Consider the following 227,334-nt stretch of genomic DNA (forward strand, 5'->3'; position numbering starts at 1 on the left):
GCGGCGCAGTTCAGCGCCGACGACTTCACCCTGACCGAGGCCACGCGCATCGTGTCGCTATACACCGAGGGCTTCGTGTCCAGCGGTCAGCCGTTGGCGACCACGGCGACCAGTCTGACCTGGACCCTGTACCGCGACAGCGGCGGCAATCCGGAAGGCAATCCGCAGGCCTCGCCGGGCCTGGCAGTATGGAGCTACACCGCCGCGCCGACCGGTGCCGGTGTGACCCTCACCGGCGCCAACATCGGCCTCAACCTGACCGCCGCCGGCCAGAACGTGGACCTGCCGGCCGGCCGTTACTGGCTGGTGGTGAATGCCCGTTCCAGCTTCGCCAATCGTTGGGTCTGGTTCGCCTCCAACACCGGCGACAACGTGTTCCGCACCATCACCGTCACCACGGCCGGCGCAGGCGCCTGGACCGCAGGCACCGGTTTCCAGGGCCTGGCCTGGAACGTGGGCGCCACCAACGCCTGCGGCGCGCCGTGGATCGGCGCGCCGGTCAGCGCGATCGGACGCGTGAATCCGGGTGCGGTCGGCAACAACGCGCAGGTGCAGCTCAACGCGGGCGGCCTGAGCGCCGGCACGCACGTGGGCTTCATCTGCGTGGCCAGCAACGATCCGGTCAAACCCAAGGTCGCCGCGCGCGTCGTGCTGACGGTCACGCCGTAACCTTGCCTGGCTACTGTCGCCGGGCCCGCTTTCGGGCCCGGCGATTATTTCGATACCGGTACGGGCCGCGTTGCACGGCCCTTCCACACGATTCCTTAGGGGGAACTCCATGAAGCATCACCACTCGCTGTTGTCCGCTGCGCTGTTGCTGGCGCTGGCCGCACCCGCCACCGCCCTGGCCGGCGAACCCTGCCTGCTCGACGACGGCATCGGCGGCACCACCACCGGCGGCGCCACCGCGGCTGGCGGCGGCGCCACGGCTTGCGGCAGCGGCGCCACCGCCAGCGGCGACGGCAGCACCGCGGTCGGCGCGGCCGCCACCGCGAGCGGCACCGGCAGCACCGCATTGGGCGCCGACAGCGCCGCCGGCGGCGATCAGAGCACGGCGGTCGGGCAGGGCGCCCAGGCCGGCGGCTTCGGCGCCACCGCCAGCGGCAGCGGCAGCAACGCCAGCGGCGAATTCGCCACCGCCACCGGCACCGCCAGCGAAGCCAGCGGTCAATTCAGCAGCGCCAGCGGTGCCGGCGCGCGCGCCACCAACGACAACGCCACCGCCACCGGCGCCTTCAGCGAAGCCAGCGGCCTGGGCAGCACCGCGAACGGCTACAACGCCATCGCCAGCGGCGAACTCAGCAGCGCCAACGGCGCGGGCGCGTCGGCTTCGGGCAACGCCAGCACCGCCAACGGCGCCGGCTCCAGCGCCAGCGGCACCGGCAGCACCGCCACCGGCGCGCACAGCGTGGCCAGCGCCGACGGCGCCACCGCCAACGGCGGCTGGATCGACAAGGACGGCGACGGCGTGGTCGATCCGGACGAAGTCACCACCGCCAGCGGCCTGGAGTCCAGCGCCTACGGCGCCGGTGCGCAGTCCAGCGGCGCGCAATCCAGCGCCTTCGGCGGCGGCAGCATCGCCAGCGGCGTGGGCAGCAGCGCCTTCGGCCACGGCGCCCAGGCCAGCGGGCAGAACAGCAGCGCGATCGGCCAGGGCAGCAACGCCAGCGGCAACAACAGCGTGGCGCTGGGCTCGGGCTCGGTCGCCGACCGCGGCAACAGCGTGTCGGTGGGCAGCAGCGGCAACGAGCGCCAGATCACCAACGTTGCCAACGGCACTCAGAACAACGATGCGGTCAACCTGGGCCAGCTGCAGAACAGCGCCGCCACCACCCTGGCCAGCGCCAACAACTACACCGACACGGTCGCCGCGACCACGCTGGCCAACGCCAACAACTACACCGACACCGTCGCCGCCAGCACCCTGGCCAGCGCCAACAGCTACACCGACTCACGCGTGACCAGCAACAATGCCGTGGTGCTGAACCAGGCCAACGCGCACGCCGATGCGGGCGACGCGGCCACGCTCAACGCGGCCAACGCTCATGCCGATGCCGGCGACGTGGCCACGCTGCGCAGCGCCAACACCTACACCGACACGCGTTTCGCCCAGGCGATCGCGGCGCCGATGGCGGCCATCGACGACCTGCGCGGCGACATGGAATGGGGCTTCGACCGCGCCGACCGCCGCATCGACCGCGCCGGCGCGATGACCGCGGCGATGGTGCAGATGGCGACGTCGGCCGCCGGCATCCACACCAAGAACCGCGTGGCCGTCGGTGCCGGCTTCCAGAACGGCGAGCAGGCGCTGTCGATCGGCTACCAGCGCGCGATCAGCGACCGCGCCACGGTCACCTTCGGCGGTGCGTTCAGCAGCTCGGAAAGCTCGGCGGGCGTGGGCCTGGGCTTCGGTTGGTAAGTCCCGCGTCAGTCCGGGACATTGAACGGCGCCTTCGGGCGCCGTTTTTTTTTGTTTGGGGCCATGGCGGGAGCAAAAGCGAATCTCCCCCAACCCCTCTTTTACAAAGAGGGGAGCAGTGCGAGAAGCGACGCTGCTCTTGGTTCCCCCCTTTGAAAAAGGGGGCTAGGGGGATTTGCTCTTGCTCCCCCTCACCGATAAGCCAACTCCCGCTCCATCTGCAGCCGCTGCCGCAGATACTCATCGCGCGACAGCCCGCCGGGAATATCCCGCATCGCCATCACCTCGGCCACGATCCGCGCCTCGCGTTCCTTGTACGAGCGAAAACGCGGATCGTTGCGCTGCTGCGCGATCCATTGCGCGTTGCGCGCATCGGCGTGCGCGCGGTAGCGCTGCGCCAGCGCTTCGACCTGGCGCATCTGTTCGGCCTGGTCCGGCACGGTGGCCTGGATCAATGCCGTCCGCAGCAATACGGTCTCGCCGGCGGACAGCTCGCCCGCGCGCTCGTAGTCGTCGATGCCCTGTTCGATGTCGCGGCCGCGGCGCGCGCGTTCGGCCGCGTCCAGCGCGGCCGCGTCGCGGAAGTAGCGCTTGGCTTCGCTCTGGAAGGCCTGGCGGTCGCGCAGCGCCTGCGCTTGCGGCGTGCGCAACAGCGCGGCCTGGCGTTCGTTGCCGGCCGTCGTCGCGGGCGCTGGCGTGGCGGCGCTCGCGTGCGATTCGCGCGAGCGCCCCACCACGACCGCCGCGGCTAGCGCCGCGACGGCCAGGCCCGCCAACAACACGCGGGTGCGTTGCATACGGCCCACGCCTCAGCCCAGGAGCTGGTCGACCAGCCAGTACAGCAGGTTGAACGGCTTGGCCCGGTCGGCCTGGTCGTTGGCCTCGCTGGCGTCCACCACCTTGCCGCTGCCGTCGAGCACGCTGTCGATGAAGTTCTTCAGCTGCAGGTTCTGCGCCTGCACGTCGCCGTTCTTGAAGTCGACGATGGTGGTGCAGTGGCTTTCGTTGAGCGCGCGGTACTGCGGGAAGTAGCCGCCGAAGTTGTCCAGCCCGTTCAGGCGCGCCGACAGGCGCTGGGTGTCCTGGCCCCACTTGGCGTGGATCAACGCTTCCTTGGCGGCCTGGTTGGGCGCGGCCTGGATGTCGGCGTGGAAGCGCTCATACGAATACGAGGAGTAGTTGAGGTCCTGCCAGAAGTGGGTCGCGCCCAGGCGGTCGCCGCTGTGCTTGCTCGACAGCGCCGGGTATAGCGAGCCCAGTTCGTTGAGATCCAGCTGCGGCAGGCCGCTAGCCAGATAGGCCAGGGGGCCGTTGGGCGCGTCCAGGCCCCAGGCCACGCGGATGTGCGCCATCAGCGGCTGCGAGGGGTACTGCGCGGGATCGCCGTAGCGCGGGGTCGGGAAGATCGGGCCGGAGTCGTCGATCAGGAAGCTGCGCGTGGGCGCCAGGTCGCGGCGCAGCGGGTCGTAGTTGATCAGGCTGCCGGCGCCGCCGGCGCTGCAGCCGGTGCTGAGCATCTGGCCCGGGCGCGGCAGGTTGTCCTTGAGCCAGGCGGTGACCGCGCGCGAGTTGCGCAGGCCGTTGTGGTGCCACACCAGCGGCGCGTTCTGGTTGCTGGGATCGTTGTACACCGCGACCTTGTCGCCGCCGTAGATGTCGCCCGTGCAGTACGGCACGTAGACCATGTTCCAGTTCTGGGTCTTGACCGAATCGAAGGGGCTGACGCGGGTCACGAACGGGCTCACCAGGCTGGCGCCGGGATTGAGCAGGCTCATGTAGTCGTCGGGAATACCGTGCGGGTTGCGCGCGCCGCGGATGCCGCTCTGGCCGGAGCAGCTGGCGTAGTCCCAGCAGGCGCCGCCGCCTTCCATGTAGACGATGGTGTTGGTGGTGTTGGGCACGCGGTTGACGAAAATCTTGTACGGCGAGCCGTCGCCGCAGACCGCGCCGGTCTCGGCCGGCAGTTGCACCGTCTGCCACTGGTAGTAGGCGCCCGGGTCGAAACCGTCGGCCTTGTTGGCGTTGCGGCTGAGCAGCGGGTACTGGCCCTGGCGCTGCGCCGGCTGCACCGGATTGTCGGCGCGCGGCGGCGAGATCAGGTTGCTGAGGGTGCGGAAGAAACCGTAGTCGCCCACTTCCGCCTGCAGCGGCGGGCTGGCCAGCGCGACCGCGCCCCCCAGTAGGACGACGGCGGCGTATCGGATGAGTGCCATGGTTTTGCTCTCCTTTGCGTGATGAGTGCGGGCGCAGCCCGCGCGACGCGGCCCGGCGCCGATCCCCATCGGCGCGACCGCGGCAGCCCCCTGTCCATACTGCTGCGTCTGGATAGCCGCGCCGGCCCGGCCGGGTCAATCGCCGGCGCGGCGATGGCGCAGATTGGCCGCGAAGGCCGCCCTGGCTGTCCGTTTTTGTCCACCACGCCGTCACAGATCGGCGCGCGCGGGCGGCGCGGTTCGTGCGGCGCAACATGGCGCTGCGATGACAGAAGCGGGGCGTGGAGTTCGGTGTTGCGCGGATGGAGCGGCGCTTACTCGCCAGGCGCGGCGGCTTCGCTGGGGGCGGCCGAGGCCGCGCGGCGGGCGAGCACGGCTTCGCGGTGGGCGATGTAGGCGTTGGAGGCCAGGATGATGGCGGCGCCGGCCAGGGTCCAATGGTCCAGTGTTTCGTCGAACCACAGCCAGCCCGCGGTCGCCACCAGCGGCAGCTGCATGAAGCTGATCGGGGTCAGCGCCGAGACTTCGCCCAGCTTGAGCGCATGCGTCCACAGCACCTGGCCGCCGGTGCCGAGCACGCCGGCGGCCACGGCCCAGAACCACATCGTGCCCTGCGGCCACTGCCATACGAACAGCGCCGGCAGCAGCGACATCGGCACCCAGAACAGGTAGGTGTAGAGCACGATGGTGTTGGCCGAATCCACGCGCGAGAGCTGCTTGATCTGGATCGCGACCACACCGCTGAGCACCGCCGCGAGCAAGGCGATCAGGGTGCCTGAAGTGAACTCGGTGGAGCCGGGGCGCACGATCACCAGCACGCCGACGAAGCCGACCGCCACCGCCGCCCAGCGCCGCGCGCGCACCTGTTCGCCCAGGAACAGCACCGCGGCGATGGTCACGAACAGCGGGGTGGAGTAGGACAGCGAGATCGCCTGCGCCAGCGGCAGATGGCCGATGGCCCAGAAGCCGGCCAGCATCGAGCAGATGCCGATCGCGCAGCGGATGAAGTAGCGCGGCAACTGCCGGGTGCGCAGCTGCGCCAGCGGCGTGCCGCGCAGCAAGGGCAGCACGGCGAGCAGGCCGAAGAAGTTGCGGAAGAACGCGATCTCGAAGGTATGCAGCGACTGCGAGGCCAGGCGGATCACCACCGCCATCGCAGCGAAGCACAGGGTGCTGCCGAGCATGAAGGCGGCCGCGCGCAGCGGCTGCGGCAGCGGTGCGCTCACCAGCGTGCGCCGATCAGGCGCGGCTCGGGTTCGATGGCCACGCCGAAGCGCGCCTGCACCGACGCGGCGATGCGCCGGGCCAGGTCCAGCAACTGCGCACCGCTGGCCTGGCCGTGGTTGACCAGCACCAGCGCATGCGCGGCCGACACGCCGGCATCGCCGTCGCGGTGGCCCTTCCAGCCGCAGGCGTCGATCAGCCAGGCGGCCGAGAGCTTGCGGCTGTGTTCGTCGGCGCCGCGGAACACCGGCAGCGACGGATGTTCGGCCAGCAGCGCCTCGGCTTGCGCGCGCGGCAGGATCGGGTTCTTGAAGAAGCTGCCGGCGTTGCCCAACTGGGCCGGGTCGGGCAGCTTGCGCCGGCGGATCGCGATCACCGCCTCGGCCACCGCGCGCGGGGTGGGCGCGTCCACGCCCATCGCGGTCAGTTCCTCGGCGATACCGGCGTAGTCCAGGCGCAGCGCCGGCGTGCGCGGCAGGGCGAATTCCACCGCGGTGATCAGGTAGCGGTCCGGCGCGTGCTTGAACAGGCTGTCGCGGTAGCCGAAGCGGCAGGCGGCGTTGTCGAAGCGATGCAGGCGGCCGCTGGCGGGCTCGTACGCCTCCACCGCATGCACGAACTCGCGCACCTCCACGCCGTAGGCGCCGATGTTCTGGATCGGCGCGGCGCCGACCGTGCCGGGGATCAGCGCCAGGTTTTCCAGGCCGGCGTAGCCGGCGTCGAGCATGCGCATGACGAAGGCGTGCCAGGGCACGCCGGCGTCGGCGCGCACGATCGCGCCGTCGCAGTCGGGCGCCGCATCCAGGGGCTGCACGCGCTGGCCGCTGAGCGCCAGCACCGGGCCCTCGGGGTCGCCGGCGAACAGCAGGTTGCTGCCGCCGCCCAGCACCAGGGCGATGCCGTCGCGCAGTTCCGGGGTCTGCAACGCCTCGGCCAGGCGCGAGGCATCGGCCACTTCGGCCAATACCGGCGCGGTCGCAGCTACGCCGAAGGTGTTGCGCGTTTGCAGCGCCGCGTCGCGCCGCAGGGTGACGGCCGCGCTCATACCGAGGGTACGTTACCTCGGCTGGGCGCTTCCTTGCGGCGGCGCATGGCTTCCACGCATTCGCCCACCAGGGCCGGGCCGCGGTAGACCAGGCCGGTGTAGCACTGCACCAGGGTCGCGCCGGCGGCCATCTTGGTCACCGCGTCGGCGCCGGACAGGATGCCGCCCACGCCGATCATGGGGATGGACTCGGGCAGGCGCGTGCGCAGCATGCGCAGCACCGTGGTGGACTGGCCCATCAGCGGGCGCCCGGACAGGCCGCCGGTTTCGCCGGCGTGCGCGGCGCCTTCCACGGCGATGCGCGAGACGGTGGTGTTGGTGGCGATCACGCCGTCCACCTGCAGCTCGCTGAGTACGCGCGCGGCGGCTTCGATGTCGTCGTCGGACAGGTCCGGCGCGATCTTGACCAGCATCGGCACGCGCTTGCCGTGGCGCGCGCCCAGGCGTTCCTGCGCCTCGCGCAGGGTGCCGACCAGGCGTCGCAGCGACTGCTCTTCCTGCAGTTCGCGCAGCCCGGCAGTGTTGGGCGAGGAGATGTTGACGGTGACGTAGTCGGCCAGCGCGTACACGCGCTCCAGGCACAGCAGGTAATCGTCCTGCGCCGACTCGTTGGGGGTGTCCTTGTTCTTGCCGATGTTGATGCCGAGCAGACCGTGGCGGCGCTTGGCGCGCTCGACGTTGCGCACCAGGGCGTCGACGCCCTCGTTGTTGAAACCCAGGCGGTTGATCACCGCCTCGTGCTCGGGCAGACGGAACATGCGCGGCTTTGGGTTGCCCGACTGCGGGCGCGGGGTGACCGTGCCGACCTCGACGAAGCCGAAGCCCAGGCCGAGCAGGGCGTCGATGTGGGCGCCGTTCTTGTCCAGGCCGGCGGCCAGGCCGACCGGATTGGGGAAGGTCAGGCCGAAGGCCTTGGTCGGAAACGGCTTGGGCCGCGCCGACAGCAGCGGGTTGAGGCCGGTGCGGTATGCCGTTTCCAGCGCCGTGAGGCCGAGGCCGTGCGCGCGTTCGGCATCCAGTCCGAACAGAAAGGGGCGGGCGAGGCTGTACACGGGATCGCGGGCGTCCGCTGTAGACGAAGGCGCATTATCGCCCAAGCCAGTGTCGGGACGCGAGCCGGAACGCAGAGGAGCGGCTGCGGCCTTCACGCACTGCGTGCCGCTGAGCGCCATCGGGCCGTGCCCAAGGGCACGGGAGGAGACTACGCAGTGATGCTTGGGTGGGGCCTTGGATGTTCGGCTGGGCCGAAGTAAAGCGGAGCCCGCTCTCGCGGGAATGACGGTCTTGGGGACGCGGATCCACTCGATCACCGCCGCTTTAGCTCGTCATCCCCGCGAAGTTGGGGATCCAGAAACTTTAGAATCATGCCTGGATGGAGCCCTGGATGTTCGGCTCGGCCGAAGTGAAGCGGAGCCGCCTTCGCGGGAATGACGGTGTGGGGGGCGCGTCAGAGGGTGAGCGGTCGATTCCGATGCCTCGCGACGGTCTTGGGGTTGCGGATCTACCCCACCACGCCGCAGCACACGAAGAACACCACCAGGCCTATCAGCGGCAGCACCGCCAGCACCACCGGATAACCCAGCCACAGCCCGATCCGGGCCAGGCCACCGCCACCGGACCGTGCGCGGCCGCTGCGGATCGCGGCGCGTGCGCGATGGCCGGCGACCACCGCGAGCAGGCCGCTGCCCCAGGCCAGGCACGCGTACAGCGCCGGCAAGGGCAGGGCCGCGCGCAGGGCATAGGCGGCCAGCGCCGCCAGCGACCAGGCGCCCATGCCGGCCGCAGCGGCGACCAGGGGCGAGGGGCCGACCTGTTCCAATTCCGGACCGTTCATGGCCTGTCGCTCCGCCGCGGCGCGTGCGCCCACGGCCACAGCCTAACCGCGATGGTCGCGGTGGTCAGGGCGCCAGGCCGGTGCGCAGCGAGCCGGCCCAGTCCGGCCGGCCGTTGCGCTGGGCGATCGCGGCGGCGGCTTCGTGGTCGTAGTCGATCGCGAGCAGCTGCGCCTGCCAGCGGCCGCCGGCGTCGTCGAGCAAGGCGTAGCGGGCACGCGGGTCGCCGTTCTGCATGCGGTGCGGGCGCGGGTGTTCGGCGGCGTAGGCCTGCAGCCCGACGCTGCCGGGGTTCACCAGCAGGCGGCCGTCGTCCAGACGCAGCGCGCGCGGCACATGGGTGTGGCCGCACAGGATGACGGCGTGGGGCAGGGCGCCGGCGCGTTCGCCGGCTTCGGCTGGGGTGGCCGCGCGCGGTTCGCCGTCGGCGTCCAGGTGTTCGAGGAAATATTCGAGATCGTCGCGCGGCGTGCCGTGGCACAGGTAGACCGCGTCGTTGAGCGCGAGCGTGGCCGGCAGCGCGGCGATCCATTCGAGCTGGTCGGCGCGCAGCGCATCGCGTGCGTAAGCGTCGGACGCGCCCATGCGCGCGCGTGGCGTATCCAGCAACTGGCGTTCGTGATTGCCGCGGATGGTGGGCAGGCCCAGGCCCATCAGCAGGTCGGCGGTTTCCACCGGCTGCAGCGGGCCGGACAGGATGTCGCCCAGATTGACCACCGCATCGACGCCGCGCGCGGCGATGTCGTCCAGCACCGCGCGCAGCGCGTGCAGGTTGCCGTGGATGTCGGAGACTGCCGCGATGCGCATGCCGTGCTCCCGCAACGGGCCCGCCGCAGCGGGCCCGCCTGTTGCGTCCGGCCTTACAGGTCGAACTTGATGCCCTGCGCCAGCGGCAGCGCGTCGGAGTAGTTGATGGTGTTGGTCTGGCGGCGCATGTAGGCGCGCCACGCGTCCGAACCCGACTCGCGGCCGCCGCCGGTTTCCTTCTCGCCGCCGAACGCGCCGCCGATCTCGGCGCCGGAGGTGCCGATGTTGACGTTGGCGATGCCGCAGTCCGAACCGGCCGCCGACAGGAAGGCCTCGGCGGCCTTGAGGTTGGCGGTGAAGATCGACGAGGACAGGCCCTGCGGCACGTCGTTCTGCAACGCGACGGCTTCGTCCAGGGTCTTGAACTTCATCACGTACAGGATCGGCGCGAAGGTTTCGGTCTGCACCACCTCGGCGTCGTTGCCCAGGCCGGTGACGATGGCCGGCAGCACGAAGTTGCCCTTGCGGTCGATGCGCTCGCCGCCGGTCTCGACCTTGCCGCCGGCGGCCTTGGCCTTGGCGATCGCGTCCAGGTAGGCCTGCACGCCGTCCTGGCTGTTGAGCGGGCCCATCAGGTTGGCCGGGTCGGTGGGGTCGCCGATCTTCTTTTCCACCTGCTTGTAGGCGGTGATCAGCTTGGCCAGCACGTCATCATGGATGGACTCGTGCACGAACAGACGGCGGGTGGTGGTGCAGCGCTGGCCGGCGGTGCCGACGGCGCCGAACACGATCGCCGGGATCGCCAGCTTCAGGTCGGCCGAGGCGTCGACGATGATGGCGTTGTTGCCGCCCAGTTCCAGCAGCGAACGGCCCATGCGGCGGGCGACGCGCTCGCCGACCTGGCGGCCGACCTTGGTCGAACCGGTGAAGCTGACCAGGGCGATGCGCTTGTCGTCGACGAAGTTCGAGGCCAGCTCGGTGCCGGCGTCGTTGAACAGGAAGAAGATGTCGGGGAAGCCGCCGGCGCGCAGCGCCTCGTTGCAGATCTTCATCGACGCGATCGCCGACAGCGGGGTCTTGGGCGAGGGCTTCCAGATGGTGATGTCGCCGCAGATCGCCGCGATGAAGCTGTTCCAGGCCCACACCGCGACCGGGAAGTTGAAGGCCGAGATCACGCCGACCAGGCCCAGCGGGTGCCACTGCTCGTACATGCGGTGGCCGGGGCGCTCGGAGTGCATGGTCAGGCCGTACAGCTGGCGCGACAGACCCACGGCGAAGTCGCCGATGTCGATCATCTCCTGCACTTCGCCGTCGCCTTCGGGCTTGGACTTGCCCATCTCCAGCGCGACCAGCGAACCCAGCGCGTCCTTGTGCTTGCGCAGCGCGTCGCTGCACAGGCGGATGGCTTCGCCGCGGCGCGGCGCCGGGGTGGTGCGCCACACCGCGAAGGCGGCCTGGGCGCGCTCGACGATGGTGTCGTAGTCGCTCTGCGAGGAGGCCTGCACGCGCGCCAGCACTTCGCCGTCGGTGGGGTTGACCGGCTCCAGCACGCCGGCATCGGCGGTCTTGGACCATTCGCCATGACCCAGGTAGGTACCCGACTCGTTGTCCTTAAGACCCAGGGCAGTCAAAACAGCGTGCGTCATAGCAAAACTCCAAAATCAAAAAGCATTGAAAAGTCCGCACATGGATGTGCGGGCCTGCGCACACGGACGTGCGATCCATACTGGCGACCCCGACACGATTCGAACGTGTGACCTTCCCCTTAGGAGGGGGATGCTCTATCCAGCTGAGCTACGGGGCCTAAGCCGCTAATTTTCGCACGAACCGACCGATCTCAGGAAATCGTGCGCCGCTGCGGCTCCGCTGCCGGCGCATACCTCCAGGTCACGCGATCGCCGCTGCAAAGGCACGCGTCTGGCGCCGCGCTATGACAACGCGGCCGTCGGTCCGAGGCGTCCGTTTCCGCCCGCGTACCCCGTATGCAGCCCTAAGGGACTACCCGATCCCGGGGATTGTCCAGCGGCCGGGTTCTGGGTATGGTGGCGTCCAAAGTGTGCTTCATGTCACATCAATTGTGGCTTTGCACTTCAGGGGTTTACGGGTGCGCGTCCGCGCCCGTCTAAGGGGAAAAACATGAGTCTCTGGTCCAAGACGGCGCGCTGGCGCCCGTCCTTGCGCGTACGCGCGCCACAGTCCGCGGCGCTGAAGACGCCGAACCGGGTAGCGAATCCCGCACGCGCCGGCCTGGGGTGGCTGGCGCTGTTGTCGGGTCTGGCCTTGGCCGGTACCGCGCAGGCGCAGAGCTGCGCGATCGGGGAGACCCCGGTGGCGTTCGGCTTCACCGGCGGCGAGCAGACCGTGACCGTGCCGGGCGGCGTGCACTCGGCCACCGTCTACCTCAGCGGCGCCCAGGGCGGCGCCGGCCGTAGCGGCGCCGGCACCATCGGCGGCAGCCCGAACTCGCCCGGCGGCACCGGCGGCCTCGGTGGCCGCGTGCGCGGCAGCCTGACCCTGACCCCCGGTGCAACCTTGTCGGTCTGGGTCGGCGGGCAGGCCTCGCAGGCGGTCAATCCCGGCGGCATCGGCCAGGGCACGGACGGCATCGGCGGCGGCGCCACCGACCTGCGCGTGGGCGGCAATGCCGTCGGCAACCGCGTGGCCGTCGCCGGTGGCGGCGGTGGCGGCGGCAACGCCGGCTGGAGCACCTCCAGCGTGATCGCCGGCGGCACCGGTGGCGTGGGCGGTGGCGGCACCGGCGGCGCTGGCGCGAACGTGCCCGGCGGCCCCGGTCCCTTCGGCGGCGGCGGCGGTTCGGTCGGCACCGGCGGTGCGGGCGGCGGCGGCTGCGGCAGCTTCCCGGCCACCGCGGGCGACGCCGCCAACGGCGACGGCGGCGACTCGTTCAATTTCTCCGGCTCCTTCAGCGGCGCCGGCTACGGCGGCGGCGGTGGCGGTGGCGCCACGGTCGGCGCGGGTGGTGGCGGTGCCGGTGTGGGCACCACGGCCTGCCAGCAGAACTGGAACGGCGGCGGCGGCGGCGGCGCGGGCGGCAGCTCGGCCGCGACCGGCCTGACCGGCGTGGTCTTCAACAACGGCGTGCAGGCCGGCAACGGCGCGGCGCTGATCTGCTTCGCCCAGAGCGAATTCGCGGTTGGCGGCCCGGCCAGCGGCCAGACCGGTCCGGTCACCTTGCAGCTCAATGCGACCAACCCGGTCAGCGTCCAGCAGGTGGTGGTGGCGCAGGCGGCCAACAGTTACGCGTTCCCGACGCGCTTGCCGATCGGTGCCAACTGGAGCATCAGCGTGCTCACCACGCCGGCGGGACAGTTGTGCTCGGTCTCGCCCAACAGCGGCAACGCGATCGGCGCGGACGTGAGCAACGCCGCGCTGACCTGCGTGACGGTGACGACGACGATCGCGCCGACGACCTTGCCCGATCCGGTCTACAACACCGCGTACTCGCAAACCCTCACCGCCAGCAGCGCCAACGGCGGCACCGCGCCTTACACGTTCACGGTCAGTGCCGGCGCCTTGCCGGCGGGTCTGAGCCTGAGCGGCACGGGTGCGCTGACCGGCACGCCCACCGCGGCCGGCGCGTACAACTTCACCGTGCAGGCGACGTCCAGCAACGGCTTCAGCGGCACGCGCGCGTACAGCGTGACCGTGGCCAGGCTGGCCCAGGCCATCACCGGTTTCGCCGCCAATCCTGCGGCACCGACGTATACGCCGGGCGGCACGTTCTCGCTCTCCGCCAGCGGTGGCGCATCCGGCAATCCGGTGGTTTTCGCCAGCACCACGCCGGCGGTGTGCACCGTGGCGGGCAGCACGGTGACCATGCAGGGCGCGGGCAGCTGCGCGCTCACGGCCGACCAGGCCGGCAACGCCAACTACGATCCGGCACCGCAGGCCACGTTGAACGTGAACATCGCGGCCGCGGCGCAGACCATCACCAACTTCAGCGCCAACCCGGCCGCACCGGTGTACGCGCCGGGCGGCACGTTCACCGTGTCGGCCACCGGCGGTCCCTCGACCAGCCCGGTGGTGTTCGCCAGCACCACGCCTTCGGTGTGCACGGTGGCGGGCAGCACGGTGACCATGCAGGGCGCGGGCAACTGCGCGCTCACCGCCAACCAAGCCGGCGACGCCAACTACAGCGCGGCGCCGCAGGTGCAGCTGAACGTCGGCATCGGCGCGGCCAACCAGACCATCACCGGCTTCGCCGCCAACCCGGCCGCGCCGGTGTTCTCGCCGGGCGGCAGCTTCGCCCTGTCGGCCACCGGCGGCGCGTCCACCAGCCCGGTGGTGTTCGCCAGCACCACGCCCTCGGTGTGCACGGTCAGCGGCAGCACCGCGACCATGCTCAGCGGCGGCACCTGCGGACTCACCGCCGACCAGGCCGGCGATGCCAACTACAACGCTGCGCCGCAGGTCAGCTTGAACGTGACCATCACCGCGGCCAGCCAGGCCATCACCGGTTTCGCCGCGAATCCCGCGGCGCCGACCTACGCGCCCAACGGCACGTTCTCGGTCTCGGCCAATGGCGGCGCCTCCGGCAATCCGGTGGTCTTCGCCAGCACCACGCCGGCGGTGTGCTCCGTCGCCGGCAGTGCGGTGACCATGCTGGCCGCCGGCAACTGCACCCTGACCGCGAACCAGGCCGGCAACGCCAGCTACACCGCGGCGCCCCAGGTCACCCTGACCGTGGTCATCGGCGCGGCCACGCCCACGCTGAGCTGGATCGGCAATCTGGTGAAGACGGTGGGCGAGCCCACGTTCGATCTGCCCAATCCGACCAGCAGCAACCCCGCCGGCGCCTTCAGCTTCACCAGCAGCAACCCGGCGGTGGCCACGGTGAGCGGGCGTACCGTCACCATCGTCGGCCCCGGCACCGCCACGCTGACCGCGACCCAGGCGGCGACCGCCAACTACGTGCAGGCTTCGGTCAGCACCGGTCTGTCGGTGACCGCGCGTCCGGACCCGACCCGCGATCCCAGCGTGGTCGGCGGCCTGCAGGCCCAGGTCGACGCCAGCGTGCGCTTCGCCTCGGCGCAGCAGTCCAACATCCGCGACCGCCTGCGTCAGCAGCGCCACGGCAGTGGCAACAGCTCCAGCCACAACCTGGCCCTGAGCGTGGGCGGCGGCACCAGCGGCGCGTTGTCGCTGGCCGCCAACCAGGTGCTGAGCAGCGATAACGCCATCGCCCTGCCGCGCGGCTGGGCGCTGTGGAGCGCCGGCACCATCACCGCCGGCGACCGCGACGGCCATGCCGGTAGCGAAGGCTTCGGCTTCCGCAGCGACGGCGTGACCGTGGGCGCCGACTGGCGCATCGACGAGCGCTTCCTGCTCGGCGTGGCCGGCGGCTTCGGCTGGAACGACACCAACTTCGACGGCCCGGCCTCGCGCCTGGACGCCGAGCAGCGTTCGGTGTCGCTGTACGGCCTGTGGCGCCACGGCGATCACCTGTTCGTCGACGGCACCTTGGGCTGGGGCCGCCTGGACTTCGACATCAAGCGCTACAGCGCCACGGCCGGCGGCGCCATCGCCAAGGCCCAGCGCGACGGCGACCAGTTCTACGGCGCGCTGACCGTGGGCTTCGAAGGCGGCGGCGACCGCAGCCGTTACACCGGCTACGGCCGCTACGACTTCAGCCGCACCCAGCTCGACGCCTACCGCGAACACGGCCTGGGCATCTACGACCTGAGCTACAGCTCGCAGGACGTGGACAACGACGGCGTGGCGGTGGGCGTGGAAGGCCGCTACCTGGTCGACACCAGCTCGGGCGTGATGCGTCCGTACTGGATGCTGGAATACCGCAAGGCGCTGGAGAACAGCAGCGACGTGGACCTGAACTACGTGGTGATGCCGGTGGCCAACGACTACCGACTGGGCCTGCGCAGCTACGGCGAGCATTCGCTGGTCTACGGCGGCGGCATCGACGTGGACGTGTCGCAGCGCTGGAAGCTGTCGTTCCTGCTGCGCCGCGAACACAGCGCCGACCAGGAAGCCGCGACCAGCCTGGGCCTGCTGCTGTCGTTCACCCCGTCGGCGCCGAGCGCGCCCACGGCGGTGCAGCTGACCGACCCGCAGAGCGTGGCGTTGGAAGGCGATAACGCCGCCACCGGCAAGTAAGCCCACCGGGCCGGCACCGCTCGGTGCCGGCCCCCAGGTTTCACACCTAGGGCCGCCATTTTGGCGGCCCGTTTTTTTAGCTTTGGGGTAGGAGCGGCGTGAGCCGCGACCGCACCCATGCGATCTACCGCGTCAGCGCCGGCACTCGAAGCATCCCGGTCGCGGCTCGCGCCGCTCCTACAGGGAGCAGCGGTGCCGCGATGCAAAGGGTAGGAGTGGCGCAAGCCGCGATGGCTTCCCGGCGTGGAGAGAGATCGCGGCTTACGCCGCTCCTACCCCAAAGCGGTTGCGCGCATCAGCCCGCGACCTCGGCCCCGGCTTCCGCCTCGCGCTGCTGCAGCATCCACATCTGCGCGTACACGCCGCCGCGGCGCAGCAGCTCGCCGTGCTCGCCGCGCTCGACGATGCGGCCGGCGTCCATGACCAGGATCTGGTCGGCGCCCATCACCGTCGACAAGCGGTGCGCGATGACCAGGGTGGTGCGGCCCACGCTGATCCGGTCCAGCTCGGCCTGGATCGCGCGCTCGGACTTGGAGTCCAGCGCCGAGGTGGCCTCGTCGAAGATCAAAATCGACGGGTTCTTCAGCAGCGCCCGCGCGATCGCCACGCGCTGCTTTTCGCCGCCGGAGAGCTTGAGCCCTCGCTCGCCCACCGCGGTGTCGTAGCCGTCGGGCAGGGCGGCGATGAAGTCGTGGATGTGCGCCGCGCGCGCGGCGGCCTCCACGTCCTCGCGGCTGGCCTCGGGCCGGCCGTAGCGGATGTTGTAGTAGATGCTGTCGTTGAACAGCACCGTGTCCTGCGGCACGATGCCGATCGCGCCGCGCAGCGAGGACTGGGTGAGTTCGCGCAGGTCGTGCCCGTCCACGGTGATGCGGCCGGCGTCCACGTCGTAGAAGCGGTACAGCAGCCGCGCCAGCGTGGACTTGCCCGAACCCGAGTGGCCGACCACGGCCACGGTGCCGCCGGCGGCGATCTCGAAGTCGATGCCGCGCAGGATCTCGCGGCGCGGGTCGTAGCCGAAGCGCACCTGCTCGAAACGCACCCGCGGCCGGCTCGGCGCCAGCGCCACCGCGTCGGCCGCGTCGCGCACGTCCTGGCGCTCGTCCATCAAGCCGAACAGCCGCTCCATGTTGGTCAGCGACTGCTTCACCTCGCGGTACATCATGCCCAGCATGTTCAGCGGCGCCGACAGCTGCAGCAGGTAGGCGTTGACCAGGACCAGGTCGCCCACGGTCAGCTCGCCGGCGACCACGCCGCGCGCGGCCAGCCACATCATCGCGGTCACGCCGATGGCCACGATCGCGCTCTGGCCCAGGTTGAGCACGGCCAGGGTCTTGGTCGACTTGACCCGCGCATTCTCCAGCGCGCGCAGGTTATCGTCGTAGCGCGCCGCCTCGTGCGCCTCGTTGTTGAAGTACTTGACCGTCTCGTAGTTGAGCAGCGAGTCCACCGCGCGCTCGTTGGCGCGGGTGTCGGCTTCCACCGAGGCGCGGTAGTAGCGCGTGCGCCACTCGGTCACGGTGAAGGTCCAGGCGCCGTAGGCCAGCAACGTGGCCAGGGTCACGCAGGCGAAGCGCCAATCGTAGTTCCACACCAGCACCGCGGTGACCAGGCTCACTTCCAGGATCACCGGCACGATCGAGTACAGGGTCCAGTCCAGCAGGTCGGTGATCGCGGTGCCGCCGCGCTCCACGTCGCGGGCCACGCCGCCGGTGCGCCGGCCCAGGTGGAACTTCAGGCTCAGACCGTGCAGGTGGCGGAACACCCGCAGGGTGACCTCGCGCGAGGTGCGCGCCATCACTCGCGCGAACACGATCTGGCGCAGCTCGCCGAACAGGGTGGTGCCGATGCGCGCCGCGCCGTAGGCCACCAGCAGCGCCACCGGCAGCACCAGCAGGCTGGGCGCCACGTTCAGGCCGTCGACGATGCGCTTGAGCACCATCGGCACGGCCAGGTTGAGCAGCTTGGCCGCCAGCACCATGGCCAGCGCGAGCAGGATGCGGCCCAGGTAGGGGCGCAGGTAGGGCAGCAGTTCGGCGACGACGGAAAAATCGCCGCGCGAGCCGGCGGCGCGCGCCACGGGCGCGACCGCCGTCTCGACGGGGGTGAGGTCAGTCATGCAGTAACCGGAGGGGAACGGGCGGCGAGGATACGACCTCAAGCGCGCTTGAGGTCAAGCGGTGGCTTTCAACGCAGCTGCCTGGTCGCGGGTACGCGCGATTCGCGCAGCGGGCGGGGCGGCGCAATGCGCAGCGGTTCGGCCGGCAGGGTGCTCGCCGCCGGGCTCAGGCGCAGCTGCGGATCGGGCGGCGGAATCAGCGGCTGCGAGCCGTTCAGCGCGATCGGCCCGAACACTTCGGGATTGACCAGGCCCATGGCGTCGCGGCAGTTCAACAGCGGATAGCTGCGGCCGCTGGCCGGATCCTGGATGCGGCTGCTCGACAACGCCATCGCCTGCATGCGCTGGGCCACGGTGCTGGCCGGCGCGGCCTGCTTCAGCGCGGCCGCGCAGGCGCAGGCCTGCGGCGCCGCCTGCGAGGTGCCGCCGTAGGTCGAGCTGCCGCCGTTGATGCCGGCCGCGGTGACGAAGGCGCTGGCGCCGAACAGGTCGGTGGTGGCGCTGCGGTTGGCGAAGCAGGTCGGCTGCAGCGGCGCGGTCGAGGTCTCGCTGCAACCCAGGTAGGTGATCGCGCCGCCGTTGAAATCCCAGGTTGCGCCGGTGGCCACGGCGTTGGCCACGCAGGCCGGCGCCGCCATCGCGTTGAGGTTGCCCTGGTTGCCGCTGGACACGGTCACCACCGCGCCCAGCGCGTTGAGGTTGCCGATGGCCGTGGCCATGGCCTGGGTCCAGGCGGTGGATGCGTCGCAGTCGCCGGGGAACAGCGAGTCGGTGCCCAGGCTCATGTTCACCGCGTCCACGTCGGGGTGGTTGGCCGCCACCCAGTCCAGCGCCGCGACGATGTCGGAGCTGCAGCAGAAGCGGTTGTTGCGGTCCAGCACCTTCACCGCGACCAGGCCGACCTGCGGCAGCGCGCCGCGCGGCGCCACCGTGCCGTTGCCGCCGATGATGCCGGCCACGTTGGTGCCGTGGCCGTGGTCGTCCTCGGCCGCGCCGGCGCCGCTCTGGGTGGCGGTGCCGTTGGGGCAGCAACCGGCGCCGCCGCCGCTGCAGAAACAGGCCTGGCCGACGATGCGGCCGGCGAAGTCGGCGTGATCGGTGTCGATGCCGGTGTCGATCACCGCCACCTTCATGCCGTTGCCGGCATAACCCGCGCCGGCGATCTCGTGCAGGTTGTTGAGCGCCAGCGCGCCATCGGGCGCGATCGCGCCGCCGGAGCCGCCCGCGTCCAGGTCCACGCGGGCCACGCGCGGATCGCGCGCGAGCGCGGCCAGGGTCGCGGCGTCGGCGCGCAGGGCGAAGCCGGGCACGCGCTGGAAGCGGCGCGTCACTTGCGCCCGCGATGCGCGCGGCAACGCGGCCAGCACCGCGTCGGTCTGCGGCCGCGCCGAGGGCTGCAGGCGCGCGGCGGCGGCATCGCGCGCGGGCGCGGCGCTCTTGAGCAGGACGAACACCGGCGCCGTGCCTTCGCTGCGTACCTGCGCCTGGGCGGCGGCGGACACCTTGGTTTGCGCCAGCGCCGGCAGCGCGGCCAGCCACAGCGCGAGGGTCAGCAAGAGCGGCAGGCGCATGGCGGGCTTCCGGAAGGTGACGCAGGTGGCGTCAGCCTACCGGTTCCGCGGCGGCGGCGCCCGTGCGCCTTGGAGTCAGCGTTCGCCCGCGGCCAGCCGCGCCGGCGCCGGCCCCAGCCCGTCGGCCAGCGCGCGTAGGGTTTCGATCGCGCGGCAGCGGCTGTCGTCGGCCACGCATACGCGGCGGCGGCGGCCGTCGCTGACCACCGTCAGCCAGCCCTGCGCTTCCAACTGGGCCACGTACTGCGAGGCCAGCGACACGCTGCAGCCCAGCAGGCTGGACAGGTCGCCGATGCTCAGGCCGGGCGAGCTGGCGGCGTAGAACAGGATCTGCCCGCGCTTGGGGTTGCCGAAGGCGTCGGTCAGCGCCGAGGCCAGGGTGGCGGTGCGTTCGGTGGCGGCCGCGGCCAGCGCGGTCACGCCGCGGCTGCGCGTGGCGATGGCGGCCTGCGGCGGCCAGGTGCCGGGCAGGTTCATCGCGGCAGCAACCGGCCGGCGAACGCGCCCAGCGAACGGCCCAGGCTGCGCCAGGCGCCGCCGGCGACCGAGCCCTGCGGCAGCAGCGCGGTCAGGCTGCGCTGGGCGTCGCGGCCGTCGCGCGCGGCGCGGGTAAGCAAGCCGCGTTCGTAGTCGGCCAGGGCCGCGGCGATCGAGCCATGGCGCGGCGCGGTCAGCGCGTCGGCCAGTTCCGCCGCGTCGTGCAGTTCGAAGGCCTTGCGGTCGCTGAGCAGCGACGGCGCCAGCCGCGCGGCGGCGCCGAGCAGGGTGCTGCCGCTGCGCTCGTTCCACGCCCGGTCCGGCGCGCTGGTCAGCAAGGCGCGCGCGGCGAAGCGCGGTTCGGCCGCGTCGATCAGGTGCAGGAATTTGCTGTCCCAATGCGCCAGGCGCTGGCGCAGCAGCGCGCGCACCTGCATGGAGTCGGTCCAGTCCACGCCGCGTTGCGACCAGTCGCGCGGCACGCGCAGGCCCAGGCGCAGGTCCAGGCCGCGCTGGCTGTTGCGCTGCACGACCAGCGCGGCGTCGGCGTCGCGCACCGCCAGGCGGTCGCGGTCCAGCCACAGCGCCAGCCGCGGCACCCGCAGTTCCGGCAGGGCGACCTGGCTTTCGATCAGGGTCACGCCGGCGTAGCGCAGGCCGTGGTCGGTGGCGTAGGGGCGCAGCAGCGAGCATTCGCCATCGGCGCCCACCACCAGGTCGGCGTGGGCGCGGCTGCCGTTGGCGAAGTTCAGGCGCTGGCTGCCGTCGGCGGCGGCGGTGAGCGAGCTGAAGCGGCGGCCCCACTGCACCGTGCCCGGCGGCAGTGCGCCCAGCAGCAGGTCGCGCAGCAGGCCGTATTCGATCCGCCATTGCAGCGCCGCGCGCGCCGGCACCGCGCCGTCGCGCTGGCGCCGGCCCTGCGGGTCGACCAGGCGCGTGGCCACGCGTTCGCGCACGCAGCAGCGGTCGAACAGGGGGCCGAGCTCGGCCCCCTGCAGCGCCGCCAGGTCGCGTTCGTGCTCGATGCTCAGGGTGCGCCGGTACCAGGCCGGGTCGCTGGCGCTGCTGGCCTCGTGCAGTTCGACCACGGCGCCGCGCAGCTGCAGCAGCCGGGCCAGGCACAGGCCGCCCAGGCTGGCGCCGACGATGGCCACGCGCCGGCCCTGCAGGGCATGGCGCTCGGCGGCGGCCGCCCGCGGTGCCGGCGCGCGGCTGGGAGGGGCCGCGGTCGGGTCCGGGACGGCGCGCCGGAACTCGCTAGGGGAGGGGGACAGCGTGGCGGTGGGCGGCATGCGGACCGGGCGTGGGGGCGACGGCGATGCCTCATCCTAGGCAGCGCCCGCCCGCGGGCGATTTCGGCCAGCTGTCGTTTTGTTTCGGTGTGTTACAGAGAGCGGCCCCCGCCGCCGCACCCGTTAACCTTTAGCGCTATGGGAACCGCCACCGCCATCGCCGCGCCCACCGTCCTGGTCGTCGACGACGACGACACCATTCGTTCCATGCTGGCGCGGTTCCTGGGCGAGCACGGCATGCGCGTGCTCGAAGCCGGCGACGGCAGCGGCATGGCCCAGCGCATGGCCGCCGAGCCGGTCAACGTGGTGCTGCTGGACGTGATGATGCCCGGCGACGACGGCTTCACCCTGTGCCGCAAGCTGCGCACCACCAGTCAGGTGCCGGTGATCCTGCTCACCGCGATGAACGGCGACACCGACCGCGTGGTCGGCCTGGAGCTGGGCGCCGACGACTACATCGCCAAACCTTTCAATCCGCGCGAACTGCTGGCGCGCATCCGCGCCCTGCTGCGCCGCGCCGAAGCCGATTGGCGCGGCGGCGCGCGCCCAGGTTCGGAATACGGCTTCGACGGCTGGACGCTCAACGCCCGCCACCGCAGCCTGGTCTCGCCGCAGGGCGCGCTGACCGACCTGACCAGCGGCGAGTTCGACCTGCTGCTGGCGTTCCTGGAACACCCGCAGCGCGTGCTCTCGCGCGACCAGCTCATCGACCTGGTCAAAGGCCGCGTGCTGACCCCGTTCGACCGCAGCATCGACGTACAGATCAGCCGCCTGCGGCGCAAGATCGAAGCCAGCCCGCAGCGGCCGCTGCTGATCAAGACCGTGCGCAACGAGGGTTATCTCTTCGCCGCCGACGTTACGGTCGGCGGCGAGGCGCGCGCGCGATGAGCGGGCGCGCGCCCGCGCGCTCCTCGCTGGCGCCGCCGCTGTCGCGGCTGCGGCTGGCGCCGCGCATCGCCATCGTGGTCTTGCTGACCATGGCCATGACCCTGCTCATCGACGTGGCCGTGGGCATGGTCCTGCGCTCCACCGGGCCGACCCTGGTCGACGAACAATCGCTGGTGCAGCAGGCGCTGGACATGCGCGCGCGCCTGGCCGTGCTGCCCGCGCGCGAGCGCGCCGCCGCAGCCGAGCGCGCCACCCGCGCGCGCAAGGTCGAGTTCGCGCTGCTGCCGCGCAGCGACGACCGCCACGGCCCGCCGCTGTCGGGCCTGATCGAGAACATGCGCAAGCGCCTGGTCGAAAGCCCCGACACCAGCGGCGGCGCCTATGCGGTGTCGATGAACGTGCTGCCCGACGGCCGCGGCGGCGCGGTGCGCCAGGTGACCGTGGTGGTGCCGCGCCTGGGCGCCGCGCGCGGCGAGATCCTGTCGGTGGCCGCGCGCCAGGCCATGGGCGCGCCGGCGATCACCGCCGTGCCCAACGGTGCGGTGGCGCTGCGCGTGGCCGAGCCGCTGGAGGCGCTGCACGCCGATGCCGAATCGGCGCCGCGCACGGCCGCCGCGCCGTTGCCTACCGTGGATATGGTCGCCGGCCCGGCCTTGCCGGAGGGCGATACCTGGACGCCCACGGATCGCCCCGGCGACGACCGCCCGCGCCTGTACACCACCTCGGTGCAGTCGCTGCCGCCACCGCCGCCGCGCGGCTTCGTGGTCGGAGGCGTGGTGCCCGGCCTGTTGAACGCGCTGCGTCCGGACCTGGACATGCCACGCATGTCGGTGGCCACCGAGCTGCCCGACGGCCAGTGGCTGCTCGCCAGCCCCGGCAAGCCCAGCCCGCGCTGGCTGCAGCACCTGCTCAAGCTCAGCGGCATGCTGCTGCTGATCCTGGCCGTGGCCGGCCTGTCGATGTGGACCGCGCGCAGCTTCGTGCGCCCGCTCAACGAACTCTCGCAGGCCGCCGAGCGGCTGGGCCGCGAGCGCGAGCCCACGCCGATCGAAGGCATGACCATCCCCGAATACGCGGCCATCGCTCAGACCTTCAACGAAATGCAGGTGCGGCTGAAGCGCTTCGTCGACGACCGCACCCAGCAACTGGCCGCGATCTCGCACGACCTGCGCACGCCGCTCACGCGCATGCGCCTGTTCGCCGAATACGCCGACGACAGCCATCGCGAGCGCCTGCTGGGCGAGATCGCGCAGATGGAGGCGATGATCGCCGGCTGCCTGGCCTTCGCCGGCGAGGACGCCAGCCTGGAGCCGCACCAGACGGTGGATCTGGCTTCGCTGCTGATCAGCCTGTGCGACGACGTCGCCGACGCCGGCGGCGACGCGCACTACGAAGGCCCGGATCACGCCTACCTGCCGTGCCAGCCCATCGCGATGCGGCGCGCGTTCGCCAACCTCATCGACAACGGCTGGCGCTACGGCGACCGCGTGCGCGTGTCGCTGAGCGAGAGCGACGACGCACTGCACGTGGACGTGGCCGACGACGGCCCCGGCATCGCACCGGAATTGTACGAACGCGCGTTCGCACCGTTCCGCCGCTTGGACGACGTGCGCGGTCGGCATATCGCCGGCTCCGGGCTGGGCCTGTCGATCGCGCGCAGCGTGGTGCGCGGCCACGGCGGCGACGTGAACCTGGCGCCGGGCGCGCAAGGCGGCCTGCTGGTGCGTGTGGAATTGCCGAAGCCCGCCAGCGGCTAAACCAAGACGCGCGCGAACGGCGTGCGTCATTTGTTGCACAACTTTGCCGAATCCATACGAAGCCTAAACGCGAACGCGACCGTTCGAAGCGCTTCGAAGCTTGCCGATGCGCACATGGCAACACTGCATCGCGTCGCAACGCGACAGCAGGATCGGACGCTCGCGCCACAGGTGCGTCCGTCGGGCCGGATCGCCCCTCACCATCCGTAGGCCGCTGCGCCCGCGCGTTATCGCGCGGACGGCGCGCGCCTGCGCCGTCGCCGCAACGCGGCACGATCACAGGAGGCAGCCAAGATGCACAGCGATTACCACGGCTACGGCCAGCAAGAAGGCTGGGAAAGCGTGGAAGGCGGGCAGTTGATGGACTCCGAGCGCGCGCCGTCCAACGACGGCTTCCAGCTCTATCTGGTGCGCGACTTCGGCAGCGTGCGCGTGGCGGCAGGCTCGCCCTCGTACTGGCTGCAACTGCGCGGCCGCTCCACGGTGGAAAGCCGGGAAGGGCGTTTCGCCCTGGTCCCGAACCAGTGGATCGCGTTCGATCGCGACAGCGCGCCGCGCATCGACAGCGAGCGCCACGGCCTGGCCATCGGCTTCAGCTGCCGCGCCACGCTGATGCGCGACATCGAACGCCATGCGCGCCTGGACCTGATGCCCGGCGAAGGTCGCATGGAGCCCGGCCAGCGCCGCGCGCTGCTGCGCCTGTGGCGTCAGTGCGCGGGCGCGCGCAGCGCCGGCGGCGCGCCCAACCAGCGCCTGGCCGCGTTCCGCATGCTGCTGGCGTGCGTGCACGAGAGCCAGCGCGAACTCGACGGCCTGCTCGCGCGCTGCCCCGGGCGCCGCCGCGCACGCCAGCGCCAAGTGCTGGGGCGCCTGCAGCGCGCACGCCTGTACCTGCGCGGCAACTCGCACCGCGTGGTGCTGATGGACGAACTGGCGCAGCTGACCAGCTTCTCCACCTGGTGGCTGTCCAAGACCTTCCGCAACGTCTACGGCACCACCGTGCAGGCGGCCAGCGTCAACCAGCGCATCGCTCAAGCCTGCGAGCTGTTACGCGATTCGCCGCTGTCGATCAGCGAAGTCAGTCACGCCTGCGGTTTCGACTCGCCGTGCAGCTTCGCCCGCACCTTCCGCCTGCGCATGGGGTGCACCGCCAGCGCTTATCGCGCCGATCCCGAGCGCGCGATTCGCGAACGCGCCGAACAAGTCAGCGGCCACGAATCCGCAAGTCCGACGCCCGCATTGCGTACCCCTCTGCGCTTGGTCGCGCCGTAGTTTGGCTTGCGTTTAACGCGCACCTAACAACACGCGCCTAACAACGCGCGTTGCGCAACCACCACTACGAGGGGACACCGCTAGATGAAGCAGCACGCCACACCTACCTCCGCCCGCCGCGCCCGCCTGCCGCTGGGCGTCGCCATGGCCCTGGCCGTCGCCGCACCGGCCGTACAGGCGCAGGACGCCGTGCAGGCATCGGACAAGGCGCCGGTCGATCTGGACCGCATCCAGGTCACCGGTTCGCGCATCAAGCGCGCCGACGTCGAAACCTCGCAGCCGATCTTCACCCTGACCCGCGCCGAGATCGACAAGCAGGGCGTGACCTCGGTGGCCGACGTGCTGCAGCGCATCTCCACCAACGGCGCCGCGCTCAACACCACCTTCAACAACGGCGGCGACGGCTCGGCCGGCATCAGCCTGCGCAACCTCGGCAGCGGCCGCACCCTGGTGCTGGTCAACGGCCGCCGCTGGACCACCCAGCTCGACGGCACCGTCGACCTCAACACCATTCCGGCCTCGATCATCGAGCGGGTGGAAGTGCTGAAGGACGGCGCGTCCACCATTTACGGCTCCGACGCCATCGCCGGCGTGGTCAACATCATCACCCGGCAGAATTTCGAAGGCGCCGAGGCCGGCGCCTACATCGGCCAGTTCGGCCAGGGCGACGGCATGCGCCAGGCCTACGACTTCAGCATCGGCGTGAGCAACGACCGCTCCTCGCTGCTGATCGGCGCGTCCTACGTCAAGGAAGAAGAAGTGATGGCCGGCGATCGCAAGATCTCCGCCGGCGGCCCGCCGTTCTTCGGCGGCCAGAGCGCCACCGGCTTTCCGGGTTCGTTCGTCGATCCGCGCGACAACAAGCGCTACGTGCTGGGCAACAACAACAGCTTCGTACCCTTCAGCTCCAACACGCACGGCTACAACACCGCGCCGGACAACTACCTGCTGACGCCGCAGGAGCGCACCTCGTTGTTCGCGCAGGGCACCTTTGACATCACCGACAAGCTCACCTTCCGGGTCGAGACGCTCTACAACCAGCGCGAATCCGAACAGCTGCTGGCGGCCATGCCGGTCACCGGCCTGACCCTGAGCAAGGACAGCATCTACAACCCGACCAAGGGCACCGCGGGCGCGCGCGACCTGATCAGCGTCAGCCGCCGCTTCCAGGAATCGGGCGGCCGCTCGTTCAACCAGGACGTCAAGAACTACCACTTCTACAGCGGCCTGGAAGGCTATTTCAACGTCGGCGAGCGCACCTTCGACTGGGACGTGGGCTACCGTTACGACCGCACCGACCAGAACCAGATCACCTACGGCCTGTTCAACCTGGCCAACTTGCGCAACGCCTACGGCCCGTCCTTCATCGACTCCGCCGGCGTGGCCCGCTGCGGCACGCCCACCGCGGTCATCGCCGGCTGCGTGCCGATCAACCCGCTGGGCGGCCTGGGCTCGATCAGTCAGGAAGCGCTGAACTACGTGTCCTTCACCGCCCACGACTCCAGCCGGGTCGAGTCCAAGAGCTACACCGCCAACATCAGCGGCGACCTGTTCGACCTGCCGGCCGGCCCGCTGGGCTTCGCCGCCGGCTACGAGCACCGCACCGAGAGCGGTCAGTTCGACCCGGACGCCTTCATCGCCGCCGGCCTGAGCACCGGCAACGGCAGCAAGCCCACCTCCGGCTCCTACTCGCTGGACGACCTGTACGCCGAATTCGCCGTGCCGGTGCTGGCCGACGTGCCCTTCGCCAAGCTGCTCGACTTCTCGGTGGCCACGCGCTACTCCGACTACAGCAACTTCGGCGACACCCTCAACAGCAAGTTCGGCTTCCGCTGGAAGCCCTTCGACGACCTGCTGATCCGCGGCAACTGGTCCGAAGGCTTCCGCGCGCCCACCATCAACAACCTGTTCGCCGGCGACGCCGACACCTTCGTCAGCTACGCCGATCCTTGCTCCAGCCACACCGGCCGCCGCAGCAACCCGCAGATCGCCGCCAAGTGCGCCGCCGACGGCGTGCCCGCCGGCTACACCCAGTCCGGCAGCGGCTCCTCGCGCCAGACCGTGGAAGCCTTCGTCAACAAATCCAACCCCGACCTGCAGCCGGAAACCTCGGTCAGCAAGACCCTGGGCTTCGTCTACAGCCCGAGTTGGATCCAGGGCTTCGACATCGCCGTGGACTGGTACAAGATCAAGATCGAAAACGCGATCACCCGCCCCACCGCCCAGTTCGTGCTCGACAAGTGCTACGCCGGCACCCCCGCCGAACAGGCCGTGTACTGCGCCCTGTTCAAGCGCGACAACGCCTACCCGGGCAACCCCGGCACCATCGTCGACATGGACCTGCCGCTGCTGAACTTGGCCGAGTACACCGTCGAAGGCTGGGACGTGACCATGAACTACCGCCTGCCGGAAACCGCGTACGGCAAGTTCTCGATCAGCTGGGACACCAGCTACACGTCCAACTGGGAGACCCGCACCACCAAGGACTCCAAGCCCGAACAGCGCCAGGGCCTGTACCTGCCGCAAGACCCGTACTGGCGCATCAAGTCCAACCTGTACCTGGACTGGGCCAAGGGCGACTTCGGCGCCACCTGGGGCGTGCGCTACAAGTCCGGCATCGACGAAACCTGCCCGGCCGCGTTCAAGGCCTACTGCTCCGACCCGGACAACCTGAAGAACCACCTGGGCGCCACGACGTATCACGACCTGCAGCTGCGCTACAACACGCCCTGGAACGCCACCGTCTCCATCGGCGCCAACAACCTCTTCGCCAAGGACCCGCCGCTGGCCCTGACCGCCCCGTACAACCAGTTCGACCAGCAGTACGACGTACCGGGCCGCTACTACTACATGCAGTACCGCCAGCGCTTCTGATCGATCCCCGGGCTGCGGGTCCAATCCGTTGCCGTTGCGCTGCGTCCCGAGAGGGGCGCAGCGCTTTTTCGTCTTAACGGCATAGCGGCTCACGTCGGAAGCAGCCACGCGTCGCAGGATTCAGTTACCGTAGCGCCAACAACACCTTGCAGGGGGAGCAGGGAATGCCGATCCGACATGCTATTTGGACCGTTGGCGAAACACCGCAGCTGCTGACGAGTTCACGTCTTCCTAGCGAGAACTTCCTGGAAGAAATGATCCTCAAGCGCCCGGACATCCTGTCTGGCGAGTGGATGATCATTGGTCGGCAAGAGCACACCGGATTCGGCGGCCGCATCGACCTCTTGGCGATCGAGCCAGACGCATCGCTGGTTCTGATCGAGCTCAAGCGCGATCGCACGCCCCGGGAAGTGGTGGCGCAGGCATTGGACTACGCAGCCTGGGTCGACCAGCTCACCCCCGAGCGCATCGCCCAGATCTACCAGCGCTACTCCAAAGGACGAGATCTGGCCCAGGATTTCAAAGCTCGCTTTGGCGGCGACCTGGACGAGGATTCTCTCAATCAATCCCATCAGATCATTCTGGTGGCAGCAGAACTGGATGATTCGACCGAACGCATCATCAACTACCTCAACGCGCGCGACGTTGCGATCAACGTGATCTTTTTTCGCGTGTTCCAGAATGGTGGTCAGCAGTTGCTCAGCCGCGCTTGGCTGATCGACCCAAGCGAGACGCAAGCCAACGCCGCCACCGTTACCGGTGCGCGCGCCTCAGGCGAGCGAGAACCCTGGAATGGCGAGTTCTATGTCTCCTACGGGGGAGATCGCTCCTGGGAAGATGCCAGCCGATACGGCTTCATCAGCGCCGGCGGCGGCAGTTGGTACTCGCAGACGCTGAAGTTGCTTTCGCCTGGGGATCGGGTGTGGGTAAAAATTCCCAAGACCGGCTACGTCGGAGTAGGACGGGTGCGGGAGCCGAGCCAGCCTATTCGCGACTTGGTGTTCGATACACCTGAAGGGCCGCGCGGAGCCACGGAGGTGTTGGAGGACGGTGAGCGCTTCGCCCAGTGGGCAGACGATCCCGAAAACGCGGAATACGCAGTCACTGTTGACTGGTTGGACCGTGTCAGTGCTGCACGCGCCTTCAACGAGTTGGGCTTGTTCGGCAATCAGAACACCGTCTGTCAGCCCACGACTCCCAAGTGGCGCCATACCGTCGAGCGTTTGAAGAACGTGTTTACCAATTGGGATGCGGTAGTGGGGTCCAGGTAAGCGCCTGATGTGACCACCGCGGCTATGGCGGCCGCCAAACACGAAAAAGCCGGCTCTGGGCCGGCTTTTTCGTAAAGCACTGGATTTAGTGGTGGAGCGGAGGAGGATCGAACTCCCGACCTTCGCATTGCGAACGCGATTTTTCGCCCTTTCGGATCAATGATTTTACACTTAACGCATTGATTTAACGGATCTCTATGTTTCGCGATACTTCGCGATATCATGGCATTTGCTGTTACTGTGCAGTTACGGATGCCGATGAAGCTCCAGAAGAAGCTTTCGCCCGCCATCGTCGAAGCGTCTAGGCCAGAAACCGAGCCCTACCGGATATGGGACACGTCGGTTCCTCAGTTGTTCCTGCGCGTCCAGCCATCCGGGGTGAAGTCCTGGAACGTTCAATGGACCCGCACCAGCAGCAAGTCGCTGGGCAAATGGCCTGGGGTGACGGTCGAGTCCGCACGGGTGAAGGCAAAAGCCTTGCTAGTGGAAACTGACCAACATGGCGCGCCGCTGGCGGTGCTGGACGCCAAAAAGCCGAGGATGTACACGCTCAAGGGATTCATCGAGCAGGAGTTCCAGCCCTGGGCGTCAGCAAACCGGAAATGGGGCGATGGCGCCGCTGACCGAATCCTGGCGGTCTTCGAGGAGTTCCACGACAAGCCATTGGCCGAGTTGAACGCCTGGATCATTGAGAAGTGGCGATCGAGGCGCATCAAGGCAGGCGTCAGCCCCAACACCTGCAATCGCGACCTGGCGACGTTGAAATCAGCGATGAAGCGCGCACTAGCGTGGGGCCTGATCGAGGCCGACCCATTGGGGGCGGTGAAGCAAGCTAAGGTGGACAGCACGCGTGTCCGATACCTGACAGCGGATGAGGAAAAGCGGTTGCGTGGGGCGCTGGCCGGTCGGGACGAAGCGGCCCGCGAATCTAGGGCTCGGAACAACGCATGGCGTAAGGAGCGCGGCCAAGAGCCGCTGCCGGCGCTCGGCGCCCATGACTTCGGCGACCACCTGTCGCCAGCGGTCGTACTGTCGCTCAATACCGGCTTGCGCCGTGGCGAGCTGACCTCCCTTGAGTGGTCAGACATTGACTTCCACGCCAAGGTCCTGACGGTGCGAGCCGCTGCCGCCAAGTCGGGCGCTATGCGTCGAATTCCGCTCAATGAGGAGGCAGTGAACACCTTGAAGCAGTGGCGGAAGCAAGCAGGCGAACAAGGGCGCATCTTCCCGTTCCGCGACTTTAAGACCGCATGGGGAGCCCTCCTGGAGGAAGCAAAGGTCACTGACTTCCGCTGGCACGATCTCCGTCACCATTTCGCCAGCAGACTGGCTCAGGCAGGCGTCAACTTGAACGCCATCCGCGATCTGATGGGGCACGCGGACCTGAAGATGACCCTTCGCTATTCGCACCTGTCGCCCGACAACCTAGCGGCTGCCGTTGCTGTACTGGGTGCTGCTCGAACGAAAGGGGCTGCACGACGCAAGAGCGTTTAAACGCCGCGGACCATACGCTAGAGCGACCGTTCGACCGGAAATTCCTGCAATGGAGTGCTGGAGTGTCCATGTCGAAACTGACCCCGTCGCAAATATCGCGACGTATCGCAAGGGTCTACACGCATGCAGCGTATCGAACCACTCAAGTTGTCCCTGCGGGACATCGCCGACGCAACTGGTGAAAGTCTCGCGCTGATCCACGATGCCATCAATGCCGGTCACCTGGATACTTTCCTGGTCGGTCGTCGGCGCTTCGCACGCCCAGCCGCTGTCGCGGCCTGGGTCGATTTCCTGGAGCATCGCAGCAAGGCAGGGAAGCCGGTTTCCTATCGGGCGCGTGCTGGCGCGCGCATGGGGGCGACTGCATGAAGCCAGTGCATCTAACCACCGGAATGGCAAGCGGATCTAGGGAGGGTGGCCTGCAAGAATCCGGCACCTTCAATCTCGCCGCTACGACTCAGTTTCGAGGATATTCAGGCCTGACATCGCAACGATTCCCCGGTAAGCGACGAGCGATCTTGCACGCCTGTGATCGAGCAGCCTCGCTGCGCGCAGTAGAGGATTTTGTCCATGCAGGAATGTTTGTTCGGCATGTTACCGGCACCTACGGTCCCCTGACCCGCGAAGCGATCGCGAACGAAGCACTAACGTATGCGCGGCTTTCGCCGGCAAGGAAGGAAGTGCGGCCGATTGATGTTGCGGCGATCATGGCGCACATAGATGAACTGGTCCGGGAGAAGTACGCCGCATGAGCGCAGCATCGACAGCGCAAGTTCGAGACCCTGCCGACAGTTGCAATGCATGGATTACGGCGTTCGCGCGTTCCGCTGCGATCCGTGAAGCTGGACTGTACGAAGCATACGAGGCTGCCGAAGCCGCTCGTGACCTTGAAGCCTGCGACCGTATGGCGGCCCAGGTGGGGCACCCGCATGACCCTCCATTGGCCGTCAGCGAGGCTCGGGCCGATTCATTTGCCTTCGCGGGTGTCGGCGAACAGCTCGCTGCCGGTATTAAGCCGATTCAATGGCTGGTCCGCAATTACGTCGAAGCGGGCTCTCTGGCGCTAATGTTCGGTGATCCCGGTTGCGGCAAGTCGTTTGCGGCGATCGATCTGGCGTGCTGCATAGCGACGGGTACGCCATGGCACGGCAACAGGACGACGCCAGGCGCGGTGTTCTACATCGCTGGCGAGGGCCAGAATGGCTTGATGCGCCGATTCGCGGCCTGGTCGCAGCACTGCGGCATACCACTATCCGGTGCGCCCCTGTTCGTCGGCCAACGTCCCGCCCAGCTTTGCGACGCCATCGCAGCTGCGGAGGTCGCGCATGCCGTCGAACAGATGCATGAGGCGAGGGGACACAAGCCCGCTCTGATAATCGTCGACACGCTTGCGCGTAACTTCGGAGGGGACGAGAACAGCCAGGAAGATATGGTCGCGTTCATTGCGAACTTGGATCTCTTCCTACGGAAGAGCGGCGAATCGGGGGCAACTGTCCTGGTAGTCCATCACTCCGGGCATGCCGATAAGTCGCGTGGTCGTGGCAGCTCCGCGCTGAAGGGTGCGGTAGACGCCGAGTATTCATTGACGAAGGACGACGCCGGTATCGTCCGCATGGAGGCGACCAAGATGAAGGACGCTGAGCAGCCCATGCCAGTGGCATTCAAGCTCGAAACGGTGGAGCTTGACGGCGTGGTGGATGACGAGGGCCAGCCGGTTACAAGTTCTGTCCTGTGGAGTGTGGCGCATACGCCGCCCGCCAGGGCCGGCAAGGTTGGGCGTGGTCGCAACCAGACGCTTGCGCTGTCGATCCTGGACGACCTCATCGACGAGCATCGCGCCAGGTTGACGGGCACAGGCCACAGCCCCGACGGTGCTCGCGTGAAGGTCGACGAATGGAGGGATCGGGTCATCGCGACTGGCATCGACCGGAAGCGCTTCTATGACCTGCGCAATACCCTGAAGGATGCCGGGCGGATCGTCATCGAGTTCGGGGGCTACGTACGCCCGATTGGCGACGAAAGTCCGCTTTGACGTCCGGTTTGCGCCCGGAATGCGTCCGGTTTGTTCGGCTTGGCCGTGTCCGCTTTGTCCGGTTTGCCTATAGGCAACCGGACGGACGGACGCAAAACGGACGGAGGCATCAACGCGGCTTCGGCTTGAATGAATTGTTATCGCTCTGCGCGATGATAAAGAACGATGGCTAGCACCGGGAGCCAACCTTGTGGATGTTCCAGCCGAGCCGGGCGATGACATGCTCAGCGAGGCGGTCCTCGTTATCGTGATACCTTCGAGGAGGTTCAATTTCGGACAGCTCGTCAATGAGTTCATTGACCTTCCCTGCAAAGCTGTCTTCCTCTGGCTCATATAGCTCTAGACGATGATCCCAGGTTAGCTCCCAATTGCCTTTGATATGCGACAACTGACGGAGTGCAAGCGCGTCGAGAAGGTCGCTATGGCGAAAGAAATCTTGTAAGTTCGGCATGGCACCTACTGAGGTAACGCCTGAACGTTCCGAGCCGCGAAGCGGCTTCGGCTTGAATGAATTGTTAGGCCGCGTGCTACGCCAATGCAAAAGCGTGACGGTCATGGACTGCACGTGCGACATTTGGCGCTGAACGAGCCATCAGCACGTCCGCCTTTGGTGCGAGCGTAATCATGCAGCTCGTGGATGCTGGGGGCGCAGATCTTGATGTAATCCCGTCCAGTGAACCCCTCGGGCTGCGCCATCCGGGTGTACGTGCGGATCTTGTAGCAAGTGGCACGGTGTAGTACGAGGTAATTGCGCGAGCGAACACGGCGGCGATTGAGAACGTAGCCGTCCGGGTGCTCCTGGAGCCATGCGAGATAAGGAGCATCGGTGTCGTCAAAGACTTTTGTCATTGGCATCGCTCCCAGACGGCCAAACGCCTGAATTAAGCCGACCCGCGAAGCGGGTTCGGCTTGAATGGATTGTTAGGCGCCGTCCACGGGAGCTCACCAGTTGGTGTTGACAAGGACGTTCCCCTGCGAGTCCTTCTGTACGACTGAGTTGGAAACTCGAAACCCTCTAACGGCCGTATGCTCAGTGTGCTCGACGGTGCCCACAACGTTTCCGGCTGAGTCCAGGACGGAATAGTTGGTGATGTCCGTCTCCCCCATAAAGCCTTTGGATTGGGAGTTCTCATGCCTGAGCGTTTCGCCAGGCGCGAGCTTCAGCTTGTCTTTCATGGGTATCACTCCGTAATGCCGGTGTAGGCGCCTAACTACCTGATAGACGGACACGTGGGTCCGGTTACACATCCAGCGCCACGCCCCATCCAATGGGCGTAACTCTTGATCGAGACCGAGATTACGGAACCTAGCTCCGGCTAACAACCCGCATGACCAAACCTAGTTGATGCCTGCGCTTGCTGGGTCCTTCCGAATGGGGGTGGGCCTGCGGGGGCGCCGACACCGCTTCATTTACGTTGTGCGTGCCATCCGAAAACGACTTTGTTGTTTCTGTGTCAAATGGCGGAAGCAGAGAGAGCCAAACTCGGCTCCGCAGGCGCGACCGACAAGTCTTGCTCTATTGTGAGCGGCTGCTTTCCGACAAAGCGGTCGCTTGTCAGTCGAGTCACTCGGCCATCGCTCCGCCAAGCAGGCCTCGCTGTTAGGTCCAATCTCTCTCCTAGGAGCGGGGCTGAAAGGCCGGCACGTCAGGCCGCTGCGTCGTCGTCCAGTGGCACCACGATGCGCGTCATCAACCCGAACGGATGGAAATCTTCGACCAGTCGACAGGAAGGACCTGCCCATCGAGCTGAAGGTGGTGGTGCCCCTTGACCAGGTTTCTTGGCAGCTCGTCCACGGCCATCGCGATGCGTCGGCCGCGTTCGGATCGGGATTGAGGGCCATTCCCGTGCGCACCATCTGCGTGGAGCGATCAGAAACCGGCGACGAAGCCAATCCGGTTGAGTTTTGGTCAAGGTCGCGAGTGCGGCGCCTGCACCTTTACGCCTCGCTGATGAGCGCAAACTGCGAGATGCCGAATTGCTCCTCGAGCTGGTCGCCGAACGCCATCCACTCCGCCATGTAGTCCCACTCCCTCTCGGGCTCCTCCTTCAGGTCACCCCGGTCGCGGTCATCACGGGGTTCCTCCTTCAGTTCCCCGCGGTCGCGGTCATCACCGGCCTCCACTCTCAACCCGACGACGTTGCGCAACTCGGCCAGCAGTTCATCAGAACGGCCGGCGGCGGGGGCTCGATCGAGTTTCGTCGATTCCGCCAAGGTCGCAATCCAGCCCGACAGGCTTCGTCTCTGTCTGTCCACCAGGCGCGGCGAGTGAAAACACACCTCGCCGCCCGTCGGGTCAAAGCTATACGAATGGCTGGCTGAGGCGACGATGTCGTGCGGTGGAATGCTCACGTGCCCTTCGAGCCAGGGAATGTCGGAAAAAGTGGCGGGTGCGGTGCCATGAATCACCACTTTCTGATTCGAATAGGGGCCATTGAGCCAGTAGAACGGCCACCCTAACAAGCCGTGCATGTGAGTGTGGGCCACGTATTCCTTGGAGCTCAGAAACAGCGGACACACGTAGGCTGCGTCGCCGATCCCCCGCTTTAGCAGCCGCGAGCGCATCCGGTAGAGGACGTTGTGCTGCAACTTATGAACAGGAACGCTGGAGTTAGCTTTCTTCCTGAGATTGAAGTGCAGGCTGCCGGTCGTGCATCCAAGTCCCAGGTCGGCTCGGTCGAGCGAAATCTTGCCGGTCGGCGTCGAGCGAGTGGGACGTTTGAATTGCATGTAGAACGGCGCGATCTTCGCCGACCCCGGAATCTTCGCATCCGCCCCGAACAGGTTCTCGAAGTTTGACGAGAACGGCACGATCTGCACCTTGAAGACTGGAAAGCTCATGATCGTGAGCTGCGTGGTGACAAGGGCCATCACCAGTTCTTCGGTGTAATTCGCCGCGCCGTTCGCCATTGTGTTCTCCTCCGAGTCGACGGCCCCAGCGGGACTCGCGTCGCTCAGTGTCCATTATGAGTGGATCGCGGGCGGGCCACCGGTGCCCGAAGCACCACCGACTCAAAATTGGTTTTACACCGCGCGTGGCATGCGAGTTCCTGCTCGCGGGAGCGTCGCGCCGAATGCGCTAACATGGCCTAGAGGAACGGGGCACCCAAGCAACGCATCCACGGCCTGCCGCTGACGAACGTCAGCGACGGACTGTCCTTGTGGCGTGTAGGAGACCGCAATGGCGTCGATCGACCCGAAGGACATAGATCGTCTCAAGGTCCTGGTGCAGGCCATTGAGCCGGCTACCAAACTGGAAAATCTAGTCGCGGGGCTGATCGGCGACTTGATCGGCACCAGCGTGGCGGTGGCGAAATCCGGGTTCCAGCACGGCGCAGACGCCGGCACGGCGGGGCGCCAGGGCCGCTTCCTGCGCGTGGAATGCAAGCGCTACCGGGATACGACCAGCTTGGATGACCGCCAGTTGCTCGGCGAGATGGACCACGCTTTTGCCCATGATCCTGCGTTAGAGCTGTGGATACTGGCCGCATCGCGTGAAGTGCCCGAGCAGTTGGAAAAGGACCTGACTGCCAAGGGCGAAGGGCAAGGCGTGCCCGTGTTGATCCTGGATTGGAAATCGCACGAGACCGCGTCGTTGGCGGTGCTGTTGGCATCGCAACCAGCCTTGGTCGAGACCTTCATCAACAAGGAGGCCGGCGAGATCGCAGCGCGTTTGCAGCCAGCCGTGGGCCCACGTATAGAGCAACTGCGCCGCGAGTTCGCAGGCTGGCAGATTGGCACGACGATGTTGCGGCGCCGGTCGTGGGAACGGCTCGGCGAGGTGTGGCTGAACCCCCGTCAGTCCCGGGCGCATTTTGGCCAGGTGGTGTCGGGCGGGGCCTTGCCCCTCATCCATCGCACGCCCCTGCTGCAGAAGCTGGACGCCTGGTGGGCCGCGCCACCCAAGCCCGCTTCGCCGGTGTGCGTGAATGGCATGATGGGCGTGGGCAAGACTTGGGTTGTGGTCGACTGGCTGATGCAGCGTAAGGACGCCTTGCCCAGCGTGTTGCTGGTGCCGGCTTCGGCATTGCCGGGGCCCGGCAATGCGCTGGGCTCGGTGTACGGGGTCAAGCGCTTTCTCGCTGAGCGCTTGTTTGACCTGGCGCAGGTGCGGGACGTCGATCATTGGCGCGCGCGTCTAGAGCGCATGCTGCAACGGCCGGAAGCGGAGGGTTGCGCGCTGGTGGTGGTCTTCGATGGGATGAGCCAGCAACCCACGGTCGAATGGAACACGCTGATGAACGTGCTGCAGGCCGACGAGTTCCGCGGCCGCATCCGCGTGGTGGCGACCACGCGCTCGCATCATTTCGACAACCAGCTGCGCCGATTGAGGGGGCTGGAGGAGCGTGCCGTCCCCGTCGAGGTCGACGTCTACGACGCACAGCCGGGCGGCGAGTTCGACCAGATGTTGGCGCTCCACGGACTAATCCGCAACGACCTGCATCCGGAATTGCACGCATTGGCGCGCAATCCACGCCTGTTCGACTTGGTCATCCGCTTCCGTGAACGACTGGTCGACGGCGGTACGGTGACCCTACATCGGTTGCTGTGGGAGTACGGCCGCGACACCGCCGGCGAATCGCTCAATCGAGAATTCTCCGCCGCTGAGTGGGAGGAATGGTTGCAAGCCGCCGCCAAGCGACTGCGCGATGGCATCCAGACCTACACCACGCAGGAGCTTAGCGACCTGACGGCGCGACCGTACCTTGACCGCGACGCGATCTACCAGCGCCTTAGCGAAATCATCGACACGCCATTCGTGAGGGCTCGTGCTGATCGCACGTTGGAGCTGTCACCTGAGTTTGTCGCCCACGCGCTAGGCGCTACGGCGGTGTCTTTCCTGGCGTCGGCCGAACACGCCGATCGCGGCCAGCTCGAGGCCATGCTCGTCGAGTGGCTCGACCCCATAGCTGGCTTGGACCAGCGCGCCGAGATCCTGCGGGCGGCCGTGGCCATTGCGCTGGAATCCGGACCGCCGCGGCCCCTGTTGGGAGTCTTGGTGGCCGCATGGCTGCAAACGCAGAACCTGGGGGAAACGCACGTGCGCGACGCGCACCTGCTGGCGGCGGAAATACCGGAGGCCTTGCTCGACACTATCGAGCTGTCGAACCGGCACACGCATGCGTGGAGTCAGCACCACGCCGTCAGCGCGCTTCGCGGTGTGGATCGAGGCAATGCGCGGGTCAGGAAGCAAGTACTGGCCCGCGCGGCGGATTGGTTGCGCGTGATATCGCGCGACCTCGACCCTCGGGCCAAACCCGAACCCGAAGCCGAGCGGCACCGACACGAACGATTGATGTCGCGCGTGGGCGTGGACGCTTCGGGCGAACAGATGATTTTGGGCGAAAGCATGCAACTGGTGGATCGCGACGACACCTTGTGGGCCGAACACGTGCCGGCGCTGCTAGAAGGTTACCCGCTGATCGATGCCGTGCCGCTTTTGCAGATCGCGGCCGTCGCCGCTTCGGTCGCTTTCAACCATTCGGCCTGGAACCAGTTGCGCTGGGCGTGCCTGCTCAATCCAATCGATCCGGAGGCGTTGGCCACAGCGGTCCGCACGGCGGCGGCGGAGATGCAAACTCGCGTGCCCGAACCGGGACGCAATCCGAGCTTGCCGGCGCGCGCGGCCCAGCTTTTGCTGCACATTCCTGGTCATCGACACGACGACGAGGCCGCGGCAGCGCTCAAGGTCCAGTTGGGCAAGACCTACGACTACGACACACACTACCTGGCCAATCCGGTGCACAGCCTGTTCGCGCTCGAACGCCGGCACGCGATGGATGCGTTGAACGACACGTCACTAAGCCTTCGAAATCGCGTCCAGCGCTGCGGTGACATGTGGCTGGATCCAACCTTTGAGGCCCCAGTGGCCGTGCGCCAGGAGGTGGTGGAGGCGGTCAATGAAATCGACGTCAATCAGCTCTATACGGGGCGTAACGTCACCCGCGAGGACAACGACTTCGATGCGCTCCAGGCCGTGCTCGCGCGTTGCGCGCCCCGCGAGCTCGCAGCACTGCGCCGGCGATTGGTGCGCACGCCAGTCACCGAGAAAGACCGAGCCGCGCGGGCGTGGCAAATTAATCGAGCCTTGGTGCTCTACGGACCGACGGAGGCGGCTGGAGCTCGCCAAGCCCGCCTGCAGGGACGCGAAATCCGCGAGGGCGATGAAATACTGGCGGCCTCCGAGCTTCTCCTGCCCGAGCTTGTCGGCAAGGATGCTCTAGCCCAGGCCGTGACGGTCGTCGAGGCGGATATGGCGCACATTCCGATCTCGATCACTGACGCCATAGAACCGTTGACCGTCGAACAAGCTGATCAGCTGATTCGACAGTTCCAGGGGGGCACGTCCAAACAGCAGCGTGACGTGCTCGTTCTGCTGATCACATCGCCGCCTGTGCTGAGCGATTTCGCTTGGTCGTGGGTCACGGCGTACACCGCGTCGGAGGACGAAATAGACCGTCGTCTGGCGTACATGGCGCTGGTCGCGTCGGATCCGATGCGACTGGGCCTCGAGCTCAATCAGCAGGGCTGGCGGTTCACTGCGGGAGCGGACACCTTCTTGGCACATGCGGCCTCCGGCGCGCTCTTCACTGCCACGACGGCCCTGCCATTTGAGCAGGTCGCAGCGCGGCTGGCGCCGTGGCGACTGCTGGAGGCCGTACGCCATCGCGGCGGAGACCCCTCCGAGATACGCCTAGCGGCGGAATTGCTTGATGCAATCCTTGTAAGCGGACCTGCGCAAGCACTGGACGTCGGGGCGCGGCTAACAGTTCGTAGAGACACCAACTCCACCTCACCCACTCGGTACTCGGTCAATCCTCATCCGCCGGCCGATTCGGATTCGGCCGAAGCCCTGCGCCAAGCCTTCGATACTGAGGCCCAGATGGCGGCCATCGACCGGGCCGGCGAGGTGGCGGATGCGCGAATTCGCAAGGCCCGGCAGGAAGGCGCGAGCCTGTTCTTGGAGTTCGTGGCGCAAGCGGACGGCCTCGCGTTGTGCCGTTATGTCCCCGAAGTTGTGGAGCGCTGGGTCGCCGGCCATGAGGAGCTGAGCCCGGATTTTGTACGCCGCGTAGTGCAGGCCGAAGGCCTATTCCTTGCCATCTGCGAGGCGCTGCTGGTTACCGCGCCGGCGCAAGGCGTGAGCTTATGGCAGGCTCTGCGGCGCTCGTTTCGCACGCGTATCGAGGGTCCGGCGAAGTTGCCGGAGTTGCTGCACCTGCTGTTCCGCGCCTCGGACTCGCCACAGGTCATGCAGGCGCGCGATGATTTGCTGTCGTTGACCTCGACCAACACCGATGCCGATCTGTACGAGGTCGCGCTCGTCGCCGCGCTCAACGGGCGAAGCGACTGGCTGGAGGCGCGCATCGCGAGCGATGCGGCGTCATACCTGCCATGGCGCCAGCAGCGTGCCGCCACGCTGGCGGGTTTTCGGGTCGGCAACACGCTGCCCGTCGCCGGCGCGTGGCCGGAAAGTCCGTCGACGTCGTGGGCGGAGGATGTGGCGCGTCGTTCGTCGCGACTGCAGTTCCTGGAGGCCTGTGCGCGCCACTGGTGGAAGGAGTATTGGCGCCGCGAGGATCTCGACCAGGCTTACGCAGCATGGGTGCTGTTCTGCCAATGCGCCGACCGGCGAGCGGTAGCTTGGATGGCGTCGGAGGCCGAGCGCTCAACGAACAGCGACGCGTTGAAGACGGCGAAGCTGCGCCATTGGCGCGCCAACCGACTGGGATGGAAACACGGAGCCGACAAGAGCAGCCTCAGCCTCCAGCGCAACTTCCTGTGGCGAACCACCGACGACAAGGTCTGGCCCTGGCGTGCAAGCTGACCGGAGGCGGAGTCGGATCGCGCGATATGGGCGTCAGAGTTGGCTGGGGAAGGCGGCGAACTAAGCGGCCTTCAGGGAGTTCCGAATAGCCGCTCGACGTCCTGACGCTCGGCGTGCGAGTACACGCGCCCCAAGTACTTGCCCGAGAAATCCATTGCGCCGACCAGGAAACGCTTCGCGGTTCCGCTACCGAGCGGCGTGGTCGTGTCCAGATATACGCAGAACGCGAAACCCGACTGCACCGCGAGCATGCCCATCTCCTCGAGCACGGCCCGCAGTGCCGTCACATCCGAGAACGGCCCCATGTGCGCATCCATGCCCTTGGGGCGCAACAGGGCGAAGCCGGCAGCTGTCGGGTGGCCGGCAAGCGTGGAGAACTTCTTGTAGATCTCTTCGCGCTTGCTACGGCCCTTGCCCGTGTGATCATCGAGCGCCTTGCGCACTGCGGCAGGCGAGAAGTCGCGTTTAAGCGTCCGTGCGTCCGCGTTGTACCAGCGTGCGACCTGGGACCGGTCGATCTTAAAGTAGTGGACCAGATTCGAGGTCTCGATGATGTCGCGCAACAGCGCGGCCGCCGGTTGGTAGTAGCCAGTCGCCGTTAGCTTCCACGCAGTGGCGAACAGATTGAACACCCGCAGGCCCAAGTGACTGATGGTCCTTTCATCGTCGGTCGACGTGTACGTCTTTCGCAGGACGTCGATCAGGTCCATGACCCGTTCGGTGATGTCCAGGTGATCCGCCAGGTCGGGCGATGCGTCCACCAGTTCAAGCGTGCGCGTCCACAGCACTTCCTCGCCTGTGTGCAGGAGCAGCAGATTCTCGGGCACTGGTGACATCGTTCGATGGGTCCTTGGCGTGAAAGGCTAGGCGGTGCCGGGCTTGGTCGGCGTGTCGCTGCCGGCCGGACCTAGTGGATCCTCACCGTACTGCATGCGGCGACTTGCAAGCATGGTTTGTGTGCGACGCGACTCGATTGCAATGCGCTGCTCGAGATCGTGGATGGCCACCTTGGCGAAGTTCCGCACCTGCTCACGCGGGTCTGTCAGCCAAGGCTCGAGCCGCGCCTTCTTCGCTGCCAGCGCTTTGACCCGTCCGTCAAATCCCACGGTCATGCCTTCGTGAGCGATTACGCTGTGGACGCGATCCATCACGTCCTCGTCGTCCGCCCATAGCGCCACGACACATCTGACCAGCTCGAAGGCGGCCTCTTGCTCGTCGATCGCACCCAGTACGTCCAATGCGAACAGGACGTCGTCGCGCTGGTCGCTCGCGAGCAGCGCTTCGAGCGAGGCGCGCAATCCCGGCGGGAAGTCCTCAAACACGGCTTCGAGCAGGCGCTCGACGCTGTGGTCCAGCGACTGCTCATCGGCCTCGAACCAAAGTCGGCTGGCCCCTAGCACCGCCTCCGGGACGGTCCGCAGTACCTTCGTCGTCTCGTGCAATTCGTAGGGGATCGCGACGAACCCGGGAACCGCGTCCGCCCGGGCCGCTGCCAGACGCCGATCGATCAGGTCCAGTGCCAACAGCGGGCGGTCCTTGCACACCGCTGCAACCACGTAATCGCCATGGGCGTCCAGCTCGGGGTGGGGAACGAGCCACTCCAGCACCTGCTGCGCGGCGCTGTCATCGAGGGCTTGAAGCACCTCGCTGTGATACCACCAGAAGCCACCGCCCGCCGTGCTCCACGAGTTGTCGTTGTGCTCGACGAGATAGGCGAGGGCCTCGAGCAGGACGGATTGGTGAAACGAGGGCGCGGCGCGCTCGCCTGAAAAATGACGTTCGCAGGCATGTCCCACGTTCTTCAGTGCCTCGTGGTCGGCATGCGCGATGCTGCTGGCCAACACCGCCCGGAACAGCTCCTCGGGCACGTCGGGGGCGACGATCAACAGGCGCGATACCTCCCGGAGCGACTCACCCCGCTCCAACCACTCGGCGATCCGGCGAAGGGTGTCGGGGCCGAGCGGGGACTGCAGCAGGCCGGCGAGCGACCAAAACAAGAAGCGACGCAGCCGACCATCGAACCGGTCCAGGTGCGCCAGCGTTGGTGCCGGCAGCTTCCTGGCCAGGGCCTGGAGAAACGGCCCGAACTTCATGAAGGTCGCCGCGTCAGTGGATTCGGTTTGCGCAAACAGTGTGAGCCGCGCAAGCCACTCCGGGTAGTTCTGCGCATCGATCTGGGCCAGCAACGCATCAGCCTGTTCGGCGCGAAACCGCTCGATGACCTCGTGACCGAAGTCCTGATCTTCCCAGCTGGGGGGGAAGACCGAGTCAAACCCGACCAGCACCTTGTAGGCCGACAGGTCGGGCACGGTCGCGAGGGCGCCGCGGAAGCGGGTGGTCGCCATTGCGAGCTCACCGGTCAGGCGCACGAGTTCCGGGTCGTCGGCCAGTTCCGGTCGCACCGCGCGGAACCGATTGAAATAGCGATGGACGCGCTGCTCCAGAACCCGCGCTTGCTCAAGGCTGGCTCCACCCACAATACCGGTGAAAAAGTCGATCACCCAAACGGCGTTGGCGATTAGGATCCTGGACAGCTCGCGCGTCGGCGCCGCCCCGTACGGCGGCCGGACGGCATGACCCATCGCCGCCACGATGCGGTTGCGCTCGCTGTCATCCTGGGCACTAGCGTATAGGCGTTCGAGTTGATGCAGAGCATGGTTGCGAATGCTCGCGAGGCCGGCCGACCCGGGAAGCGTGCCTCGGTTCAACGCGACGGCGTTCGAGGAAAAAGTGGAGCTAGTCGCCTCGAGCTCTAGGATCGATTCCAGGACCTCCGCAAGCAATGGCAGCTCCCGCCTCAGGGTATCCGTGTCGAGCGCCGCCACCGCCTCCACGACCAGGCGCTGCACTGCCGGGCCGTACGCGTTCCACATCGTTAGCTCCGGCTTGGCGATCGCCTGCGCCAACTCGGTGCCAGGCTTGCGCTCGGCCGACGACGTGGCCAAGCGATGCAATCGGCGGGCCACAGCAAGCATCTGTGGCACATCCAGATAGCGATACGGTCGAAGGACTCGGCCGATCAACCCGGCGATGTCTTCGAAGTTCTTGCCGGCCAAGGCGCCGAAGGGCGTGTCGATGGAGACCGTCGGAGCGGCTTCCGCCTGCTCGGCCGCCGCCGAAAGCACCGCCATGACCTCGGCGATGACCGACTCGGGCTCGTCATAGAGCGAAAGCACATGCTCGCCGAAACTCTCGATTGCCTCGTACCGCGCGTTGTTGTCGACTGCCTGAGAGATCGCTGCCAGCGCGCCGCGGTCGAGCAAGGCCTTGCCATGCATGAGGCGGTCAAAATCCACGATCACCTTGTCGAACTCGTAGCCCGCCGGGACCAGATACTTGGTCGCGATGCCGCGCAACCGTTGCTTGATCGAGTCGAGCGCCTGCTTGCCGAAATGAGGCGTCTGCGGCGGCTTCTTGTAGATGATGTCGTGCTCGAGCTCTGCCCATGCATGGTTGAGGATGGTTTGCAGCTGGATCTCGCAGCGCATGCCGGCGTAGCGAGCGTACTCGGGCAACGCCAGCCGATCCGCCTTAAGCGTGACCACGTAGTGGTTGGCGGTGTACATGCCGCTTGCGGCCTCCGGTTCCAGACTCGGCTGGTGTATGCGCCGCTCGATGACCTCGAAGTTGTCCTCCACCAGCCCTGAGGCGAGCAGCTTCTCGATGTCGCCGTTGGTGTAGAAGATCGCGCGGCAACCGGCGAGATCTTTGATCTTCTGGTCGATGTCATCGGCATCGGCTTGCCCGCGCTCGAGCAGCTTTGTCCGCAGCGAGACCGGGTCCTTTGCCCGGGCGCGAACCACCTGCAAGCGGTAGCCGCCGGCATGCTCGATCGCGGCGGCAAGCACGGCTGCAACGGTCTGGGCGAAGGCGTCGTAGAGCGGTTGCTTGCGGTCGTAGTCGTCGATGTGCATGAAAGAAGTTACAAGGGATCGAGGGTGGGTAGCGCGCTGGCGAAGGCCTGGTGCCGTCCTGACAGAACCTGTCGCCAGCCATGGTCCGCAGCAGCTGCGATGGGGCAGCCTTCGTGCCGGTGGTCAAACGGATGAATGCCGCAGTGGATGGGCGAATTCAAGCCTTCGCTTAGACGCGATTGTGCCCCCTCGGCAGGGCCGCCGGCCCCGGCGGGCCGGTCCGCTCCTTGGCAGCGGCCCGGCCGCTATCGACCCAGAGTGGACCTCGGCGCATCGTAAGGGCTCGGAAATTTTGGGACTCGCCTCTAGTCTGTAGGGGGGGGGCAGGCCCCATTATTCCAGCGCAAAGACCAAATCCAGAATACGGTGTTTTACGTCGACGCAAGCCCCGACGTATCTGATGGAGTGAATCCAATGAAAGCGAGCGTGCCCGAGACGTTGGAGCAGCTGGCGGCGGCCGTTCTCGAGCTCTTCGGCGACGCCAACCTTGCCTATGCCGATCCTGGGGAGCCCCATGTGGTGTCCGAGCTCTTCGCCCTCCTGCGCGTGCGATTTCCGGACCATACGGTGAGCAACGAATACGACCGCCGTGAGAAAGAAATCAAAATGCTCGGCAAGTCGAAGATCATTCCTGATCTGATCGTGCACAACGTGGGTCATCAGGCCAACAACCTGCTAGTGGTCGAGGTCAAACTGGACGGCAACTATGACTACGAGCGCGATATTCGGAAGCTGCGCGGCATGACCGAGAAAGAGAGCGGATACGGCTATGCCGCCGGCGTGCATTTGGTACTCAGCGTGCCTCGACGTCGGATCAGGCGCGGGCACGTCTACATCGATGGCGCCCTCGATCCGGAATTGACGCAGTGGTTCGAGGCGAAGTTCGCTTGACGCCGAAGGTGCGCCGATGACCGCAGGCGAGGGGCCGCGACAGAAGCTATCGCGGGAGAACTACTACGTGCCCGAGTGGTACCAGCGCGGCTTCCGCTTGGACGGCGCCGACGCCTGGCTCCTCAACATTTCGCCCCCGCGCCTGCGCCCAGACGGCAGCCCGATCCTTGTTGCACCGCGGCCAAGACCGCCCAAGGCCTGCTTCTGGGAAAAGGACCTGTACGTCACGCGCTTTGGCGAGAAATTCAACGATCAAGTCGAGACCGTGCTGTTCCAGGACATCGACGACTTTGGGGCTACAGCCGTGCGGGCCTTCATCGGCGGCGACCCGATCGCCGTCCACGACCAGTACCGGCCGATGCTGGCGTACCTGGGGGCGCAGACGCTACGTACCCCCAAGGGCCTGGACTGGATCCGGAGCCGCTATCCGGCCCTGTCCCAGATCGAGTTGCTGGTCGAGATGCAGCACTTGCGACATATGTTCGGCACCTTGTGGGCCGAGTCTGTGCACGAGGTCGTCTCTGCGGAAGATTCATCGGTGAAGTTCCTGCTGACCGATCAACCGGTCACCACCTTCAACGCCGCGCTGCCGGTGGACGCCGCCCCGCTGGCTTACCCCGACGACGCGCCGGTGACCTGGAATGGCACACAGACGCTGTTTGCACTGGATCAAAACCACCTGTTGATCCTCACCCACGTGCACTACGCCAAGAACCCGGGCGCCGTCGAGCCGACCGCGAAGCGGACCAATGCACGTTTTTTCGGCAACACCTTGATGCGCACGGATGCATTGATCCGAAGCCGACGCTTTGACTCGGACGCGGTGATCGCGATTAATACCTGGCTCAAGTCCCGCGCCCGGCGCTATATTGCTGCCGGCAAGCCCGAGTGGCTCTACCCCGAGCTCGACCAACCGATCGACCGGACTAGTCTGGCGCAGCTGCTGCGACCGCCAGAAGAAGGCCTATGGCGCTTCGGCGGCGAAATCCACATCGGTTACAAGGACGGCACCTTCGGCTATCGCGATCCCTATGGCCGCACCTCGCGCGAACACGAGTTCGTAGCCAAACCGCTGTCCACCAAGTCCCCAGCGCCGGGCGACCCGTGCCCCTGCGGCCGCGGCGACACCTTTGCGCAGTGCTGCGAGCCATTGCCGCCCTGGCAAAGGCCACCCTGGGACGTGTGGAGCGTTCGCGAGCGCAACGAAGGCTTCCTTCGCGCCATCTACGGCGTGCTGGACATCAAGGACGAAAGCGCCTGGGATCGGATTCAGCGCACGCTCTCGGACGAGCAGGTGGCTCGACTGCATCGCATCTCCCAGAGCTTGTGGCCGCCTGACACGGACTTGACGGCGCTGTTGCCCCGCCCCGGGGATGGCCGTCTGCGGGCGGTGTACATGGGCCCGTCGGATGTGCGGTCTGCCGGTAAGAGCTTCATCAGCCTGGTGCCGCTGTTCGACCAGATCTGGGTCATGGACCCCTTCATCGCCGCGCGAAACCTGCGCCCCGAGTACAGCCCCGTCACCACGCCCGGACCGCACAAGCAGCAGTTGCTCAAGAACGTAATGTTCTGGCTGATGCTCGAACCGCTGATTCGGGCAGGGAAGGTCGTGGTGTTTCCAGACCCGGGTGACATCAGCCCGGAATTCCAGCACGCCATGCGTGAAATGGCGCTGGAACGCACTGCGAATTGGCACCCCAAGCCGCAGGATTTCGTCGAGTTCCGCGGCTTTTCAACGGAGGATATGAAACGCTCGCTATTGCAGCTGCCGGACGACGTGCTGCGGCCGATCTTCAAGCGTGCGACCCCCGACAAGTCCGATGCCTTCATCCAGCAAGCCATCGACCACATGCGATGTGATGCGGAGCGCGATCCCCTAGCATTGTTGCAGCTGCTTCCCGATGCGACGCTGCTCAACCAGACGTTTGCGCTACGGTCGGTGAACCTGGAGGTCGCGGTGTTCATTGCCCAGTCCCTCGGCGCCGTCATCGTGACCAACGTGCGCGCGCTGTGGGAACACCTGCATTTGCACACCCGTGCGGCCGCTACCCTCGGCGAAGCGCCGTCTACGGACGCCGGGATGCACATGAAGGGCGCGATGAATCCGTTTGACAGCCTCGAAGTCGCCGCTTCGCCAACGGCCGAGGCAGCCCGAGTCGCCTTGCGACACCTGCTAACCGCCGCGGGGGATCGTCGAGACACCGCAAAGGCGCTGGCCGCCTTGGGCACTCGCTTGGCGGCGCTAATGGGCGACGGAAAGGCCCTGCATAACCCGGACGCAACTCTGACCTTGGCTGTGACAGCGTCGATGCCGATCAGCGGGTTCGAAACGCCGACGGCGCAGCGACTGATCGTAGGGTTTGGCCGTGGAGAACCGCCCGCGTCTCTTGGCCTAGTCCTGTTCTGCAAGGCCGATTTCGACGACGTGGACAAAGCTGAAGAGTATGACGACTAGCGTCCTCGATAGGCCTGACTACATTGGGGTTGATGTTCGACCGCATCATCGGCTTGGTGGACGCCAGAATCGAACAAGGTAATGTCAAATGCCGTAGCACTGTCCTTACTGAAGGTCCGGTGACGTCCGTTCTGGCCGAAAGCGATCATTCAGTCCGCTCAGCCTGCGTAGCTTGCGCGCGATGGACGGTATCCGCTCTGGTTCTCCGCACACTAAGGCGCTCTGCCCAATCTTAGAAGCCGGGGGGCAGCTTGGCCTGAGCCGGCGCTTCGGGCCCGATGGGTGGGATCTGGTCCGGAACTTGCGGGAAAGTTTGCGGCGGACGGACAAAGTACCCTTTGCCGAACAGTCTCAACTGGCGAGACTGACCGGTATCAAGGTTTAGCAATGAGAGCGAGATCTTCCTTTGGAAGGGTTCCATTCGGGCTACGCGATGGAAAGCTTCGGTTCGTAACTGAGGTCGAAACCGGGCTGGCATGCAACTGCGTCTGCCCAGACCCCGCCTGCAGTAAACCACTCGTCGCCCGGAATAAGGCGTCTTTGACGCGTAAGCGCGTCTATCACTTTCAGCACGCCGCAAGTTCTACCGGCTGCGGGGGGTGGGAAAGCGCCATGCACAGGATGGCTAAGGAGGTGGTGCAGCGCGCGACCCGTCTGATGCTTCCAAAATGGTCCGCGTGCGAAGGTGATCTGCAGTTCCCGCATCGCGTCGCCATGTTGGCACCTGGCGGAACCCAGGAAGTTAGGCTCAACGACGCACAGATTAGGCCAGATGTGCGTGTAATCGCTGTAGCCGACCAGGCGCTCCTTCCGGCGCTCTACGTCGAAATAAAGGTTTCGCACGGTGTGGATTGGGAGAAGCGTCAGCGCGTGATTGATGCCGGCTACACCATGATGGAGATTGATCTGGCAGACGTCGGCGACGAAGTACTTCAGGACGAGGAGGCATTTGCGAACCAGGTGCTCGATTGCCCTGGGAATCGCAATTGGGTGCACATAAGTAGCGCTCCGTTCTTGGCGCGGATGTTGGACCAGGAGGTCGTGCAGATCACCAGTCATAAGGTTCAGGAGAAGCGTGTTCCAACCAAAAGAGGAAACACGCTAATCCTTCAGACTCAGGATTATCTTGCGTACACAGCCGCGCGTGAGGATCCCGTATTAGACCGAGCCGAGCTGGCTGATACCTGGGCGAACGGGCAGCGCGTGGATGGCCTCGGAAACCCATTGCCCTACGCCCCCGGCCTCTACACAAAGGCTTACGTGCCAGGCGGTGGGTGGCATGGAGGTGGTCATTACAAGACGCACCTACGGCCGATAATTCAGGACACACCGGAGAATCAGCAGAAGGTCTTAAGACTTTTGTGAGTCTCTTTGCGCAGATTGGTTAGCGTTGGCGAGTACTTATCACGACGTTCGCTGCCTATGACCCGGTACACGGCGGGGGGCGCGGGGTATGTCCCCACCGCGACCAAGGTCAGGAACTCATACGTCTCGCTGGTCCCGACGCCGCTGCAGCACTGGCCAATGCGTTTCCAGGCGAAATCTTAGGTTTTCAATACCAGGTGCCGGCTTCCATAACGCATCGTGATCGGGCGATCGCAGAACAAGTCAAAGATGGATGGTCAGATGGCCATGATCGCTGCAATGTTTGACTTGGGTGAGCGCCAGATACGTCGAATTTGCAAAGCCCAGGGCGTAAGTCCGAAGGCATGTCTTCCGGCAGCGCGCGAGCTGCGTCGCAAGCGCCGAGGGGGTGTTCTTGATGCGATTCGCGTTGGCGGCTCAGTTGAAGGTGCCGCCCGCGTGTGGAGCTTTACGGTCGAAGCCGTTTGAGCAATCTGCATTCAAGCCGGGTTGGAGCTGGGGCCGTGAGGCGCTAGTTCGCCTCGGCGTCACACCGCTCTTTGCAGTTACGGTGCAGTTACGAAAAAGCCGGCGCTAGGCCGGCTTCTCGTAAGTCTTTGATTTAATGGTGGAGCGGAGGAGGATCGAACTCCCGACCTTCGCATTGCGAACGCGACGCTCTCCCAGCTGAGCTACCGCCCCACGTAAGGCAAAAGTGTAGCGGGCTGGCCCCAGGCGCGCTAGCCCTGATCGGCCAGCAGCGGGGCCAGGCCGGGTTCCAGCGCGGCGCGGCGCCAGCCGGAGAGGGCGTCGGGCCAGTCGCCGTGGTCGAGCAGGGCTTCCAGCCAGCGGCGCGAGGCGAGGACGCCGTCGGGCAGGCCGAGTTCGGCGCTGCGTGCGGCCACGGCGTCCTGCAGTTTGCGCAGGCGCTGTTTGTCGCGGGTTTCGCCGACGGCGGCGTCGGGTGCCTGGTCTTCGTCGGGCAGGGCGGTGGACAGCGCGGTCCAGACCGAGTCGGCGAGTTTGCGCGGGGCCTTGGGGTGGGCGTCGAGCTGGGCTTGCAGGGCGCTGCGGTCGGCGGGGTTGGCGCGGGCCACGGCCACGGCCAGTTCGTTGTCCAGGATCCAGCTGCGCGGGCGGTCGTGTTCGCGGGCGTAGGCGTCGCGCCAGCGCAGCAGGCGCAGCAGGCGGCGTTGGGCGGGGCGGTCGAGGAACTGGGCGCTGCGCATGGACAGGTGCGGCCAGGGTTCGGCGCCTTCGTGTTCGGCGTTGTGCACGGTGCGCTGGGCGTCCTCGACCAGCCATTCGCGGCGGCCGAGCAGGCCGAGCTGGCCGTCCAGGGCGTCGTGCAGGGCGAACAGGTGGCGCACGTCGTCGGCGGCGTATTCCAGCTGCGCGGGCGAGAGCGGGCGGCGCAGCCAGTCCGAACGGGTCTCGCCCTTGGCCAGGATCACGCCGGTGACCTGTTCGACCAGTTTCTGGTAGCCCAGGCCGCTGCCCACGCCAGCCAGCGCGGCGGCCTGCTGGGTGTCGAACAGGGGCTTGGGCACGACCTTGCAGGCGTGCTTGAACGCGACCAGGTCTTCGCTGGCGCTGTGCATGATCTTGAGGATGGCGGTGTCGGCCAGGATCGGCGCCAGCGCCTGGGCGATGCCGGGTTTGAGCGGGTCGACCAGCAGGATCTCGTCGCCGACGGCGATCTGCACCAGCGCCAGCTGCGGCCAGTAGGTGCGTTCGCGGATGAATTCGGTGTCCAGGCCGATGCGTGCGGGCGGCGTGGCGAAGTGCGCTAGCAGGTCGGCGGGGGTGGAAATCCAGATCGGCATGAGGCGGGCGGGTCGTGAACGGGAGTTGGGGCGCGGACGGCGCGCCGGCGCGACGAAGTTGCCGCGGCGGGCGACAATAGCCTACTTTCGCCCGGGCCGGGTTTTTGACGGGACAGGCTGAATAAGACACGGAGGACGTTTGCGCGCATCGGTATTGGCTATGGCGACGTCGGCCCTGCTGCTGGCCGCCTGCTCGCGAGACCCGGCGCCGGCGGCGCCGGACGCGGCCGCGGTGCGCGCGCCCATCGTCACCATCAGCGCCGACCAGGCGGTGTCGCCGGTGCCGCCCTGGCAGCCGCCGGCGATCGCGGTGGATGCGGCCAACGAGCGCGCGCTGCGCGGCCGCGCCGAGGCGGCGCTGGCGCAGGGCCGGCTGTACGACGATGCCGAGTCGGCCATTCCGCTCTACTATGCGCTCAGCCGCTACGCGCCCAACGAGGCGCGTTACGCGGCCGGGTTCGAGCGCGCGCTGGCGCTGCTGCTGGTGCAGGGCGACGAGGCCCTGGCCGGCATCGACGACGATCCGCTGCAGTTGCGCGAGGCGCACGAGGCCGCCGCGGTGGCGCGCGCGGTCGCGCCGGCGCACAAGAAGGTGGTCGCGTTCCTGGCGCGGGTGGACCGGGCCGACCAGGCGCAGGAGGCCAACCGCCTGGGCGAGGAGGCCTTGAACGCCGGACGCATCGGCGAAGGCGGCGGGCAGGGCGCCCTGCAGCGCTTCGGCGAAGCGCTGGAGCTGCGCCCGGGCGACGTGCGCGCCAGCCAGGGTATCGCCGCGGCCGAGAGCGCGTTGATCCGCCGCGCCGAGATCGCCGCCGACCGCGACGACTATGCCGGCGCGGAGCGTTGGCTGGCTGCGGCGGCGCAGGTGCGGCCCAAGCTGGGCACGGCGGCCGATGCGCAGGGGCGCATCGCCGCGCAACGCGCCGCGCGCGTGGGCAGCCTGCGCGACCAGGGCCTGGCGGCGCTGACCAAGGTCGGCGGCATCGAGCAGGCGCGCGCGCTGCTGGCCAATCTGCTTCGCATCGCGCCGGCCGGCGATCCGGCCGCGAGCGAGCTGCGCGAACGCATCGAGCTGGCCACCCATTACGGCCTGTTCCGTCCCGGCCAGGCCTTCACCGAGGTCATGAGCGCCGGCGGCCGCGGGCCGGCGATGGTGGTGATCCCGCACGGCGCCTTCCGCATGGGCGCGCCGGCCGAGGAGGCCGATTCCAGCGACGCCGAGCGGCCGCTGCGCAACATCCGTTTCCCGCGCGGGCTGGCGGTGTCGCGCACCGAGATCACCGTGGGCGAGTTCCGCCGTTTCATGAACGCCACCAAGCACCGTGCGCGCGCCAGCCGGCGCGGTTATTCCACCGCCTACGACGAGCGCAGCGGCAACCTGGTGCGGCGCGGCAAGGTCGACTGGCAGTCCGACTACACCGGCCGGCCGGCCACCGACGACATGCCGGTGGTGCACGTGAGCGCCAAGGATGCGATGGCCTACGCGGCCTGGCTGTCCAAGCAGACCGGCCACCACTACCGTCTGCCCAGCGAGGCCGAGTTCGAATACATGCTGCGCGCGGGCAGCGCGGCCACCTATCCCTGGGGCGAGGGCGCGCCGCTGATGCGCGTGGGCAACCTGACCGGCGCGCTGGACGTGTCGCCGACCGGGCGGCGCTGGAACAACGCCTTCCAGGGCTACGGCGACAACGCCTGGGGCCCGTCGCCGGTGGGGCGCTACCGCGCCAACGCCTGGGGGCTGCACGACGTGGCCGGCAACGTCAGCGAATGGGTGGCCGACTGCTGGCACGACAGCTACCGGCGCGCGCCGCGCGACGGCGAGGCCTGGGTCAACCCGGGCTGCCGCACGCGGGTGATCCGCGGCGGCTCCTGGGCCAGCTCGCCGGCGCAGACCCGCTCAGCCTGGCGCCAGGGCAGCGACGCCGACGTGACCAGCGCCCGCATCGGCTTCCGCGTGGTGCGCGATATCTGACAGGATGGGCGCCGGGCGGTCCGCCGCCCGCGACCGAAGACTCAGCAGGGCGGAGGTGAGTGCGATGCGGATCGATCCTATGGGCGGGGCCAGGCAGGGCGGGCAGCGGCGCGGCGGCGGCATCCGCTGGTGGATCCTGATCCTGTTCGCCGGCTACGCGGCCTGGTCCTGGTTCGGCAGCGCCAAGGTCGACCCTTACACCGGCGAGAAGGCGCATTACGGCGCCAGCGCCGACGAAGAGGTGCAGCTGGGCGCGCAGGCGTTCCAGCAGGTGCTGGGCGACGCCAACCAGCAAGGCGCGCTGGTGCCGCCGCAGCACCAGGTCAGCCAGCAGGTGCGTGAGATCGCGCAGCGGTTGATCGCCAAGGTGCCGCAGGTCACCGACGATCTGGCCGCGCAGCACCAGCAGCAGGCGCCCACCGACTACCGCAACTTCCAATGGGACGTGGCGGTGATCAATTCCGAGCAGGCCAACGCCTTCTGCCTGCCCGGCGGCAAGATGGCGGTCTACACCGGCCTGCTGCCGATCGCGAAGAACGAGAGCGCGCTGGCGGTGGTGATGGGCCACGAGATCGCGCACGCGCTGCTGCGCCATGGCTCGCAGCGCATGGCCCAGCAGAAGCTGGTGCAGATGGGGCAGATGGCCGCGGGCGTGGCGCTGGGCGGGATGGACCCGCAACAGCAGCAGGCGGTCATGGGCGCGTTGGGCGCGGGCGCGCAGTACGGTTTCGTGCTGCCGTACGGGCGCAATCATGAAACCCAGGCCGATCAGGTGGGCCTGATGCTGGCCGCGGCGGCCTGCTACGACCCGCGCGAGGCGATCCCGCTGTGGCAGCGCATGGAGCAGTTGGGTGGCGGTCAGCGGCCGCCGGAATTCGCCTCCACGCATCCGGACCCGGCCAACCGCATCCAGGCCTTGCAGGCGCTGATGCCGCAGGCGGAGCAGTACTACCAGAAGTACTGCCAGGGCCAGCCGCCGCTGAAGTAACCCGCGCCGCACCTGCCTTGGGGTAGGAGCGGCGTGAGCCGCGACCGCGAATCCGCCACTACGACGCTTGTTTCGCTCGCTTTGGGGTAGGAGCTGCGCAAGCTGCGACCGTGAATTCGCACCTACGACGAAGGCTTCGCTCTCTGTGGGATCTGCCTCCTGTAGGAGCGGCGTGAGCCGCGATCAGCTCCGAGCTCGCGGAGGTGTGTGGTGTGCTGGGAAGCAACAGCAACAGCTTCCGTCCGCAAGCGGCCGGGTCACTTTCTTTTGATAAGCGTCAAAAGAAAGTAACCAAAGAAAAACGCTACGCCAGAGCTTCCGTGCGAGAGCGGAATTTGCGCCGGGATTTTCCGATCGGGCCTCCTGCCCGAGCGGAAAACGGCGCACCTCCTGTGCGCCGCCCTCCGGGTCTTCTATCGGGATTGCGAGTTCGCTGCCCGAGCGGGGAGCAAGAGCATTCGCTGCGCTCATCCCCTCACCCTAGCCCTCTCCCGCTAGCGGGAGAGGGAATACATTCGACGCCGCTTTGCTTTAGCCCCTCTCCCGCTTGCGGGAGAGGGGTTGGGGTGAGGGCGCGCGAAGGTCGCACTCGCGACGTCACCACCCCTTGAGCGCAGCGAGCCTCAAAAGCTCATGAACAAGCCGCCATTCACCGGAATATTCGCCCCGGTGATGAACCCCGCATCGTCGGCGGTCAGGAACTCCACCGTACGCGCGATCTCGCTGGGCTTGCCCAGCCGCCCCACCGGCACGCTGTCGACGATCTTGGCCCGAATCTCCTCCGGCACCGCCATCACCATCGCCGTCTCGCAGTAACCCGGCGACACCGAATTCACCGTCACGCCCTTGCGCGCCACTTCGCGCGCCAGTGCCATGGTGAAGCCGTGCATGCCGGCCTTGGCCGCGGAGTAGTTGGTCTGGCCGAACTGGCCGGTCTGGCCGTTGACCGAGCTGATGTTGACGATGCGGCCGAAGCCGCGCTCGGTCATGCCGTCCACCGCGTGGCGGCAGAGGTTGAACACGCCGTCCAGGTTCACGCCCATCACGTCGTCCCATTGGCGCTTGTCCATCTTGCGCAGGCTGGTGTCGCGGGTGATGCCGGCGGCGTTGACCAGGATGTCGATCGCGCCGGCGTCGCGGCGGATGCGTTCCACGGTTTCGGCGCAGTCGTCGTAGTCGGCCACGTTGGCCGCTTCGAAACGCACGTCCAGCCCGGCCACTTCGTCCTGGAAGGCGGCGATGCGTTCGCTGCGCGAACCCAGGTCCAGCGCGATCACGCGGCGGCCGGCCTGGGCCAGGGACTTGCAGATCTCGGTGCCGAGCCCGCCGATGCCGCCGCTGACCACGGCGATACGCTTGTCGTTCATTGCTTTCCCCCTGCGCCGGCCGGGCCGGCTACGCGCACGCGCCGCGAGCGCGCGCCTGGGCGCGCCCGCGGAGGATGGCGGTGTGATCGGTGACGCGGCTCAGCGCTCGCGTTTGCTGTCGCCCTTGGGCTTGGCCGAGGCCGGGCTCTGGCCGACGCTGCCGGACAGGTTCTGCTGGAATTCCTTCCACAGGGTCAGGTTGCGCTCGGTGAGCTGGTTCATCATCGCCCACGGCGTCTGCCCGAGCATGCCGCCGACCTGATTGCGGAACTGCGCCTGCTGATCCAGGAACAGCTGCATGGAGCGTTCCAGGTAGTTGCCCATGAAGCCCTGCAGCGAGTCGCCGTAGAAGCGGATGATCTGGCTCAGCAACTGGGTCGACAGCACGGGTTCGCCGTCTTGTTCGTGCTCGGCGATGATCTGCAGCAGCACCTGGCGGGTGAGGTCGTCGCCCGAGCGCGCGTCGCGCACTTCGAAGTCTTCGCCGTCGACGATCAACTGGCGCACGTCTTCGATGGTGATGTAACTCGAGATCTCGGTGTCGTACAGCCGGCGGTTCGGGTACTTCTTGATGACTCGGGTCGAGGCCATGGAGCTTTGGCTCTAAAATCGTGGTGCCTTGCAGCATGGCGCAGCCCGCGGGGGCTTGCAACAGGGCGGTGCGCCCTGGCAGCCCCGGGCGGCACAGTAAAAGTGGACGCCGCCGCCGGCACCGCGCAAATGAACAGGGCCGCGGCCGTTACCGGCGCGCGGCCCCGCGACACCCCGCGCCCTTGGCGGGCGCGGCGCGGCCATCACCAGCCCATGTACTGGCCGCCGTTGGCGGACAGGTTGGCGCCGGTGATCCAGCCGGCCTCGTCGGGGATGAAGAAGCCCACCGCGTAGGCGATTTCCTGCGGGCTGCCCAGGCGCCCGGTCGGGATCTGGGCGACGATCTTGTTGCGCACCTCTTCCGGCACGGCCATGACCATGTCGGTGGCGATGTAGCCCGGCGAAACCGTGTTGACGGTGATGCCGAACTTCGCGTTTTCCTGCGCCAGCGAAATGGTGAAGCCGTGCATGCCGGCCTTGGCCGCGGCGTAGTTGGCCTGGCCGTACTGGCCCTTCTGGCCGTTGATCGAGCTGATCTGCACGATCCGGCCCCACTTGCGCTCACGCATGCCTTCGATCACCGGGCGGGTGACGTTGAAGCAGGAGTTGAGGTTGGTGTCGATGACGTCGGTCCACTGCTGCGGCGTCATCCGGTGGAAGGTGGTGTCGCGGGTGATGCCGGCGTTGTTGACCAGGATGTCGACCGGGCCGAGCTGGCTTTCCACGTTGCGCACCAGCGCTTCGGCCTGTTCGGGCGAGGACACGTCGCCTTGCGCGATCGCTACGTCCAGGCCGAGTCCTTTCATCTGCGCCTGCCAGGCGCGCCCCTTGGCCTCGTCGCGATAATTGGTCGCGACCTTGTGCCCCATCTGGGCCAGGCGTTGGACGATCGAAGTGCCGATGCCACCGGTGCCGCCGGTGACCAATGCGACGCGTGACTGCATGTCTTCCTCTCCACGGCCGCAACGTGCGGCCTTGGCCCGATTCTAGTCAGCAAATATGAAATCGCCGTTGTGCATCGCGGCGAGGGCTGGGCGCGTGCGCGCGCAGGTCACGCGCAGGCCGCAAGCGGTGTGAGCCGAGGCCGGGGTTGGGGGTTAGAACTCGCCGAGTGCGATCGTCGGCGCGGCCGCGATGCGACCCGGATCGAAGCCGGATTGCGACCGCGCCAGCAGTTCCGCGACCGTGCCCGCACCGTGCAGCACGGCCGGGTCCTGACCCAGCGCGCGCCAGGCCGCGGCCAGCGCGGGCAGGGGACGCTCGGCGTCCACCGGCAGGGCGGCATCGGACTTGGACAGCTTGCGGCCGGCGCCGTCCAGCACCAGCGGCAGGTGGGCGTAGCGCGGCGTGGGCAGGCCCAGCGCGCGCTGCAGCAGGATCTGGCGCGGAGTGGAATCGAGCAGGTCGGCGCCGCGCACCACGTCGCTGATGGCCTGTTCGGCGTCGTCCACCACCACCGCCAACTGGTAGGCCCAGTAGCCGTCGGCGCGGCGCAGGACCACGTCGCCGACCTCGCGCGCCACGTCCTGCGACTGCGGCCCGCGGATGGCGTCGTCGTAGGCGACCACGCTGCCGTCGGCCACGCGCAGGCGGATCGCCGGTTCGCGGCCCGGCCGCGGCCCGCTTACGCAATGGCGGTGGATGCCCCCGGCTTCGGCCAGCTCGCTGCGGCTGCAGTGGCAGGCGAACGCGGCGCCGCTGGCGAGCAGGCGCTCCAGCGCGGCCCGGTAATGCGCGCCGCGTTCGCTCTGGCGCAGCACCGGCTCGTCCGAGTGCAGGCCGAAGGCGGCCAGGGTGCGCAACTGGCGCTCGGCTGCGCCGGCCACTTCGCGTGGCGGGTCCAGGTCCTCCACGCGCACCAGCCAGGTGCCTTGCGCGTGCCGCGCGAGCAGCCAACTGCCGAACGCGGCCAGCAGCGAACCGAAGTGCAGGTCGCCGGTGGGCGAGGGCGCGAAGCGGCCGCGGTATGGGCGGGAGGCGGTGGGCGTGGACACGTGCGGCGAGTGTAGGGAACGGATCGGGGCGGCGGCGGTCGAAGCCTGGAGCGGACCCCAGGCCTGCGATCCAGACGCCTGTCCGCGCAAAGCCGGTCACGCCGGTTTCACTTGAATTCACGCCGAGCCTGCCACATTTCGCCTAGGACCGCGCACGGTGCGCGGCTACGGTTCATTCCCACACGACCATGTTCAAACGTATCGCACTCTTCCTGGCCACCAACCTGGCCGTCCTGTTGCTGCTCAGCATCGTCATGTCGGTGCTGCAGGCGCTGGGGTTCAACATCAAGGGCAACGGCGCGCTGCTGACGATGGCGGCCGTGTTCGGTTTCGGTGGCGCCTTCATCTCGCTGCTGCTGTCCAAGTGGATGGCCAAGATGGGCACCGGCGCGGTGGTCATCAGCGAGCCGCGCAACGAGACCGAGCGCTGGCTGGTGGACACCGTCCGCCGCCAGGCCCAGGCCGCCGGCATCGGCATGCCCGAGGTGGCGGTGTACGACGCGCCCGAGATCAACGCCTTCGCCACCGGCGCCAACCGCAACAACGCGCTGGTGGCGGTGTCCACCGGCCTGCTGCGGGCGATGGACCGCGACGAGGCCGAGGCCGTGCTCGCGCACGAAGTCAGCCACGTGGCCAACGGCGACATGGTGACCATGGCGCTGGTGCAGGGCGTGCTCAACACCTTCGTGATCGTGCTGGCCCGCCTGGTCGGCCGCGTGATCGACGGCTACCTGGGCGGCAACCGCGACGGCAGCCCGGGCCTGGGCTACTACGCCATCGTGTTCGTGCTGGACCTGGTGTTCGGCCTGTTCGCCAGCATGATCGCGATGTGGTTCTCGCGCTACCGCGAGTTCCGCGCCGACGCCGGCGGCGCGCGCCTGGCCGGCCGCGACAAGATGATCCGTGCGCTGGAGCGTTTGGCGCTGACGTATGGCGAGAACACCCTGCCTAAGCAGGTGCAGGCCTTCGGTATCAGCGGCGCGGTGGGCCATGGGCTGTCCAAGCTGATGCGCAGCCATCCGCCGCTGGAAGAGCGCATTGCGGCTCTGCGGAATGCGCCGGCCGAGCCGGTGCGGGGTTTGGGCGTGGTGAGCTGAGGCTCGGCGCCATTGCGGTACGAAAAAGCCCGCCGGTTGGCGGGCTTTTTCTTGGGTTCGCCTTGCGCTGCCCTCACCCCAGGCGGCCCTCACCCCAACCCCTCTCCCGTGAACGGGAGAGGGGCTAAAGCAGCAAGCAGCGTCGGATCTGTCCCCTCTCCCGCCTGCGGGAGAGGGCTAGGGTGAGGGGATGAGCGCGCAGCGCGAATGCTCTTGATCCCAAACGCCGTTACCGCTCTCGCGGTCCAAAGCGTAAGACCCGAAGGGCGGCGCACAGGATGTGTGCCGTTTTTCGCTAGGCCAGGGATGGCCTATCGAAAAATCACCGCGCAAGCTCCGAACTCGCCGCGCACGGCGTCGAAATGACATTGCCCTTCTCTTTGGTTACTTTCTCTTGGGCAAGCAAGAGAAAGTGACCCGCATGCGCAGCAGGCGGAAGCTGTTGCTGTTGCCCTTAAGAGCGACAGCAACAGCCAAGGCAAATCCCCCTCAATCCTCCTTTTACAAAGGGGGAAGACAAGCAGGGGCGGAAGCAGGGGGACGAGGGTTGCGGCGCAATTGCGGATTCGCGGTCGCGGCTTACGCCGCTCCTACCCAGAAGCCAAAGCCAAAGCCGATGCCGGAGCGGGAGCCGGAGCCGGAGCCGGAGCGGGGGTAGAGCGGCCTTACTGGAAGTCGTAATCCATTTCCGGACCCGCCGCCGCCAGGAAGTGCCCCTGCGCGTAGTCGATGCCGGCGGCGAACAGGAAGGACATGCTCGCCGCGTCCTGGACGAATTCGGCGATGGTCTGCTTGCCCAGTTCGCGCGCCTTGCCGGCGATCTCGCGGATGCGCTGCTGGTGGTCGGTGTTCGTCGGCAGGTCTTCCATGAAGGCGCGGTCGATCTTCAGGAACGAGGCGTCGAAGTGGCTGAGCATCTGGAACGAGTTCAGGCCCGAGCCGAACTGTTCCAGGCCCACGCGCACGCCGAAGCGGGCCACGCGCGACTGGAAGTCCTGCGCCGCACGCAGGTGGGTGAACACCTTGGACTCGGGCAACTGCAGCACCAGCAGCTTGCCGTCGGCGTTCTGCCGCGCCAGCTGTTCCTCGATGTGCTGCAGCAGGCTGTCGTCCTGCAGCGAGGCCTGGGTGATCTTGACCAGCAGGGTGGTGCGCTTGCCGGCGCGCAGGCGCTCGCCGATGACCTGGATGCCCTTGCCGACCACCCAGCGGTCGATCTCCCACAGCAGGCCGTGTTCCTCGGCGATCTGCAGGAAGGTCAGCGGCTGCACCAGCTCGCCGGGCTCGCCCTGCATGCGCAGGTAGGCCTCGTACATCTCCATCGGCTCGCCGTGGAGATTGATCAGCGGCTGGTAGTTCATCAGGAATCGGTCGGCGTCCAGCGCGTCGCGGATGCGCGTGACCCAGGCTTCGACGCGCTCGGACTCGGCGCGGTCGGCCGCGCCCGGGTCGAACAGTTCGATGCGGTTGCCGCCCACGCCGATGGTGGACAGCACGCACTGGCTGGCCTTGCCCAGCACCGCGGTCACGCTGGCGATCTTCTCGCCGATCTGCACGCCGCCGATGCTGACGGTGGTGTTGAGCGAGCGGTTGCTGGTTTCCAGCACGTGGTCGGCGAAGGCCGCGCGCAGGTTCTCGGCCAGCGCGGCGGTGGCGTGGTAATCGCAGTTGGGCGTGAGCACGGCGAACTGGTGTTCGGCGAAGCGCGCGGCCACGTCGTCGGGGCCGATCGCGGTGCGCAGGCGCTGCGCGAAGGCGGCGATCAGTTCGTCGGCCGCGTCCAGGCCGATTTCCTGCAGCAGGCGCGCGTAGTGGTCGGGCTCGACCAGCAGCAGGCCGTGGTGGGTGTTGTTGTGGGCCGCGTCGGACACCGCATCTTCGAGCGAGCGCAGGAAGGTGGCGCGGTTGAGCAGGCCGGTGACCTGGTCGCGCTGGCGCAGCGCCTCGACCTCGCGCGCCAGTTCCGGGTCGAATTCCTGACGGCGCAGGATCACCTGCTGACAGGACTCGCCCTCGTAACTGGCGGCGGTGAATTCCATGACCGCGGGGAAGCTGCTGCCGTCCAGCGCGCGCGCTTCGGTTTCGTAGCGCGGCGGAGGCGCCTCGCCCTTGGACAATTGCTTCAACAGCTGCTTGAAGCCGTCGACCTGGCTGGGCGCGACCATGTCCAGCAGCGACATGCCCTCGATCTCCTCGAAGGACTCGAAGCCGAAGACGTCCAGGTAGGCCGCGTTGGCGCGGATGTGCATGCCTTCGTGGATGTAGGCGATGGGCTCGCGCGAGGAGTCGATCAGCGCGTCGCAGCGGCGCTCGGTTTCGCGCACCTGGCTTTCCAGGCGGCGCAGCGAGCGGCGCGCTTCCAGGTCGGCCCATTCGGCGCGCACCACGTGCTGCACGTGGTCGCCGCGGCCGCGCAGGATCAGGCCGCGCGCGCCCTGGTTGATGATGTCGAGCAGACGGGCGTCGTCGACCGCGTCCACCAGCACCAGCACCGGCAGGTCCTTGCCGGTGCCGTCGACGTGCTGCATGACCTTGGCCAGGGGCACGGCGCGCGCGTCGTGCGCGGCCAGCACCAGGTCCTGGGCCTGGCCGACCTGGGTGGCCAGCTCGGTCTCGTTCTCGGGACGCGACGGGCGCACGGCGATGCCGCTGTTGCGCAGGCCGCTGACGATGGCTTCCGCCGCTTCGACGCTGTCGTCGACGATCAGCAGGCGCAGCACCATGTCTTTGCCGAATTGCATTCACCACCTCCGTGGCCCGCGTTTATGCCACGAAGGCCGAGCCTGCGTCCATGCGAAGAGCGTTACAGCGGTCGCTTTCCGGGATCCCCGGCGATCTCGCGCACCAGTTTTGGAACCAGATAGCCAGAAAGCCGCGCCGCCAGCGCGCGATGCAGGGCGCGGGCCTGGTCGTCGTCGATCTCGAAATGCGCAGCCCCCTGCACACGGTCGAGTTGATGCAGATAGTACGGCAGTACGCCGGCGCGGAAACCACGCTCGCTCAAATCGGCCAGCGCCTGGACGCTGTCGTTGACCCCGCGCAGCAGCACGGCCTGGTTGAGCAGGACCGCGCCGGCCGCGCGCAGCTGCGCCAGGGCGGCGTCGACCTGGGCGTCGAATTCGTTGGCGTGGTTGGCGTGCAGGACCACGGTCACCGGCCAGGGCAGGGCGCGCAGCCAAGCCAGCAGCGGCGCGTCCACGCGCTCGGGCAGCACCACCGGCAGGCGGGTGTGCACGCGCAGGCGCTTGAGCTGGGGCAGGGCGGCCAGGGCGTCGGTGAGCTCGGCCAGCTTGGGCGTGGCCAGGGACCAGGGGTCGCCGCCGGACAGGATCACCTCGTCGATGTCCGTGTCGGCGGCGATCAGTTCGACCGCGCCGCGCCAGCCGGCCGCGGCCGCGGTTTCCTCGGCATAGGGGAAGTGGCGGCGGAAACAGTAGCGGCAGTGCACCGCGCAGCTGCCGGTGGCCACCAGCAGGGCGCGGCCGCGGTACTTGCGGATCACCCCGTCGCCGGCCTTGGCCAGGCCGTCGCCGACCGCATCCAGGGCATAGCCGGGAGCCGGCCGCAGCTCCTCGTCCAGGGGCAAAACCTGGCGCAGCAGGGGGTCGTGCGGGTCGCCGTGGCGCATGCGGGCGACGAAGCCGCGCGGCACCCGCAGCGGGAACTGGGCCGCGGCCTGCTCCGAGACCCCGGCGGCGATGCCGTCCAGGCCCAGCAGGGTCAGCAGCTCGCGCGGGTCGCGCACGGCGTCGCGCCACAGCGCCTGCCAGCGGGCGGGGGCGGTGGAGTGGCTCAGGGGCTGCGGCTGCATGGAGGCCGGGGCTGCGGGTATCATGTGGGGCTGGCTTGTTGGGTTCCGGACCGGAAGGCAGTTCCCGGTCGCTGGGCCACGGGGTCGCCCCCGGGGCGGGTTTCATCGCGCTGGCGGCACTCGGCGCGTTTCGCTGGCGGTCCGCCCGGCCCCCGGGTCGGCGGGCGGCGTAGCCCCACATTCTAGCCTTCCGCCGCCGGCTCGGCGGCCCCGCCCGCGGCGGGGCGCCGGCTCCGTCGGGCGGTCACCGCCTCACACTCAAATTTCGCAGGAGTTTCAGCATGGCCAGCTTGGGCATGAACGACGTCAAGACCGGACAGAAGATCCTGGTCAATAACGACCCGTGCATCATCACCGAGACCGAGTACGTCAAGCCGGGCAAGGGCCAGGCCTTCACCCGCGTCAAGTACCGCAGCATCAAGTCCGGCCGCGTGGTCGAAATGACCATGAAGGCCACCGACAGCGTCGAGCAGGCCGACGTGGTCGACACCGACATGCAGTACCTGTACTCCGACGGCGAGTACTGGCACTTCATGAATCAGGAGTCGTTCGAGCAGGTCCAGGCCGACAAGGCCGGCATGGGCGGCGCCGAGAAGTGGCTCAAGGGCGAGGAAGAGTGCGTGGTCACGCTGTGGAACGGCGTGCCGATCGCGGTGCAGCCGCCGAACTTCGTCGAACTGAAGATCACCGAGACCGACCCGGGCGTGCGCGGCGACACCTCCGGCGGCGGCGGCAAGCCGGCCACGCTGGAAACCGGCGCGGTGGTGCGCGTGCCGTTGTTCGTGGGCCAGGAAGAAATCATCAAGGTCGACACCCGCTCGGGCGAGTACGTCAGCCGAGTGAAGTGACGCGATGGCCCGTGGCCGCCTAGGGCGGCCACGGCTTTGCCGGTTCGTCATCCCCGCGAAAGCCGGCGCATGCCTGGATAAAGCCCTGGATTGCCGCGTTCGCGGGAATGACGGAGGGGTGGTTTCGGCGAGTCCTTAGACTGTCATCCCCGCGAACGCGGGGATCCAGCCTGCGACGCAAGCGCCCCATCCCAGCAAAGACGCCGCGCTTCGGCCAAAATAGCGTCCAGGCCGCCCGGCCCCGACGCACAGGAGCGCAGATGACCACCGACACCCCCGCCACCGCCTGCGACCTGTTGATCGAAGCGGGCTGGGTGGTGCCGGTCGAACCGCATGCGGTGGTGCTGGAGGACCACGCGGTGGCGGTGCGCGACGGCGTGATCGTCGACGTGCTGCCCACGGTGCAGGCGCGCCAGCGCTACCGCGCCGCCGAAACCGTCTCGCGCCCCGACGCGGCGCTGATCCCGGGCCTGGTCAACGCCCACACCCACAACCCGATGACCCTGCTGCGCGGCATCGCCGACGACCTGCCGCTGATGCAGTGGCTGCAGGAGCACATCTGGCCGGTGGAAGCGGCGGTGATCGGGCCGCAGTTCGTCGAGGACGGCGTGGCCCTGGCCATCGCCGAGATGCTGCGCGGCGGCACCACCTGCGCCAACGAGAACTACTTCTTTCCCGACGTGCAGGCCGCGGTCTACAAGCGCCACGGCTTCCGCGCCCGGGTCGGCCTGCCGGTGATCGATTTCCCCACCGCCTGGGCCAAGAGTTCGGACGAGTACTTCGACCGCGCCGGCGAGGTCCACGACCTGTGGCGCGACGATGCGCTGGTGGCCACCGCGTTCGCGCCGCATGCGCCGTACACGGTCAGCGACGCCAACTTCGAACGCATCCGCATGCTGGCCGATCAGCTGGATCTGCCGATCCACCTGCACACCCACGAAACCGCGCAGGAAGTGGCCGACTCGATCAAGCTGCACGGACAGCGCCCGCTGGCGCGGCTGGACCGCCTGGGCCTGGTCACCGACCGCCTGATCGCGGTGCACATGACCCAGCTCACCGACGCCGAGATCGCGCTGTGCGCGCAGCGCGGCGTGAGCGTGGTGCATTGCCCCGAATCCAACCTCAAGCTGGCCTCGGGCTTCTGCCCGGCCTGCAAGCTGCAGCGCGCCGGCGTGAACCTGGCCATCGGCACCGACGGCTGCGCCAGCAACAACGACCTGGACATGTTCGGCGAGACCCGCACCGCGGCGCTGCTGGCCAAGGCCGTGGCCGAGGACGCCTCGGCGCTGGACGCGTTCAGCGCGCTGCGCGCGGCCACCTTGGGCGGCGCGCGCGCGCTGGGCTTCGAGGCCAAGATCGGCTCGATCGAAACCGGCAAGCAGGCCGACCTGGTTTGCGTGGACCTGGGCCAGCTGGAAACCCAGCCGCTGCACCACGTGGTCTCGCAGCTGATCTACGCCTGCGGCCGGCACCAGGTCAGCGACGTGTGGATCGCCGGCCGCGCCAAGCTGCGCGAGCGCAGCCTGGTCGACATGGACCTGGACGGCCTGATCGCCAACGCGCGCCAGTGGCGCGGCCGCATCCAGGCACTGGGCCGTTGAGCCCCGAGCATTCCCGTTTCCGTACGCTGAGGCAGACCCCATGAGCGCACACGGCACCGCCCCCGAACACGGCGGCGACGACAATTTCAGCCAGGCCGAACTGGACAAGTTCGGCGCCCTGGCCAACCGCTGGTGGGACCCGGACGGCCCGCAGAAGGCGCTGCACGCGCTCAACCCCGCGCGCCTGGACTACGTGGCCCAGCGCAGCGCCCTGGCCGGCGCGCGCGTGCTCGACGTGGGTTGCGGCGGCGGCCTGCTCAGCGAGGCGCTGGCCGGTGCCGGCGCCGAGGTCGTGGCGATCGACCTGGCGCCCGAGCTGCTGAAGGTCGCGCGCCTGCACAAGCTGGAAACCGGCGTGCGCGTGGACTACCGACAGCAGTCGGTGGAATCGCTGGCGGCGCAGGAGCCGGCCGGCTTCGACGCGATCACCTGCATGGAAATGCTCGAGCACGTGCCGGACCCGGCCGCGATCGTGCGCGCCTGCGCCGCGTTGTTGAAGCCCGGCGGGCGTCTGTTCCTGTCCACGCTCAACCGCACCCCGGCCGCGTTCGCGCTGGCCATCGTCGGCGCCGAGTACGTGGCGCGCGTGCTGCCCAAGGGCACCCACCAGTACCGCGACTTCATCAAGCCCTCCGAACTGGGCGGCTGGCTGCGCGAAGCCGGCCTGCAGCTGGAGGACGTGAGCGGGCTGATGTACGAGCCCTGGCGCAAGGCCGCGCGGGTGATCTCGCGCACCGACGTCAATTACCTGGCCTGCGCGCGCAAGCCGGACGCTGACGCATGAATCACGAAACGGCCGCGCTCCTCAAGGGAGTATTCCCCAAGGCGGTGCTGTTCGACCTGGACGGCACCCTGCTCGACAGCGCGCCGGACATGCTGGCCGCGGTCAACCTCATGCTCGCCGCGCGCGGCCGTGCGCCGATGGCCTTGGCGCAGCTGCGCCCGCATGTGTCGCGCGGCGGCGTGGCGATGATCGGCGCGGCCTTCCCCGAGGCCTCCGACGAGCAGCGCAAGCAATGGCTGCCGGAATTCCTGGATGCCTACGAGCGCGAGCTAGGCCGCCACAGCGCGCCCTTCGACGGCATCGAGGCGATGCTGGCGCAGCTGGAAGCCGCCGGCCGGCCCTGGGGCATCGTCACCAACAAGCCCGAGTACCTGGCCAAGCAGACCTTGCCGCCGCTGGGCTGGGAATCGCGCTGCGCCGTGCTGATCGGCGGCGACACCCTGGCCGTGCGCAAGCCCGATCCGCTGCCGCTGACCGTGGCCGCGCAGCGCATGGGCATCGCGCCCGGCGACTGCGTCTACGTCGGCGACGACGAGCGCGACATCCTGGCCGCGCGCGCCGCCGGCATGGCCTCGGTGGTGGCGCTGTGGGGCTACCGCCTGGACGCCGACGATCCCATCGCCTGGCGCGGCGACGTCATGATCGAACAGCCCGGCGACCTGTGCGCCGCGGCGGCGTGGCCGGCGACGCGATGAGCCAAGCCGATACGCCCGGCCTGCACGACGAAGACGCGCTGGCCAGCTTCATCGGCAAGTGGCGTGCGCGTTGGCCGGAATGGGCGCTGGCCGAAGGCTTCGTGCCGCCCGCGCAGCGCGAGACCGCGCTGGCCTGGGCGGCGTTGCAACAAGAGCTGGGCGACGCCGCCTGGGGCGGGCGAGACGCGCGCCCCGGCGAGCTGAAACTGGGCTGGTGGGTGGAGGAACTGCAGGGCTGGAAGCAGGGACGGCGCCGTCATCCGCTGGGCCAGGTGCTGCAGCGCCAGTCCGCGCCCTGGGGCACCCTGGCCGCGGCCTTGCCGGAGTTGGCCGAGGCGCGCGAACGTCCGCTGGACGGCGACGACGCGCATCGCCAAGTGGTCGGTTTGGCCACCGCGATCGCCGCGGTCGAAGTCGCCTTGTTCCAGGCCGAAGGCGGCCTGGGCGACGTCGAGGCCGCCAGCGCCTGCCTGCTGTACGCGCGCCTGCTGGCCGGTGGCGAGGCGGCGGTGCCGCTGGCATTGCTGGCCCGAGCGGGCGAGTCCGGCGCGCGTGGCGCCTGGATCGCCGAACTGCGCCAGGGCCGGCCCGCGCCGACGGCCGCGACCAGCGTGCCGCGACGCCTGTGGGCGGCGCTGGCGCACGCGCGCCTGCACCGCGCCGATGCCGCCGCACCGCTGCCGCCCTGGCGCGCGTTGTGGACCGCCTGGCGCGGCGCACGCGGCCGCTGAGCCCGGGCCCGGCCGGCAGGTCGTGGCGGCGCGGCCGCGCGCCAACCGCTACCGCGCAGACACAGCGTTTCAGGCCCGGACAGGGCCGCCCGCGGCCGGCCCGGTAGAATGGCCCGGTCGCGGTACCCCCACGCCGCTGCCCGGTTCCCGAACGTGACCACTCCCAGCACTACGCCCCGTCGCCTGCCCGATGTCGCCTTCGACGCCGCCGCCGCGGCGCGTCCGCTGGACTGGGTGGGCATGTCCAACATCGCCCTGCCGCTGCGCGTGGCCTCGGGCCAGGGCGAACCGATCCAGGTCGCCGCCTCGGTCGACGTGGCCGTGGACCTGCGCGACGCCGACGCGCGCGGCATCCACATGTCGCGCATGTACCTGCACCTGCAGAACGCCTTCGCCAGCGAGTCGGTGACCCCGGCCGGACTGCGCCGGGTGCTGCAGGCGCTGATCGAAGGGCAGGGCGGCATCGCCGGCGCCGCGCGCCTGAATCTGCGCTACGAACAGCTCTTGCTGCGCCCCGCGCTGGCCAGCGCCAACGCGGGCTGGAAGCGCTACCCGGTGGAGATCGACGCGACCCTGCGCGACGGCCACCTGCGCCTGGGCCTGCGTTTCTCGGTCGAGTATTCCAGCACCTGCCCGGCGTCGGCCGCGCTGTCGCGCCAGCTCAACGCCGAGCGCTTCGTCGAGGACTTCGCCGCCGCGCATCCGCTGTCCACCGCCGTGGTCGGCGAGTGGCTGGCCTCCGAGCGCGGCCTGGCCGCCACCCCGCACGCCCAGCGCAGCCGCGCCGACATCCACGTCGAACTGCGCCCGGCCTTCGACGAGCTGCCGCTGGCGGCGCTGATCGACGCGATCGAGCGCGGCCTGGGCACGCCGGTGCAGACCGCGGTCAAGCGCGAGGACGAGCAGGCCTTCGCCCGCCTCAACGCCGAGAACCTGATGTTCTGCGAGGACGCCGCGCGCCGCGTGGCCGCGGTGCTGTCGGCCGACCCGCGCATCGACCGTTTCGACGCCCAGGTCTCGCATTTCGAAAGCCTGCACGCGCACGACGCCGTGGCCCGAGTGACCGGGCAGGGCGCGCGCGAATAGCCGATCCGGCGGTTCGATCCTCGCCCGCTGCGCCGGCCACCGCCCGTCGCCCAGGCCGCCGGCTCGGTCGGCCGATAGACCCCGCCCGGTGCCCTGCGGCACCAAACCGTGAGCCGAATCACGTTCGTTGGGCTATGCTCGACCGGTAGCACGGGTGCCGGGACGGGTCATGGGGAAACCCTCGCGTCGGTGGTGGCAGGCCTTGATGGCCGGATGGTGCATGCTCGTGGCGGGCGCCTTGCAGGCGCAGTCGCTGGAATTGTCGCGCCTGGACGACGACCCGCTGCCGGTGCAGGTGCTGGCCGGCGACTACGACGACCGCTTCGTACCCGCCGGCGATCTGGCCGTGCGCGAGCGCAGCCGCTCGCCGCGCTGGTGGCGCCTGACCGCGCGCAGCGGCTACCCCGCCGCCGGCCAGCCGCAGCTGGTGTTGCGCACACCGCACCTCAACCGGGTCGAAGTCTGGCAGCCGCAGTCGCCGTTGCCGGTACCGCGCGCCCTGGTCGGCGCCGGCATCGACCGCACCACATCCACGCGCGCGCTGGTGGTGCCGCTACCGGGTGGTTTGGCCGCGGGCCAATCGGTCTACCTGCGCGTGCAGGCGCTCACGCCGCTGCCGATGACCGCGGCGATCGAACCGCTGGCGGTGGTGCACCGCAAGGACATGGCCCACGTCGCCTGGCGCACCGCGGTGCTGACCACGATGGCGGTGGTGGCGGTGCTGGCGCTGGGCTTCTGGGCCGGCCTGGGCGAACGCAGTTATCTATTGCTGTGCCTGACCCTGATCGCGCAATTGCTGTACCTGGTCTGCTACGGCGGCGAAGCGCGGGCGATCCCCGGCCTGGCCGAACTGGTCGGCAACGACCCGCGCGCCGGGCGCATGTTCGGCCTGATCGCGGTGCTGGCCAGCAACGGCTTCCTCGCCCATTACCTGAGCCTGCGCCAGACCCAGCCCAAGCTGATGCGCGTGCTCACCGCCTGCAACCTGCTGGTGGCCGCGCTGATGCTGGTGACCCTGACCACCGTGGCGCCGCTGGTGGCGGTGGCGGCCAACGTGGTGCTGATGGTCGGCCTGAGCATCGTGATGACCGCCGGCGTGATCGGCGCCTGGCGGCGTCAGCGCGAGGCCTTGTTCCTGCTGCTGTCGTGGACGCCGATGTTCGCGCTGACCGCGCTGCGCATGGCCGGCCTGGTCGGCTGGTGGGGCAACCCGGAGTGGATGGACTACGCGTTCCCGGTCGGCTTCGCCCTGGGCGGGCTGGTGCTGATGATCGGCCTGTCGGACAAGCTGCAGCAGCTGCGCCGCGACCGCGACCAGGCCAGCCGCCAAGCCACCTACGACGCGCTGACCGGCGCGATGACGCGCCCGGCGATCGAGGCACGGCTGAAGGCGGCGGTGGAGTCGGCGCACAAGAGCCGGCGGCCGCTGTCGGTGGTGTTCTTCGACGTCGACCACTTCAAGCGCATCAACGACGAACACGGCCATCTGGTCGGCGATCAGACCTTGCGCATCATCGCCCTGCGCACGCGCAACCGCCTGCGCACCTACGATCTGTTCGGCCGCTACGGCGGCGACGAGATCCTGGTGGTGCTGCCCGACACGCAACTGCGCGAAGCGCTGGGCGTGGCCGAGAACCTGCGCTCCTCGGTCAACTGCCGCCCGCTGTCCATCGACGGCCGCCTGCTCGCGGCCAGCCTGAGCGTGGGCGTGGCGGAATTGATGCACGAGGAGACCGCCGAGCACCTGCTGGAGCGTGCGGATGCCGCTTTATATGCGAGCAAGTCGGGCGGGCGCGATCGGGTGACGGGGCACCAGGCGTCGCGGGCGAAGGAGCTGGTGCACTAGCAGGCGGTGGCCTGCGGCAAAAATTGCGGCCATTGCAGCGAAAGTACGATCGACCACACACCGTCATTCCGGCGAAAGCCGGAACCCATTTTGATCTTGCTCCCGGCGCTGGCGCGGCTCAGCGGAGCGAAAAGCACTCCCCTCAATCCCCCTCAGCAAAGGGGGAGGACAAGCAGCGACGACGACGGGCTGTGCGCTGCTAGCCCCCTTTGACAAAGGGGGCGGGCGTGCGCGCAACGGACGACGGGGGATTTGCTTTTGTTGTTGTTGTGGCCTTAAGCGCTACTTCCCGGCCCGCACCGCATCCCCACGCTCCAGCACCAGCAGCGGATCGATGCGCACGTCGAACCAGTTCATGCCCCAATGCAGGTGCGGGCCGGTGGAGCGGCCGGTGGCGCCGACCGCGCCGATCACCTGGCCCAGCGTCACCCGGTCGCCGACTTTCACGTCGATGCGCGACAGGTGCAGGAAGTTGGAGCTGATGCCGTGGCCATGGTCCAGCAACAGGGTGCCGCCGGTGAGATAGAGATCGGGCGCGGCGAAGGTGACCACGCCCGCGGCCGGCGCCAGCACCGGCGTGCCGTTGGCGGCGGCGATGTCCATGCCCGAATGCGCTGCGCCAGGCTGGCCGTTGTAGACGCGCTGGTTGCCGAAACGGCCGCTGATGCGGCCGCGCACCGGCCAGACGAAGGCCTGGGCGAAATCCGCGCGCTCGTCGTCGCGCACGCGCGCGGCCGCAACCAGCGCCTGTTCGCGGCGGATGCGCTCGGCGATCTCCGGCGGCGGGTTCACGGTCTTGGGCGGCACGCCGTTGATCCGCTGGATCGGCCAGTCGCGCGGCGTGACCGCCAGGCGGATGGCGTAGCGCATTTCGCCGGGCACCTCGACTTCGATATCGATCGGCCCTTGCTCGTCGCGGCCGACGCCGAACACCACCGAACCGTAGGGCGTGACCCGCAGCGTGCGAGCGCCCACGCGCACCACGCTGCCGGCCGGCACCTTGCCGATGACCATCGCGCCCTGCTGCACAGCGGGCGGGAACACCGCGCGCCGTTCGTTGGGCAGGTTCGCTTCCGCGGGCGGCGCCTCGGCCGGCGCGGGCGGCACGGCGCGCGCGGCGGGCAGCGCGGAGCACGCCATCAGCACCAGCGCCGCCAGCGCGGCCCCGGCCTGCCTCATCGGGCGAAGGCCAGGCGCTGACCGGCGGGCGCGCCGACCAGGCGCTGGCCGTCCCACACCTGCACGCCGTTGACCCAGGTCGAGGCGATCGCGCTGTGGAACGTGCGGCCTTCGAACGGCGACCAGCCGCACTTGGACAGCACGTCCTCGCGCCGCACCGTGAACGGCGTATCGTCGATCAGCACCAGGTCGGCCGCGTAGCCCTCGCGCAGGAAGCCGCGGTTCTCCACGTCGAACAGTTTGGCCGGCGCATGGGCGAACTTGTCCACCACCTGCGCGGTGGTCAGCCGGCCTTCGTGCACCAGCTCCAGCGCGGCGTTGAGCGCGTACTGCACCAGCGGCAGGCCGCTGGGCGCGCCGGTGTAGGGGCGGGCCTTCTCTTCCAGGGTGTGCGGCGCGTGGTCGGTGGCGAGCACGTCGATCACGTCCTCGGCCACCGCGCGGATCAGCGCTTCGCGGTCGCTGGCGTCCTTGATCGCCGGATTGCACTTGATCAGATGGCCCAGCGCGGCGTAATCGGCGCGGTCGAAGCGCAGGAAGTGGATGCAGGTTTCTGCGGTGATGCGCTTGCCTTCGATCGGGCCGGGCTGGAACAGCGCCAGTTCGTCGGCGGTGCTGATGTGCAGCACGTGCAGACGGGTGTTGTGCTTGCGCGCCAGCGAGATCGCCAGTTCGGTGGACTTCTTGCAGGCCTGGCGCGAACGGATGTCGGGATGGCATTCGGCCGGGATGTCGTCGCCGTACTTGGCCTTGTAGCGGGCCAGTTCGGCGTCGATCATCGGCGTGTCTTCGCAGTGGGTGATGATCGGCGTGGGCACGTCGCGGAAGATCGCGTCCAGGATCACCGGGTCGTCGACCAGCATGTTGCCGGTGGACGCGCCCATGAACACCTTCACGCCCGGCGCGGTGCGCGGGTCCAGGCGCTGGATCGCCTCCAAGTTGTCGTTGCTGGCGCCCAGGTAGAAGCCGTAGTTGGCCCAGGCGCGGCCGGCGGCGCGGCGGTACTTGTCCTCCAGCGCGTCGGCGTTGAGCGTGGGCGGATTGGTGTTGGGCATGTCCATGAACGTGGTCAGCCCGCCGGCCACCGCCGCGGCCGATTCGGTGGCCATGTCGGCCTTGTATTCCATGCCCGGTTCGCGGAAGTGGACCTGGTCGTCGATCATGCCCGGCAGCAGGCGGCGGCCTCCGGCGTCGATCACGGTATCGCCGTCGCGCGCGGACAGGCCGGCGCCGATGCGTTCGATGCGGCCGTCCTCGATGCGCAGGTCGCCGTCGTATTCGCGGCCTTCGTTGACCAGGCGGGCGTTGACGATCAGGGTCGATGACATGAGCGGTGTCCAGGGTCCGGGGGCGGCACGGGATCGTGGCCGCCCGGGTGCAGGGGATGGCAGCGCAACACCCGCCGCAAGGCGAGCCAGCTGCCCTTGAGGGCGCCGAAACGGGCGATGGCCTGCATCGCGTATTCCGAGCAGGTCGGATGGAAGCGACAGCGCGGCCCGAGCAGCGGACTGATCCACCGCTTGTAGGCGCGCAGCAGGACGATGAGCAGGCGATCTATCACGGTGTCCCAGGAAGCGCGTTTCCTTAATGCGGACAACCGGTTGGGTTTGCGGTTGCCGCAGTAGTCGCAGCAGGGTATAACAGCGCGCTTTCCTCTCACAAGGCAAGCGCAAGGCAAGGCCGGGTCGGTCCTCGGACGAGGGTTGGCCTGACGAGGCGGGAACCGCACCGGTAGGTCGGATTCCGCTTGCGGCGGTCGCGCATTTGTGTACTGATCGCCGAGCGGACCTTCGTGGTCCGCGAAGCTTCCGGAACGGTCCGGGAGTTCCCTCAGGGAATAGAAGGACAAGCCGCTCGTGGCAGTGAAAAAACCTGCGAAGAAGGCCGCCAAGCCGGCCAAGAAGACCCAGCCGGCCGCGAAGAAGGCCGCCCCCTCCAAGACTGCGGCCAGCAAAACCGCGACCAAGAAGCCGGCGGCCAAGAAGCCCGTCGCCAAGGCTCCCGCCAAGAAGGCGGCCGTGGTCAAGAAGCCCGCGGCCAAGAAGGCGGCGCCCGTCAAGAAGCCGGTGGCCAAGCCCGCAGCCAAGCCCGCAGCCAAGAAATCGGCGGTAGTCGCGAAAAAGGCGGCACCTGCCAAGAAGCCCGCGGCCAAGCCCGCGCCGGCGAAGAAGGCCGCAACCCCGGCCAGCAAGACCCCTGCCAAGAAACCCGTGGTGGCTACGGCGGCCGCGGCACGGAAGCCCGACCCCAAGCCCACTGTCGTCAAGAAACCCGCCGCGCCTCCGCCGACCAAGACCGCACCGGTGGCGGAGCCCGCGCGCAAGAACGAAGCCGCCAAGAGCACAGTGACCCAACCCGCATCCAGCAAGGCCCCCCCGGCAACACCGCCTGCCGCTGCCAAACCCGCCGCCAAGCCCGCCGCCACCCGCCCGGTCGGCAAGGTCGCCGTGGCCGTCGCCGCCAAGCCCGCCGCGCCCGCGCCCAAGGCCAAGGTCAAGGTGGTGCCCTACAAGACCGACGACGCCACCGGCCGTCCGATCGTGCCCCAGGGCTACCGCCCGGCGATGGACGAGGAGTACATGAGCCCGTTGCAACTGGAGTACTTCCGTCAGCGCCTGCTGCAGTGGCGCACCGATCTGGTGGAAGAATCCAAGCAGACCATCGAGAACCTCAAGGACGAAGTGCGCGACGTCGGCGACGAAGCCGAGCGCGCCACCCGCGAAACCGAGAACTCGCTGGAACTGCGCACCCGCGACCGCTACCGCAAGCTGATCAGCAAGATCGACAGCACCCTCAAGCGCGTGGACTCGGGCGACTACGGCTTCTGCGTCGACACGGGCGAAGAAATCGGCCTGGAGCGCCTGGAGGCGCGCCTGACCGCCGAGCGCACCATCGACGCCCAGGAGCGTTGGGAGCATCTGCAGAAGCAGATGGGCGACTGAGTCCCAGCCCCATCCGCACCCCGCAAAGCCCGGCTTCGGCCGGGCTTTCGCATTTTGGGCTGGGGGATTGGACAACAGCTCAGCCGGTTTGGAGCCGTCGACTGTTAATCAGCGAGTCCAACGCCGCGAACCGCCCTGATAGGTTCGGGCCGCGGCGTCTGCGCAGATGGCCTTGCCGCCGCAACAGCAACGCCGGCCGAGGCGGTAGCTGCGTCTGTAGGATGAAGACGATCTTCACGCCGATGCGGCGCGGCGGGGCTGAGCCCAGCTACTGCAGATCGCGCAGATCCAGCCGGCGCAGCTTGGGCGCGAGTTTGGCGGTGGCGCCGACCACGGCCAGGGTCATGCAGCCGCCGAAGATCACCGAAGGCACCAGGCCCATGAGCTTGGCCGCCACGCCCGATTCGAACGCGCCCAGTTCGTTGGACGAGCCGATGAAGATGCCGTTGATCGACGACACCCGCCCGCGCATCTCATCCGGCGTGGACAGTTGCAGGATGGTCGAACGCAGCACCACCGACACGCCGTCGCACATGCCAGACAGCATCAGCATGAGCGCCGACAGCCAGAACTGCCGCGATAGGGCGAAGCCGATGATGCACAGGCCGAAGCCCGCCACCGCCCACAGCAGCAGCCGGCCGGCGTTCTTCTGCGGCGGGTGCCGGGCCAGCCACAGCCCCATCATCACCGCGCCCGCGGCCGGCGCCGCGCGCAGCACGCCCAGCGCTTCCGGCCCGTAATGCAGCACGTCGTGGATGAAGGCCGGCAGCAGCGCGACCGCGCCGCCGAACAGCACCGAGAACATGTCCAGCGCCTGCGCGCCCAGCACCACCTGGTTGTTGAACACGAAGCGCAGGCCTTCGCCGATGCTCTTGAACACCGGTGCGCGCTCGGCCGCCGGCGGCGGCTCGGTCACGCGCAGGGTGATGATGGCGATCGCCGCGGCCAGGGCGAAGGCCGCGGCCACCAGATAGGCGGACGTCTTGCCGCCCCAGGCCACCAGCACGCCGCCCAGGGCCGGGCCCAGCACCAGGCCGGTCTGCATCACCACGCTGCTCACGCCCGCGCCGCGGGCGAAATGCTCGCGCTTGAGCACGCGCGCGAACAGCGACATGTACACCGGCGCCAGGAACGCACGGACCACGCCGTTGATGGCGATGGCGACGAAGAGGGTCAGCGTGCCGATCCCGAACGCGCCGGCCGGCAGGGTGCCGCTGGCCACGCCGGCCAGGATCAGGGTGGTCAGCAGCAGGCCCAGGCAGGCGAACATGCCCAGCTTGCGCCGCGGCAGGTGGTCCACCGCGTAGCCGGCGAACAGGGCGAAGCAGAAGTAGGGGATGACCTCGGTCAGGCCGATCATGCCCAGCGCGAACGGATCGCGGGTGAGTTCGTACACATGCCAGCCGACCGTCACCGCGACGATCTGGTAGGACATCATCGCCAGCAGGCGGTAGATCAGCAGGCCGACGAAGCCGGGGTTGCGCAGCAGCTGCGAGGCGCTGATCGTCGCGCCGGGGCGCGGTTCGGATGGGTCGGGGAGCGCGGCGCTTTGCGTGCTGGCCGGTCCGCCGCTCACAGCCGGCGCTGCGCCTGCTCGCGGATGAAGGCCAGCAGCGAGGCCAGGCCGTTGCTGCGCGTGGGCGAGAGGTGCTTGGACAGGCCGATGTCGCCGATGTAGTCGGCCTGGCTGGCCACGATCTCGGCCGCGCTACGGCCCGAATACACCCGCAGCGCCAGGTAGATCAGGCCCGAGACGATGGCCGAGTCGCTGATCGCATAAAAATCCAATCGCTGCGCATCGCCTTGGGCCACGATCCAGACCATGGACTGGCAGCCGTGCAGGCGATGCTCCTCGGTCTTCCACTCCTCCGGCAGCGGCGGCAGCTTGCGGCCCAGGTCGATCAGGTACTGGTAGCGCTCGGACCAGTCGCCGAAGAAGGCGAACTCGTCGCCGATCGCGGCTTGGGCCTGCGCGGCGGTGGCTTCCAGCGGGAAAGGGGAGGCGGGGACGGCGATGGCGTTCATTGCTTGCGGATTCTACGCCTGATGGGCGCAGGCGGCTGTGGCCCTTGCTAGGCTCCCTCCCTTTGACCAAGGGTGAGAGCGTGCGCTTGCGAACCGCAGGTTCGCGCAGGGGCGAACGCCGGCAAGCCTAGCTTGCCGGCCGGGCGGGCCGGGGAGGATTTGCTGTTGCTTTGCTGTAGGGCCGAAGTATCGGAGCCGAGAGCAACCCCCCTCAATCCCCCTCAACTAAAGGGGGGAGGTTTAAAGCAGCGGGCGGCTCAGGCGCGCCTCACCCACCGCACACCCTGCGGCGTGTCCTCCAGCAAAATCCCTTCGCCCGCCAGCTGATCCCGAATCGCGTCCGCGCGCGCGAAATCGCGGTTCTTCTTCGCCGCCACGCGCTCGTCGATCAGCGCCTGGATGCGCGCGTCGTCGCCCGAGTCCACGCCGCGCGCGAACCAGGCCGCCGGTTCCTGCTGCAGCAGGCCCAGGGCCAGGCCCGCGCCCAGCAGCTCGCGCTTCAGCCGCGCGCGTTCGGACGGGTCGCCGGCCTTGCGCGCCTCGCCGGCGATGCGCGCCACCTCGGCCAGCGCCGAGGGCGTGTTGAGGTCGTCGTCCAGCGCCGCCTCGATGCTGGCCGGAATCTCGGCCTGGGCCTGGACATCGGCCAGATCGCGCAAGGTGCCGTACAGCCGGTCCAGGGTGCGCACGCTCTGCTCGATCAGGCCGTCCGACCAGTCCAGCGGCTGGCGATAGTGCGCCGACAGCAGGGCGTAGCGCAGCGCCTCGGGCGGGTGCGCGCGCACCAGGTCGTGGATCTTCTCGATGTTGCCCAGCGACTTGGACATCTTGGCGCCGCCGAAATTGAGCATGCCGTTGTGCAGCCACCAGCGCGCGAACACCTTGCCGCCGTGCGCGCACTCGCTCTGCGCGATCTCGTTCTCGTGGTGCGGGAACTGCAGGTCCACGCCGCCGGCGTGGATGTCGATGGTCTCGCCCAGGTGCGCGGCGGCCATGGCTGAGCACTCGATGTGCCAACCAGGGCGGCCGCGGCCCCAGGGCGAATCCCAGCCGGGCAGCTCGTCGGTGGACGGCTTCCACAGCACGAAATCGCCGGCGTCGCGCTTGTACGGCGCCACTTCCACGCGCGCGCCGGCCAGCATTTCCTCCGGATCGCGGCGCGAGAGCTTGCCGTAGCCGTCGAACTGGCCGATCGCGAACAGCACATGGCCTTGCGCCGCGTAGGCGTGGCCGCTGGCGATCAGGCGCTCGATCATGGCCACGATCTGGCCGATATGGTCGGTGGCCGCCGGCTCCAGGTCCGGCGCGCGCACGCCCAGCGCCGCCATGTCCTCGCGGTAGGCGGCGGCGAAACGGTCGGTGATGGCCGAGATCGGCACCCGCTGCTCGGCCGCGGCGGCGTTGATCTTGTCGTCCACGTCGGTGATGTTGCGGGCGTAGGCCAGGCTCCCGTAGCGCCGGCGCAGCAGGTCGGCGAGCACGCCGAACACCACCGGGCCGCGGCCGTTGCCGATGTGGACGTAGTTGTAGACCGTGGGCCCGCACACGTACATGGTCGGGCGGGCGGGATCGAGGGGTACGAACGGCTCGACCCGTCGCGTCAGGCTGTTGTAGAGGTGCAGGCTCATGGGGATCACGCTGAGGTTCGGGCCATTCTAGCCGCAGGCCAGCGGCCCGCGGGCGGGGCCGGTATTGCGAATGAGAACCGCTGCCTGTGTCGCGCATGGGCGGCCGCCGGCCACCGTGGGTTCAGGGGGTGGAGTCGCGATTCAGGTCGTGGCTACACTCGCCTCCTTACACTTTGTTCACGGAACCGATGCGAGCCCGATGAACCGTTCTCCCCTGGCACTGACTGCGTTGCTCATCGCCGCCCTCTGGGCCGGCGGCGCGGCGGCGCAGAGCACCACCGTGATCCAGGCGGAAAACGTGCGCTACGAGTACGCCCAGGTGCTGCGCGTGACCCCGGTCTACCAGACCCTGACCGCGACCCGGGTGGAGCAGCAGTGCGACCAGAGCCCCAAGCCGGTCAAGGAGGACTCGCGCCTGTCGCGCATGGTCGGCGCGGTCAAGGACGTGCTGACCCGCGACCGCAGCGAGCGCCAGCGCCAGACCGAGGCGGAAAACTGCCGCTCGGTGCCGGTGGAGCGCGAGTTTCGCCGCCCCATCGCCTACGACGTGGACTATGTCTACAAGGGCTCCAAATACCGCTCGCGCCTGCCCGAGGACCCGGGCAATCGCCTGCGCATCCGGGTCGCCGTGACCCCGGTGATCACCCCGATCAGCGCCCGCTGAGCCCGGCTCCGCGCGGTTTTGCGACCGCCGCGACTTGCGCCGGCCCGGCCTGCATGCGAGCATTCGCCCCCTCATGACCCACCTGCGCGCCGACGCCGACGTCCTCACCTCCGCCTACATGGCGGCGGGTATGACCTCGCGCGCGCGCCGACCGTTGCCCTGCCAATCCGCTGGGTGACGGCGCCGTACGCCGTTCGTGTAACAAGCCACACACACGAAAAGCCCAGCCTTAGCGCTGGGCTTTTTTGTTTTCCGCCCCCCACTTTCCCGACGCACCGGACCCTAGCCACCGATGAAGCACTTCCTCAACACCCAGGACTGGTCGCGCGCCGACCTCGATGCGCTGCTGGCGCAGGCCGCCGCGTTCAAGCGCAGCAAGCTCGGCGACCAGCTCAAAGGCAGGTCGATCGCGCTGGTGTTCTTCAACCCCTCCATGCGCACCCGCACCAGCTTCGAGCTGGGCGCGTTCCAGCTGGGCGGCCACGCGGTGGTGCTGCAGCCGGGCAAGGACGCGTGGCCGATCGAGTTCGACCTGGGCACGGTCATGGACGGCGACACCGAGGAGCACATCGCCGAGGTGGCGCGGGTGCTGGGCCGCTATGTCGACCTGATCGGCGTGCGCGCGTTTCCGAAGTTCGTCGACTGGCAGTACGACCGCCAGGACATCGTGCTCAAGAGCTTCGCCAAGTACTCGCCGGTGCCGGTCATCAACATGGAGACCATCACCCACCCCTGCCAGGAACTGGCGCATGCGCTGGCGCTGCAGGAGCACTTCGGCACCTCGGACCTGCGCGGCAAGAAGTACGTGCTGACCTGGACCTACCACCCCAAGCCGCTGAACACCGCGGTGGCCAACTCGGCGCTGACCATCGCCACGCGCCTGGGCATGGACGTGACCCTGCTGTGCCCCACGCCCGAGTACGTGCTGGACGAGCGCTACATGGGCTGGGCCGAGCAGAACGTGGCCGAGAGCGGCGGCTCGCTCCAGGTCAGCCACGACATCGACAGCGCCTACCGCGGCGCCGACGTGGTCTACGCCAAGAGCTGGGGCGCGCTGCCGTATTTCGGCAACTGGGGTCCCGAGAAGCCGATCCGCGACCGGTACCAGCACTTCATCGTCGACGAGGCCAAGATGGCGCTGACCAACAACGGCGTGTTCAGCCACTGCCTGCCGCTGCGCCGCAACGTCAAGGCCACCGACGCGGTCATGGACTCGCCCAACTGCATCGCCATCGACGAGGCGGAGAACCGCCTGCATGTGCAGAAGGCGATCATGGCCGCCCTCATCGGCCAGTAATGCATCGAGCCCCTCTCCCGCGAGCGGGAGAGGGGTTGGGGTGAGGGCGCTCTTCGCCTGAGCTCCACGACGTTCGTCATTTTCGTTTGCCCCCGCCCATCCTCCCCGCTAACGGGGAGGGACCCAAAGCAGAGACTTTCCCCACATGAGCAAAGACATCGTCCTCGCCTTCTCCGGCGGCCTCGACACCAGCTTCTGCGTGCCCTATCTGCAGGAACGCGGCTGGGCCGTGCACACCGTGTTCGCCGACACCGGCGGCGTGGACGCCGAAGAGCGCGCCTTCATCGAGCAGCGCGCGGCCGAGCTGGGCGTGGCCAGCCACGTCACCGTCGACGGCGGCCCGGCGATCTGGTCGGGCTTCGTCAAGCCCTTCGTCTGGGCGGGCGAGGGCTACCAGGGCCAGTACCCGCTGCTGGTGTCGGACCGTTACCTGATCGTCGAAGCCGCGCTGCAGCGCGCCGCCGAACTGGGCACCAAGGCCATCGCCCACGGCTGCACCGGCATGGGCAACGACCAGGTGCGCTTCGACCTGGCGGTGAAGGCGCTGGGCGATTACGAGATCGTCGCGCCGATCCGCGAAATCCAGAAGGAACACACCGAGGTCCGCGCTTACGAGCAGAAGTACCTGGAGGAGCGCGGCTTCGGCGTGCGCGCCAAGCAGAAGGCCTACACCATCAACGAGAACCTGCTCGGCCTGACCATGTCCGGCGGCGAGATCGACCGTTGGCAGGCGCCGGGCGAGGGCGCGGTGGGCTGGTGCAAGCCGCGCGCCGAATGGCCGGCGCAGCCGCTGCGGGTCACGCTGCGTTTCGAACACGGCGAGGCGGTGGCGCTGGACGGCGAAAAGATCGCCGGCCACCAACTGCTGGCCAAGCTCAACGGCCTGTTCGCGCAGTACGGCGTGGGCCGCGGCCTGTACACCGGCGACACCACCATCGGCCTGAAGGGCCGCATCATCTTCGAGGCGCCGGGCCTGATCGCGCTGCTGACCGCGCACCGCGCGCTGGAAGAGGCGGTGCTGAGCAAGCAGCAGAACCGCTTCAAGCCCGAGGTGGCGCGCAAGTGGGTGGAGCTGGTGTACGAGGGCTTCTATCACGACCCGCTCAAGACCGACCTGGAAGCCTTCCTGGCCAGCTCGCAGGGCACGGTCAACGGCGAAGTGGTGCTGGAAACCAACGGCGGCACGGTCAATGCGGTGGCGCTGGAGTCCAAGCACATCCTCAACGCCAAGGGCGCGACCTACGCGCAGGCGGCGGACTGGGGCGTGGAGGAAGCCGAGGGCTTCATCAAGCTGTTCGGCATGAGCAGCACGCTGTGGGCCGAGATCAACCGCAAGTAATCCAAGCGCCTGTTTGAGCCCCTCTCCCGCTCGCGGGAGAGGGGTTGGGGTGAGGGCAGCAAGCGCCGAAGGCGCAAGCGGCTTTTGTTGTTGCTCAAAAGCAACCGCCGAAGCGGCCCTCACCCTAGCCCTCTCCCGCAAGCGGGAGAGGGGACCTACATGCGACCGAACCACCGACCAGACCCGACGAGCCGTTCATTCCATGCTTCCCGACGTTCTAAAGCATCTCGAAGCCCTGGTGTCCCACGACACCCGCAATCCGCCGCGCGCCATCACCACCGGCGGCATCTTCGATTACCTGCGCAGCCAGCTGCCGGGCTTCCGCATCGAAGTGACCGACCACGGCGACGGCGCGGTGTCGATGCTGGCCGTGCGCGGCCAGCCGCGCCGGCTGTTCAACGTGCACCTGGACACCGTGCCGTCCTCGGACGCGTGGAGCGCCGATCCGCATACGTTGCGTGTGACCGGCGATCGCGCCATCGGCCTGGGCGCCTGCGACATCAAGGGCGCCGCCGCCGGCCTGCTGGCCGCGGCCGCGGTCACCAGCGGCGACGCCGCGTTCCTGTTCAGCACCGACGAGGAAGCCAACGACCCGCGCTGCATCGCCGGCTTCCTGGGCCGCGACCACGGTTTCAGCGAAGCGGTGATCGCCGAGCCGACGATGTGCGAAGCGGTGCTCGCGCACCGCGGCATCAGCTCGGTGCTGCTGCGCTTCCGCGGCGTGGCCGGCCACGCCTCCGGCGCCCATGCGCTGCAGGCCAGCGCGCTGCACCAGTCGATCCGCTGGGGCGGGCGCGCGCTGGACTACGTCGAGTCGCAAGCGCACCAGCGTTTCGGCGGCCTCACCGGCCTGCGCTTCAACATCGGCCGGGTCGAAGGCGGGATCAAGGCCAACATGATCGCGCCCAGCGCCGAAGTGCGCTTCGGCTTCCGTCCGCTGCCCTCGCAGTCCATCGACGGCCTGCACGAAACCTTCGGCACCCTGGTCGATGCCGGCGCCATCGAGCGCTACGAAGAAACCTTCCGCGGCCCCTCGTTGCCGGCCGGCGACGTCGCCGGCGCCGAGCAGCGCCGCCTGGAAGCGCGCGACCTGGCCGACGCGCTGGACCTGCCCATCGGCAACGCCGTGGATTTCTGGACCGAGGCTTCGCTGTTCTCCGCCGCCGGCCTGACCGCGCTGGTCTACGGCCCGGGCGACATCGCCCAGGCCCACACCGCCGACGAATGGGTGGCGCTGGAACAACTGGAGCGCTACACCCGAAGCCTCGTGCGCATCCTCGGAGGTAACGCCTGATGGCCGTGTCCATGGACGCCCACCTGCAGACCCGGCAGACCATCGTGCGCCTGCTCTCGAGCATGGCCAGCGCGAAGGAGATCTCGCAGTACCTCAAGCGGTTCTCCCAGCTCGACGCCAAGCGCTTCGCCGTGGTCAAGGTCGGCGGCGCGGTGCTGCGCGACGACCTGGAAGCGCTGACCTCGTCGCTGGCCTTCCTGCAGGACGTGGGCCTGACCCCGATCGTGATCCACGGCGCCGGCCCGCAGCTGGACGAGGAACTGTCGGCCGCCGGCATCGTCAAGCAGACCGTCAACGGCCTGCGCGTGACCTCGCCCGAGGCGCTGGCGATCGTGCGCCGCGTGTTCCAGTCGCAGAACCTCAAGCTGGTCGAAGCGCTGCAGTCCGGCGACGGCCGCGCCACCTCGATCATCTCCGGCGTGTTCGAAGCGCAATACCTGGACCGCGACACCTACGGCTTGGTCGGCGAGGTCAAGCAGGTCAACCTGGCGCCGATCGAGGCCAGCCTGCAGGCCGGCTCGATTCCGGTGATCGCCAGCCTGGGCGAAACCGCCGGCGGCCAGATCCTCAACGTCAACGCCGACTTCGCCGCCAACGAACTGGTGCAGGTGCTGCAGCCGTACAAGATCGTGTTCCTGACCGGCACCGGCGGCCTGCTCGACGACAACGGCCGGGTCATCGACTCGATCAACCTGTCCACCGAGTACGAACACCTGATCCAGCAGCCGTGGATCAACGGCGGCATGAAGGTCAAGATCGAACAGATCAAGGACCTGCTGGACAAGCTGCCGCTGACCTCGTCGGTGTCGATCACCAAGCCCGCCGAGCTGGCCAAGGAACTGTTCACCCACAAGGGCTCGGGCACCCTGGTGCGGCGAGGCGAGCGCGTGCTGCAGGCCTCGCGCTGGGACGAGCTGGACCTGACGCGCCTGCGCGGCCTGATCGATTCGGCCTTCGGCCGCAAGCTGGTCGACGGCTATTTCGAAAACACCAAGCTCAAGCGCGCCTACGTCAGCGAGAACTACCGCGCCGCGATCGTGCTGATCGAGGCCGACGACGGCCGCACCTACCTGGACAAGTTCGCCGTGCTCGACGACGCCCAGGGCGAAGGCCTGGGGCGCGCGGTCTGGCAGGTGATGCGCGAGCAGAACCCCAGCGTGTTCTGGCGCTCGCGCCACGGCAATCCGGTCAATCCGTTTTATTACTCCGAATCCGACGGCTGCCTCAAGCAGGAGAAGTGGAAGGTGTTCTGGTACGGCATGGGCGGCTTCGACGAAATCGCCGCCTGCGTGGATTACGCCGGCCGGCGCACGCCGACCTTGGAGGACTGAGATGGGCACCGACCAAGCCTGGAGCGTGCAATCGCGCCTCAGCGGCGAACACGTGACCCTGGAACCGCTGAGCCGCGCTCACGCCGAAGGCCTGCGCGCCGCGCTGGGCGGCGGCGAGCTGGCCCAGCTCTGGTACACCAACGTGCCCACGCCCGAGGGTGCGGAGGCTTACATCGACGCGGCCCTGGCCATGCGCGACCGCGGCCAGGCCTGGCCGTACGCGGTGCTGGATGCGCAGGGCGAGGTGGTCGGCAGCACGCGCTACTACGACCTGGACCCGCAGGTGCCGCGCCTGCAGATCGGCTACACCTTCTACGCGCCGCGCGTGCAGCGCACCGGCCTGAACACCCAGGCCAAACTGCTGTTGCTGCAGCATGCGTTCGAAGACCTGGGCTGCATCGCGGTGGGTTTCGAGACCAGCTGGTTCAACCTGGCTTCGCGCACCGCCATCGCCCGCCTGGGCGCCAAACAGGACGGCGTGCTGCGCAATCACCGCCGTCACGCCGACGGCAGCCCGCGCGACACCGTCGCGTTCTCGATCATCGATACGGAGTGGGCGGCGGTGAAGCGCAACCTGCAACACAAGCTGGCGCGGCATGCCGCGGCGGCGCAAGGAACGGACCATGGCTAAGACCGTAGGCATCGTCGGCGCGCGCGGCCACGTCGGCGCCGAGTTGATCCGGCTGATCGCCGGCCATCCGGGCTTCGAACTGGCCTTCGTGTCCTCGCGTGAGCGCGAGGGTCAGCGCGTGGCCGAGCATTTCCCCGAAGTCGGCGGCGAGCTGCGCTACACCGCGCCCAGCCACGAACAGCTGCCGCAGTACGGCGCCGATGCCGTGGTGCTGGCCCTGCCCAACGGCAAGGCCGCCGACTGCGTGGCCGCGTTCGACGCGGCCGGCGCCGATCCGGTGGTGGTGGACCTGTCGGCCGATTACCGCTTCGACGACGGCTGGTACTACGGCCTGCCCGAACTCACCCGCGCGCGCTACGCCGGCCAGCGCCGGATCAGCAACCCCGGTTGCTACGCCACGGCGATGCAGCTGGCGGTGGCGCCGCTGCTGGACGTGCTCGACGGACCCGTGCAGTGCTTCGGCGTGTCCGGCTACTCGGGCGCCGGCACCACGCCCTCGGACAAGAACGACCCGGACAAACTGCGCGACAACCTGATGCCCTATGCGCTGACCGGGCATATGCACGAACGCGAAGTCACCCGGCACCTGGGCCACCCGGTGGAATTCCTGCCGCACGTGGCGCCGCACTTCCGCGGCCTGACGGTGACGTCGAACCTGCACCTGAATCGCGCGTTCGAGCGCGAGGCACTGGTGCAGCGCTACCGCGACCGCTACCGCGACGAAGGCCTGGTGCAGGTACTGGACGAGGCCCCCTGGGTCAGCGCCATCGCCGACCGCCACCACGTCGACGTGGGCGGCTTCACCCTGTCCGACGACGGCCGCCGCGTGGTGGTGGTGTCCACCCTGGACAACCTGCTCAAGGGCGCGGCCACGCAGGCCCTGCAGAACCTCAACCTGGCGTTCGGCTACGACGAACTGGCTGGCATACAAGCGCACCCGCGACCGCGACCGTGATCCCCGCCAACCGATCCCCCCTTTGAAAAAGGGGGGGCAACAAAGGGTTCGGTCTTAGGAGTAGCCACCATGCGCCTGTCGCGCTACCTGTTGCCCACACTGAAAGAAACCCCCGCCGAGGCCCAGATCGCCTCGCACCGGCTGATGCTGCGCGCCGGCCTGATCCGGCAGGAAGCGGCCGGCATCTATTCCTGGCTGCCGGCCGGCCTGCGCGTGCTGCGCAAGATCGAGGCCATCGTGCGCGAGGAAATGAACCGCGCCGGCGCGCTGGAACTGCTGATGCCCACGCTGCAGCTGGCCGACCTGTGGCGCGAGAGCGGCCGCTACGACGCCTACGGCCCGGAGATGCTGCGCATCCGCGACCGCCACGAGCGCGAGCTGCTGTACGGGCCCACCAACGAGGACATGGTCACCGCGCTCTTCCGCGCCCACGTCAAGAGCTACCGCGCGCTGCCGATGAACCTCTACCACGTGCAGTGGAAGTTCCGCGACGAGCAGCGCCCGCGCTTCGGCGTGATGCGCGGGCGCGAGTTCCTGATGAAGGACGCCTATTCCTTCGATCTGGACGAAGCCGGCGCGCGCCGCTCGTACCAGCGCATGTTCGTGGCCTACCTGCGCACCTTCGCGCGCATGGGCATCCGCGCCATCCCCATGCGCGCCGAAACCGGCCCCATCGGCGGCGATCTCTCGCACGAATTCCTGGTGCTGGCGCAAACCGGCGAGTCGGCGGTGTACTGCGACCGCGCCGTGCTCGACCTGCCCATCCCCGGCGCCGACACCGACTACGACGGCGACCTGGAACCGGTGGTGCGGCAATGGACCACGCCTTACGCCGCCACCGAAGACGTGCACGACGGCGAGCGCTTCGAGCGCGAGGTGCCGGCCGAGCGCCGCGTGCATACGCGCGGCATCGAAGTGGGGCAGGTGTTCTACTTCGGCACCAAGTACTCCGAACCCATGAAGGCCCTGGTGGCCGGTGCCGAAGGCGGCGAGCGGCCGGTGCACGGGGGCTCCTACGGCATCGGCGTCTCGCGCCTGGTCGGCGCGATCATCGAGGCCGGACACGACGAAGCCGGCATCGTCTGGCCCGACGCGGTGGCCCCGTTCAACGTCGGCATCGTCGACCTAGACCCGGACGACGCCCAGGTCGACGCCGCCTGCACCCAACTGCAGGCATCTTTGCAGGCGCAGGGCCTGGACGTGCTGCACGACGACACCGGCGAGCGCGCCGGGGTCAAGTTCGCGCGCATGGACCTGCTGGGCCTGCCCTGGCAGCTCATCGTCGGGCGCCGCGGCCTGGCCGGCGGCACCGTGGAGCTCAAGCGCCGCGCCAGCGGCGAGCGCCTGGAACTGCCGTTGGCCGATGCCGTCGCCCGCATCGTCCGCTCCTCTCATTGAATCCGCCTTAGAACCCGAGCGCTACCCATGTCCGATCTGCTTTGGCAAAAACCCGGCGTCAAGGTCGACGCGCGCATCCAGGCCTTCCTGGCCGGCGAGGACGTGATCCTCGACCGCGAGTTCTTCCTGTTCGACATCCAGGCCAGCCGCGCGCATGCGCAGGGCCTGCAGCGCATCGGCATCCTCAGCGCCGAGGAACTCGACGGCCTGTCGCGCGAACTGGAGCTGCTGGCCCAGGACTTCAGCGCCGGCCATTTCGTGTTGGACGAGCGTTTCGAGGACGGCCACTCGGCCATCGAGGGCCGTTTGATCGAGCGCCTGGGCGACGCCGGCCGCAAGATCCACACCGGCCGCAGCCGCAACGACCAGATCCTGGTCGCCACCCGCCTGTGGCTGAAGGACCGCCTGGCGCGCGTCTACGCGCTGTGCCGCGAAAGCGCGGACGTGGCGCTGGCGCGCGCGCAGGCCGAAAGCGCGCTGCCGCTGCCGGGCTATACCCACCTGCAACGCGCGGTGGTGTCCAGCGCCGGCATGTGGTGGGCGGCCTGGGCCGAGGGCTTCATCGACGATGCCGTGCGCGCGCAGCAGACCCTGGATTGGGTGGATGCCAATCCGCTGGGCAGCGCCGCCGGCTACGGCGTCAACCTGCCGCTGGACCGCGACCACACCACCCAGGCGCTGGGCTTCGGCCGCCTGCAGGTGTCGGCCGCCTACGCCCAGCTCTCGCGCGGCAAGTTCGAGATGGCCGCGATCGAGGCGCTGACCTCGGCGCTGCTGGACCTGCGCCGCCTGGCCTGGGACCTGAGCCTGTTCACCAGCGCCGAATACGGTTTCGTCGCGCTGCCGGCCGAGTACACCACCGGCAGTTCGATCATGCCCAACAAGCGCAACCCGGACGTGATCGAACTCATGCGCGCCAGCTACTCGGCCGCCGCCGCCGCGCGCACCGAGATCGAACAGCTGCTGTCGCTGCCTTCGGGCTATCACCGCGACCTGCAGTTCTCCAAGGGTGCGATCTTCCACGCCTTCGGCCGTGGTCTGGGCGCGCTGGAGCTGCTGCCCGACCTGCTGCGCAACCTGGAATGGCGCCCCGAGCGCCTGCGCGCCGCGCTGGAGCCGTCGATGTACGCCACCGACCTGGCCGTGGACCTGGCGCGCGAAGGTCTACCGTTTCGCGAGGCCTACCGCCAGGCCGCCGATCCGGCGCGCTGGGCCCAGGGCGACCCCGAGGCCAGCCTGGCCGCACGCGTCTCGCCCGGCGCGGCCGCCGACCTGCGGCTGCACACGTTGCGCGAGCGGTTGGATGCGCTGCCAGCGGCCACGCTTTCGCAGGCATGAGCACATGAGCCTTCGTCATTCCGGCACGCCCCCGCGCCGCCGAGAATGACGCGCCACGTCCGGGCGCCCCTGCCCGGACCCAACGCCACACCCCCGAGCCCCTGATGAGCGCGTCCGACTTCGCCCCGCAAGCCCTGCCGTCCTGGCGCCGCGCCGTGCTCAAGGTGGGCAGCAGCCTGCTCGCTTCGCCGCAAGGTCTGGACCCACGCTACGCGCAGGGCCTGGCGCGTTTCATCGACGGCGCGCGCGCGCAGGGCAGGGAAGTGGTGCTGGTGTCCTCCGGCGCGGTCGCCGCCGGGCGCGGTCGCTTGCAGGCCGGTGGCGACGGCCTGGTGCTGCGTCAGGCGCTGGCCGCGCTGGGCCAGGCCTCGCTGGTCTCGTTCTGGCAGTCGCTGTCGCCCGCGCCGGTGGCGCAGGTGCTGCTGACCCACGACGACCTGCGCCACCGCCGCCGCTATCTCAATGCGCGCGCCGCGTTGCGCGAACTGTTGCGCCTGGACGCGCTGCCGGTGATCAACGAGAACGACACCGTCGCCGTCGACGAACTCAAGCTGGGCGACAACGACAACCTGGCCGCTGCCGTGGCCTCGCTGGTCGACGCCGACCTGCTGCTGATCGCCACCGACATCGGCGGCCTGTACAGCGGCCACCCGCAACGCGACCCGCAGGCGCGGCCGATCGAGCGCGTGGCCCAGGTCACCCCCGAACTGCTGCTGGCCGCCAGCGGCGGCGCAGGCGCGCTGGGCACCGGCGGCATGCGCACCAAGCTGGAAGCGGCGACCAAGGCCGCCGTGGCCGGCATCGCCACCGCGCTGTTCTGCGGCCGCGACGATGCGGTGGTGCAAGCGCTGGGCGAAGGCCGCTTGTACGGCACGCTGATCGAAGCCCGCCGCGACCGCGCCCGCGCGCGCAAGCAATGGCTGCGCCATGCGCCGGCTGGCGGCGCGTTGCGCATCGACGCCGGCGCCGTGGCCGCGCTGCGCGCGCGCGGGGCTTCGCTGCTGCCCGGCGGCGTGGTCGCGGTGGACGGCGAGTTCCGCCGCGGCGACGTGCTGGAACTGCGCGCCCACGACGACCCCGCCGCGCCGCCGCTGGCGCGCGGCCTGGCCCAATACAACGCCGCCGAAATCCGCCGCATCGCCGGCCGCCACAGCCGCGAGATCGAAGCCCTGCTGGGCTTCCGCTACGGCGAGGAAGTGGTGCACCGCGACGACCTCGTTCTGCTCGACGCGCCCGCCGCGCCTTTGGAGCTGTCCGCATGAGCGGTTACGTGCGTGCCCTGGCCGAACACGCGCGCGAGGCCTCGCTGGTGCTCGCCGCCAGCGACGGCGAACTGCGCAGCCGCGTCATCCATGCCATGGCCGCGCAGCTGGACGCGCAAGCCGAGCGCGTGCTCGCGGCCAACGCCGACGACCTGGCGCGCGGTCGGGATGCCGGCTTGTCCGCCGCCCTGCTGGACCGTTTGCGCCTGGATGGCCCGCGCCTGGCCGCCATCGCCGCCGCGCTGCGCGAGATCGCCGCGCAGCCCGATCCGTTGGCTGCCGTGGGCGCCGCCGAATCCCGCCCCAACGGCCTGCAGATCGAACGCCGGCGCGTGCCCTTGGGTTTGATCGCGATGATCTACGAGGCTCGCCCCAACGTCACCGCCGACGCCGCGGCGCTGTGCCTGAAGGCCGGCAATGCGGTGCTGCTGCGCGGCGGCTCGGAAGCGCGCGCCAGCAACGCCGCCATCGCCGCCTGCCTGCACGCCGCATTGCGCGAGCACGGCCTGCCCGAAGCCTCGGTGTCGCTGATCGAAGACACCGCGCGCGAACACGTGCTGGAGCTGTTGCAGCTCAGCGACCTGATCGACCTGGCGATCCCGCGCGGCGGGGAAGGGCTGATCCGCTTCGTCGCCGAACACGCGCGCGTGCCGGTGATCAAACACTACAAGGGCGTGTGCCACCTGTACGTGGACCGCGCCGCCGACCGGGCGCGCGCGCTGTCGCTGCTGGTGGACGGCAAGACCTCGCGCCCCGGCGTGTGCAACGCGCTGGAAACCTTGCTGGTGCATGCCGACATCGCGTCTGCCTTCCTGCCGCAGGCCTTGGCCGCGCTGGCCGCGCGTGGCGTCGAAGTGCGCGGCTGCGAGCGCACGCAGGCCTATTCCAACGCGGTGCTCGCCGCCACCGACGCCGACTACGACGCCGAATACCTGGATCTGATCCTGGCCGTGCGCGTGGTCGACCACCTGGACCAGGCGCTGGCGCACATTGCCCGCTACGGCTCCGACCACACCGAAGTCATCGCCACCGACGACCCCGCCGCCGCCGAGGCCTTCGTCCGCCGCACCCGCAGTTCGGCGGTGATGGTCAACGCCTCCTCGCGCTTCAACGACGGCGGCCAGTTGGGCCTGGGCGCGGAGATCGGCATCTCCACCACGCGCCTGCACGCCTACGGGCCCATGGGCGCGCAGTCGCTGACCATCGAGCGCTACGTGGTGCGCGGCGAAGGCCAGGTGCGGCATCCGGAATCGCTGGGCGGCTGAGCGGGGAGGGCGGTCGCGCCAGCCGCGTTCAAAAGCGGAGTTCGCCGTCCCCCAGCGGGAACTCCCGCGCCCGATCGGTCCAACCGCCGGCGCCGTCTTTTGCGCCGAATCGCTCGATAGCGAACGGCAGACCTTCGCTGTCCATGATGTCCGCGCCAGTCGAGACCTGGAAATGCAGGTGCGGCCATCGCGCATCGCCGGAATTTCCGATCCGCCCCAGCGGCTGGCCGCGCCGCACACGCTGACCGGCTTGCACGCTCACGCTACGCGGTTGCAGATGCGCGTAATGCGCGAACTGGCCGCCGCCCAGGTCCAGCACCACGGTATTGCCCGCCAGCGTCTCCATGCTCAACGGCACCGCCGGGGTGAAGCCGGCGGGCGTTCGCGGCACGTTGTCCGGCAGGCCATCGCGGGCCCGCACTACGGTGGCATCGGCAACCGCATACACCGGCTGCGCGTAGGCGTGGTAGCTGCGCACATCCAATGGATCGCCGGACTGGAATTCGCCCTCGATGCGCCGCTTCCAGTCGATGGCATAGCGGCGCGAAATCTGCGCGGACCCGCCGGCCACGAACAATCCCGGGCGATGGTGACGGTCCAGCGCCAATGCGTTGTCGGCGATCCAATGAGCACCTTGCACCGGGCTGGCCAGTACTCGGACGGGGTGGTGGCCGACAACAACGGTCGGCCCTGTGGCCGCAACTCCGCTCAGCAGCACGCGGTGACGCAGCCGGGCAGGAACTCGTGCGTCGTGCGCGAACGCCACGCACAAGTACGCCGTGACCGAACGTCCCGCTTCCAGCGGGTGCTCGTGGTCGATCTTGCCGCCGCCGATCGGGCTTAGTCGGTCGTAAAGGCGAGGGCCCGATAGCGTCAGCAGGGCACGGTCCTCCGCATCCGCCGAGGCCAGGACGTCGATGCCGGTGACGGGCAGCGGACCGTCCGAGTAGTTCGACAGCTGCAATTCGTAGACCAGGTAGCGGTATCCGCCCGCGCGGAAAGCCGTGGGCGCAACGGGCGTGCGTATCTCCAACTGCATCGGAGGAAACGCCGGCGCGGTACCGGCGGCGACGCGTGGGATGTGTGTGATGTCGCGCGCGATCTCGCAACCGTTCGGAAGCGCAAGCGTGCTCACGGAAGGAGCGGCGACAAGCTCGCAAGCCCATAGCGCGGCGAGCAAGGCCAAGCCGGACGACACGATGTTGGGCACGGAAGTAGCGGTCCAATGGCGGCGCGAGCTCGAGTCTTCCATGCGATCACGGGGCCGGCAAGCGCGTTTCAACCGTCCTGCCGCACGCTTATGCGGCGCTGGATCGGTGCATGAGGCCGGTTAACCGCCTATGACACGCCGCGGACCCTCGTTTGCGCCGATGGCGCGGAGGGCGCAAGACATCGCAGCCCCGCCTGACCCCGTCGCCTGGCTGTGCGACCATCAGCCTGCTGGCTGCATCCAGTCAGGGGATCCGTCGTTGCGCCTGGGAGGGCGAATGCTCCGAACCACCGTGTTGTCGGCCCTCTTCGGCCTGTGCCTGAGCGGCGCCGCAATCGCCGCACCGCTCGCGCCGGCCTATCCCTTGCCCGCGGCCGTGGCCGACGATCCCGCCTGGCTGGACACGGTGATGCCCGCGCTGGCCAAGCGATTGTTGAACGAAGGCGGCGAGCTCGAACCGAGCCAGCGCTTCCGTCTGCAACTGGTGGCCGGCGATTACGCCGCCGCCGAGCGCACGCTGGAACAGATCGGCGCCACGCCCAGCGCGGGCCCGGTGCCGGTGCGGCCCAACTTCATCCAGTACCGGCTGTACGCACGCGCCCTGGCGCTGCAAGCGGCCGAGTCGGGTCTGGGCTTCGATGCGGCCCTGACGCGCGCGTTCGAGCAACTGGTCGCGTCCATGGACGACCCCAATGCCGCCTTGGCCCTGCGCGTGCTCAACGTCGAACCGGCCGACCCGCCGCGCCAGCAGCGCGCGCTCGCCGACGCGCTGGCGCCGCTGCGCACCCAGCCGGTGCTGGACCGCAACGGCGCGCTGGCCCTGGTGCGCGCCTACCAGGTGCAGCGCAACTATGCCGCGCTGCTGCCGCGCCTGCCGGCCCTGGTCGCCGCCGACGATGCGCGTCGCTACCTGATCGAGCGCGACGTGAAAGTGGCCACGCCCGACGGCGCCACCGTCTGCGCCCAGATCGTGCGCCAGCGCAAGGCGCCGACGCGGCAGCCTACGCTGCTCAACTTTACCATCTACGCCGACCCGGCCACCACCCTCAACGAAGCGCGCCGCTCGGCCGCGCACGGCTACGTCGGCATCACCGGCACCAGCCGCGGCAAGGCCTGCAGCCCCGACGTCGCCGTCCCTTACGAACACGACGGCCGCGACGCCGCCGCGCTGATCGACTGGATCGCCGCCCAGCCCTGGAGCGACGGCCGCGTGGGCATGTACGGCGGCAGCTACGAAGGCTTCACCCAATGGGCCGCGGCCAAGCGCCGGCCCAAGGCGCTCAAGGCGCTGATGCCCTCGGTCACCGGCGCGCCGGGCCTGGACGTGCCCATGGAAGGCGGCATTTTCTACGGCTTCCAGTACTACTGGCCGTTCTACGTGACCAACAACCGCCAGGTCGACAACGCGCCGCTGGAGGACTACGCGCGCTGGAACCGCATGTACCAGGCCTGGTACACCAGCGGCCGCGCCTACAACGAGCTGCCGCAGATCGACGGCACGCCCAACCCGATCTACCTGCGCTGGCTGTCGCACCCGGACTACGACGCCTACTGGCAGGACATGATTCCCTACCGCGACGAATTCGCCGCGCTGGACCTGCCGGTGCTCACCACCACCGGCTACTACGACGGCGCCCAGATCGGCGCGCTGTACTACCTGCGCCAGCATTACCGCTACCGCCCGCAGGCCGAGCACTACCTGGTCATCGGCCCCTACAACCACATCAGCGGCCAGCGCGGCACCGTCTCCACCGGCGATACACTGCGCGGCTACCGCCTGGACCCGGAAGCGCAGATCGACCTGGGCGTGTTGCGTTACCAGTGGTTCGACTACGTGTTCAAGGGCGCGCCCAAGCCCGCGCTGCTGGCCGACCGCATCAACTACCAGGTCATGGGCGCCAACGTCTGGAAGCACGCGCCTTCGCTGGCCGCCATGGCGCAGCGGCGCGAGCGCTTGTACTTCGGCGCCAAGGCCGGCGACGGCACCTACGCCTTCGCCGCCGCCGCGCCCGCCGCCGACCGTTACGCCGAACAAGTCATCGATATGCGCGATCGCAGCGACGCGCAGCGCATCGTTCCCGGCGGCGGCATCGTCGACAAGGACCTCGATACCGCCGACAGCGTGGTCTTCGTCAGCGAGCCCTTCAAGGAAGCCGAAGAGTTCAGCGGCCTGTTCTCCGGCCAGCTCGACCTGCAGGTCAACAAGCGCGACTTCGACTTCAACATCTCGCTGTACGAAAAGATGCCCGACGGTCGCTACTTCGAACTCTCGCGCTACCAATCGCGCGCCAGCTACGTCGCCGACCCCAGCCGCCGCCAACTGCTGGAACCCGGCCAGCGCACCACCCTGAACTTCGAAGCCGGCCGCGCCACCAGCCGCCGCATGCAGCCCGGCAGTCGCCTGATCGCCGTGGTCAGCGTGCTGCGCAACCCCCAGCAAGAGATCAACTACGGCACCGGCAAACCCGTAGCCACCGAAACCATCGCCGACGCCGGCGACCCCGTCCGCGTGCGCTGGTACGCCAGCAGCCACCTCGACCTCCCCCTAAGCCGCTCCTCCCCGTAGGAGCGGCGCAAGCCGCGGCCGCGCCACGCCAAACCCCAACGCAACCCTGCCCGCTCCCTGTAGGAGCGGCGCAAGCCGCGACCGCGTCACCCCAAGCGCAACGCGCAGCCCTCACCCATGGCAATACGCCAATACCGCGTAATGCCCAGGAAACCCGCGGAAAATCTCCACGGCCCGCCCGCCCCAAGCCGCATCGTCGTCGGTATACGTAGCCCGACTGTTGAACCACCCCGGCTCAGGCGTCACCACCGCAAACGTCGCATCGCCCTCGCACAACGCATCCACCGGCACCACCAGATGCCCGGCGTCCGCCAACGCCGCCGGCCACTCCGCCAAATCCTCGCCGTGCTCCACCAGCCACTCGCGCGTGCAACACCAGTAGTAATCCCACTCCCCAGGCGGCCCATCGTCGCGCCACATTTCGAACGGCTGCATCAGCCGCGCAGCCGCAGCCTCCACGGCCGAGCCGTCGTATACATCGGTGCCCAGCGGCAGGATCAGCAGCGCGTAAAATTTCATTCGTCAGAGCCGCTATCGACTTACGAAGAGAGCGATTCGGCATTCCTGCGCCGGCGAGTCACCAAGTGCAGAACCAGCCATGTCACCAACACCAGCACGGTAGGGCAGGCCCAGCCGAACAGAGCGGCAATACCGACGTAGCCCTCGGTGGACTGCGACGCGTCCGGCGAAGCCGTGGTCTGGACCGCATAGGCGTAAGCCACGTTGAACGCCCAGCCGGCAGCCACCGAAACAGCGGCAGCGAGCAGGCCTCTCATGCGAGTTCGCAGCTTGAGCAGCAAGAACATCGTTACCGGCAGCATCAGCGCCACCAACAGCAGTGCGACGTTTGCCAAGCCAGCCATGCGGTGCCTCCCCCGAATTGGATCCGTGCCCGATTCGACCGGTGGGTCAGGGCAGTTCTAGCTTAGTCCGCCTCAGAGGATAGACTCCAATTCATCCTTGCCCGGCCCAGGTTGTCGTAGTCGTAGCGGGCCAGGAAGGCGCCTTGCAGGCCGTCCTTGAGCTGGGTGAGCTGGCCGGCGGCGTCGTAGCCGTAGTGCAGGGACAGGCCACCGGTGGCGCTGTCGTAGACGGTGCTGGGGCGGTGGTCCAGGTGGTGGCTGCGGGGCCGGGTCGCAGCTGGGCCAGTTGGTGCCAGGCTTAAAGGGCGCAGGCTACGTGATCAAGTAATCTGAAAAAGTAACCTGACCCCATTTTCTCCCCCAAAATAGGATTAGGTTCATTTTAGGCGTTAAGTGAGCCTGATCCCGGTTTCTCGCATATCCATTGGCCACTTGTATACATCATTCAGCTCGCCGATGAGTTGGCGGGGTTGCCATATGTTTTGGCCATCTCAGCGATCACTGTGCAAAAATCATTGGTCTCGAACTCAAACGGCCCCGAAAAAGTGCGGCCAACTAGCTCGCGCCAAAATGGCCAAGAGTACTTCAGCTCAATTTCTTTCGAATCGCCATGCTGAATCCGAATTGCTCGGTAAAGCATTCCAGTGCGAGTCGAGATTTCAGCAATTTGGCCGGTTGATGGAATGATCTCATTGTCCACCAATATATGAATACCTTTCCGATAGTCGGGGGCGGTTCCTGGTAATGGGCTGCCACTTCCTGCGAAGTAGGCCAAAAATACGTGCTTTGCTGCTGATGTAGTAATGATGGCATATCGCCCTAAAATGCGGCAGTCTTCATCATTGTCCGCAACGACTTCTACCCTGCGTCCATCTAATGTGATGCGAAAAACTCGCGGATCACTATGGTCGAAAGAGCTTACACAAACACTGTCTGGCATTGGGGTTGATACAACAACGGCCTTCATAGGCATTTCCTCGTTTTTTCTGCTACTCGCAGTCGCAGGCATCGCCGGCAGACGAACCCAATTTAGCACCAAATCCAAATGCTGCGGCGTAGTTAACCACTTGATTTGACGATCCGGTTCGCTGTGCAAAAAACTCGCCGCCGCGAGCAAGGAATCGCGCCTCCGCCCAAGCCGCGGATCGGTAGTCGGTAAATAGTGGCGCGAAGTATCCACGGAAGTATCTTTTTATTGCATTTCTTTCAGCGGATAGCGCAATAGCTTCGGCTACATTCGTAGGGATCTTGTTGGCTAGTTTTGAAACTCTTGAGATGTAAGCAAATCGGCCGGTGGGAATCATTAGGCCTCCAGCCAAGTTCATTCCTTTGTACACCAGGGAGCATTCATCTGTTTTTCCACCTATTCCCTGGGATTCTCTAAAGTCTGCGGTCGAATACGTGCCGAGGGTCAGCGCTGAAGACACTCCGTCGCCCAAACCGGTCCAGAAATTGATGGCCCCGTCAGATGGTGTCCATCCGTCGGTTGCTCGGTACACTAAATCGAATGCAGGATCGAAGAAGCTTAGGCCCTGCGGGTCGACCATTTGTAATGGATTCACCCCCGCATAGCCGTATGTAGATGCGCCGCCGAATAGGCCTGTGGGGTCAGAGGTGATGAAGCGGCCTGAGGTGGGCTCGTAATCCCGAAAGTAGTTGTAATTCAGCCCCGTCGCCGGATCGTAGCGCTGCCCCGGGAACCGCATGTCGAACACGAAGTTCGTGCCGTCCAGGTCCGGGTCCTGGTTCGGCGGGCTGTTGCCGAAGGCTTCGCCCTGCAGGGCCCAGGTCCAGATGGCCAGGTTGCGGGTGCGGTCGATGACGGCGCGCGGGGTGCCCAGGTGGTCGGGTTCGATGTAGTGGAGTTTCTGGTTGGCGCCGGCGCCGGCCAGCAGGCCGACCGGTAGGTCGTCCAGCCAGATGGCTTGCTGGAGCACGGCGCCGTTGGTGCCGTAGTCGCCCAGCCAGCGGCCGGATTCGTCGTAGACGGTGTAGGTGTGCACGTCGGGGGTGCCGCCGCTGCCGTCGGGGTTGCCGGTGATGCCGGGAATGGTCGACAGCACACGTTCGCCTAGGGCGTTGTAGTTATAGCCGCGCACGAGGGCCCCGCCTTGCTGCACACTGCTTATGCGATCGTCTGCGCCGTAATTGAACTGCTTGGTGGTGCCGCCGATGGTCAGGGTGTTGCCCACGCCGTCGTAGGTGCGCGCCACACCACCGGCCGAACTGAGGCGGTGGCTGGTGCTGGGGTAGGTGAAGCTAGTGGTGACGCCACTGTGCAGCAGGCTGGTGCGGTTGCCGGTGGCGTCGTAGCCGTAGGTTTCGATGGGGGTGTTGCTGGGGCCGTCGCGCAGGACGGTCAGGCGGCCCAGGTTGTCGTAGTCGTAGCGGGCCAAGAAGGCGCTTTGCAGGCCGTCCTTGAGTTCGGTGAGCTGGCCGGCGGCGTCGTAGCCGTAGTGCAGCGACAGGCCGCCGGTGGCGGCGTCGTAGACGGTGTTGGGGCGGTAGTCCAGGTCGTGGCTGCGGGCCAGGCTCGGCCGGCCCAGCCGGTGACGGCGCTTAAGGACGCAGGCTACTTGTTCAACTAATCTGAAAAAGTAACCTGACCCCTATTAGCCGCCTACTAGCCGTATTGTGTTGAGTGAGCCTGATCCCGTTGTCAGAACTCCTCTTGCGCTTTATTTCCAATAAGTAGCGCAATCAATGGGCCTAAAAGGACTCGTAGGGAGTCAACAAGCATTGCGCGTTTATTCTGTCCCAGTATGCGAGAAATCTCTGAATACCCAAAAAAACCGGCGAATCTCCCTCTTAATGCTGCTGATCGATAGAAATATTTTGCCTTTTCGTACTCATTTTTTTCTCGGTAGTATTTTGCAAATCCAAGGATCACTTCGGGTGTGTCTCTTAAAGTTTTCGCTTGGACTAAGAATTTCCACGCTTCAGGAAGTCCGGCCTCTCCGAGTTTAATGCTGGCTCTAGCTAAGTGGCAAAATGTGATTGAGTCGGGTGCAAGTAAGGACGCTTTACGATAATTGTGTATCGCTTTCGCGAGGTCTGGTGTGAGGCCGTCTCCGCCGTCTTCATATGCGAAACCGCGGCAAAGATAACCAGATATCTGATCACGTTCGTCGGGGGACTGGGTTAAGTTGTCAGCAATAGCTAGCGCAGATCGTACGTCTCCGCGATCTAGGCAATTCATTGCTTCTTTAAATTCACTGCGGCTCATGGCTTTGGCGGTACTTGGCCCGGGCGTAGAATGCGGCTGTCACGACGTAAGCCTTCTGTGACCTCAAGCAGTCTATCTCGTTGCTCGATGCGCCGTAGACTGGGGCGAACCCCCTGGCAAACACCGATGGCAACGCAAGTCACATACAACGCTTCTTGCGCGGCGGGGGACTCGCAAACCTTCTTGGTCGCTTGGCCAACCGCTGCCGCCGCCGCGGGCGCCATCGCCGCCGCACCCATCGCGGGTGGCGCATACACTGCGGCAGAGCCACCAGCGGCACCAACACCCCATACTACGTTTAGCCGCTGAGCTGCGCCGTCTGGAATTCGACCCGGGTTCGTAGATTTCCTATTTAAGTTTCGCGAATACGGTAAGAACTGCAAGCCTTCTGGGTCGGAGTTTTCCAGCGGGTTGCCCGCTGCATAAGCAAAGCTGTTGATTCCCCCTTCAAGCCCTATCGGATCACTCTGCACATACCGCCCACTCCCCGTATCGTAATCCCGGAAGTAGTTGTAATTCAGCCCCGTCGCCGCGTCGTAGCGCTGCCCCGGGAACCGCATGTCGAACACGAAGTTCGTGCCGTCCAGGTCCGGGTCCTGGTTCGGCGGGCTGTTGCCGAAGGCTTCGCCCTGCAGGGCCCAGGTCCAGATGGCCAGGTTGCGGGTGCGGTCGATGACGGCGCGTGGGGTGCCCAGGTGGTCGGGTTCGATGTAGTGGAGCTTCTGTTGGGCGCCGGCGCCGGCCAGCAGGCCGACGGGTAGGTCGTCCAGCCAGATCGCCTGCTGCAGTACGGCGCCGTTGGTGTCGTAGTCGCCCAGCCAGCGGCCGGATTCGTCGTAGACGGTGTAGGTGTGCACGTCGGGGGTGCCGCCGCTGCCGTCGGGGTTGCCGGTGATGCCGGGAACGGTCGACAGCACGCGTTCGCCTAAAGCGTTGTAGGCGTAACCGCGTACGACGGTGCCGCCCACCTGCAGGCTGCGCATGCGGTCGTCTTCGCCGTAATTGAACTGCTTGGTGGTGCCGCCGATGGTCAGGGTGTTGCCCACGCCGTCGTAGGTGCGCGCCACGCCACCGGCCGAACTCAGGCGGTGGCTGGTGCTGGGGTAGGTGAAGCTGGTGGTCACGCCGCTGTGCAGCAGGCTGGTGCGGTTGCCGGTGGCGTCGTAGCCGTAGGTTTCGATGGGGGTGTTGCTGGGGCCGTCGCGCAGCACGGTCAGGCGGCCCAGGTTGTCGTAGTCGTAGCGGGCCAGGAAGGCGCTTTGCGCGCCGTCCTTGAGCTGGGTGAGTTGGCCGGCGGTGTCGTAGCCGTAGTGCAGGGACAGGCCGCCGGTGGCGCTGTCGTAGACGGTGCTGGGGCGGTAGTCCAAGTCGTGGCTGCGGGCCAGGCTGCGGCCGTTGCCGTAGACCCAGCACGAGCCATAAACGGGACAGATTTATTATCGACCTTAAGTGAATCTGCCCCGTTTATGTGATGCTAGAAAGGTTTGGATACATTTGTGAGCGAGTAGCTGACAATTCTTCCCGATCGGGTGAATCGCACAGCAAGGAACCAGCCGCGAATGCCTATCGAAGACGGCGCATCGTTGGTATCTGCATTCTCCGAGGCGCCACTCAGCGACTCGATAGTGCCAGAGTTGAAGGGGATAATCTCATGGAGATAGCCATCCGCTCCTTCGGTGGAAGTGTCGAGCTTTGCGAAATCGGTGCCAAACACTGCATCGACAGATTCAATTCCGCAGCCGGCGCAGATGACCTTCTTATTGATCGCATCTATACATATCTGAAGTCGCTCATCTTCTGTGCGTGCCCGCTTATAGCGATTTTTAAGGTCGTCGCGGTCATTGCCTGCATGGGCACAGGCAGCGATAAGCAAGGCTGTTGTGCTCAGAACTCTCACGATGTTCCTGTTCATTGGACGCTCCCTGTTATGGGCAAGTTGTGCAAGACATCTGCGCTGGGTAAGTGTCGCTCGGGGTGGGGCCATGTTCAGGCAAGTCGCCTCGATACACGCGAATCATCTGTGGATTTGTGGGGGTGGCATCCTGGATTCGGTGGTTCATAAGAATATATACATCTTCAGCAAGCAAGTAGGCTATGTAATTAAATACTTGGTCGCCACGCCGTCCCTGTCGGCCGCGTATGGCACCCGGTCTGGGTACCCTGGAGTCGCTGGCCCATTCGCCTTGTTTTGTAAAGACAAGATTGCTGCCGCACTGCCTTGCAGCATCCTCCGCTTCCACGTGGGTTGCGAAACATTCTGTCCCGGGTGCGAACTCGGGCATGTTTACGCCTTTGTTCTGGTAAATGCTGACAAGGCCAACACACCCTCTATCAAGTTGCATTCTCTGTGCAGGGCTAAATGGCCCGTACTTCGACTCATATTGAGCCCGTGTGTAATCGTCCAGGCCGTCCCGGCTGGTATCTCCCCGTCTACGAGGGGGCATGTCTGGAGTTGGCGGGGAAAGTCCCAGCGGGTCCGTGAAAGAAACGGCATTGGCGTTGGCATATCCGTATGTATTTATGCTTCCACTGAGGCCAATCGGATCCGACTGCGCATACCGCCCACTCCCCGCATCGTAATCCCGGAAGTAGTTGTAATTCAGCCCCGTCGCCGCGTCGTACCGCTGGCCCGGGAAGCGCATGTCGAACACGAAGTTCGTGCCGTCTAGGTCCGGGTCCTGGTTCGGGGGGCTGTTGCCGAAGGCTTCGCCCTGCAGGGCCCATGTCCAGATGGCCAGGTTGCGGGTGCGGTCGATGACGGCGCGCGGGGTGCCCAGGTGGTCGGGTTCGATGTAGTGGAGTTTCTGGTTGGCGCCGGCGCCGGCCAGCAGGCCGACCGGTAGGTCGTCCAGCCAGATGGCTTGCTGGAGCACGGCGCCGTTGGTGTCGTAGTCGCCCAGCCAGCGGCCGGATTCGTCGTAGACGGTGTAGGTGTGCACGTCGGGGGTGCCGCCGCTGCCGTCGGGGTTGCCGGTGATGCCGGGGACGGTCGACAGCACACGCTCGCCTAAGGCGTTGTACGCGTAGTGCCGCACGAAGGCACTGCCCTGCAGCACGCTGCGCATGCGGTCGTCTTCGCCGTAGTTGAATTGCTTGACGGTGCCGCCGATAGCCAGAGTGTTGCCCACGCCGTCGTAGGTGCGCGCCACGCCACCGGCCGAACTCAGGCGGTGGCTGGTGCTGGGGTAAGTGAAACTAGTGGTGACGCCGCTGTGCAGCAGGCTGGTGCGATTGCCGGTGGCATCGTAGCCGTAGGTTTCGATGGGGGTGTTGCTGGGGCCGTCGCGCAGCACGGTCAGGCGGCCCAGGTTGTTGTAGTCGTAGCGGGCCAGGAAGGCGCTTTGCAGGCCGTCCTTGAGTTGGGTGAGTTGGCCGGCGGCGTCGTAGCCGTAATGCAGCGATAGGCCGCCAGTGGCGGCGTCGTAGACGGTGTTGGGGCGGTAGTCCAGGTCGTGGCTGCGGGCCGGGCCGCAGCTGGCCCAGTTGGTGTCAGGCTTAAAGGGCGCAGGCTACTTGATCAAGTAATCTGAAAAAGTAATGTGCCCCCATTTTTTTGACCTCATTTTTTACAGGGCCATAAATTCAGTCCCTAAACTCAAGCTCGGCACGAACCGCACTGAAGCCATGCCGAATAAAAAGACGATCAATATCATCGCCTGCCAGCCGCGGCTCTCTTAAAAAGCTCTGCCACGCAGGATAAAACGAGGGAGGGGCGTTGGATTCGCCGTCGCTGTGGATAGTCTTTCTTTGGGTGTTCCTGTTAGTCGGGAAGAAGCCGGCAGGCGGCCGCCGCGACAGCTCTCTTCCTATCTCTCTAAGGACGCTCATCATAATAACGTTAGGCGCTCAATCTAGGCAGCCCATCTCGACTAAATGAATAGCTGGTTCAACTGAGGCTTGTTAAGTTTGAGCATTTACAAGGGCTTAACCCTGTAATTCATATACCCAATCTGGAAATGAGTCAAATATAGCATAGTGCAACAAAAACCTACTGACTTCCTCCCTGGTAGGTATATAAGAACCAAAGACCTCCACTGCTTCCTGGGCCGAAATCGTGTCAATCACATAATCAAAACCCGCGCTCTTAATGTGCTCTGGCGTGCTCAGATTGGAATCAAGACGATCAATCTGAGCTGCCGAGCCAGGGGAGAACGGCTTCACAGCAAAAACAGCATGATCCTCTGACATCTCCAGAATAATAGATAGCGCCTCATATAAGTTCATATTTTTCTCACCAGGCGTTCCCCCACTCATAATAACCACCTACCCCGTTCGGATGAAGATTGGGCTGCCATTGAGATCCTGTGTGCTGATACCTCGGAACCAATTGCATCACCCCTGGGCTTCCAGGTTTATGATGCCACGACCACCCATCGGGGCTAGACCCTGAGTTTCGTGGAAGTCTGACACCCAACATTTCCATCATTCTGGCAAATTCCGGATTGCTCCGCATTGCCTGCTCCAACTGAGCATTGGCGTCTCTATTATGGGTTCGCCGGCTTCCCGATCCAGTATTAGGGACACTTGTCTCATACGGCATTGAATACGGACTGTAGGGTCCCCTGGGGAAAGCCTCATTTCTTCCGCAACTATTACCGTATCTAGCCTGATACTCATTGCGATACTGCTGAAGAATTCTCGACATCGCATTGAAATCATGCCTTCCGTAACCCGGCGTGCGTGATCCGACGGTGTGATATCTGAATGAGGGATTGTACTGCTGCACTTCCCTGATCATTAGCCTGACTTGAAATGTGTATGCGCCCACTGAAGAAGACGGGGCGGAAGCCACACGCGCTCTGTTCAATCCGCTCGGATCAGTGTCGCCAAGTGGATCACCTCCCACATACGAATACGTGCTGACCCCGTCTTCCAATCCAATCGGATCGCTCTGCACATACCGCCCACTCCCCGCATCGTAATCCCGGAAGTAGTTGTAATTCAGCCCCGTGGCTGCGTCGTAGCGCTGCCCCGGGAACCGCATGTCGAACACGAAGTTCGTGCCGTCCAGGTCCGGGTCCTGGTTCGGCGGGCTGTTGCCGAAGGCTTCGCCCTGCAGGGCCCAGGTCCAGATGGCCAGGTTGCGGGTGCGGTCGATGACGGCGCGCGGGGTGCCCAGGTGGTCGGGTTCGATGTAGTGGAGCTTCTGTTGGGCGCCGGCGCCGGCCAGCAGGCCGACGGGTAGGTCGTCCAGCCAGATCGCCTGCTGCAGCACGGCGCCGTTGGTGTCGTAGTCGCCCAGCCAGCGGCCGGACTCGTCGTAGACGGTGTAGGTGTGTACGGCCGGGGTGCCGCCGCTGCCGTCGGGGTTGCCGGTTACCGCGGGGATGGTCGATAGCACGCGCTCGCCCAGGGCGTTATGGGCGTAGCTGCGCACGATCGTGCTGCCCGACTGCACGCTGCGCATGCGATCGTCTTCGCCGTAATTGAACTGCTTGGTGGTGCCGCCGATGGTCAGGGTGTTGCCCACGCCGTCGTAGGTGCGCGCCACACCACCGGCCGAACTGAGGCGGTGGCTGGTGCTGGGGTAGGTGAAGCTAGTGGTGACGCCACTGTGCAGCAGGCTGGTGCGGTTGCCGGTGGCGTCGTAACCGTAGGTTTCGATGGGGGTGTTGCTGGGGCCGTCGCGCAGCACGGTCAGGCGGCCCAGGTTGTCGTAGTCGTAGCGGGCCAGGAAGGCGCTTTGCAGGCCGTCCTTGAGTTCGGTGAGCTGGCTGGCGGTGTCGTAGCCGTAGTGCAGCGACAGGCCGCCGGTGGCGCTGTCGTAGACGGTGCTGGGGCGGTAGTCCAGGTCGTGGCTGCGGGCCAGGCTGCGGCCGTTGCCGTAGACCCAGCCCAGGGCGGGGCCGAAAGGCGCATAGCCGGCTTGATTGAGCAGCACGGTGCGGCTGCCGCCGGCGGGGGTCACGCCGACTTCGGTGATTCGGCCTTGGGCGTTGCGCACGTAGTCGACCAGCGCGCCGTCGGGGTAGTTGATGGACTGCAGGTGGCCGGCGGCGGTGTAGGTGTAGTTCACCATGAAGAACCGGCCGCCCACGATCTGCATCTTGGTTTCGACTTGGCCGAAACGGTCGTAGCAGTAGCGCATGGCGGTACCGCTCTTGTTCGCGCCGGTCATACGGCCCAGCGCGTGCGCCGCGTCGCCACCGCAGCCGGTGTTGATGGTGTCGTACTGATAGACGACGTCGTTGCCGCCGCTGGTGGCCAGCATGGACACCGAGGTCAGCCGGTTGAGGGCGTCGTAGTCGTAGGTGTGCGCTTGTGCGTCGTTGCCGTCCAGGCGGCTGCCCAGGTTGCCGGCGCTGTCGAAGGTATAGGCGGTGACGCCCGTATCCGGGCTGGTCAGCTGGGTGACCTCGCCGAAGCCGTTGTAGGCATAGGCGGTGTTCAGCCCCTTGGGGTCGGTGACCTGGGTGACGTTGTCCAGCGCGTCGTACTGGTACAGGGTTTCGGCGGCGATGCCGCCCGGGTCCTGCAGCGTACGCACCAAACGGTTCAGGGCGTCGTAGTCGCTATCGACGGCGCGGCTCAACGGGTCGGTGACCATGTTGGGATTGCCGTCGGCGTCGTACGTCGTGCCGGTGATGTTGTTGCTCGCGTCCTTGTGCTGGGTCTGTTGGCCCAGGGCGTTGAAGTCGCGAGCTAACCGACGGCGCAGCGTGCCGCCGCTGTCCTTGGTGTCCTCTTGAGTGCGCTGCCCGGCGGCGTTGAGGGTGTAATGGATGCCGTTGCCGGCGTTGTCGGCCACGTCGGTCAGGCGCTGGGCGGCGTCGTAGGTGAACTGGACGTAGCTGCCGTCGGGCTGGGTCAGGCGCTGGACCAGGCCGGTGGGGTAGTAGGCGACGGTAGTGATGCGGTCGTCGCTTTCGCTGCTGTTGTTGGGGCCGCGCACCTTGGTGGCGGTGAGCCAGCCGCGCGGGTGGTACTCGTAGTCGGTGACCACGCCGTCGATGCCGATGACGGACAGCGCACGGCCCTGGGCGTCGTACTGCAGCACTTCGGTGATCTGGCCCAGGGCGTTGGTGGTCTTCCACAGGTCGCCCTTGCGGTAGGTGCAGGTGCTGGGCGAACTGGCGCAGCCGGCGGCGTCGCTGCCGTAGTAGGCGTAGGTGGTGACGTCGCTCACGTCCGTGCGCGGGCCGTCCACGGACTTGGGCAGGCCCAGCAGCGGGCAGGTGCTGTTGCTGGCGGCCACGTCGGCCGCCTCGCAGTAGGCGTAGGTGGTGGTGCGGGTGGCGTTGGTGACGGTGTCGCGCACGGTCACGCTGGTGGGCTGCTGGCGGGCGTTGCGGGCGATGCGGGTTTCGCGGTTGCCGACCAGGGTCATCAGGGCCCGGTTGGTCGCCAGCTCCACGCGCTGTTCGGTGGTGCGCGCCTGCGCGGTGCCCTGGGCTTCCACCACGGTATGCGACCGCGCCGCCAGCCCGGACGGGGTGTCGGTGAGCTCGGCGTACGTGTGCTTGGCGACGGTGCCGTTGCGGTCGGTGACGGTGTCGATGCGGCGGCGGAAGTCGGTGTTTTCGGGGTAGTAGGTGTAGGTGAGGGTGCCGGCGGTGTTGGCGACCGAGGCCACTTTCTTGGGCGCGCCGCTGGGCGGCGCGGCGGTGAAGGTATAGGTGTTGGTGCGGTCGAGCGGGTTGGTGACCGTGGCCGCGCCCGTGCTCAGGTAATCCATCACCGTGCTGTCGCCGGTGGGCAGGCCGCCGCGCAACGTGTAGGCCACGCGTGCCTTGCTGTCGTAGTCGTAGGTGCTCAGGCGTCGGTTGTCCTCGGCGGTCACGCCGGTCAGACCGGTGGGCACGTTGGACGAGCCGTAGTGGTAGCGCAGCAACGCGCCGCCGGCATAGGTCGCCGTTTCGACCTGGCCGGCGCTGGTGTAGGCGTAGCTGGTCAGGGTGGCGCCGGCCGAGGCGATGGACGCGATGGGCGAACCGCCGCGGTCGGCCGTATAGGCGATCGTCAGGCTGCGGCCGCTGCTGTGGCCGATGCCGCTGAGCCGGCGCCAGGTGTCGTAGGTGTAGGTCAGGGCGGTGCCGTCGTCGTAGCGCTGCTGCAGCAGGCGGCCGTCGCTGTCGAAGCTGAGCACGCGGTCGGCCTGGTACAGCGTCCATTGCGCGCCGTTGGCCACCAGGCGGTCGCCGCTGCCGTCGGCGGCTTCGTAGACCGAGCCCACCGGCTTGAACGGCGTATGCACGCCGTTGCCGTCGATCAGACCGTAGTGCAGGGTGGAATTGCCGCTGAGCGGGTCGGTGCCGATGGTCAGGCGCAGGTTGTGCGAGTGCGTCCAGCCCATGCCGAAGCCGCCGCCGGCGGCCGAGCCGGTGGAGTTGTAGCGGCGCTGGAACGAGATCCAGCCCAGGTCGAAGTCGAGCGTGGCCTCGGTCTTGTTGCCGCTGCCGGGTTGGCAGTCTTCTTCGTTGGGGCACATGCGCACGGGGGCGCTGGCGTAGGTCATGGCATAGCCCGGTGCCCCGGCGCAGGCCTGCTTGTCGCTGCGCCACGCCAGTACCAGGGTGTTCGGGCACTGAATGGTTCGCGAGCGCTGCAGCGTGGCCTGCTCGTTGGTGTTGTTGCAGTTGCCAGGCGTGCCGGCCGAGTAGGTGGCGGTGTAGGCCGTCAGCTCATGCAGGCTCTGGCCGTTGTCCCAGGCGTTCTGCGCCTGCCAGTTGGGCGAGACGGTGACCGTGGTCGAGGCGGGGCAGCCCTGGTTGACGCTCTGCGCGTCCAGGCGCTGCTTGATCAGGTCCACCACGGCCTGCTGCGAAGCCACCGGCGTGGTCTGTGCGTCGTAGGTGCCTTTGTAGCTCCAGTCGCCCACCAGCGGCGGCACGCGTTCGAACTCGTAGTCGTACACGGTGCGGTTGTCCAACACGCGCTGGCCGGTGACTTCAAAGCTGTAGGGGCCGTAAGGCTGGGCGAATGCGAACTGGCTTTCCATGTCCTGCTGCACGGCCCGTTCGGTGCGGTGCGGGCCGTTCAAGGCCAAGTCGCTGACCCAGAATTGCTCGATCTCCTGCGCCGCCGCCGCACCGCTCACCCCGCACAACGAAGCCAACGCCACGGCCACCCAACGCGCGCGCACAGCGTTGGAGCGGCGGCCCAATCCTTCGTTACCCATACCATCCCCTTATCGAGTTGTAGGCGCGGCGTTGCGCGGCGCCCGTTCCTGCATTGGCGGCGCGGAAACGGCCGCGCCTAACGCACACGCTACGCTTCAGCCGTCGCCGTGATTGCGACAGGCTGACGGTGGAATCGAACAGAACGATTACGCGTGGGCGGCGCGCGATGGCGCATGCGCGGCCCGGGGGTGCGGAAGCGACGAGTTGCAACGTTCCTTATGCATCACTGCCAAGCTCCGGTGGCTGACCGCTTGTATCCCAAGTCTTGCTGTGAAACTTCGAACTGTTTTTAAGGCTCGCGAGCGGCTTGCGCCTGCAATCTTTCCCGCAGGGTTCGGCTGACGAATCCAGAAAGCTTTGCCCCGGCGTAGCAAAAGGCGGCAACGAGCAGCAACAACCAGATGGACCACGGCGGGTAGTGCCAGGGTGCGTCAGCGGCCAGGCCATATACGGCGAATGCCAAGATGATCAAGGAGAACACTATGCTCAGGTGGAAGACCGCTCTCATGTAGCGAGCCATGGCTATGTGAAACCTGGTGACGACGTTGCTAGCGGTCATGGGCGTAGTAAGCGCTCTGTCCTTAAAAGCGATGTGTAGAAGTAAAGTGGCTTACTTGGACAAATCGGACAGTTGGTAGTCGTAAATACTGCCGTTTTCCGTATATCTAAAAGCCAGGTACCAGCCTTTCGTCGGGCTGGCCGCGCTGGTGGCGTCGGCGCCCGTCTCCTTAGGCCGTGGGTCTTCATCCCTAAAATGCACGACTCCCTTGTAAAGGGCGTCATACCCCTTTGCGCCGCCGTCGGGCGTGCTGAAGCGGGTAGAGAAGATCCTGTCCATCGTGCCCACATGGCACCCGCGGCAAATGAGGCCTTTGTCTATGGCGTCGATGCAGATTAGAAGGCGATCCCTCTCGGTGCCGTTCCTATAGGCTTCCGACATCTGTGCAATGCGGTCGCCTTCGCTGGCAAAGGCGCAGCCAATGGAAAGGGTGCCTCCCACAAGAATGCAGGTGGCGATCCACTTCATGGCAACTCTGTACCGCATTCCCCTATGCATCACTGCCAAGCTCCGATGGGCTGCAGCGGTTCGGTGCGGCGCCGGGCGGACGGCCCAGGCGGACGCGAGCAGCTTCGGGTACGGCGGTTGCCGGCGTCAACATCGTTGAGGGCTATGCACAAAGTTTGCGCCAAACCGATGCAAGTTTCGCGGTAGGATTTATCTGATTGACAGCGGGTGGGCGGCTTGCTCAGAGTCACACCTATGGAGCGTCGAAACTCCTTCACGAAGCGGTGCCCACCTCCGTCAATTGGTGGGTTTTTCATGCCTGTGGTTTGGGCATGCCGACGCTGTGCTTTTGCGTCGGGAGGGTGGCTAATACAACACCCGCAAGGGGAATACGCCCGCCGTCTTCGTGCGGTTTCGAACCTCCCGACACCCCGCCGGTTGCGCCATGCACCGCGGGTTTCCCACCCAAGGACAGGAGTGCCGCGTATGCCCCGCAAGCCCGAACAGATCCCCCCGCGCGAAGGGGTGGTCATGCCCGTAGATGCCTTCAAACAGCTGTACCGCTTTCACCAGCAGTTGCACGGCATCGTGCGCACGCTGCAGCCGGCGGTGCTGATGGACATCGGCTATCCCCACGCGCCCGAGCAGGACATGCTGCGCGACGTGTTCGAAGGGCTGGCGCGCAGCCTGGACCCGGTGATGGACGCCTGCGTGTGGACGCCCGGCGGCGACGATCTGGGCGGGCTGCCGGCCTCGCGCCGGGTGCACTGAAGGCGCACCGGCCCGGCCTGGGTGCCGGGCCGGGGAGGGCGATACTCGTGTTTGGAGGTCAGCGCTCCAGCCGTTGGGCCAGCGCGTCGCGCGAGTACACCCGGATGTCCGACACCTCGGCGGTGTGGCCGGGGGCGAAGGGCGGGTCGAAGCGAAGGATGGGCCCGTAGGCCACGCCGTGGAAGCTTCCGAAACTGGACAGGCTTTTCAACACGGTCAGCCGGTAGCCCCGGCCTTGGTAGAAGGTGGTGCCGCCGTCGGAGGGCAGCGGCGCCTGCGCGTCGAAGACGGCGTGGACGGGCGGTTTTCCGGCGACCACCGCCTGGAAGTCGGCCGACGCCTCGCCGAGGGTCCGGCGGTCGGCCTCGGGCAGCGTGGCCGTGTCCAGGCCCACGAAGGGCCCCGAGGCGGGCAGTGGCGGTGGTGTGGGCATGCAACTCACCATGAGCAGGGCGATGCCTAGGGCGGCGATGCGTGCGGTCCTGCCGTCGATCCCTGAGGCGTAAGGGAGCGTTCGGATTCTTGGTGGCGCCCCTCGGGCCGTCAATAGCGCCGGTGGGGGGGCTGAGGCGCGGCGTGCAGCGCTCTTGCTGTGAGGGTGATCGCCCCGGCCGCAAGGCAAAAAGCCTCGCCGGTGGGGACATTTTCCTGGCGCTTGGGGCGTTGCGCTGCACGCCCGGGCCGCGCCGCTGCGGCGGCCGGCCTGCCGATCCCGCTTGCCGCCTCGCGCAGCCCGACCGCCGGGCGCGATCTTTCGCGGCCGGGGCGTGAGCTTTCGCGCGCCGCCCTTTTTGCTTCGCGCTTGCAAAGCGTTTTGCCCGGCGCGCCAGCCTGCGTGCCCGGCGGCCGGGCAAAACGCCTTGCGCTCGCTGCATCGAACTTCGCGGCCGGGTTCGGGCGGCTGGCGGTCGCAAGGCGCCGCGCTACGCGGCCGAGCACAAAGGATCGCGGGCCGGCTTACGGACTGGGCGAGTGGAGGAAGGAACGCCGCCAGCGAAGCGAAAAGCGCGGCCGCCGCCCAAGAACGCGAAAGCACCGGCCCATCGCGTTGCGTGCACGCGTCAGCGCATGGCCGAGGGGGCGCGAACACGGCGCACGGCAGCGGGCTTGTCGCCCTGCGGGCGGTTAACTAATTTCGCGCCTCTAGGGTTGCGGCCGATGGGGCGGCGCGGCCACTTTCCAGGGGGCAGCACCATGTGGAACAACCGCATCTCGCCGTGGGTCTGTGGCACGGGCGTAGCGCTGGCCTTGCTGGCCGCGGCGGCCGGGGCTAGCAGCTTTACCCATTACGGCCCCATCTACTCCAACTACAAAAAAGCCGGCGATGCGGGCGGCGGCTGCATCTCCGGCAGCATCGGCACCACCTTGCCCGGCAAGAATTTCAACGTGATCGTGACCTTCGCGTCCGAGGCCAACGCCGAGAGCAATTTGAAGCGCGGTTACTTCGGTTTCACCACGCTGGACAAGCGCCACGATTTCGACGACGGCCAGGAGCGCGCGAGCGTGTTCCGGATGTGCCTGAAGCCGGGCCATTACCAACTGGTCGGCATGAACGCGCAAGATTCGTACAACACCCAGCGGGTGCATGTGCCGTTCAAGGTCGAGGCGGGCAAGCACTATTATTTGGGCAGTTTCGTGTTCCATCGCGCTACGGTGGCCTCGTCCAAGTGCAACCGGACGATGCTGCCGCTGTTCGTCGAGGTCCGCGATGAGCACGAGCGCGACTTGCCCGTGATCATGAAGCCCGGCAAGTCCGTCGGCATCGAGCCGGAGGTGCGGCTGATCGATCCGGCTTCGGGGCACCCTTACTTTCAGCGGTGTCTGTAGGCGCCAGCGGGCGCGCACTGCCAACGCGGCGAGTCGGCTAGTGCACCACCGAGGGGTCGGCCACTTCGATCACCAACGGCGCGTTGGCCGGCGTGTTCGGTGCGCGCCAAATGCGCACCTCCGCGCCCACGCCGGGCACCTGGGGTTGCAACAGGTACAGGCGCGCATTGGCGGGTTGCCATTGGCCGTGGATCGGTGCGCCGCCTGGGGCTTGCACCACCAGCTCGAAACGCATGACTTCGCCGCCTTCGGCCATCACGCAATGCCGTTCGGTCACGCGGCCGGCGGTGGCGACGGCGCGCGGGCCGATGTCGCGCCACACGGCCTGCAGCCGGGCTTCGTGCTCGGCCTGCCGGATCGAGCCGCGCAGGATGGCCCACAGCGCCAAGGTCAGGCCGCCGATCATGACGGTGAAGATCAGGTTGAACCACCAGCCCGGGGTCTGTTCGGTCCATAGCTGGTAGAGGGCCCAGGCGGCGCCCAGGGTTACGGTGACGTTCAACAGCGCGAACAGCCGGCGGCCGGCGGCGCCCATGCGCTGGGGCAGGCCGAGGGTTTCGGGTGGCGGCCCGGGCGGCGCTGCGGTGTCCAGGCGTTGCACTAAGTGGACGACATGGGTAAATGAGCGTTCGCGCGCGCTGGATTTTGGCATAGGCATAAGAGGAAGCGGCGCCGAGCTCGGCAGCAATGGGAAGGTGGACTGCGCTTACCGCCTGTTTGGAAGCGATCTTCGTGCGCTAAGAGATTTGCTTTTGCGATTCACGCTTACTTAGACGTATATGCGATATGACGAACTGGATGTCTGTGGCCATGATCGTCTCATGCGCTCTGTGATGCTCAATCAGAATGCCCGCCAATAGCCCCTTGCAGGGAGCGTCTGGATGCAGCTTGCTCGGGTCGAAGTTTCCCAGGTCGATCAAAATTCCGCCGCTCGCTCCTTGGGGTTCTACGGCATCACGTTCGGGTCCGTTGAATTTCTTGACGCGGTTCTGAAAACGAATCGTGAAATGTTCGTTTCCGGTGATGCCGATGCCTTCATTGAGTTCCGGGCTTTGGTGATGGAATCCGACAAAGGTCCAGGCTTCGGTAAAGGCCCTGAGCGTCTCATGGCTGACAAGTTGCAAGCTGTGCGGAAAGCCGAGCGCCATATAGCCTCTGCTTTCTTTCGCCACGCGGTTCTTCGAAATCATGTCTTCGGTGATGAAAAATTCTACTTCTATCTCGTTGCATTGGTGTTCTGACAATTCAACGAACGCGAAGTCATAGTGGTCGTTATTGCGATTACCCCCAGGTTTATTGGTGACGGAGAAAAGTCCTGTCAGCGCTACCAGGCTGGTTCGTCCGCTGATATAGACCGGCGTGCGTTCTGCCTGATCCAAGACATGCGCTGCCGTTACCAAGTAGCGGGCACCATCGAGCTGGATGAAGAAGCAGCTTCCAAATGCAACCGGCTGATTGAGATCATCCAGCGCAAAGCAGGGGCGCACTGCGCGATAGAAAATCTGGCCCACGATTTGCGAGCATTTATCCAGTCGCTCCAGCCCGATCTCGGCAATCGTCTTAAGTGGATAGAGGGACATGACGTTCTGTTTGTGGTGAGTCGGCATCGGCGGGAGCAACAGGTACTACGGCTGCCACTATGATCCAGCTCGTTCACGACTCCGGGTCGTACGCGATCTCGCGCACTTCCTGCTTGCAGCGGCAGGCGGCGGCGAATTGGGCGGCCCAGTGCAGGGCGTCGTCGCGGGAGGCGGTTTCGAGGATGCAGAAGCCGCCGAGCACGGCCTTGGTTTCCGGGTAGGGGCCGGCGGCGACGGTGCCGTCGGGGGACACGACGCTGGCTTGCTGGGTGAGCACGCCGCCGCCGAAGATCCACACGCCGGCGGCCTTGGCCTGGCGCACTACGGCGTGCGAGGCGTCGGACACGGCGGGCAGGTCGGCGTCGGGAATGATCATGGTGCCGTCGTCGAACGAGATCAGGTAGCGCGGCATGTCCGTTTCCTGTGCTCCTAGTGTGGGCGCTAGCTTAGCCGGTGGCCGGGTCCGGGATCAGGGCGGTGGCCAGGGGCGCGAGCACGGTCCAGCCGAGGGTGGCGTAGAGGTGGCGGCCGTCGGCGGTGGCGACCAGCAGTTGCGGGACGGCGGGTGAGGTGCGGGCGGAGGCGAGGGCGGTCATGACCGCGATGCCCAGGCCTTTGCGGCGGTGGTCCGCTGCGGTTTCGATGCGGTCGTAGACGAAGACGCCGGCGGCTTCGGCGGCGGTGCCGCTGGCGGCGAGGTCGCCGTTCGGCGCCAGGACGGAAACGCGGGCGACGGGGCCGTCGTGCTGCAGTTGCAGGCGGTAGCCGTCGGCTAGGGGTTTGGCGTTAGGGGCGGCGGCGCGGGCGATCATGAAGTAGTTGATCGGCTGGACTTCCCAGCGCGCGGGCAGCGTGCTGCGCAGCGTCTCTTCGGTGTCGCACAGTTTGAGCAGGTGGCGCGGGGCGGCGATCTCGTGAGCGAGCGCGCTTAATCCCTCGCAGAATTCGGGGAACACCCAGCGTTTGGTTTCCTTGTCGGAGTGGGTGTCCACGCGGTAGCCGCCGCGGTCGTGGACCGGGGGCGGCGCGGCGCGGGCGACGGAGTGCGCGGTTTGCCAGGCGAGGACGAGTTGCGGGTCGATCGAGGCGGAGGTCATCAGGGCGTGTGCGGCGCGGGGGGCGGAAGCGATACTGCGACTGAAGCAGGGTCCGGTCGCAGCGACTAAGACGAACGCAGACGTTCGCTCCGTCCAGGGTCATCATAGGCCAGGTCATCGCTTAAACTTCGCGCATTCCCCTGCGCAGAGTCCGAGCATGAGCCACCCGAAGGAGGCCGTGGGCATGGCTTTCGATTTGAGCCTGATGCGCCACGCCAGCGAGCAGTCCTGGCGCGCGGTGCGCAAGATGGCGCAGACGTTCCAGCCGGGCCTGCGCGAGTCGGAAGCCTCGACGCTGGCGATGGAGATCCTGCGCGACCTGGGCATGGAACGGATATGGCACCCGGTGCACGTGCGTTTCGGCGCCAACACGGTCAAGACCTTCAAGCAGAAGTCCGAGGGCGACCCGGTGCTGGGCGAGGACGACATCTATTTCATCGATATCGGCACGGTGTTCCAGGGGCATGAAGGCGACGTGGGCGCCACCTTCACCACCGGCAGCGATCCGGGCAAGGCGGCGTGCGCGGCGGCGGCGAAGGCGCTGTTCGACGACGTGCGCGGTGTGTGGGCCGAGCGCGGCCTCAGCGGCCCGGCGCTGTACGACTACGCGGCGCAGCGCGCCGAGGCGATGGGCTGGGTGTTGAATCTGGACATCCAGGGCCACCGCGTCGGCGACTTTCCGCACGCCATCCATCGCGGCGGGGACCTGGGTGAGTTCGAAGGCACGCCGCAGGCCGGTGTGTGGGTGTTGGAGATTCAGATCGCCGACCGCGACGGCCGCTACGGTGCCTTCCATGAGGACGTGCTGATCTGAGCGGTGCCCCCGCTCGAAGCGGGGCTGTAGCGAGGTTCTCCGGCGCTGAGTCCGATGGACTTCGTCATTCCGGCGAAAGCCGGAACCCATTTTGTTGGTGTTTTTGCTTCCGTCGAGGAACGTAGAGCCAGATCGAAATGGGTTCCGGCTTTCGCCGGAATGACGGGTTTGGGGGGCGGTTGGGCGCATGGCGCGCGTCGTCATGCAGTGCGGGCGCGGACTAAGGCGTGGTCGATGGACCCGGGGCCGCCACCGTGTAGCGCGATGTAGGCCGCCAGGAAGGCCATCAGCAACGGGTACTCGATGCCGCGGTCGATCCAGGGCCAGGTGGGGCCCAGCGCGATGCAGATGGCGATCATCTGCGCGGTGACCAGGGCGGCGATGGCGCGGGTGCCCAGGCCGAGCGCGAGCAGCGCGCCGCCCACGCCTTCCAGCAGCGCGACCCCCATCGCCCAGACGGGCGCGCCGGGCAGATGCAGCACGTTGTCGATCAGCGCGATGGAGCCGGCCATGGGGTCGGCCATGGAGCCGTGCGACGTGCGCAGCAGTTTGGGCAGGCCGTGGGTGAGCAGCACGATGCCGAACACGGCGCGCAGGGCGGCGTAGGCCAGGCGGTCGGCGCCGGCGAGCGTGGGTGAGGTGGCGTGCATCAGCGGTTTCCTCCAGGGGTGGGCTGCGATGGCAGGGCCGTGGCGACGCGCGCTTTGAGCTGGCCGATGAAGGCGCGCAGAGCGGGCTGGATGGCGGCGAACAGCGGGTCTTGCCGGTGGGTGAGGGCGACGCCGGCGAACAGCTTCAGGCCTAGGGCGAGCGCGGCGGCGTCTTGCTCGGGCAGGAGCGCGGCGGCGCGGAGGCGGGCGGCGATGGCGAGCAGGTCGTCGTGCTGGCTGGCTTCGAAGTCCAGGGCCGGATCCACGGCGTGGTCGAGGGGGTCGACGCGGATGCGGTAGCGGTGTGCGCGTGCGTTCATGGCGTTCTCTTGGCTGGGCCGCGGCGATGGAGCGGCGCCAGGGCCCGTTGCAGCGGCCGTGGCGTTGCGCGTTCGTCGCTACTTCGCCCGTGGCGGCAGCCCCATCTTTTCCAGGGTCAGGGTTTCGTCGGCGCGGCCCCAGCCGCCGTCGGCCACTTCCTCTACGAGCACCATCGAATAGGGGCGCACGCCTTCGCCGAAGTACTCGACGAACAGGGCGGTGGTGCGGTGGATGAGTTCTTCCTTGCGGGCGTGGTCCAGGATTCCTTCCGGGAACTTGTAGTTGGCAAAGGGCATGGCGGTGGGTCCAGTGTGAGGGGCGGTCAGGCGGTTACGTTGGCCACGCGCGGCGACAGCACGTCGCCCAGGCCGATGCGGCGCAGGAACTCGGCGCGGATGCGGTCGGCCACGGCATTGACCACTTCGCAGCCGTCCTGCGAGGGGTCCACGTGCACGCGGAACGGGCGCTGGCCGTGCGGCGCGTCGACGATGGCGACCATGGCGCGGGCCACGTCGGCCACGTCGGCGCCGGCCGGTTCGCAGCCGGCCAGGCCGTCGAGGATTTCGCGGGTGAAGCCGGCGGTGGGGCCGCTGTCGTATTCGGCCACGAGCGCGGTGTCGGCGGGCGTGCCGGAATGGGCGAAGTGGTTGGTGCCGCGGGTGAAGGCGCCGGGCACGACGATGGCCGTTTCGATGCCCCAGCGCGCGAGCTCGCCGGCGTAGCTCACCGCCACCGCGTCCATCGCCGCCTTGGCCGCGAAGTACGGCGCCAGGTAGGGCGGCGTGCCGCCGCGATGGCTGCTGCTGCCCACCCACAGCACCAGGCCGCGCCGCTGCGCGCGCAGCTGCGGCAGCGCGGCGCGGTTGACGCGCTGGGTGCCCAGCACGTTGACGTCGTAGAGCTGGGCGTACTGCTCGGGGGTGAAGGCTTCGGCGGGGCCGAAGACCATGTGGCCGGCGTTGTGGATCACCGTGTCCAGGCGGCCGTGCTCGGCCACGATCGCGGCGATGGCGGCGTCGGCGGAGGCTTGCGACTGCACGTCCAGTTCGAGCGTGCGCAGGTCCACGCCGTGTTGCGCGGCGTGGGCGCGCGCGGCGTCCACCTGCGGCGCGTTGCGCCCGGCGGTGTCGCGCATGCTGGCGTAGACGGTGTGGCCGGCGGCGGCCAGGGCGCGGGCCGCCAGCGCGCCGAAGCCGCTGGAGGCGCCGGTGATCAGGACGATCTGGGGCTGGGAAGACGAAGTCATGGCACGGCTCCTATGAGGTGCGGCGAGCGCCGCGTAGCGAGAGGGGTGGGGATCAGGCGTAGCCGCCGTTGACGCGCAGCACCTGGGCGTTGACCCAGGCGCCGTCGGGGCCGGCCAGGAAGGCCACGGCCGCGGCGATTTCTTCCGGCTCGCCGATGCGCTGCAGCGGCGCCATGGCGGCGATCTGGTCGACCTGTTCCTGCGACTTGCCGCGGAAGAACAGCTCGGTGGCGACCGGGCCCGGCGCGACCGCGTTGACGGTGATGCCGCGCCCGCGCAGTTCGTTGGCGAGCACGCGCACCAGGCCTTCCACGCCGGCCTTGGAGGCGATGTAGGGGCCGTAGCCGGGGAAGTTCTTGCCCAGCACGCTGCTGGACAGGGCGATGATCCGGCCGCCTTCGCCCAACTGCTCGGCGGCGTGGCCCAGCACCAGGAAGCTGCCGCGCAGGTTGGTGGCGACCACGCGATCGAACTCGGCCAGGCCGTCGGCGGCGATGCGCGCCATCGGCATCACCCCGGCGCTGTTGACCACCACGTCGATGCGGCCGAAGGCTTCGCGGGTGGCGGCGAACAGGCGCGCCACATCGTCGGGCTGGGCGATGTCGCCCTGCACGGCGATGGCGCGTCCGCCGGCGCTGCGGATGTCGTCGACGGTGGCTTGGGCGTCGGCGGCGTTGCCGGCGTAGTTGACGGCGACGGCGAAACCGTCGGCGGCCAGGCGGCGGGCGATGGCCTGGCCGATGCCGCGCGAGCCGCCGGGGACGAGAGCGGCGCGGGCGGGGGTGGCTTGGGTGACGGTCATGTCGGGCTCCGTTGGGTGCGCCGGGGTGGCGCGGGCTACGGAGCGCATTCTTCCGATTGGCTGTGGTTGAATAAATGCTCTGGAATTGACTTTTCTATTCAAAAAAGATCAACAATGGCGGCATGGACCGCTTCGATTCGCTGCAGCTGTTCGTCCGCATCGTCGAGCTGGGCAGCTTCACCCGCGCTGCCGGCCTGCTGGACATCCCGCGGGCCACCGCCACCCACGCCATGAAGGCGCTGGAAGCGCGGCTGGGCACGCGCCTGCTGGAGCGCACCACGCGCCAGGTGCGGCCCACGCTGGACGGGCAGGCGTTCTATGAGCGCTGCGTGCAATTGCTGGCCGAACTGGACGACGCCGAGTCCTCGCTGCGCACCGTGGCGGCCCACCCGCGCGGCACCCTGCGCGTGGACCTGCACGGCACTCACGCCACCCGCATCGTCTTGCCGCGTATCGACGAGTTCCATATGCGCTACCCGCAGATCGAGCTGGTGGTGAGCAGCGGCGACCGCCTGGTCGACCTGGTGCGCGAGGGCATCGACTGCGTGGTGCGGGTGGGCACGCCGCAGGACTCGTCGCTGGTGGCGCGCCGGCTGGCGGTGATGCCCGAGGCCATCGTCGCCAGCCCCGCCTACCTGAGCGCCCACGGCACGCCGCGGCACCCGGACGAATTGCCCTCGCACCAGGCGGTGGGCTTCTTCGCCAGCAGCCACGACCGCCGCTACCCGTTCGAGTTGATCGTGGACGGCAAGCCTTGCGAGTACACGCCCCACAGCTGGATCGCGGTGAACGACGCCGAGGCCTATGTGGCCTGCGCGCTGCGCGGCTGCGGGCTGATCCAGCTGCCGCGCTACCACATCGAAGAGGCGCTACGCGACGGCACGCTGGTCGAGGTGCTGGCCGACTGGCGCAGCAGCGGCCTGACCGTGTCGGCCATGTACCCGCAGCACCGGCAGCTGTCGCCGCGGGTGCGGGTGTTCATCGATTGGGTGGCGGCTTTGTACGAGCAGCGGTTCGGCCGCGCGGAGTGAGCGCGCTCGCGTGCGCGGCCGGGGCGGCCGTCGTCGTCAGGCGGGCATGCCCGCGCCGATCAGCGCCTGCAGGGCCACGCCCATGCTGATCGACAGCAGCCACAGCGCCAGCCCTTCGAAGAGCCTCTCCATCCGCTTGGCGCCCTTGTCGGTGTAGCCGAGCTTCTCGTTCCGGCGCAGCAGCTCATGCGCATGCCGGATCCGGTCCATCAGCGAGAACTGCACGAAGAACGCCAGCAGCGCCGACAGGAACATGCCGCTGGCCGCGATCATGACCTTGACGAAGAACTTCTTGTCGCCGTCGACGAACTGGACCAGGGCGATGAGGCCGGCGGCGGCGGTCATGGCGATGGTGCCCAGTTGCTTGAGGTAGTCGAAGGAGAGGGTGACGGCGGTGTCTAGGGTGACGTGCTGCACTGGTTCCTGCGGCGCTGATTCCATGGAGCACTCCGGGTTAGTACGGCTCGGGCCAGGTCGGCCCGGGGGGTTCGGACAGCGAAGACGCGGCATCTCAATGCGTCGGATTCGGGGGTTCCATGGCATACGCCGGCAGCGCGATCTCATCGTTGAGATAGCGCCCCATCAGCAACCGGGGGCACACGGGCAGCCGCATCAGCACGGTGGCCAGATCGCGGGCGCGCACGCCCAGGCCGGTGGCCGGCACGAACGAGGGCACCATCTTTTCGGCGGCCTGCTGCTTGCGGGCGACGAAGGGTTTGAGACGCGCTTCGTAGCGGCTGAGCGCGCGTTCCAGGTCGTTGGGGTGTTCGTGCAGTTCTCCGGCCAGCACGTAGGCCTGCGCCATCGCGAAGCCGGCGCCGGAGCCGGCGATCAAGGACGGGCAGGCGGCGGCGTCGCCGACCAGGGCGACGCGACCGCGGTTCCAGGCGTCCATGCGGATCTGGCTGACGCGGTCGAAGTAGACGCTGCCGGTGTCGGCCAGGCCGGACAGGATGGCCGGGCATTCCCAGCCCACGTCCGCGTACACCTGCTTCAAGGCGGCCTTGCGTTCGGCGTCGTTGGTGGGGACCACGCCGGCCAGGTACTCGTCGCGGAACAGCAGGAAGAACAGCATTTTGTCGCCGCGTACCGGGAAGCGGGCGATGTACCGGCCCGGGGCGGAGTGGGCGACATAGACGCCGTCTTCGCGTGGGCGGTAGCCGGCCACTTCGAACGCGGCGACATGGCAGCCCATCGGGTATTCGTAGCGCGCGTCTTGGCCGAAGGCCAGTTGGCGGATGCGCGAGTGCAGGCCGTCGGCGCCGACGACCAGGTCGGCCTGGAGCGGCGGGCCGCGGTCGAAACCGACGTGGACGTGCGGGCCGTCTGGTTCGATGGAGGCGATGCTGTCGCCGTAGTGGGTGTGTACGCGGCCGTCCAGCAGGCCGTGGATGGCCGCGGCGATGTCCGAGCGCGCCAGGGTGGCGATGCGGCCGCGCGTGAGCTGCAACAGCACCTGCGGCGGGTAGCCGCCGCTGGTGCGGCCGTGCCGGTCCACCATGCGCAGGTGCTCGGAGTGGTACTGCAGTTGCTGCAGCCGGGGCAGCAGCCCCATCTTTTCGGCGGCGTCGTAACCCACGCCCCACAGGTTCAATACGTAGCCGCCGGTGCGCGGCGCCGGGGCCTGCTCGATCAGGTGTACGTCGTGGCCCTGTTTGCCCAGCCAGTAGGCCAGGGCGGTGCCGGCGATGCCGGCGCCGTTGATGACTACTTTCATGGTCCCCTGTCGCCGATCGAGCGCGCTCGATGGGACGGCACTCTAGCAGTCCTGAGGCGGGCGCGAGCTTGCAGCGCGATGCCCGGTCGCTTCGCGGGTTTAGCGTGGCTGACTTCCGCAGATCGCTACGGCGCGCCGGCCGACTGCGGCACCATCCGCAGCTTGCCGGTGTCGTAGCCCAGCTCGCGGATGCGGCGCAGGGCCGCATCCAGCTCCGCCTGCGGCAGGCGCGGGGTGCGGGCCATGAGCCAGACGTAGTCGCGTTTGCTGCGGCCGACGATGGTGCGCGAGTAGTCGGGGGCCAGGTCGACGATCACGTATTCGGCCTGGATCGGCCAGACGAATTGCATGCCCCACACGGCGTTGCCGGTGCCGGGCACCACGGTGCCCACGGGTTCCATGGTCTCCAGCGGGGCGTCGAAGCCGCCCTTGCGGTAGCGGAAGGTGGTGCGGATGCGGCCGTCGGCGTCCAGGCGGTAGGACTCCACGGCGTCGTAGGCCTCGCGTTCCGGGCGCGAGGGGATGTGGGCGATGACGTACCAGTCGCCCATGAAACGCGGCAGGTCGACGTGGGACACGGGCGGGATGGTCGGGCGGCCGGTGGCGCAGGCGGTTACGGCGGCGACCAGGGCGGCGATCAGACCGAGGCGGGCGATCATGCGGCGGCCTCCTTGACGAAGCGGTAGTGGGCCACCATCCATTCGCGTCCTTGGCGGTAGCCGAACAGTTCGGCGCAGGCCATCCAGAACATGCGCCAGCGTTGGAACCACAGCGGCGCGGCGGCGCCGTAGACGGGTTGCAGCAGAGCCATGACCGCGCCGCGTTGCGCGTCCTGGTTGGCCAGCCAATGGTCGGCGGTGCGCTGGTAGTGGCGGCCGTCCAGCAGCCACTGCCGGTCGATGCGCAGGTGGTCCTGGAACCACAGCAGGGTATCGGCCGCGGGCATCAGGCCGCCGGTGAAGAAGTGGCGGCCCATCCAGTTGTCGTCGCCCTCGGTCTGGAACGGGTAGAGCAGGTTGCGGTGGCAGAAGAGATGCACGAACAGGCGGCCGTCGAGGCGCAGCCAGCCGGCGATGCGCTGCATCAACGCGGCGTAGTTGCGCATGTGCTCGAACATTTCCACCGACACGCAGCGGTCGAAGGCGGCAGGCGGCAGGTCCAGGCGGTTGACGTCGCAGGTGACCACGCGCACGTGGCCGTAGCCGTGCTCGCGGCAGCGCGCTTCGATGTACTGGCGTTGTCCGGCGGAGTTGGACACGGCGGTGATGCGGGCGTTGGGGTAGCGCTGGGCCATCCACAGGGTGAGCGAGCCCCAGCCGCAGCCCAGTTCCAGGATGTCCTGACCGTCGGCCAGCTGCGCGCGTTCGCCGTACAGCGCGAGCATCGCCGTTTCGGCCTGGGCCAGGGTCTCGTCGCCGTTGGGGTAGTAGCAGGCGGAGTATTTGAGTTGCGGGCCCAGGCAGTGCTGGAAGAAGCCCGGCGGCAGTTCGTAATGCTGGCGGTTGGCGGCGTCTACATGCACGGCCACGGGGCTACGGCGCAGTTCCTGGATCAGGGCGACGGCGCGCGCGGTGGCGGCGGCAGGATCGTCGGCGTTTTCCTCGCGCAGGCGCTGGGCGCACAGGCGGCGGATGCCGTGGCGCAGTACGGCGTCGGGCAGCAGGCCGCGCTCGGCCAGGCCCAGCAGGCCGGGCGCGGCCCGCTCGTCGGTGGCGCCGGCGATGTCGGCGGTGGCGTTCATGGGCGCTCCTTGGGGAACCAGGGGAACAGCATCGGCGTGGTGCGCTGGTAGCGCGCGTAGTCTTCGCCGCGCGTGCGCAGCGCCTGCGCTTCGGTGAAGGGAATGCCGCTGAGCCAGCGCAGGAACGCGTACATCAGCACCGGCCCGGTCCAGGCCAGCGCGGCGATCGGCGCGCCCACGGCGAGCAGTACGTAGGCGAACCAGTGCAGCCATTCGAAGAAGTAGTTGGGATGGCGCGACCAGCGCCACAGGCCCTGGCGGCAGGTCTTGCCGCGATGGCCAGGATCGGCGCGGAAGCGCGCCAGTTGCCGGTCGGCGACGGTCTCGCCGGTCACGCTGCCCAGCCACACGGCCACGCCGGCGGCGAGCCAGCCGTTCCAACCCGCTTGCGGGTTGGCGGCCACGGCCAGGAACGGCAGCGCGAACAGCGCGACCAGCAACGCCTGGAACTGGAACATCGCCGCCCATTTCAACGGCGCCGCGCCCCAGCGCCGGCGCAGTTGCGCGTAGCGGCCGTCCTCGGCTTCGCCGCGCACGCGGTGCAGCAGGTGCAGGCCCAGGCGCAGACCCCAGGCGCCGCCCAGCACCCCGAGCAGCAGGCGCGGCAGCGGCGCGCCGCCGCCGGTGACGGCGGCCAGCACGGCCGCGCCGCCCAGGCCGAAGGACCACACCACATCGACGAGGCCGGCGTTGGCGGTGCGCTGCTGCCGCGCCCAGGCGATGGCTTGTGCGATCGCGGCCAGCGCCCAGATCAGCAGGGCTTGGTGGACGGGAGTCATGAGCGGGTACTGTGCGTGGCGGCGCCGGGCCAGGGCGTGACGGCGATGCGCAACAGCACCGGCAGCGCGCAGGCCCAGGCGGCGGCGAGCACGGCCAACGCGGGCCAGGCGGGATCGGGAAAATCCACCGCGCCGAAGCCGCGAGCGGCGCCCAGGTAGGCCAGCGGCCCGCCCACGCCGGCGAACGCGGTCGCTGACCACGGCCGCCGCGCGAACCAGGCCAGCGAGTGATTCAAGGTCAAAGCGAACGCGCCCCACAACAGCACGATCCACGGCGGCGCCGGCAGAGCGGGCGCAGGCGAGGCGTACCGCAGCAATCCGCTGGCCGCGCAGGCGCCGTCCACGATCAGGCCGCAGGCCAACGCGGCCAACAGCACGCGGGTGTCGGCCGCGCGCTGGCGCGAGGCGCGCCATTGCCAGGCGATGAAGCCCACGCAGGCGAGCATGCCCAGCCAGGCCTGGCCGCGTGCGGCGCTGCAGACGGCGGCCAGCCACGCGGCCTGATAGCCCAGCGCATTGGCCCAGAACGCCATCTCAAGCCTCCACCAGCCCGGGCAGATAAGAGCCGCCGCGGTAGCCGGGCTTGGCCAGCAGCAGGTGGGCCACGCCGATGGAGCGCTCCAGGAAGCCGCCTTCGCAGTAGGCCAGGTAGAACTCCCACATGCGCGCGAAGCGCTCGTCGAAGCCTTGCGCGCGCACCAGCTCGCGCTGGGCCAGGAAGCGCTGCCGCCACGCGTGCAGCGTGCGCGCGTAGGACGGACCGAAGTCTTCCAGATGCACCAGGGCCAGGTCGCAGCTGCGGGTCTTGGCCGCCAGCAGGGCGGCGATGGACGGAATGAACGAGCCGGGGAAGATGTGGCGCTTGATGAAGTCCACCGAGCGCACGGCTTGTTCGTAACGATGGTCTTCGATGGTGATGGCCTGGATCAGGGCCAGGCCGTCGGGCTTGAGCAGGCGGCCCAGCATGGCGAAGTAGGTGGGCAGGTAGTGCGGGCCGATGGCCTCGACCATCTCGATCGACACCAGCTTGTCGTATTGCCCCTGCAGGTCGCGATAGTCCGACAGCAGCACGGTCACCCGGTCCTGCAGGCCGGCCTCGGCCACGCGCTGGCGGGCCAGGGCGTGCTGTTCGTGCGAGATAGTGGTGGTGGTGACGCGGCAGCCGTGCGCGCGCGCGGCGTGCACGGCGAAGCCGCCCCAGCCGCTGCCGATCTCGATCACGTGATCCTCGGGCGTCAGCCGCAGCTTTTCGCAGATGCGCGCCAGCTTGCGCGCCGACGCCGTTTCCAGGGTGTCGTCGTCGCCGGCGTACAGGGCCGAGGAGTACATCAGATCCTCGGACAGGAACAGGCGGAAGAACGGATTGCCCAGGTCGTAGTGCGCGGCGATGTTGCGGCGCGCGCCCAGCCGCGTGTTGCGGCGCAGGGCGTGCGCGGCGCGCAGGGCCCACCCGCCCAACCGCGCGGGGCCGCGTTCCATCGCGTCGAGCAGGTCGCGGTTGCGCACCAGCAAACGCACCAGGCCGACCAGGTCGCTGCAGTCCCAGGCGCCGTCCATGTAAGCCTCGGCGGCGCCGACGCTGCCCTGACCGGCCAGCGCGCGGTAGAAGCCGCTGTGATGCACGCTCAGGCGCAGCGGTGGAGCGGCGCCGGTGGTTTGGCCGAACTGGGCGACGCCCAGCGGATCGGTCAGTTCCACCGCGCCGCCCTGCAGGGCATCGAGCTGGGCCAGCAGCCGCGTGCGCAGGCAGCGGTCCAGCGTGCCGAAGGCCGCGGCGGGGTTGGGGCGTACGGCGCTGTTCATGCCTGCGTCTCCAGCGTGGCAGGGTGGTCGTGGACGGGGGTGCGCTTGAGCCACAGGCGCAGCGCCTGCCAGTGGATGGCGCCGATCACCTGCGCGGTCATCAGCGGGTAGCGCCACAGCACGCGCGCCAGATGGGCGCCGGTGAGCGCGCGACGGCGCAGCGATAGGCTGGCGTCGAACTCGCGCCGGTCTTCGCCGTACACGTCCATGTGCACGCGCAGGTCGTCGCCGGGCGCGGTGAACGACCAGGCGTAGCGGCGGTCCATGGGCAGGAAGGGCGAGACGTGGAAGGTCTTGTCGAAGCGCCAGCGCAGGGCGCGGCCGCGCGCTTGCGCGGTGCCGACGGGCAGCACGTAGGCGTGCCGCTCGTTCCACGGCGTGTTGGTGATTTCCGCAACGATCGCCTGCAGCCGGCCGTCGTCGCCATGGCAGTAGTAGAACGCGACCGGGTTGAAGCTGTAGCCGGCGTAGCGCAGATGCGCGAGCAAGCGCACCGGCCCGAGGGGACGCACGCCGGTGGCGGCCTGCACGCGGTCGCGCACGGCCTCGGCCAGCGGCTGCGACGGGTCGCCCAGGAAATCCCGGCGATGAAACGCGGCCAGATTGCGCCGGTGCGCGGACCACAGCCAGCGCTCGCGGAAAATAAGATCGACTTCGTCCAGGTCCAGGTACAGCAGGGCCAGGCCGTATTCGAACGCGTGCGGCCGCGGCGCGTGGCGGCGATGGTGCACGCGGCCTTCGTAGATGGCGCTGGCCCACGCGCTCATGCGGCCGCCTGCCATGCGCGCGCGTCGTGGCCGTTGCGCGTGCCCGCCTGCGACCAGGGCGCGCCCAGGGCCTGCGCGACTTCCACGCCGCTGCGGATGCCGTCTTCGTGGAAGCCCCAGCCCCAGTAAGCGCCGGCGTACCAGGTGCGGCGCAGGCCCTGGATCTGCGGCTTGCGCGCCTGCGCGGCCACGGCCGCGGGCGTGTAGACCGGATGGTGGTAGCGGCGCCGGACCAGGATGCGCGCGGGGTCGATGTCCTGGCTGCGGTTGAGCGAGACCACCAGCGGTGTGGCCACCGGCAGGCCTTGCAGCAGGTTCATGCAGTAGCTGACGGTGCAGACCCCGGCCGGATCGGCGGGCAGGTAGGCGTTCCAGGCGGCCCAGGCCTTGCGCCGGCGCGGCAGCAGCGTCGCGTCGGTATGCAGCACGGTGTCGTTGGCCTGGTAGGCGATCGCGCCCAGCACGGCGCGTTCGGCGGCGTCGGCGTCTTCCAGCAAGGCCAGCGACTGGTCGCTGTGGCCGGCCAGCACGACCTGGTCGTAGCGCTCGCAGCCGTGGTCGCAGCGCAGGGTCACGCCGTGCTCGTCGCGCGCCACCCCGCGCACGGGCGTGCCCAGGCGCACTTGCACGTTCCAGCGCGCGGCCATGGCGTCGATGTAGCGGCGCGAGCCGCCGCGCACCACCCGCCACGGCGGCCGGCCGCTGAGCTGCAGCATGTGGTGGTTGGCCATGAACCGCACCAGGTACTGCGCCGGAAACGCGAGGATGCCGCTGGCCGGCGACGACCACAGCGCGCTGGCCATGGGCACCAGATGTTGGTGCACGAACGCCTCGCCGTAGCCGTGGGACCGCATGTAGTCGCCCAGCGTGGGGCCGGGGCCGGGCAGGTCCAGCAGCGCCGGCGCGGCGCGGTAGAAGCGCGCCAGATCGCGCAGCATGCCCCAGAAGCGCGGCGAGCACAGGTTGCGGCGCTGGCAGAACAGCGTGTCCAGGGAGGTGGCGTTGTACTCCAGCCCGCTGCGCGCGTCCTGTACCGAGAAGCTCATGACGGTGGGCTGCGAGGCCACGCCCAGTTCGTCCAGCAGGCGCGTGAGCAAGGGGTAGTGGATCGGGTTGTGGACGATGAAGCCGGTGTCCACGTCCACGACGCGGTTGTCGATGCCGATGCGGTGGGTGTCGGTGTGGCCGCCCAGGCGGTCCTGCGCCTCGTACAGCACGACCTCGTGCCGGCGCGACAGCAGCCAGGCCGCGGAAAGACCGCTGATGCCGCTGCCGACCACGGCGATGCGCATGTCAGCCCCCCGCCCGGGCCAGCACCGCGGCCGGCACCGGCTTGAGATCGCGCACCAGCCCGAGGGCCTGCAGCAGACGCAGCCCGTACCAAGTGATGTCGATTTCCCACCAGCGGAAGCCCTGGCGCGCGCTGCCGGGAAAATAGTGGTGGTTGTTGTGCCAGCCTTCGCCGAAGGTCAGCAGGGCCAACCAAAGATTGTTGCGGCTGTCGTCGCGGGTGTCGTAGCGGCGGCGGCCCCAGCGGTGCGCCAGCGAGTTGATGGTGACGGTGGCGTGGAACAGCGCCACGGTGGAGACGAAGAAGCCCCACACCAGCAATTGCGGGCCGTCGGTGCCCAGGCCCGGCGCCCAGCGCTCGAGCGCGGCGCCGAGGCCGTACAGCGCCGCCGCCAGCGCCAGCGGCACCACGGTGTCGTAGCGGTCCAGCCAGCGCAGCTCGGGGAAGCGCAGCCAGTCGCGGATGCGCGCGGGGTCGGTGCGGAAGCCGGCGCGGGTGAGGAACCAGCCCACGTGGCTGCGCCAGAAGCCCTTGCGCGGGGTGTGCGGGTCGGCGGGGGTGTCGGCGTGGGCATGGTGGTGGCGGTGATGCGCGGCCCACCACAGCGGACCGCGCTGCACCGAGGCGGCGCCGAGCATGGCGAATAAAAATTGCACCGGTCGCGAGGTGCGAAAGGTCCGGTGCGAAAAATAGCGGTGGTAGAAGCCGGTGAGCGCGAACATACGCACGGCGTACAAGGCCACGGCTATCCCCACGGCCGTGGCCGACGCACCGACCCAGAACACCGCTATGCAGGCCAGGTGCATGGCCAGAAACGGCAGCGCGCGCAGCCAGTCGACGCGGTCGTCCAGCGCGGGATCGCCCTCGCGTTCGGCGGCGGCGGTGTCGAACCAGCGAACGAAGGTGGTCCAGCGCCCGCGTGGGGCTGGGCTGGCCGGAGAGGGTGGGCTGGCCGACATCGCACGCTCCTGTGTATAGGAGCGCTTACGCACGACGGCGGAGTTCGGATGCAGGCGGCGCTCAGAACGGGCAGCGGCCGTCCAAGGGCAGGCGGCGCGCGGCCTCGACGTCGGCCGCATCGGCGTCGGCGGCGGCCGCGGCGAAGGCGATGCGCACCTGCGGGTAGCGGCCGCGCGCGTCGCGCAGGTTGCCGGTGCCGTCGAACTGCAGCAGGCGCCGGTCCTGGCGCGCGTAGATCAGCTGCACGTCCGGGACCGCGAAGCCGAACCAGGCGTCCAGGCGCATGCGCAAGCGCTCGGCGCGGATGCCGTTCCAGTCGATGCTGTCGATGCGTTGCACACGCACCGGGAAGTAGCGCTGCCGGCTGGGCAGCAGGAATTGCAGGCGCACGGCGCGCCCGGCCAGCAGGTCGGACCAGTGCGCGCGCACCGCCGCGTCGAAGCCGGCGTCGATCACCGCGCCGGCCGGCGCGGGCAGCGGGCGCTCGCGCCGATGTCCGTCCTCGCGCACGTACACGATCGGCGCGCGGCCACCGCGCGCGCCTTCGGCGTAACCGTCGCGTCCGTCTTCCAGGGTGAAGTCGGGCGCCATGCCGGCGCCGAGCACCTGCTTGCGCGCGAAGGCGCGCCCATCCGGGCAGCGGTACAGCACCCAGCGCTGCGGCGAGTCGCCCGGCAGCACCCAGTGGGTTTCGCGGTACAACAGCCGCGCGCTGCCGGCGGCGCGCACCTCGGCGGCCTCGCGCCGCACCGGCGCGGCCGCGTGCGCGCCGGGCCAGCTCAGGGCGCACAGCACTGCGGCGCCGATCGCGGCGGTACGGGCCATCGTGGTGTTCTCCTGCAGGGACGAGCGTGCTTACGCTCGCGCAGGGCGCGCGGATGCAGCGCGGGTCAGATCCCGAACACGGGCTGCAGCTTGCGCGCCAGCCAGCTCTGGAAGCGCAGCGGCGCGTCCAGCGCGGCCACGCAGATGCACGGCACGCCGGCCGCGGTGGTGGGCTGGTGCTCGACCTGCGCGTCCAGATCGGCGACGTCGCCGACGGCGAAATGGCCCAGGGCGTCGTCGTAGGCGCCGTGCAGGATCTGGGTGAGTTCGCTGCCCTGGTGGCTGTGCACGGGCATGCGCCGGCCCGGGCCGATCTTCAGCATCAGCAAGGTGCCGCCGGTGGGGCCGGCGACGCGGATGTAGCGCATGCCCGGCCCCATCCAGCGCCATTTCAGCGCGCGCAGGGAGCTGCCGAAATACGGGTGCAGCGGCGCCGGCAGGCGGTCGGGATCGGGCGGGAGCGGCGCCGGTGCGTCCGGTAGGTCCGGGATGGGCGCGTCCAACAGGTCCAGCATCGCGCTGCGCAGGTGTTGCTGGCGCTCGCCGTTGGCGTGCGCGGGCTGCTGCTGCTCCATCAAGGTTCCGCCGATGCGCTCGGCCCGGGCCAGTTCGCGCCGGCAATGCGCGCAGCCGTCCAGGTGGGTGGCGGCGATCGCCGACAGCTCCGGCGACAGCGCGCCGGAGGCGTAGCTGATCAGGGTCGCCGGATCGAGGTGGTGGCGCGGCTGGGCGCTCATGGCGCGGCCCCTAGTTGGCCCTGCAGGCGCAGGAATGCGCGGCGCAGATGCGATTTCACGGTGCCCAGGGGAAGGCCGAGTTCGGCGGCGATCTCCTGGTGGGTCTTGGCTTCGAAGTACGACATGCGGATCAATCGGGCCTGGACGGGCGACAGGTCGTCTATGCGGCGTTGCAGCTGCACCTGGTCGGCGTAGTCCTCCGCGGTGCAGGCGCTGCCGTCCGGCGCGGCGTCCAGCGCGTCCTGCGCTGCCGGCGCGCGGCCGGCGTCGCGGCGCAGCTGGTCGATCTGCAGGTTGCGGGCGATGCGGAACAGCCAGGTGCTGACCGCGCTGCGCGCCGGGTCGTAATGGGCGGCGCGCTGCCACAGCCGCAGCAGCGATTCCTGCGCCAGGTCTTCGGCCGTGGACGCGGGCGCGCCGATGCCGCGCAGGTACAGGCACAGGCGCGGCATGAAATGGTCGTAGATCCGCATGAAGCTGTCGCGATCGCGCCGCTGCGCCACCGCCGCCATTTCGCCGGACCAGTCCTTGGCCTCGCACGCGTCGGTGACGGGCGCGGACATGCGTCTAGCCGCCTCGAAAGGCGAAGGCGATTCGCTGGGCGAGAGTATGGGCATGGCGCACGCGCATAAGGGTACCAGCGCTGTACGCGCCGGGCGGCGGTTTGGATGCACCCGCCCCGCCGCCGGGGCCGGGATGCGGTAGCGGCGCGCCCCGCCGCCCCTGCGGGGCGTCACGGGCCGCCGGCAGGGCAATGCGGTGCGCGCCGCCGCGCAGAAACTCAGGCGGGCATGGGCAGGGCCGCGTCGGCCTGCGCGATTTCGCGCAGCCCGCGCGGCACCGCGAACTCCGGGTCCATGTTCAACACGACCACGCGCGAGCCGTTGAGCTGCACGCCCAGCTGCGGCGTCGCGCCCAGCGCATGGGCGATGTCGTCCAGCGGCGTCGGCGGCGGGGCGCCGCGGCGGTCCTTGCCGGCGAAGCGCCAGCGGTTGTACTCGGCCCAGGCGATCAGCAGCAGGGCGGCGCACAGGGCCAGGCTGGGCAGGGCGATCAGCAGGAAGGGTTCGACGCGGTGCTGGCGCAGGTAGAGTTCGAAGTAGGCGTTGCGGATGCCCAGCAGCCACAGAATCATGGTGATGGCGGGCGTCCACAGGTACACGTACACGCCCCAGAAGGCGGCGGTGACGAAGCCCCAGGCGGTGCGGCGCAGGCGCGGCTGGGCGCGCGGGCGCTGGATCAGGCGCGAATCGTGCTTGGCTTCGGTCTGGCGCTTGGCGTTGGAGCGCGCGGTGGTCTTGTCGGCCGACTGGCCGGATGCGGGCGTGTTCATCGGATTCCCCTGTCAGGACTGACCCAGGTGGCGCGGGTGTTGCGGCGCTTGAGCAGGGCCTTGGGTACGGCGGTCATGGTGGTGGCGAAGCTCAACAGCCAGTAGGCCATCGGGTACCAGATCATCCAGTAGTAGTTGCGGCCCACGCCGGTTTCGTAGCGGCGGTCGATGATGATGCTGGCGGCGAACTGCAGCAGGCAGACCATCGCCAGGATCATGCCGTGCCAGGTGGGCAGCAGGCTGTTGACGCGCAGTTCGGTGGGCAGCGGGACGATCAGGCCGACCACGTACAGCAGCATGATCAGGGCCATGGTGTAGGCCCAGGCGACGCTGAGCAGGTACTCGGCCATGACCGCCCACATCCGGCGCTTGCGCCAGCTGAGCAGGTCGCGGCTGTGGCGCAGCAGCACTTCCACGCCGCCCTGGGCCCAGCGCAGGCGCTGGCGCCACAGGCCCTTGAGGGTTTCGGGCATGAGGATGAAGCACAGCGCGTTGGGTTCGTAGCGGATGTCCCAGTGGTCCAGCTGCAGGCGCCAGCTGATGTCGATGTCCTCGGTGACCATGTTGTCGGACCAGTAGCCGATCCGGTGCAGGGCGGTGCGGCGGAAGGCGCAGATCACGCCGGACACGGTGAACAGGCGGCCGTACACGCGCTGGGCGCGCTTGATCATGCCGATGATCGAGGAGAACTCGCCCACCTGCAGGCGGCCGAGCAGGGTGGAGCGGTTGCGGATGCGCGGGTTGCCGGTGACCGCGCCCACGCGCTGGCCCGAGCACAGGTGCCAGACCATCCAGTGGGTGGCGTACTCGTCGAGCAGGGCGTCGCCGTCGATGCAGACCAGGTATTCCGAGCGCGCGGCCAGGGCGCCCATGCGCATGGCGTTGGCCTTGCCCAGGTTGCGGTCCAGGTGGATCACGCGCAGGCGCGGGTACTGCCGGGCCAGGGCGTTGAGCTTGTCGGCGGTGTCGTCGCGGCTGCCGTCGTTGATGGCGATGACTTCGAAGTCCGGGTAGCGCTGGGCCATGGCCGCGGCCATGGTTTCGTGGACGTTGTCGCCTTCGTTGTGGCAGGGGATGAGGATGGACACGAACGGCGCGTCGTCCAGCGGCGGCGGGTCGGTGCGCGGGCGCGCGTGGCGCTCGCGGCGCCAGTAGTAGTACAGGCCGCCGGAGATCCAGAAGAAGGACATCACGATCGGGTAGAAGAACGCGAACTCGAACAGGAGGTTGAGCAGGCTGTGCATGGCGGCGCCCTCACTGTTCCAGGTACGGGTACGAGCGCGAGGACATGGCCTCGCGCGCGTCGGCCGTGGCCGGGCGATCGGCGACGAAATCGTCGGGGTACCAGCCCAGATGGCGCACGCCCTGGGCGAGCAGGCGCCGCACCTGCGCCTTCAGGCGCTGCGCCGCAATGGGCTGGCGCGTGCGCCAGTCCACGGTCTGCAGTTCGAACAGGGTCTGGGTGAGTTGCGGGTCGTGGCGGCGCGCGGCGGCGACCAGCCTGTCGAGCCAGCGCTCGGGGTCGCGGCTGCCTTCCATCCACGGCATGGCCATCAGCGCGGTGTAGTCGTAGGCGCGGTTGAACGCGTCCAGGCGCTGGGCGAACCAGGCTTCGCTCTGCGGCTCCAGCACCGGACGCGCGTACAGATTGCGCACGGTCTTGAGCTTGGGCCGCCAGCGTTCGGCGGCGCGCTTGAGTTCCAGGGTGAAGCCGATCAGTTCCTGGGTGCGGGCCTGGCTGTCGCCGGCCGCGCTGTCCTGGAGTTCGGTGTCGCGCAGGTAGGCGTCGTCGTGGAACAGCAGGCCTTCCAGGTAGGAGCCGGCGGCCAGGTCTTCGTAGATGCCGGCGACCAGGCGGCGGACCTCGGGTTGGGTGTAGTCCAGGCGGTAGACCTCGTCGGCGCGCGCGCCGGGAATGGCCAGGGCGGCGCGCTGGGCGGGATCGGGCAGTTCATAGCCCAGCACCGGCAGCCAGGCGTAGACCACGGTGCCCGCGCGCGACTTGAGCTGCCAGGCCACGCGGTTGAACAGGTCGGCGCGCATGGGCAGGGCGCGGTTGGGGAAGTACAGCGCGTCGGCCGAGCCGTTGCCGTCGGGGTCGGCGAAGGCCTGCAGGAACACGTGGCTGGGGCCGATCTGCTTGACCCGTTCGATCAGCGCATCGAGGTTGCGCTCGGTCTGCTGGGGGTCGGGGTCGTAGACCGAATCCAGATCGATCTGCAGCGCGCGCATGCCGGTGCGCTCGTCGTCGTGACGCAGCTGGTAGGCCAGGTCGCCGACGGTGGGGTTGTTCATCACCAGCAGGCGCGCCAGGCCGTGCAGGTCCGAGGGCATGGGCGTGCTGCGGCCTTCCAGGTCGAAGGACACGGCCATGCCCAGCTCGTCGGCGATGGCGTTGGTGACGCTGCTGTAGGCGGCGTAGGGCCAGACGATGGCGCGCGGGGCACGGCCCAGTTCGCGCTGCAGTTCGGCCTTGCTGCGCGCCAGGTCGGCGCGGATGCGGGCGGCGTACTCGGTTTCGGTCTCGTAGCGCTTGGACGCTTCTTCGTAGCGGCGGGTGACCGCGGCCGGGGTGACGTTGCCCTGCGGGTTGGAGGTGACGCCGTGGTGCAGGTCGTGGCTGTGGCTGGCCACTTCGATCAGGCCGCTGGCCTGCATTTCGCGCAGCTGCGACCAGGTGACGAAGTCGTCGCCGGTGAACGGGCGCGGGCCGTAGTCGACGGTTTCGCCGGCGGGCAGGTCGACCCAGTGGGTGACCACCGCGGCCAGGGCCGGATAGTCGTAGGCGCGCAGCAGCGGGAAGGCGCGGGTGTAGAGGCTGCGCAGGCCGTCGTCGAAGGTGATCAGCACCGGCTTGGACGGCAGCGCGGCGCGGCCGTGCGCGGCTTCGATCACCTGCGACAGCGACACCGGGTGGTAGCCGTGGCCGGACAGCCAGTCCAGGTGGGCGGCGAAGTTCTGCGTGCTCACGGCGTAGGCGTCGGCGTCGCCCTTGCGCGCTACGTCGTCGCGCACGTCGTGGTAGCTCAGCACCAACAGCGGTTCGGCGGCGCGCGCGGCAGCCGGCAGCAGCAGGCAGAACACCAGGAAGGTGGCCAGCAGCAGCCAGGGCATCGGGCGCGAGGGGCGGTGGTGGCGGTGGCTCATGTCATTCTCCCCAGCGCAGTTCGGCGTCGAAGCCCAGGCGGTCTTCGCGGCGGCCGTCGTAGACGGGGCGCGACCAGCTCAGGCCGTAGCTGAGCACGCGGCCCAGCGCGAACTGCCATTCGTGTTCGTAACGCAGCGACGGCACCCAGGCCGTGCCGTAGTCCTGCTGCCAGTACGGGCCCACCGTGGCGGTGAGGCGTTGGCGGAAGTGGCGGTCGTAGCGGCGCCAGGTCAGACGATCCAGGCGCAGGCCGAATTCGGCCGAGGCGTCGCGCGACGGATTGAAGTAGGGCGCGTCGTCGCGGCTGCCGCGGCCGGCGCCGGCACGGGCCAGGCCGTCGATGAGCAGGTGCGGGCGGCTGAGCAGGCGCTGGTCCAGCGAGGCGCTGAACTGGTCGCGGCGGTTGCCGTCGTCGTAGCGCCAGTGCTGCAAAGTCGCGCCCACGGCGGTGCGTTCGCTGGGGCGGTAGTCGGCGCCCACTTCGATCAGGTCGGCGGTGATGCCCGCGGCGCGCGCCTGCAGCGAGGCGCCGGCGTCGTTGCGCGCGGCGCGGGCACGCAGCGCGTACCGGTCGTCGATGCGCCAGTCGGCGCCCACGCCGAAGGCGGTGCCGCCCAGGCCGTCGCGGTCGCGGCCGACGTAGGCGTTGGCGCTGAGGCGGCCGTAGGCGTAGCTCACGCCGGCTTCGTTGCGCTGCGCGCGGCTGCGGTCGCCCTGGAAGTCCGCCCAGCGCTCGCCGCTGCGCGCGAAGATCCGCCAGCGGTCGTCCATCAGCGGGGTCGCCACTTCCAGGCCGTACTCGCGGTCGCGGTTGCCCAGCGGCGAGGCGCTGGCGCCGCCGCCGTCGTCGCGGTTGCGGCCGCCGCTCACGAACGCGCGCGCCTGCCAGCCGCGGCGCATGGCCCAGGTGCGCTCCATGGTGCGCACGTGCGGTTCGTTCGGGTAGCGCGCCAGCAGTTCGTCGTGGATCGGGCGCGCCTGGTCGTAGCGCTGCAGCAGCGACAGGGTTTCGACCTGGCCGATGCGCGCCTCGACATTGCGCTCGTCCAGGGTGGCGGCGATGCGGTAGCGCTCCAGCGCGCGTTCGGTCCAGCCACGCAACTGGTACACCGAACCCAGGTTGGCCTGCAGGTCGGCGTTGTTGGGGCCGATGGCGGCCAGCGGTTCCAGCATGGCCTGGGCGCCGGGCAGGTCTTCGCCGAAGGCGCGGGCCAGGGCGTAGTTGGTTTCGGCGTCGTAGCGCGGCCAGTTCTCGTGGCCGCGGCGCGCACCGGGCGCGCGCGGCCAGGTGGGGCGCGATTCCATCAGCGAGCGCAGCAGCGGCAGCGCCCGGTCGAAGCGTTCGCGTTCGAGTTCGGCGTAGGCCAGCTGGATCGGCAGGTCGGGATCGTCCGGGTCGGCCTGCACCGCGCGCTGCAGCGCGGCGGCGGCTTCGTCGGGGCGGCGCAGGGCCAGCAGCGAGTCGCCGACCGCGCCCAGGGCGTAGCCGGGCACGGGCGTGCCGCCGGTTTCCAGGCGCCGGTATTCGGATGCAACCTCGGCGTGGCGGCCCAGGCGGTTGAGCACGATCAGGCGGTCGTAGGCCAGGCTGGCCGGTTCGGCCTGGCCGTTGCGGGCGAGCTGGGCGCGGTAGGCGTCGATGGCGGCGTCGGCGGCGCGCGCTTCTTCCTGGCGCGTGGCCTCGTCCACCGCGTAGAGCTTGCTCCAGACGATGCGGCGGGCGAGGCCGGCGGCGTCGAGCACGGCGGCTTCTTCGGCGCTGAACAACTGCGGGCGGGCCAGGTAGAGCTGGCGCGCGCGGTCGCGGCTGCCGATGTCGGCCAGGGTCAGCACGCGCAGGCGGTAGAGGCGGTCGTCCTGGGGGTGGGCAGCCAATTGTTGTTCGATCGCGGCCAGCGCACCGAGCCAGTCGCGCTGCGTGCGCAGTTGTTCGATGCGCGGGTAGTCGGTGGCTGGGGCGGGGTGACCCTCAGCGGCAGCTACTGACGCAATGTGCAAGGTTCCGGCGGCCAGTACCCAGGCCACCGATCGCGTAAGTCGATGTAAAGACAGCATGGAAGGTCCGTATCCCGTGTGACGAGGAGGGGCGGGGCAGCCCAGCGGGGTGACTTCAAAAGTGTGAGAAAAGTCACAAAACGGGAGGACGCAATGTTTGTGCCACCAGTGCTTTCGAAAGCCCGGTGGTTCAGCTAGGGCCCGTTAAGGCCTTCTGCGGAGGGTTGCAGTCGGTTTCGGTCAGGCTCCGGGCCGCGCGGGCCGACGCCGCCCGGCCGCAGGTCCGGCCTTGGAGTACCGGCGGGCGCCGCCCAGGGGCGGGCTGCGCCCCTGGGGGCCGGCCGCGTGGAGCGGCCGGCGAGGCCGGATCAGGGGTCGGTGCGACCCAGGGCGAACTGCAGCAGCTGCGGGTCGCGGCCGATCAGCTCGATGATCGGGGCGATCACCTTGTGGCCGTTGCGGGCGTGGTTGTTGGTGAAGATCACCGTGCCGCTGCCGTCGGCCGGGTCCAGGTAGCCCAGGGTGAACTCGCCGGCGTCGCTGCCGCTGTGCACCAGGTAGGTGCGCTGGTCGTAGCGCATGACTTCCCAGCCCAGGCCGTAGCCCATCTCGGCCGGGCAGCCTTGCGCGCGCTTGCCTTCGCATTGCTGCTCGCGCGTGCTGGCCTGCACCTGCCGGCGCTGCCGCGCGAGCGCGTCGCTCACGCCCTGGTGGCGGGCGACGGCGGCCATGAAGCGCACGTAGTCGCTGGGCGTGGTGTAGAGCTCGTCGGAGGCCTGCCAGTCGCCCTTGGCGTAGAAGTCCGGGTCCAGGGTCTTGCCTTGGGCGTCGTGCGGCACGGCGATGCGGCCTTCGAACGAGGGTTCGCGCTTGTACGAGGTGTCCTGCATGCCCAGCGGCACGAACAGGCGCTCGCGCAGCAGCGCGTCGAAGGGCTGGCCGGCGCGCTTTTCGGCGTAGCGGGCCACGTATTCGTAGCCTTCGCCGGAGTAGCCGACCTTCTCGCCGGGCGCGGCGTCGAAGCGCAGCTTGCCGTCGGTCTGGTAGCGCCAGTTGGCGAAGCCGCTGCGGTGGCTCAGGGCCAGGCGCGGGGTGAGCAATTCATGGCGCGGGTCGGCGGCCACGTCGGGATCGACCCAGTCCGGGGACATCGGCCGGTCCAGGTCCAGCTTGCCCTCGCTGGCCAGGCGCAACACGATTTCGGCCGACACCGGTTTGGTCATCGAGGCGATGTTGTAGACGGTGCGCACGGTGGCCGGCTGCCCGGCGGCTTGTTCGCCGTAGGCGGCGGCGAAGACCAGGCGGCCGTGCTCCATGCGCGCGACCGACACGCTGGACACCTGCGTGCGTTGCAGCAATGCGGGGATCGCGGCGTCGAAGCGGGCCTTGAGTTCGGCGGTGCGCGTGGTGTCCGCGTCGGCGGCGAAAGCGGGCACGGCGGCCAGGGTCAGGGCGGCCGACAGGATCAGGCGGGGGCGGCGGTTGTTCATGGCACTCCTTCGCGGGCGACAGACAGTGTCCGGCCTGGCGGCCGGGCGGCGCTAGCCTAGATGCGGCAGCCATGGCGATGGTTGCAATCGCCGATCGTGGCTGCGGGTTGCGCCGAACCGGTGCGTCGCCGCGCGGGAACCGATGCCGCGCGAGGCAGAATGAGCGCCGGGCGCGCCGCTGGGCCGCGCGAGGCGAACAGGAACGAGTCATGGACAGCTACATAGAAGTGATCGGCTCCGCCGATCTGGTCGAGACCGTGGTCGAGTACGGCCTGGAGCTCAATCTGCAGGTGCGCGCGACCAAGATCGAGACGGCGCTGGCCGAGGTGGGCGAACTGCGCGCGCAATGCATCCAGCAACTGCGCGCGGGCGGCTTGCGCAGCGACGAGCTGAAAGAGGGCGGCACCGAGGTCTGGCGGCCGTGGTACCTGAAGAAGAGGCGATCGCCATCTTTTCCCGGCGCGTGCATTGCCACGTCCGCGATCATGCCGAGAGCCACGAACTCGGACTCGATGAACTCGGCCAACAGGCGGCGGCGAGCTTCGTGCGGCAATTCGTGCGGCAAGCCAATCTCAACTTCGCGACAGAGTTGCGCGTCCTTCCGCTTCTCGATTCGCTCGACGCCATTCCACAGAGAAGAGCGGTTACGCATCCAGCCAGGGGCCGATTCGGGAGCCAGAATGAATGATTCGCGCACGCCGCCCTTGCGCGTGAAGTCATGCATCTCTCCCGTGCATTCATCGACGATGCGGCAGGCAGACCGGTAGGCCGCCGCCGCAGTCGATGAGCGGCCGCTGCTACGGCCGATGATCTGCAGGGAGAGGTGGAAGATAGTCACGCGCTGCCTTTGCTCCTGCTCTTGGGTTGCCATTGCTTCTTCCGCCGGCAGGCCGCACACGTTCCGCGCAGCGGAATGTATAAGTGCGCCCTTGCTGCGCTTCGGGAGCCAAGCAAGAGCCTTCGCCGACAGTTCCAATACTGCCGCAACCCCAATATCACTTTGTGTAACCATGACTTCATAGTCGTTGAACGGCGGCCATGCCATGCATTAGATAGATGCACCCTCAGTTATCCAAAGAGGATGCAATGTCCGCCAAAAATGTGATCAGCGATCGCACCGCCGCGCTCTTGGAGAAGCAGCGAGAGCTTGACGAGCGAATCAAGAGATCCCTGCAGCGAGATCGATCAGTCAGCCGAAAATCCCGCAACCGTGCGCTGCTCCTTATCGGTGTGTCGATCGAGAGGCAGATCAAGCGACAGCCAAGCTATCTCGCGACGGTTCGCAGCTTCGTTACGGGATTGAAGGATCACGAGCAGGAAGCCGTCACTACGTTCCTTGACACGCTACTTGCCGACGCACCAACTCCGAATTCGACGACGCCCGGCGCCATGTCATCGATTACGTCGCCGCTAGTTCCCCAGAGATCGGAAATGGTCGATCCGTAGCCCTGGACTAAGCCAGGCAACCATTTCCATCAACGCAGGGGACGTCACGATGCAAATGCAGCAAGCAACGACCAGGATCACCGACTGGATGCAGAGCGATGCACAAGATGCGCTCGTGGTCGACGTGATCGAGAGACTGGAACGGATCACCGCTCCTCTGGGCTGTTACGCGGCCAGGATGCGACATGTTCTCGCGGCGGCGCGGACAGGAACCGTCGCAATCGAGCCCGGCCGAACCTACGACTATGTCTTAGGTGCATTTCACGCATGCGCGACGGAGATCGACGAAGAGGCATGGTCTGACATCGACGCGCAACCGGATCGTCTGCGGGGGAAGGAAGGATGAGCAATTCGGACTACCTGGCCGGCCAGCAGTCGGTCAACTCGCTTCGCCTTTGGGACGAGCAGCAAAGCCGCCGCGTGGCCCGCCACGCGTCCGAATGGCAGGCCTACGCGGTCGAGCTGGAGGCAAAAATTCAGCAACTCCGAACGGATCGTGACGCCGCAATAAGGGAGTGGCAGCGGTACTCCCAAGGTCTTGTAGACAAGCTCAAACAATCCGAAGCGGAGTTGCACAAGGCGCTGCAGCGGGAAGCCGCCCTTCGTGACCAACTCGACGGCCGCAACCCCAAACCTTGATCGAAGGAACTGCCAGGGATGCGAAGGTCATCAAGTTTGCTTTCATTCGCTGCGTTTTGGTCGCCGCGAAGTTCGTTGTTGCCACGGGACTGCTTTGCTTGTCCATGCTGTTGCCTTTGGCGGGATGGCATCGACTAGCCTTGCGGGTGCGTGGCTGGTGGCTTTGGCCGGCTGTCGGAGTGCTAAGCCTCGTGGCTCTCAACGTCGCCCTGACGCTTCGTGCGCAGGTGCTGGGCTGGTATCTCCTGGCTGCCGCGCCTTACTGCGTTCTGATGGTGGTCGATAGCTGGCTCGTGCTGCCGTGGTGCATCGATCACACCCGCGAGCAAATGGCCCGCTACCAGGGCAGGGAGATCGCCGCATGAGGCGAGTCTTTCTGGGCTTGGTGCTGATCGCCGTCGCCGGTACGGCAAGTGCGCAGCAAGCGCCGTCCGGTGGTGGGCAGTACGCGCCGCCGCCGGACGATCCTTCCTTGGGCATCCTGCGGGAGATCTTCGGCAACCTGGTCGACTATGTGACCGGCGGAACTGGCGCGGGCGAACTGGCCAATAACGGCACGGTGATGGCCGCCGGCTTCGAGATCTTCAACGTCGCAGTGCTGTTTCTCGGCATGATTTTTGTCGCCTACACCTCTCTCATGGGCGTTATCAACACCGCTCATGATGGCGAGTTTTTGGGGCGGAAGATGTCCAACATTTGGGTGCCGCTGCGCACGTTTGCCGGCAGTGCTCTTTTGCTGCCGTTGGCGGGTGGCTACTCCGCGATCCAGGTCGTCGTCATGTGGCTGGCCGTCCAGGGCGTCGGCATCGGTGACAAGGTCTGGGCCGCAATGCTGACCCGTGTCGATCAGGGTGGGATGATCGGCCATCCGCACATCCCCGACGCGCGGCCTTTGGCCGCAAATGTTTTCAAATTCGAGATCTGCCGCGCGGCGATGAACAAGCAGTTCGCCGAGTCCGACCGCCGAGATCGCGTGGTCGTGCAACCCAAGCAACGGTTTATCCAAGCCTGGGTGCCAACCGACGATGTCCTGACCGCCGTTCCTCCCGCGATCGGCGCGATCACGAATACCGGCTACAAGCCGGTCCAGATTCCAGTCACGAGCTGGTACTGGACCGCCAATGGCTACATCGACAACGCGGTGTGCGGCGGCCTGAGTTGGGAGGAAAGCCCGCAGTCACAGGAGGGCAATGCTCGCTACGTCGATTTGCGGGGCATCTACCGCGCGCACACGGAATCCGTCGCGGGCATGATCAATACGCTACGTCCCCTAGCGGAGCGGGTCGTAGCCGGCGAGAAACCGTCACCCGGCGCGATCGCGCAGGCGGCCTACGCTTACGAGAATCGCCTGCAGCAGGCCTCTCGTGCTGCCGTCGATGCGGGCAACGAATCCAGCAAGGACGCGTTCGTAGGATTCGCGAAGTCTGGGGGCTGGGTGTACGCCGGCACCTACTGCAACCACATCATTCAGCTGAACGATGCGGTGCAGCTTGCGGTCAACGCTATGCCGGTTTCTGACAGCATCGACATCGACGCCAAGGAAGCCGACTCCGCGCTGGTCGGCTATCGCGACGCCATGGCTGTCGCCGAGGAATACCTGCGGAAACGCGGCGATGGCGCCAGCCAAGCCTACGAGAACGAAGCAGGGGAAGACACGGCCGCATGCAAGGTGCCGACCAGTTGGCCCGCGCTCAAACGCTGTCTGTCGAAGCCGGCGCTATGGGGCATTGAGCAGATGACCCAGGAGATGGCGGGCGGCAACACTTCGCACGTGGCTCAGGTCAAGAACATCGGCGACGGCATCATGACGGTCGCCTGGGGCTTCGTGGGCACCATGGCGGCGACGAAGTTCATCACGGCGGAGGCGGACGGCCTGACGCTCGGTGCCGCGAAAGGGCCAAATGAGGTCCTGGGAATGTTCACCGGGATCATTACGGTCCTGTTCTGCGCCATGATCGGCACGGGCGCCACTCTGGCGTTCTACGTGCCGTTGATTCCGTTCGTCGCGTGGATCTCCGGCGTGATCAAGTGGGTGGTGTCGGTGGCCGAGACCCTGATTGCCGCGCTGATCTGGGCCGCGGCGCATCTCCATCCCGACGGCGACGATGCCGTCGGCCGGGCTGGCCCCGGATACATGATCATGCTGTCGGCCGTTCTGCGGCCGGTACTGATGGTTTTCGGCCTCATTGCTTCGATCGCCGTGGCGCAGCCGATCGCCCATTTGGTCAACGGCGGGTTCATGCTGGCAGTCAAGGGGTCGATGCACGACGGCGCCAACGGGATAGGCGCCTTCATCGCGTACTGCGTGATCTACGTGATCATCATGACCACTGTACTCCACTCGGTGTTCGCGCTGATCAACTTCATCCCGGATTCGGCCCTGCGTTTTATGGGCAACGCAGTGGGCATGCACGGCATCGCCGACAGCGAGGCTCACGAATCTCAGCGGGTATTCGCAGTGGCGGCAACGCATGGCAACCGCGCCATGGCCGGTGGTGGCAGTGGGTCAGGCGGCGATCGCCCGCCGTCACGGCCTGCTGGCACCACGAACCAGGACGATCACGCTCAGCGGCCGCCGACGTAGGGCAGAGGCGTCCGGGCCGATGCGGCTCGCGTAGCCTTGGCCTTCGGGTCAGAAGCCACGCGATCTGCCGTTCGTGCGACTGACCTCAAATGTTGCTTTACGTGAGCGCGCGTCGAGCCCGTCGATTGAGCTCGGTTGCGGCCACCACCAGCGCTAGTGCACCCAACATCCAGGCGGAAAAGGGAATGTCGAGCGCGACAAACTTGTCGCCTCTAAAGAGCGGGGGAAAAACGAATATCCCTACTGCAGCTAAGGCGGCCAATATCCGCGATGGATATACGCCCCACAATAGGATGATCAAGCCAACACCGAGTAAAGAACCGCGTCTCAAGAACGTGAAGTCGTCACCACTGACGAACCACATGTACCTGGTTTCGAATACAAACCAGATGGCGATAAGCGCAACCAATGAAACAGCGATGCACCAAATCCAGAGCGCATGCCGCTTCATCTCATTGGCCTCGGGTAGCGTTATCGATTTCTTCGTGGTGTTGCTCCCACACCTCTCGTACCTGGGGACCCCAAAGTGATTTATCCCAATTGCCTTGCTGGAACGCGTTCCCTTCGCCGTAGCTGATATTGCTGATCTGCCCAGATGGCAATATCTGACCGAACTGCAAGACAAAGCCTTCATCCATCGCGTGGGCCCCGGCTACCGTGTAATTAACCGTAATATCGGTAAACCTTGTTGGGTCAGGAGACGCAACAGTGAATGACCTGACCATGTTGACGCCAAAGTCGAGCACCTGGAACGGCAAATGTCCAACATTGTTAAGTGTGCCTTGTGGTGAAGCGTAGTCATCTGGTCCGGGTGTCGGATTGTTGGCGAACGCATCACCCACGGCAGCCGGATTGTTTGAGGCGGACGGCGTCGAAATTAGATAGTCGTGGAAAGAGAACCTATCCGGTCCAACGCCTGATGCGCCTACAGTGTTGGGAATTGTGACGCTCGGCATGTTGGGATTTTCTGGCTGAATGACTATTTGGCCATCCTTTACAGTAGCTCGGCGCCCATCAGGATCAGTAAAGCGGTAGGGGTTGTTGTTTGCATAGTGGTAGCGGTTGAAGTTCTGGCCTGTGTTCGGGTTCGCTTGCACTGGATCCACCGACACAAAGCGTGCGGAAGCGTCGAAGGCCAGCACGCACAACGCGGCAGCGAAAGATCCTAGAAGAACGGTGCGCATCACTGCTCCCTTTGCGCCTTTTCGCGCTGAATATGTTGAAGATAGCTTGCTTCCTGCTCGGGTGTCTTCTGAGTCCAGCCGAGCGATTCGGCTTTGGTGAACCACGCCAGATTCTCGCGTGACAGGCGCCGGTATTCGTCCTGCAGTTCGGGCGGCGCGTCCGCCACGTTCGGATATTTGGACCGGATGCGCTGCTCTGTCTGGATGTAATACGCATTCGCCTTCCAGATCATCGCCACCGGATCTTTGGGGTTGGCCTCCAGCGCCAGGTCTGCTACGGCCATGAGCGCGTCGGCGTCCTTTTTCGCACCGTAGTGCTCCATCAGTGTGCCGGCGATCGCACCTACGCCCTCGTGCGGCAGTAGCGGGCGCAAGTAAAGGCCATTGTCCAACGCTGCTTCGGTGATGTCGGTTTCGCGCTGGTAACTGCTGTCGTATTTGAAGCCGCCCGCAGTGGCTTCTACGTTTAGCCACATCTGCTGCTCGTCGTCGGCGAACTTCACCAGTAGGTGGTTAGGCGCAGTGGCTAGCGCAACGGTCAGGCCCAGTCGTTGGCCCAAGACGAGAAAGAGAGTGGGCATGGAAACGCAGTTGCCTTTGCGCGTCGCCAGGTAGGTGGCCAGCTGCTTATTCCGGGCGTCGCGCCCGAACGGGTCGTCCAAGTCATAGGTGAACGGCCTGTTCTGATTCCACGGGCCGGGTACGTAGAGCGTCTTGAGCAACGCGTCGAGCACCTGACGTGCAGTGGGGTTGGCGGGCACATTGCCGCGCGTGGCTCGCTCCCACTGGTCGAGCTGCCGGCGCACGGCGGCGGTGTTGGTGGACGGGTCGATGAGGCGATCCACCGTCAGCTTGACGGTGGCGTAATCCACCTTGTCATCAGGGAGCCGGAACTGCGCGCGGAGTGGGGCAAGGTCATCGGCCGCGCATGCCGCAAAGGCAAGGAACGCCAGCAGCGTGCCCATTCCCCAAGCGGCCCAGTGGGTCGGTCGTAGCCCCATATGCTTCCATACGCCCCTATCCGTTCTTCGCACCATAGCGCGCCCCGGGGCCAACCGCTACGGCCTTCGCGGATCCGTCTAGGGCCTGAGCACCCGACGGTCCAGCAGGTCCAGCAACAGGCTGGCAACTTCCCGAGCGGCCACCGCCCATTGCTCGTCGTCGCCCGAATAAGGCTCTTGCAGCGGCTCTTCCCTGCCGCCGTGGAAGAGGTTTGTTGCGCACCCGCCGCATTGCGACCACCAAGGCTTCGCCATCGTTACGCGGCAAGGGGCTGTTAGCCCATCTGGGTCCCTGTCATGTTCTTGTTTTTCCTCCTCAAATGAGGGACGATAATCGGAAGTCACTCGCCCAGACGGAGCCCAATGAACGCCACGGTCCTGTTCGACAATCCCGAGGAGATCGCCAGCCGGCTGGAGCAGCTGGGTGTGAACGAGAGGGCGCTTCGCGAGGCGATCTATCAAGGCCATCTCCAGCGGACCCGTCTGACCCTCAATCACCCCGTGATCTATCACGGTTTGAACATGTGGGGCGAGGTGGTGGCCGCGTTGCGGGAACAGCTTCGCCCTCTGGAATGGGTGAGGGAGGACATCGGTAGCTACGCACTGACGGCCCATGAAGAACTCAAGCTGGCCATCAGTGTGGCGTCCGGAGACGAGGCCACTGGCAACCCTTCCGCGCACCCGTCCAACCGTTCCAGGAAGGGGCGGAACACGGTGGAGGCCATTGAGGCCAATCGCCAGTTGGAGCTCTTCGAACAGCTCCCGCCCGAAGACCAGGTGGAAGAGGGCAAGCAAACCTGGGTGCTGATGCACCACACCGACACGTCACGCGGTGAGATTCGCGTGGAGTTGTCTCGCCCGTCGAGCATCGGCAAGGACGGCAAGATCAATGAGTGGGCCGAGCGCATCATTCTGAACAGCATTCCGTTCGACGACGATCTGGTGGAGATCTACGCCCCCAGCGGTCCCGACATCGACATCGATATCCGTCGCAAGGCATAACGAGGTTGTTATGTTCAATGCACAGCGACTGACCCTTGCGCGAAAGCGCAGGGGGATGAAGAAGCGTGAGCTCGCCGAGCGGATTGGCTTGACGGAGAAATCGGTCTCGAACTACGAGGCCGGCACGCAAGAACCAGAAGGCGGCACGCTCAAGAAACTCTCAGAAGCGCTTCGGTTCCCCGAAGCGTTCTTCTTTGGCGATGACCCGGAGGTTCCTACCCCCGATGTCGCAAGCTTTCGCTCGCTATCCAAAATGACCGCCTCCCAGCGCGATTCGGCACTGGGTGCCGGTGCCGTTGCGTTGCTTCTCAACGATTGGATCGAGTCCAGGTTCCAGTTGCCTGAGCCGGATGTGCCGGATTTGGGGCGAGAGGGCGGCGCAATCACTGGTGCTGGTGGTGATCAGGGATCGCACGAACCCGAGGGATATCCGTCTTGCGCGTCTGCTCAGGATCCGGAGGTCGCGGCCGGGATGCTTCGGGCCCATTGGGGTATCGGCGAGTTGCCCGTGAAGAACATGATCGCATTGCTCGAATCGAAGGGCGTTCGTGTGTTTTCGCTGGCGATCGATGCCAAGGAAGTGGACGCGTTTTCGATGTGGAAGGGGGGGCGCCCCTATATCTTCCTGAATACCTTCAAGTCCGCGGAGCACTGCCGGTTCGACGCTGCGCACGAGCTGGGGCACCTGGTGCTCCATCAGCACGCGCAGCCGCAAGGACCGGACCTGGAGCGCGAGGCCAACGCGTTTGCTTCTGCGTTTCTGATGCCCAAATCAAGCGTGCTGGCCAACGCACCCAGGTCCGCGACGCTTCCAAGCCTGGTTCGCCACAAGAAGCATTGGCTGGTGTCGGTGGCAGCGCTGAACTACCGGCTGCACGCGCTTGGGCTAACCACGGATTGGACATACCGAACGCTATGCATCCAGCTCGCACAGGCAGGCTACCGCGTGAAAGAGCCGGAAAGCATCAACCATGAAAAGTCTCTTGTGCTTGAGAAGGTGTTCTCGGCGCTTCGGGAGGAAGGATTGAACAAGGTCGACGTGGCCCGACAGCTTTCAATTGCGCCGGAAGAGATCAATGAATTGACGTTTGGGCTCATGTTGAACGGCCTCAAGGGAGGGCGAGGCTTGGATGCAGCGCCGAAGCCGAGCCGGGCATCCCTTCGCTTGGTAAAGGGGTAATGGATTGCGAATGTCTGATTTGATCTCTGTGGGACGAGCCGGCGCATGAACGCGGTAGAAATTGAAGAGGCCCTGTCGGCCCTGGCCATTGAACCGTTCGATGGGACAGAGTTTCCGTTCGCGTTCCTGCTGGCCTTCGGCAACAAGGAAACGACCATAAAGCGGCTGCGCAAGGGTGACAGCAACGCCTCGGACGTGCCTGGCGGGGTGCTCCAGCGCAACAACATCCACATCGCGACCTGCGCGCCGGGCAAGGTCCGCGAAACGTTCCAGGCTTTGCGGACCAGCACAAAGACGGCCCAAGCCAAGGCCAAGTTCATCCTGGCGGCCGATGGCGAGACGCTGGAAGCTGAGGACCTGATCAGCGGCGAACCGCTGGCCTGTCCTTTTCCGGAGTTCCCCGACCACTTCGGCTTCTTCCTGCCGTTAGCCGGGATTTCCACCATCAAGGAGATCAAGGACAACCCGGTGGACGTGCGCGCCACCGGGCGGCTGAACAAGCTCTACGTCGAGTTGCTGCAGAACAACAAGGACTGGGCCACCGACGAGCGCCGGGCGGACATGAATCACTTCATGGCTCGCCTGGTGTTCTGCTTTTTCGCCGAAGACACCGACATTTTCCAGGGGGTCAGTCTGTTTACCCGAACCCTGGAGCAGATGACCGAGCGCGATGGCTCGAACACCCATGAGGTGCTCGAAACCATCTTTCGTGCCATGAACGTTCAAGGGGATGAGCGCGCCGCCGCCAAGCTGCCGCGATGGGCGGAACAATTCCCCTACGTCAACGGAGGCTTGTTCTCAGGTAGCACCGACGTGCCGCGGTTCACCCGCACAGCTCGCGCATATCTTTTGCGCGCGGGCGAATTGAACTGGAAGGAGATTAACCCGGACATTTTCGGATCCATGATTCAGGCTGTGGCTGATGAGGAGGAGCGCGGCGCTCTGGGAATGCACTACACCAGCGTTCCTAACATCCTTAAGGTGCTGAACCCGCTGTTTCTCGACGACCTGCGCGCCCAGTTGGAAGCCGCTGGGGACAATAAGGTGAAGCTGTTGAACCTGCGCAAGCGCATGGCCAGAATCCGCGTGTTCGACCCGGCCTGTGGTAGCGGCAACTTCCTAGTCATTGCGTACAAGCAGATGCGCGCGATTGAGGCGGAGATCAACCAGCGTCGGGGCGAGCCAGATTTGCGGACAGAGATCCCGCTGACCAACTTTCGTGGCATCGAACTGCGCGACTTCCCCGCGGAAATCGCGCGTTTGGCACTCATCATCGCTGAGTTCCAGTGCGACGTACTCTACCGCGGCCAGAAGGAAGCCCTGGCTGAGGTGCTGCCCTTAGACGCGCAGAACTGGATCACTTGCGGCAACGCCTTGCGCCTGGACTGGCTGGCTATCTGCCCACCGACTGGAACGGGTGTGAAGCTGGTGGGCGATGACTTGTTCAATACGCCTCTCAACCAAGCCGAGATCGACTTCGAGAATGAGGGTGGGGAGACATACATCTGCGGCAACCCGCCGTATCGCGGAAGCAAATGGCAATCCACTGATCAGAAGGTGGACCTGGCGAGAGCATGGGCCAAGCATCCCAAACTTGCTAAGACCACGGATTTCGTGACTGGATGGTTCGCACGCTTCTTTGACTACGCGGACAGCGTGCCCAATGCGGTTTGTGCCTTCGTTGCCACGAATAGCGTGTGTCAGGGGCAACAGGCAATCGACGTATGGCCGGTAGCGTTTCAGCGTGGTTGCGAAATTCGCTTTGCCCATACGTCGTTCAAGTGGGCCAATCTGGCCAGCAATAACGCGGGCGTGACCGTTGTGGTCGTCGGACTTGGCAAAGCGTCGGCCGAGCCGAAGAAGCTGTATCAGGATGACTTGCTTAAGCAGTGCTCGGTAATTGGTCCCTACTTGGTGCCGGATAGTCTGGCTTATGTGCAAAAGGCCAGTGAACCCATTGGGGAGCAGTCAATCATGCTGTTCGGCAACATGCCGCGCGACGGAGGCCATCTGTTTCTGGACAGCGATGTGGCCGCAAAGGTCATGGCCGAAGATGCAGTTGCACGGCCTTTCATCAAGCGGTTCGTTGGCTCGGATGAATTGATAAATGGCAGGCAGCGATACTGTCTTTGGATCGAGGATAACGAAGTCGAGGAAGCAAGGGGAAGTCAGTTCGTTGTGGAACGATTGAAGCTGGTGGCGGAAAGTCGCAGCAAGTCGGATGCAGAATCCACACGCAGCTTCGCCAGACAGCCGCACCGTTTCGTACAAATCGCCGGATCCGCTAGAAATTCGGTCATCGTGGTCCCGCGCGTTTCGTCCGAAAGTCGGCCATTCCTGCCGGTTGACTACCTGACATCTGACTTCATTATCGGTGATCGGAATTTTGCACTCTATGACGCCCCGCTTTGGAATCTTGCCTTGGTTGCCTCGCGGCTTCACTGGGTCTGGATTGGAGCGGTATGTGTTCGACTGGAAATGCGATTCTCGTATTCCAACACCTTGGGCTGGAATACGTTCCCTGTCCCCAAGTTGACCGAACAGAACAAGGTCGACCTGACGCGCTGCGCCGAAGACATTCTGCTTGCGCGCGAAGTTCACTTTCCGGCCACCATTGCCGACCTTTATGACCCAGAAGGAATGCCAGATAACCTTCGTCTGGCCCACGAGCGCAACGACGAAGTGCTGGAGCGGATCTACATCGGCCGGCGTTTTCGCAACGACACCGAGCGCTTGGAAAAGTTGTTCGACCTCTACACCAAGATGACGGTCGGCCAGTCAAGACTGCAGAAGGGGAAGGCGAAATGAGCCTTCTTGCTTTCCAGATGTGGGAGCTCATGCGGCAAGACTGGATGGCGGAACATCGTTTCTATGTCGAGCAAGCTCGTAAGAGGTTGCTGTCTCAGTTCGACAGTATGGAAGAAGAAGCCGATAGGGCCGCCGAGGAGCACTTAGGGCAGATTTCGCAATTCTTCGATCCTGATGTACACGATGAGGTCGATTTTTATGAGTCGGCTCACGATAAGGGCATTGAGTTCTACCAGCTGTTGAGTGACATGCAGGAGCGAACGCGACTGAGTGTCGTCGCCGGGATGTATCACGAATGGGGCAAGAAGCTGCGGGAGTGGCTTACGAGGGAGCTGCGCGGCTGGCATCGCGGTGAGAATGTCCTAAGGTCCATCTGGAAGGCCGATATCCCTTCAGTACTCGACTTGCTTTTCGTGTTCGACTTCGACGCCAGAGGGGTCACCGGATACAAGCGATTGGACGCGATGCGCCTTGTCGTGAATGTATTCAAGCATGGGGATGGGCCTTCGCTCGACGAACTGAAGGAGAAGTATCCCGAGTTCGTTCCAGACCCGCTTGGCGGTGATGGGGAATATCGATCCCGCTTCCTCGACCACACCAATATGAAGGTCACGGACGAACACCTCGACCAGTTTTCGGAAGCGATTCTGGAATTCTGGCAGGCGGTTCCCAAGGAGCTGTGGCTCAAGCATGAAGAGGTAGAGGTCCCCAAGTGGTTCGAGAAGGCATATCTAAAGGACAGAGCGGAACATGAGCGCGCCTGAAAACCCGACAAACCAGTACACCGTTCCGTCGGTGTCCATCGCCACGGCGCGAACGGGGGCTTCCAGCAAGGTCAACGCGTTGGGCATGCGTCCCATGCAAGAGCGCGCCTATGCCAAGCGTGGCGAGCAACACCTGCTTATCAAGTCACCGCCGGCGTCGGGCAAATCGCGGGCGCTGATGTTCATTGCCTTGGACAAGATCCAGAACCAGGGCTTGAAGCAGGCCATCATCGTGGTGCCCGAGCGCTCGATTGGCGGCAGCTTCTCCGACGAGAAGCTCACCGAGCAGGGTTTCTGGGCCGACTGGGTGGTTAGGCCGCAATGGAACTTGTGCAACGCTCCGGGCGAGGACAACGGTAAGGTGGCACCGTCCAAGGTCAAGGCCGTGGGGGTTTTCCTGGCCAGCGACGACACGGTGCTGGTGTGCACGCACGCCACGTTCCGGTTCGCTGTGGACGAGTTCGGCATCGAGGCCTTCGACGGCCGCCTGATCGCCATCGACGAGTTCCACCACGTCAGCAGCAACCCGGACAACAAGCTGGGCAGCCAACTGGGCCAGTTGATTGCGCGCGGTCAAGTCCACGTGGTGGCCATGACCGGCTCCTACTTCCGCGGCGACACCGTGGCAGTGCTGGCGCCCGAGGACGAGGCTAGGTTCGAGACGGTGACTTACACCTACTACGAACAGCTCAACGGCTACACCTACCTCAAGTCGCTCGACATCGGCTATTTCTTCTATACCGGTCGGTATCTGGACGCCATCATGAAGGTGCTGGACCCGTCGCAGAAGACCATCGTCCACATCCCCAACGTCAACGCTCGCGAGAGTCTGAAAGACAAGCACAAGGAAGTGGACGAAATCCTGGAGGCCTTGGGCGAATGGAAGGGCCGCGACGAGGCCACAGGCTTCCACCTCATTGAGCTCAAGGACGGGCGCACCATCAGGGTGGCCGACCTGGTCGACGACAGTGACGCGACGCGGCGCTCCAAGGTGCTTTCCGCCTTGAAGGACCCCGCCCAGAAGGACAACCGCGATAACGTCGACATCATCATTGCCTTGGGTATGGCCAAGGAAGGGTTCGATTGGATCTGGTGCGAACATGCGCTGACCATCGGCTACCGCAGCAGCCTGACCGAGATCGTGCAGATCATCGGGCGGGCCACCCGTGATGCTCCGGGCAAGGAGCGCTCCCGCTTCACCAACCTCATCGCCGAGCCGGCCGCGGACGAGGCGGCTGTGGTCGATGCGGTGAACGACACCTTGAAGGCGATCGCCGCCAGCCTGCTGATGGAACAGGTGCTAGCGCCGCGTTTCGATTTCACGCCGAAGAACCTGGGCCCGAAGGAGGGGTTCGACTACGGCGAAGGCGGCTACCAGGAAGGCAAGTCCAACGTAGGTGTGAACGCCAAGACCGGCGAGGTCCACGTGGAGGTCAATGGACTCGCTGTCCCAAAGTCTGCCGAAGCCGCACGGATCTGTCGCGAGGACTTGAACGAGGTCATTACTAGTTTCATCCAGGACAAGACCGCCCTGGAGCGGGGCCTATTCGACAAGGACAACACGCTGCCTGAGGAGCTGACCCAGGTCCAGTTAGGCAAGATCGTGCGCGATCGTTATCCCGAGTTAAATGATGAAGACCAGGAGGCGGTGCGCCAGCACGCCATTGCGGTGTTGAACATAACCCAACAGGCAAAGCAGGCCTTGGCCGTAGCAGAGGAGAAGGCTGAGTACGGCAGTACCTCGCTGATCGATGGCGTGCGCAAGTTCGTCAACGTCCGGGATCTGGACATTGACCTGATCGACCGTATCAACCCGTTCGACGCCGCTTACGCTGTGCTGGCCAAGGCGATGGACGAGAAGGTCCTGCGCCAAGTCCAAGCCAGCATCGCTGCCAAGCGCGTGGCTATCCCACTCGATGAGGCCCGCGACCTGGCCAAGCGAGCACTGCTGTTCAAGAACGAGCGGGGCAGGGCGCCGGACATCAATTCGCCAGATGCCTGGGAGCGCAAGATGGCCGAGGGCGTGGCCGCACTCGCGCGGCACCTCGCTCAGCAGAAGGCCGCCGAGGTACGCGGGGGCACGAATGGCTGACATGGAAGACGAAGACCTGCTAGCCGCGCTAGGTGTCGAAGTTGCGCCCATCAAGACTGGCAGTCACACACCCCAGGAAGAACGGCTTATCGCTGGATTCGAAGACATCCTGCGCTTCGTCGAGATCCATGGTCGTGCGCCTGAGCACGGCGAAGAACGCGACATTTTCGAGCGGCTCTACGCAGCGCGGCTTGACCGCCTACGTGCCCTCACGTCCGCGCGTCCGCTACTCGTGCCAATGGACACGCCTGGCCTGCTGGCCACGGCGCCTAGCAGAGCCACGCCCGAGGCGGCCGAAGGGCTAGATGACGAAGCCCTGCTGGCCGAGTTGGGCTTGGCCGGCACTGCCGGCAGCGACGACATCACCCAACTCCGCCATGTCCGTCCCTTCGAAGAGCGCAAGGCTGCCGAGGACATCGCCAACCGCACCAAGTGCGAGGATTTCGAGCGCTTCCAGCCGCTGTTCGAGCGGGTCGAGACCGACCTGAAATCGGGTGTGCGCAAGACCTTGCGCTTCGGGCGCGACGCTAGTGTGGCCGAGGGCAATTTCTTCATCCTCGGTGGGCAAATGGTCTACGTCGCCGAGATGGGAGAGACGTTCCGCACGCCCAACGGCGAGCCCGACGCCCGTCTGCGCGTCATCTTCTCCAACGGGACGGAAAGCAACCTGTTGCAGCGCTCCCTCCAGCGGGCACTCTACAAGGACGACACGGGCCGGCGCATCACCGATGCGGACGCCGGGCCGTTGTTCGGCGACACGATGGAGCCTGACGACATCGTAAATGGGACCATCTACGTCCTGCGCAGCCTGTCCGGCCACCCGTTCGTGGCCGAGCACCGCGAACTCATCCACAAGATCGGCATTACCGGCGGCAAGGTCGAGACCCGAATTGCCAACGCTGCTACCGATGCGACCTACCTGTTGGCCAAGGTGGAGGTGGTGGCCACCTACAAGGTGTCCAACCTCAACCGCACGCGCCTGGAGAACCTATTCCACCGCATCTTCCAGGAAGCCCGGTTGGATCTGACGATCGAGGACCGGTTCGGCAATCCGGTCCATCCGCGCGAGTGGTTCCTGGTGCCGCTCCACGTCATCGACGAAGCGGTGAAACGCATCCAGGACGGCACGATCACAAATTGCATTTACGATCCGTCGCGAGCGGCGTTCGTGGAACGCTGATCGAGAGTGAGGGTAGGGTTTTCGACTAATTGGCTATATCGCGACACGGATCCGTACCTTGTATGGCCGGGGGAGGAAGCTTGATCGATGGGAAGGTCAAATGATTAGTCGCGGCTCGGAATGGCATCGATGGGATCCGCATATCCATGCGCCCGGCACCATTCTCAACAACCAATTCGACGGCACCCATCCATGGGAGACCTATCTCACAACCTTGGAAGGGCTGACCCCGAAGATCGAAGCAATCGCCGTCACCGACTACTACGTCACTGACACCTATGAGGAGTTGCTCAAACACAAGGCCGCGGGCCGGCTGCCCTGTGTACAACTGCTTTTTCCAAATATCGAGCTTCGCCTCGACGTGGCGGCGAAGTCGGGCTTCGTTAACATCCACCTCCTGGTTAGCCCGGAAGACCCCAATCATCTTGTCGAGGTGAAACGCATCCTCAAGCGCCTGCAGTTCGGCGCGCACAACGATCGATTTGACTGCACTCGCGAGGAGCTAATCAAACTGGGAAAGCGCGCCGATCCGACGATCACCGACGATGGCGCAGCTCTCCGGCATGGTGCGACTCAGGTCAAAGTCAACTTTGACCAGCTTCGCAAGGTCATCGCTGAAAGCGAATGGGCGAAGAAGAATATCTTGATTGCTGTGGCTGGTGGTTCAGGTGACGGCACATCGGGCCTGCGGCAGGCTGCCGACGCAACCGTGCGCCAAGAGATCGAGAAGTTCGCCCATATCATTTTTTCGAGCAGTCCCGTCCAGCGAGAATTCTGGCTGGGCCAGCGAGCCGGCATGACGGTGGGGGAACTTCGCTCGCGATATGACGGCTGCAAACCATGCCTGCATGGAAGCGACTCTCACGACCAGGAGTCCGTGGGACAGCCCGTCGGCAACAGGTTTTCGTGGATCAAGGGCGCTCTGGAATTCGATGCCCTGCGTCAGGCGTGCATCGATCCCGAGGGGCGCGCCTATGTCGGCGAACAGCCGCCTCTATCGACTTTGCCGTCACAAGTTATCTCGCATGTCAGGATCGACAACGCGGACTGGGCGGCCACACCAGATATCCCACTCAACTCCGGCCTAGTGGCCATTATTGGCGCGAGAGGATCAGGCAAGACCGCTCTGGCCGACATGATCGCGGCCGGCTGCGATGCGATCTCCTCATCCGGTTGGGATGCGGACGAGAACATTAGCCCCTCGTTTCTAGCTCGGGCGCGCCGGTTGATGGGCGACGCGACGACGACGCTCACCTGGGGCGGTGGCGCGACCGTCACGCGCTTCCTCGATGGCAGAGACGCCAACGGCCACATGTCGTTCCCGCGTGCCAGGTATCTTTCTCAGCAGTTCGTCGAGGAGCTTTGCTCGGCAAAAGGCGTTTCCGATGGCCTGGTAGACGAGATCGAACGTGTAATCTTCGAGTCACACTCGCAGGATGATCGCCAGTGGACACTCGATTTTGCAGAACTGCGCGACCAGCAGACCGCGCGGTTTCAGCAGGCGCGTGAGCGCGAGGCCGAAGCGATCTCCGACATCTCCGACAGAATCGCCACTGAGCTCGAAAAGGAGAGCCTCGTCGCCACGCTAACAACGCAGGTCGCGCAAAAGAAGAAGCTGGTTGCGAACTACACAGCCGATCGCGCCAAACTTGTCGTCAAGGGAACCGAGGAACAGGTGGCCCGACACACCCTGCTCAGCGAGGCGGCTCAGAATCTTAAGAACAAGATCCAAGCGTTTGGGAACCAGCGCCGCACCTTCGTCGCCTTGCAGGACGAAGTTCGGAGCATGCGCGCCACTGGCGCGCCCGAGATGCTCCGCCAAGCTCAGGCGCGACACGCCAGCAGTGGCTTCAGTGCCAAACAGTGGGACGAGTTTCTGCTGGTCTACAAGGGCGACGTCGACAAGAGCTTGGCGGGTTATATCGCGTGGGCCGATGGTGAGGTCAGTAAACTCACGGGTGCTCCTCCGCCGTCCGGTGACCCGAACGTAGCGCTGATCCCCGACAATGCCGATCTCTCAGCGCTCCCGCTCGCACCGATCGCTGCCGAAATGATTCGCCTCGAAGCGCTGTTCAGCGCGGATAAGCTGGTTCGCGAACAATACACGGCACTGACCGGCCGCATCGCACAGGAAAATTCCGCGCTCAAGACCCTTGAGGCACGGCTCACCGATGCGCAAGGCGCCACGGCGCGCCGGAAGGACCTCCAGACGAACCGCGATGACACCTATGGCCGAGTCTTCGAGGCGATCATCAACGAACAGAATGCGCTGGCTGGCCTCTACGCGCCGCTGATGGCTCGGCTTGCTGCGTCTTCGGGAACGCTCCAGAAGCTTGGCTTCTCGGTCCGCAGGATCGCCGACGTCCAAGCGTGGGGTTCGGTTGCGGAGAGAGAACTCCTAGATCTGCGCAAGACCGGCCCCTTCCAAGGCCGCGGCGCACTGATCAGGGCCGCGGCTGAGACACTCAAGCCGGCGTGGGAAACTGGCTCGGCGGCCGAGGTTCAGGCTGCCATGACCACATTCATGTCCAAATACCTGAGGGACTTGCTGTCGCATGCGCCTTATGCGCCGACCCAGCAGGCCGAATTTAGGGCTTGGTCAAAACAGTTCGCGCACTGGCTTTTTGGCACCGACCACATCACTGTGCGGTACGAGATTTCGTATGACGGCATTGACATCCGCAAGCTCTCACCAGGCACCCGCGGGATCGTGCTGCTGCTCCTCTATCTTGCTCTCGATGATTCAGACGATCGGCCGCTGATCATTGACCAGCCTGAAGAGAATCTCGACCCGAAGTCCGTATTCGACGAACTTGTGGCGCTCTTCATCGCGACGAAGGCGAAGCGCCAGGTCATCATGGTCACGCACAATGCCAACCTTGTCATCAACACCGACGCCGACCAGATCATCGTAGCGACAGCAGGACCACACCCGCCCGGCGGTCTTCCACCTATAAGCTATGTGGCGGGCGGGCTGGAGAGCGTGGCAATTCGGAAAGCCGTCTGTGACATTCTGGAGGGCGGTGAGGAAGCCTTCCGGGAGCGAGCGCGACGGCTTCGAGTTCGCCTAGACCGATAATTCACTGGTGTCGCTCGCATTGCAGCGAATTGCCTACGGCCTGAGCTGCTGGCGTTGTATTAGATCAAGCAATAGCGTAGCCACTTCACCCGCGGCCAGTGCCCACTCCTCATCATCGCCCACGTAGAGCTCTTCCAGCGGATCCTCTTTCCCTCCGTGAAAGAGGTTATTGCGCACCCGGCGCATGGCCTCGATAAGGGCCCGGGCGTCAGAAGCGTGGAGGGGTAGTTCTCGAAAGTGAGTCAGGTTCCGGCCTTGGATGGTGGCAACCACTTGCACCTTAGGCCGGTTGCGTGTGCCGCCTAGTAGCTTGGTCCGCGCGGATGCCGGCACTCGATCGAGGAAGGTAGGCGTTGGCAGCCGGTCCACCGCGTCCTCCACGGCGCGCCAGTTCGCCTTGGCTGACTGGTAGGGCCCGGTACCCGTAAATTCGGGAATACGTTTGAGCTCGAATTCCAACATGCCGAAGGTTCGTAGTAGTGCGTAGGCAGTTGGCTGAGAAACGGGCATGCAACCATCCTAGCTGACGGTCTCACAAGGCGGGTATGACCGTGCCGCTGTTACGCACCGCACCACCGCGAGTGTTCTTTGGGTTCGCAGAGCTGTCGGCAATCCGCTGTTTTGCAGTACGTTTGCAGGACAACAAAAAACCGCCGTGAGGCGGTTTTTGCTTAAGCCATTGATTTTATTGGTCGGGGAGACAGGATTCGAACCTGCGACCTCTACGTCCCGAACGTAGCGCTCTACCAGACTGAGCTACACCCCGACAGCTGAGCCGACAATTCTAGCGACGGCCGGCGGCGGGGGCAAGAGGGTCCGTGCGGCGACGCATGCGGCCCACGCTGAGGCGGCCGGACCGGTGGGTACGGCCGCGGCCGGCCGCTAAACTGTGCGCCTTGCGCCCGCGCGTTGCGGCGCCCCGCCTGTCTTTCGGAGTTCCGCTTGATCAAGCCCCGCACCCCCGCCGGCGTCATGGAGCTGTTGCCTCCCGACCAGATCGCGTTCCAGCGCATGCTCGATACGATCCGCCGCAACTTCGAGCGGTTCGGTTTCGTGCCGGTGGAAACGCCGGTGATGGAGCTGTCGGAGGTGCTGCTGACCAAGTCCGGCGGCGAGACCGAGCGCCAGGTGTATTTCGTCCAGTCCACCGGCGCGCTGAGCAAGGCCGGCGACGGCGAGGGCGTGCCCGAACTGGCGCTGCGCTTCGACCTGACCGTGCCGCTGGCGCGTTACGTGGCCGAGCACGAGCACGAACTGGCGTTCCCGTTCCGCCGTTACCAGATGCAGCGCGTGTACCGCGGCGAGCGCCAGCAGCGCGGCCGTTTCCGCGAGTTCTACCAGTGCGACATCGACGTGATCGGCAAGGACAGTCTGAGCGTGCGCCACGACGCCGAGATGCCGGCGGCGATCTACGCGGTGTTCGCCGAGCTGGACATCGCCAAGTTCACCATCCAGCTCAACAACCGCAAGCTGCTGCGCGGCTACTTCGAAGCGCGCGGCGTGGCCGACGGCGAGCTGCAGGCGCGGGTGCTGCGCGAGGTCGACAAGCTCGACAAGCGCGGCGCCGAGTATGTGCGCGAGACCCTGACCGGGCCGGAGTTCGGCCTGGCCGCCGACGCGGTCGCGGCGATCCTGGAATTCGTGGCGGTGCGTTCGACTTCGCACGAGGACGCGCTGGCGCGCCTGGCCGCGCTGGGCGAGGGCAACGAATCGCTGCGCCAGGGCGTGGCCGAACTGCGCGAGGTGCTGGAGCTGGTGCGCGCGCTGGGCGTGCCGGAAACCCATTACGCGCTGAACTTCTCGATCGCGCGCGGCCTGGACTACTACACCGGCACCGTCTACGAGACCACCCTGGACGAATACCCGCAGATCGGTTCGGTCTGCTCCGGCGGTCGCTACGACGACCTGGCCAGCCACTACAGCAAGTCCAAGCTGCCCGGCGTGGGCATTTCGATCGGCCTGACCCGGCTGTTCTGGCAGCTGCGCGAGGCCGGCCTGGTCGACAGCGCGTCGAGCACGGTGCAGGTGCTGGTCACGCAGATGGACGCCGCGCACCTGCCGCAGTGCATCGCGGTGGCCAACGAGTTGCGTCACGGCGGCCTCAACACCGAAGTGGTGATGGAGCCGTCCAAGCTGGGCAAGCAGTTCAAGTACGCCGACCGCGCCGGCATCCGCTTCGTGGTGGTGCTGGGCGAGGACGAGATCGCCAAGGGCACGGTCACGGTCAAGGACCTGCGCCGCGAGGACCAGTTCGAAGTCGCGCGCGCCGAGCTGGCGCGCACCCTGCGGGTCGAACTGGAGCAGTCGCGGGCGATGAAATGAGCCGGGCGCGCCTGCCGCGCGCCTGAACCCCGCCACCGCGGGCCACCGAGCATCGGGCGCTGAGGTCGCGCCCGGCACCGGCGCAAGCCGGACACCACACCGCGCGGCAGCCGCCGCACGGATTCCAAGGTTCCATCGACGCACCGACTCCCGAGTATGCCGGCCCGGGTTCCACCGCCGCGCAGATGATCGCCAGGGTGCAATTCCGGAGATCCCTAGCGTGAACAAGATCCAACTCGACGGCCGCTCGCTGACGCGGTCGCAACTCGTGGCCGTGGCTTACGGCGCCCAGGTCGAACTGTCCGCCGCGCAGCTGCCGGCGGTGCAACGCGCGGCCGACTTCCTGGCCGAGCAGGTGCGGCGCGAAGAGCCCATTTACGGCGTGTCCACCGGTTTCGGCAGCAACGCCGACCGCCTGCTCGGCGCGCACCGCCTGCGCGACCAGCTGCCGGGCGCGCAGCCTTCCGGCGAGAACCTGCACGAAGAGCTGCAGCGCAACCTGATCGTGACCCATGCGGTGTGCGTGGGCGAACCCTTCGCGCCGGAGATCGTGCGGGCGATGCTGTGCATCCGCGTCAACACCCTGATGCGCGGCCACTCCGGCATCCGCGTGGAAACCCTGCAGGCCCTGACCGCGCTGCTCAACGCCGGCATCGTGCCGGTGGTGCCGCAGCTGGGCTCGGTGGGCGCCAGCGGCGATCTGGCGCCGTTGTCGCACCTGGCCATCGTGCTGCTCGGCGGCGGCGAGGCCTTCTACCACGGTCAGCGCATGCCCGGCGCGCAGGCGCTGCAGCGCGCCGGCCTGCAGCCGGTGGCGCTGTCGTACAAGGAAGGCCTGGCGCTGAACAACGGCACCGCGCAGATGCTGGCCTGCGGCGTGCTCGCGCTGCACAAGCTGGAAGAGCTGGCCGACACCGCCGACCTGGCCGCGGCCATGACCATCGACGCCTTCGCCGGCCGCCTGGGAGCGTTCGCCGAGGAGGTGCATGCGCTGCGTCCGCACCCGGGCCAGGTGGCGGTGGCCGCGCATCTGCGCCAGCTGCTGCAGGGCTCGACCCTGGCGGACATTCCCTATCACCTGGTGCCGCGCTTCCGCGCCTGGCAGCCGGGCAGCTGGGACACGCCGCAGGCGCAGGCCCTGCGCTTCGACATCGGTTGGGACTGGGTGCCGTTCGGCCAGCGCCACGGCCGCGAGAAGTTCTACAACCGCTTCCGCCCGTTCCGCGGCGGCAAGAAGCACCAGCCGCAGGACAGCTACTCGCTGCGCTGCATTCCGCAGGTGCACGGCGCGGTGCGCGACGCGCTGGCGCAGGCCGCGCGCGTGCTCGAGGTCGAGCTGAACTCGCTGACCGACAACCCCATCGTGTTCCCGGACGCGCAGGCCGAGCACGTGGAGCAGCAGGTGATCTCCGCCGGCCATTTCCACGGCATGCCGCTGGCGCTGGCGATGAGCTACGTCAAGGCCGCGATCCCGGTGCTGGCCAGCATCTCCGAGCGTCGCCTCAACAAGCTGGTGGACCCGGCCACCAACGACGGCCTGCCGCCGTTCCTGATCGGCAACGAGGACTCCACCGAGTCCGGCCACATGATCGTGCAGTACACCGCCGCGGCCATCGTCAACGATCTGGCCAGCCGCGCGCATCCGGCGTCGGTGTATTCGATCCCGACCAGCGCCAACGCCGAGGACCATGTGTCGATGGGCGCCAACGAGGCGCGCCACGTGCTGGCCATGGCCGACGACCTGGGCAAGGTGCTGGGCCTGGAGCTGTACACCGCGGCGCAGGCGCTGGACCTGCGCCGCGACATGATCAACGCCGCCCGCGACCTGGCCGACCGCGCCGACGCGCGCGGGTTGGCGGCCAAGGTGGCCGGCGGCCCCGCCGCCGGTGCCGAGGAACTGAGCGGTTTCCTGGGCGAGGTCGAAGGTCTGCGCGCGGAGCTGGCCGCGGCCGAGGAGTTCCGCCCGGGGCATGCGGTGGCGGCCGCGCATGCGGCGATCCGCGAGCGCATTGCGTTCCTGCAGTACGACCGTGCGCTGGACGGCGAAGTGGCGGCGGCAGTGGCGATGGTCGCCGACGGCAGCGTGCTGTCGGCGGCGCGCGCGGCGCTGTGATCGTGGCGTTGTGACATCGGCGGGATGCGGTGCGCCGCATCCCGTCTCAAGGAGAGTCTGCATGCGGGTGGTCGCGCACACCGACGCGGTATTCAGCATCGAGGATTTCCTGGGCGCCGATGAGTGCGCGGCGCTGATCGCGTTGGCCGAGGCCCAGGGCTTCGCCCCTGCCGACGTGCGCGCGCCAGGAGGCGCGCGTGCGATGCCGCACATGCGCAACAACGAGCGCGTGGTGTTCGAGTCGCCCGAGTGGGTGCAGCGGCTGTGGCGGCGGCTGGACGGCGTGGCCTTGCCGCGGTTGCAAGGCGAAACCGCGTTCGGTTTGCCGCGCGCGCTGCGCTTCTACAAGTACGGCCCCGGCCAGCGTTTCCGCATGCACAAGGACGGCTCCTGGCAGGAGGACGGGCGCAGCAGCCGGCTGACCCTGCTGGTCTATCTCAACGAGGGCTTCGCCGGCGGCGACACCGACTTCCGCGGTTTCCGCGTGGTGCCGCGCACCGGAGCGGCGCTGCTGTTCGTGCACGACACCTGGCACGAAGGCGCCGCGGTGGAGGCGGGCAGCAAGTACGTGCTGCGTTCCGACGTGATGTACGCGCAGGCCTGAGCGGCGCTTGTCAGCGGCGCCGGTCTTCCGGTGCCGAGGTGCGCACGCAGTCGCGGCCATCGGCCTTGGCCAGGTACAGCGCCTGGTCGGCGTCCTGCAGGGCCGGGTCGATCGCGCTGTCGATGGCGCTCTCGCTGTCGTTGTCGGCCTCGCGCTGGATCGCGTGCACGCCGATGCTGGCGGTGATGGTGATGGCGTGCTCGCCGCTGCGGCAGGGCTGGTCGCGCAGGTGCTGGCGCACGTCCTCGGCCACGCACGCGGCCGCCTGCAGGTCCAGGCCGGGCAGGGCGACGATGAACTCCTCGCCGCCGAAGCGCGCCAGCAGCGCGCGGTGGGGCTGCAGCACCACGCCCAGGGTGCGTGCGGCCCAGCACAGGCATTCGTCGCCCACCAGGTGGCCATAGCGGTCGTTGATCTGCTTGAAGTGGTCCAGGTCGATCATCAGCAGCGACAGCGGCCGGCCGGTCTGCTGCGAATTGGCCAGCAGTTCCTGGAACACGTTGCGGAAGTGGGTGCGGTTGTGCAGGCCGGTCAGGCCGTCGCGCTGGCTGCTTTCGCGCAGGCGTTCGTGCGCGTCCTCCAGTTGCGCCAGCGCGCTGCGCAGTTCCGTGGTGCGCTGCTCGACCTTGTGCTCCAGCTGGGTCTTGGCCTCGTGCACGATGCGCTCGTTCTCGTTGCGCAGCGAGGCGTAGCGGTAGCCCAGCGCCACCGACAACAGCAGCATTTCCAGGGCCGAGCCGATCTGCACGCCGTATTCGGTGATGAACACCTTGGGCAACAGGCCGAAGGCGATGGCGGTGAACATGCCGGTGCCGAGCAGGAACATCGACCAGGCCAGCAGGAACAGCTGCGCCGGCTTGTAGCCGCGGCGCAACACCACCAGGGTGGCTACCGCGATCCAGGCGATGCTGAAGAACACCGCGGCCGAGGCGATCGGCGTGGCCACGTTGTAGGGCAGGCGGGTGGCGGCCACGCCCAGCAGCACGAAGAAGCCGATCATGCCCAGGCCGACGCGGTCGCCCAGGCGCCAGCGCTCGCGCAGGCCCAGGAAGGTGCGCGCGAACTGCTGCATGCCGATCTGCGCCAGGCAGATCGACAGCGGTACCGACTTGTCGGCCAGCCAGGTGTTGCGCGGCCACAGGTATTCGAAGCCCAGGCCGTTGAGGGTCAGCAGCACCAAGCCGAAGGCGGAGATATGCAGCAGGTACCAGAAGTAGCTGGCATCGCGCAGGCTCAGCCACAGCACCAGGTTGTAGATGAACAAGGCCAGCAGGATGCCGTAGTACAGGCCGATGCCGAACTGCGCGTCGCGCGAGACCTCGGTGAAGGCGGTGGGCGTGAACAGGGTCAGCGGCACCTGCATCGAGCTTTGGCTCTGCACGCGCACGTACAGGTCCGCCGGCCGGTCGGCCGGCAGGTTGATCCAGAAGTTGGGGTGGCGGTAGCGGATGCTGCGCGAGGAGAAGGGCAGGCTGTCGCCGCCGGACAAATGGTCCAGGCGGCCGTCGGCCTGGCGGGTGTAGACGTCGATGCGGTCGCTGAGCGCGTACTGCTGCACCAGCAGCCAGCGCGGTTCGTTGCGGTTGCGGTTGAGCAGGCGCACGTGGAACCAGTAGGCGCCGGGCTGGAAGCCGAAGGCGGCGTTGCCGCCGGGCAGCGGCGCGAACCGGCCTTCGCGCTGGATGCGCTCGGCGTCGATCAGGGTCTGCGCGCCGCCCACGTCGTGGTAGTAGGCGATGTGCGGTTCCAGCGGAATGCCGGTGCGGCTGTGGCCGTCGAGCAACAAGGGCACTTCGGCGCGCAGCGTGCCGAACAGGCATAGCCCGAGCACGAGCAACCAAGCCCGAAGTCCTCTGCAACCACGCCCCATGCGCACCCTCTCTCCCAGTGGTCCGGCCGGCGGCATACCGCGGGACCGGGCTCGGAGGCAGTCTACGCTCCGGCACCGCCCTAGTTTGCCGTGTCCGCGGCCGCAGGCGTCGCCGCGGCGACCGCCGGTCGGTCGTCGTTACTGTGACCAACGGCGCCGTTCCCGCGCAACGGCCGCCGCCGTGGGGGTAGGGCGGGCAGCGGCTTGACGGGGCCGGCCCTGTCCTTTAATGTATTAACGCGTTAATACATTAGACATAGCGAAACCCTCTCCCATGAAGCGCCGCGCGGTAGAAATCGACGACAGCGAAGACCCCATCGCCGGCTTGGCGACGGCGCTGCTGGGCTTGCGCGGCCCCGAGCAGATGCGCGCGTTCCTGGAAGACTTGTGCACCCCGGCCGAGCTGGAGGCCATGACCGACCGCTGGCGGGTGGTGCCCCTGCTCAGCGAGGGCGTGCCCTACCGCGAGATCCACGACCGTACCGGGGTCAGCGTGACCACGATCGGCCGGGTGGCGCGGACCCTGGAGCGCGGCGCCGGCGGCTACGCGGCCGCGCTGCATCGACGCCCCACGCGCGCACGTTGACGTTCCGCCGGGCCGCAGCGCCCGCACTCCTCCCCCCGAGTTTCCGAGAGAACCCCCCATGAGCCCCACCGCCAGCCCGGCCGCGCGCGACCGGTTGCGCATCGCCATCCAGAAGTCCGGCCGCCTGGCCGAGCCGGCGCGCGCGCTGCTGGCCTCGTGCGGGCTGAGCTGGCGCGAGAGCCGCGACCGCCTGTTCTGCTACGGCGAGACCCTGCCCGTGGACCTGCTGCTGGTGCGCGACGACGACATCCCCGGCCTGATCGCCGACGGCGTCTGCGACCTGGGCGTGGTCGGCCGCAACGTGCTGCGCGAGCAGGACGGCGAGCGCCGCGCCGGCGGCCGCGCGTCGGCCTTCCGCGAATGGCGCGCGCTGGGCTTCGGCGGCTGCCGCCTGGCGCTGGCGGTGCCCGAGGCCTGGGACTGGCGGGGGCCGGCGCAACTGGCCGGCAAGCGCATCGCCACCAGCTACCCGGCGCTGCTGTCGGCCTGGCTGGCCGAACAGGGCGTGGACGCGCAGGTGGTGCTGCTGTCGGGTTCGGTCGAGATCGCGCCGCGCCTGGGCCAGGCCGAGGCCATCTGCGACCTGGTCTCCAGCGGCGCGACCCTGGCCGCCAACCAGCTCAAGGCCACGACCACGCTGCTGGAAAGCGAGGCGGTGCTGGCCGGACCGGTGGACGCTTTCGACGACGTGCGCGGCGAACTGGCCGAACTGCTGCTGCGCCGCCTGGACGGCGCGCTGCGCATCCGCCACAGCAAGCTGCTGCTGTTCCAGGCCCCGCGCCAGGTGCTGCCGGACCTGCTGCCGCTGCTGCCCGACGCGGAAACGCCGACGGTGATGCAGCTCGACGGCGGCGACGGTGTGGCGCTGCAGGCGCTGTGCCACGGCGCGGTGACCTGGCAGCGGCTGGAGGAGCTCAAGCGCGCCGGCGCGCGCGGGCTGATGGTGCTGCCGGTGGAGGGCATGCTGGCATGAGCGCCTTCACCGCCTTGCAGCGCCTGCAATGGAGCGCGCTGGACGAAACCCAGCGCGAGGCCGCGCTGCGCCGCCCCGCGCAGCAGACCCGTGCCGACACCGCCGCTGCGGTGTCGGCGATCCTGCAGCGCGTGCGCGCCGACGGCGACGACGCGCTGCGCGAACTGGGCGCGCGCTACGACGGCGTGGCCCTGGACGACTTCGCCGTGGGCGAGGACGAATTCGAAGCCGCGCAGCGCGAACTGTCGCCGGCGCTGCGCGCCGCCATCGACCAGGCCGGCCGCCGCATCGGCGCCTTCCACGCCGCGGGCATGAGCGCGCCCTACGCCTGGGACAGCGGCGACGGCGTGCGCTGCGAGCGCGTGCTGCGGCCGATCCAGCGCGTGGGCCTGTACGTGCCGGCCGGCTCGGCGCCGCTGCCTTCCACCGCGCTGATGCTGTGCATGCCCGCGCGTCTGGCCGGCTGCCCCGAGATCGCGCTGTGCACGCCGCCGCGCCGCGACGGCCGTGCCGACCCGGCGGTGCTGTACGCGGCCGCGTCCTGCGGCGTGCGCCGGGTGTACAAGCTAGGCGGCGCGCAGGCGATCGCGGCCATGGCCTTCGGCACGGCGAGCGTGGGCAAGTGCGACAAGCTGTTCGGGCCGGGCAACGCCTACGTCACCGAGGCCAAGCGCCAGGTCGCACTGCTGGAAGGCGGCGCGGCCATCGATCTGCCGGCCGGACCGTCGGAGGTGCTGGTGATCGCCGACGCCGGCGCGCGCGCCGAGTTCGTCGCCGCGGATTTGCTGTCGCAAGCCGAACACGGCCCGGATTCCCAGGTGCTGCTGCTGTCCGACGACGCGGCGCTGCTCGATGCGGTGGACGCCTGCATCGCCGAACAACTGCGGCAGCTGCCGCGCGCCGAGACCGCGCGCGCGGCGCTGGCCGCCTCGCGTTCGATCCGGGTCGAGTCCGTCGCCGCGGCCATGGAAGTGAGCAACCGCTACGCGCCCGAACACCTGATCCTGGCCCTGCGCGACGCCCGCGCCTGGCTGCCGCAGGTGCAGGCCGCCGGATCGGTGTTCCTGGGCGACTGGGCGCCGGAAGCGCTGGGCGATTACTGCAGCGGCACCAACCACGTGCTGCCCACCAGCGGCGCCGCGCGTTATGCCGGCGGGGTCAACGTGGCCAGCTTCCAGGTCGCGATCACGGTGCAGGAAGTGCAGCCGCGCGGCATCGCCGCGATCGGCCCCTGCGCGGTGGAACTGGCCACGGCCGAGGGTTTGGATGCGCACCGCCTGGCGGTGGCGCTGCGGCTAGAGCAGGTGGCCGCATGAGCGCCGCGGAGTACCCCGCGCCGCTGGCGCTGCTGCGCGAGGACCTGCGCGGTTTCGCCGGCTACAAATCCGCGCGCAGCGAAAGCTTGAACGGCTCGGTCTGGCTCAACGCCAACGAATCAGCCTGGAACAACGCCGCCGACGGCGAGGGCGCGCTGCGCCGCTACCCCGATCCGCAGCCCGCACGCGTGCGCGCGGCACTGGCCGGGTTGTACGGCTGCACGCCGGAGCAGTTGCTGGCCGGCCGCGGCAGCGACGAAGGCATCGACCTGCTGCTGCGCGCGTTCTGCCGCCCCGGCGGCGACGCCGTCGTGATCACGCCGCCCACCTTCGGCATGTACGCCGTCTGCGCGCGCCTGCACGGCACGCGCGTGGTCGAGGTGCCGCTGGTGGAAGGCGAGGGCGGCTTCGCCTGCGATTTCGAGGCGGTAGCGCAGGCGGCGGAAGCCGCTTCGGCCAAGCTGGTGTTCCTGTGCTCGCCGGGCAACCCCTCCGGCACGCTGCTGCCGCTGGATGCGATCGCCGCGTTGGCCCAGCGCCTGCGCGCGAGCGCGCTGGTGGTGGTGGACGAGGCCTACCTTGAATACGCGCAGGCCTCGTCGGCCGTGTCGCTGATCGAGCGCCTGCCCAATGTGGTGGTGCTGCGCACCTTGTCCAAGGCGCACGCGCTGGCGGCCGCGCGCATCGGCAGCACCATCGCCGATGCCGAGGTTATCGCCGCGCTGCAGCGCTGCCAGGCGCCGTATCCGCTGCCTGCACCGTGCGTGGCTATGGCCTTGCGCGCATTGGACGATTCGGCCGCCGCGCTCAGCCGCGCGCGTGCCGGTGCCTGCGCGTTGGAGCGCGAGCGCCTGTACGCGCGCCTGGTCGGGCTGCCCGGCGTGCGCCGCGTCTACCCGTCGCAGGCCAACTTCCTGCTGCTGCGTTTCGACGATGCGCAAGCCGCGTTCGACGCCCTGATCGACGCGGGCGTGGTGGTGCGCGACATGCGCGCCGCACCGCAGCTGGGCGATGCGCTGCGCATCAGCCTGGGCACGGCCGAACAGAACGACCGCGTGGTCGAGACCTTGGCGCGCCTGGGCGCGCGGGAGCGTGCGGCATGAACCTGCCGGTCAAGCAGACTCCGGTGCTGTTCGTGGACCGCGACGGCACCCTGATCGCCGAGCCCGAGGACTTCCAGATCGACCGCTACGCCAAGCTGCGTTTCGTCGACGGCGTGATCCCGGCCATGCTGCGCCTGCGCGATGCCGGCTACCAGTTCGTGATGGTGAGCAACCAGGACGGCCTGGGCACCGACGCCTTCCCGCGCGAGGACTTCGAAGGTCCGCACGCGCTGATGATGCAGGTGTTCGAAAGCCAGGGCATCGTGTTCCGCGACGTGCTCATCGACACCAGTTTCCCCGCCGACAACGCGCCCACGCGCAAGCCGGCGATCGGCCTGGCGCTGCCGCTGCTGAAGGATCGCGGCATCGACTGGACGCGCTCGGCCATGGTCGGCGATCGCGACACCGACATCGCCTTTGCCGCCAACCTGGGCATACGCGGTTTCCAGCTGCGCACGCAAGAGTTCGGCGGCGAATGGGATTGGAACGGCATCGCCCACGCACTGGCCGACGCGCCGCGCACCGCGCGCCTGCGCCGCGATACCCGCGAGACCGCGATCGAAGTCGCGGTGGACCTGGACCGCGAGGCCGAGCCGCGCGTGAGCACCGGCCTGGGCTTCTTCGACCACATGCTGGAGCAGCTGGGCAAGCACGGCGGTTTCGCGCTGGAGCTGGAATGCCGCGGCGACCTGCACATCGACGAACACCACACGGTCGAGGACAGCGCGCTGGCGCTGGGCCAGGCGCTGCGCGCGGCGCTGGGCGACAAGCGCGGCATCGGCCGCTACGGCTTCGTGCTGCCGATGGACGAGAGCCTGGCCACGGCGGCGCTGGATTTTTCCGGCCGCCCGTACTTCGTGTTCGAGGGCCGCTTCGCCCGCGAGCGCGTGGGCGATCTGCCCACCGAACTGGTACCGCATTTCTTCCGCTCGCTGTGCGAGTCGGCCGGGCTGAACCTGAACCTGAACGTGCGTGGCGACAACGACCACCACCAGGTCGAAGCCTGCTTCAAGGCGGTGGCCCGGGCCCTGCGCCAGGCGATCCGGCGCGAAGGCCTGGCCCTGCCCAGCACCAAGGGCAGTTTGTAGCGCCCGGCGGCCGTCCGCGGCCGTCCTGTATGCGGCTCAGGCCGCGATTTGAACCGCAGACCCGCTCTAAGCGGGGTTGCGGGCAACGAGGGTTTTGTGACGAAGGTCGTACTGATCGACATGGGTGGGGGGAACATCGGCTCCGTGCGTTATGCACTGGAGCGGTTGGGTGCGGATGCGGAACTCAGCGCCGACCCCGCCACGATCCAGTCGGCCGAACGCGTGATCCTGCCGGGGGTCGGGGCGGCGGCGCCAGCGATGGCGCGGCTGCGCGGTCTCGGTTTGGTCGACACCATCCGGGCGCTGCGTCAGCCGCTGCTCGGGATCTGCCTTGGTATGCAGCTGCTGTTCGAGTCGTCCGAAGAGGGCGACGTGGAGTGCCTCGGCTTATTGCCGGGACGCATCGTGAAACTGCAACCGCGCCAGGGAGTTCGCGTGCCGCACATGGGATGGAATGGATTGGATCGGCGACGATCGTCGCCCTTGCTGAATGGAATCGCCGACGGCGACCACGCCTATTTCGTGCACAGCTATGCGGCGCCGGTAGGGCCGCACACGCTGGCCGCATGCACCCACGGCGATACGTTCTCCGCCGTAGTCGGCGATGGCCGCCGCTACGGCGCGCAGTTCCACCCCGAGCGTTCCTCGGCGGTGGGCGCGCGTTTGCTGAGCAACTTCCTGCGCGAGGTGCCGGCATGAACCTGTACCCCGCGATCGATGTCCGCGCCGGGCGCGTGGTGCGCCTGCGTCAGGGCGATTTCGAGCAGGAAACCGCCTACGAGGAAGAGCCGCTGACCCTGGCCAAGCGCTACGCCGACACCGGCGCGCGCTGGCTGCACCTGGTCGACCTGGATGCGGCGCGCTACGGCGGCTACACCCTGGCGCCGCTGCTGCGCGCGATCACCACCACCAGTTGGATGCGGGTGCAGACCGGCGGCGGCGTGCGCAGCGAGGCCGACATCGAGGCCATCCTGGACGCCGGCGCCGACCGCGTGGTGGTGGGCTCGCTGGCGATCCGCGAGCCGGACCACATCGCCGGCTGGCTGCAGCGTTACGGCGCCGACCGCATCACCATCGCCCTGGACGCGCGCCAGGCCGGGAACGGCGAATGGCAGCTGCCGGTGGCGGGCTGGACCGAGGACAGCGGCATGCGCCTGGAGCCGATGCTGGAGCACCTGGCCGGCATCGGCGTGCGCCACCTGCTGTGCACCGACGTGTCCCGCGACGGCACCCTGATGGGCCCGAACCTGGACCTGTACCGGCACGTGCTGGCGATTGCGCCGGAGCTGCAGGTGCAGGCCTCCGGCGGCATCCGCGACATCGCCGACATCGTCTCCGCGCACGACGCGGGCTGCCGCGGCGCGGTGCTGGGCAAGGCGCTGATCGAAGGCCGCTTCAGCCTGGACCGTGCCCTGCACAAGGCGCAGCGATGCTGAGCCGGCGCATCGTCCCGTGTCTGGACGTACGCGATGGCCGCGTCGTCAAGGGCGTGCGCTTCCGCGATCACGTCGACATGGGCGATATCGTCGAGCTGGCCCTGCGCTACCGCGACGAGGGCGCCGACGAGCTGGTGTTCTACGACATCGCCGCCAGCCCGCAGGGCCGGCGGGTGGACCGCGACTGGGTCGAGCGGGTGGCGCGGGCGATCGACATTCCGTTCTGCGTGGCCGGCGGCATCCGCAGCGCTGACGACGCGCGCGAGGTGCTCAATGCCGGCGCCGACAAGATCTCGATCAATACGCCGGCGCTGGACCGGCCGGCGCTGATCGGCGAGATCGCCGACGCCTTCGGCGTGCAGTGCGTGGTGGTGGGCATTGACAGCCTGCGCGACGAGGACGGGCAATGGCGCGTGCGCCAGTACACCGGCGATCCGGACCGCACCCGCGCGCTGCCGCGCCGCACCCTGGACTGGGTGGTCGAGGCCCAGCGCCGCGGCGCCGGCGAGATCGTGCTCAACTGCATGGGCAGCGACGGCGTGCGCAGCGGCTACGACCTGGAGCAGCTGGCGCAGGTGCGTGCGCTGTGCGAGGTGCCGCTGGTGGCCTCCGGCGGCGCCGGCGCCATCGGCCACTTCGTCGACGTGTTCGCGCGCGCCGACGTGGATGCCGCGCTCGCGGCCAGCGTGTTCCACTCCGGCAGCATCCGCATCCCCGAGCTCAAGCGCGAACTGCGCGCCAACGGCGTCGAGGTGCGCGGTGTCCACTGAGGGCGCCGCGGCTTCCATCGGTGCGTTCTCCGCCGGCGCGCTGTCCTGGGACAAGCAGGGCGGCCTGCTGCCGGCCGTGGTCCAGGACGCCGGCACCCGCCGGGTGCTGATGCTGGGCTACATGAACCGCGAGGCGTTGGCGCACACCTTGGCCAGCGGCCGGGTCACGTTTTACAGCCGCAGCCGCGAGCGCCTGTGGACCAAGGGCGAGACCTCCGGCCACGTGCTGGAGCTGGTGGCCATCGAAACCGACTGCGACGGCGACACCTTGCTGGTGCAGGCGCGACCGCTGGGCCCCACCTGCCACCTGGGCCGTGCGAGCTGTTTCCCGCAGGCGCCGGCCGATACCCTGGCCGAACTCGACGCCCTGGTCGCGCGCCGCGAGCGCGAGCGGCCGCCGGGCAGCTACACCACGCGCTTGTTCGAGCAGGGCACGCGCGCGATCGCGCAGAAAGTGGGCGAGGAGGGCGTGGAAACCGCGCTGGCCGCCGTCGCCCAGGACAGCCAGGCCCTGGCCGGCGAGGCCGCCGATCTGCTCTACCACCTGCTGGTGCTGCTGCGCGCGCGCGGCCTGTCGCTGGACGATGCCCTGACCGTACTGCGCGAGCGCCACGGCCAACCGCACCGCGGCTCCGAACCGGCGTAAGCCGCGACACGAAACCCCACCCGACCGCGCAACCCACCTGGCCTACCCGTAGGAGCGGCGCAAGCCGCGACCGCGAAACACGGCTGCGACGCCATGCCGGCTCACGCCGCTCCCACAGAACGCTGGCTCAAGGGGAGTTTCGCTGCCGCCGAAGTTCGCGGTCGCGGCTTGCGCCGCTCCTACAGGGGGCGGCTAGTTTCACGGCTGGGGGCTAGTGGTCGCGGCTTACGCCGCTCCTACCCCGAAGCTGGGAGATCGAGGCCGGCGGCGCACATGGATCGGTCATGCGCCGCCGCATAATGGGGCACCCTTTCGGAGCCTGCCATGCGCCCATCCGTCTCCGCCTGCGCGTTGCTGTGCGTCCTGTTCGCACCTCTGGCTGCGCAGGCCTTGCCGCCGCCCTGCAACAGCGGCACCGTGTACGAGGATCGCAACGGCAACGGCCGCCGCGATGGCGGGGAGCCCGGTTTGGCCGGCATGCGCGTGTCCGACGGCGTGGACATCGTGCTCACCGATGCGCAGGGCGCCTACCACCTGCCGGCGATCGACGGCCGCACCAGCTTCGTGATCAAGCCGGCCGGTTACCGCGTGGGCCGCCGCGGCGACGGGCTGCCGGACTTCAGTTTCAACGTGCAGCGCGAGCCCGGCCCCAAGCTCAAGTATGGCGGCATCCCGGCCGCGTTCCCCAGCTGCCGCGACTACGCCCTGATCCCCGACCCGCCGCACGCGCGCGACGCGCTGGACGTGCTGGTGTTCGCCGACCCGCAGCCCAAGACCGCCGTCGACGTGGACTACTACCGCCGCGACATCGTCGAGCCGCTGCGCGCCGCGCAACCGAAGGGCGGGCCGGTGGCCGATCTGGGCCTGAACCTGGGCGACCTCGTCCACGACGACCTGTCGCTGTACCCCGCGCTCAAGCGTGCTACCGCGCAGTTGCAGATGCCCTGGCTGCATGCGCCCGGCAACCACGACCTGGATTTCGACGCCAGCCGCGACGAGGATTCGCTGCTGAGCTTCCGCCACGCCTTCGGTCCGGAAACCTATGCCTGGGAGGAGCCGGAAGCGTCGTTCGTGGTGCTGGACGACGTGGTCTACCGGCCCGGCCAGCGCCCGGACTACATCGGCGGGCTGCGTGAAGAGCAGTTCGTGTTTCTGCAGCGCTACCTGGCCGGCGCGCGCAAGGACCGGTTGCTGGTGATCGCGGTGCATATCCCGTTCTTCGACGCCGCGCCGGGCCGCGAGACCTTCCGCCGCGCCGACCGCGAACGTCTGTTCGCACTGCTGCGCGATTTCCCCAAGTTGCTGTTGCTCAGCGGTCACAGCCACACCCAGCGCCACGTTTACCACGATGCCGACGACGGCTGGCACGGCGCCGCACCGCTGCACGAGTACAACGTGGGCGCGGCTTGTGGCGCGTTCTGGTCGGGATTGAAGGACGCGCAGGGCATCCCCGACGCGACCATGGCCGACGGCACGCCCAACGGCTATGCGCGCTTGCGGGTGGCCGGCGACGGCGGGTATCGGCTGAGCTGGCATCCGGCGCGCCTGCAGGCGCGCGCGGCCTCGACGCCGGCGATGTCCGTGCATGCGCCGCGCGTGCTGCGCCGCGGCGCATATCCGGCCTTCGGCGTTTACGCCAACGTCTACATGGGCCAGGCCGACAGCCGCGTGGAGTTCCGCGTGGACGGCGGTCAGTGGGCGCCGATGCGCCGGGTCGAGCGCCCGGACCCGCGCCTGCAGGCCGAGAACGCGCGCGACGACGAAGCCGCGGCACTGCGCGGCTACGACCGCTCCCCCGAGGCCGAGGTCTCGGCGCATCTATGGCGCGCGGCGCTGCCGACCGACTTGGCGGTGGGCGACCACCGCGTCGAGGTGCGCGTGCTCGATCCCTGGCTGGGCGAGCAGACCGCGCAGACTAGCTACCGCTTGCAGGACACGAAGGAATAAGCCCATGGCGACGGAACGGCCCAACGACCTGCCGATCGAACTGTTCGCCGATGCCGACGCCTGGGAGCGCTGGCTCGTGGCCCATCCGCGGGCCCCGGGGCTGTGGCTGAAGATCGCCAAGAAGGGCCAGGGCGTGAGCTCGGTGAGCTATACCGAGGCTTTGGACGTGGCGCTATGCCACGGCTGGATCGACGGCCTCAAGCGCAGCTGCGACGAACGCTACTTCCTGCAGCGCTTCACCCCGCGCCGCCCGCGCAGCGTCTGGTCCAAGATCAACATCGGCAAGGTCGAGGCGCTGACCGCGGCAGGGCGCATGCGTCCGGCCGGGTTGCGTGAAGTGGAGGCGGCGCAGGCCGATGGGCGCTGGCAGGCGGCCTACGATTCGTCCAGCACGATCGAGGTGCCCGAGGATCTGGCCGCGGCATTCAAGAAGAACGCCAAGGCCAAGCGGTTCTTCGAGCAGTTGGACCGCACCAATCGCTACGCGGTGCTGTGGCGGGTGCAGACGGCGAAGAAGCCGGAGACGCGCGCGGCGCGGATCGAGAAGCTGGTGGCGATGTTGGGTCGTGGGGAGAAGATTCACGGGTGAGGGCGGAATGGGGCGGCTCGCTTTGCGGAGCGTGTGCCCGCGCTCTGGATTCCCGCGTTCGCGGGAATGACGGGCAAAGGCGCCGATGGGTTTACGCAACCATTACGCCTCCAGGGCGATTGCGGCATGGAGGCTTTACGCCCGTCGCGCCTACAGTGCTCCGCAGGCGCGCCGCTCCAAGCGCGCAGCGAGACAGACGGTGTCCATCGTGATCCTGCGCGGCCCCGAATCCCATTCCACCGGCGTGCGCGTGCTCGATGCGGTGCGCGCGCGCCTGGCCGAGTCCGCGGCCGACGCGGGCAAGACCATCGCCCTGCGCTGCTGCCGCAGCGAGGCCGAACTGGTGGACGGTCTGAGCGGCCTGCGCGCCGACGAGGTCGAGCTGTTGCTGTTCGACCCCGGCGCCTGCATGCCGGCCAGCGAACGCCTGCGGGGCGCGCTGGCGACGCTGTCCCTGCCTTATATCGAAGTGCACGACGACGACATGGACGCGCTGGAGCCGTCGCTGGCCGACGCCGGAGACTGCGTGGCGCGCGTGCACGGCTACGCGGCGCAGAGCTACACCCTGGCGCTGGCGATCGCGCTGGAGCACCTGGGCTGCGCGGAATGCGGGCATGGGGTGCACGTGGGCACCTGAGCCTGGCGGGGCGGTCCATGCAGACGCATCACTACTACTTCGCCGACTACGAAATTCTGGTGGGCGGGCGATTCGTGGTCTGGGGGCAGAGCACCCTGGACTACGTGCCGGCGGCGGGATTCGATCCGGCCGAGGTGCTGGAGCGAATACGCCGCGTCGCGGCGCACTTGCACGGAGTGGAGCCCGTCGAGGTCCGTGTGCGCCAGATCAGCCGCTTGTAGCGCTCTGCTTTGGGGTAGGAGCGGCGTAAGCCGCGACCGCGAGTCCTCACCTGCGTGAGAGTCACGCGTGCCCCGTGTAGGAGCTGCGCAAGCTGCGACCGCGAATCCTCACTTACGGTGAAGGCCTTGTTCTCTGCGGGATTTGCGCCTTCTGTAGGAGCGGCGTGAGCCGCGATCCGCTCCGAACTCGCGAAGGTATGTGGGTGTGCTGGGTTGAAGCAACAGCAACAGCTTCCGTCCGCAAGCGGCCGGGTTACTTTCTTTTGATAAGCGTCAAAAGAAAGTAACCAAAGAAAAACGCTACGCCAGAGCTCCCGTGCGAGAGCGTTGCGTGCGCGGGGATTTTTCGATGGCACATCCCTGTGCCAGCGAAAAACGGCGCACCTCCTGTGCGCCGCCCTCCGGGACTGCTGTTTGCGCGGCGAGTTCGGCGCCCAAGCGAAGATCAAGAGCATTCGCGCTGCGCGCTCACCCCCTCACCCTAGCCCTCTCCCGCCAGCGGGAGAGGGGACAGATCCGACGCCGCTTGCTGCTTTAGCCCCTCTCCCGTTTACGGGAGAGGGGTTGGGGTGAGGGCACACGGAGCCACGAACTCGCGCCGCAGCCCTCCTTACCGAATCGGATCAAACCCGAACCTGATCGAACCCCGTCGCCCGCACATGCCCATGCGTCGCCTCGCCCTCGCGCGGCTGCGGGTAGTCCTGCAGGCGGTCGATCAGCACCGTGTCCATTCCGGCCTCGCGCGCGGCGTCGGCCTCTTCGACCACATCGGTCAGGAACAGGATGTCGGCCGGCGCCAGGCCGATCGCCTCGGCGATGCGGGTATAGCTGCCGGCCTCGCGCTTGCCGCCCATCTCGGTGTCGAACCAGCCCGAGAACAGCGGGGTCAGGTCGCCGGCGTCGCTGTGGCCGAAGAACAGCCGTTGCGCGGGCACGCTGCCGGAGGAATACACGTACAGCGGCAGCCCAGCGGCGTGCCAGGCGCGCAGCGCGGGGGCGGCGTCGGGGTAGATGTGGGCGCTGAAGTCGGCGTTGCGGTAGCCGTCGGCCCAGACCATGCCCTGCAGCGCCTTGAGCGCGGTGTGCTTGCGGTCCTCGTCGATCCAGCCCTGCAGCACCTCGACGATCATCGCGTCCTCGCACAGGCCGCCGTTTTCGGTGGCCACCGCGTCCAGCCACTTGCGCACCGCCGGCTCGCGGCCGTGCGCGGCGACGTAGCGCGGCAGCGCACGGCGCGCGTACGGGAATAGCACGTCCTTGACGAAGGAGATGCTGCTGGTGGTGCCTTCGATGTCGGTGAGGATGGCTTTGGGCATGGAACCGGGAGCTTAGAAGTGAGCGGATAGGAGTCAGCAAATAGAAAGAGCAATGGCGAGAGGCGCAGCGGGCAGCGCCCGCTATCTCCTCACTCCTGCTCGCTATCTTCCGCCTTCAGCCCGCTTGGCCTTTCTCGTAGCGCGGGAAGCGCTGGGCGATGTCGGTGCCGGTGAAATGGCCGACCCAGCCGTCCGGCTCGGTGAAGAAGCGGATCGCGACGAAGCTGGGCTCCGGGCCCATGTCGAACCAATGCAGGGTGCTGTCGGGCACCGAGATCAGGTCGCCCTGTTCGCACTTGATCTCGTACACGCCGTGGTCCACGTGCAGGGTGAACAGGCCCGAGCCGGCGACGAAGAAACGCACTTCGTCTTCCTTGTGGTAGTGCTCGTCCAGGAACTTGTGCCGCATCGTCTCGCGCTGCGGGTTGTCCGGGGCGATGCTGACCACGTCCACGGTCTTGAAACCGCGTTCGCTGACGATGCGGTCGATGTCGGCGCGGTAGGCGTCCATGATCGCCTCGGGCGCGTCGCCGGGAGCGACCGCGCGGCTGGCCTGCCACTGCTCGAAACCCACGCCGATCTTGCCCAGCTCGCGCGCGATCTCGTCGCGGTCGGCGGTGCTCAGGCGCGGCGCGCCGGGTTGCTCTTCGTCGAATATGCGCAGGCGGCTCATCGCTGCAGTCTCCTCAATTCCAGTTCGCACCCGAGCAGGAACTCGAACGCTTCCAGGTGGCGCCGGGCCTCGGGCATGTCGCGGCCCCAGGCGTACAGGCCGTGGCCGTCGATCAGGTAGCCCCACATCGGCTGGTGGTCGAGCAGGGCGTCGACCTGGGCCGCCAGGGTGGGCATGTCCTGGGTGTTGGGCAGCACCGGCAGTTCCAGGCTGGTCTCGTGGGTGGTGTTGCCGGTGAAGGCTTTCAAGAGCTCGTAGCCTTCCAGGTGCACGTGGCCGGCGCCGGCGTACAGGCGCGAGGCCACGGTCTGGGTCTGCGAATGGGTGTGCAGGACGCAGCCGACCTCGGGGTAGCGCTGGTACAGCTGGGTGTGCAGCAGGGTCTCGGCCGAGGGGCGGTGGTGGGTGGCCACCGGCTCGCCCTTCAGGTCGACGACCATGATGTCGGCCTCGGTCAGCCGGCCCTTGTCGCGGCCGGAGACGGTGATGGCGGCGTGCTGGGCGTCGATGCGGCGCGAGAAGTTGCTGCTGGTGGCGGGCGTCCAGCCGCGCGCGGACAGCTCGCGGACGTTGACGATGATCTCGCCGGCGCAATGCGCCAGGCGTTGGGGGTCGTAGGGCAGGGGGGCGCTCATGGCGCCAGTGTACAAACTCTGCGCGACCGCCGCGTGGCGGCGGGGCGGGCGGCCGCAGCCGCCCGCCTCAGGTTCAGCCGCGCTGGCGCAGGCGGCTGTGGCGGATGCCGTACAGGAAATAGACCAGGAAGCCGACCGCGGTCCACACCACCATTAGGAACCAGTTGTGCGCGGTCATGGTCGACAGCAGCGCCAGGCAGCTGAAGATGCCGGCCAGGCAGACCACCCACGCGAACGGGATCTTGAACGGGCGCGGCAGGTCGGGCTGGGTGCGGCGCAGGATCAGCACGCCCGCGCAGACCGCGGCGAAGGCGATCAGGGTACCCATCGAGGTCAGCTCGCCCAGCACGTCCAGCGGGAACAACGCGGCCAGCACGGCGATGCCGATGCCGGTGATGACGGTGTTGATGTGCGGGGTGCGGTAGACCGGGTGGATCTTGGTGAACACCGGCGGCAGCAGGCCGTCGCGGCCCATGATCATGAAGATGCGCGGCTGGCCGATGATCATCACCAGCACCACCGACGACAAGCCGATCAGCGCGCCGATTTCCACCACCACGCGCAGCCAGCCCAGTTGCGGGTGCGCGGCCACGGCGGTCACCACCGGCTCGTCGGTGCCCAACTGGGTGTAGGGCACCAGGCCGGTCATGACCGCGGCCATGGCGATGTAGAGCACGGTGCAGATGGCCAGCGACAGCAGCATGCCGATGGGCAGGTCGCGCTGCGGCTTGTGCGATTCCTGCGCCGCCACCGACACCGCCTCGAAGCCGATGTAGGCGAAGAACACCAGCGCCGCGCCGCGCAGCACGCCCTCGAAGCCGTACTTGCCCGGGCCTTCGTTGCTGGGAATGAAGGGCTGCCAGTTGGCCGGGTCCACGTACTTCCAGCCGGCGACGATCACCAGCACGATCAAGCCGGTCTTGAGCACGACCATGGCCATGTTCATGGCCGAGGACTTGCGGATGCCGACGTAGCACAGCCAGGTCAGCAGCAGCACGATCGCCGCCGCGGGCAGGTTGGCGATGGCGCCGGTGGGCCGCAGCTGCGCGTCCAGCGGCGCGCTGACCAGGGCCTGGGGCAGGTGGATGTCGAAATGATCGAGCAGGCTGAGGAAGTAGCCGGTCCAGCTGACCGCGACCGCGGACGCCGATACGCCGTATTCCAGGACCAGCATCCAGCCGATGAACCAGGCCGCCAGCTCGCCCAGGGTGGCGTAGGTGTAGGAATAGGCGCTGCCCGACACCGGCACCATGGCCGCGAATTCGGCGTAGGCCAGCGCGCAGAAGGTGCAGCAGATCGCGGCCAGCACGAACGAGAGCATGATCGCCGGGCCGGCGTGGTCGGCCGCGGCCTGGCCGGTGATGACGAAGATGCCGCCGCCGATCACCGCGCCGATGCCCAGCGCGGTCAGGCCCCAGGGGCCCAGGGTGCGGTGCAGGCTCAGGCCTTCGGCGTCGGCGTGCGCGGCGTGCGGGTGTTTGGTCGCCCAGAGTTGTTTCATCGGTTCTTCCCGTCGCCGCGCATGGCGGCGGCTGCTAGCGACGGCCCGTCAGGGCCGGGTTTACTGGATGGAGAAACAAGCAAGGCCGACGGGAGCGCCGTCGGCCTTGGGTGAGCGATGCGGTTGCGATCAGCCCGCCTTGCGCAGCTTGCTGTTGCGGTAGCCGTAGACGAAGTAGATCAGCAGGCCCAGCGCGGTCCAGGTGGTCATCACCTTCCAGTGCTCGGCGAACGGCTTGGAGAACAGGTACAGGCAGATCAGCGCGCCCAGCGGGCAGACGATGACCGCCATCGGCACGCGGAACGGACGCGGCAGGTCCGGGCGGGTGCTGCGCAGGATCAGCACGCCGATGCAGACGGTGGCGAAGGCGAGCAGGGTGCCCATCGAGACCATTTCGCCGAGCAGGCCGATCGGCAGGAAACCGGCCAGCACCGCGGCGAACACGCCGACGATGACGGTGCCGATGTACGGGGTCTGGAACTTGGGGTGGACCTTGGCGAAGAACTTCGGCAGCAGGCCGTCCTGCGACATGGTGTAGAAGATGCGCGGCTGGCCCATGAGCATGACCAGGATCACCGAGCTCAGGCCGGCGATGGCGCCGATTTCGACCACCATCTTCAGCCAGCTCAGGGCCGGGTAGGTTTCCAGCGCGGTGGCCACCGGCTTGGGCGTGCCCAGCTGGGTGTAGGGCAGCAGGCCGGTCAGCACGGCGGCGACGATGATGTAGATGATGGTGCAGATCACCAGCGAGCCGAGGATGCCGATGGGCATGTCGCGCTGCGGGTTCTTGGCCTCGCCGGCGGCGGTGGAGACCGCGTCGAAGCCGATGTAGGCGAAGAACACCACCGAGGCGCCGCGGATCACGCCGTCGATGCCGTACTTGCCGGGGCCCTGGTTCTCGGGGATGAACGGGGTCCAGTTGTCCGGCTGCACGTACTTGGCGGCGAAGGCCACGAACATGGCGATCACCACGATCTTGATCGCGACGATGATCGAGTTCACGAACGCCGACTGGGTGATGCCCACGTAGCACAGGCCGCTGATGGCGGCGATGATCGCCACCGCCGGCAGGTTGACCAGACCGCCGGTGTAGACGATGGCGCCGTCGACCACGTTGAGCGGTGCCGCGGCTAGCGATGCGGGTAGCGCTAATCCGAAGTGTTCGAGGAAGCTGTTGAGGTAGCCCGACCAGCCCACCGCGACGGTGGAGGCGGCGAACATGTATTCCAGCACCAGGTTCCAGCCGATGAACCAGGCGACGAACTCGCCCAGGGTGGCGTAGGAGTAGGAGTAGGCGCTGCCCGAGACCGGCAGCATGGCCGCGAATTCGGCGTAGCACAGGCCCGCCAGGGCGCAGGCCACGCCGGCGATGATGAAGCTCAGGATCACCGCCGGACCGGCGTGATTGGCCGCGGCATGGCCGGAGAGCACGAAGATGCCGGCGCCGATGACCGCGCCGATGCCCAGCATCACCAGTTGGGTCGATGTCAGCGATCGCTTGAGGGTCGCTTCGCCTTTCAGGCTGCCCTCGACCGGCTCGCCGGCGTCGACATGCGGCGCAGCTTGCACCGGCTTGGTGATGAATAGGCCCTTAGACATCTGTTTCCCCAAATGGTGGTAGGTCGGCCGGCCGTACAAACGGCTAGGCCAGCGTATGGCGCAATGGCGGGCCACCATAACCCAGGCGGGAAAGGAGCGGCAAGCGGGACAAAGTCATGGTGTTTGCAGCCATAATCCGCTCCGGAATCCACGCCGCAGTGCAGCATTTGGGATGCTCGTGAGACATTCAGACCCCTACGTCGAACTTCGTTCCAGTCTCATCGACTATGCGCGGCGCTGGCCCGACGAGGCCGAACGCACCCAGCCCTTCCTGGACCTGCTGGACGACGCCGAAGACCCGTTCCGGCGCGAACGCCTGGCCGGCCACTACACCGGCGGCTGCTGGCTGGTGGACCGCGCCGGCGAGCGCGTGCTGCTGACCCACCACCGCAAGCTCGGCCGCTGGCTGCAGCTGGGCGGCCACGCCGACGGCGACCGCGATCTGGCGCGGGTGACGCTGCGCGAGGCGGAGGAGGAATCGGGGCTGGGCGATCTGAGCGTGGACCCGGTGCCGTTCGATCTGGACCGGCATTGGATCCCCGAGCGCGGCGAGGTGCCGGGGCATTGGCATTACGACGTGCGCTATGTGGTGCGGGCGCTGGGCAGCGAGGACTACGTGGTCAGCGAGGAGTCGCTGGATTTGGCCTGGCGGCGGATCGACGAGTTGCTGACCGATCCGGGCAGCGACGAGTCGATGCAGCGCATGGCGCGCAAGTGGCTGTCGCGCGAAAGCGCCGCCTAGATGCGGCTGTGGGGTAGGAGCGGCGTAACCGCGACTGACCGCTACGACGAACGCCGCGGTCGCGCCTGTAGGAGCTGCGCAAGCTGCGACCGCGAATCCGCAACTACGTCGCAAGCCTCGCCTCCTCTGCTTCCGCCTTTGCCTGTCTTCCCCCTTTTGGAAAAGGGGGATTGAGGGGGATTTGCTTTTGCCCTCAAGCAGCAGCAACAGCTTCCGTCCGCAAGCGGCCGGGTCACTTTCTTTTGATAAGCGTCAAAAGAAAGTAACCAAAGAAAAACGCTGTTCCAGAGCTCCCGTGCGAGAGCGATGCGTGCGCGGGGATTTTCCGATCGGGCCTCCTGCCCGAGCGGAAAACGGCGCACGTCCTGTGCGCCGCCCCCCGCCTTCGCGGGGGCAGGCTCTTCGGGTCTTCTATTTGCGTGGCGAGTTCGGTGCTCGATCAAGAGCATTCGCGCTTTGCGCTCATCCCCTCACCCTAGCCCTCTCCCGCAAGCGGGAGAGGGGATGCATCCGACGCCGCTTGCTGCTTTAGCCCCTCTCCCGTTTACGGGAGAGGGGTTGGGGTGAGGGCACGCGGGCCTGCAAGCTCGCGCCGAACCTGACCCGCTCCGCTCAAGCCCCGATCGCCGGATCGCTCACGCTCGGCCGCCCCGTCTCCATATGCCCGGCGCAGCGGCGCAGGTAGGTGCTGTCGTGGTCGGAGGTCAGGCTGAAGTCGTACCAGTGCGCGCTGGCCGCCAAGGTCCAGGTGTCGTCCACCGTCGCGCCGGCGGCCAGCGGGTAGCTGCGCGGCGCGGCGCTGCTGTAGTGGTTGGGGCGCAGGGTCACGCGGCAGGCGCCGGTGCCGGTGTTGCGCAGGCGCAGCAGCAGGCGTTCGTTGGCCACGTCGTATTCCACCCGCAGTTCCGGGTTGGCGCCGCCGGCCGCGGTGGCCTTGAGCAGGTCGCCCTTGAAGGCGCGCAGGTAGCCATTGGGGCCGTGCACGGCGAGGTCGTACTTGCCCTGGCTGTAGGTCTTGGCGCTCCAGTAGTCCGACAGTTCGGTGCCCGGGGTCAGGGTGTAGAACCAGGGGCCGTCGCTGCGGTTGGCGGCGTAGACGGTGTAACCCACGCCGGCGACGCCGGTGTTGGCGAAGTCCAGCCAGTAACGGCCGCTGGAGGCTTCGATGCGGCCGTGCGTATGCAGCTCGTACGGCAGCGCGCGCGCGGGACGCTGGCCCGATTCCTGGCGCGGCATCTGCGGCTGCTTGGGCGCAGTGGGCACCGGCAGCTTGCAGGTCTGGTCGGCGCGGGCCATGTGTCCGCTGGTGTCGGGCAGCGCCGGCCACACCGGATCGGCGCCGGCGAAGTCCAGCGCGGTGCTGAGGTCGCCGGCCACGGCGCGGCGCCAGGCGCTGATGTTGGGTTCGGCCACGCCGAAGCGCGCTTCCAGGAAACGCAGCACCGAGGTGTGGTCGAACACCTGCGAGTTGACCCAGCCGCCCTTGCTCCAGGGCGAGACCACGAACATCGGCACGCGGATGCCCAGGCCCACCGGCACGCCGTTGTAGTTCTCGGTGGCGGTGTCCACCGTGCTCTTGCCCAGGCCGGAATTGATCGGCGGCAGCGGCGGCGGCAGGTGATCGAAGAAGCCGCCGTTCTCGTCGTAGTTGATGATGAATACGGTCTTGGACCACACCGCCGGGTTGGCCACCAGCGCGTCGAGCAGGCGCGAGGTCAGCGATTCGCCGTAGGCTGGCGGCGCGGCGGGGTGCTCGCTCATGATGTAGGACGGCACGATCCACGACACCGCCGGCAAGGTGCCCTCGCGCACGTCCTTGGCGAAGGCGGCGATCAGGTGTTCGCCGCGCGCGCTGCTGGCGTTGCCGGCGTTGGAGCCCTCGACCCAGGCGCGACCGCGCTTGTACAGCTCGGAATTGCGGTCCAAGTTGCGGAAGTTGGCGAAGTACGGCAGCGAGTTGTCGCCGTAGTTGTCGTATTCCTGGTACACGCGCCAGCCGATGCCGGCGTTCTGCAAACGCTCGGCGTAGGTGGTCCAACGGTGGCCGGCGAAAGTCGCCTTGTCCTTGGACATGTCCGCCGTCCAGTTGCCGTCGTCGGCGTTGTTCACCGCCTGGGCGCCGTAATCGCCCACGGTCATGCCGCTGGTGCCGGCGAACAGGTGCATGCGGTTGGGATTGGTGGGGCCGTGGTGCGAGCAGTAGTAGGCGTCGCAGACGGTGAACGCGTCGGCCAGGGCGTAGTAGTAGGGCAGGTCGGCGCGGGTGAAGTGGCCCATGCACATCGGGCCCTTGGTCGCGATCCAGGCGTTGTAGTCCTTCCAGCGCGTGTGCGAGCCCTTCCAGCTGTGATCGATGTCGGCCAGGCACTGCGCGGCGGTGCTATCGGTGCTCAGGCGGAACGGCAGCACGGTCTGGCCGTTGCTCTTGGGCTGGCGCCAGACCGTGGCGCCGCCGGGCAGCGAGATCGGGCGCGGATCGTCGAAACCGCGCACGCCGCGCAGCGCGCCCAGGTAGTGGTCGAAGGAGCGGTTCTCCTGCATCAGGATCACCACGTGCTGCACGTCCTGGATGGTGCCGGTGACGCGCGCGGCCGGCGTGGCCAGGGCGGCGCGGATGCCGGGCGGCAGCATCGCCAGCGAGGCGGCGGCGCCGGCGAACTTGAGGAAATCGCGACGGGAATCGGAAACCATGGGCCTTCCTTAGCGGGGCGGTGAGGCGGGGGATCGCGCGATGCTGGGTCAGGATGGTTGCAGCGGTGTTGCAGGAGGTGCGATGCGCTTGGGTTTCGTCGATTTCGCCGCTCGCGTAAGCCTTGGCTCGTCATTCCCGCGAAAGCGGGAATCCAGTGTCTTTTGCGCGTGGTGATGAAGAGCGATTCCCGCTTTCGCGGGAATGACGGAAAGCTTTCGCTGCAATGACGGGAGACTTTTTTGCGGGAGCGACAACAAACGCTTGTGGCAACGACGGTAGAGAGAAATGTCTCAAGGACCGTAGTTGAACTCCAATGCCGATAGCGCCGCTGCGACCGCGGGCACGTTCTTGTAACGCTGACGCAATTCGCGCAAACGAAGGTCGTTTCCCTTGCAGCTTTCGTTTGCGCCTTCGACGATTTCCTGCGCGCGCTGCGCATCGCCCTGCGGCGCTTCCTCGCCACGCCAGTGCTCGCATTCGTCGTAGCGGCTGAGGAAGGCGCGGACCTCGTGCGGTTGCTCGCACCAGTCGCGGCGCCATTCCGGCGCTTCGCACAGGGAACGCTCGCGCGGGCTGAGGTAGCCGTTGGAGCGCGGATCGTCGAGTTTTTCGGCGGCTTGCGCGGTCGCGCAGGCGGCGCACAACGACAGGATCAGAAGGGCGGCGAGGCTGCGGCGCATGATGCGTCCTGGCGGGAGTGCGAGGTCGTACGGCAGCGTGCTGCGGGCCGCGGACGCTGACAAGAGCGCATTCGGGAAGTAGGGCAGATGCTCTTCGGCGTAGAACTCGCGCAGGATCGGCAGCAGGCGCTGCAGGTCGGCGTCGCTGGCGGCGACGAAGCGGTAGTCGGTCTGACGCATCGCAAGATCGCCCGATGGATGGCCGGAGCCATACTCTCCCACCTATCGGCGGCGGCCACAAAGCAAAGCCCGGCCACCGACTTCTTTCGATCCGATCGCGCAGCATTCGCGTGCGACGACCGCACGTTTCAGGTGTTTGGGTTGGACGGCTTCTTGATGCCCTGTCGCACAGTCTCTTCGAAGGTGCCGAAGCAGCAAACCCGGCCGTACTGGCCGAACGAAAACAGGGCGACGCTGTCCGGCTTCGGATCCAGGCCGATGGGCAGCGGATGCGGCAGCGCCTTTTTGAAAAGGTGGCTGCAGACCAGATAGTGGACCTGCCTGACGATGTAAGCGTCGTCGCTACCGGCGTCGCTGGCGGGCGCCGCTATCCGCGAAATCGTGAGCACGCCGTCGGTGGCGGTGAACTGCGCCACGAACACCAGGCTGCCGGTCCAGCTGCGGCAGAAGTACAGCCGGTCCCCGTACAGGTAGATGTCCCACTTCTCTTCCATGCACGAGGCCTTGAACAAGGCGCCTTCGGCGGTCTCGCCCGTGAACGGATAGGGCAACCGGCAGTCCACGCTGATCGCATCGGCGGGCAGTTGGCCCGCGTGCTCCTGCCCCAGGCTGCCGCGCTGTTGCAGGAAGGAATCGGCGACCTGCGGGTCGGCGGTGGTCGAGAGCATGGAGCGGGCGAAGGCCAGGCAGTCGTAGCCGTCCACCACGAAGGGATTTTTCGGATCGTCCTTGCTCAGCCAGCGCGCCGCGGGCGGCGTCTGCGTCGCTTGCGATACCGAAGCGGTGGCCTCCACCGTCGATTTGCCGCCGAACAGGCCTTGTAAGAACTTGATCACGCGATCCTTTGCAAGCTGGCAAGCGATTCACGGCGACTCAGTGCGGGCCCGGAAGGCCGGACCCGCACGTCGCACTCAGTCCGCGCGACCCGCGAATTCGCCGGTAGCGGTGTTGACCAGCACGCGTTCGCCGGTGCCGATGTACTCGGGCACCATGATCTCGATGCCGGTGGACAGCTTGGCCGGCTTGGGACGCTTGGTGGCGGTGCCGCCCTTGAGTTCCGGCGGGGTCTCGATCACTTCCAGGGCCACGCTGGCGGGCAGCTGCAGCGCCACCGGCTGGTCGTCGATGATCTGCACGTAGCAGCCCGACAGGTCGTCGACGATGTAGCCGGCGGCATCGCCGACCACGTCCGCGTCCAGGGTGTAGGGGGTGTAGTCCTCGTCGTCCAGGAACACGAAGGCGTCGCCGTCCTTGTACGAGTAGGTGGCCTGGCGGCGGCTGAGTTCGACTTCCTTGAGCTCGTCGTCGCCGCCGACGCTGAGGTCGAACTTGATGCCGCCGGGCACCGAGTACATGGTGAAGCGGTACTTCACGTTGCCGCCGCGGCCCTGCGGCGAGCTGCGTTCGATGTCGCGCACCTGGTAGACGGTGTTGTTGTGCTCGACCACGTTGCCTTTCTTGACGTCGTAAGCCTTCATTGCGTGTATTCCGATCGATGTTGTCGTTGCGTATCCGTGGGTAGGAGCTGCGCGAGCTGCGACCGGATGCCGCGCCGGGGGCGAAAGCTTCGGCGTAGCCGTGTGTCGCGGTCGCGGCTTGCGCCGCTCCTATCCGCAGGAGTGAGAATTACTTCGGCGCCAGGCGGGTGGCGCCGTCCAGGCGGATGGTTTCGCCGTTGAGGTAGCGGTTGCCCAGGATGTAGGCGACCAGGTCGGCGAACTCTTCCGGGCGGCCCAGGCGCGAAGGGAAGGGGATGGAGGCGCTGAGCGATTGCTGCACCGACTCGGGCATGCCGTCGACCATCGGCGTCCAGAAAATGCCCGGGGCCACGGTCATCACCCGGATGCCGAAGCGCGACAGCTCGCGCGCCATCGGCAGGGTCATGCCGACCACGCCGCCCTTGGACGCCGAATATGCGGCCTGGCCGATCTGGCCCTCGTAGGCGGCCACCGAAGCGGTGTTGACGATCACGCCGCGCTCGCCGTCCTCGCCCGCGTCGTTGTGCTGCATCAGCGCGGCGGCGGCCTTGGCGACGTTGAAGCTGCCCACCAGGTTGACCATCACCGTGGTCTGGAACTGCGACAGCGGCATGGCCGCGTCCTTGCCCAGCACGCGGCCGGCGCCGAGGATGCCGGCGCAGTTGATCGCGGCGTTGAGGCCGCCGAGGAACTCGCGCACGGCGGCGACGTTGGCGGCCACGCCGGCCTCGTCGGTGACGTCGGTGCGGAAGTAGCGGGCCTTGGCCTCGCCCAGTTCGGCCACCGCGGCGGCGCCCTTGTCGTCGTTGACGTCGAACAGGGCGACCTTGCCGCCGTGGGCGACGAGATGGCGGGCCACGGCCAGGCCGAGGCCGGAAACGCCGCCGGTGATCACGGCCAGGGTCTGATTGAGTTGCATGCGGGGATCCGGTTGCGGGTCAGTCCCGCATTATCGCAGCCCGCAAGGGCCCGGCTCCACCCGCCCGGGCGGGCCGGCTCAGGCCGGCGGGGCGGCCACCGGGGAGCGGTAGTACTGCTGCAGCTCGTCCGGGCGCAGGCCGGGGGCGAACAGGAAGCCCTGGCCGACCTCCACGCCCAGCTTGAGCAGGAACGCGCGCTGGCGCTCGGACTCCACGCCCTCGGCGACCAGACCCAGGCCCAGGCTGCGGGCGATGCCGGTCACCGCCTGGCACACGGCCACGTCGGACTGGTTGTCGGGCACGCCCTGCACGAACAGCTGGCTGAGCTTGAGGCCGTGGATGGGCAGGCGGCGCAGGTAGTTGAGCGCGCTGTAGCCCTCGCCGAAGTCGTCGATGGTCAGCATCACGCCCATCTCGCGCAGGGCGTGGAAGGTGCGCATGGTGTCGGGCACGTCCTCGATCAGCACGCGCTCGGTGAATTCCAGTTCCAGCGCGCTGCCGGGCAGGCCGGATTCGGCCAGGGCCGCGGCCACCGAGCTGGCCAGGTCCTCGCCCAGGAACTGGCGGTAGGACACGTTGACCGCCACGCGCTGCACGTGCAGGCCGCGCTCGTGCCAGCGGCGCAGCTGGCGGCAGGCTTCCTTCAGCACCCAGCCGCCGATGCCGACGATGTCGCCGGTGGTCTCGGCGTGGTCGATGAAGCGGTCCGGGCGCATCTCGCCCAGGGAATGGTTGCGCCAGCGGATCAGCGCTTCCACCGCCACCACCGAACCGCGCGCCAGGTCCACCTGCGGCTGGTAGACCAGGTGGAACTCGTCGTTGTGCACGGCGCGGCGCAGGTGGGTTTCCAGCTGCAGGCGGTGCAGCTGCTGCTCGGCCAGCTCCGGGGTGAAGGTCTGCCAGCCGTTGCGGCCGCGGCGCTTGCTGTCGTACATGGCCACGTCCGCGCTCTGGATCAGCTGCTGCGGGCGCACGCCGTCGATCGGGGCCTGGGCGATGCCGATGCTGGCGGTGATGCTGAATTCCTCGCCGTCCAGGCGGAAGCTGTCGCCGAAGATTTCCAGGATCGCGTCGGCCAGGCGCTCCGGCCGGGCCGGGTCGTTGCCGGTGGCGCAGACCACCAGGAACTCGTCGCCGCCGAAGCGCGCGATCAGGCCCTCATGGCCCACCGCGCGCTGGATGCGGCGCGCGGCCGAGGCCAGCAGGCGGTCGCCGGCGGCGTGGCCGAGCACGTCGTTGACCACCTTGAAGCGGTCCAGGTCGATGTAGAGCACGGCCACCGCGCTGCGCGCCGGATCGTCCAGCCGGCTCTCCAGTTCCGACAGCACCGCGTCGCGGTTGAGCAGGCCGGTGAGCGGGTCGCTGCGCGCCTGGATGCGCAGGTTCTCCTCGTCGCGCTTGCGTTCGGTGATGTCCTGCAAGGTGCCGATCAGGCGCGCGTTGAGCGCGTCGGCGGCCTCGGCCTGGGCGATGGCGCGCACCCAGAAGCCGCTGCCGTTGGCGCGCACGCCCTGCAGCTCCAGATCCAGGTTGCGGCCGAAGGCGATGGCGTGGTCGAGCGCGTCGCGCAGGCGCTGGCGGTCGCCGGGCACCAGGCAGTCCAGCATCGCGCCCATGTTGGCCGGCGCGGGTTCGTGATCGAGGATGCGGCGCGCTTCGTCGGTCAGGTAAAGCTGGTCCGGGCCGGCTTCCCATTCCCAGCCGCCGATGTGGGCCAGCGATTGGGCGCGGTCGAACAGCGCGGCGTCGCGCTTGATCGCGGTGACGTCGGTGAACATCGACAGCACCTGGTGCGGGCGGTCGCCGCCGGCCGGGAACTGCGGCAGCGAGGTCACCGACAGCCACACCAGGTTGCGGCGCTCGCGGTGGTACAGGCCCAGCACCACGCTTTCCACGCGCTTGCCGGTGTCCAGCGCGCGCTGGGCGGGGAACTCCTTCTGGTTCAGTTCGCGGCCGTGCTCGTCGATCACCATCCAGCGGTCGGCGCGCATTTCCTCGTCGGCGCTCTGGTGCTGGCCCATGCCCATGATGCGCATGGCCGCGCCGTTGGCGTAGATCACGCGGAAATCCGGATCGTGCACCACGATGCCGCGGTCGATGGTTTCCATCAGCTCGCGGTAGCGCAGCTCGGCGTCGCGGCGGCCGCTGAGGTCGCGGGCCACGGCCACGATGCAGCGGCGGCCGTCGTGCAGGAAGCCGGCCGAATGCACCTCCACCGGGAAACGGGTGCCGTCGCCGCGCATGTTGGTGACTTCGATGACGTAGGTCTCGCCGCGGTTCAGCGTTTCCCACACCGGCTTGAGGTGATCGTGCGGCAGTTCCGGGTTGAGCACGTGGATGGGCTGGCCGACGATCTGGTCGCGCGGGCGCCGGTAGGCGGCCATGCCGGCCTTGTTGAGGTCCAGCACCGTGCCTTCTTCGTCCAGGATGCTGACCGGGTCGGGCACCGCGTCGAACACCGCGCGGTAGCGGGTGTGCGCGGTGTCGGCGTCCACGCTGCTGGCGCGCAGCGCCTCGGCGGCCTGGCGCAGCAGGGCGCGGGTGGCGTCGGACAGCGAGCTGTCGTGCCCGGCCAGGTCCAGCGCGGCCAGGGTCGCGGCGGCGTCCGGCGCGGCCGGAGCATCCGGCGTTGCGGGGGCGGCGACCTCGGGCCGGCGCTGGCTCATGACGCGGCCAGCGCCTTGCCGACCTTGCTGCCGGTCTCGCGGCCGAGCAGGCCGGCCAGCCAGCGCCCGGTCTCGGCCAGCGCCTCCAGGTCCACGCCGGTTTCGATGCCCAGTCCGTGCAGCATGTAGACCACGTCCTCGCTGGCGACGTTGCCGCTGGCGCCCTTGGCGTAAGGGCAGCCGCCGGTGCCGGACACGGCCGAGTCGACCACGGCGACGCCTTCTTCCAGGCAGGCCAGGATGTTGGACAGGGCCTGGCCGTAGGTGTCGTGGAAATGCACCGCCAGCGCCGGCATCGGCACTTCGGCGGCCACCGCCCTGAGCATCGCCCGCGCTTTGCCCGGCGTGCCTACGCCGATGGTGTCGCCCAGGGAGATTTCGTAGCAGCCCATCGCATGCAAGGCACGCGCTACGCGCACCACATCGGCCACCGGCACCGCGCCCTGGTAGGGGCAGCCGAGCACGGTGGAGACGTAGCCGCGCACGGCCACGCCGTCGGCCTGGGCCCGCGCCAGCACCGGCGCGAAGCGCTGCAGCGATTCGTCGATGGAGGCGTTGATGTTCTTGCGGTTGAAGGCCTCGGAGGCGGCGGTGAATACCGCGATCTCCTCCACGCCGACCGCGCGCGCGCGCTCGTAGCCTTGTTCGTTGGGCACCAGCACGGGGTAGTGCACGCCGGGCTTGCGGGCGATGCCGGCGAAGACCTCGGCGGCATCGGCCAGCTGCGGCACCCACTTGGGGCTGACGAAGCTGGTGGCCTCGATACTGCGCAGGCCGGTGGCCGACAAACGATCGATCAGGGCGATCTTGTCGGCGGTGGCGATCTGCGCCTTTTCGTTCTGCAGCCCGTCGCGCGGGCCGACTTCGACGATGCGGACCGAGGACGGCATGCTCATGGCGCCAAGGCCACCAGCACCGCGTCGGCTTCGACGAATTCGCCGGCGGCCGCGCGCACTTCGGCCACGGTGCCGTCGCGCGGCGCCTTGAGGCTGAGTTCCATCTTCATCGCTTCGATCACCATCAGCTCCTGCCCGGCTTCGACCGAATCCCCTGCGGCCGCCTTGACCACGACCACGCGGCCCGGCATGGGCGCGACCACATTATTGCCGCTGCCGCCGGCCGCGGCCGCCTCGTGACGATACATCGGGACCGGCTGCAAGCGCAGCCGGCGCTCGCCGTCGTGCGCCACGACGCGGCGGCCGTCGCCGAGCAAGGCGAAGCGGCGGGCGCGGCCGTCGATGCGCAGGCTCAGGCCGTCGCCGTCCAGACGCGCGCCCTGCACCTGCACCGCCGCGGCGCCGATACCGTCGATGCGGTAGTCGCCGGCGCTGCCCTGGGCCTGCACTTCCAGGCGCTGCTCGCGGTGCAGGAAGGCCAGGCTGCGGCGGCCGCCGTGGCCCAGGCGCCAGCCGTCGGCGATGGCCCAGGGCGATTGCGGGTCGTTGGAGGCCGCGGCCTGGGCGCGGGTGGCGCGTTCCTGCGCCAGCAGCTCGGTCACCGTCGCGGCCGTCAGCAGGTCGGCGTCGGGGGCGGCGTCGGCGGCCGGCATGAACTCGTCCAGGTGGCGGTCCAGGTAGCCGGTGTCGATGCGGCCCTCGACCACGGCCGGGTGCCGCGCCAGGCGCTCCAGGAATTCGATGTTGGACTTGGGCCCGGCGATCTCGCACTGCGCCAGCGCCGCGCGCAGCCGCGCCAGGGCGCGCGGGCGGTCGGCGTCGGCGACGATGAGCTTGGCGATCATCGGGTCGTAGAAGATGGTGACGGTGTCGCCCTCGACCACGCCCGAGTCGATGCGCACGTGCGCGTCGGGCGCGGGCAGGCGCAGGCGTTCGAGCTTGCCCGAGCCGGGCAGGAAACCGGCCTCGGGGTCTTCGGCGTACAGGCGCACCTCGATCGCGTGCCCGCGCTGGACGATGTCGCCCTGCGCCAGGGGCAGCGCTTCGCCCGAGGCCACGCGCAGCTGCCACTCCACCAGGTCCAGGCCGGTCACGTACTCGGTGACCGGGTGCTCGACCTGCAGGCGGGTGTTGATCTCCATGAAATAGAAACCGCCGTCCTGGCCGACGATGAACTCCACCGTGCCGGCGTTGACGTAGTCGATCGCGCGGCCGGCCATCACCGCCGCCTCGCCCATGGCCTGGCGCAGCTCGGGCGTGAGGAAGGCCGAGGGCGATTCCTCCAGCACCTTCTGGTAGCGGCGCTGGGCCGAGCATTCGCGCTCGTTGAGGTGGATCACCTGGCCGTGGGCATCGCCGAAGATCTGGATTTCGATATGGCGCGGCTGCTCGACGTAGCGCTCCAGCAGCACGCGGTCGCGGCCGAAGGCGTTGCGCGCTTCGCGCTGGCAGCTTTCCAGGTTGGGCAGGAACTCGGCCGACTCGCGCACGATGCGCATGCCCTTGCCGCCGCCGCCGTGCGCGGCCTTGATCATCAGCGGGTAGCCGATGCGGTCGGCTTCGCGGTGCAGCAGCTCGGGGGTCTGGTCCTCGCCGGTGTAGCCCGGCACCACCGGCACGCCGGCGGCCTGCATCAGTTCCTTGGCGCCGGCCTTGCTGCCCATCTTGCGCATCGAACTGCCGGCCGGGCCGATGAAGGTCAGCCCGGCGGCGGCGACCGCGTCGGCGAAATCCGCGTTCTCGCTGAGGAAGCCGTAGCCCGGATGCACCGCCTGCGCACCGCTGCGCAGCGCGACCTCGATGATGGCGTCGCCGCGCAGGTAGCTGTCGGCCGGGCGTGGACCGCCGATGGGGTAGGCCTCGTCGGCCTGGCGCACGTGTTGCGCGTCGGCGTCTGCCTCGGAGTACACGGCCACGGTGCGGATGCCCAGCGCGCGGCAGGTGCGGATCACGCGGCAGGCGATTTCGCCGCGGTTGGCGATCAGGATCTTGTCGAACATGGGCAGGTCGCGGGTCTCGGCGCGGGCGCGCGTGGAAAGGGAAGGCGGCGGGCCGCGGCGGCGGGCCGGCGCGATGGGGCGATTCTCGCCGAAGGCGAGGCCGCCTGTCGCGCCGGCAACCCGGCGCGGGGCGGCGTTTGCGCGACGACGGGCCCGCTTATGCGCTTTGGCGGCACGGTGGAGACGCCATACGCTGCGGTGGGGTGGGTCGGACAGATCCGGCCACACTGGCGCCCGTTGCCCCGATGTAAGCCGAGGCGCAACCCCACCCTGTCATTCCGGCGAGCGCCGGAACCCATGTTGCTGTGGCTCCTCGCTGCAGTTGCAATCGCGCGCCAACAGCGGAAATCAAAATGGGTTCCGGCTTTCGCCGGAATGACGGGCTGGGAGCGATCGGGGGGCGAGGAGCGCCCGGCCTGCCTCGGCCTTGCGGCACGTGGCACACCGCCTCGATGTCGTGCCGATCCAGGTCGTAGGCGAAGGCGCTGTAGTAGTTCGGGTGGTAGTGCGGGCACGCACCCAAAACTCCGTCATTCCGGCGAAAGCCGGAACCCATGTTGCTGTGGCTCCTCGCTGCAGCAGCAATCGCGCGCCAACAGCGGAAATCAAAATGGGTTCCGGCTTTCGCCGGAATGACGGGAACAGGAGAGGTTGGGGCGAGGAGCGCCCGGCCGGCCTCAGCCTTGCGGCAAGTGGCACACCGCTTCGATGTTGTGCCCGTCCAGGTCGTAGGCGAAGGCGCCGTAATAGTTCGGGTGGTAGTGCGGGCGCAGGCCGGGGGCGCCGTTGTCGCGCGCGCCGTTGGCCAGCGCCGCGGCGTGGAAAGCGTCGACCTGGGCGCGGCTGGTGGCGGTGAAGCACACGTGCGCGCCGCCGGTGCGCGCTGCGCCGGTGCCGATCCAGAACTTGGGCTGCTGCGGCGGGCCGAAGCCGCAGCCCTCGTAGCCGCCGCTTTGTTCCTTCGTCACCTCCATCACCGGGCCGTGGCCCAGCGTGGCCAGTACCGCGGTGTAGAAGGCCTTGGCGCGCGGGTAGTCGGCGACATTCAATCCCAGGTGGTCGATCACGGTGCGGCTCCTTGCAGTGTCGTAAAGGGGCTCAGGGAATCCAGGCCGGCTTGCGCTTGTCCAGGAACGCGCCCAGGCCCTCCTGGCCTTCGGCCGACACGCGCAGGCGCGCGATCAGGTCGGCGTTGTCCGCATCGTGCCGGTCGCGGTCGCTGTGCGCGGCCACGCGCCGCACCAGCGTCTTGGCCTGGGCGGCGGCCACCGGGCCGGCCTTGAGCAGCAGGTCGATCTGGCGCTGCACCGCCGCGTCGATCTCCTGCGCCGGCACCACCGCGTGCAGCAGGCCGATGTCCAGGGCGGTGGCGGCGTCGAAAATTTCCGCGGTGGCGAACCAGCGCCGCGCCTGGCGCGCGCCGATGGCCTCGATCACGTAGGGCGAGATCACCGCCGGCAACAGGCCCAGCTTGCTTTCGGTCAGGCCGAACTTGGCCTCCGGCGCGCCGATGGCGATATCGCAGCAGGCCACCAGGCCCACGCCGCCGCCGAACGCCGCGCCGTGCACGCGGGCGATGGTCGGCTTGGGCAACTCGTCGAGGGTGCGCATCAGCCGCGCCAGGGCCAGCGCGTCCTCGCGGTTGGCGTCCTGGCTGGCTGCGGCCATGCCGCGCATCCAGTTCAGGTCGGCGCCGGCCGAGAACGAGGCGCCGTCGCCCTCCAGCACCACCACGCGCACGCCGTCTTCCTGGGCCACGGCGTCCAGGGCACCGGTGAGGGCGGCGATCAGCACCGCGTCGAAGGCGTTGTGCAGGGCAGGGCGGTTCAGGCGCAGGCGGGCCACGGGGCCCTCGCGCAGGCTCAGCAACGGGTGGCTCATCGCGGAAGGGGGATGTGTGGAGTCTGGCGAATGATAGCCGGCGCCCAGGCCAATCGGCCCCGGGCGCCGCTCAATCGGGCCGTCGATGCTAGAATGAGAACAATTCCTATTTGTAATGCCCACTGGGCGCTGGCGCGCCCTCAGGTAGTCAGCCTTGAAATTGTCCGAACTGCCGCGCCGCGTCGCGGCCACGGTCGAGTCCGTCGAGGATCAGGCCCCCAACGACGCGATCGCGCGGCGCCTGCGCGAACTGGGTTTCGTCCAGGGCGAACGCGTCGAGGTGATGGCCGCCGGGCCGATCTTCGCCGAGCCGTTGCTGGTGCAGATCGGTTACACCCGCTTCGCGCTGCGCCGCAGCGAGGCGGCGCGGATCAAGGTGGCGGTGGATAAGAGCGGGAGCGAAGCATGAGCCACGTTGCCACGGCAGCGATCCCCCGGGTGGCCCTGGTCGGCAACCCGAACTGCGGCAAGACCGCGCTGTTCAACCTGCTGACCGGCAGCCGGCAGAAGGTGGCCAACTACGCCGGCGTCACCGTCGAGCGCAAGGAAGGCCGGCTGCACGCGCCTTCGGGCCGCAGCTACGCCGTCCTCGACCTGCCCGGCGCCTACAGCCTTAATGCCGCCAGCCTGGACGAGGCGGTCACCCGCGACCTGTGCCGCGGCTTCTACCCCGGCGAGCCCGCGCCCGACGTGCTGGTGTGCGTGGTCGACGCGACCAACCTGCGCCTGCACCTGCGCTTCGCCTTGGAGCTGCGCGAGCTGGGCCGGCCGATGGTGCTGGCGGTGAACATGATGGACGCGGCCAAGCGCCGCGGCATCGAAGTGGACCTGGCGGTGCTGGAGCGCGAGCTCGGCATTCCGGTGGTGCCGACCGTGGCGGTGCGCCGCGATGGCGCGCGCGCCCTGGTCGAGCAACTGGACGCGATCAGCGCCAAGCCGCAGGAACCGCGCGTGCACCTGGCCGACGGCGCGCAGCCTGCCGACCTGCACGCCGAAACCCGGCGCCTGCTGGCGCTGGCGGTGACCATGCCGCGCCGCACCGCCACCATCGACGACGCGCTGGACCGCTGGCTGCTGCAGCCGGTGTTCGGTCTGCTCGCGCTGATCGTGGTGATGTTCCTGATCTTCCAGGCGGTGTTCGCCTGGGCCACGCCGCTGATGGACGCGATCGAGGCCGGCACCGCCGTGGTGGGCGGTTGGGTCGGCGCGACGCTGCCCGAAGGGCCGGTCAAAAGCTTGCTGGTGGACGGCGTGATCGCCGGCCTGGGCGGGGTGGTGGTGTTCCTGCCGCAGATCCTGCTGCTGTTCGCCTTCATCCTGGCGCTGGAGGAGTCCGGCTACCTGCCGCGCGCGGCCTTCCTGCTCGACAAGCTGATGGCCGGCGCGGGCCTGTCCGGCCGCTCCTTCATCCCGCTGCTGTCCAGCTTCGCCTGCGCCATCCCCGGGATCATGGCCACGCGCACCATTCAGGACCCGCGCGACCGCCTGGCCACCATCATGGTCGCGCCGCTGATGACCTGCTCGGCGCGCCTGCCGGTGTACACCCTGCTGATCGGCGCCTTCATCCCGCAGCAGCAGGTCGCCGGCGGCCTGCTCAACCTGCAGGGCCTAGTGCTGTTCGGCCTGTACGTGGCCGGCATCCTCAGCGCCCTGGTGGTGGCCTGGGTGATGAAGAAGGGGCGCCGCGACAAGAGCGAGCATGCGCTGCTGCTGGAGCTGCCGTCCTACCGCCTGCCGCACCCGCGCGACCTGCTGATCGGCCTGTGGGAGCGCGCCTGGATCTTTCTGCGCCGGGTCGGCGGCATCATCCTGGCGCTGACCATCCTGATGTGGTTCCTGTCCTCGTTCCCGAATCCGCCCGAAGGCGCGACCGGGCCGGCCATCGACTACAGCTTCGCCGGCCGCATCGGCCACGCCATGACCGCGCTGTTCGCGCCGATCGGCTTCAACTGGCAGATCTGCATCGCCCTGATCCCCGGCATGGCGGCGCGCGAAGTGGCGGTGGCCTCGCTGGCCACGGTGTATGCGCTGTCGGCCGCCGACGACGAGGCCGCGGCGCGCGCGCTGGAGCCGATCATCAGCCACGGCTGGTCGCTGGCCACCGCGCTGTCGCTGCTGGTGTGGTTTATCTACGCGCCGCAGTGCCTGTCCACCCTGGCCACGATCCGCCGTGAGACCCATTCCTGGAAGCAGGTGGCGATCGCCGCCGGCTATCTGTTCGGCCTGGCGTACCTGGCCTCGCTGGTGACCTACCAGGTCGCCGTGGCGCTGGGGGCGGGCTGAGCATGGACGCCGGGCTGTTCGCGCAGTACGTGGTGATCGCCATCGCGGTGGCCGTAAGCGCGGCGGTGGTGGCGAAGAAGCAGTTCCCGGGCGCGGTGCGCCGCCTGCGCATCGCCTGCGCGCTGCCGCTGGTGCGCGAAGGGCGGCCGGCCTGGCTGCGGCGGGTGGGGCGCGCTATCGCGCCGGTGCCTAGCGCGGCTGGGCCCAATTGCGCGGGTTGCGACAGCTGCGGGTCGGGGGACTAAAGCAAATCCCCCTCAATCCCCTCAACAAAGGGGGAAGACAAGCAGCCCTTGCCCAGCGCTATTCCCCCTTTTTTGAGGGGGGCTAGGGGATTTGCTTTTCGCCGCACCAAGAGCAAATCCTCCTCAACAAGAAAAAGCCCCGCACGTGCGGGGCTTTTCCGTTCCACAGCAACCTCAGAGCTTGGACCGCAGGATCGGTGGCGGATCCTGCCCGGGCCCCTGCTGTTGTTGCTGCTGCTGTTGCTGCTGCGCCTGCTCCTGCGCCGGCGCCTTCACATGCGAGGCCTGCGGATGCTTGCCGTCCGCGCCGAAGGCGTAACCGATCTCCACCTGCGCGCCGCGGTTCTGCGGCGTGGTCAGCGCGGCGTAGTCGCCGGTGGGCGCCACGCTGCGGTCGTGCAGCACCAGCTGCGGTTTGTGGCTGACCGGGTGGTCGGGCACGAACTGCATCACGTGCTGGCCGGTGGTCTGCGCGACCAGACCCTTGTACTTCGCGCCGCCGCCGATGTCCGCGTCCACCATGATCGCCGACGAACCCGGCTTGAGCTGCTCGGCTTGCGCGGCCAGCGCCTCGCGCGAGGCCGCGCGCGCTTCCAGCGGCTTCTGCAGGCGTTCCACCACCCACTCCGGGGTGTCCTTGCCCTGCGGATAGCTCATGCTTCCGTCCGGGTGCTTCTGCGCCACCAGCATCGGCTTGGCGCCGGTGTTGTCGTAGATGCGGGCGGTGTCGGACTTCTCCACCGCGGCCGGCAGCAGGCCCATCGCGCGCTCGTAGCGCTCGACGATCTTGGCGCCGTCCACCGAATGCCCGCCCAGTGCGGCGCGGTTCTCCACGCGCAGCTTGTTGATCTGCGCGCTCTCGGTGGTCACGAACACCAGGTCCACGCCGAAGCCCTTGCCGCGCGCCTCGTCGAACAGCGCCAGCTTGCCGGGAGTGGACATCACCGTCTCGAACGCGAACGGCTTGTCGCCGTTGACCGCGGCCTTGCGCTGGTCCTCGGCCATGTTGGCCGCGTGCAGGTTGCGCACGTTTTCGTCGGGGTAACGCTCCTTCAGCGTGACCGCGATGTCGTCGGCGTTGATGTAGTTCTTGGGGAATTCCGCGCTCTCGCGCAGGCCCTTGGTGATCGTGCTCTTGCCGGAGCCGTTGGGCCCGGCCAGCACCACCATCAGCGGGGCGTCGTCACCGGGCGGCATCGGACGCCCCCCCATCGATCGGTTCGATCCGACCGTCCGGGTAGCGCTTGCACCAGACCCCATCGATCTTCACCGCCTGGGGCAATCCGTGCGCAGCGGCTTCGGCGACCGCGTCGGCCACCGCCTTCTCTATCAGCTGATCGGCGCGCTCCGGCCCGATCTGGTCGATCAACGACTTGGTCACGACTACGTCTCCTTGTAGGGGAATGTCCGTCCGTTCGCGCCGCCATGCCCGGCGCGCTGGCGCGCACCCGCAGCTTCGGCGTGACGATGCATGCTAGCGCGCGCCGCCCGGCGCAACAAACGCCGGCGGGGCGGAAGCGTGACTGCGATAGCGGATCGGCCGGCGCTCAGCGTTTGCGCTTGACCGCCTTGTAGCCGGTGGCGGCCACCGCCTCCACGGTCAGGCTGAAGCTGCGCGTCTCGCCGGGGAACAGCGCGCCCACGCCGACCACCTGGCGGGTGACCTCGTGGCCGTCCTCGTCGCGGATCGACAGCAACATGGTGTATTCCCACGCGCCCTCGGCGGGCGCGTGGATGGTGCTTTCGACCTGCAGCGGCGAAAACTTCGCCGCCGCCTGTTGCAGCGTGGCCGGGTCGAACTTGAGATGGTGCTTGCAGGCGGGGCAGACGCTGGCGCTGTCGAGGATCGTGGTCTTGCAATGCGGACAGGTGCGAGTGGCCCCGGGCATGCCCGGGCGCGCGGCGTTCATGCGCCGGCGCCGTTCTCCGGCTTGTTGCCCTTATCGCCTTTCTCGTGACCGGACTTGGCGTCCTTGTCGTCGAAGCCGAACTCGACCTGGCCGCGCATGCGCGAACCCGGCGCGACGGTGACCACGCCGGCCTTGACGTCGCCGACCATCATGCCGCCCTCGAGCAGTTCGACGCGCTGCGCCGCGTCGATGTTGCCTTCGAGCTCGCCGGCGATCACGACCTTGCGCGCGCGCACGCCGCCGTTCAACTTGGCGCCGACCTCGATGGTGAGATCGCCGTCCACCTGCACGTCGCCCTTGAAGCGGCCGGCGATGCGGATGTGGCCCGAGCCTTGAATCTTGCCTTCGATAGACAGGTCCGAGGCGATCAGCGATTCCTTGCCGTTGTCGCGTTCCACCGGCTTGGGCGCGTAGGAAGGCGAGGGCGCCGGGTTGCTGAAGTTCGCCGGCGCCGCGGGCGGCACGGCCTGGCCGAAGCTGATCTCGTTGGCGGTGTCGGGCTCGCGCTTGAGCGCGGTCTCCGGCTGCGGCGGCGGTACCGTCTCGCGCTTGGGCGAGTTGGGCTGATTGAAAATGGCCATGCGCGGCGTCCTCTGAAGTTCGGGGGAGACGTTCGGGTGAAGAACGGGTAACAGCGAGGTTGAGCTTGCGAGCCTAACACGCTGATACAACGCGACCGGTGTGATGCGTCTCACCAAACCATGCAGCGGAATCGGCTGTCGCGGATTCAGTTTTGCGCATCCTGGCGCGGGCCGCGCAAAGGCTTGCGCGCGCTGCATTTCGCGCATGGCGCGAAGGCGTTGCGGGTACAGAGTGGTTTAGATTTCTTTCAGGACGATGAATGGGGCGACGTTGCGCCTCAGTGTTTCAGCAAGCTCAGCCACATCGGCAAGCTGGCAGCCAAGATCATGTGCGCGGCTGCGATCCAACCTGTCCAGCCGACGCGGCGGCGCGCTTCGTCCAAGGAGAGGCGCTTGCACCACGCATACAGCAAGTCGTGCAACACCGGTATTGCGCCGGCATATGCGCTGTTCAATATGGTCAAACCTTCGGACTGGCCGCCGTTCAGAGCGAACCGGCCGATCATGTGGGTCGCGAACGCGCCGGTCATCATCGCCGCCACGACCACCATATGCTCTGGCCATGAGCGCGGTAACGACCAGACATAGCCGACCGCGAACAGCAGGATGATGGCCACCGCTGGCCACCAGTGGCTGGCGATCAGGCCGGCGGCGAACCACAGGCCGGCGTAGAGCAACGGCGGGTAGTAGCCACGCATGCGTTCCAAGTGCGTGGCCAGCCGTCGACAGGCGGTCGTGATCAAGGTCCACGCTAGCAACACGCCAGTCAGTACCGCGAAACTCATTGCCACGTCTTGTAAAGGGCGGGTGTTGGCGTCGAACAAGGCGACCAAGCCCAGCAGCCCTCCGCCGTACAAGGCCATGCGCAGCGGCGTCACCATCAACCGACGCCAATTCAGGTTGTCGCGGTCGGTCACGCGACGCCAGAAGTCTTTGCTTTCCGGGCTCAAGCGCGCGTCCGCCGCGCTGGGATAATCCTGCTCCAGGGTCAACAGCAGGCTCATAAGACGCGAAGGCAGCAGTGGCACCAGCAGCAGGAACAGCCGGCGCAGCCAACGGCGCGGACCCAGCAGTTCGTGCATCATCTCGCGGTCAACGGGCGTTTCTTCGCCAGGCGAGCGGTAGCGCGCGATCTCCTGGTCCAGGGCATGGGCCTCGTGCGCCTCGCGCAGGCGCTCGCTCAACTGGCGGCGCAGCCAATCGTCGTCGGAAGACACGCCGTCCAGATCGAAGAACTGCAGGATCAGGCGCAGCGCATGCGGCGGCGGCAGCGGGTCGTTATGGGCCAGCATCGAGGCGACCGGCGTGCGCAGGGCCTGCTTGAGTTCCAGCGAGTACAGCGGCTCCAGGCTGCGCAGCCAGGCATCCAGCGCATGCGGCGGATCGGTCTGCGCGCGCTCGCTCAGTTCGTGCAGGAAACCGTCGACGTCGAAGCTCCTGCGTACGAAGCGCGGGCTGTCGTCTTCGGACGTCTCGTCGACCTCGTCGGCGTCGTAGGGCGAGGGCTGCGCTTCGTCCGCCGCGTCCGCGGCGCCGCCGGAACCGGCCACCTCCGAGGGGAGCGGCATCTCCTCGTCGTCGTCCTGCCACTCGTCGCGGTTGGCTGCGATCTCCAAGCAGCGCCGATACGCCTCGTTCAAGGCCTGGAATGCCGCCGGATCCTCATCCGGCCGGTTCTGGCGCAGGCGTTGGGCGTAGGCGCGCTTGATCGCGGCCTCGTCGGCATCGCGCTTCAGGCCGAGCAGGGCGAAGGGATTGCGCATCAACCGCCCGGGAACGAACCGCAGCGAACCAGTGCGAGCACGAACATGATGCACACCCAGATCGGCCAGAACGGGAAGCGGCTGCCGTCGTCCTCGTCGATGGCTTTGGCCTGGCCGAACAGCCGGTTGGCCGCGGCGGTGTGCTCGGATGTGAGCCGGGCGCGCTGCTGCAGTTCGGCGATGCGCGGCCACAGCCAGTCGTGCGCTGCGCCGACTTCGTCCAGGTGAAAGAAATGGAGCACGGCGGCCAGATGACGTGGCGGCAGTTCGGGTGCGGCCAGCAGCGCGTCCAGTACCTGTGGCGCCAGCATCTCGCGCGCGCCAACGGCGTAAAAGGCGGGATGCGATTGTAGCCAGCGGTATACATCGCTATCGCTGCCGACGCTGGAGACTTCGAACAGCTCGGCGACGAAGGCGTGGTGGTCCAGGCGGATCTCGGCGCGCGCGTCGTCGCCGGCCTCGGCGGTCGTCGCCCCATCCTGCGCGTGCGAGGCATCGGCCAGTGGGCGATCCATGGCCAAGGCCGCGCTCAAGGCCTCGGGCGTCAAACGCAGCGCGAGCGCCTCTGCGGGCGACGGCTCTGCGCCGGCCTGCGCTTCCTGGTCATCGTCGTCCCAGTCGTCATCTGCGTAGTCTTCGCCGCCGCTGGCGCGCCAGGCGGCGTAGTCCAGGCACTGGCGATAGGCTTCGTTGAGTGCCTGGAACGCGGCGGGGTTTTCGTCCGGCCGCGCCTGGCGCAGCTCGCGCGCGTAGGCGCGGCGGATCTGCGCTTCGTCGGCGTCGGGTTCCAGCCCCAGCCGGGCGAATGCGTTCACGCGTAGCCCTGGGCTTCGACCTGGTCGAGGAAGGCGGCGAACTGGCTGCGGTGTTCGGCGATGTCGCGCACGTCCTGGCCGTTGAGCACGGTGCGGAAACGCACCAGCGCCGACTGCAGCTGATCGCGCGCCCACAGCAGTTCCTCGTACAGGCGCTCGGCGCGCGCGATCACCGCGATGTTTTCCTGTTGATCGCGCGGGTGCACCTTGAGCGCGGACAGCGCGGCCAGGCGCGCGCGGATTTCCTCCGGCGCCAGCACGCCCGGGTTCTTCTCCAGCACCACCTCGCGGGTCAGGCCGGTGGACAGCGCGGTGGCCTCCACTTGCAGCAGGCCGTTGATGTCGTAGGTGAAGCGGATGTCCAACGGGTTCTCGTTGCGGCGCTTGGCCGGGATTTCGATGGAGACCTTGCCCAGGCGCACGTTGTTCTCCACCCGCGGGCTCTCGCCCTGGTAGATCTCGAACTCCACCTCGCGTTGGCCGTCGTGGACCGGGTAGTAGCGCTCCACCCGGCTCACCGGCACGGTGCTGTTGCGGTGGATGATGGGCGAGAACACGCCGCTGACCAGCTGGCCGTTGCCGGTTTCCTCGGAAGTGTTCACCCCCAAGGTGTGCGGGCACACGTCGGTGAGGATGATCTCCTCCAGCGACTCGTCGCGCGCCTTCATGCCGGCGGCCACGCAGGCGCCCACGGCGATGGCCTCGTCCGGATTGACGTGGCGCAGCGGCAGGCGGCCGAACATGCGCGAGACCAGGCGCGCGGCCAGCGGCATGCGCGAGGCGCCGCCGACCAGCACGATCTCGTCCAGCTGGTCCGGGCGCAGCTTGGCGTCGCGCATGGCGCGCTCCAGCGGCGCGCGCAGGCGCTGCACCAGCGGGTCGCAGAGCTGGGCGAAGGCGTGTTCGTCGATGCGCCAGCGGCGCGGCTCGCGCTGCAGGGTCAGCTCCACTTCGGCGTCGTGGCCGTGGGCCAGCTCGCGCTTGGCCAGTTCCAGCCGGCGCTCCAGCTGGGCCAGTTCGGCCAGGGTCAGCCGTTCCAGCGCGATGCCCTGGTCGCGCAGGAACGCGTCGCGCATCGCGCGCGAGAAATCCTCGCCGCCCAGGAAGTTGTCGCCGGCGCTGGCGTGCACTTCCATCACGCCCTCGAACATTTCCAGGATCGAAACGTCGAAGGTGCCGCCGCCCAGGTCGAACACCAGGTAGCGGCCGCTGCTGCGTTGCTGCAGCCCGTACGCCAGCGCCGCGGCGGTGGGCTCGTTGATCAGCCGTTCGACCTTGATCCCGGCCAGTTCGCCGGCGATGCGCGTGGCCTTGCGCTGGCTGTCGGAAAAGTAGGCCGGCACGCTGATCACCGCCTCCTCGACCTTGCCGCCCAGGTGCGCCTCGGCGTCGGCGATCAGCGACTTGAGGATCAGCGCGGACAATTCTTCCGGGCGGAAGCCGTGCTTACCCAGCACGGTACGGCGGTCGGTGCCCATCCAGCGCTTGAACGCGCCCACGCTGCGCTGCGGGTGCGAGACCAGCCGCTCCTGCGCGGCGCGGCCGACGATGACGCCGCCCTCGTCGTCCACGCTCACCACCGACGGCGTCAGCAGTTCGCCCAGGGCGTTGGGAATCAGCCGGGCCCCGTCCGGGCCGTAACTGCCGATCAGGGAATGGGTGGTGCCCAGGTCGATGCCGACGATCATGCTGCTGCAGGTCCGTTGCGGGTTACATGCGGAAGACGCCGAAGCGGGTGCGGTCCTCGATCGGCGCGTTGAGGCTGGCCGACAGGCCCAAGCCCAGCACCCGGCGGGTGTCGGCCGGGTCGATGATGCCGTCGTCCCACAGCCGCGCGGTGGCGTAGTAGGGATTGCCCTGGGTCTCGTACTGCTCGCGGATCGGCGCCTTGAACGCGTCCTCTTCCTCGGCCGTCCACACCTTGCCGGCGGCTTCGATACCATCGCGGCGCACGGTGGCCAGCACCGAGGCGGCCTGTTCGCCGCCCATCACGCTGATGCGCGCGTTCGGCCACATCCACAGGAAGCGCGCGCCGTAGGCGCGGCCGCACATGGCGTAGTTGCCGGCGCCGAAGCTGCCGCCGATGACCACGGTGAACTTGGGCACGTGCGAGCAGGCCACCGCGGTGACCATCTTGGCCCCGTCCTTGGCGATGCCCGCGTTCTCGTACTTCTTGCCGACCATGAAGCCGGTGATGTTCTGCAGGAACACCAGCGGGATGCCGCGCTGGTTGCACAGTTCGATGAAGTGCGCGCCCTTGAGCGCGCTCTCGGCGAACAGGATGCCGTTGTTGGCCACGATGCCCACCGGGTAGCCGTGCAGGTGGGCGAAGCCGGTGACCAGGGTCTTGCCGTAGCGCGCCTTGAACTCCTGCAGCTCGCTGCCGTCGACGATGCGCGCGATCGCCTCGCGGATGTCGAAGGGCTTGCGCGTGTCCTTGGGCACGATGCCGTACAGCTCTTGCGCCGGGTACAGCGGCTCGCGCGCGGCCTGCGCCGCCACCGGCAAGGTCTTCTTGCGGTTGAACGTGGACACGATGTCGCGCGCGATCTGCAGCGCGTGGCGGTCGTCCTGGGCGAAATGGTCGGCCACGCCGGACACCGAGGTGTGCACGTCGGCGCCGCCCAGCGCTTCGGCATCCACCACTTCGCCGGTGGCGGCCTTCACCAGCGGCGGGCCGCCAAGGAAGATCGTGCCCTGTTCCTTGACGATCACCGACTCGTCGCACATCGCCGGCACGTAGGCGCCGCCGGCGGTGCAACTGCCCATGACCACGGCCACCTGCGGAATATTCTCGGCCGACAGCCGCGCCTGGTTGTAGAAGATGCGGCCGAAATGCTCGCGGTCGGGGAAGACCTCGTCCTGCAACGGCAGGAAGGCGCCGCCGGAGTCGACCAGGTAGACGCAGGGCAGGCGGTTCTCGCGCGCGATCTCCTGCGCGCGCAGGTGCTTCTTCACCGTCATCGGGAAATAGGTGCCGCCCTTGACCGTGGCGTCGTTGGCCACGATCACCACTTCCTGGCCCTGCACCCGGCCGATGCCGGCGACCATGCCCGCGGCGGGCGCGGCGTCGTCGTACATGCCCTCGGCGGCCAGCGGTGCGATTTCCAGGAACGGCGAGCCCGGGTCCAGCAGCGCGGCGATGCGGTCGCGCGCGAGCAGCTTGCCGCGCTCGGTGTGCTTGGCCCGGGCCTTCTCGCCGCCGCCGCCGGCGGCGCGGGCCAGGCGCGCGTCGAGTTCCTCGACCAGGGCGCGGTGGTAGTCGACGTTGTCGCGGAAATCCTGCGAGCGCGGGTCCAGCTGGGAGGTGATCGCGGGCATCGGTACGGAGGCGGCGAAAGACGCGGCATCAAACCATAAAGCGGCGGCGCGGGCCAATGATGCTTGCGCCGTACGCGCGGGAATGCACGGGCGGTGTGCACAAAAAGAAAGGCCCGCTTGCGCGGGCCCTTCCGGTATCGCTAGGAGGCAAGCGCGAATTACTTCTTCGCTTCTTCCTTCTTGGCCTCGGTGGCAGCGGCGTCGGCCTTGTCGGCGACCTTCTGCGCAGCGTCGGCGGTGGCCTGGGCGGCGTCGGCGGTCGCAGCGGCGGCGCCGGCGGCGGCCTCCGAAGCGGCGGCGCTGGCGGCGTCGGCGGCGTTGTTCGCGGCAGCGCCGGCTTCGGCAGCGGCTTCGCCGGTGGCGGCGGCAGCGGCGTCGGCGCCTTCGGCGACGGCGGTGCCGGCGGCGTCGGCGGCCTGGGCGGCGGCGTCACCGGCCTGCTCGGCGGCGGCCGCGGCCTGAGCGGCCTCGTCCTTCGCGGTGTCGGTGTTGTTGGTGCAAGCCGACATGGCCAGGACGGCGGCGGCGAGGAGGACGTAGAGCTTGGTGTTCATGGTTGTCTCCGAAGGAGTTGTCTGAAGGTTGAAAACAGCGGACGTACATCAGGCAACGCCAGTGCGCGCAGCGAGCCGGCCCTAGCCGGTTCTTCGTTCACTGACCACTACTCAGCTACGGAAAAGCCGCCGGTAACCCGGCGGCTTTCCCAGTCTTGCGTACCCGGTGAGGGGTATTACTTCTTCGGCTCTTCCTTAGCAGCATCGGTCGCCTGGTTGGCGGCCGAAGCGGCGTCGGCGGCGGCGTCGGCAGCCTTGCCAGCGGCGTCGGCAGCGGCGTCGGCAGCGGCCGGGGTGGCGGCAGCGGCAGCGGCGTCGGCCGAGGTGGCGGCGGCGTCGGCAGCGGTAGCGGCCGTGTCGGCAGCAGCCTGAGCGGCGTCGGCAGCGGCGGCGTCGCCGGTGGCGGCGGCGGCGTCGGCGGTGGCCTGGGCTTCGGTCGAAGCAGCGGCAGCGTCAGCAGCGGCGTCATCAGCCTGCTTCTGGTTCGAGCAAGCGGCCAGGGCCAGGCCCAGGGCCAGGGCGAGCAGCGCCTTGTTGAAAGTCATGATTCGGTTTCCTCGTCGATTAGTTAGGCAACGCGCAGTTGCGCGCCGATAACATGATGACAAGCCAGTGACGCGTGTCAAGCGGCTTGGCCGGTTTTTTTTTAACAACGCGTTTTTAACTTTTTACAGAAGTTCCACCGCGATCGCCGTGGCCTCGCCACCGCCGATGCACAGGGAAGCCACGCCGCGCTTGCCGCCGCGGGCACGCAGGGCGTTCAGCAGGGTCACCACCAGGCGGGCGCCGCTGGCGCCGATCGGGTGGCCCAGGGCCACCGCGCCGCCGTTGACGTTGAGCTTGTCGTGGGGGATGCCCAGGTCCTTCATCGGCGCCATGGCGACCACCGAAAACGCTTCATTGATCTCGAAAAGATCGACGTCGGCGACGGTCCAGCCGGCCTTTTCCAGCACGTTTGAAATCGCTTTCACCGGTGCGGTGGTGAACCACTCGGGGGCCTGGGCGTGGCCGGCGTGGGCGACGATGCGCGCCAGCGGCTTGAGCCCGCGCGCGGCGGCGTTGTCGGCCGACATCAGCACCGCGGCGGCGGCGCCGTCGGAAATCTTCGAGGACGCGGCGGCGGTGAGCACGCCGTCCTTGCCGAACGCCGGGCGCAGGCCCGGGATCTTGCTGACATCGATCTTGCCCGGCTCTTCGTCGTTGTCCACGACCACGTCGCCCTTGCGGCCCTTGACCGTGACCGGGACGATCTCGTCCTTGAACGCGCCGTTGGCCACGGCGGCCTGGGCGCGCTTCACGCTTTCCTCGGAATAGGCGTCGATGGCCGCGCGGTCGTAGCCGTAGGAGGCGCAGGTGGCGTCGCCGAACACGCCCATGGCCTTGCCGTCGTAGGGGTTGGTCAGGCCGTCCCAGGCCATGTGGTCGAGCATCTCGGCGCTGCCGTAGCGGATGCCGGTGCGCGAATTGTTGAGCAGGTGCGGGGCGTTGGTCATCGACTCCATGCCGCCGGCGACCACGACCTGGGCCGAGCCGGCCTTGATCAGGTCGTGCCCCAGCATGATCGCCTTCATGCCCGAGCCGCAGACTTTATTGATGGTGGTGCAGCCGGCCGCGGTCGGCAGGCCCGCGCCCAGCGAGGCCTGGCGCGCCGGGGCCTGGCCCAGGCCGGCGGGCAGCACGCAGCCCATGATCACTTCGTCGACCTGGTCGGCGGCCACGCCGGCCTGGTCCAGCGCGCCGGCGATGGCGGCGGTACCCAGGGCGGGGGTGGGGACGCCGGTGAACTGGCCGAGGAAGGAACCGATGGCGGTGCGCTTGGCACCTACGATGACGACGTCGCTCATGGGAACTCCGGAGTAGTACGGCCGGCGCAGGGGCCGGAACCACCCGATTATGCGACTCGATGCTGCAGTGCCGCAAATGCCGGATTTGGGGGTGTAGGGGGCGTGCGGTGCGGGGGCGGGAGCGCGGTCGCGGCTCACGCCGCTCCTACCCCAAAGCGCGAGCGGCGTCGCAAGCTGCGGCGCGACGGAGGGGCCGGAATTGGCCCTGAACCGCTCAGCTTGGTGTACCGCCGTGCAACGGCCGAATGCCGGCTTTGGGGCAGGGGCGGCGCAAGCCGCGACCGATCCCTGCAAATTTGCGTCGCCGACCCGCCTGCGACGTATTCCCGATCGCGGCTCACGCCGCTCCCACAGAGAGCAGCAGCGCCGGAACCTAGGTGTAGGAGCTGCGCAAGCTGCGACCACGCCAATGCACGCACCCGCGCCACCTCCGGCCACATCAATCGCGGCTCACGCCGCTCCTACCCCAAAGCGAGAGCGCTCCCCGCTTTCTGTGGGAGCGGCGTAAGCCGCGATGAGCTCCACACCCGGCGTACCCACAACGCAAAAGGCCGGCGCATGCGCCGGCCTTTTGCCATCCCGCAATCGCGGCTTACGCCGCTGCCACGGCGACGCGTCAGCTATTGCCCTGGAACAACTCGCGCCCGATCAGCATGCGGCGGATCTCGTTCGTGCCCGCGCCGATCGCGTACAGCTTGGCGTCGCGCAGGATGCGGCCGGTGGGGTACTCGTTGATGTAGCCGTTGCCGCCCAGGGTCTGGATCGCTTCCAGCGCCACCTGCACCGCGCTGTCGGAGGCGTGCAGCAGGCACGAGGCCGCGTCCACGCGGCTCTTGTGGCCGGCATCGAAATCGCGCGCGACCTGGTAGGCGAAGGCGCGGCTGGACTGCAGCGCGGTGTACATGTCGGCGATCTTGCCCTGCATCAGGCCGAAGGTGCCGATGGCCGCGTCGAACTGCTTGCGCTCGCGCACGTAAGGCAGGGCGTTGTCCATCGCCGACTGCATCAGGCCCAGCGGGCCGCCGCTGAGCACCAGGCGTTCGGTGTTCAGGCCGCTCATCAGCACCTTGACGCCCTGGTTGACCTCGCCCAGCACGTTCTCGGCCGGAATCTCGCAGTTCTCGAACACCAGTTCGCAGGTGTTGGAGCCGCGCATGCCCAGCTTGTCCAGCTTCTGCGCGGTGCTGAAGCCCTTCATGCCCTTCTCGACGATGAAGGCGGTCATGCAGCGGCTGCCGCTGTCCTTGCCGGCGGTGCGCATGTACACGATCAGCACGTCGGCCTCGGGGCCGTTGGTGATCCACATCTTGTTGCCGTTGGCCACCCACACGCCGTCCTTGAGCTCGGCGCGGCAGCTCATCGAGCCGACCACGTCGGAACCGGCGCCGGGTTCGCTCATCGCCAGCGCGCCCTTCCACTCGCCGCTGCACAGCTTGGGCAGGTACTTCTGCCGCTGCGCCTCGTTGGCGTTGGCGTACAGGTTGGACACGCACAGGTTGGAATGGGCGCCGTAGGACAGGCCGACCGAACCGGAGGCGCGCGAGATCTCCTCCATCGCCACCAGGTGGGCCAGGTAGCCCATTTCGCTGCCGCCGTACTCGCCGGGCACGGTCATGCCCAGCAGGCCCATCTCGCCCAGCTTGGGCCACAGGTCCTGTGGAAACGCGTTGTCGTGGTCGATCTGCGCGGCGCGCGGGGCGATCTGCGCTTCGGCGAAACGGCGCACGGCCTCGCGCAGCGCATCGATCTCTTCACCCAGGGGGAACGGACGCATCGGGACTCCTGTCGAGCTGAACTGGTTGCGTAAAAAGTGTGTGTAGCGCCCCAACGAAAGACGGGGCCTTGCGGCCCCGTCGTCGTCGAATCGCTTAGTGGCCGCCGCGGATTCGACCCCGGAAGCTCGGGGCCGAGCGGCCCATCGGCAGCTTGAGCTTGCCGATCGCGTCGATGCGCTCTTCGGCCAGGCGGTCGGCCGCCTTGTAGGTCGGGATCGCGTCGCGCTCGGCGATTTCGAAGATGCGGCCGAGGTTGTGGTAGATCGTGCGCATCATGCGCATGGCGCGCTCGCGGTTGTAGCCGTCCAGTTCCAGCGCCACGTTCATCACGCCGCCGGCGTTCACCGCGTAGTCCGGCGCGTACAGGATGCCGCGCTTGGACACTTCGTCGCCGATGGCGTTGTTGGCCAGCTGGTTGTTGGCCGCGCCGCAGATGATCTTGGCCTTCAGGCGGGGCAGGGTCTGCTCGTTGACGGTGCCGCCCAGCGCGCAGGGCGAGTACACGTCGGCGTTGACGTCGTAGATCTCGTCCAGGCCCACGGCCTCGGCGCCGTACTCGGTCACGGCCTTGTCGACCAAGCCCTTGTTGATGTCGGTGACGAAGATCTTCGCGCCGCGCTCCTTGAGCAGCTTCACGAACTCCATGCCGACGTGGCCCAGGCCCTGCACGGCATAGCTGTACTTGCCCACTTCCTCGTCGCCGAAGCGCTTGTTCAGCGCCGCCATCAGGCCCTGCAGGGTGCCGTAGGCGGTGAACGGCGAGGGATCGCCCGAACCGCCGTGGACCTGGTGCACGCCGGTGACGTACTCGGTCTCGCGGTACACGTATTCCATGTCGTTGACGTCGATGCCCACGTCTTCGGCGGTGATGTAACGGCCGCCCAGCGAGTCGACGAACTTGCCGAACGCGCGGAACAGCGCCTCGGACTTGTCGGAGGACGGATCGCCGATGATCACCGCCTTGCCGCCGCCGATGTTCAGGCCCGCGACCGCGTTCTTGTAGGTCATGCCGCGGCTCAGGCGCAGCACGTCGTTCAGCGCGTCCTGCTCGGTCTTGTACGGCCACATGCGCAGACCGCCCAGGGCCGGGCCGAGCACCGTGTTGTGGATCGCGATGATGGCCTTCAGGCCGGCGTCCTTGTTATGGCAGAACACGACCTGCTCGTGGCCGAAGGTGTCGAGGGTTTCGAAAATCATCGGGTGCTCCGAAACGGCGTGGTGCGCGTAGCGCGTAACGCCAGGAATGTCTGGTAAGTCGGTGAAAATGAAGGAATTCGCCTGCGCGGGGCCCGTTCCAGCGGCGCCGCAGGGGCGACAGTCTAAAGCAATCGGGGGATACGGCTACGTATGCCGGTCGGAGCCGCCGACATGAATGCGCAGCCCCGCCTCCCCTGGATCGATACAACCCGTCCACCGCTGTGGGGTAGGAGCGGCGTAAGCCGCGACCGTACCCAATTCGCCGATGCCGCCTCGATTCCCCCTGTAGGAGCGGCGCAAGCCGCGACCGCGCCACTTCGTTCGCCAGCGCAGCCGACGCCTTCTGTGGGGGCGGCGTAAGCCGCGATAGATGCACCGCAAATCGCAGCACCTGCCTCAAGCGTGGCTAACCGCGGCTTACGCCGCTCCCACGGAAAGCAGTAAAGCAGCGCAACAGAAGGCCGCGACCTCAAAACAACCGATACGTACGCTCCCGCAGCCACAACGTCGCCAACCACTTCTCCCCGCGCAGCACCGGCCGCCCCGCATGCAGCGAGTCCGGATCCGGCTGCCCGTCGGGATGCAGGTTGTCGAACACCACCGCGCGCCCCGGCTGCGGCGTCACCACCACGCCCGCTACCGGGAACTCGGTCTCGCCGCCGGCTTCCACCGGATTGAGGTAGGCGCAGATCGTGCGCAGGCGGTTGCCGGCCTCGGGCCGGTCGCGTTCCAGCGAGCCCGGCGGCCGGTAATCGCGGTGCGGGCGGTATTCCTCGCCCGGCGCGTAGCGCAGCACGGTCAGATGCTCGGCCTGGGTCAGCGGCACGCCGGCCGCGCGCGTCATGCGCAGCTGCACCACGCGCAGGGCCAGGTCTTCCTGGATCGGATCGATCGCCGCATCGCTGCTGGTGCGCGTGGCGTGCGGCAGCGGCGCGCCGGTGTCCGGGTCCACGGTCTGCGAGCGCTGCAACGAAGGCTGGGCGCTGGCGATCAGCAGCCGGCATTCGTCGGCCGACAGCAGGGCGTCGACCGTGGCGACCCTGGGCCGCGACGACAGCGGCGTGACCGCCACCGGCTGCAGCACTTCTTCCAAGGCCAGCGTGCCCGCCGCAGGTGCGGCGGACGCCGGTAAAGGCGCGGTCGTGGACGGCAGGCGCGCCACGCCGTGCGTGGCCAGCTGGCGCAGGATGTCCTGCGCCGCCTGCGGCTGCGCCGCGCAGCCTTCGCCGCGCGCCAGGCGTTCGGCCAGCAGGCGCGCGGCGACCACGTCGCCGCGGCCCGCGCCGCGTTCCAGCAGTTGCAGGCACAGCACCTGATCGTTGGGATCGGCGCGGCGGCCGAAGTGCAGCGCCGCCGCGCGCAGTGCCGGCGGATAGTCGGCCCGCACCGCCGCCAGCAGCCGCTCGTTGCTGCGGCCGTCGTGGGGCAGGGCGCGGCCGCCCAGGGCGACCAGGGCCAGGAAATAGCCGGCGATCGGACTGCCCGCGGCCTCCGCGCGCAGCAGCCACTCCACCGCATGCTCCGGATCGGCCGCCGTGCCCACCCCGTACAGCAGCATGCGCGCGTACTCGATCTGCGCATTGGCCATGCCGCCCTCGGCCGCGCGCCGGTGCAGGCCGCAGGCCTCGTCCACCTGCTGGCGCGACACCAATGCCGTCGCCAGCAGGTACAGCGATTGCGGGGTGCCGCTCTGGGCGTCCAGGCGCAGGCGGGTCAGGGTGGCGTCGTCGCTCATTCGCCCGAGCGTAACCGAGCCCCGCGCCCGCGGGGAACGGCCGGGCCGGCGGGGCGCAACACCGGGCGCGCCCGCCGACGCTCAGGCCGTCAGCGGCGCGCCCAGTAACCGTCGTGGAAGCGCCAATCCGGCCCGTGGCGGTACCAGCGCGGACCCACGTAGGCGTAACCCGGGCGCACCCGCACGTAGTGCCCGCCGACCCAGACGTGGCGCCGCCCGTTCCAGCGCCAGTAGCCCGGCGCCCAGGCGTAACCCGGCCGCACCGCCACCCGCTCGTAGCGCATCGGCGGCGGCGCGATGCGCACGCTCACTCCGACCACCGCCGCCTGCGCCGCCGGCCACGCCGTCACACCCGCCACCGCCAACACCGCCGCTGCCATCGCATGCCGCATGCCCATCGTCGTGCTCCCGTTACCGGCGCGATTCGCCGTCGTCAGTCACAACGCCCGCCGCCGCAAGCGTGTTGACGCCCGCGCCGCCGCGGTTCAGTGCCACGCCAGCAAGCTGAAGCTGCGCTATCCCAAGCGCCCGCGCTGCAACTTTGGGGTAGGAGCGGCGTGAGCCGCGACCGCGCCACCGCACTCAACGACGCCAGCCGCCGCAAGCCCGCGTCGCGGCTTACGCCGCTCCCACACAAAGCCAGAAGACGGGCCGTGCATACCGCCCCGCATCGTCCTCCCGTCCGGCACCAAACCCGTGCCGCCAGCCCCCCAACCCAGCCCAACGCCCGCCTCGCGTTACAATGCGCTCCATCTGTTTTTCGTATTGAGCGCGCCATGAGCACTCCCGCTGCCGTAGTCCCCGCCTCGCAGACCGACGCCACCCCGCTGCGCTTCGTCACCGCCGCCAGCCTGTTCGACGGCCACGACGCGGCCATCAACATCATGCGCCGGCTGATCCAGGGGCAGGGCGCCGAGGTCATCCACCTCGGCCACAACCGCTCGGTGGAAGACGTGGTACGCGCGGCGCTGCAGGAGGACGCCGACGGCATCGCCCTGTCCAGCTACCAGGGCGGCCATGTGGAGTACTTCAAGTACATGGTGGACATGCTGAAGGAGCGCGGCGCCGGCCACATCCGCGTGTTCGGCGGCGGTGGCGGCACGATCACGCCCGAGGAGATCCGCGAACTGCAGGCCTACGGCGTGGAGCGCATCTACCACCCCAACGACGGCATGCACATGGGTCTGGTGGCGATGATCGAAGACGTGATCCGCCGCGCCAGCGCCGCGCGCCTGGCCGACCAGGCGCCGGACCAGCCCGCCGCGATCGACGACGAGATCAGCATCGGCAAGACCCTCTCGGCCATCGAGGAAGGCCTGCTCGACGAAGCCCAGCTCGCCCACCTGCGCAAGCAGTGGCAGCTGGCCGGCGGCAAGACCCCGGTGGTGGGCATCACCGGCACCGGCGGTGCCGGCAAGTCCTCGGTCACCGACGAACTGCTCAACCGCTTCCTGGCCAATTTCCCGCAGATGCGCATCGCGGTGATCTCGGTCGACCCGACCCGCCGCCGCACCGGCGGCGCGCTGCTGGGCGACCGCATCCGCATGAACTCGCTGCGCAGCCACCGCGTCTACATGCGCTCCATGGCCACCCGCCGCCAGCACGTGGCCACCAACGCCGTGCTCAAGGACTGCATCGGCTTCCTCAAGGGCCTGGGCTACGACCTGGTCATCGTGGAAACCGCCGGCATCGGCCAGAGCGACTCGGAGATCGTCGACCTGGTCGACTTCCCCATGTACGTCATGACCAGCGACTTCGGCGCGCCCAGCCAGCTGGAAAAGATCGACATGCTCGACTACGCCGAGCTGGTGGTGCTGAACAAGTTCGACAAGCGCGGCGCCGAAGACGCGCTGCGCGACGTGCGCAAGCAGTGGAAGCGCAACCGCGTGGCCTTCCAGACCAAGGACGAGGACGTTCCGGTCTATCCCACCATCGCCAGCCAGTTCAACGACCCCGGCATCAGCTGGATGTTCGCCAACCTGTGCCGCCTGCTGCGCGACAAGCTGTCCCTGCCGGCCGAGGCCTGGACCCCGCAGATCAACACCGACCTGAAGGAACCGCGCGCCACCGTGCTGATCCCGGGCGCGCGCGTGCGCTACCTGGCCGAGATCGCCGAGCAGGGCCGCGGCATCAACCGGCAGATCGAAACCCAGTCCGAGGTCGCCGACCGCACGCAGTCGTACTGGCAGTCGCTGCACGACCTGGAAGACCCGCGCCTGCCGCAGCAGCTGGACCTGTACGTGGCCGACGCGCTGACCGAAGGCGACGACCGCAGCCTCAAGACCCTGCGCCAGCGCTACAACGACGCCGTGCAGTCGCTGAGCTCCGAAGCGCTCAAGCTGCTGCGCGAGTGGCCGGCGCGCCTGAAGTCGATCACCGACGAGGTGAACGAGTACAAGGTGCGCGACAAGACCATCCGGGTCGAGAACTACCGCGAGTCGCTCAGCCACCAGAAGATCCCCAAGATCGCCGCGCCCACCTACAAGAGCTGGGGCGAGCTGCTGACCTTCCTGCAGAAGGAAAACCTGCCGGGCTACTACCCCTACACCGGCGGCGTGTACCCGTACCGCCGCACCGGCGAAGATCCCATCCGCATGTTCGCCGGCGAGGGCACCCCGGAGCGCACCAACCGCCGCTTCCACTACCTGTCCGTGGGCCAGCCGGCCGCGCGCCTGTCCACCGCCTTCGACAGCGTGACCCTGTACGGCGAAGACCCGGCCGTGCGCCCGGACATCTACGGCAAGATCGGCAACTCCGGCGTCAACATCGCCTCGCTGGACGACATGAAGAAGCTGTACTCCGGCTTCGACCTGTGCGCGCCCAGCACCTCGGTGTCCATGACCATCAACGGCCCGGCGCCGATCATCCTGGCGATGTTCATGAACACCGCCATCGACCAGCAGGTGGAGAAGTACCTGCGCGCCGACCAGGCGCGCTGGGACGCCGCCCACGACACGATCGAACGCCTGTTCGCCGGCAAGCAGCGCCCGCAGTACAGCGGCATGCTGCCCGAGACCAACGACGGCCTGGGCCTGGGCCTGCTGGGCGTGACCGGCAACCAGGTGGTGGAGCCGGAGGTCTACGAGCGGATCAAGGCCGACACCCTCAAGACCGTGCGCGGCACCGTCCAGGCCGACATCCTCAAGGAGGATCAGGCCCAGAACACCTGCATCTTCAGCACCGAGTTCGCCCTGCGCATGATGGGCGACATCCAGCAGTACTTCGTCGACAAGAACGTCCGTAACTTCTATTCGGTGTCGATCAGCGGTTATCACATCGCCGAAGCCGGCGCGAACCCGATCAGCCAGCTGGCCTTCACCCTGTCCAACGGCTTCACCATCGTCGAGTACTACCTCGCGCGCGGGATGAAGATCGACGACTTCGCGCCCAACCTGTCGTTCTTCTTCAGCAACGGCATGGACCCGGAGTACACCGTCATCGGCCGCGTCGCCCGCCGCATCTGGGCCCGCGCCATGCGCGAGCGCTACGGCGCCGACCCGCGCAGCCAGATGATGAAGTACCACATCCAGACCTCGGGCCGTTCGCTGCACGCCCAGGAAATCCAGTTCAACGACATCCGCACCACGCTGCAGGCCCTGTACGCGCTGTTCGACAACTGCAACAGCCTGCACACCAACGCCTACGACGAAGCCATCACCACCCCCACCGAGGAATCGGTGCGCCGCGCCGTGGCGATCCAGATGATCATCAACAAGGAGCTGGGGCTGAACTTCAACGAGAACCCCTGGCAGGGCAGCTTCATCGTCGACAAGCTCACCGACATCGTCGAAGAGGCCGTGTACAAGGAGTTCGAGGCCATCAGCGAGCGCGGCGGCGTGCTCGGCGCCATGGACACCATGTACCAGCGCGGCAAGATCCAGGAAGAGTCGCTGTACTACGAACACAAGAAGCACGACGGCAGCCTGCCCCTGGTGGGCGTCAACACCTTCCTGCCCAAGGACCACGGCGGCGACATCGTCACCGAGATCGAACTGATCCGCTCCACCGAAAGCGAGAAGGGCCAGCAGATCGACAACGTCCAGGCCTACCAGACCGGCCGCAACGGCTACGCCGCCGAAGGCCTCAAGGGCCTGCAGGCCGCCGCCCGCGAACGCCGCAACGTGTTCGCCAGCCTGATGGAGGCGGTGCAGACGCACAGCCTGGGGCAGATCAGCCATGCGTTGTACGACGTGGGCGGGGAGTATCGCCGCAACATGTGATTGGGGCTTTTTGCGGGCAACGGCGAATTCCCCTCAATCCCCCTTTTCAGAGGGGGAAGACAAGCAAAGCGGCGACCCTGTGGTTCCCCCCTTTGAAAAAGGGGGGGCTGGGGGGATTTGCTTTACCCTGCAACGTCCCCACCGCAGCCACCCCACATGTCCATCGTCCTAACCGACTTCGCCCGCGCCCGCCTATTCCCCCGCGAGCCGCGCCGCAACACCATCCAGGACATCGGCCCGCAGCAGTTCGAGCGCCACCTCAACGAGCACGCACCGCTGCAGGTGCTCGACGGCTACGCCCCGTTCTGCAAGCTGCACGTGCACCGCAACTGGACCTCCACGCGCTGCCTGACCGTGCCCGTCACCGCGGACAACCGCCACCTGCTGCGCAGCGACTACGAAGCCCGCACCCAGGACGAACTGCCCGTGCTGGTGCGTTGGTTCGAGAACATCGACCCGCCCGTGGCCGATTACCTCATCGTCATCCTCTACAGCCGCGAGCAACTGGCCAAGGAGGGCACCCACACCGACGCCGACTGGGGCGTGGTCGGCTGCATGTACACCGCCGACCCGGTGGAAACCCCGATGGCGCCGATCACCATGATGCGCAACGCCTTGGGCGTGGAAGAGGGCGGCTCCGGCGTGCACCTGGACCGCGCCGCCTACCAGCGCAGCGTCGAGTTCTGGCGCACCCACGCCAACTGGCGCGGCTAACCCCACCCAGCCGCGCCCGGCCTTGGGGTAGCACGCCCCCCACACGCCCGCGCAATCGCCGCCACCCCGATCGCGGCTCACGCCGCTCCTACCCCAAAGCCAAAGCGCTCCGCCGATCTCCCCTGTAGGAGCGGCGCAAGCCGCGACCACGCCACCCAGAGGCCAACGCCACTCCCCCTGTGGGAGCGGCGTAAGCCGCGATCTACCCCACCCGCACCGGCTGCCGCAACACCGTCTTCAACCGCTCCGCCACCGTCTTGCGCGGATCGCTCAAATAAATCTCATGGTGATGCCCCGTAGGCGCCAACCCCTGCGCCGGCAAAACTTCCTCGTGCAAGCGCCGCAGGGTAGGGCCCTCATCGTCGTACGCCCCCACGTGCAAGGTCTGCACCGCCAACCCTTCCTCCAACACTTCCAGGCGCAGCCGCGACAACGCCGGCAACCCCTTCTTCCCGATCGCCTGCGCAATCGCCTGCTCGACCAAAGCCGCCGGCACGAACTCCGGTACCGCGATCATCATCGTCCAGCGCCAGCGGTCCTTGCGCCGCGCCACGAAGTCCGACAGGTCCTCCGCCCACCACAGCCCCTCCAGCGGCGGCACCACATAGTCGCGCCCCAACTCGGCCTTGCTCTTGAACTTCAGCGTGTACGAAGCCGTGTACAACGCCTCCACCGCCGCCGCGTAGTCCGGCGAGGTATTCGGATCGCCCGCGCCGTCGATCATCAGGTACCGCATGGCCGGCATCTCCACCTGCACGAACTTGCCGGCCGGCGCGCTGTACAGCGGCTTCAACGCCTTCTTGATGTCGTACTTGTCCATGCAGTGTTCCTCACCACGTCAGCGACGTGGAGACCCGCCAGCGGTGGTGATAGTCGTTGGGAATCGAACCCTGCCTGATCTCCAAGGTGTAGCCGCAGCCCGACTCGGTCTTGCCCGTATAGCGGAACGCATTGGCCTCGTACTGCTCGTCCGAGCCCAGCAACTCCCATTGCCCGCTATCGCGCAGTTGCTTGATGTAGCTGCGCTTCAACGCCATGACCTCGTCGAGCGTCATCAGCCCGAACCACAAAGTGCAATGCCGCCCCACGCAGCGATAGCCGTCGATCTGCGCGCCCGGCGGCAACGGAACCGCCTCCGGCCACCCAGCCGGGTGCCCCACCACGGCGGCGCCTACCAACGGCCGATCCTCCGGTGGCGCACCTACCTCGGCTTTCGGCCCTACCGAAGCGCAACCCGCCAACACACACAGCCCAGCCGCAGCGATCGCACGCGCGCCACGCCGTCCAAGAAATCCGTTCATCCCTTCCCCCTGTTGGATTCGTCCACTCCAAAGCTTAGCGATGATCCCGCTTCGGGGTAGGAGCGGCGTAAGCCGCGACCACGCCCCCCCCACACCCCGACGCAACCGCCCCACCCATCACACTCCCCAGGACTTCCGCCACAGGCCCACCCCCACCCCCTGGCTATAGTGACCCCACCACCCGCGCAAAGGACGTTGCCGTGATCCGCACCCGTCTTCCGCTAGTCATGCTGCTGGCCGCCGCCACCACCGCCTCCGCCGGCACCCTCCACGGCATCCAGCCCGACGACCTCAACCGCAACGGCGACCCCTGCGTCGACTTCTACGACTACGCCAACGGCGCCTGGCGCAAGCAGAACCCCATCCCCGCCTACATGGACCGCTGGAGCCGCCGCTGGCAATCCGGCGAGGTCAACAAGGAACACGTGCGCGACATCCTCACCGAACTGTCCGCCCGCAGCGACTGGCCGCAGGGCAGTGCAGGGCAGCTGGCCGGCGACTTCTACGCCGCCTGCATGGACGAATCGCGCATCGATGCCCTGGGCAGCCAACCCGTGCAACCCTGGCTGGCCGACATCGCCGCCGTCCACGATCAGGCCAGCCTGCAACGCATGATCGGCCGCCTGCACGACGTGGGCATCGCCGTGCCCTTCGGCCTGTACGCCGGCGAGGACCAGCACGAACCCTCGCGCACCATCGCCCACCTGTACGCCGCCGGCCTGGGCCTGCCCGACCGCGACTACTACTTCAAACCCGAACCGCGCTTCGCCGACGCCCGCACCCAGTACCTGGCCCACGTGGCCAAGATGTTCGAACTGGCCGGCACGCCCGCCGCCGAAGCCAAGGCCAAGGCGCAAACCGTCTTCGACTTCGAAAAGCGCCTGGCCCAGGCCTCGCTGGACAACGTGCAACTGCGCGACCCCAAGCAGCAGGACCACCCCATGGCCTTCACCGGCCTGGCCAAGCTCAGCCCCAGCTTCGACTGGGCCGCCTACTTCAGCGCCGCCGGCGTGCCGCGCGTGGACCTCAACGTCACCCAGCCCGCCTTCCTGCAGCAGTTCGAAAAAGAACTGGCCACCACCCCGCTGCCGCAGTGGCAGGCCTACCTGCAGTGGCACGTGCTCAACACCGCCGCCGACTCGCTGTCCACGCCCTTCGTCGAACAGAACTTCGCCTTCAACCGCACCCTCACCGGCGCCACCGAAATCAAACCGCGCTGGAAGCGCTGCGCCGAACTCACCGACGCCCAACTGGGCGAGGCCCTGGGCCAGAAATACGTGGAAAAGTACTTCCCGCCCGCGGCCAAGGCGCGCATGCAGGACATGGTCAAGAACATCCTGCTGGCCATGGACGACACCATCCGCGAACTGGACTGGATGGACGAGGCCACCAAGCAAAAAGCCCTGGAAAAGCGCGCCACCTTCGTCCCCAAGCTCGGCTACCCCGACAAGTTCAAGGACTACAAAGGCGTGGTCGTGAGCCGCGACTCCGCCTGGAACAACCTGGTCGCCGCCTCGCGCTGGAACGTGGCCGACGCCCGCCGCCAGGTCGGCAAGCCCACCGACCGCAGCCGCTGGGGCATGACCCCGCCCACCTCCAACGCCTACTACAACCCGCTGCAGAACGAGATCGTCTTCCCCGCCGGCATCCTGCAAGCCCCGGCCTTCGACTTGAACGCCACCGACGCCGTCAACTACGGCGCCATCGGCGTGGTCATCGGCCACGAAATCAGCCACGGCTTCGACGACCAGGGCGCCCAGTTCGACGCCCAGGGCCGCCTGGCCAACTGGTGGACCCCGGAAGACGGCAAGCAATTCGCCGCCAAGGGCCAATGCGTGGTCGACCAGTTCGAGGGCTACTTCATCGAACCTGGCGTGCACCACAACGGCAAGCTCGTGCTCGGCGAATCCATCGGCGACCTGGCCGGCGCCAAGCTCGCCTACCGCGGTTACCTGAAATCGCGCGAAGGCAAAGGCCCCGAACCCACCCTGGACGGCTTCACCCCCGAACAACAGTTCTTCATCGCCTGGGGCCAATGGCGCGGCGACGAAACCCGCATCGAAACCCAGCGCAGCATGATCCAGGGCGACCCACACCCCATCGCCAAGTACCGCGTCAACGGCCCGCTCTCGAACCTGCCCGCGTTCCAGCAGGCGTTCCAGTGCAAAGCCGGCGCGCCGATGGTGCGGGCGGAGAAAGATCGCTGCGAGGTCTGGTAAAGCCAGCGGCGCGTAGGCAGGGCAGGCACCCGGCCCTACGACGCACCTGCCCCTGTAGGAGCGGCGTGAGCCGCGATCCCCTCCCCATCCGCCACGCTGGCCGCCACCCCTGCGCAGGGGTGGCAGACCGCCCACCCCAAAATTTGATCTGCCGCACATTTCGGAGCAGCATGCGGCCCTAGGGGTAACACCAGCACGCCATCGCGACCAGGCCTCACCGGGCCTGGCGAACGCACCGTCATCGAATCTAGGGAGGGGGTCGATGCTCTTGGGCACTATCGGTCGGGCCGCACCGCCCGCCACGCGTTCGGCCATCGGCCTCGCGGCCTCCACTTGCCGCACGCGCCCCGCACTCCCTTCGCCTCCGCGCCCCGCCGAACACGGCGGATGGGCGCTCCGCGCCGTTGCCGTCCATGCCTATCGCATCGGCCCGCGCCTCGTTTCCGCCAACACCTCGCCAAGCCCGGCCACCTCGCGCCCTGGGCCCAACGCCACCCTTTAACGCCACTCACTCATAGGACGTTCCATGCCGATCACCCTGCGCAACACCACCCAGTACATCGCCCAGTTCGTGGTGCGCAAAGGCGGCCAGGTCATCGCCCGCCTGCCCGGCATTGAGCCCAACGCGCAGATGGTGGTGCCCACCGAAGGCACCTACCAGGTCACCGCCATGACCATCATCGACGGCAACACCTACACCTCCGCCCCGATGGACGTGACCGGCGCCGTCAGCTTCCTGGCCCAGGTGCTGCAAGTGCGCGAGCAAGGCACCTACGAGTTCGACGTAGTGCAGGGCTACAGCACCCGCCCCGACCAGATGCAGTTCCAAAAGACCACCCTGGCCCCGGTCACCTTCACCATCGACAAGGACGGCGTGCCCATGCAGGCCGTGGTGGTGCCCGACAGCTTCACCATGCAGACGCTGGATATCAGCGACACGTTCTATGTCTATGCGGTCGTGAACGGGGTGACTACCGCTACGGTCAGTACGACCAATCTCAATGCGCAGGTGACGGCGACCAGCGATACCAGCACATTGGAGCAGGGCTACTTCACGCTTGAGATCGGTTGAGGCGGTGCGGGCGCGGCAGGCGGCGGGTAACGCTGCCTGCCGACGCCGCATTCACCGCACGGGACACCTCATGAGTTAACTGACGCTATCTCAATGTGAGTCGCGTGTTTGGGTGCGGATTTCCATGCAAGGCAATTAGTCTTTGATCGAATTTAAATGGGCGCTTCATCATACAAGGGGGGTGTATGGTCATTCGAGTAGATGACGCAGCAGGTGACAAGACTGGGTACGTGGCTATTGGGGCTGCTGCCATGCTCAGTGCTTTTGGTTGGTTCGCCGTTGATCGTTGGCTTCCTGCAGGGGGCGACGGTTCCGCAGTTATTGTGGCAATCCTCAGAACTTTATTCACGCTCCTGCCGGCAATGGCAGGATTCATGATAGCGAATCGTAGGCAGCGGAAAACGCATAGGGCCATTGCAGCCAAGTTGGAGAATCTTCGTGGAAGCATGGTCGAACTTCAAAGAATCAGAGGTATAGAGCATGAGCTCCATACTATTGACCGCCTAGCTAAAGTAGCTCGTGAGGCGGTAAAAAATACCGCGTCTAGCGCAAAAGAACTGTTCAGTGCAATCGAGGTGGTTGATGATCCGCGAGTCAAAGAGCGGCTTGTCGAAAGATACCGATCTCACACCAACAATGTTGTGACAGTCTTGTCAGCCGTTAGCGAGCAAATGGAGGAAAGTGGTAGGTCAATTCATCGCGAACTATCTGCCGAGGACGCAGTTCACATTCTCGAACGCGAGAGAAACAATGCCAATCGCGGCCTGGATTATGCTCGTGAAATCATGGAGCAGCGCGGTATTGCTGACGGAGTTAAGAAATTGATTTTTGCAGCAGAGCAGGCGTCTTTGCAGTTGGAGTTGTCGTCTCTAAAGGCCATTGCGCATGACGAGGAGAGTCAGAATGGCTAAAAGCGACTTCACTAAAACAGGTATTCAGGTAGAGCGGGAAATTCTCGATTTGATCGACTCGGTAGACCGCTCGCTAGATTCTTCCAGTGGCGAATCGGAGAGGAAAGGTCAGTTGGTTTTAACGGCTTTTCTATCTGTGGTTGTATTCTTGAGTGTTTTGGCATTCGAGCATTTAGTGGGTGCCAAGAAAAAGCATGTGGATACCGTGATTGCTGATTCGCAACCGGTAGGAAAGGTTCTAAATGTTAGTGATCTAAGTTTGACCGCGTCTTACTTGGCGAGAATTGAAACAAACGCGGCAGCGGTTCTAGAGACTAAGAATCGGGTTGCTCCATCCATGCTGGTCGATGGGCAAATTGGGGCGATCAAAGACTCGGTTTCAGACGTCAGGCACATACTGGGCATACGAAATCCACCTGCGAGTGACAGTAGAGGTAGCCAGCAATAGTTGGTGACTCCGTGTTTCTTGACTTCCACACGCGGCGCGACTTAGGGCGCCCGCTCAAATCTTGTCGTAACAGTTGAATAGTGTATTTGAATTAATTGAATCATTGAGGAATTGCATCGTGGCTAATATAATCGAAGTGCCTGCTATACAGGTTGATCAATGGAATAGAGAGTTCTTCCTGACCGTCCTAAAGGCTAGAGACCTTGTTGGCATTTCTTATGTTGCGATACGCGGGCAGTCTGACGAGGAGGGGGCGGTACAGCGAATCTTCAACCGCGAACGCCTTGCTAGTTTGCGAAGGTACGCACTGCACAAAGGCGCATATCCAAGCTCGATCGTACTTAATTGGACGGCAGGTGCCGCTCCCGTGTTTGATGAAGGACTCCTTTCCGTTCCAGTCGAGTCGCGAAGCGCGCAGATTATTGATGGTCAGCATCGCGTCGAAGGGCTGAGGGCGGCTATCGAAGAGAGCAATCATATTGGTGACACTGAAATTCCTGTCAGTATTTATATGAATCTTGATACAAGGGAGTGCGCCGATCTGTTTCTGTCGATCAATACGGAGCAGAAGCCTGTTCCCCGCAGCTTGGTTTTTGATCTTTATGGCATTGCAAGTGAGGGATTTGTCGATCCTGCCGCGGTGCGCGCGCGCGACATTGCAATGCATCTCAATGACTCAGAGGGATCTCCCTACTTTAAAAATATCAAGCTTCCCAATCAGCCAATTCGGAAGGGTGGAGTGGCACTATCAACGGCGGTTGCCGCGCTGAAGCCATTGGTTGAGTCTAAGGGGATATTTGAGCAGATTGATGCTTCTGAGCTGGAAGTTCAAAAGAAGATTGTTGAAAACTTCTTCGTCGTTCTCAGGGAGAAGTATGGTGATCGCTGGGAAGATAAAAGTAATGCCTTCATGTTTGCAGCAGGCTTCACAGGTGGAATTGATTTCCTGAAATTAAAGCTAATACCAATTTGTAACAATATGAGTCCTAAGGATTTTTCAATCGGTTTCATTTCGACACTAATTGATCTTCCTAAGGAGAGTTTAGTAAGACAGGATGAAATTAAGGGTGTCGGTGGTAAAGATGCGCCGAAAAGAGTATTTGATCGATTGGTAGATGCGTTCAAGCCGCAGCAGCAGATTTCGACTTCTTTCAAGCTGTAGCCATGCGACAGCACGCGCCTTTATTAATCAGGTCATTTGTCTCGATGCCAGATAATCCTGCGGCCATTAAGGGTTTGGTGTTGACATCGACTCAGGCCGCCAGCTTATCTGCGGCGCTTGAAGAGGACGCAAAAGGAGCCATCTATTCTGCAGTTGTTTCTTTTGCTGATGCTGTATCAGGTTTGCAGAAAGGGTATTTCAGTTGGGCTACCGTTAAATTATATTATGTGTGTTTTTATTTGGCGAAAGCAGCAATTGCTCGAAGAGGGTATTGTGTTTTTTATGTTGGGAAAAGCCCATTCTGTCTGGATGCCACTCCAGGCGCTTCGCCGCAGTCTCGAAGCGGGAATTCACACACGGTGGTTACGAGCTTGTATAAGCATGAAGTGACTGTTGGCGTCCTTAATTCTCAGCCGATAGATGGTGCGCACGCTTTTGACTGGTTAACCTGTAGGAGAGAAGACGTAAATTATAGGGATGTTAGGTTTTCTGATCCTGAGGTTCCGGAGTGGTTTGCGAACGTTGATGCATATGGAGTGCGTAGAATTGTTGGGGATTATTTGTCTGACCCAACTTTGTATGCTTTCGATGCTGCACATGCCATGATCGCTCTGCCGTTAGAGGTGCTGCGCCAAGAGTCGCAATCTCAACTTAAATTTCCAGGTCTTGGTTTGGCTGAAGTCGAAGTCGAAGTTTTGAGGCGGCTCTTTACAGATAAGAGGGGCCCGATTCATCACTTTTCCTTTATCGGTGCGGCATGATTCGTGGTTTTTTCGCGGAAACATGGTTCAGAATGCGCTTCCAGATCATACTAGGGCCGCTTTGCGCTTTCATCGGTGTGCCGCCGGCTAATGGGGAAGGGAAAGTCCACCTTGACCCGGTTTTCAATACGAAATCAGGTGCCCACTTATGAAACATGGCAAGGTGAAGCGCGACCAGAGAGATTGCTGGCTTCATAGGTCAGGCAACCACGATTCGAATCAATGAAGATTTTCCGGACCAGCGTTGCGTGTGACCCGCCCCGGTACCAGTTTTGACGAGACTCAGCGGGCAGTGACTCAGGACGCCTAATGCAGAGTGACGCGGAGACGCTCGAGGGTGCTATGCGTTGGCTTAACGAAATTCGTAGCGTGTCGTATCACGGCGAGTTGATGATTATTTAACAACCGAAGAGGGCAAGTCGATGAGTTCGTCGTCGAGCAAGGAATTAGTATGAGCCATTCCTAATTCACATAGACGACCGACAGCCGGACCGTTTGTTAATTTGTGAGGCCATGTCCATGACGCAGAATGTTTTCATCGATGCGAACAAAATTATTCAATTTGGGCATGCGTTCGACAGCGCGGAAGCCAGCACGCTACGCGATCTAATTGAGGTCGATATTCTTCGTGTGGTGACGACCGATTTGACGATAAGTGAAGTGGCTAAGCGCTTTGCTAAGGTCGAGATGGATAAGCTTCAGGATATCTGCAGGCCGGATCTGCGGGTTCGTGCTAAGAGGTATTTAGATTTAGATATACCAGAGATCGATCGGGATGAGCTGCGAGGGCGCATATTTGAAGAGCATCACGGCCGTGTCGTCCGTTTCTTGCGAGAAGAGCTCAGGGCGCTTGTTCTTAATATAGATTCAGTTTCGCCGTCGCAGATACTTGACGACTATACTCATGGGAGAGGAATGTTTTCTCTGTCAAGTAAGAAAGATCAGTTTCCGGATGCGTTTATCCTCGCCGCGTTGTTGGAGGGTGTGAGCGAGATAAATAGTCTAATTATTCTGTCCGGCGATCATGACTTTCTACCCGCTGTATCTAATGTTGCGCATGTCAAGTTAGTCGAGAACTTTGAGAGGCTATTGGAGGTGCTTGGAGTTGCTCCGGCTGGTGACGAAGCCCTTGATTTGCTGGATCGATTCGAGGCGGAATTCAATGATTCAGTGGGCGAGGCGTTGCAGGACTACATCATCTACTCAGAAGACGTAGAAGATGGCGAGTTGGAAGTGCAGAGCGTCCGTGATGCGACGCTAGACAGGATTAGGGTGTATACATCAAAGAAATCCAAAGGGACATATCTCGTATACGCTAGGGTTAGCTGCAAGGCTGAGGTTTCATTCAATCATCCCGACTGGGAGTCGGCGATCTACGATAGCGAGGATAAAGTTTTATTTCCGTTTGAGACGGTAGAGGGCGAGAAGGAAGTCGATATAGATGACGTCCCTTTTAGCTTTGTATTTGAATACGATCGTGAATCTGACGAGGCGACGATTAGTAATGCCACTGTTCTAGGGGGGGCTTATGTATCGGCGACCTTATATCCGCCCGACTGGTACTAGTAGCTGGGAGGGCGGGTAGGTCTACTCATTCGTGAGCCTCTATTCTTGTTGTCTTAGTCAGCTTGAGTTAGATCAGAGCCTGGATTCGAAGCGCTTCACGAATGCTGTAAGCGAGGTATCGCAGACATTGCAGTACTCGCGAAGTTGGATCAGATCGACTCTTTGGCTGCCGCCTTCGACCTTGCTCACGAAAGACTGCGGCTTGCCCAAAGCCTCTGCGCACGCTGCTTGCGTGAGTCCAGCCGCAATGCGCATCTCGCGCATCATTTTGGTGAGCAGTTCGTTCTCTTTCTTGTATAGCGTGCTC

At 67.3% G+C, this 227,334-nt stretch carries 193 protein-coding genes and 3 tRNA genes (2 of these 196 cut by a window edge); 84 read left to right on the forward strand and 112 right to left on the reverse strand.

Annotated elements, in window-relative coordinates; translation table 11 throughout:
- Positions 1-669: the 3' portion of a S8 family serine peptidase gene (locus DX914_RS02160; protein ID WP_115857422.1), read on the forward strand. The gene continues 2,655 nt to the left of window position 1, outside the view; only the last 669 of its 3,324 coding nucleotides appear in the window; its start codon lies off the left edge, out of view; the stop codon is at positions 667-669.
- A gap of 109 nt (positions 670-778) precedes the next feature.
- Positions 779-2,419 (forward strand): YadA family autotransporter adhesin, encoded by a 1,641-nt coding sequence (locus DX914_RS02165; protein ID WP_115857423.1) that lies wholly within the window; start codon positions 779-781, stop codon positions 2,417-2,419.
- Between the two features lie 191 nt (positions 2,420-2,610).
- Here the strand turns inward: DX914_RS02165 and DX914_RS02170 are convergent, their stop codons facing one another.
- The 9 genes from DX914_RS02170 to DX914_RS02210 all read right to left on the reverse strand — a co-directional run bounded on the left by DX914_RS02170 (position 2,611) and on the right by DX914_RS02210 (position 11,284).
- Positions 2,611-3,216 carry a hypothetical protein gene (locus DX914_RS02170; RefSeq protein WP_115857424.1) on the reverse strand — a complete coding sequence of 202 codons (606 nt, stop codon included), beginning with the start codon at positions 3,214-3,216 and terminating at the stop codon, positions 2,611-2,613.
- A gap of 12 nt (positions 3,217-3,228) precedes the next feature.
- Positions 3,229-4,632, reverse strand: a complete 1,404-nt coding sequence (locus DX914_RS02175; RefSeq protein WP_115857425.1) for a pectin acetylesterase-family hydrolase — start codon at positions 4,630-4,632, stop codon at positions 3,229-3,231.
- A 314-nt stretch (positions 4,633-4,946) separates the two neighbouring features.
- Positions 4,947-5,816: a DMT family transporter gene (locus tag DX914_RS02180; RefSeq protein ID WP_115859097.1), complete on the reverse strand. Its 870-nt coding sequence runs from the start codon at positions 5,814-5,816 to the stop codon at positions 4,947-4,949.
- Positions 5,817-5,854: 38 nt separating this feature from the next.
- Positions 5,855-6,901 (reverse strand): UDP-N-acetylmuramate dehydrogenase, encoded by a 1,047-nt coding sequence (gene murB, locus DX914_RS02185; protein WP_115857426.1) that lies wholly within the window; start codon positions 6,899-6,901, stop codon positions 5,855-5,857.
- Positions 6,898-7,953 carry a quinone-dependent dihydroorotate dehydrogenase gene (locus DX914_RS02190; protein ID WP_115857427.1) on the reverse strand — a complete coding sequence of 352 codons (1,056 nt, stop codon included), beginning with the start codon at positions 7,951-7,953 and terminating at the stop codon, positions 6,898-6,900. The genes murB and DX914_RS02190 overlap by 4 nt, the downstream gene beginning before the upstream one ends.
- 449 nt (positions 7,954-8,402) lie before the next feature.
- Entirely contained in the window at positions 8,403-8,735 is a 333-nt protein-coding gene (locus DX914_RS02195; protein WP_147300565.1) for a hypothetical protein, read from the reverse strand.
- 64 nt (positions 8,736-8,799) lie between these two features.
- On the reverse strand, positions 8,800-9,540 hold the full coding sequence (locus DX914_RS02200) for a metallophosphoesterase family protein (RefSeq protein WP_115857429.1): 741 nt from the start codon (positions 9,538-9,540) through the stop codon (positions 8,800-8,802).
- Positions 9,541-9,593: 53 nt separating this feature from the next.
- Complete coding sequence (gene amaB, locus DX914_RS02205) at positions 9,594-11,126, reverse strand: L-piperidine-6-carboxylate dehydrogenase (protein WP_115857430.1); 1,533 nt, start codon at positions 11,124-11,126, stop codon at positions 9,594-9,596.
- Between the two features lie 81 nt (positions 11,127-11,207).
- Positions 11,208-11,284: transfer RNA gene (locus tag DX914_RS02210), tRNA-Arg, on the reverse strand.
- Positions 11,285-11,616: 332 nt separating this feature from the next.
- Between DX914_RS02210 and DX914_RS20160 the strand changes: the two genes are divergently transcribed.
- Positions 11,617-15,612, forward strand: coding sequence for an autotransporter domain-containing protein (locus DX914_RS20160; protein ID WP_158549172.1), 3,996 nt, complete (start codon positions 11,617-11,619; stop codon positions 15,610-15,612).
- A 295-nt stretch (positions 15,613-15,907) separates the two neighbouring features.
- Here the strand turns inward: DX914_RS20160 and DX914_RS02225 are convergent, their stop codons facing one another.
- From DX914_RS02225 to DX914_RS02240, 4 genes are all read right to left on the reverse strand, one after another.
- Entirely contained in the window at positions 15,908-17,731 is a 1,824-nt protein-coding gene (locus DX914_RS02225) for an ABCB family ABC transporter ATP-binding protein/permease (protein WP_115857431.1), read from the reverse strand.
- 68 nt (positions 17,732-17,799) lie between these two features.
- Positions 17,800-19,302 carry a S8 family peptidase gene (locus tag DX914_RS02230; protein WP_115857432.1) on the reverse strand — a complete coding sequence of 501 codons (1,503 nt, stop codon included), beginning with the start codon at positions 19,300-19,302 and terminating at the stop codon, positions 17,800-17,802.
- 75 nt (positions 19,303-19,377) lie between these two features.
- Positions 19,378-19,779: a winged helix-turn-helix domain-containing protein gene (locus DX914_RS02235; protein ID WP_115857433.1), complete on the reverse strand. Its 402-nt coding sequence runs from the start codon at positions 19,777-19,779 to the stop codon at positions 19,378-19,380.
- Positions 19,776-21,071, reverse strand: coding sequence for a hypothetical protein (locus DX914_RS02240; protein ID WP_115857434.1), 1,296 nt, complete (start codon positions 21,069-21,071; stop codon positions 19,776-19,778). Before DX914_RS02240 ends, DX914_RS02235 begins: the two co-directional genes overlap by 4 nt.
- 138 nt (positions 21,072-21,209) lie before the next feature.
- On the opposite strand from DX914_RS02240, the gene DX914_RS02245 reads away from it, so the two are divergent.
- From DX914_RS02245 to DX914_RS02275, 9 genes are all read left to right on the forward strand, one after another.
- Positions 21,210-21,959: a response regulator gene (locus tag DX914_RS02245; protein WP_115857435.1), complete on the forward strand. Its 750-nt coding sequence runs from the start codon at positions 21,210-21,212 to the stop codon at positions 21,957-21,959.
- Positions 21,956-23,716, forward strand: coding sequence for an ATP-binding protein (locus tag DX914_RS02250; protein ID WP_115857436.1), 1,761 nt, complete (start codon positions 21,956-21,958; stop codon positions 23,714-23,716). The genes DX914_RS02245 and DX914_RS02250 overlap by 4 nt, the downstream gene beginning before the upstream one ends.
- A 294-nt stretch (positions 23,717-24,010) precedes the next feature.
- A complete protein-coding gene (locus DX914_RS02255) occupies positions 24,011-24,988 on the forward strand; it encodes a helix-turn-helix transcriptional regulator (RefSeq protein ID WP_115857437.1) in 978 nt (325 codons plus the stop codon).
- Between the two features lie 84 nt (positions 24,989-25,072).
- Positions 25,073-27,862: a TonB-dependent receptor gene (locus DX914_RS02260; RefSeq protein WP_231118111.1), complete on the forward strand. Its 2,790-nt coding sequence runs from the start codon at positions 25,073-25,075 to the stop codon at positions 27,860-27,862.
- A 164-nt stretch (positions 27,863-28,026) separates the two neighbouring features.
- Complete coding sequence (locus DX914_RS02265) at positions 28,027-29,133, forward strand: PDDEXK family nuclease (RefSeq protein WP_115859100.1); 1,107 nt, start codon at positions 28,027-28,029, stop codon at positions 29,131-29,133.
- Positions 29,134-29,391: 258 nt separating this feature from the next.
- Positions 29,392-30,627, forward strand: coding sequence for a site-specific integrase (locus DX914_RS02270; RefSeq protein ID WP_158549173.1), 1,236 nt, complete (start codon positions 29,392-29,394; stop codon positions 30,625-30,627).
- 123 nt (positions 30,628-30,750) lie between these two features.
- Positions 30,751-30,996, forward strand: coding sequence for a hypothetical protein (locus DX914_RS19885; protein WP_147300566.1), 246 nt, complete (start codon positions 30,751-30,753; stop codon positions 30,994-30,996).
- A complete protein-coding gene (locus DX914_RS19890) occupies positions 30,993-31,379 on the forward strand; it encodes a hypothetical protein (RefSeq protein ID WP_147300567.1) in 387 nt (128 codons plus the stop codon). Before DX914_RS19885 ends, DX914_RS19890 begins: the two co-directional genes overlap by 4 nt.
- Complete coding sequence (locus tag DX914_RS02275; protein ID WP_115857439.1) at positions 31,376-32,659, forward strand: AAA family ATPase; 1,284 nt, start codon at positions 31,376-31,378, stop codon at positions 32,657-32,659. The genes DX914_RS19890 and DX914_RS02275 overlap by 4 nt, the downstream gene beginning before the upstream one ends.
- A gap of 169 nt (positions 32,660-32,828) precedes the next feature.
- Here DX914_RS02275 and DX914_RS19895 read toward each other — a convergent pair whose 3' ends face one another.
- The 3 genes from DX914_RS19895 to DX914_RS02285 all read right to left on the reverse strand — a co-directional run bounded on the left by DX914_RS19895 (position 32,829) and on the right by DX914_RS02285 (position 35,569).
- On the reverse strand, positions 32,829-33,215 hold the full coding sequence (locus DX914_RS19895; RefSeq protein WP_147300568.1) for a hypothetical protein: 387 nt from the start codon (positions 33,213-33,215) through the stop codon (positions 32,829-32,831).
- A gap of 386 nt (positions 33,216-33,601) precedes the next feature.
- The gene (locus DX914_RS02280) at positions 33,602-33,835 is read right to left on the reverse strand and encodes a hypothetical protein (RefSeq protein WP_115857440.1); all 234 of its coding nucleotides are present in this window, start codon (positions 33,833-33,835) and stop codon (positions 33,602-33,604) included.
- A 762-nt stretch (positions 33,836-34,597) separates the two neighbouring features.
- Entirely contained in the window at positions 34,598-35,569 is a 972-nt protein-coding gene (locus tag DX914_RS02285) for a hypothetical protein (RefSeq protein ID WP_115857441.1), read from the reverse strand.
- Positions 35,570-35,840: 271 nt separating this feature from the next.
- Between DX914_RS02285 and DX914_RS02290 the strand changes: the two genes are divergently transcribed.
- Positions 35,841-40,487, forward strand: a complete 4,647-nt coding sequence (locus DX914_RS02290; protein ID WP_115857442.1) for a hypothetical protein — start codon at positions 35,841-35,843, stop codon at positions 40,485-40,487.
- A gap of 71 nt (positions 40,488-40,558) precedes the next feature.
- Here the strand turns inward: DX914_RS02290 and DX914_RS02295 are convergent, their stop codons facing one another.
- Positions 40,559-41,314 (reverse strand): hypothetical protein, encoded by a 756-nt coding sequence (locus DX914_RS02295; protein WP_147300569.1) that lies wholly within the window; start codon positions 41,312-41,314, stop codon positions 40,559-40,561.
- A gap of 36 nt (positions 41,315-41,350) precedes the next feature.
- A complete protein-coding gene (locus DX914_RS02300; protein WP_115857444.1) occupies positions 41,351-44,401 on the reverse strand; it encodes a RelA/SpoT domain-containing protein in 3,051 nt (1,016 codons plus the stop codon).
- A gap of 414 nt (positions 44,402-44,815) precedes the next feature.
- Here DX914_RS02300 and DX914_RS02305 point away from each other — a divergent pair, with 414 nt between their 5' ends.
- The 3 genes from DX914_RS02305 (at position 44,816) to DX914_RS02315 (ending at position 49,112) form a co-directional block, all read left to right on the forward strand.
- Positions 44,816-45,292 carry a hypothetical protein gene (locus tag DX914_RS02305; RefSeq protein WP_115857445.1) on the forward strand — a complete coding sequence of 159 codons (477 nt, stop codon included), beginning with the start codon at positions 44,816-44,818 and terminating at the stop codon, positions 45,290-45,292.
- 16 nt (positions 45,293-45,308) lie between these two features.
- Positions 45,309-47,747: an SEC-C metal-binding domain-containing protein gene (locus tag DX914_RS02310; protein WP_115857446.1), complete on the forward strand. Its 2,439-nt coding sequence runs from the start codon at positions 45,309-45,311 to the stop codon at positions 47,745-47,747.
- A 612-nt stretch (positions 47,748-48,359) separates the two neighbouring features.
- Entirely contained in the window at positions 48,360-49,112 is a 753-nt protein-coding gene (locus DX914_RS02315) for a hypothetical protein (RefSeq protein WP_115857447.1), read from the forward strand.
- Positions 49,113-49,717: 605 nt separating this feature from the next.
- On the opposite strand, the gene DX914_RS02320 is transcribed toward DX914_RS02315, so the two are convergent.
- Both DX914_RS02320 and rnd read right to left on the reverse strand, forming a co-directional pair.
- Positions 49,718-49,793: transfer RNA gene (locus DX914_RS02320), tRNA-Ala, on the reverse strand.
- 38 nt (positions 49,794-49,831) lie between these two features.
- Positions 49,832-50,917 carry a ribonuclease D gene (gene rnd, locus DX914_RS02325; protein ID WP_115857448.1) on the reverse strand — a complete coding sequence of 362 codons (1,086 nt, stop codon included), beginning with the start codon at positions 50,915-50,917 and terminating at the stop codon, positions 49,832-49,834.
- Positions 50,918-51,077: 160 nt separating this feature from the next.
- Here rnd and DX914_RS02330 point away from each other — a divergent pair, with 160 nt between their 5' ends.
- Entirely contained in the window at positions 51,078-52,889 is a 1,812-nt protein-coding gene (locus DX914_RS02330; RefSeq protein WP_115857449.1) for a formylglycine-generating enzyme family protein, read from the forward strand.
- A gap of 64 nt (positions 52,890-52,953) precedes the next feature.
- Positions 52,954-53,877, forward strand: coding sequence for a M48 family metallopeptidase (locus DX914_RS02335; protein ID WP_115857450.1), 924 nt, complete (start codon positions 52,954-52,956; stop codon positions 53,875-53,877).
- Between the two features lie 623 nt (positions 53,878-54,500).
- Here the strand turns inward: DX914_RS02335 and phbB (DX914_RS02340) are convergent.
- The 4 genes from phbB (DX914_RS02340) to gluQRS all read right to left on the reverse strand — a co-directional run bounded on the left by phbB (DX914_RS02340) (position 54,501) and on the right by gluQRS (position 57,829).
- On the reverse strand, positions 54,501-55,244 hold the full coding sequence (phbB, locus tag DX914_RS02340; protein WP_115857451.1) for an acetoacetyl-CoA reductase: 744 nt from the start codon (positions 55,242-55,244) through the stop codon (positions 54,501-54,503).
- A 99-nt stretch (positions 55,245-55,343) separates the two neighbouring features.
- Positions 55,344-55,835, reverse strand: a complete 492-nt coding sequence (phaR, locus tag DX914_RS02345; protein WP_115857452.1) for a polyhydroxyalkanoate synthesis repressor PhaR — start codon at positions 55,833-55,835, stop codon at positions 55,344-55,346.
- Between the two features lie 203 nt (positions 55,836-56,038).
- The gene (phbB, locus tag DX914_RS02350) at positions 56,039-56,779 is read right to left on the reverse strand and encodes an acetoacetyl-CoA reductase (RefSeq protein WP_115857453.1); all 741 of its coding nucleotides are present in this window, start codon (positions 56,777-56,779) and stop codon (positions 56,039-56,041) included.
- 153 nt (positions 56,780-56,932) lie between these two features.
- Positions 56,933-57,829: a tRNA glutamyl-Q(34) synthetase GluQRS gene (gene gluQRS / locus DX914_RS02355; protein WP_231118113.1), complete on the reverse strand. Its 897-nt coding sequence runs from the start codon at positions 57,827-57,829 to the stop codon at positions 56,933-56,935.
- A 188-nt stretch (positions 57,830-58,017) separates the two neighbouring features.
- Here gluQRS and htpX point away from each other — a divergent pair, with 188 nt between their 5' ends.
- The gene (gene htpX / locus DX914_RS02360; RefSeq protein ID WP_115857454.1) at positions 58,018-58,926 is read left to right on the forward strand and encodes a protease HtpX; all 909 of its coding nucleotides are present in this window, start codon (positions 58,018-58,020) and stop codon (positions 58,924-58,926) included.
- A gap of 665 nt (positions 58,927-59,591) precedes the next feature.
- Here htpX and DX914_RS02365 read toward each other — a convergent pair.
- Positions 59,592-61,667, reverse strand: a complete 2,076-nt coding sequence (locus DX914_RS02365) for an EAL domain-containing response regulator (RefSeq protein ID WP_115857455.1) — start codon at positions 61,665-61,667, stop codon at positions 59,592-59,594.
- Positions 61,668-61,729: 62 nt separating this feature from the next.
- Positions 61,730-62,761, reverse strand: a complete 1,032-nt coding sequence (gene epmB / locus DX914_RS02370; RefSeq protein ID WP_115857456.1) for an EF-P beta-lysylation protein EpmB — start codon at positions 62,759-62,761, stop codon at positions 61,730-61,732.
- Positions 62,762-63,018: 257 nt separating this feature from the next.
- On the opposite strand from epmB, the gene efp reads away from it, so the two are divergent.
- The 7 genes from efp (at position 63,019) to DX914_RS02405 (ending at position 70,328) form a co-directional block, all read left to right on the forward strand.
- Positions 63,019-63,585, forward strand: coding sequence for an elongation factor P (gene efp, locus DX914_RS02375; RefSeq protein WP_115857457.1), 567 nt, complete (start codon positions 63,019-63,021; stop codon positions 63,583-63,585).
- 260 nt (positions 63,586-63,845) lie between these two features.
- On the forward strand, positions 63,846-65,186 hold the full coding sequence (locus DX914_RS02380) for a TRZ/ATZ family hydrolase (RefSeq protein WP_115857458.1): 1,341 nt from the start codon (positions 63,846-63,848) through the stop codon (positions 65,184-65,186).
- 40 nt (positions 65,187-65,226) lie between these two features.
- On the forward strand, positions 65,227-65,970 hold the full coding sequence (ubiG, locus tag DX914_RS02385) for a bifunctional 2-polyprenyl-6-hydroxyphenol methylase/3-demethylubiquinol 3-O-methyltransferase UbiG (RefSeq protein ID WP_115857459.1): 744 nt from the start codon (positions 65,227-65,229) through the stop codon (positions 65,968-65,970).
- A complete protein-coding gene (locus DX914_RS02390) occupies positions 65,967-66,665 on the forward strand; it encodes a phosphoglycolate phosphatase (RefSeq protein WP_115857460.1) in 699 nt (232 codons plus the stop codon). The genes ubiG and DX914_RS02390 overlap by 4 nt, the downstream gene beginning before the upstream one ends.
- Positions 66,662-67,396, forward strand: coding sequence for a phytoene/squalene synthase family protein (locus DX914_RS02395; protein ID WP_147300571.1), 735 nt, complete (start codon positions 66,662-66,664; stop codon positions 67,394-67,396). The genes DX914_RS02390 and DX914_RS02395 overlap by 4 nt, the downstream gene beginning before the upstream one ends.
- A 153-nt stretch (positions 67,397-67,549) precedes the next feature.
- Positions 67,550-68,482 carry a GTP cyclohydrolase FolE2 gene (gene folE2 / locus DX914_RS02400; protein WP_231118114.1) on the forward strand — a complete coding sequence of 311 codons (933 nt, stop codon included), beginning with the start codon at positions 67,550-67,552 and terminating at the stop codon, positions 68,480-68,482.
- A gap of 220 nt (positions 68,483-68,702) precedes the next feature.
- Positions 68,703-70,328, forward strand: a complete 1,626-nt coding sequence (locus DX914_RS02405) for a diguanylate cyclase (protein WP_115857463.1) — start codon at positions 68,703-68,705, stop codon at positions 70,326-70,328.
- Between the two features lie 282 nt (positions 70,329-70,610).
- Here the strand turns inward: DX914_RS02405 and DX914_RS02410 are convergent, their stop codons facing one another.
- Genes DX914_RS02410 through yidD form a run of 3 tightly spaced genes read right to left on the reverse strand, consistent with a single transcriptional unit; the run spans position 70,611 to position 73,068 of the window.
- Positions 70,611-71,507, reverse strand: a complete 897-nt coding sequence (locus DX914_RS02410) for a M23 family metallopeptidase (protein ID WP_115857464.1) — start codon at positions 71,505-71,507, stop codon at positions 70,611-70,613.
- The gene (locus DX914_RS02415; RefSeq protein ID WP_115857465.1) at positions 71,504-72,835 is read right to left on the reverse strand and encodes a dihydroorotase; all 1,332 of its coding nucleotides are present in this window, start codon (positions 72,833-72,835) and stop codon (positions 71,504-71,506) included. The genes DX914_RS02410 and DX914_RS02415 overlap by 4 nt, the downstream gene beginning before the upstream one ends.
- A complete protein-coding gene (gene yidD / locus DX914_RS02420; RefSeq protein ID WP_115857466.1) occupies positions 72,820-73,068 on the reverse strand; it encodes a membrane protein insertion efficiency factor YidD in 249 nt (82 codons plus the stop codon). Before yidD ends, DX914_RS02415 begins: the two co-directional genes overlap by 16 nt.
- A 295-nt stretch (positions 73,069-73,363) precedes the next feature.
- On the opposite strand from yidD, the gene dksA reads away from it, so the two are divergent.
- Entirely contained in the window at positions 73,364-74,449 is a 1,086-nt protein-coding gene (gene dksA, locus DX914_RS02425) for an RNA polymerase-binding protein DksA (RefSeq protein ID WP_115857467.1), read from the forward strand.
- 268 nt (positions 74,450-74,717) lie between these two features.
- On the opposite strand, the gene DX914_RS02430 is transcribed toward dksA, so the two are convergent.
- The 3 genes from DX914_RS02430 to cysS all read right to left on the reverse strand — a co-directional run bounded on the left by DX914_RS02430 (position 74,718) and on the right by cysS (position 78,102).
- The gene (locus DX914_RS02430; protein ID WP_425480651.1) at positions 74,718-76,025 is read right to left on the reverse strand and encodes an MFS transporter; all 1,308 of its coding nucleotides are present in this window, start codon (positions 76,023-76,025) and stop codon (positions 74,718-74,720) included.
- Positions 76,022-76,474, reverse strand: coding sequence for a SufE family protein (locus tag DX914_RS02435; RefSeq protein WP_115857468.1), 453 nt, complete (start codon positions 76,472-76,474; stop codon positions 76,022-76,024). Before DX914_RS02435 ends, DX914_RS02430 begins: the two co-directional genes overlap by 4 nt.
- Positions 76,475-76,731: 257 nt before the next feature.
- On the reverse strand, positions 76,732-78,102 hold the full coding sequence (cysS, locus tag DX914_RS02440; protein ID WP_115857469.1) for a cysteine--tRNA ligase: 1,371 nt from the start codon (positions 78,100-78,102) through the stop codon (positions 76,732-76,734).
- A gap of 199 nt (positions 78,103-78,301) precedes the next feature.
- Here cysS and DX914_RS02445 point away from each other — a divergent pair, with 199 nt between their 5' ends.
- The 11 genes from DX914_RS02445 (at position 78,302) to DX914_RS02495 (ending at position 90,876) form a co-directional block, all read left to right on the forward strand.
- Positions 78,302-78,766, forward strand: coding sequence for a hypothetical protein (locus DX914_RS02445; protein ID WP_115857470.1), 465 nt, complete (start codon positions 78,302-78,304; stop codon positions 78,764-78,766).
- A 292-nt stretch (positions 78,767-79,058) separates the two neighbouring features.
- Positions 79,059-80,063, forward strand: coding sequence for an N-acetylornithine carbamoyltransferase (locus tag DX914_RS02450; RefSeq protein WP_115857471.1), 1,005 nt, complete (start codon positions 79,059-79,061; stop codon positions 80,061-80,063).
- A gap of 145 nt (positions 80,064-80,208) precedes the next feature.
- Positions 80,209-81,402, forward strand: coding sequence for an argininosuccinate synthase (locus tag DX914_RS02455; RefSeq protein WP_115857472.1), 1,194 nt, complete (start codon positions 80,209-80,211; stop codon positions 81,400-81,402).
- Between the two features lie 202 nt (positions 81,403-81,604).
- On the forward strand, positions 81,605-82,696 hold the full coding sequence (locus tag DX914_RS02460; protein ID WP_115857473.1) for an acetylornithine deacetylase: 1,092 nt from the start codon (positions 81,605-81,607) through the stop codon (positions 82,694-82,696).
- On the forward strand, positions 82,696-84,027 hold the full coding sequence (locus tag DX914_RS02465) for an acetylglutamate kinase (RefSeq protein WP_196778802.1): 1,332 nt from the start codon (positions 82,696-82,698) through the stop codon (positions 84,025-84,027). Before DX914_RS02460 ends, DX914_RS02465 begins: the two co-directional genes overlap by 1 nt.
- Before the next feature lies 1 nt (position 84,028).
- Complete coding sequence (locus DX914_RS02470) at positions 84,029-84,658, forward strand: GNAT family N-acetyltransferase (protein ID WP_115857474.1); 630 nt, start codon at positions 84,029-84,031, stop codon at positions 84,656-84,658.
- A complete protein-coding gene (gene argC, locus DX914_RS02475; protein WP_115859104.1) occupies positions 84,651-85,613 on the forward strand; it encodes an N-acetyl-gamma-glutamyl-phosphate reductase in 963 nt (320 codons plus the stop codon). The genes DX914_RS02470 and argC overlap by 8 nt, the downstream gene beginning before the upstream one ends.
- Before the next feature lie 69 nt (positions 85,614-85,682).
- The gene (gene proS, locus DX914_RS02480) at positions 85,683-87,011 is read left to right on the forward strand and encodes a proline--tRNA ligase (protein WP_115857475.1); all 1,329 of its coding nucleotides are present in this window, start codon (positions 85,683-85,685) and stop codon (positions 87,009-87,011) included.
- Between the two features lie 27 nt (positions 87,012-87,038).
- Positions 87,039-88,349: an argininosuccinate lyase gene (gene argH, locus DX914_RS02485; protein WP_115857476.1), complete on the forward strand. Its 1,311-nt coding sequence runs from the start codon at positions 87,039-87,041 to the stop codon at positions 88,347-88,349.
- A 104-nt stretch (positions 88,350-88,453) separates the two neighbouring features.
- Positions 88,454-89,611 carry a glutamate 5-kinase gene (gene proB, locus DX914_RS02490; protein WP_115857477.1) on the forward strand — a complete coding sequence of 386 codons (1,158 nt, stop codon included), beginning with the start codon at positions 88,454-88,456 and terminating at the stop codon, positions 89,609-89,611.
- Positions 89,608-90,876 (forward strand): glutamate-5-semialdehyde dehydrogenase, encoded by a 1,269-nt coding sequence (locus tag DX914_RS02495; protein ID WP_115857478.1) that lies wholly within the window; start codon positions 89,608-89,610, stop codon positions 90,874-90,876. The genes proB and DX914_RS02495 overlap by 4 nt, the downstream gene beginning before the upstream one ends.
- Positions 90,877-90,904: 28 nt before the next feature.
- Here DX914_RS02495 and DX914_RS02500 read toward each other — a convergent pair whose 3' ends face one another.
- The gene (locus DX914_RS02500) at positions 90,905-92,086 is read right to left on the reverse strand and encodes a M23 family metallopeptidase (RefSeq protein ID WP_158549174.1); all 1,182 of its coding nucleotides are present in this window, start codon (positions 92,084-92,086) and stop codon (positions 90,905-90,907) included.
- A gap of 277 nt (positions 92,087-92,363) precedes the next feature.
- Here DX914_RS02500 and DX914_RS02505 point away from each other — a divergent pair, with 277 nt between their 5' ends.
- Positions 92,364-94,652, forward strand: a complete 2,289-nt coding sequence (locus tag DX914_RS02505; protein ID WP_158549175.1) for a CocE/NonD family hydrolase — start codon at positions 92,364-92,366, stop codon at positions 94,650-94,652.
- Positions 94,653-94,763: 111 nt separating this feature from the next.
- Here DX914_RS02505 and DX914_RS02510 read toward each other — a convergent pair whose 3' ends face one another.
- The 11 genes from DX914_RS02510 to DX914_RS02550 form a co-directional block, all read right to left on the reverse strand.
- A complete protein-coding gene (locus DX914_RS02510) occupies positions 94,764-95,171 on the reverse strand; it encodes a hypothetical protein (RefSeq protein WP_115857481.1) in 408 nt (135 codons plus the stop codon).
- Between the two features lie 20 nt (positions 95,172-95,191).
- Positions 95,192-95,515 carry a hypothetical protein gene (locus DX914_RS02515; protein ID WP_115857482.1) on the reverse strand — a complete coding sequence of 108 codons (324 nt, stop codon included), beginning with the start codon at positions 95,513-95,515 and terminating at the stop codon, positions 95,192-95,194.
- 445 nt (positions 95,516-95,960) lie between these two features.
- Positions 95,961-96,482 carry a hypothetical protein gene (locus DX914_RS19905; RefSeq protein WP_147300572.1) on the reverse strand — a complete coding sequence of 174 codons (522 nt, stop codon included), beginning with the start codon at positions 96,480-96,482 and terminating at the stop codon, positions 95,961-95,963.
- Between the two features lie 22 nt (positions 96,483-96,504).
- Positions 96,505-98,061: an RHS repeat-associated core domain-containing protein gene (locus DX914_RS20670; RefSeq protein WP_196778869.1), complete on the reverse strand. Its 1,557-nt coding sequence runs from the start codon at positions 98,059-98,061 to the stop codon at positions 96,505-96,507.
- A 113-nt stretch (positions 98,062-98,174) separates the two neighbouring features.
- Positions 98,175-98,741: a hypothetical protein gene (locus DX914_RS19910; protein ID WP_147300573.1), complete on the reverse strand. Its 567-nt coding sequence runs from the start codon at positions 98,739-98,741 to the stop codon at positions 98,175-98,177.
- Entirely contained in the window at positions 98,738-100,108 is a 1,371-nt protein-coding gene (locus DX914_RS20335; RefSeq protein ID WP_231118116.1) for an RHS repeat-associated core domain-containing protein, read from the reverse strand. The genes DX914_RS19910 and DX914_RS20335 overlap by 4 nt, the downstream gene beginning before the upstream one ends.
- Before the next feature lie 107 nt (positions 100,109-100,215).
- Positions 100,216-100,653 (reverse strand): hypothetical protein, encoded by a 438-nt coding sequence (locus tag DX914_RS19915; RefSeq protein WP_147300574.1) that lies wholly within the window; start codon positions 100,651-100,653, stop codon positions 100,216-100,218.
- A gap of 13 nt (positions 100,654-100,666) precedes the next feature.
- A complete protein-coding gene (locus DX914_RS02535; protein ID WP_196778871.1) occupies positions 100,667-102,190 on the reverse strand; it encodes an RHS repeat-associated core domain-containing protein in 1,524 nt (507 codons plus the stop codon).
- 475 nt (positions 102,191-102,665) lie between these two features.
- The gene (locus tag DX914_RS19920) at positions 102,666-102,965 is read right to left on the reverse strand and encodes a hypothetical protein (protein ID WP_158549176.1); all 300 of its coding nucleotides are present in this window, start codon (positions 102,963-102,965) and stop codon (positions 102,666-102,668) included.
- A gap of 7 nt (positions 102,966-102,972) precedes the next feature.
- Complete coding sequence (locus tag DX914_RS02540; RefSeq protein WP_115857485.1) at positions 102,973-107,859, reverse strand: RHS repeat-associated core domain-containing protein; 4,887 nt, start codon at positions 107,857-107,859, stop codon at positions 102,973-102,975.
- Between the two features lie 611 nt (positions 107,860-108,470).
- Positions 108,471-108,887: a hypothetical protein gene (locus DX914_RS02550; RefSeq protein WP_147300576.1), complete on the reverse strand. Its 417-nt coding sequence runs from the start codon at positions 108,885-108,887 to the stop codon at positions 108,471-108,473.
- Between the two features lie 510 nt (positions 108,888-109,397).
- Between DX914_RS02550 and DX914_RS02555 the strand changes: the two genes are divergently transcribed.
- Positions 109,398-109,637, forward strand: a complete 240-nt coding sequence (locus DX914_RS02555; RefSeq protein WP_147300577.1) for a hypothetical protein — start codon at positions 109,398-109,400, stop codon at positions 109,635-109,637.
- A gap of 58 nt (positions 109,638-109,695) precedes the next feature.
- On the opposite strand, the gene DX914_RS02560 is transcribed toward DX914_RS02555, so the two are convergent.
- Positions 109,696-110,031, reverse strand: coding sequence for a hypothetical protein (locus tag DX914_RS02560; RefSeq protein ID WP_115857489.1), 336 nt, complete (start codon positions 110,029-110,031; stop codon positions 109,696-109,698).
- An 800-nt stretch (positions 110,032-110,831) separates the two neighbouring features.
- On the opposite strand from DX914_RS02560, the gene DX914_RS02565 reads away from it, so the two are divergent.
- Complete coding sequence (locus tag DX914_RS02565) at positions 110,832-111,464, forward strand: hypothetical protein (protein WP_115857490.1); 633 nt, start codon at positions 110,832-110,834, stop codon at positions 111,462-111,464.
- Positions 111,465-111,501: 37 nt separating this feature from the next.
- Here the strand turns inward: DX914_RS02565 and DX914_RS02570 are convergent, their stop codons facing one another.
- From DX914_RS02570 to DX914_RS02585, 4 genes are all read right to left on the reverse strand, one after another.
- Entirely contained in the window at positions 111,502-112,116 is a 615-nt protein-coding gene (locus DX914_RS02570) for a hypothetical protein (RefSeq protein WP_147300578.1), read from the reverse strand.
- A gap of 85 nt (positions 112,117-112,201) precedes the next feature.
- A complete protein-coding gene (locus DX914_RS19925) occupies positions 112,202-113,044 on the reverse strand; it encodes a trypsin-like peptidase domain-containing protein (RefSeq protein ID WP_147300579.1) in 843 nt (280 codons plus the stop codon).
- A 73-nt stretch (positions 113,045-113,117) separates the two neighbouring features.
- Entirely contained in the window at positions 113,118-113,456 is a 339-nt protein-coding gene (locus DX914_RS02580) for a YciI family protein (RefSeq protein ID WP_115857493.1), read from the reverse strand.
- 34 nt (positions 113,457-113,490) lie between these two features.
- Positions 113,491-114,141, reverse strand: coding sequence for a GNAT family N-acetyltransferase (locus DX914_RS02585; protein ID WP_115857494.1), 651 nt, complete (start codon positions 114,139-114,141; stop codon positions 113,491-113,493).
- Between the two features lie 157 nt (positions 114,142-114,298).
- Here DX914_RS02585 and DX914_RS02590 point away from each other — a divergent pair, with 157 nt between their 5' ends.
- The gene (locus DX914_RS02590; RefSeq protein ID WP_115857495.1) at positions 114,299-114,955 is read left to right on the forward strand and encodes a M24 family metallopeptidase; all 657 of its coding nucleotides are present in this window, start codon (positions 114,299-114,301) and stop codon (positions 114,953-114,955) included.
- Between the two features lie 200 nt (positions 114,956-115,155).
- Here the strand turns inward: DX914_RS02590 and DX914_RS02595 are convergent, their stop codons facing one another.
- From DX914_RS02595 to DX914_RS02615, 5 genes are all read right to left on the reverse strand, one after another.
- Positions 115,156-115,605: a DoxX family protein gene (locus DX914_RS02595; RefSeq protein WP_115857496.1), complete on the reverse strand. Its 450-nt coding sequence runs from the start codon at positions 115,603-115,605 to the stop codon at positions 115,156-115,158.
- A complete protein-coding gene (locus DX914_RS02600; protein ID WP_115857497.1) occupies positions 115,605-115,925 on the reverse strand; it encodes a DUF3861 family protein in 321 nt (106 codons plus the stop codon). Before DX914_RS02600 ends, DX914_RS02595 begins: the two co-directional genes overlap by 1 nt.
- A gap of 78 nt (positions 115,926-116,003) precedes the next feature.
- Positions 116,004-116,222 (reverse strand): tautomerase family protein, encoded by a 219-nt coding sequence (locus tag DX914_RS02605; protein WP_115857498.1) that lies wholly within the window; start codon positions 116,220-116,222, stop codon positions 116,004-116,006.
- Positions 116,223-116,248: 26 nt separating this feature from the next.
- The gene (locus DX914_RS02610; RefSeq protein ID WP_115857499.1) at positions 116,249-117,172 is read right to left on the reverse strand and encodes an SDR family NAD(P)-dependent oxidoreductase; all 924 of its coding nucleotides are present in this window, start codon (positions 117,170-117,172) and stop codon (positions 116,249-116,251) included.
- A gap of 52 nt (positions 117,173-117,224) precedes the next feature.
- Complete coding sequence (locus tag DX914_RS02615; protein WP_115857500.1) at positions 117,225-117,974, reverse strand: SDR family oxidoreductase; 750 nt, start codon at positions 117,972-117,974, stop codon at positions 117,225-117,227.
- Between the two features lie 122 nt (positions 117,975-118,096).
- Here DX914_RS02615 and DX914_RS02620 point away from each other — a divergent pair, with 122 nt between their 5' ends.
- Positions 118,097-119,005: a LysR family transcriptional regulator gene (locus DX914_RS02620; protein ID WP_115857501.1), complete on the forward strand. Its 909-nt coding sequence runs from the start codon at positions 118,097-118,099 to the stop codon at positions 119,003-119,005.
- A gap of 36 nt (positions 119,006-119,041) precedes the next feature.
- On the opposite strand, the gene DX914_RS02625 is transcribed toward DX914_RS02620, so the two are convergent.
- The 19 genes from DX914_RS02625 to DX914_RS02715 all read right to left on the reverse strand — a co-directional run bounded on the left by DX914_RS02625 (position 119,042) and on the right by DX914_RS02715 (position 138,636).
- Complete coding sequence (locus tag DX914_RS02625) at positions 119,042-119,446, reverse strand: hypothetical protein (protein ID WP_147300580.1); 405 nt, start codon at positions 119,444-119,446, stop codon at positions 119,042-119,044.
- A 70-nt stretch (positions 119,447-119,516) separates the two neighbouring features.
- A complete protein-coding gene (locus DX914_RS02630) occupies positions 119,517-120,722 on the reverse strand; it encodes an FAD-binding domain (protein ID WP_115857503.1) in 1,206 nt (401 codons plus the stop codon).
- A gap of 125 nt (positions 120,723-120,847) precedes the next feature.
- Positions 120,848-121,381, reverse strand: coding sequence for a lipocalin family protein (locus DX914_RS02635; RefSeq protein WP_115857504.1), 534 nt, complete (start codon positions 121,379-121,381; stop codon positions 120,848-120,850).
- Entirely contained in the window at positions 121,378-122,463 is a 1,086-nt protein-coding gene (locus DX914_RS02640; RefSeq protein WP_115857505.1) for an SAM-dependent methyltransferase, read from the reverse strand. Before DX914_RS02640 ends, DX914_RS02635 begins: the two co-directional genes overlap by 4 nt.
- Positions 122,460-123,242, reverse strand: coding sequence for a DUF1295 domain-containing protein (locus DX914_RS02645; protein ID WP_115857506.1), 783 nt, complete (start codon positions 123,240-123,242; stop codon positions 122,460-122,462). The genes DX914_RS02640 and DX914_RS02645 overlap by 4 nt, the downstream gene beginning before the upstream one ends.
- Positions 123,239-123,775, reverse strand: a complete 537-nt coding sequence (locus DX914_RS02650) for a DUF2878 domain-containing protein (RefSeq protein ID WP_115857507.1) — start codon at positions 123,773-123,775, stop codon at positions 123,239-123,241. Before DX914_RS02650 ends, DX914_RS02645 begins: the two co-directional genes overlap by 4 nt.
- Position 123,776: 1 nt before the next feature.
- Positions 123,777-125,045, reverse strand: a complete 1,269-nt coding sequence (locus DX914_RS02655; protein WP_115857508.1) for an SAM-dependent methyltransferase — start codon at positions 125,043-125,045, stop codon at positions 123,777-123,779.
- Positions 125,042-125,827 (reverse strand): DUF1365 domain-containing protein, encoded by a 786-nt coding sequence (locus DX914_RS02660; protein WP_425480652.1) that lies wholly within the window; start codon positions 125,825-125,827, stop codon positions 125,042-125,044. Before DX914_RS02660 ends, DX914_RS02655 begins: the two co-directional genes overlap by 4 nt.
- The gene (locus tag DX914_RS02665) at positions 125,809-127,104 is read right to left on the reverse strand and encodes an NAD(P)/FAD-dependent oxidoreductase (protein ID WP_115857509.1); all 1,296 of its coding nucleotides are present in this window, start codon (positions 127,102-127,104) and stop codon (positions 125,809-125,811) included. The genes DX914_RS02660 and DX914_RS02665 overlap by 19 nt, the downstream gene beginning before the upstream one ends.
- 1 nt (position 127,105) lies before the next feature.
- The gene (locus tag DX914_RS02670; protein WP_115857510.1) at positions 127,106-128,062 is read right to left on the reverse strand and encodes an acyl-CoA desaturase; all 957 of its coding nucleotides are present in this window, start codon (positions 128,060-128,062) and stop codon (positions 127,106-127,108) included.
- Between the two features lie 61 nt (positions 128,063-128,123).
- Positions 128,124-128,888: a hypothetical protein gene (locus DX914_RS02675; protein WP_115857511.1), complete on the reverse strand. Its 765-nt coding sequence runs from the start codon at positions 128,886-128,888 to the stop codon at positions 128,124-128,126.
- A gap of 65 nt (positions 128,889-128,953) precedes the next feature.
- Positions 128,954-129,625, reverse strand: coding sequence for a ChrR family anti-sigma-E factor (locus tag DX914_RS02680; RefSeq protein ID WP_115857512.1), 672 nt, complete (start codon positions 129,623-129,625; stop codon positions 128,954-128,956).
- Positions 129,622-130,188 carry a sigma-70 family RNA polymerase sigma factor gene (locus tag DX914_RS02685; RefSeq protein ID WP_115857513.1) on the reverse strand — a complete coding sequence of 189 codons (567 nt, stop codon included), beginning with the start codon at positions 130,186-130,188 and terminating at the stop codon, positions 129,622-129,624. The genes DX914_RS02680 and DX914_RS02685 overlap by 4 nt, the downstream gene beginning before the upstream one ends.
- A gap of 218 nt (positions 130,189-130,406) precedes the next feature.
- Positions 130,407-130,958 carry a poly-beta-1,6-N-acetyl-D-glucosamine biosynthesis protein PgaD gene (gene pgaD, locus DX914_RS02690; RefSeq protein WP_115857514.1) on the reverse strand — a complete coding sequence of 184 codons (552 nt, stop codon included), beginning with the start codon at positions 130,956-130,958 and terminating at the stop codon, positions 130,407-130,409.
- On the reverse strand, positions 130,955-132,202 hold the full coding sequence (gene pgaC, locus DX914_RS02695; RefSeq protein ID WP_115857515.1) for a poly-beta-1,6-N-acetyl-D-glucosamine synthase: 1,248 nt from the start codon (positions 132,200-132,202) through the stop codon (positions 130,955-130,957). The genes pgaD and pgaC overlap by 4 nt, the downstream gene beginning before the upstream one ends.
- Positions 132,203-132,212: 10 nt before the next feature.
- Positions 132,213-134,105 carry a poly-beta-1,6-N-acetyl-D-glucosamine N-deacetylase PgaB gene (pgaB, locus tag DX914_RS02700; RefSeq protein WP_231118121.1) on the reverse strand — a complete coding sequence of 631 codons (1,893 nt, stop codon included), beginning with the start codon at positions 134,103-134,105 and terminating at the stop codon, positions 132,213-132,215.
- A 1-nt stretch (position 134,106) separates the two neighbouring features.
- Positions 134,107-136,161 (reverse strand): poly-beta-1,6 N-acetyl-D-glucosamine export porin PgaA, encoded by a 2,055-nt coding sequence (gene pgaA, locus DX914_RS02705; protein WP_115857516.1) that lies wholly within the window; start codon positions 136,159-136,161, stop codon positions 134,107-134,109.
- Between the two features lie 308 nt (positions 136,162-136,469).
- On the reverse strand, positions 136,470-137,591 hold the full coding sequence (locus DX914_RS02710; protein ID WP_115857517.1) for a serine hydrolase domain-containing protein: 1,122 nt from the start codon (positions 137,589-137,591) through the stop codon (positions 136,470-136,472).
- 217 nt (positions 137,592-137,808) lie between these two features.
- Positions 137,809-138,636 (reverse strand): MobA/MobL family protein, encoded by an 828-nt coding sequence (locus DX914_RS02715; protein ID WP_231118123.1) that lies wholly within the window; start codon positions 138,634-138,636, stop codon positions 137,809-137,811.
- A gap of 41 nt (positions 138,637-138,677) precedes the next feature.
- Between DX914_RS02715 and DX914_RS19930 the strand changes: the two genes are divergently transcribed.
- Genes DX914_RS19930 through DX914_RS02735 form a run of 5 tightly spaced genes read left to right on the forward strand, consistent with a single transcriptional unit; the run spans position 138,678 to position 142,260 of the window.
- On the forward strand, positions 138,678-139,037 hold the full coding sequence (locus DX914_RS19930) for a hypothetical protein (RefSeq protein WP_147300581.1): 360 nt from the start codon (positions 138,678-138,680) through the stop codon (positions 139,035-139,037).
- A gap of 49 nt (positions 139,038-139,086) precedes the next feature.
- Positions 139,087-139,383: a hypothetical protein gene (locus tag DX914_RS02720; protein ID WP_115857519.1), complete on the forward strand. Its 297-nt coding sequence runs from the start codon at positions 139,087-139,089 to the stop codon at positions 139,381-139,383.
- The gene (locus DX914_RS02725; RefSeq protein ID WP_115857520.1) at positions 139,380-139,676 is read left to right on the forward strand and encodes a hypothetical protein; all 297 of its coding nucleotides are present in this window, start codon (positions 139,380-139,382) and stop codon (positions 139,674-139,676) included. Before DX914_RS02720 ends, DX914_RS02725 begins: the two co-directional genes overlap by 4 nt.
- Positions 139,673-140,041: a hypothetical protein gene (locus DX914_RS02730; protein WP_115857521.1), complete on the forward strand. Its 369-nt coding sequence runs from the start codon at positions 139,673-139,675 to the stop codon at positions 140,039-140,041. Before DX914_RS02725 ends, DX914_RS02730 begins: the two co-directional genes overlap by 4 nt.
- Positions 140,038-142,260, forward strand: coding sequence for a DotA/TraY family protein (locus tag DX914_RS02735; RefSeq protein WP_115857522.1), 2,223 nt, complete (start codon positions 140,038-140,040; stop codon positions 142,258-142,260). Before DX914_RS02730 ends, DX914_RS02735 begins: the two co-directional genes overlap by 4 nt.
- Before the next feature lie 97 nt (positions 142,261-142,357).
- Here DX914_RS02735 and DX914_RS02740 read toward each other — a convergent pair whose 3' ends face one another.
- The 3 genes from DX914_RS02740 to DX914_RS02745 are packed head-to-tail and all read right to left on the reverse strand — an operon-like array spanning position 142,358 to position 144,409.
- Positions 142,358-142,711, reverse strand: a complete 354-nt coding sequence (locus DX914_RS02740) for a hypothetical protein (protein WP_115857523.1) — start codon at positions 142,709-142,711, stop codon at positions 142,358-142,360.
- Between the two features lies 1 nt (position 142,712).
- Positions 142,713-143,444: an RHS repeat-associated core domain-containing protein gene (locus tag DX914_RS19935; RefSeq protein WP_147300582.1), complete on the reverse strand. Its 732-nt coding sequence runs from the start codon at positions 143,442-143,444 to the stop codon at positions 142,713-142,715.
- A complete protein-coding gene (locus DX914_RS02745) occupies positions 143,444-144,409 on the reverse strand; it encodes a transglutaminase family protein (RefSeq protein WP_158549177.1) in 966 nt (321 codons plus the stop codon). The genes DX914_RS19935 and DX914_RS02745 overlap by 1 nt, the downstream gene beginning before the upstream one ends.
- 399 nt (positions 144,410-144,808) lie before the next feature.
- Here DX914_RS02745 and DX914_RS02755 point away from each other — a divergent pair, with 399 nt between their 5' ends.
- From DX914_RS02755 to DX914_RS02785, 7 genes are all read left to right on the forward strand, one after another.
- Entirely contained in the window at positions 144,809-145,447 is a 639-nt protein-coding gene (locus DX914_RS02755; protein ID WP_115857525.1) for a hypothetical protein, read from the forward strand.
- A 10-nt stretch (positions 145,448-145,457) separates the two neighbouring features.
- The gene (locus DX914_RS02760; protein WP_115857526.1) at positions 145,458-146,627 is read left to right on the forward strand and encodes a helix-turn-helix domain-containing protein; all 1,170 of its coding nucleotides are present in this window, start codon (positions 145,458-145,460) and stop codon (positions 146,625-146,627) included.
- A 45-nt stretch (positions 146,628-146,672) separates the two neighbouring features.
- Positions 146,673-149,435, forward strand: a complete 2,763-nt coding sequence (locus DX914_RS02765; RefSeq protein WP_115857527.1) for a class I SAM-dependent DNA methyltransferase — start codon at positions 146,673-146,675, stop codon at positions 149,433-149,435.
- Positions 149,432-150,199 (forward strand): hypothetical protein, encoded by a 768-nt coding sequence (locus DX914_RS02770; RefSeq protein WP_115857528.1) that lies wholly within the window; start codon positions 149,432-149,434, stop codon positions 150,197-150,199. Before DX914_RS02765 ends, DX914_RS02770 begins: the two co-directional genes overlap by 4 nt.
- A complete protein-coding gene (locus DX914_RS02775) occupies positions 150,186-152,291 on the forward strand; it encodes a DEAD/DEAH box helicase (protein ID WP_115857529.1) in 2,106 nt (701 codons plus the stop codon). The genes DX914_RS02770 and DX914_RS02775 overlap by 14 nt, the downstream gene beginning before the upstream one ends.
- The gene (locus tag DX914_RS02780) at positions 152,284-153,471 is read left to right on the forward strand and encodes a GIY-YIG nuclease family protein (protein WP_115857530.1); all 1,188 of its coding nucleotides are present in this window, start codon (positions 152,284-152,286) and stop codon (positions 153,469-153,471) included. Before DX914_RS02775 ends, DX914_RS02780 begins: the two co-directional genes overlap by 8 nt.
- A gap of 100 nt (positions 153,472-153,571) precedes the next feature.
- Positions 153,572-156,550 carry a TrlF family AAA-like ATPase gene (locus DX914_RS02785; RefSeq protein WP_115857531.1) on the forward strand — a complete coding sequence of 993 codons (2,979 nt, stop codon included), beginning with the start codon at positions 153,572-153,574 and terminating at the stop codon, positions 156,548-156,550.
- 33 nt (positions 156,551-156,583) lie between these two features.
- On the opposite strand, the gene DX914_RS02790 is transcribed toward DX914_RS02785, so the two are convergent.
- Together DX914_RS02790 and DX914_RS02795 are read right to left on the reverse strand one after the other, a co-directional pair.
- Positions 156,584-157,060, reverse strand: a complete 477-nt coding sequence (locus tag DX914_RS02790; RefSeq protein ID WP_115857532.1) for a hypothetical protein — start codon at positions 157,058-157,060, stop codon at positions 156,584-156,586.
- A gap of 179 nt (positions 157,061-157,239) precedes the next feature.
- Positions 157,240-157,316: transfer RNA gene (locus DX914_RS02795), tRNA-Pro, on the reverse strand.
- 176 nt (positions 157,317-157,492) lie between these two features.
- Here DX914_RS02795 and hisS point away from each other — a divergent pair.
- The 3 genes from hisS to DX914_RS02810 all read left to right on the forward strand — a co-directional run bounded on the left by hisS (position 157,493) and on the right by DX914_RS02810 (position 161,589).
- Entirely contained in the window at positions 157,493-158,872 is a 1,380-nt protein-coding gene (hisS, locus tag DX914_RS02800; protein WP_115857533.1) for a histidine--tRNA ligase, read from the forward strand.
- Positions 158,873-159,083: 211 nt separating this feature from the next.
- Positions 159,084-160,985, forward strand: coding sequence for an HAL/PAL/TAL family ammonia-lyase (locus DX914_RS02805; RefSeq protein WP_115857534.1), 1,902 nt, complete (start codon positions 159,084-159,086; stop codon positions 160,983-160,985).
- A gap of 61 nt (positions 160,986-161,046) precedes the next feature.
- Positions 161,047-161,589, forward strand: a complete 543-nt coding sequence (locus DX914_RS02810) for a prolyl hydroxylase family protein (protein WP_196778804.1) — start codon at positions 161,047-161,049, stop codon at positions 161,587-161,589.
- Positions 161,590-161,599: 10 nt separating this feature from the next.
- On the opposite strand, the gene DX914_RS02815 is transcribed toward DX914_RS02810, so the two are convergent.
- Complete coding sequence (locus DX914_RS02815) at positions 161,600-163,420, reverse strand: sensor domain-containing diguanylate cyclase (RefSeq protein ID WP_158549178.1); 1,821 nt, start codon at positions 163,418-163,420, stop codon at positions 161,600-161,602.
- A 313-nt stretch (positions 163,421-163,733) separates the two neighbouring features.
- Here DX914_RS02815 and DX914_RS02820 point away from each other — a divergent pair, with 313 nt between their 5' ends.
- The 13 genes from DX914_RS02820 (at position 163,734) to DX914_RS02880 (ending at position 174,771) form a co-directional block, all read left to right on the forward strand.
- Entirely contained in the window at positions 163,734-164,045 is a 312-nt protein-coding gene (locus DX914_RS02820) for a YerC/YecD family TrpR-related protein (protein WP_115857536.1), read from the forward strand.
- A 58-nt stretch (positions 164,046-164,103) separates the two neighbouring features.
- Positions 164,104-165,018, forward strand: a complete 915-nt coding sequence (hisG, locus tag DX914_RS02825) for an ATP phosphoribosyltransferase (RefSeq protein WP_115857537.1) — start codon at positions 164,104-164,106, stop codon at positions 165,016-165,018.
- 14 nt (positions 165,019-165,032) lie between these two features.
- A complete protein-coding gene (gene hisD / locus DX914_RS02830; RefSeq protein ID WP_231118212.1) occupies positions 165,033-166,334 on the forward strand; it encodes a histidinol dehydrogenase in 1,302 nt (433 codons plus the stop codon).
- Positions 166,331-167,437 (forward strand): histidinol-phosphate transaminase, encoded by a 1,107-nt coding sequence (gene hisC / locus DX914_RS02835; RefSeq protein WP_115857539.1) that lies wholly within the window; start codon positions 166,331-166,333, stop codon positions 167,435-167,437. Before hisD ends, hisC begins: the two co-directional genes overlap by 4 nt.
- Positions 167,434-168,525 carry a bifunctional histidinol-phosphatase/imidazoleglycerol-phosphate dehydratase HisB gene (gene hisB, locus DX914_RS02840; RefSeq protein ID WP_115857540.1) on the forward strand — a complete coding sequence of 364 codons (1,092 nt, stop codon included), beginning with the start codon at positions 167,434-167,436 and terminating at the stop codon, positions 168,523-168,525. Before hisC ends, hisB begins: the two co-directional genes overlap by 4 nt.
- Before the next feature lie 96 nt (positions 168,526-168,621).
- Entirely contained in the window at positions 168,622-169,224 is a 603-nt protein-coding gene (gene hisH / locus DX914_RS02845) for an imidazole glycerol phosphate synthase subunit HisH (protein WP_115857541.1), read from the forward strand.
- Positions 169,221-169,961, forward strand: coding sequence for a 1-(5-phosphoribosyl)-5-[(5-phosphoribosylamino)methylideneamino]imidazole-4-carboxamide isomerase (gene hisA / locus DX914_RS02850; RefSeq protein WP_115857542.1), 741 nt, complete (start codon positions 169,221-169,223; stop codon positions 169,959-169,961). Before hisH ends, hisA begins: the two co-directional genes overlap by 4 nt.
- Positions 169,955-170,731, forward strand: coding sequence for an imidazole glycerol phosphate synthase subunit HisF (hisF, locus tag DX914_RS02855; protein ID WP_115857543.1), 777 nt, complete (start codon positions 169,955-169,957; stop codon positions 170,729-170,731). The genes hisA and hisF overlap by 7 nt, the downstream gene beginning before the upstream one ends.
- A 16-nt stretch (positions 170,732-170,747) precedes the next feature.
- On the forward strand, positions 170,748-171,377 hold the full coding sequence (gene hisIE / locus DX914_RS02860; protein WP_231118213.1) for a bifunctional phosphoribosyl-AMP cyclohydrolase/phosphoribosyl-ATP diphosphatase HisIE: 630 nt from the start codon (positions 170,748-170,750) through the stop codon (positions 171,375-171,377).
- Positions 171,378-171,701: 324 nt separating this feature from the next.
- A complete protein-coding gene (locus DX914_RS02865; RefSeq protein ID WP_115857545.1) occupies positions 171,702-173,324 on the forward strand; it encodes a calcineurin-like phosphoesterase C-terminal domain-containing protein in 1,623 nt (540 codons plus the stop codon).
- 4 nt (positions 173,325-173,328) lie between these two features.
- On the forward strand, positions 173,329-173,913 hold the full coding sequence (locus DX914_RS02870; RefSeq protein WP_115857546.1) for a YdeI/OmpD-associated family protein: 585 nt from the start codon (positions 173,329-173,331) through the stop codon (positions 173,911-173,913).
- Positions 173,914-174,112: 199 nt separating this feature from the next.
- The gene (locus DX914_RS02875; protein ID WP_196778805.1) at positions 174,113-174,550 is read left to right on the forward strand and encodes a type II 3-dehydroquinate dehydratase; all 438 of its coding nucleotides are present in this window, start codon (positions 174,113-174,115) and stop codon (positions 174,548-174,550) included.
- A 17-nt stretch (positions 174,551-174,567) separates the two neighbouring features.
- Positions 174,568-174,771 carry a hypothetical protein gene (locus DX914_RS02880; protein ID WP_147300583.1) on the forward strand — a complete coding sequence of 68 codons (204 nt, stop codon included), beginning with the start codon at positions 174,568-174,570 and terminating at the stop codon, positions 174,769-174,771.
- Positions 174,772-175,394: 623 nt separating this feature from the next.
- On the opposite strand, the gene mtnC is transcribed toward DX914_RS02880, so the two are convergent.
- The 5 genes from mtnC to DX914_RS02905 form a co-directional block, all read right to left on the reverse strand.
- Entirely contained in the window at positions 175,395-176,087 is a 693-nt protein-coding gene (gene mtnC, locus DX914_RS02885) for an acireductone synthase (RefSeq protein WP_115857548.1), read from the reverse strand.
- 115 nt (positions 176,088-176,202) lie between these two features.
- Entirely contained in the window at positions 176,203-176,760 is a 558-nt protein-coding gene (locus tag DX914_RS02890) for a 1,2-dihydroxy-3-keto-5-methylthiopentene dioxygenase (RefSeq protein WP_115857549.1), read from the reverse strand.
- Positions 176,757-177,395, reverse strand: coding sequence for a methylthioribulose 1-phosphate dehydratase (locus DX914_RS02895; protein ID WP_115857550.1), 639 nt, complete (start codon positions 177,393-177,395; stop codon positions 176,757-176,759). Before DX914_RS02895 ends, DX914_RS02890 begins: the two co-directional genes overlap by 4 nt.
- 73 nt (positions 177,396-177,468) lie before the next feature.
- Positions 177,469-178,896: an amino acid permease gene (locus DX914_RS02900; RefSeq protein ID WP_115857551.1), complete on the reverse strand. Its 1,428-nt coding sequence runs from the start codon at positions 178,894-178,896 to the stop codon at positions 177,469-177,471.
- Positions 178,897-179,025: 129 nt separating this feature from the next.
- A complete protein-coding gene (locus DX914_RS02905; RefSeq protein ID WP_115857552.1) occupies positions 179,026-180,495 on the reverse strand; it encodes an amino acid permease in 1,470 nt (489 codons plus the stop codon).
- A 178-nt stretch (positions 180,496-180,673) separates the two neighbouring features.
- Here DX914_RS02905 and DX914_RS02910 point away from each other — a divergent pair, with 178 nt between their 5' ends.
- Entirely contained in the window at positions 180,674-181,237 is a 564-nt protein-coding gene (locus DX914_RS02910) for an NUDIX hydrolase (protein ID WP_425480653.1), read from the forward strand.
- Positions 181,238-181,849: 612 nt separating this feature from the next.
- On the opposite strand, the gene DX914_RS02915 is transcribed toward DX914_RS02910, so the two are convergent.
- From DX914_RS02915 to DX914_RS02965, 10 genes are all read right to left on the reverse strand, one after another.
- Positions 181,850-183,928 (reverse strand): phosphocholine-specific phospholipase C, encoded by a 2,079-nt coding sequence (locus tag DX914_RS02915; RefSeq protein WP_115857554.1) that lies wholly within the window; start codon positions 183,926-183,928, stop codon positions 181,850-181,852.
- 291 nt (positions 183,929-184,219) lie between these two features.
- Positions 184,220-184,789, reverse strand: coding sequence for a hypothetical protein (locus DX914_RS02920; protein WP_115857555.1), 570 nt, complete (start codon positions 184,787-184,789; stop codon positions 184,220-184,222).
- A gap of 128 nt (positions 184,790-184,917) precedes the next feature.
- On the reverse strand, positions 184,918-185,625 hold the full coding sequence (locus tag DX914_RS02925; RefSeq protein ID WP_115857556.1) for a hypothetical protein: 708 nt from the start codon (positions 185,623-185,625) through the stop codon (positions 184,918-184,920).
- Positions 185,626-185,700: 75 nt separating this feature from the next.
- Positions 185,701-186,267 (reverse strand): elongation factor P-like protein YeiP, encoded by a 567-nt coding sequence (yeiP, locus tag DX914_RS02930; protein ID WP_115857557.1) that lies wholly within the window; start codon positions 186,265-186,267, stop codon positions 185,701-185,703.
- Positions 186,268-186,415: 148 nt separating this feature from the next.
- Positions 186,416-187,186, reverse strand: coding sequence for an SDR family NAD(P)-dependent oxidoreductase (locus DX914_RS02935; protein ID WP_115857558.1), 771 nt, complete (start codon positions 187,184-187,186; stop codon positions 186,416-186,418).
- Positions 187,187-187,264: 78 nt separating this feature from the next.
- A complete protein-coding gene (locus DX914_RS02940; RefSeq protein WP_115857559.1) occupies positions 187,265-189,853 on the reverse strand; it encodes a sensor domain-containing protein in 2,589 nt (862 codons plus the stop codon).
- The gene (locus DX914_RS02945) at positions 189,850-190,743 is read right to left on the reverse strand and encodes a hydroxymethylglutaryl-CoA lyase (RefSeq protein WP_115859110.1); all 894 of its coding nucleotides are present in this window, start codon (positions 190,741-190,743) and stop codon (positions 189,850-189,852) included. The genes DX914_RS02940 and DX914_RS02945 overlap by 4 nt, the downstream gene beginning before the upstream one ends.
- Positions 190,744-190,745: 2 nt before the next feature.
- The gene (locus DX914_RS02950; RefSeq protein WP_115857560.1) at positions 190,746-192,749 is read right to left on the reverse strand and encodes an acetyl/propionyl/methylcrotonyl-CoA carboxylase subunit alpha; all 2,004 of its coding nucleotides are present in this window, start codon (positions 192,747-192,749) and stop codon (positions 190,746-190,748) included.
- 677 nt (positions 192,750-193,426) lie between these two features.
- Complete coding sequence (locus tag DX914_RS02960; RefSeq protein ID WP_115857561.1) at positions 193,427-193,816, reverse strand: VOC family protein; 390 nt, start codon at positions 193,814-193,816, stop codon at positions 193,427-193,429.
- Between the two features lie 31 nt (positions 193,817-193,847).
- Positions 193,848-194,630, reverse strand: coding sequence for an enoyl-CoA hydratase-related protein (locus tag DX914_RS02965; RefSeq protein ID WP_115857562.1), 783 nt, complete (start codon positions 194,628-194,630; stop codon positions 193,848-193,850).
- 154 nt (positions 194,631-194,784) lie between these two features.
- Between DX914_RS02965 and DX914_RS02970 the strand changes: the two genes are divergently transcribed.
- Genes DX914_RS02970 through DX914_RS02980 form a run of 3 tightly spaced genes read left to right on the forward strand, consistent with a single transcriptional unit; the run spans position 194,785 to position 197,158 of the window.
- Entirely contained in the window at positions 194,785-195,039 is a 255-nt protein-coding gene (locus DX914_RS02970; protein ID WP_115857563.1) for a FeoA family protein, read from the forward strand.
- The gene (gene feoB, locus DX914_RS02975) at positions 195,036-196,913 is read left to right on the forward strand and encodes a ferrous iron transport protein B (RefSeq protein ID WP_115857564.1); all 1,878 of its coding nucleotides are present in this window, start codon (positions 195,036-195,038) and stop codon (positions 196,911-196,913) included. Before DX914_RS02970 ends, feoB begins: the two co-directional genes overlap by 4 nt.
- A gap of 2 nt (positions 196,914-196,915) precedes the next feature.
- On the forward strand, positions 196,916-197,158 hold the full coding sequence (locus DX914_RS02980) for a DUF6587 family protein (protein ID WP_115857565.1): 243 nt from the start codon (positions 196,916-196,918) through the stop codon (positions 197,156-197,158).
- 174 nt (positions 197,159-197,332) lie between these two features.
- Here DX914_RS02980 and DX914_RS02985 read toward each other — a convergent pair whose 3' ends face one another.
- The 15 genes from DX914_RS02985 to DX914_RS03055 all read right to left on the reverse strand — a co-directional run bounded on the left by DX914_RS02985 (position 197,333) and on the right by DX914_RS03055 (position 213,051).
- Positions 197,333-198,355 carry an ATPase gene (locus DX914_RS02985; protein ID WP_115857566.1) on the reverse strand — a complete coding sequence of 341 codons (1,023 nt, stop codon included), beginning with the start codon at positions 198,353-198,355 and terminating at the stop codon, positions 197,333-197,335.
- Positions 198,342-198,539 (reverse strand): hypothetical protein, encoded by a 198-nt coding sequence (locus tag DX914_RS02990; RefSeq protein ID WP_115857567.1) that lies wholly within the window; start codon positions 198,537-198,539, stop codon positions 198,342-198,344. The genes DX914_RS02985 and DX914_RS02990 overlap by 14 nt, the downstream gene beginning before the upstream one ends.
- A gap of 166 nt (positions 198,540-198,705) precedes the next feature.
- Positions 198,706-199,068 (reverse strand): hypothetical protein, encoded by a 363-nt coding sequence (locus tag DX914_RS02995; protein ID WP_115857568.1) that lies wholly within the window; start codon positions 199,066-199,068, stop codon positions 198,706-198,708.
- Positions 199,065-199,649, reverse strand: coding sequence for a bactofilin family protein (locus tag DX914_RS03000; RefSeq protein ID WP_115857569.1), 585 nt, complete (start codon positions 199,647-199,649; stop codon positions 199,065-199,067). The genes DX914_RS02995 and DX914_RS03000 overlap by 4 nt, the downstream gene beginning before the upstream one ends.
- Positions 199,650-199,927: 278 nt before the next feature.
- Positions 199,928-201,412 (reverse strand): J domain-containing protein, encoded by a 1,485-nt coding sequence (locus DX914_RS03005; RefSeq protein WP_115857570.1) that lies wholly within the window; start codon positions 201,410-201,412, stop codon positions 199,928-199,930.
- Positions 201,412-202,227: a J domain-containing protein gene (locus tag DX914_RS03010; RefSeq protein ID WP_115857571.1), complete on the reverse strand. Its 816-nt coding sequence runs from the start codon at positions 202,225-202,227 to the stop codon at positions 201,412-201,414. The genes DX914_RS03005 and DX914_RS03010 overlap by 1 nt, the downstream gene beginning before the upstream one ends.
- Positions 202,224-203,915, reverse strand: coding sequence for a molecular chaperone HscC (locus tag DX914_RS03015; RefSeq protein WP_115857572.1), 1,692 nt, complete (start codon positions 203,913-203,915; stop codon positions 202,224-202,226). Before DX914_RS03015 ends, DX914_RS03010 begins: the two co-directional genes overlap by 4 nt.
- A gap of 22 nt (positions 203,916-203,937) precedes the next feature.
- Positions 203,938-205,548 (reverse strand): carboxyl transferase domain-containing protein, encoded by a 1,611-nt coding sequence (locus DX914_RS03020; protein ID WP_115857573.1) that lies wholly within the window; start codon positions 205,546-205,548, stop codon positions 203,938-203,940.
- A gap of 158 nt (positions 205,549-205,706) precedes the next feature.
- Entirely contained in the window at positions 205,707-206,102 is a 396-nt protein-coding gene (locus DX914_RS03025) for a hypothetical protein (RefSeq protein ID WP_115857574.1), read from the reverse strand.
- A gap of 176 nt (positions 206,103-206,278) precedes the next feature.
- The gene (locus DX914_RS03030; RefSeq protein ID WP_115857575.1) at positions 206,279-206,647 is read right to left on the reverse strand and encodes a hypothetical protein; all 369 of its coding nucleotides are present in this window, start codon (positions 206,645-206,647) and stop codon (positions 206,279-206,281) included.
- A gap of 123 nt (positions 206,648-206,770) precedes the next feature.
- Positions 206,771-207,946 (reverse strand): thiolase family protein, encoded by a 1,176-nt coding sequence (locus DX914_RS03035; protein ID WP_115857576.1) that lies wholly within the window; start codon positions 207,944-207,946, stop codon positions 206,771-206,773.
- Positions 207,947-208,562: 616 nt separating this feature from the next.
- Positions 208,563-209,720: an isovaleryl-CoA dehydrogenase gene (locus DX914_RS03040; protein ID WP_115857577.1), complete on the reverse strand. Its 1,158-nt coding sequence runs from the start codon at positions 209,718-209,720 to the stop codon at positions 208,563-208,565.
- Positions 209,721-209,814: 94 nt separating this feature from the next.
- A complete protein-coding gene (locus DX914_RS03045) occupies positions 209,815-210,918 on the reverse strand; it encodes a Glu/Leu/Phe/Val dehydrogenase dimerization domain-containing protein (RefSeq protein WP_115857578.1) in 1,104 nt (367 codons plus the stop codon).
- A gap of 469 nt (positions 210,919-211,387) precedes the next feature.
- A complete protein-coding gene (locus tag DX914_RS03050; RefSeq protein WP_231118125.1) occupies positions 211,388-212,653 on the reverse strand; it encodes a 2OG-Fe(II) oxygenase in 1,266 nt (421 codons plus the stop codon).
- Between the two features lie 89 nt (positions 212,654-212,742).
- Positions 212,743-213,051: a YXWGXW repeat-containing protein gene (locus DX914_RS03055; protein WP_115857579.1), complete on the reverse strand. Its 309-nt coding sequence runs from the start codon at positions 213,049-213,051 to the stop codon at positions 212,743-212,745.
- 378 nt (positions 213,052-213,429) lie between these two features.
- Here DX914_RS03055 and DX914_RS03060 point away from each other — a divergent pair, with 378 nt between their 5' ends.
- Together DX914_RS03060 and DX914_RS03065 are read left to right on the forward strand one after the other, a co-directional pair.
- Positions 213,430-216,873 (forward strand): methylmalonyl-CoA mutase family protein, encoded by a 3,444-nt coding sequence (locus DX914_RS03060; RefSeq protein ID WP_115857580.1) that lies wholly within the window; start codon positions 213,430-213,432, stop codon positions 216,871-216,873.
- Between the two features lie 156 nt (positions 216,874-217,029).
- Positions 217,030-217,587 (forward strand): DUF3228 family protein, encoded by a 558-nt coding sequence (locus tag DX914_RS03065; RefSeq protein ID WP_115857581.1) that lies wholly within the window; start codon positions 217,030-217,032, stop codon positions 217,585-217,587.
- A 202-nt stretch (positions 217,588-217,789) separates the two neighbouring features.
- Here the strand turns inward: DX914_RS03065 and DX914_RS03070 are convergent, their stop codons facing one another.
- Together DX914_RS03070 and DX914_RS03075 are read right to left on the reverse strand one after the other, a co-directional pair.
- A complete protein-coding gene (locus tag DX914_RS03070; protein ID WP_115857582.1) occupies positions 217,790-218,407 on the reverse strand; it encodes a GyrI-like domain-containing protein in 618 nt (205 codons plus the stop codon).
- Positions 218,408-218,417: 10 nt separating this feature from the next.
- Positions 218,418-218,642, reverse strand: a complete 225-nt coding sequence (locus DX914_RS03075) for a hypothetical protein (protein ID WP_147300584.1) — start codon at positions 218,640-218,642, stop codon at positions 218,418-218,420.
- 446 nt (positions 218,643-219,088) lie between these two features.
- Here DX914_RS03075 and DX914_RS03080 point away from each other — a divergent pair, with 446 nt between their 5' ends.
- From DX914_RS03080 to DX914_RS03095, 7 genes are all read left to right on the forward strand, one after another.
- Positions 219,089-221,107, forward strand: a complete 2,019-nt coding sequence (locus DX914_RS03080) for a M13 family metallopeptidase (protein ID WP_147300585.1) — start codon at positions 219,089-219,091, stop codon at positions 221,105-221,107.
- A 526-nt stretch (positions 221,108-221,633) separates the two neighbouring features.
- On the forward strand, positions 221,634-222,179 hold the full coding sequence (locus DX914_RS03085) for a hypothetical protein (protein WP_115857585.1): 546 nt from the start codon (positions 221,634-221,636) through the stop codon (positions 222,177-222,179).
- A 185-nt stretch (positions 222,180-222,364) separates the two neighbouring features.
- Positions 222,365-223,090, forward strand: a complete 726-nt coding sequence (locus DX914_RS19940; RefSeq protein ID WP_147300586.1) for a hypothetical protein — start codon at positions 222,365-222,367, stop codon at positions 223,088-223,090.
- Positions 223,083-223,538, forward strand: a complete 456-nt coding sequence (locus tag DX914_RS19945; protein ID WP_147300587.1) for a hypothetical protein — start codon at positions 223,083-223,085, stop codon at positions 223,536-223,538. The genes DX914_RS19940 and DX914_RS19945 overlap by 8 nt, the downstream gene beginning before the upstream one ends.
- A gap of 118 nt (positions 223,539-223,656) precedes the next feature.
- Positions 223,657-224,700 carry a DGQHR domain-containing protein gene (locus tag DX914_RS03090; protein WP_196778807.1) on the forward strand — a complete coding sequence of 348 codons (1,044 nt, stop codon included), beginning with the start codon at positions 223,657-223,659 and terminating at the stop codon, positions 224,698-224,700.
- 2 nt (positions 224,701-224,702) lie between these two features.
- Complete coding sequence (locus DX914_RS19950; RefSeq protein ID WP_147300588.1) at positions 224,703-225,461, forward strand: hypothetical protein; 759 nt, start codon at positions 224,703-224,705, stop codon at positions 225,459-225,461.
- Between the two features lie 519 nt (positions 225,462-225,980).
- Positions 225,981-227,027, forward strand: a complete 1,047-nt coding sequence (locus tag DX914_RS03095; RefSeq protein WP_147300589.1) for a PIN domain-containing protein — start codon at positions 225,981-225,983, stop codon at positions 227,025-227,027.
- 72 nt (positions 227,028-227,099) lie between these two features.
- Here the strand turns inward: DX914_RS03095 and DX914_RS03100 are convergent, their stop codons facing one another.
- On the reverse strand, positions 227,100-227,334 hold the 3' portion of the coding sequence (locus DX914_RS03100) for a helix-turn-helix domain-containing protein (protein ID WP_115857587.1). It continues 8 nt past the right edge of the window; only the last 235 of its 243 coding nucleotides appear in the window; its start codon lies beyond the right edge, outside the window; its stop codon occupies positions 227,100-227,102.

Origin of the sequence: Lysobacter silvisoli (assembly GCF_003382365.1) — a bacterium.
GTDB lineage: Bacteria > Pseudomonadota > Gammaproteobacteria > Xanthomonadales > Xanthomonadaceae > Lysobacter > Lysobacter silvisoli.

What these genes read in the sequence shown, in the direction of transcription:
- DX914_RS02165 (WP_115857423.1), top strand. Translation starts at nt 779, where the DNA reads ATGAAGCATCACCACTCGCTGTTGTCCGCTGCGCTGTTGCTGGCGCTG.
- DX914_RS02170 (WP_115857424.1), bottom strand. Translation starts at nt 3,216, where the DNA reads ATGCAACGCACCCGCGTGTTGTTGGCGGGCCTGGCCGTCGCGGCGCTA.
- DX914_RS02175 (WP_115857425.1), bottom strand. Translation starts at nt 4,632, where the DNA reads ATGGCACTCATCCGATACGCCGCCGTCGTCCTACTGGGGGGCGCGGTC.
- DX914_RS02180 (WP_115859097.1), bottom strand. Translation starts at nt 5,816, where the DNA reads ATGCTCGGCAGCACCCTGTGCTTCGCTGCGATGGCGGTGGTGATCCGC.
- murB (WP_115857426.1), bottom strand. Translation starts at nt 6,901, where the DNA reads ATGAGCGCGGCCGTCACCCTGCGGCGCGACGCGGCGCTGCAAACGCGC.
- DX914_RS02195 (WP_147300565.1), bottom strand. Translation starts at nt 8,735, where the DNA reads ATGAACGGTCCGGAATTGGAACAGGTCGGCCCCTCGCCCCTGGTCGCC.
- DX914_RS02200 (WP_115857429.1), bottom strand. Translation starts at nt 9,540, where the DNA reads ATGCGCATCGCGGCAGTCTCCGACATCCACGGCAACCTGCACGCGCTG.
- amaB (WP_115857430.1), bottom strand. Translation starts at nt 11,126, where the DNA reads ATGACGCACGCTGTTTTGACTGCCCTGGGTCTTAAGGACAACGAGTCG.
- DX914_RS20160 (WP_158549172.1), top strand. Translation starts at nt 11,617, where the DNA reads ATGAGTCTCTGGTCCAAGACGGCGCGCTGGCGCCCGTCCTTGCGCGTA.
- DX914_RS02225 (WP_115857431.1), bottom strand. Translation starts at nt 17,731, where the DNA reads ATGACTGACCTCACCCCCGTCGAGACGGCGGTCGCGCCCGTGGCGCGC.
- DX914_RS02230 (WP_115857432.1), bottom strand. Translation starts at nt 19,302, where the DNA reads ATGCGCCTGCCGCTCTTGCTGACCCTCGCGCTGTGGCTGGCCGCGCTG.
- DX914_RS02235 (WP_115857433.1), bottom strand. Translation starts at nt 19,779, where the DNA reads ATGAACCTGCCCGGCACCTGGCCGCCGCAGGCCGCCATCGCCACGCGC.
- DX914_RS02240 (WP_115857434.1), bottom strand. Translation starts at nt 21,071, where the DNA reads ATGCCGCCCACCGCCACGCTGTCCCCCTCCCCTAGCGAGTTCCGGCGC.
- DX914_RS02245 (WP_115857435.1), top strand. Translation starts at nt 21,210, where the DNA reads ATGGGAACCGCCACCGCCATCGCCGCGCCCACCGTCCTGGTCGTCGAC.
- DX914_RS02250 (WP_115857436.1), top strand. Translation starts at nt 21,956, where the DNA reads ATGAGCGGGCGCGCGCCCGCGCGCTCCTCGCTGGCGCCGCCGCTGTCG.
- DX914_RS02255 (WP_115857437.1), top strand. Translation starts at nt 24,011, where the DNA reads ATGCACAGCGATTACCACGGCTACGGCCAGCAAGAAGGCTGGGAAAGC.
- DX914_RS02260 (WP_231118111.1), top strand. Translation starts at nt 25,073, where the DNA reads ATGAAGCAGCACGCCACACCTACCTCCGCCCGCCGCGCCCGCCTGCCG.
- DX914_RS02265 (WP_115859100.1), top strand. Translation starts at nt 28,027, where the DNA reads ATGCCGATCCGACATGCTATTTGGACCGTTGGCGAAACACCGCAGCTG.
- DX914_RS02270 (WP_158549173.1), top strand. Translation starts at nt 29,392, where the DNA reads ATGAAGCTCCAGAAGAAGCTTTCGCCCGCCATCGTCGAAGCGTCTAGG.
- DX914_RS19885 (WP_147300566.1), top strand. Translation starts at nt 30,751, where the DNA reads ATGCAGCGTATCGAACCACTCAAGTTGTCCCTGCGGGACATCGCCGAC.
- DX914_RS19890 (WP_147300567.1), top strand. Translation starts at nt 30,993, where the DNA reads ATGAAGCCAGTGCATCTAACCACCGGAATGGCAAGCGGATCTAGGGAG.
- DX914_RS02275 (WP_115857439.1), top strand. Translation starts at nt 31,376, where the DNA reads ATGAGCGCAGCATCGACAGCGCAAGTTCGAGACCCTGCCGACAGTTGC.
- DX914_RS19895 (WP_147300568.1), bottom strand. Translation starts at nt 33,215, where the DNA reads ATGACCGTCACGCTTTTGCATTGGCGTAGCACGCGGCCTAACAATTCA.
- DX914_RS02280 (WP_115857440.1), bottom strand. Translation starts at nt 33,835, where the DNA reads ATGAAAGACAAGCTGAAGCTCGCGCCTGGCGAAACGCTCAGGCATGAG.
- DX914_RS02285 (WP_115857441.1), bottom strand. Translation starts at nt 35,569, where the DNA reads ATGGCGAACGGCGCGGCGAATTACACCGAAGAACTGGTGATGGCCCTT.
- DX914_RS02290 (WP_115857442.1), top strand. Translation starts at nt 35,841, where the DNA reads ATGGCGTCGATCGACCCGAAGGACATAGATCGTCTCAAGGTCCTGGTG.
- DX914_RS02300 (WP_115857444.1), bottom strand. Translation starts at nt 44,401, where the DNA reads ATGCACATCGACGACTACGACCGCAAGCAACCGCTCTACGACGCCTTC.
- DX914_RS02305 (WP_115857445.1), top strand. Translation starts at nt 44,816, where the DNA reads ATGAAAGCGAGCGTGCCCGAGACGTTGGAGCAGCTGGCGGCGGCCGTT.
- DX914_RS02310 (WP_115857446.1), top strand. Translation starts at nt 45,309, where the DNA reads ATGACCGCAGGCGAGGGGCCGCGACAGAAGCTATCGCGGGAGAACTAC.
- DX914_RS02315 (WP_115857447.1), top strand. Translation starts at nt 48,360, where the DNA reads ATGCACAGGATGGCTAAGGAGGTGGTGCAGCGCGCGACCCGTCTGATG.
- rnd (WP_115857448.1), bottom strand. Translation starts at nt 50,917, where the DNA reads ATGCCGATCTGGATTTCCACCCCCGCCGACCTGCTAGCGCACTTCGCC.
- DX914_RS02330 (WP_115857449.1), top strand. Translation starts at nt 51,078, where the DNA reads ATGGCGACGTCGGCCCTGCTGCTGGCCGCCTGCTCGCGAGACCCGGCG.
- DX914_RS02335 (WP_115857450.1), top strand. Translation starts at nt 52,954, where the DNA reads ATGCGGATCGATCCTATGGGCGGGGCCAGGCAGGGCGGGCAGCGGCGC.
- phbB (WP_115857451.1), bottom strand. Translation starts at nt 55,244, where the DNA reads ATGAACGACAAGCGTATCGCCGTGGTCAGCGGCGGCATCGGCGGGCTC.
- phaR (WP_115857452.1), bottom strand. Translation starts at nt 55,835, where the DNA reads ATGGCCTCGACCCGAGTCATCAAGAAGTACCCGAACCGCCGGCTGTAC.
- phbB (WP_115857453.1), bottom strand. Translation starts at nt 56,779, where the DNA reads ATGCAGTCACGCGTCGCATTGGTCACCGGCGGCACCGGTGGCATCGGC.
- htpX (WP_115857454.1), top strand. Translation starts at nt 58,018, where the DNA reads ATGTTCAAACGTATCGCACTCTTCCTGGCCACCAACCTGGCCGTCCTG.
- DX914_RS02365 (WP_115857455.1), bottom strand. Translation starts at nt 61,667, where the DNA reads ATGCAATTCGGCAAAGACATGGTGCTGCGCCTGCTGATCGTCGACGAC.
- epmB (WP_115857456.1), bottom strand. Translation starts at nt 62,761, where the DNA reads ATGATACCCGCAGCCCCGGCCTCCATGCAGCCGCAGCCCCTGAGCCAC.
- efp (WP_115857457.1), top strand. Translation starts at nt 63,019, where the DNA reads ATGGCCAGCTTGGGCATGAACGACGTCAAGACCGGACAGAAGATCCTG.
- DX914_RS02380 (WP_115857458.1), top strand. Translation starts at nt 63,846, where the DNA reads ATGACCACCGACACCCCCGCCACCGCCTGCGACCTGTTGATCGAAGCG.
- ubiG (WP_115857459.1), top strand. Translation starts at nt 65,227, where the DNA reads ATGAGCGCACACGGCACCGCCCCCGAACACGGCGGCGACGACAATTTC.
- DX914_RS02390 (WP_115857460.1), top strand. Translation starts at nt 65,967, where the DNA reads ATGAATCACGAAACGGCCGCGCTCCTCAAGGGAGTATTCCCCAAGGCG.
- DX914_RS02395 (WP_147300571.1), top strand. Translation starts at nt 66,662, where the DNA reads ATGAGCCAAGCCGATACGCCCGGCCTGCACGACGAAGACGCGCTGGCC.
- DX914_RS02405 (WP_115857463.1), top strand. Translation starts at nt 68,703, where the DNA reads ATGCTCGTGGCGGGCGCCTTGCAGGCGCAGTCGCTGGAATTGTCGCGC.
- DX914_RS02410 (WP_115857464.1), bottom strand. Translation starts at nt 71,507, where the DNA reads ATGAGGCAGGCCGGGGCCGCGCTGGCGGCGCTGGTGCTGATGGCGTGC.
- DX914_RS02415 (WP_115857465.1), bottom strand. Translation starts at nt 72,835, where the DNA reads ATGTCATCGACCCTGATCGTCAACGCCCGCCTGGTCAACGAAGGCCGC.
- DX914_RS02435 (WP_115857468.1), bottom strand. Translation starts at nt 76,474, where the DNA reads ATGAACGCCATCGCCGTCCCCGCCTCCCCTTTCCCGCTGGAAGCCACC.
- cysS (WP_115857469.1), bottom strand. Translation starts at nt 78,102, where the DNA reads ATGAGCCTGCACCTCTACAACAGCCTGACGCGACGGGTCGAGCCGTTC.
- DX914_RS02445 (WP_115857470.1), top strand. Translation starts at nt 78,302, where the DNA reads ATGAACCGTTCTCCCCTGGCACTGACTGCGTTGCTCATCGCCGCCCTC.
- DX914_RS02450 (WP_115857471.1), top strand. Translation starts at nt 79,059, where the DNA reads ATGAAGCACTTCCTCAACACCCAGGACTGGTCGCGCGCCGACCTCGAT.
- DX914_RS02455 (WP_115857472.1), top strand. Translation starts at nt 80,209, where the DNA reads ATGAGCAAAGACATCGTCCTCGCCTTCTCCGGCGGCCTCGACACCAGC.
- DX914_RS02460 (WP_115857473.1), top strand. Translation starts at nt 81,605, where the DNA reads ATGCTTCCCGACGTTCTAAAGCATCTCGAAGCCCTGGTGTCCCACGAC.
- DX914_RS02465 (WP_196778802.1), top strand. Translation starts at nt 82,696, where the DNA reads ATGGCCGTGTCCATGGACGCCCACCTGCAGACCCGGCAGACCATCGTG.
- DX914_RS02470 (WP_115857474.1), top strand. Translation starts at nt 84,029, where the DNA reads ATGGGCACCGACCAAGCCTGGAGCGTGCAATCGCGCCTCAGCGGCGAA.
- argC (WP_115859104.1), top strand. Translation starts at nt 84,651, where the DNA reads ATGGCTAAGACCGTAGGCATCGTCGGCGCGCGCGGCCACGTCGGCGCC.
- proS (WP_115857475.1), top strand. Translation starts at nt 85,683, where the DNA reads ATGCGCCTGTCGCGCTACCTGTTGCCCACACTGAAAGAAACCCCCGCC.
- argH (WP_115857476.1), top strand. Translation starts at nt 87,039, where the DNA reads ATGTCCGATCTGCTTTGGCAAAAACCCGGCGTCAAGGTCGACGCGCGC.
- proB (WP_115857477.1), top strand. Translation starts at nt 88,454, where the DNA reads ATGAGCGCGTCCGACTTCGCCCCGCAAGCCCTGCCGTCCTGGCGCCGC.
- DX914_RS02495 (WP_115857478.1), top strand. Translation starts at nt 89,608, where the DNA reads ATGAGCGGTTACGTGCGTGCCCTGGCCGAACACGCGCGCGAGGCCTCG.
- DX914_RS02505 (WP_158549175.1), top strand. Translation starts at nt 92,364, where the DNA reads ATGCTCCGAACCACCGTGTTGTCGGCCCTCTTCGGCCTGTGCCTGAGC.
- DX914_RS02510 (WP_115857481.1), bottom strand. Translation starts at nt 95,171, where the DNA reads ATGAAATTTTACGCGCTGCTGATCCTGCCGCTGGGCACCGATGTATAC.
- DX914_RS02515 (WP_115857482.1), bottom strand. Translation starts at nt 95,515, where the DNA reads ATGGCTGGCTTGGCAAACGTCGCACTGCTGTTGGTGGCGCTGATGCTG.
- DX914_RS19905 (WP_147300572.1), bottom strand. Translation starts at nt 96,482, where the DNA reads ATGAAGGCCGTTGTTGTATCAACCCCAATGCCAGACAGTGTTTGTGTA.
- DX914_RS19910 (WP_147300573.1), bottom strand. Translation starts at nt 98,741, where the DNA reads ATGAGCCGCAGTGAATTTAAAGAAGCAATGAATTGCCTAGATCGCGGA.
- DX914_RS19915 (WP_147300574.1), bottom strand. Translation starts at nt 100,653, where the DNA reads ATGAACAGGAACATCGTGAGAGTTCTGAGCACAACAGCCTTGCTTATC.
- DX914_RS19920 (WP_158549176.1), bottom strand. Translation starts at nt 102,965, where the DNA reads ATGAACTTATATGAGGCGCTATCTATTATTCTGGAGATGTCAGAGGAT.
- DX914_RS02540 (WP_115857485.1), bottom strand. Translation starts at nt 107,859, where the DNA reads ATGGGTAACGAAGGATTGGGCCGCCGCTCCAACGCTGTGCGCGCGCGT.
- DX914_RS02550 (WP_147300576.1), bottom strand. Translation starts at nt 108,887, where the DNA reads ATGAAGTGGATCGCCACCTGCATTCTTGTGGGAGGCACCCTTTCCATT.
- DX914_RS02555 (WP_147300577.1), top strand. Translation starts at nt 109,398, where the DNA reads ATGCCCGTAGATGCCTTCAAACAGCTGTACCGCTTTCACCAGCAGTTG.
- DX914_RS02565 (WP_115857490.1), top strand. Translation starts at nt 110,832, where the DNA reads ATGTGGAACAACCGCATCTCGCCGTGGGTCTGTGGCACGGGCGTAGCG.
- DX914_RS02570 (WP_147300578.1), bottom strand. Translation starts at nt 112,116, where the DNA reads ATGCCAAAATCCAGCGCGCGCGAACGCTCATTTACCCATGTCGTCCAC.
- DX914_RS19925 (WP_147300579.1), bottom strand. Translation starts at nt 113,044, where the DNA reads ATGTCCCTCTATCCACTTAAGACGATTGCCGAGATCGGGCTGGAGCGA.
- DX914_RS02580 (WP_115857493.1), bottom strand. Translation starts at nt 113,456, where the DNA reads ATGCCGCGCTACCTGATCTCGTTCGACGACGGCACCATGATCATTCCC.
- DX914_RS02585 (WP_115857494.1), bottom strand. Translation starts at nt 114,141, where the DNA reads ATGACCTCCGCCTCGATCGACCCGCAACTCGTCCTCGCCTGGCAAACC.
- DX914_RS02590 (WP_115857495.1), top strand. Translation starts at nt 114,299, where the DNA reads ATGAGCCACCCGAAGGAGGCCGTGGGCATGGCTTTCGATTTGAGCCTG.
- DX914_RS02595 (WP_115857496.1), bottom strand. Translation starts at nt 115,605, where the DNA reads ATGCACGCCACCTCACCCACGCTCGCCGGCGCCGACCGCCTGGCCTAC.
- DX914_RS02600 (WP_115857497.1), bottom strand. Translation starts at nt 115,925, where the DNA reads ATGAACGCACGCGCACACCGCTACCGCATCCGCGTCGACCCCCTCGAC.
- DX914_RS02605 (WP_115857498.1), bottom strand. Translation starts at nt 116,222, where the DNA reads ATGCCCTTTGCCAACTACAAGTTCCCGGAAGGAATCCTGGACCACGCC.
- DX914_RS02610 (WP_115857499.1), bottom strand. Translation starts at nt 117,172, where the DNA reads ATGACTTCGTCTTCCCAGCCCCAGATCGTCCTGATCACCGGCGCCTCC.
- DX914_RS02615 (WP_115857500.1), bottom strand. Translation starts at nt 117,974, where the DNA reads ATGACCGTCACCCAAGCCACCCCCGCCCGCGCCGCTCTCGTCCCCGGC.
- DX914_RS02620 (WP_115857501.1), top strand. Translation starts at nt 118,097, where the DNA reads ATGGACCGCTTCGATTCGCTGCAGCTGTTCGTCCGCATCGTCGAGCTG.
- DX914_RS02625 (WP_147300580.1), bottom strand. Translation starts at nt 119,446, where the DNA reads ATGGAATCAGCGCCGCAGGAACCAGTGCAGCACGTCACCCTAGACACC.
- DX914_RS02630 (WP_115857503.1), bottom strand. Translation starts at nt 120,722, where the DNA reads ATGAAAGTAGTCATCAACGGCGCCGGCATCGCCGGCACCGCCCTGGCC.
- DX914_RS02635 (WP_115857504.1), bottom strand. Translation starts at nt 121,381, where the DNA reads ATGATCGCCCGCCTCGGTCTGATCGCCGCCCTGGTCGCCGCCGTAACC.
- DX914_RS02640 (WP_115857505.1), bottom strand. Translation starts at nt 122,463, where the DNA reads ATGAACGCCACCGCCGACATCGCCGGCGCCACCGACGAGCGGGCCGCG.
- DX914_RS02645 (WP_115857506.1), bottom strand. Translation starts at nt 123,242, where the DNA reads ATGACTCCCGTCCACCAAGCCCTGCTGATCTGGGCGCTGGCCGCGATC.
- DX914_RS02650 (WP_115857507.1), bottom strand. Translation starts at nt 123,775, where the DNA reads ATGGCGTTCTGGGCCAATGCGCTGGGCTATCAGGCCGCGTGGCTGGCC.
- DX914_RS02655 (WP_115857508.1), bottom strand. Translation starts at nt 125,045, where the DNA reads ATGAACAGCGCCGTACGCCCCAACCCCGCCGCGGCCTTCGGCACGCTG.
- DX914_RS02660 (WP_425480652.1), bottom strand. Translation starts at nt 125,827, where the DNA reads ATGGCAGGCGGCCGCATGAGCGCGTGGGCCAGCGCCATCTACGAAGGC.
- DX914_RS02665 (WP_115857509.1), bottom strand. Translation starts at nt 127,104, where the DNA reads ATGCGCATCGCCGTGGTCGGCAGCGGCATCAGCGGTCTTTCCGCGGCC.
- DX914_RS02670 (WP_115857510.1), bottom strand. Translation starts at nt 128,062, where the DNA reads ATGTCGGCCAGCCCACCCTCTCCGGCCAGCCCAGCCCCACGCGGGCGC.
- DX914_RS02675 (WP_115857511.1), bottom strand. Translation starts at nt 128,888, where the DNA reads ATGGCCCGTACCGCCGCGATCGGCGCCGCAGTGCTGTGCGCCCTGAGC.
- DX914_RS02680 (WP_115857512.1), bottom strand. Translation starts at nt 129,625, where the DNA reads ATGAGCGCCCAGCCGCGCCACCACCTCGATCCGGCGACCCTGATCAGC.
- DX914_RS02685 (WP_115857513.1), bottom strand. Translation starts at nt 130,188, where the DNA reads ATGTCCGCGCCCGTCACCGACGCGTGCGAGGCCAAGGACTGGTCCGGC.
- pgaD (WP_115857514.1), bottom strand. Translation starts at nt 130,958, where the DNA reads ATGAACACGCCCGCATCCGGCCAGTCGGCCGACAAGACCACCGCGCGC.
- pgaC (WP_115857515.1), bottom strand. Translation starts at nt 132,202, where the DNA reads ATGCACAGCCTGCTCAACCTCCTGTTCGAGTTCGCGTTCTTCTACCCG.
- pgaB (WP_231118121.1), bottom strand. Translation starts at nt 134,105, where the DNA reads ATGAGCCACCGCCACCACCGCCCCTCGCGCCCGATGCCCTGGCTGCTG.
- pgaA (WP_115857516.1), bottom strand. Translation starts at nt 136,161, where the DNA reads ATGCTGTCTTTACATCGACTTACGCGATCGGTGGCCTGGGTACTGGCC.
- DX914_RS02710 (WP_115857517.1), bottom strand. Translation starts at nt 137,591, where the DNA reads ATGAACAACCGCCGCCCCCGCCTGATCCTGTCGGCCGCCCTGACCCTG.
- DX914_RS02715 (WP_231118123.1), bottom strand. Translation starts at nt 138,636, where the DNA reads ATGGCATGGCCGCCGTTCAACGACTATGAAGTCATGGTTACACAAAGT.
- DX914_RS19930 (WP_147300581.1), top strand. Translation starts at nt 138,678, where the DNA reads ATGTCCGCCAAAAATGTGATCAGCGATCGCACCGCCGCGCTCTTGGAG.
- DX914_RS02720 (WP_115857519.1), top strand. Translation starts at nt 139,087, where the DNA reads ATGCAAATGCAGCAAGCAACGACCAGGATCACCGACTGGATGCAGAGC.
- DX914_RS02725 (WP_115857520.1), top strand. Translation starts at nt 139,380, where the DNA reads ATGAGCAATTCGGACTACCTGGCCGGCCAGCAGTCGGTCAACTCGCTT.
- DX914_RS02735 (WP_115857522.1), top strand. Translation starts at nt 140,038, where the DNA reads ATGAGGCGAGTCTTTCTGGGCTTGGTGCTGATCGCCGTCGCCGGTACG.
- DX914_RS02740 (WP_115857523.1), bottom strand. Translation starts at nt 142,711, where the DNA reads ATGAAGCGGCATGCGCTCTGGATTTGGTGCATCGCTGTTTCATTGGTT.
- DX914_RS19935 (WP_147300582.1), bottom strand. Translation starts at nt 143,444, where the DNA reads ATGCGCACCGTTCTTCTAGGATCTTTCGCTGCCGCGTTGTGCGTGCTG.
- DX914_RS02745 (WP_158549177.1), bottom strand. Translation starts at nt 144,409, where the DNA reads ATGGGCACGCTGCTGGCGTTCCTTGCCTTTGCGGCATGCGCGGCCGAT.
- DX914_RS02755 (WP_115857525.1), top strand. Translation starts at nt 144,809, where the DNA reads ATGAACGCCACGGTCCTGTTCGACAATCCCGAGGAGATCGCCAGCCGG.
- DX914_RS02760 (WP_115857526.1), top strand. Translation starts at nt 145,458, where the DNA reads ATGTTCAATGCACAGCGACTGACCCTTGCGCGAAAGCGCAGGGGGATG.
- DX914_RS02765 (WP_115857527.1), top strand. Translation starts at nt 146,673, where the DNA reads ATGAACGCGGTAGAAATTGAAGAGGCCCTGTCGGCCCTGGCCATTGAA.
- DX914_RS02770 (WP_115857528.1), top strand. Translation starts at nt 149,432, where the DNA reads ATGAGCCTTCTTGCTTTCCAGATGTGGGAGCTCATGCGGCAAGACTGG.
- DX914_RS02775 (WP_115857529.1), top strand. Translation starts at nt 150,186, where the DNA reads ATGAGCGCGCCTGAAAACCCGACAAACCAGTACACCGTTCCGTCGGTG.
- DX914_RS02780 (WP_115857530.1), top strand. Translation starts at nt 152,284, where the DNA reads ATGGCTGACATGGAAGACGAAGACCTGCTAGCCGCGCTAGGTGTCGAA.
- DX914_RS02785 (WP_115857531.1), top strand. Translation starts at nt 153,572, where the DNA reads ATGATTAGTCGCGGCTCGGAATGGCATCGATGGGATCCGCATATCCAT.
- DX914_RS02790 (WP_115857532.1), bottom strand. Translation starts at nt 157,060, where the DNA reads ATGCCCGTTTCTCAGCCAACTGCCTACGCACTACTACGAACCTTCGGC.
- DX914_RS02810 (WP_196778804.1), top strand. Translation starts at nt 161,047, where the DNA reads ATGCGGGTGGTCGCGCACACCGACGCGGTATTCAGCATCGAGGATTTC.
- DX914_RS02820 (WP_115857536.1), top strand. Translation starts at nt 163,734, where the DNA reads ATGAAGCGCCGCGCGGTAGAAATCGACGACAGCGAAGACCCCATCGCC.
- hisG (WP_115857537.1), top strand. Translation starts at nt 164,104, where the DNA reads ATGAGCCCCACCGCCAGCCCGGCCGCGCGCGACCGGTTGCGCATCGCC.
- hisC (WP_115857539.1), top strand. Translation starts at nt 166,331, where the DNA reads ATGAGCGCCGCGGAGTACCCCGCGCCGCTGGCGCTGCTGCGCGAGGAC.
- hisB (WP_115857540.1), top strand. Translation starts at nt 167,434, where the DNA reads ATGAACCTGCCGGTCAAGCAGACTCCGGTGCTGTTCGTGGACCGCGAC.
- hisA (WP_115857542.1), top strand. Translation starts at nt 169,221, where the DNA reads ATGAACCTGTACCCCGCGATCGATGTCCGCGCCGGGCGCGTGGTGCGC.
- hisF (WP_115857543.1), top strand. Translation starts at nt 169,955, where the DNA reads ATGCTGAGCCGGCGCATCGTCCCGTGTCTGGACGTACGCGATGGCCGC.
- DX914_RS02865 (WP_115857545.1), top strand. Translation starts at nt 171,702, where the DNA reads ATGCGCCCATCCGTCTCCGCCTGCGCGTTGCTGTGCGTCCTGTTCGCA.
- DX914_RS02870 (WP_115857546.1), top strand. Translation starts at nt 173,329, where the DNA reads ATGGCGACGGAACGGCCCAACGACCTGCCGATCGAACTGTTCGCCGAT.
- DX914_RS02880 (WP_147300583.1), top strand. Translation starts at nt 174,568, where the DNA reads ATGCAGACGCATCACTACTACTTCGCCGACTACGAAATTCTGGTGGGC.
- mtnC (WP_115857548.1), bottom strand. Translation starts at nt 176,087, where the DNA reads ATGCCCAAAGCCATCCTCACCGACATCGAAGGCACCACCAGCAGCATC.
- DX914_RS02890 (WP_115857549.1), bottom strand. Translation starts at nt 176,760, where the DNA reads ATGAGCCGCCTGCGCATATTCGACGAAGAGCAACCCGGCGCGCCGCGC.
- DX914_RS02895 (WP_115857550.1), bottom strand. Translation starts at nt 177,395, where the DNA reads ATGAGCGCCCCCCTGCCCTACGACCCCCAACGCCTGGCGCATTGCGCC.
- DX914_RS02900 (WP_115857551.1), bottom strand. Translation starts at nt 178,896, where the DNA reads ATGAAACAACTCTGGGCGACCAAACACCCGCACGCCGCGCACGCCGAC.
- DX914_RS02905 (WP_115857552.1), bottom strand. Translation starts at nt 180,495, where the DNA reads ATGTCTAAGGGCCTATTCATCACCAAGCCGGTGCAAGCTGCGCCGCAT.
- DX914_RS02915 (WP_115857554.1), bottom strand. Translation starts at nt 183,928, where the DNA reads ATGGTTTCCGATTCCCGTCGCGATTTCCTCAAGTTCGCCGGCGCCGCC.
- DX914_RS02920 (WP_115857555.1), bottom strand. Translation starts at nt 184,789, where the DNA reads ATGCGTCAGACCGACTACCGCTTCGTCGCCGCCAGCGACGCCGACCTG.
- yeiP (WP_115857557.1), bottom strand. Translation starts at nt 186,267, where the DNA reads ATGAAGGCTTACGACGTCAAGAAAGGCAACGTGGTCGAGCACAACAAC.
- DX914_RS02935 (WP_115857558.1), bottom strand. Translation starts at nt 187,186, where the DNA reads ATGCAACTCAATCAGACCCTGGCCGTGATCACCGGCGGCGTTTCCGGC.
- DX914_RS02940 (WP_115857559.1), bottom strand. Translation starts at nt 189,853, where the DNA reads ATGAGCCAGCGCCGGCCCGAGGTCGCCGCCCCCGCAACGCCGGATGCT.
- DX914_RS02945 (WP_115859110.1), bottom strand. Translation starts at nt 190,743, where the DNA reads ATGCCGTCCTCGGTCCGCATCGTCGAAGTCGGCCCGCGCGACGGGCTG.
- DX914_RS02950 (WP_115857560.1), bottom strand. Translation starts at nt 192,749, where the DNA reads ATGTTCGACAAGATCCTGATCGCCAACCGCGGCGAAATCGCCTGCCGC.
- DX914_RS02965 (WP_115857562.1), bottom strand. Translation starts at nt 194,630, where the DNA reads ATGAGCCACCCGTTGCTGAGCCTGCGCGAGGGCCCCGTGGCCCGCCTG.
- feoB (WP_115857564.1), top strand. Translation starts at nt 195,036, where the DNA reads ATGAGCCACGTTGCCACGGCAGCGATCCCCCGGGTGGCCCTGGTCGGC.
- DX914_RS02980 (WP_115857565.1), top strand. Translation starts at nt 196,916, where the DNA reads ATGGACGCCGGGCTGTTCGCGCAGTACGTGGTGATCGCCATCGCGGTG.
- DX914_RS02985 (WP_115857566.1), bottom strand. Translation starts at nt 198,355, where the DNA reads ATGCCGCCCGGTGACGACGCCCCGCTGATGGTGGTGCTGGCCGGGCCC.
- DX914_RS02995 (WP_115857568.1), bottom strand. Translation starts at nt 199,068, where the DNA reads ATGAACGCCGCGCGCCCGGGCATGCCCGGGGCCACTCGCACCTGTCCG.
- DX914_RS03000 (WP_115857569.1), bottom strand. Translation starts at nt 199,649, where the DNA reads ATGGCCATTTTCAATCAGCCCAACTCGCCCAAGCGCGAGACGGTACCG.
- DX914_RS03005 (WP_115857570.1), bottom strand. Translation starts at nt 201,412, where the DNA reads ATGCGCAATCCCTTCGCCCTGCTCGGCCTGAAGCGCGATGCCGACGAG.
- DX914_RS03015 (WP_115857572.1), bottom strand. Translation starts at nt 203,915, where the DNA reads ATGATCGTCGGCATCGACCTGGGCACCACCCATTCCCTGATCGGCAGT.
- DX914_RS03020 (WP_115857573.1), bottom strand. Translation starts at nt 205,548, where the DNA reads ATGCCCGCGATCACCTCCCAGCTGGACCCGCGCTCGCAGGATTTCCGC.
- DX914_RS03025 (WP_115857574.1), bottom strand. Translation starts at nt 206,102, where the DNA reads ATGAACACCAAGCTCTACGTCCTCCTCGCCGCCGCCGTCCTGGCCATG.
- DX914_RS03030 (WP_115857575.1), bottom strand. Translation starts at nt 206,647, where the DNA reads ATGACTTTCAACAAGGCGCTGCTCGCCCTGGCCCTGGGCCTGGCCCTG.
- DX914_RS03035 (WP_115857576.1), bottom strand. Translation starts at nt 207,946, where the DNA reads ATGAGCGACGTCGTCATCGTAGGTGCCAAGCGCACCGCCATCGGTTCC.
- DX914_RS03040 (WP_115857577.1), bottom strand. Translation starts at nt 209,720, where the DNA reads ATGCGTCCGTTCCCCCTGGGTGAAGAGATCGATGCGCTGCGCGAGGCC.
- DX914_RS03045 (WP_115857578.1), bottom strand. Translation starts at nt 210,918, where the DNA reads ATGATTTTCGAAACCCTCGACACCTTCGGCCACGAGCAGGTCGTGTTC.
- DX914_RS03050 (WP_231118125.1), bottom strand. Translation starts at nt 212,653, where the DNA reads ATGAGCGACGACGCCACCCTGACCCGCCTGCGCCTGGACGCCCAGAGC.
- DX914_RS03055 (WP_115857579.1), bottom strand. Translation starts at nt 213,051, where the DNA reads ATGGGCATGCGGCATGCGATGGCAGCGGCGGTGTTGGCGGTGGCGGGT.
- DX914_RS03060 (WP_115857580.1), top strand. Translation starts at nt 213,430, where the DNA reads ATGAGCACTCCCGCTGCCGTAGTCCCCGCCTCGCAGACCGACGCCACC.
- DX914_RS03065 (WP_115857581.1), top strand. Translation starts at nt 217,030, where the DNA reads ATGTCCATCGTCCTAACCGACTTCGCCCGCGCCCGCCTATTCCCCCGC.
- DX914_RS03070 (WP_115857582.1), bottom strand. Translation starts at nt 218,407, where the DNA reads ATGGACAAGTACGACATCAAGAAGGCGTTGAAGCCGCTGTACAGCGCG.
- DX914_RS03075 (WP_147300584.1), bottom strand. Translation starts at nt 218,642, where the DNA reads ATGACGCTCGACGAGGTCATGGCGTTGAAGCGCAGCTACATCAAGCAA.
- DX914_RS03085 (WP_115857585.1), top strand. Translation starts at nt 221,634, where the DNA reads ATGCCGATCACCCTGCGCAACACCACCCAGTACATCGCCCAGTTCGTG.
- DX914_RS19940 (WP_147300586.1), top strand. Translation starts at nt 222,365, where the DNA reads ATGGTCATTCGAGTAGATGACGCAGCAGGTGACAAGACTGGGTACGTG.
- DX914_RS19945 (WP_147300587.1), top strand. Translation starts at nt 223,083, where the DNA reads ATGGCTAAAAGCGACTTCACTAAAACAGGTATTCAGGTAGAGCGGGAA.
- DX914_RS19950 (WP_147300588.1), top strand. Translation starts at nt 224,703, where the DNA reads ATGCGACAGCACGCGCCTTTATTAATCAGGTCATTTGTCTCGATGCCA.
- DX914_RS03095 (WP_147300589.1), top strand. Translation starts at nt 225,981, where the DNA reads ATGACGCAGAATGTTTTCATCGATGCGAACAAAATTATTCAATTTGGG.